Below are 196,518 nucleotides of genomic sequence, written 5' to 3'. Positions count from 1 at the left end.
TTCGAACGGTTTGACTGCAAATATGATAATACGGCGTATCAGATAAACTAATTTGTTGTGAACGAGGCTTGGGCATAACAATCACCACACTTATAAGAGGGTAAATTAAGTGTAGTTTATTGTTGGAAAATTGAACGGTTTATTATGGGTGGCTTAATTAGTGATCCTATTGCAGCTATAGTCTATTGTCATGTTTTTTAGCCTCAAAATATTTAAGTGATATCAATAGTGAACTGACTGCAATATCACCTAAATTGAATAAGGCTTTCCAAAAGTAGGAATAATTACTTTAAGAGGATCCATGTTTAATTTCTTAATTTCTTCATTAAGAGTTTCAATTGGATCATTATATCCCTCATCAGTTAACTTAAAAGTTCCAAAGTGAATACCGATCATCTTCTTACTCTCTAGGTCTCTAAATGCTTGTAAAGAATCCTTTGGGTTAAGGTGGGCATCTTTCATGAACCATCTAGGTTCATATGCTCCAATTGGAATCAAAGAAAGATCCGGTGCACCAAGTTTCTCTTTAATTTTTTTAAAAAACTTTCCATATCCGGTGTCTCCTGCAAAGTAGATCTTATAATTATTTTCAATATAGAATCCACCCCAAAGCATTTTCCTTTTATCGAATAGACCTCTGGCTGACCAATGCTGGGAAGGAACAAAAGTAATCTTAGTATTATTAGCTGTTATATTTTGCCACCAATCCAGATCGACAGCGGCTTCAATTCCATTATCTTCTAGAAATGACTTTGTTTTCAATCCTGCAACGAATTTGGGGGCATCTCTATCGTTTAATCGCTTAAGCGTATCAAGATCTAGATGGTCATAATGATTATGAGATATAAGAACGATATCTATTGATGGCAGATCATCAAAGGCAATACCAGGTTTAACGACTCTTTTGGGTCCAGCAAATTGAACAGGTGAAGCTCTGAGTGAATAATGAGGATCTGTTAATATGTTTAAATTATCAATCTGAATAAGAACTGATGCATGGCTGATCACAGTAATTATTGGCTTTACCGATCTTTGGCTAGAGGGTTTAAACTGCTTGGAGTCAATTTTATCTGGCCAAGGAGTAGACTCACTTATAGCCTTAATTCTCCAACTGAGTAGGTCAAATATACTTTTATCGCTAAAAGGCTCAATGTTATCAAATTTCACACCGTCAAAAGGAGCATTAGTCTTTTCATAAGGTTGAGATACACAAGAGGATAGTAAAAGGGTAAATATTAACGCTGATAGTTTTTTCATTTAGCTTGCTCATTTTTTCTTAGTCTTTATTTAAAACCAAAAACATATTAATTAACGTATAGGCTTAGCTATTAAATTAAAGGTTAATGAATATACTTTTAATATGTAAGGAAGCTCCAATTAAAAACTAGACAAACTTTATGAAAGTAAGCTTGAAGAAGCTATGCATGGCTAGCGTAAAGGGGATATAAAATCATACGCAATGATCACGCTTAAACTGAAAAATTTAAAATACAAATTTTAGAACGACAAGTATCTTCAAAAAAATAACAGTTTATTATGGATACTTCTCAGTAATATGGTTCGAATAATTTATTAGAAAATATATCGACAAAAAGTAATGAGAAATTCCGAAAAGTGCACAGTTGCAGTTCAACAGTGAACGAGCTCTGCTGGTTCAGTTGACCTAGACAAATATTAAAAATATTTATCCCTTTTTAGCATTAGAATTCATACGATCCACGAACTAAAAAAGTTCACACTCTTAACTATAAAATAACATTTTACCGTGTTTAAATTCGCTAGTTATTGATGTTAATGCCTGCTCTTGTATCAAAGCAGTCAGTGGTAAGTCATATTGAAACGCTAACGTTTACCACTTAGTTATAAGCTTTTGTGAACCAAAACCATCCCTCTTGATGGACAGTTTAGATACGAAAAAAGACATTATATCTGATACTTATAAAAAATGAGACCCAGTCGACTCTAAATAGCAATTAAAGGCTTTGGATAGTTTTTTTGGATACATTTCAGATTGAGAATCAAAAAGCAGTACGATATGATTCTGGTATACAACTATAATAGTGAATCATAATGGCCTTAACTTATAACAAAACTATACTTTGGTTTTCCTTGGCTTTGGGACTGTTAATAAGCACCTATGGCTTTGTAGCTGGCCCTATAAGTCTGTTGTCTCTAATAGATGTTGTAAAAGGAAACAAACCCTTTAGTGAACTTCATAAACCTAGACCTTTCAGCGCTGTTATCAAAAGAGGGCCTGATGTCGCCCTCGATGATGATAATGTATATATGTCCTCCACTAATTTTAAATACGATATCTACAATATTTTATCTATATTTCTTGCAAATAAGACACAAATAGAAATAGATTCAATTAAGCGCAACCTTGAACCCCTCAGTAAATTACGTCAAGTATATTGGGAATCTAACCGTTACGTAAAAATAACAGAAGAGCAAAGTAATTTAAAAAAAGAATATGATGGAAGGATTACAGGCGGGTATGAATGGGAAATCGACACTAGAACACTCAAGTATTTATTACAAAACATCCCAAAGAAAGAAATTTTATTGTCACTTAAATCTAACAATATCTTAACTAAATCATCGGATATTAGAATTCAGAGTAAAAGTGTTATGTTTGAATTTTCACCTACTGGTCGGTTATTACGAATATATTCTAGGTAGTAATAAAAGAGTCGACATAAAAAGTTGCTATGGTGTCAAAGAGCAACCAAACCTAACTTTCTAGGAAATAAATACGTTAAGTTTACCGCTCACCAAAGACGATTCGCTAATATCTCATGTCCGCTTGAAGTTATGTCCTGAATTTAGAAAGTGAGCCTACTACCTTCAACTAAGCGCACAAAGAACTAAGCCGCTGAACATGAACTAACGTTGTGGTGGTTTTTGTCTATCAAAATTATGGTAGTTTGATGCCTTCTGAATACTAAAACAGTTCAAAAAAACATTGATACTAATGACCGTTTGTCTGATCACTTGTCGCTAGATAAGCCGAGACTAATGTCCGATATCGTATCTAAAACGTCTTTAAAGTTAATCTGTGCTGACGAACGTTTGCTGAAATACTGAGGGTTAAAGCTATTTATCCAAAAGACGTAATGGTGGAGCACTTGTCATTATAAAAATAACTAGTAACATCTGTTTTTAACAATACGCGACTAATGACTGATTAATAGCTAAAAGTTATTGATGGGGCAATGTCGATGTTATTTAGTAGCTGCATTCAATATTATTGACTTACGGTTTTAATGCAACTCGGGGCAAAGCTATTGTCATAACTCAAGGTGTTAATGGGTAAATAAGATTTATGAATATAGTGATAGTTTCAGATGTTTTTGGTATGACCCCCGCTTTAATAAAACTAAAAGATAAACTCGGGGTAACGACTATTGTTGATCCATATAATGGAAAAAGTATGGATTTTAAAAATGAAGCTGAGGCATATTCATACTTTATGGCTGAGGTTGGACTTGATCGCTATATTTCAATAGTCTTAGAGGCCTTGGTGTCGCTTGATGGAAAAACAACACTCATTGGGTTTAGTATTGGGGCCTCGGCTATTTGGAGAATTTCTCAAACAAATGAAAATAATTTTATCAAACAAGCTTTTTGTTTTTATAGCTCACAAATAAGAAATTTCACCCAAATAGACCCGTATTTTAAAATAAATTTAATCTTTCCTAAAAATGAAGCTCATTTTGATGTTATTGAGCTTATAAAAAAGCTTGAAGCTAAAGCTAATGTTAAAATAACACAAGTAGAGTACCTACATGGTTTTATGAATTATCATTCGAATAACTTCAATAATACCGGTTATCAAAAATATGTTACTTTGTTGCGAACCATTACCTGTTAGTCTATTACCCCGAGCAGACGCTAAATACTTTGTTTAACTACTTTGTTTAACTACTTTGTTTAACCTTGTCATCTTCACTTTCTTTTTTGCTAGTATCATTCGCGAGTCCTTTTAAAGATTGGTATAGCGCTTCTTCTGCTGCGGATAAGCTTTTTGGAAAAACAATTTTAAGTTTTACAAAAAAGTCTCCAGCAATTTTACCTGGTAAGCCCCGACCTTTTAGACGCATTTTAGCACCACTACTTACTAATTTAGGCAGGCTTAAATCAATTGTTCCTGTTGGTGTTGGCACTTTTACTTTTTCACCTAGTGCTGCTTGCCATGGACTAATAGTAAGCTCGGTGGTGATGTCTTGCCCTTCAATGGTATATAAGGGATGAGGGTTAAAGCCCACTTCAATATATAAGTCACCATTGTTAGCGCCGCCAAAACCTGTTTCACCTTGCTTTTGTAAACGAATTTTCTGTCCAGGTTTAATACCTTTTGGAATACTTACTTTCAAGGTTCGCGCTTTTGATTGTGCTTGTCCATGTTCATCAACCACTTGATCTTGCAAGGTAAAGCTTCGAGTTGCCCCGGTATATGCATCAGGTAAGTCAATTAATACTTTTGCATGACTGTCTCGCCCTTGCCTAGACTGAGGACCACGCGATGAATGCTGGTTTGCGTTGAAGCCGCCACCAAATAATGATTCAAAAAAATCACTAAAGTCGCCTTGACCACCGGCATTAAAATTCCCATTACCTTGCTGATATTGCTCTTGCCATTTAGGTGGCGGGGTAAAGCCTGCTTGGCCCGCCTTCCAATTACTACCCAGTTGGTCATAAGCTGCGCGCTTTTCTTTATCGCGTAACACGTCATAGGCTTCATTAATGTCTTTAAAGCGAGCTTCTGCATCTTTTTCTTTACTGACATCGGGATGAAACTTTCGTGCTAATTTCCGATATGATGTTTTAATTTCATCCTGAGACGACGTTTTATCAACGCCCATAATTTTGTAATAATCTTTATAATTCACAGTGAACTCCTGCTTAGTAAACCGGCAGATAAATATTGTCCTAATGTTAACTAGTCCAATTTGATGGTGTTATTATAAGAATAAATAAATATGATGAATGTCAGTAATGTGACACTTTCAGTAAAATATGGCAGGTAGACTTAGATCTTTCATGCTATTTTTGAAAGAAGTCGTTTTAATCTCTTTTAAGGAAAAAATAATGTCTTACACGCTCATACATAACGCAAACGAATGTAAATACGAATACCATATCGATGGCGCGGTTGCTTATATCACTTACGATGATCAAAACGGTAATATGCACTTAACCCATACTATTGTTCCTGATGAGCTAGCGGGGAAAGGCCTAGCAAAAACACTGTTAGAAGATGTTCTTCAGCAGATAAAAATTGATAATAAAAAAGCGGTTGCGCAGTGTTCATACATTATCAAATATTTAGAAAAACACCCTGAAGCAAGTCACTTATTTGTATAATTATTGACAATAAAAAGCGTCATTAGCGATGAGTTTTAAAATGAATAAAGTCACTTTTATCTATAGGCGCTTATAACCAATCTGTTATTTCCATAATGTTGACCGTCATCTTAATAGTATATTAATCAGTACTTATTAAGATCAACCCTATAAAAATAGTTTAGTTCACGCTTAAAACGGGTATTTTTAACACTTCTCTTTTTAATAGGCTTCTTGCTATTTCAGGCGATACTTCATAAAACTCGTTAACGTATTTTTTCGCATCAAAATACTGTCTTATCTGCTTTTTAACTTTACACGGATTTTCGCATGCCAAAGAAAAAAAGAGTTGATAATGGCCTGGGCTCTTCTTTGACAGCGACTTTGCATATTCTTCAGTATTGCTTGAAGTACACCCTATTCTAATTACATTTGAAAAAATAGAATGTGTCATTATGTAGACATTGCCAAACGAAACATTATCAAGTGGGTTAACCAAGCGGGAATTTTTTAAGCTCATAAGTTTGTTCTCATTGAGTAATAAAATGTAGTGACTTATTGTCTTTATCTTTATCTATGACGTTATTTTATCGAGTTCTTTGTCTCGAATATTGATCTCGAACTGTTATTTATGTCGTTGCGTTATTATTTGAACGCAGACTTGATGCGGGTCAATGTTTTAGTTATTGATAAGTAGGTTAGAGAAAGGTCAGTTAATTTAGTGATACAAAAGGGTCGAGATTAAGATAGTTTGCGTTGCTAAATGCGTATTGGTGTTAATTAATATAAAAATTTACCGGCTAGACTTCTTATATTTGCCGCTTGTTATTTGGTCGAAGCGCTTGTTTTTTAAACGTGATTTATTAATCTATTCTATCTTTAATAATTGTTACACAAATTAAGGCGATAATTGTCGTAAAAAGTAGCATTCTGCCTCACTTTATATTAAATTTGCCGCCCTTAATTAGTACAGTTAACCAGAGCGCCTTATGAACGAAAATACTCTCCCACAACTCGAACAACTGATCGAAAAAATCATTGATAAAAATAACCAATTAAAAAGCCAAATAGCAGAATTAGCAGAGCAAAAAGCAGGCTTAGCTCAGCAAGTGGCAGAATTAGCAGAGCAAAAAGCTTTGCTTGTCGATGAAAATGAAACCTTTCAGCTTGAAGTCTTAGAAGGTGAAGAAAAACAGAAACAAACAAATAATGTATTAACTGCTTTATTAGCTAAATTGCAAAGTGCAGAAGAGCTTAGTTAATGTCTATTAAAGACTCTAATGGCATCAGCATTGAAATTATGGGTAAGCTACATCAGTTTTCTTGCCCAGCTGAACAGGCAGAGGATTTAAAGGAAGCGGCTAGTAAACTTGCTGTTATGTGCGATGACATTAAACAGCAAAGAGGAAATGCTAGCAGCGAGCGTGCTTTATTAGTTGCGTCAATTAATTTAAGCTATTCATTATTAATAGCAAATAATAAAATTGAGCAAAATCAACACAGACAAGAAGTGTTGATTTCGACACTTAAAAACGCTTTATAAACACTTTCACCTTTTCTAGTATTGCCACTATCGCTGAGTAAGTTAAGATAGTGGTAATCATCGTTACTTTATACTTAGGAAAAATTTAGCTATGGCTGATGCTAGCATTGAATTTAAAGGTTCAAGCTTTACCCTGTCTGTTTTACATTTAAAAACATCAAAATTAGCAGATATTCGGTCTGATTTAGCAAAAAAAGTCGCGCAAGCGCCAGATTTTTTTTATCTTGTTCCTATTGTGGTTAGTATTGAAAAATTAGAGGGTTCGGTTGACTATCAAGCAATCAAATCATTAATTGAAGAATTCAATTTTACCTTTGTTGGCTTTACGGGGTTGATAGCTAACGAACAACGAACGTTGATCCGCGAACTTGGCTTTTCATTCGTTAATACGGCAAAAAACCAGTCTTTAGATAAAGCGCCTCGTGCAGAAAAACCAGAAATTACAAAAACTGAAACGATAGCAGATATACCAGATCGTGGACTTTTCAGCGATAAAATACATCGTGGTCAAATTCGTTCTGGTCAGCAAGTTTATGCTAAAGACCAAAATTTAGTGGTTATTGGCTCAGTATCTGCTGGAGCTGAAGTGATTGCTGATGGTAATATTCATGTTTATGGTTCGTTACGTGGTCGAGCCATTGCCGGCGCAACAGGTCACCATCATGCGCAAATATATTGCCAAAATCTTGAAGCAGAATTAGTTTCGATTAATGGTAACTATTGGCTAAGCGAGTCAATGGAGCAACATTGGGGCTCACCCGTATATATACATTTGACTGACAGTGAATTAACGTCATCAAAACTTATTTAACTTTTAACTTATAAAGGATATTCGGTCTATGGCACGAATAATAGTAGTTACATCAGGAAAGGGCGGGGTTGGCAAAACGACATCAAGTGCGGCAATAGGTCTTGGTTTGGCGTTAAAAGGTCAAAAGGTTGTGTTAATTGATTTTGATATAGGCTTACGAAATCTTGATTTGATTATGGGCTGTGAACGCCGAGTTGTTTATGACTTTGTTAATGTGATTAATGGTGAGGCCACCCTGAATCAGGCATTAATTAAAGATAAGCGTGTCAGTAGTTTATCTATATTACCTGCTTCACAAACCCGTGACAAAGATGCGTTAAATAAAGAAAACGTTGGTAAGGTTCTTGAAGAGCTTGGAAAAACCTATGACTATATAGTTTGTGATTCTCCCGCGGGTATTGAAGCAGGCGCTATGATGGCGCTTTATTATGCTGATGAAGCTATAGTCACTACTAACCCTGAAGTTTCATCGGTTCGTGACTCTGATCGAATTTTAGGTATGTTAGCTAGCCGTTCTCGCAGAGCTGAGCTTGGCTTAGAACCTATTAAAGAACATTTATTATTAACGCGTTATTCACCTAAGCGTGTTGATGATGGTGAAATGCTAAGTGTTGAAGATGTGGTAGATATTCTATCAATACCTTTATTAGGTGTTATTCCGGAATCACAAGCGGTACTTAAGGCATCTAATGCCGGTGAGCCAGTGATCTTAGATACTGAAAGTGATGCAGGAAAAGCGTATCAGGATGTGGTTGATCGCCTTTTAGGTGAAACCGTTGATTTTAGATTTTTACATGCTAAGAAAAAAGGCATTCTTAGTCGTATGTTTGGAGGATAACATGGCATTACTTGATTATTTTTTACGTAAAAAAGAAAAACAGGTAACAACCGCTTCTAAGGCGAAAGAACGTTTACAAATTATTGTTGCCCATGAGCGCAATAGTCGAAATAAACAACCTGATTACTTGCCGCAACTCACTGCGGATATCCTTGAGGTATTGCGTAAGTACATTAAAGTCACCGATGAAAGTTTTTCGATAAACCTTGATAATAAAGGTGGCGATTTAAATGTCTTAGAACTTAATATTGAATTAAGTGATGAGAACAGTATTAACTAAGTCGATTTGATATTGTTTATCAGACCTTATTGGTAAACATAAAAAAGGCGCGTATTCTTTGAGAGAATACGCGCCTTTTTCATTTTATTTACGATAAAATGATTAAACATTTTACCGTCATCTTGTTTTTAACACTTAGTAGGCTTCTGCGATGGCTTCTTCAACTAACTGAGTTAACTGTTCGTAGCCAAAATTAACCAGAGGTTTTCCATTAACAAAAAACTGCGGCGTTGCTCGAACTTCGAGGGTTTTACCGTCTGCGATATCTTGCATTATAACCTTGCTAACGTTTTCGCTACTGACATCACGCATAAACTGTGCACTATCTAAAGGTAAGTCCTTTAATAACGCACGAGCACTTTGTGGTTGAGCAACATGATGGCGAGTCCAGGCTTGCTGTTTGGCAAATAAAATTTCTACTGCCGGCCAAAACTGTTCTTGTAAGTGTGCGGCTTCAAGTAGTTTAACCACTTGATCTGAACCCTTATGGAAAGGGGTGTAGCGCATCATAACCTTAACTTTACCAGGGTAGCGTTTAATTAAATTATTTACCAGTGGGTAAAAAGCTGAACATGTTTCGCAAGCAGGATCGAAAAATTCGACAATGGTCACTTTTGCCTCTAACGGTCCTTTTATTGGCGCGCCAACACGTTCAATGATGTCGAGGTTTTCAACCTTAGCGCTCTGGTGGCTATTGTTTGCTTTAAATATTGTTGCTGCGCCAATAAAAGCCAAAAGGATAATAAGGCTGGCGCTAATGAAAAGTGTTTTTTTATTCATGATGATTCCGATTTAGTCATAAAAAATAATAATAAAGCCATGAGACTAAAGGTTAGTAAAGACATCATTGGCATATTTAAGAACCCAAAAACATTGAGATGCGTTTCTGAACAAGGAATATCTTGTACGCAGGGCTGTGCGCTTTTAGGAATATAACCGGCCACTAATAACACATGAAATAATGCGGTTAGCCAACCAAATAAAACCAATACACTCGCATAGCGGGTCACTTTAGCGTCGAATGGAAATAAGGCCATTGGTAAAATAACGACCAAAGGGTACATAGCAATTCGCTGATACCAGCACAAAGAGCAAACGGGGAGTTTAACAACCTCACTAAAAAATAAACTAGCAAGCGTGCTTATGGTGGCGAGTACCCAAACTGAAAAGAGTAACAGCCAACCTTTGGATAACGTATTGTTAGCAGGTATATCGTTCATATAATCTCGTTTAGTTAACGTTAAAAATCCAGCCTAAGCCGGATTTTTAAGGGAAATAAAATTAAGTTAATTATTCAACTATATCCATTTCTTCAATAAGATTGGTCGCGCCGTCAACATGTTCCATCACCCATAACATGTATTTAATATCAACGTGAATCGATCTGTTTAATTTAGTGTCGTAATCCCAATCACCAATAATACTTTCATAAACACCGTCAAAGACTAAACCAACAAATTCTGCCTTATCGTTGAGAGTAGGTGAGCCAGAGTTACCACCGGTAATATCTAATGTGCCTAGGTAGTTTACTGGCACTGAGCCGAGTTCTTTCTTAGCGTATTCGCCATAATTTTTACTCTTAATTAACTCGAGTTGTTTTTTAGACGCATTAAAAGGTTTTATACCTGTGTCTTTTTCTACTATACCTTCAAGTGTGGTAAAAGGTGTTGCAGTGAGTCCGTCTACTGGCGAATAACCTTTTACGTTACCGTAAGTAATACGTAATGTACTGTTAGCATCTGCGTATACAGGGAGTTTTTTATCGTTAAAATAGGCGATTAACGCTTCCATATACTTAGGACGATAAGCTTGAATATTACCAGACAATTCTTCGTCTTTTTCTTCAAGTGCTTTTCTTACAGAAAAAGTCTTTACGGCAAGTTGAATAAAGGGATCTGAGCTTTTTTCAAAGTCGGCTACCGATTTATTCATCCAAGTAAGGCGAGTTTCTTGGTCAGCAATTGTTGATGTTTGATACATTTTTTCAAGCTTAGTGCTTAAGGCTTTTTTATTTAGCCCTTGTTCAAGTTCAAAAAATTCATCGATGGCGAGAATACGTTCTGATTTAGGCAATTCAACATAATGTGTCAACATAGCGAATAAGATCTTTTGATCGATATTCGCGTCGAATCGACGATTAAAGGTTTTCATGCTTTGTTCAAAACGTGCAAGATCACGTTCTTGGTAACCCCTTTCTCTTGCTACGTTTGGTTTGTTTTTTTCTACGGCTAAACGATGTAAACGATAAGCGGTGCTTAACATTTTGTTGTAAGCCATATAACCTAGAATAAGATCGCGTGCTTGAGTTTTTTGGTTTTGTTTTAGTAGCTTATTTAGGCCGGTAAGTGCGTTGCCATATTTAGCCTTTCGCATTTTATCAGCATTGATCCAAGCGCTTAAGTCTTGTTCTAGTTGCTGTTTACGGGCTAACGTTGTGCCTTTATTGTAGCTTTTTATCATGCTACCGTAATTTTTTGCGTAGTTAGCTAAGCCGGCTAAGGTGCTTTCGTACTTTATTCTCGCTTCACTTTCTGGTGCAGACTCGTTATGAATTAAGTCGATAAGCTCTTCACGATAATTTTTAGCATTAGGGTAAGTCCAAGTAAATTGGTTTTCAACCTCTAGTGCAGTGCGGTAACGGTTGGTGCGTCCTGGGTAACCTAGCACCATAATGTAATCGCCTTCATCAACACTACTTTTATTCACTTTTAGGTGATGCTTTGGCTCATAAGGTACGTTGTCTTTACTAAAATCGGCGGGTTGGCCATCTTTACCGACATATGCACGATAAAAACCATAGTCTCCGGTGTGGCGTGGCCACATCCAGTTATCAACATCGCCACCATACTTACCAACACTACTTGCTGGAGCATGGACTAAACGAACATCGCGAATAGTTAATTGTTTAAATAAATAATATTCTAAACCGCCATGAAAATTGACAACACTACAACGATATTTGTCATCACTTTCACATTCAGCTACTAATGTTTTAGAGTTTTTATCTATGGCTTTATAGCGCTCAGAGCCCGACATGTTCTCGGTAATACTGCCCTTAATTAACGTGGTAACATCATTGATTTCTTCGGTTACATAGATACGACTGCCGGGTGTAGCGGGTAGCTCTTCATCAAAGGTTTTTGCTAGAAAACCATTGGCGAGTAGGTTGTTTTCTGCTGTTGAGTTGTATTGAACAGAGCCATAAACACAATGGTGATTAGAGGCAACTAGGCCTTTATCAGAAACAAAAGAAGCCGTGCAGCCACCAAGGCTGACAATAGCACCCATAGGAAAACCAGTAAGATCGGTTAAATCGTTAGGATTTAATTTTAAACCTGCTTGGGTAAGTTCTGATGCAATGCTTGGCAATTGGTGAGGTTGCCACATACCTTCATCAGCTGTGGCAAATGTTGAAGCCATCGCTAATAATAAAATCGTTGTTTTTTTCATTAGAATTCTCTGGATTGTATTAATTTATAGTTTTAATTTTATAGTTATAAGCTGCGCGTAAATATTATAAAATACTTAGTTGTCATGTTTTTACTTAATATTGCTAATCGACATTATGCCAAAGATAACTTTAAGGATAAAGAGGGCGTTTTAAGCAAAATAAACAAGGCGTATGATTATTGTGATCACACGCCTTGGTTTCTGATAACGTTTACGTTATTTTAAGAGGTTTTGACTTTAGTTTAAAACGGGCAATAAACCATAATCTTTACCATATTCCAACATCTGCTCTTGGAAGTTATCAGGGTAAGTGATTTTAACATTAGTCATTTTATCACCTAGATAAACGGCCTCTAATTTAGGGTTAACAAAACCAGAATATGGTGCTAATTTAAGTTTCTCATAACGGCTCAACACTTCTAAGTGCAATTTTTTGTCAACCTTAACCGCATAGCCTTCAATTAAAGCTTGGCCTGCAGCAAAGTCACCTTCAGACTTTATTCGTTGTAATTCACGTAATAATTGGCCAAATAATGTCCGTAGCTTTTGATAGTCGTTGACAACAAAAAAAGTTTTTCCATCACGAACTCGCTTTTCAATAACATTGTCAGTGGCACCTTTTTCAAATGCCCAACTTGCAATTAACTGGCGGTTACGCATGTGTGCTTCTTCAATATGCTCACCCTCTTTTAGACGCCTTAATTGCAACATCATGCCGTTACGAATATAACTGTCGTAGCTTGCTTTACCCACTTCTAAGCTTGGCATTGCACCCATATCAATTAATTTTTGATCCATAAGATAGTACAAGGCAATTAAGTCGGCGCGACCTTCTTCAAGGGCTGACGAATATTGCTTTAACGTTTCTTTAGGTGTGCCAACGCCTTCGTTAATTTGCCCCGAAGCATGACCAACAACTTCATGTAAATCGGTATGTAAGTGAGACGCTAACGGACCAAATTCTTTGCTGCGGGCAAGTTCAGCATCGTCCCAAACAAACTCGGCTAACGAACCACCTTTTACGTTGTCATAAGCACTAACAATATTAGTTAAGCTTACCGACTTTGAACCATGCTCAGCGCGTATCCAGTTAGCGTTGGGTAAGTTAATGCCAATAGGCGTAGAAGGAGAAGCATCGCCAGATTCAATAACAACTGTAATGGCTTTACCGGTAATACCTTTGACTTCTTTTTTCTTATGGCTTTCAATGAGTGGTGAATTATCTTCAAACCACTGAGCTTCTGCGGCAATCTTAGCAATCACCTTGGTGGCTTCGTGATCTTTTACCGAAACAACGGATTCAAATGAACCTCTGTAAGCTAGAGGATCGTCGTAAACTTCGATGAAACCATTTACTACGTCAACATCTGAATTAACGTCTTTAACCCAAGCAATAGAGTAGTCGTCAAAGTCTTTTAAATCACCGCTTCTATAGTATTTAGATAACAAGGTTAGGGCTTTACGTTGTTGCTCGTTTTCAGCAACGGTTGCTGCTTTATCTAGCCAAAAGACAATTTCACTGATGGCTTTATCGTACATACCACCAACTTTCCACACTTGTTCAACTATCTTGCCGTCAATTTTTACTAATTTAGAATTCAAGCCCCAAGATACTGGACGCTTAGGGTCTACATCGACCTTATTTTTATAAAAGTTTTCAACTTCTTGTTCGGTAACGCCTTCATAATAGTTAACGGAAGAGGCAACAACATTATCAATGTTAGCAGACTGATTAACCATTTTAGGTGCGACCGTTGGGTCGAATAAAATAGGCGTTAGTAAGGCCACTAACTGCTCAGCACTTTGGTCTTTATTTAAGGGTAATTTACCTTTTTCGGCAACTGACATGACATAGCGTTCAAAAGTTTCAGGGCTAAATTCAGGGCTGAATTTACCTGACATATAATGGTGATGAATGCCGTTAGAAAACCAAACACGTTTGGTGTATTCATTGAACTTTTTGAATTCTTCGCTGCTTTTGTCTCCGGCATAATCAGCAATAACCGCTTCTAGTGTATGACGAATGGTGAGGTTGTATTTGTAGTTATGATCCCAAGTAATATCACGACCAGAAAGCGCTGCTTTATAAAGATAAAATAACAACTCTTTAGTTTCTAGAGGCAACTCTTCAAAACCAGGTACTTGATAACGTATAACACGGATATCAGCAAAACGGTCTACCTGCCATTTAAATTCATTGTTGCTAGTTGCTGTCGCTTGATGAGTTTGCTTTGGCTCTGCTTTATTGCTGCTTGTTTCTTGTTCAGAGCAGCCAGAAAAAGCGAGCACAGCTGCTAACGCTGCAGATATTTTTGATAATTTCATGTGGTTTTAATTCCAAGTATTGCCCTGCGATCGAGCCTTTTATTATAAGTATTACTTAACGCTAAAATAATACTCACAATGTCGCAATATGTATACCTGTTAACTTTATTGGCAACAATCAGTATTTAGCTTAAAAGGTTTCTTAAAGAACGGAAAAATTAATATTTAGCGTTTTTAATGATGAAATATAGCGGCAATAGCTTGATATTTAATCATAGCGGACCTACATCATAGTAAATCCTAACCAGTAAAGTTCATTATGTTGTCTTATCTTCTTCCCATATTTATTGGCGTTTTACTTATTGGCTATTCTGTCGGTAAGCCTTACTGGCGAGAATATCAGCGAGATAAAATAAGGCGTCAGCCATTTAAAAAAACATGGCGAAAAATCATTCAACAAAGAATGCCTTATTTTGGACAAATGCCAACAGATTTACAGTTGCAGTTAAAGCAACATATTCAGGTATTCTTGGCGGAGAAAACCTTCGTTGGTTGTAACGGTGTTAAAATAACCGATGAAATACGTATAACGATTTCTGCCCAAGCATGTCTATTGTTGCTTAATCGCAAGACTAATTTTTACCCTAAATTACAAACTATCCTGGTTTACCCCCGTGCTTTTATTAAGCAACAGCAAAATATGGGGACTGATGGCTTAAGATACCAACAAAAAGTAGCATTGGCGGGTGAATCATGGGATTTTGGTAAAGTTGTATTATCTTGGCAAGATACTTTAGACGGTGCAAAAATACCTGATGATGGTCGTAATGTGGTCATTCATGAGTTTGCCCATCAGCTAGACCAAGAAAATGGCAGCGCTAACGGTGCGCCTATCCTGGATAAAGGGCAGAGCTATCAAGGTTGGTCTGCTGCTTTTTCTCTACAATTTGAACAGTTAAAGATGCAAGCAAGAACCGGAGCACCCTCATTATTTGATTATTACGGAGCAACAAATCCGGCTGAATTTTTTGCTGTTACCAGTGAAGTATTTTTTGAGCAAGCTAAACAGTTTCATGCTAAGTATCCGATGCTCTATCAGCAACTTAAAAATTATTATCATGTTGATCCTGTTCACTGGGCTTAATATTCATATGACAGATAACATCATTTTAATAATGACAAATCTGGTGATTATTTTAAAGTACTTTATTGATATACCAAAATAATAGCGCAAGCTCCTGTTAGTACTGGGTACTATTTAGGCGGAGCTATAAAATCTTCGGCTAATCTATCTTCACTGTAGTAAGATGCTCATAACTTGTTGTTTAAAATTATTACGGTTAGGGCGTGGAGTTAACAACTTCTTGTTTTAATGGTGATGATTTTCTAGATATTTCTAAAGATCCTGCTATGCGTATACTAAAATCCACTATTCATCCTGACATTCGTGATATGTCAGCACGCCAATTTACTCGAAAAGCAACGCGGGCTATTGTCTTAAAGGGCGAAGATATACTTTTGCTTTATACCAAGCGGTATCATGATTACAGTTTACCCGGCGGTGGTATCGACGAAGGTGAAAGTAATATTGCCGGTTTGGTGCGCGAGTTAAAAGAAGAAACTGGCGCGCATAATGTGCAAAATATTCAAGCGTTTGGTTTATATGAAGAGTTTAGACCTTGGCATAAGCCCGGCTTCGAACTTATTCATATGGAGTCTTATTGTTATATTTGCTCGATAGATGAAGAGTTACTTGAAACCGAGCTTGAAGCGCATGAAATTAACAATGGTATGCATCCAGTTTGGATGAATATACATCAAGCGATTAGTCATAATGAGCAAACAATAGCGAATAGTCTAAAAAAGGGACTTTCTATTGAACGGGAAACTTTTTTGTTAAAGCTTATTGTTAGTGAGCTACTAGTCAAATAGGGTTAAGTGGTTTTATTGTGGCTATTGTCCGGGGCAGGGACGTTTTTTATAAAACTTAGTCAGTACTTACTTCATTAGTAATGGCAATTCTTAAGGTTTCTCTTTTTAGCAGTTTTGCTGCGACCACTGCTGATACTTGGTAAAACTCATTAACGTATTCTTGTGCGTTGAGATATTCGCGTATTTTCTTTTTTATCGCGCACGGGTTGTTACACGCTAAAGAAAATACCAGCGAGTAATCACCTGGCGAGTTTTTTGATAGTAACCGAGCGTATTCGACCGGATCATCTGGAGTACAGCCTATTCTTATCACATCTGAAAAAAAAGAGTGAGTCATCACATAAACGTTACCCGTTGAAACAGTGTCTTTTTCCATGTCTTTTATAAAACTTCTTTTTTATATCAAATAGTTTAAAGGTACTTTATCTTTGAAATAAAGTACCTGATCAAATAAATATGTACGGGCTTACACTACTTTTAAATAGTCTTTAATTATTTCTGCGCCATTACTGGCTTGAATTGGCTTAAAGATAAAACCAGAAACGCCACTTGCTTGGCATTCATCGACGAGTCCTTTATCGGTAACCGAAGACAACATTACCACAGGTACATTTGAGCCACTGGCACGAATAGCTTTCAATGCTTCGTTACCGTTCATCTTAGTCATCACGACGTCCATGAAAAGGAAGTCAGGTGCTTGATTTTTTACCGCTTCTACCGCAGTACTACCATCGTCTGCTTCAATAACATTTTCATAACCTAAACCAGCTAAAAAGCGTTTTATTGCTTTTCGTATCATCGCACTATCGTCAACAAGTAATATTTTGCTCTCTAGTGGTAAAGGTGTGCTGTGTGGGTTTGCAATGCCTGAGCTTTGTTCTCTTTCAACATTACTGGTTTGAAAATTAACATTACGCACCAATAAATTAAAATAGTATCGACCAACACCTTCAACGGTAATTGGCACCGTTATTATCTCTTTAACGCCTGCTAAGTATTTTTCCATATCTTTAAAATTATGGATAAAATACGGGCTAGAAAAATCAAATTTTAAGTTGTTGCGGCTCAGTAAATCAGTTGCTCGGCCAACAATGGTATTGCCCCATTCTGCTAAAGCATTACTTAACTCGTCATTTATTTCTGGGTAATCATATGCTTCATCAAACATATTTTGGCAAACAGAATTACCAATAGCTACTGCGGTTTCTGGGTAATGATGCATCATAATTACCCCATCTAAACAGCCGGTAATATCAGAGCAAACGGCATAACCTTTAAAGCGAAAGTCTTCAACTTTATCCATAAAAGCTTCGCCGGCGCTCCCCGATAAACTGGTCATCGATTTTAAGCTAGCAATAGATTCATTAATGAAAGGATGTAAAGTGACTTTATAAATTGTATCAATAGACATGAAATATCCGCATTTATTATTTTTATTGTGCGAACAAAATACTAGAGCAAATAAGGTTTTGCAAGCAAATACCCTAGGCGATTAACGAGCTTTGATTATTTTTATTTAATAATATATCAAGCACTAATCACTTCTGTGTTGATACTGGTGAAAAAACAACCAAAAATTTTAAGGATTAAGTAGAGAAAATAGAGTTTTTACTGTATAATGCGCCACTTTATTTTGATGGTCTTAAATATGTTTCTATTTTTGCTATCTTCACCGTTGCTGGTTAACAATTTTAGTTAGCACTATTTAGGAATTTATCTTTGATCACTACATCTAACATTACAATGCAATTTGGCGCAGAGCCTTTGTTTGAAAACATTTCGGCTAAATTTGGCAATGGTCACCGCTACGGTTTGATCGGCGCAAATGGTTGTGGCAAGTCTACATTCATGAAGATACTCAGTGGTGACTTAGTACCAAGTTCAGGCAATGTCTCGGTAAGTACTGGCAACAAAGTTAGTACGTTGGGTCAAGACCAGTTCGCTTTTGAACAACACAATGTTATTGACACTGTTATTATGGGTGATATGCCATTATGGAAAGTAAAGCAAGAAAGAGATGCTATATACGCACAAGCTGAAATGAGCGAAGCCGATGGTATGCGTGTTGGTGACCTAGAAAGTGAATTTGCTGAAATGGACGGTTACACCGCAGAAAGTCGCGCGGGTGAAATACTACTAGAAGCAGGTATCGAAGAATCTTTTCATTATGGTTCAATGCAACAAGTTGCTCCAGGTTGGAAACTTCGTGTTTTACTTGCACAAGCCTTATTTGCTAACCCTGATATTTTGTTACTCGATGAGCCAACCAACAACTTGGATATCCATACCATCAGTTGGTTAGAAGCTGAGTTAAACAAACGTAAATGTACCATGATCATTATTTCTCATGATAGACATTTTCTTAATTCAGTATGTACACATATGGCTGATATTGATTACGGTGAATTACGCGTTTATCCGGGTAATTACGAGTTCTTCCTCGCGCAGTCTGGTTTGTTACGCGAACAATTATTAGCCGGTAATGATAAAAAAGTTGCTGAGATCGCTGAGTTGCAAGACTTTGTTAACCGTTTTGGCGCTAACGCTTCTAAAGCGAAACAAGCAAGTTCTCGTGCTAAGAAAATGGATAAAATTAAACTTGATGATGTAAAGTCTTCAAGTCGTATCACCCCAAAAATAGCTTTTGCCCCTGGCAAAAAAATGCATAGACAAGCACTAGAGCTTGAAGGTTTAGCTCATGGTTTTGACGGTGTTACTTTGTTTTCTAAAGGTGATTTACTGTTAGAAGCGGGCGCTAAACTAGCTATCATCGGAGAAAACGGTGTTGGTAAAACGACGTTGCTACGCTGTTTAATGAGCGAGTTAGAGCAGACTGAAGGTGTTGTTAAATGGTCTGAAAATGCTTCTGTGGGTTATTGTCCACAAGATAGTGGTTCATTCTTTGACAACGACTTAACATTGATGGAATGGATGTCACAATGGCGTAGACCTTGTCACAATGATTTAAGTGTTCGTGGCATGCTAGGACGTATGTTATTCACTGATGATGATGCTAACAAGAAAGCACGTAACTGTTCAGGTGGTGAAAAGAATCGCTTGTTATTCGGTCGTTTAATGATGGCTGATATCAACGTATTAATTATGGATGAGCCAACTAACCACATGGATATCGAAGCGATAGATGCATTAAACAATGCGCTAAAAGACTTTGAAGGTACGCTAATTTTTGTTAGTCATGACCGTGAGTTTGTTTCTAGCTTAGCAACCCGTATTATCGATATTAAAGATAAAAAGCTTGTTGATTTTCAAGGTTCATTAGATGAATATCTTGATAGCCAAATACAGGCTCAAAAAAGAGCTTAGTCCTCTTTTAGCTGAGTTATTTGATTGTTGAAAACGCCTTTAATGGCGTTTTTAACGCTTTAACTAAGCACTATTTATAGATAAAAAAATGAGTTAGCCAACATTTAAAATGAGTGCGCTATACTCTCTACCATTCTGAAGACAACTCTACTGCTGCCTTCACCTTAACAACGTTCTCTAGGTCTAAACATGATAAACAATGATATTCTTCGTCGCTTAAGTACTTTACTTGATTTTGATGACGAAAAAACCCGTGCCGTCTTTAAATTAAACGCTTGTGAAATATCAGCAGAGCAATTGGTTTGTTTTTATAAAGAAAAAGACGATGAGACTTATGTTGAACTACTTGACGTAGAATTTGCTAGTTTCCTCAATGGCTTGATTGTTGAAAGAAGAGGCGCAAAAGAAGGACCACAAGCGGTTCCTGAAGCTGTCTTAACTAATAACGCTATTTTTAATAAGTTAAAAATTGCTTTTTCTCTACAAGCTGATGAAGTGATTGATACGCTTGAATTAGCCGAGTTGAGCTTAACCAAATATGAATTAAGTGCATTTTTTCGAAGCATCAATAATAAACATTATAGAGATTGTAGTGATGAAGTTTTATCGACCTTTATTAAAGGTTTAAAAATTAAACTTCAAGGATAGTATTATGCCATTTTCGACACTGGGATTAAGTGAACCGCTTTTAAAAGCACTTGCTGACTTAAAATATAGCGAGCCAACGGCTATTCAGAAAAAAGCCATTCCGGTTATTTTATCGGGAAAGAACCTTGTTGCTGCAGCGCAAACAGGTACCGGTAAAACGGCCAGTTTTGTTTTACCAATACTTGAAAAACTTAATACCGAACGAAAATTACGTGGCAAACGTATTCGAGCGCTTATTCTTACCCCAACACGTGAACTTGCCGTTCAAGTAGAACAAAGTATCCGTGATTATGGTAAGTATTTAGACCTAAGCTCGATGGCAATGTACGGTGGTACTGACATTGAACCGCAAAGGCAGAAGCTTATTTGGGGGGTTGATATTGTTGTTGCGACTCCCGGGCGATTACTTGATATGGCTCATCAACGTGCTCTGCATTTTGATGAACTTGAAGTCCTTGTTTTAGATGAAGCTGATAGAATGCTTGATATGGGTTTTATTGAAGATATTAATAAAATCATTGAACGTTTGCCACTCGAACGTCAAAACTTATTATTTTCAGCCACTATTTCTGATGATGTTCGAACGTTATCAAAGCGTACCTTTAGTAATGCGACAGAAATCTCTATCGGCAATAATAGCGCCTCTAAACCTAAAATTGATCAATGGTTAATAACGGTTGATAAAGGTAATAAGTCGGCATTACTGAGCCATTTAATTATTGAACATCAATGGCAGCAAGCGCTGATCTTTATCGAAACAAAACACGGTGCAGCTAAACTTGTTAGCCAGCTAGAAAAACGTGGCATTAGTGCCGAGTCTATTCATGGTGGCAGAACACAAGCGATGCGAGAACAAGTTCTTAATGACTTTAAAGCCGGTAAAATTAAGTTTCTTGTCGCTACAGGTATTGCTTCACGCGGTCTTGATATCGGCGAGCTCACTCGAGTGGTTAATTACGACTTACCTGATCAAGTCGATGACTATATTCACCGTATTGGCCGAACAGGTCGAGCGGGAGCCTCTGGAGAAGCGGTATCATTTGTAGCCAAGGACAACTTTAGAAACTTGTGTGCGATAGAAAGCCGTTTAGGGCATGTTATTAAACGCAAAGAATTTGAAGGATTTCCAGTCAAAAAAGTGGTGCCACTTTCTATTCTAAATTATGTGCCAAAAAATAAACGTTAACTACGGCTCATTAATTTATTAAGTTTGTATTGCGCTTGTTGGGGATGGGTTAAATCGATGATTTCTATCATTTCACACTCATCCCTGATCATCTCACTGATATTACTCGGATAATCCCGGCAGTCTTCAGGGCGGTCTTGATAAATTGCACAAGTATATTTAACTTGCTCGCTAGCATCTTGGTTAGGCATTTTTTCTAGGAAAGGGCACTGTGTCAGTTGTTTACCGGTTTGAGGATTAAACCAAATCTTATCTTTTATTACATATTGATGAATATGAGGGCGAAAAATTTCCCACATCTCAATATCTTCAATCGAAGCTGCTATGCCTCCGTCGCCATATTTTATACAGCATTTTCCACATTGATTACAATCTTTCAATGGTTGCTTAACTCGTTTTAGTGTTTAAACAAAAGTGTATCATGTTAGCCTAACAATTATTGCGCTGGGCATTCGTGTTTATCTATACAATTAATTATCTCGCCTTGTACTGATTTGATATCCCCAGTATGCTCACCGACAATAAAGCAAATTTTCGAATTACAGGTAATAATAACAGCGTGAAAAAATCTATTTTAATAACAGGTTGTTCAAGCGGTATTGGTTTAGATGCGGCTCTGACGTTATCAACAAGAGGCTATCAAGTTTTTGCTACCGCAAGAAAACAAGCCGATGTTGTTATGCTACAAGAAAAAGGTTTAACCGCTTGCCAGCTTGATTTAACCCAAGTTGACAGTATCCATGCGGCACTTGCTTTTGTGCTCAATGAAACTGGGGGGACATTAGATTTTCTTTTTAATAATGGTGCCTATGGTCAACCGGGCGCATTAGAAGACTTACCAACTCAAGCGCTTATAAGCCAATTTGAAAGCAATGTTTTTGGCTGGCACGAGCTGACTAAACAAGTTATTCCGGTTATGCGCAAGCAAGGTCATGGCCGAATTATTCAATGTAGCTCAGTGTTAGGCTTTGTTTCTATGGCTTATCGTGGCGCTTATAATGCCTCAAAATATGCTGTTGAAGGTTTATCTGACACCTTAAGGTTAGAATTGAGATCAGCGAATATCGCAGTGATACTTTTACAGCCGGGTCCCATTAATACTCAATTTCGCGCCAATGCCTTAAGTGCTTTTACAGCCAACATTGACGCTAAAGATAGTGCCCATCATCTTGAGTATCAACAACAAATAGCAAGGCTGGCCAGTAAAACCTCGAATGCAAAATTTACCTTAGAAGCGGCAGATGTTACCAAAGCGTTGATCCATGCCTTAGAGAGTAAACGCCCGAAAATAAGATACAGAATTACTGTGCCTACTAAACTATTTGCCGTATTCAAACGTATACTACCGACAAGTTGGCTCGATAACCTTTTAGCTAAAGGTTAATGAGCTAAAATAAGGTAAACTAACAAAAAATATTATTCATTTTTAAAAGGTAACTCTGATGAAAAGAACATCAAAAGTAGTTTGTACATTTTTAGCATTAATGACGAGCTTTAGCTTGTTAGCCTCTGATTTAAAAGTGGGAGAGCAAGCACCAGATTTTAAATTGCAAGCCACCAATGGTGATTATTACCAACTTAGTGACTACCAAGGTAAGCAAGCGGTTGTTTTAGCTTGGTATCCAATGGCTAACACGCGTGGTTGTACCATTGAATGTAAGTCATTGGTTGAGAAAGGGCATTTGATCAGAGCGTATAATGCAAGTTACGTTATGGCCAGTGTTGACCCATTAGATGACAACAGAGATTTTGCTAAGAAAACCGGCGCAGACTTTCCGATGTTAAGCGATCCGACAAAAGCGACTGCAAAAGCCTACGATGTGTTGAATATGATGCAGGTTGCTAGTCGTGTCACATTTTATATTTCTAAAGAAGGTAAAATCTTGAAAATAGATGATGATATTTCGCCAAGAACAGCGGCAGAAGATATTGCCAGTAACCTTGAAATGTTAAAAGTAGCAAAAGCTCAATAAGATAATAAGAGCAGCCAACACTTTTGGCTGCTTATTATAAGTTACTCAGCGAGTAACTTTTCTATATCCGCTTTAATGCTAGTCGGTTTAGTGGTTGGCGCATAGCGTTTAACTACTTGGCCTTTCTTGTTCACTAAAAACTTAGTGAAATTCCACTTGATGCTCTTAGAACCTAGTATTCCAGGTGCTTGTGCCTTTAAAAAGGTAAAAAGAGGGTGAGTGTTGTCGCCATTGACGTCAATTTTATCAAATAATGGGAATTTGATATTAAACGTTAGATCACAAAACTGCTGTATTTCCTCATTACTGCCTTTTTCTTGTTGCTTAAACTGATTACAAGGAAAAGCTAAAACCGCTAAACCTTGTGTTTGATACTCACTGTAAAGTGATTGTAAGCCTTCATATTGAGGCGTAAATCCGCAGGCACTTGCCGTATTTACAATAAGCATTACCTTACCTTGGTAGTCTTTCAACTCAACGGTTTCTTTTTTATTGTTCAGCGCATTAAACTGATAAATAGCGTCAGACATTGATTATTCCTTTATATTAAGCGGCTTAAAATTTAGTGAAATTCTTCACAAGCTATCAAAGTGTTCTCGATTAAACTTGCTACTGTCATTGGGCCTACGCCGCCAGGTACGGGCGTAATATAAGCGGCTTTCGTTTGAGCTATATCAAAACCTACATCACCAACAAGTTTGCCATTGGCCAAACGGTTAATCCCCACATCAATAACAATAGCGCCAGCCTTAATCCATTCTCCAGGAATGAACTCAGGTTTTCCTACGGCCACAACAAGTAAATCAGCGTTACGTATTTTATCTTCAAGATTTTTAGTGAATCTATGCGTGGTGGTTACTGTGCAACCGGCCAGTAATAGTTCTAATGTCATTGGACGACCAACAATATTTGAAGCACCGACTATAACCGCCTCTAAACCATGTGGGTCTATACCGGTAGTCTCTATCAGCTTGATAATGCCCTTAGGTGTACATGGGCGCAATCCTGGTTGACGAAGTGCTAGTTTGCCGACGTTGAATGGGTGGAAGCCATCAACATCTTTTAAAGGGTTAATATGCTCGATAATTAAATTAGCATCTAAACCTTTTGGTAAAGGGAGCTGAACAAGAATACCATCAATATTTTCGTCATTATTTAATTCATCAATTAAAGTAAATAATTCAGCTTGAGTGGTTGTTGGGGGCAGATCATATGAGCGAGAAAGAAAACCAACTTCTTCACATGCTTTACGCTTACTACCAACATAAACTTGTGAAGCAGGATCTGAGCCGACTAATATCACGGCTAGCCCAGGAGGTCGTAAGCCATTTTTAACGCGTACTGCTACTTTTTCTTTTACTGAGAGCCTAAGCTGCTGAGCAATATATTTACCGTCTATAAGAGTTGCTGTCATGATAGTTTCTATTAACTTAGTTAAATGATGAAAAACGACACTATTTTCGCATAAAAACCTGGACTGTTATAGCTACTGTTCTTATAAATGGTCTTTTATTCGGTAATATATCGTCAAATGAAGATTTAAAAATAAAATATACGCTTATCAAGTATGCCAAAAACTGAATTTATTGATAATTGAAGAGTTGCTATATTTATAGGCAATAAGTGCTGATTATCAAGCGGCTTGTTTTAAAAGTGAGCAAACGGTTATTTTTTTATAAAAAAGGTTTGACGGGACTCAGGCAACTAGGTAATATCCGCATCCGTTGAAAGGGGCATATTTTTAGTTCTTTTAAACGCAGTACATATCGGTGATTAGCGCAGCTTGGTAGCGCACTTGGTTTGGGTCCAAGGGGTCGCAAGTTCGAATCTTGCATCACCGACCACTTTTTTAATTATTTTTAATAACTAAAAATTTGGCCTGTAGGTAATGTGCGCCCTTAGCTCAGCTGGATAGAGCAACGCCCTTCTAAGGCGTGGGTCGCAGGTTCGAATCCTGCAGGGCGTACCAAACAGTATTTTACAATGGTGGCTATAGCTCAGTTGGTAGAGCCCCGGATTGTGATTCCGGTTGTCGAGGGTTCAAGTCCCTTTAGCCACCCCATTTTTTCTCAAGAAATGGTGATGAAATATTGTAGTAAGTAGGTTAAGTAGAAAATGTCGGTGATTAGCGCAGCTTGGTAGCGCACTTGGTTTGGGTCCAAGGGGTCGCAAGTTCGAATCTTGCATCACCGACCACTTCTTATTTTATATGCCTTTTATCGTTGTCATCTTCCGTTATACACTCCTATTTACAAATCATAAATTTAATTTAGAACAACTCCTTACAAATCATAAATTTAATCTAGAACAACTCTTTAACTACCAGTTACACCAATCTTTATGCACTTTAAATTTAATTTATTACATTTAAATGAAGTCAGCACACACTGTTTTTACTCGTTTTATCACCCATTTAAAAAATAAGTCAAAAATAACGTCATTAAAGGGTCGACTCTTATATCAAGCATCGCTATAATTTCGCGTCATTATTTTAAAATCTAGGTCTATATCATGCCTTTTAAACCTCGCTGAGCGAGGAACTATTTATTAGTGTTGGTATTTACTCTGATTTTTCGGGCTTCTGTAGCGTTGGTTATAGGGCTACAAACGTCACACTCTTTGGCTAATTAAGCTGTGAAGTAGTTGTGTTATTGAAAGCGTTACTAAAACGCTAAGTTTTGAGGTATTAAAATGCAAGTTTCAGTAGAGACTACACAAGGTTTGGAACGTAAGTTAACTATTTCTGTTCCTGCAGAATCAGTAGATGTAGAAGTTAAAAACCGTCTTCGTCACATATCAAAAACCCAGCGAATTAATGGTTTCCGTCCAGGTAAAGTCCCTGCGACTGTTATCCAAAAGCGTTACGGTCAATCAGTTCGTCAAGAAGTTGCTGGCGAATTAATGCAACGTAACTTTGTTGATGCAATTGTTGCAGAAAAAATGAATCCAGCTGGTCGTCCAAGTTTTATTGCTAAAAGCAATGAAGACGGCAAAGCGCTAGAATTCGAAGCTACTTTTGAAGTTTACCCTGATGTTGCTTTAACGGGCTTAGATTCAATTAACGTTGAACGTCCTGACGTTGAAGTTACAGATGCTGATTTAGATGAAATGTTTATTACATTACAGAATCAACATAAAACGTGGAAAGAAAACAAGCGTAAAACTAAAGCCGGTGACAAACTTGTTTTAGATTTTACTGGCCGTGTTGACGGTGAAGTTTTTGAAGGCGGCGAAGCTAAAGATTTCGAACTTGAATTAGGCGCTGGTCGCATGATCCCAGGTTTTGAAAAAGAAATTACTGGCATGAAAGCTGGCGATGAAAAAACAATTAAAGTGACTTTCCCTGATGATTACCATGCTGAAAACCTAAAAGGCAAAGAAGCAGAGTTTGATATCGTTCTTCATAAAACTGAAGGTCCAGTATTACCAACAATCGATGAAGATTTTGCTAAATTGTTTGGTGTTCAAGAAGGTGGCGTAGAAGCATTACGCACTGAAGTAAGCACTAACATGACTCGTGAGTTAACCCAAGCGGTTAAAGCTAAAGTTAAAGAGCAAGTAATCGAAGGCTTATTAGCTGCTAACGATGTTGAAATTCCTAAAGCGTTAATCGCTCAAGAAATTGACGTTTTACGTAAGCAAGCAATGCAACGTTTTGCGGGTCAAATGGATCCTAATAACATGCCAGAGCTTCCAGCTGATATGTTTGAAGAGCAAGCTAAACGCCGTGTTAAAGTTGGTTTGTTACTAGGTGAAGTGATCAAAGTTAATGAATTAAAAGTTGACGAAAACAAAGTTAACGAATTAATTGCATCAGCCGCATCAGCTTACGAAGATCCAAAAGAAGTTATCGAGTACTACGCAACAAACAAAGAGCTTAACCAACAAATGCAGAATGTTGCATTAGAAGAGCAAGCTGTTGAATTGTTACTTGAAAGCGCAAAAGTTAATAAAAAGAAAGCAAGCTTTAAAGATATAATGAATCCAGAAGGTAAATAAGACTGAGTCTCTTAGGATTCTTGCCACTGAGCAAAGAAACTTAATCGGCTGAGTTGCTGCCATTTGCTTAAATTTGTAGCACTTTAGTGAAACAAATTTGAATTGGTAGACCTTTTAGATTGACATTATGTCAAGCAATCGCTTAAATGGCTGGTATGGGGACATACGAGCCATTTTTTATATAGAAAGGAAATTTTAGTTGTTTACTTCTCAAAATAATTCTCAGAAAATCACCAGCACTATCGATAGTGCTTTAGTGCCAATGGTTATTGAGCAAACACCTAAGGGTGAGCGCTCGTTCGATATTTATTCAAGACTTTTAAAAGAGCGTGTTATTTTCTTGTGTGGTCAAGTTGAAGATCACATGGCTAATTTGATTGTTGCTCAGTTATTATTCCTTGAGTCTGAAAGTCCTGATAAAGATATATACTTATATATTAATTCACCTGGCGGTTCGGTAACTGCAGGTATGGCTATTTACGATACGATGAAGTTTATTAAGCCAAACATTAGTACAGTATGTATTGGTCAGGCGGCTAGCATGGGCGCATTCTTATTGTCAGGCGGTGAAAAAGGTAAACGTTACTGTCTACCCAATGCCCGTGTGATGATTCATCAGCCACTTGGTGGTTTCCAAGGTCAAGCATCTGACTTTGAAATTCATGCGAAAGAAATTCTTTATATTAAAACTAAATTGAACAGTTTAATGGCCGAGCATACAGGTCAGTCATTAGAGAAAGTTTCTCATGACACCGACCGTGACAACTTCTTAAGTGCAGAAAGTGCGGTTGAATATGGATTAGTTGACTCCATATTAACAGAACGATTAGATAAATAATTTCACAACTTTGTGATCTAGATAATTTATGAAATACTTAACAGTATCTGTATTAGAAATTAAACAAATTGAGGTTCCGTATGACCGATATTAAAAATGGTGACGGTGATAACGGCAAGCTTTTGTATTGTTCGTTTTGTGGCAAGAGCCAACATGAAGTTCGTAAACTTATTGCTGGTCCGTCAGTATTTGTTTGTGATGAGTGTGTTGAACTGTGCAACGATATTATTCGTGAAGAAATAAAAGAAATTTCCCCGAAAGAAGAAAAAGAAAGCTTACCTACACCGATAGAGATCCGTGAAAGTTTAGACGACTACGTTATTGGTCAAGATCACGCGAAAAAAGTATTAGCCGTAGCGGTTTATAATCACTACAAACGTTTACGCAATGGTGACTCTCACAATGGTATAGAGTTAAGTAAAAGTAATATTTTACTTATTGGCCCAACGGGTAGTGGTAAAACATTACTGGCTGAAACCTTAGCGCGTTTACTTGATGTGCCGTTTACTATGGCCGACGCAACGACATTAACTGAAGCAGGTTATGTTGGTGAAGATGTTGAAAACATCATTCAAAAGCTTTTACAAAAATGTGATTACGATGTTGAAAAAGCCCAGCGTGGTATTGTTTACATCGATGAAATTGATAAGATTTCACGTAAATCAGATAATCCATCAATCACGCGTGATGTATCAGGTGAAGGCGTTCAGCAAGCATTGTTAAAGCTTATTGAAGGCACTATTGCTTCAGTTCCACCACAAGGTGGGCGTAAACATCCTCAACAAGAGTTTTTGCAGGTTGATACCTCTAAAATCTTATTTATCTGTGGTGGTGCATTTGCCGGTTTAGATAAAGTTGTTGAGCAACGTTCACATACTGGTGCAGGTATAGGTTTTGGCGCAGAAGTTCGTGGCAAAGATAGCAAGAAAACGCTAACTCAACACTTACAAGATGTTGAGCCAGAAGATCTGATTAAGTATGGTTTAATTCCTGAGTTTATTGGTCGCTTGCCTGTTGTAGCAACATTGACAGAACTTGATGAAGACGCATTAATCCAAATATTGCAAGAGCCTAAAAATGCGCTAACTAAGCAGTTTGGTGCATTGTTCGACATGGAAAACGTTGAATTAGAGTTCAGAGAAGATGCATTAATTGCTATTGCACACAAAGCAATGGTGCGTAAAACGGGCGCGCGTGGTTTACGCTCAATCGTTGAAAGCGTCTTACTTGATACCATGTATGAATTGCCATCAATGAATGATGCGATAAAAGTTGTGGTCGATGAAACAGTAATAAAAGGTGAGTCAAAACCGATTATTATTTATGATACACCACAGGAAAAAGTAGCGAGCGAATAGCCGTTCATTGCTAAAATTTTAGGTGTTTCGATAAAAAGAGTTAGATGACATTGATCATTTAGCTCTTTTTTTTTGTCTATCCGTTGAAAGCTTTACTAAAATCCCCATATACTTTTTAACTACAATTTTTTCCCTACTGATTTTCGAGAGAGTAACCTATGACCGAAGAGTTATCTGGTATCAATGAAATTCCTGTTCTAGCCTTGCGCGACGTTGTTGTTTATCCCCAAATGGTGATCCCATTATTTGTAGGTCGCGAAAAATCTATTCGCTGTTTAGATATCGCGATGGAAAACGACAAGCAGGTTTTTCTTGTTGCACAAAAAGATGCCGCAGTTGACGACCCTACAGCCGATGATGTTTATCGTGCGGGTACGATTGCCACTATTTTACAAATGTTGAAATTACCTGACGGCACGGTGAAAGTGTTAGTTGAAGGAGCGCGTAGAGCGCGTATAACTCAATTTGTTGAAACACAAGAATACTTCACTGCCGATATTGAGTTTCTTGACGTAGAAACCGTTAACGAAGACGATTGTGAAGTCTTGGTTCGTTCGGCTATTTCTCAGTTTGAAGGTTATGTCAAACTCAATAAAAAAATACCACCTGAAGTGTTAACTTCAGTTTCAGGTATTGATGATGCAGAACAATTAGCGGATACGATGGCTGCACATATGCCATTAAAGTTAGCTGAAAAACAAAAAGTACTAGAAATAGAGAATGTTGCTCAACGTCTAGAATATTTAATGGCACTGATGGAAGGCGAAATTGACTTATTGCAAGTTGAAAAGAAAATTCGTACCCGTGTTAAAAAACAAATGGAAAAAAGTCAGCGCGAATATTATTTGAATGAGCAAATGAAAGCCATTCAAAAAGAATTAGGCGATGACGAAGAAGGTTCAAACGAAGTTGAGCAGCTTGAAAAGCAAATTGAAGATGCGCAAATGCCCGAAGAAGCTAAAGAAAAGACTTTAGCCGAAGTACGTAAATTAAAAATGATGTCTCCGATGTCGGCAGAAGCAACCGTGGTTCGCTCATACATCGACTGGATGATCAGTGTACCTTGGAAGAAGCGTAGTAAGTTAAAGCGTAACTTAAAGCTTGCTCAAGATATTTTAGATAAAGATCATTACGGTTTAGATAAAGTTAAAGAACGTATTTTAGAGTATTTAGCGGTGCAGCAACGTGTTAGCCAGCTAAAAGGACCTATTCTTTGTTTAGTTGGCCCTCCAGGGGTTGGTAAAACGTCTTTAGGACAATCTATTGCTAAGTCAACCGGACGTAAATACGTGCGTATGGCACTAGGTGGTGTGCGTGATGAAGCTGAAATTCGAGGCCATCGCCGCACATATATTGGTTCTTTGCCAGGTAAGTTGATTCAAAAAATTGCTAAAGTTGGGGTTAAGAATCCACTATTTTTATTAGATGAAATAGATAAAATGGCGTCTGATATGCGTGGCGATCCTGCATCTGCTTTACTGGAAGTGCTTGATCCTGAGCAAAACACGACGTTTAACGACCATTACTTGGAAGTTGATTACGATTTATCCGATGTGATGTTTGTTGCTACTTCTAATAGTATGGATATCCCTGGACCTTTATTGGATCGCATGGAAGTTATTCGTTTGTCGGGTTATACCGAAGATGAGAAGCTTAATATTGCCAAGAATCACTTACTCGATAAGCAAGTTGGTCGTAATGGTCTAAAAGAGAAAGAAATTTCAATTGAAGACAGCGCTATTATGGGCATCATTCGCTACTACACAAGAGAAGCTGGGGTACGTGGCTTAGAGCGAGAGATATCAAAACTTTGTCGTAAAGCGGTAAAAGCGATTTTATTAGATAAAACCATTAAAAAAGTCACTATTAATCAAGATAACTTATCTGAATTTTTGGGTGTACAACGTTTTGATTATGGTAAAGCGGATAGTGAAAATAGAATAGGTCAAGTGACTGGTTTAGCATGGACATCTGTAGGTGGTGAGTTATTAACTATAGAAACAGCTTCGGTTCCAGGTAAAGGTAAACTGACTTACACCGGTTCATTAGGTGACGTGATGCAGGAATCGATACAAGCAGCGATGACCGTTGTACGAAGTCGAGCCGATAAATTTCGTATTAATGCTGATTTTCATGAAAAACGTGATATCCATGTTCATGTCCCAGAAGGTGCTACACCAAAAGATGGGCCAAGCGCAGGTGTTGGTATGTGTACGGCATTAGTTTCTAGCCTAACCGGTAATCCGGTCAGAGCAGATGTTGCTATGACAGGTGAAATTACTTTACGAGGTGAAGTACTTCCTATTGGCGGCTTAAAAGAAAAACTCTTGGCTGCGCATCGTGGTGGTATTAAAACAGTCATTATTCCAAAAGATAATGAGCGTGATTTGGAAGAAATTCCTGACAATGTTAAAGGTGATTTGGTTATTCATCCGGTAAAATGGATAGAAGAGGTATTAGATATTGCCTTAGAGCATCCAGTAGAAAAATTCAAATTAGGCAACTAATTTGTAAAAATTGCTGTTTTTTTAGTAAATAAAAGAAAAAATTGCAAAAAATTAACAAAAAACAGTGATTTTTGCTTTTCAAACACTGAAACTGTGTTAAGTTAATGTCGCTGATAACGCTAGACCCCTATCCATACATAGGATTAGGGTTTGGTTAAGATAAAAATAAATAATAAATTTTATTTTCTTAAACACAGTGCTTGATGTTCAAAAGAAGCTCAATATAAAAGTTTCCGCAGGACGCTAAAACAAATGATGGCACTGAATAATAACAATTGAAGGGGAATACTTGTGAACAAATCTCAACTAATCGAAAAAATCGCTGCTGGTGCAGACATCTCTAAAGCTGCTGCTGGTCGTGCGTTAGATTCATTTATTGAAGCTGTTACAGACGAATTGAAAAATGGTGAGCAAGTTGCTCTAGTTGGTTTTGGTACTTTCTCAGTACGTGACCGTGCTGCGCGCACTGGCCGCAACCCACAGACGGGTGCAACTATTCAAATCGCTGCAGCTAAAATCCCAGCATTTAAAGCTGGTAAAGCATTAAAAGATTCAGTTAATCCATAATTATCTGCTTCAATTTTTGTAGATAAATCAGAAAAGCCTTTTTAAACGAAGGCTTTTTTTATTTTACATATCCCATAAATAGCTTCATTTATATCACTATAAAATAATTAAATCTTCGTCTGCTACTTCAAGGTCAGTGATGCTTCTGATAGAATCCTGAACAAAGATATATCTGTCGTAATAAATAGAGAAAAAGATGTTAGAAAATATTCGAGAAGGTTCACAGGGCTGGATTGCAAAATCAATCCTAGGTTTAGTTATTTTAACTTTTGCTTTAGCGGGAATTGGTACTTATACCAACTCAGTAGACACATCTGTCGCTGACGTTAACGGTGAAAAAATATCACAAGATGCTTTTAATAAAGCTTATCAAGCGCAACGTAATCGTATGGCACAACAATTTGGTGATATGTTCGAAACATTATCAGCAGATGAAAATTATATGGCTAACTTTCGTAACGGTATTTTAGATAACCTAATCAATGAAAAGCTGATTGATCAAAGTACAGTTGATATGTCTATTCGCGCTTCTGATGAACGTATTAAGCAAACTATTCGCACGATGACTGAATTTCAGGTCGATGGTGTTTTTGATAATAATCGTTATTTAGCGATGATTAACCAAGCCGGTTTTTATCAATCTTCAGATTTTCGTGATTACTTACGTGTTCAAATGACTCGTCGTCAATTAACACAAGCACTTGTTGCCAGCGAGTTCAACTTGCCATACCAAGAAAAACGGGTAAGCGCTTTACAAAACCAAAAGCGTAACGTCCGCTATGCGACCATTAATGCTGAACAGTTTAAAGCCGGTATTGAGTTAACTGACGATGAAATCAATCAGTACTACTTAGCTAATCAAGGCCGTTTTGAAAACGAAGAAAAAGTAAAACTTAACTACATCGCACTTGATGTTAACGACATTGCAAAAACAATTGAAGTTAGTGACGCTGATGTTAAAGCTTACTACCAAGAGAATATTGCCAGCTATCGTCAAGACGAACAGCGTCGTGTCGCTCATATTTTAATTGAGTTTGGTGATGATGAAGTTGTGGCAAAAGTAACGGCAGAAGCTTTATTAGCCCGTGTTAATGCCGGTGAAGATTTTGCTACTTTAGCCAAAGAAAGTTCAGACGATACTTTTAGCGGTGAAAATGGTGGTGATTTAGAATGGATTGAACGTGGTGCCATGGGCGATGCGTTTGACGAAGGCGCCTTCGCGTTAACCGAGATTAATAGCGTAAGTGATGTTGTCGAAAGTGACTTTGGTTTTCATATCATTAAATTAACCGACCTAAAAGCTGAACAAGTTCAGGCTTTTGCTGATGTAGAAGTAGAACTGCAAGCAAAAGTGAGTCAATCAAAAGCACAAGATAAGTTTTTTGATTTACAACAGGAAATGGCACGATTAAGTTTTGAAGCCCCTGATAGTTTAGACGAAGCTGCTGAAGCCGTTAACTCAAAAATAATGACGACAGACTGGTTAAGTAAATTTGGCAACGTAGCGCCATTTGATAGCCCTAAAGCAATCGAAGCTGCTTTCTCTGATTTAGTCCTTCAAGAGAACTTAAACTCAGACATTATTGAAGTTAGCGATACTTTAGCGATTGTTATTCGTTTAGAAGAGTACCAACCAGCAGAAGTTAAGCCACTTACTGAAGTTACTGTACAAATTCGTGATACTTTGATTAGCGAGAAAGCAACAGAGCTAGCACAAACAACAGCTGACTCTTTACTTGTTTCATTTAAAGCAGGTAATGATATTAGCGAGCAGTTAACAGCGATTAACGCCGTGTTTATTGAAAAAGCTGATGTTACACGCTCAGGTAGTGATATTGCGCCTAGCTTAAGCCGTGAGGCTTTTAAATTACCTCATCCAAGTGAAGGTCAGATTTCAGCAACGACGGTAACATTAAATAACGGTGATTTAGCCTTATTAGAAGTTCAAGCTGTTATAGCGAGTAATGTTGAAAAAGCACTTGACCCAAGAATGGCACAACAACAAACGCAACAACTTGCACAATCTGCTTACCAAAGCTTTGTTGAAGCATTAAAAGTTAATGCTGAGATCACCCGTAAAGCAATAGCGGCGCCAGTATCTCAGTTTTAAGTAGCTAAGTGACTCAGTCATCAAGCGATTAAATAACGATACTTATTAATGATGAGTATTGAATTAAATGAAGGCTGCAAATTGATTGCAGCCTTTTTTATTACTCATAGAAAAAAGTCAAAAAGCTAAAATTATGCATTCCTCCTTGCTAGAAAAGTATTTACCTGAACTTAACCCTCATGAAAATTCATTACCCATCTTAGATCTGGCTTGTGGCAATGGCAGGAATGGTTTGTTTTGCATAGAGAAAAATTTAGCGGTGACTTTTGCTGATATTAACACGCAGTCATTAGCGAATGTTCAGCAAGCAATAAGTCATGATGCAGATAAATATCAATCAACATTAGCCACCTTTTGGCTTATTGACTTTGAACAAAGGTTTTCTCAGCCATTAGTTGAAAATAGTTATAGTGCCGTAATGGTTTTTCGCTACTTACATCGACCACTTATCGAGCAGATTAAAGCGGCAGTAGTTCCTAATGGTCTCGTTATTTATGAAACGTTCACCTTAGGACAAGCGGTTCTTGGTCGCCCCAAAAATCCTGATTTTTTATTAAAAAAAGGAGAATTACTTGAGCATTTTGCTGGTTGGCAAATTATTCATTCTTTTGAAGGGACAATAATTTCAGATACGGGAAATCATAGCCAAGCCATAGCGCAAGTCGTGGCGAGAAAACCTTTATAATTACTTAACAAATAAGTTGTGGCATGATCTGTTTAACCTGCTTAACTTTATTCATTCAGCGGAGACTGTTTTGTTTTATCGCAAAGTATCTTTTATCGATATGTTTAAGCGATAACAATTTCAGACGTGGGTAATAATAGCCAAGCCATAGCGCAAGTCGTGGCGAGAAAACCTTTATAATTGCTCAACAAGCAAGTTGTGGCATGATCTGTTTAACCTGCTTAACTTTATTCATTCAGCGGAGACTGTTTTGTTTTACCGCAAAGTATCTTTTATCGATATGTTTAAGGGATAACAATTTCAGACGCGGGTAATAATAGCCAAGCAATAACGCAAGTTGTGGCGATAAAACCTTTATAATTGCTCAACAAGCAAGTTGTGGCATGATCTGTTTAACCTGCTTAACTTTATTCATTCAGCGGAGACGGCTTTTTTTATGGCAAAGTATCTTTTATCGATAGACCAGGGCACGACAAGTTCACGAGCGATATTGTTCACCACCCAAGGTGAACGTTACGCGAGTGCCCAAGAAGAGTTTCCGCAATATTTTCCTCAAGATGGTTGGGTCGAACACAACCCCAACGAACTATGGCAGAGTGTCTTAAGTACCTGTCAAAAAGTGCTAGATGAAAATCAGTTGAGTGCTAGCGATATCTTAGGTATTGGCATAACAAACCAGCGAGAAACGACCCTCGTATGGGATAAAAATACTGGCGATGTTATTTACAATGCGATTGTTTGGCAAGATAGACGTACTGCTTTTTTTTGTGATTCAATTGATTGTCAAGACATCAAAAATAGCATTATGGATAAAACGGGTTTAATTTTAGATGCGTACTTCTCTGCGACCAAAATTAATTGGTTATTGGATAATGTACCCGGCGCAAGAGAAAAAGCAGACGCAGGTCAGTTACTTTTTGGCACTGTTGATACTTTTTTATTGTGGCAATTAACGGCGGGGAAATCTCATAAAACCGATGCAACTAATGCTTCTCGCACTATGTTATTTAATATTCACCAACAATGTTGGGATGATGAATTACTGGCTTTATTTTCAATACCCAAAAGTATGTTGCCTGACGTGATGGACTGCGCCGCTGAATTTGGTGTCACGCAATCATCTTTATTTAATGGTGAAATCCCCATTTTAGCGATGGCTGGCGATCAACAGGCGGCTTTATTTGGTCAAGCTTGTTTTACTGAGGGCATGGCGAAATGTACTTATGGTACAGGCGCATTTTTAATGCTAAATACCGGCAATAAAGCTTTAAAGTCAACTAATCGCCTACTGACAACTATTGCCTATCGTTTAAACGGTGACGTTACTTATGCTATTGAAGGCAGTATTTTTATGGCAGGGGCAACTATTCAATGGCTAAGAGATCAATTAAAGATCATTGATAAAGCAAGTGACAGTGAAAAAATTGCTGAAAATACGGTTGTTGAGCATGGTGTTTTTTTAGTCCCAGCATTTACAGGCTTGGGTGCCCCGTATTGGGATCCTAATGCTCGCGCTGTCATTTCAGGCCTTAGTCGTGACTCAGGTCGAAATGAAATAATTTCTGCTGCTTTGCAGTCGGTTGCTTTTCAAAGTAAAGATTTACAAAATGCTATGGCAAAAGATGGCTTAGCGCTCTCATTTTTAAAAGTAGACGGCGGTATGGCGGAAAATAACTGGCTGCTTAATTTTATCAGCGATATGTTATCGATAACGGTTGAACGCCCTGATATCGTTGAAACCACAGCGTTAGGCGTTGCTTATTTAACCGGCTTACAAGCAGGCGTTTTTTCTTCTGTTGATCAATTATCAACCTTGTGGCGCTGTGAAAAAAGTTTTACGCCACAAATCAGCGAGCAGAAAAAAAATCGTCTTTATGCACAGTGGCAAAATGCCGTAAGTAAAGTACAAAGCTAGTACCTTAATTGCGAGTAGTTATCAATTTAGACAAAAGCTGGCGATTGTTATTGTCACTTTAATTAGCACTGAAATTCTGCACTTTACGCGTTAACGGGTATACAATGCTAATTTTATTATTCTATAAATCTCATTATGCATATTGATCCTAAATGGCGTGTTTTAACGGTTGGCGATGGCGACTTATCTTTTTCTGCATCTTTACTTAAACATCATCAACCCCAGCAGCTGACAGCAACCATCTTTGACAGCATGGCTTGTTTACAGGAAAAGTACGGTGATGTTTATTATCAGCAGTTACAGCAGGACAATTGCCAAGTCATCACTGATTTTGACGTCACTGATGAAAATACTTGGGGGACGTTAGCTGAAAAATCATTTGATTTGGTGATCTTTCAATTTCCATTATTACCCGCTTTTCCTTCTGAACAAGCTTTTCAAGCTCAGTGCCAGCAATTAAGTGTTAATACCTTAAACAGAGCTTTACTGAGAAAATATCTGTTGAACTGCTTTCAATACTTTCTTGATGAAAACGGTGCAAAACTTGCGTTGATCACTTCAAAGAATGTTAAACCTTATCTGCAATGGAATATTGAAAAAGCATTAATCACTGATACCGATATCAACTATATTGGTCGTTTTTTCTTTGATATTACTAAATTTCCAGATTATAAAGTCAGGAATGTAAACAGAGATAAACATGTTAAATCAACTCAAGGTACAACTTATATATACAGCCAAGCGCCTCTAGAAAACTGTAAGGCGATGTTTGATGCTAACAGCGACGACTATATTACCTATAACCGTAAAAGTAGGGTGCCTGAAGATAAAAAATGCTTAGCTTGTCATACAGGCGCTTTCGCCACAGAGCACGACAAGCAAATGCATTTAGCCACTAAGAAACATCAGCAAATGTCTGCCTACGAGCAGCAATGGACTTATTTCCTGCAACAAGAACAGGCTAACAAATAAATCTTAAATAGGGTCAATAAAGATGCACAACAAAAAAGTACTGATCCCGCTACCGCGCTATGGTTGCGATCCTTCAGAAGTCGCTATTCCTTGGTTATTGCTAAAAGAACAGCAGGTTGAAATGACCTTTATAACACCTGATGGCAAGGTCGCGACGGCTGACGATATTATGCTGACTGGAAAAGGTTTGGGCTTGCTCAAACCCTTATTACAGGCTAGACAAGATGCCATAAATGCCTATCGTCAACTGGAACAATCAGCTGAATTTAATAAGCCTTTATTTTACACCGATGTGAAAGCCAGTGACTTCGATGGATTATTATTACCGGGTGGGCATGACAAAGGGGTAAAAGAATATTTAGAGTCAGAGGTATTACAAAGATTGGTGGTTGATTTTTTTAATGAAAATAAACCCGTCGCGGCTGTTTGTCATGGCGTATTAATTCCAGCGAGAAGTATTGATCCCAAAAGTCAAAAATCGGTCATCTATAATTATCAATGTACCGGGCTATTAAAGCGTCAAGAGCTTATGGCTTTCCAATTAACTCGATTTTGGTTAGATGATTATTATTTAACGTATCCAGAAACAACCACAGAAGATGAATTAGTGGCAGCACTTGCCAGTAAAACTCAGTTTGTTAACGGCAGTTTGCCATTAGCTCGTGATGATTTACAGCACTTGTCACGTGGCTTTATCGTTAAAGATAGAAACTACTTATCGGCGCGATGGCCTGGAGATATTTATAATTTTAGTTTGAGATTTATTGATATGTTGACAGATTAACCCTGTAGTAAATCTGTCACTTGAATGCTTATATTGATGTTACTTAGGAGAATCAGAGTAAGGATTTGAAGATGCACTAGCTGGCTTTGAGCGTTCAGGTTTTTCTGTACGACGAGCAAAGCCCTGTTCACTTTTATCTTTATAGCTACCCTTACTGCTATTACTTCTGCTATCTCGACCTTGTGATGAAGGTTTGTTATCAGAAAAATTGGATGATCTGATTGTAGGGATAGGGGCTCGTCCTAAAATGAGTACGGCAGGGTCTTTAGGTTTCTGGCGTGCGGGTATCACTCGCAGACGCGGTGGAATTTCATATTGTTCATCATCAGCTTTAGGCAAGTTCTTAAATTGATATAAATAAAAACGTTCCATTTTTTCACGTGCCCACTCGGTCTTACGCAAAAACTTTAAGCTAGATTCAATACTAGGCTTGTTTTTAAAACAATTAATATTGGTATATTCCGCTAGAATTTCCCAACCATAATGATCATACACTTCATTTAAAAGTGTATCTAATTTAAGCCCGTGCAAGGGATTATTGAGTTGTTCGTCTTCTAGCGTCATGAGATTCTTTTTTACTAAACAGTTATAGCCATATTATATACGGATATGCGGACAATGTACTTGCCTTTATTCTTTTTTGTTTCGATAACGTTCTTTTGCTTTTCGACCTTTTTTATAAAGTGCCGGCCTTAGAAAGCGTCTTAGTGAAGGAAACAGATAAGAAACAGTAGTTAACCAACCGCTCGAACGAGGTAATGAAATCTCGATTTGCTCCCCTTTGGCTACGCGGATTATTGCCTCAGTGACTTGCTGTGGACTGCTCATCGGTTGAGAAAATACAATATCTTCTACTTCATCTATTTCAGACATAATAAAGCCAGTATTGATTGGCCCCGGAGAAACCAAACCAATACTAATCCCCGAACCGCTTAATTCATCAGCAAGGGCATAGGTAAATGCACGCAGCCCAGACTTAGTTGCGCAATAGGTTGCAGCGCCCTGTAATGGTGTTCGACCAGCTAAAGAGCCAACATTAACGATGCCGCCAAAGCCACCATTAGTTATACTGCTTCGTATATAAGGTAAAATTAATGCCGACAGTGCTATTGGCGCACGTAAATTTACATCGACCATTTTTGCTAATTGTTCAGCGGTATTATCTTCAACATTACCGCGTTGATGATAGCCAGCATTATTAATAAGATAATGAATACTGCCAAATTTCTCTTGAGCACTCTCTAGCATTTTTTGGCAATCAGCTGAATTAGCGACATCCATCTTGATGGTTAACACCGAAGTTTCAACACTAAGTTCTTTTTCAATCTCGTCGAGTGCTTGTTGTCCTCTGGCTAACAAAACCAAATTAGCTTTCAATTTGGCAAAGGCTCGGGCAGTTTCTGCACCAACACCTGCAGATGCACCGGTAATAACGACTGTTTTACCTTGAAAATAATGTTCCATCTTTATGCTTCCAGTTTCATTTGTTTTTATTTGTTTTTATTTGTTTTATTTATTTACATCTCATGTCGACAAGGTTATTTTATTCTGGTCTAACCAGAGGTCAGTATGCCAGAAAAAACCGTATTGTTAACTATCGAAAACAACATTGCTTATGTTGCGCTTAATCGTGCAGATAAGCATAACGCTATTAATATGATGATGTTTTATCAACTTGATAAAATTATAAAACAATTACAAAAAGATAAATCACTGCGAGCAGTAATTGTTCATGGTAAGGGTGTCGACTTTTGTAGTGGTTTAGATGTTAAGTCTGTGATGAAAGCACCGGTTAATATCTTTAAACTCCTGTTTAAATGGTTACCCGGTCAATCAAATTTAGCACAACGTGTATCAACGGGCTGGCGTAAAATTCCTGCTCCGGTGATCATGGCATTACATGGCAGAGTTTGGGGGGGCGGTTTACAAATAGCACTCGGTGGCGATTTTCGCTTTGTTGAGCCCAGTGCTACTTTATCTATTTTAGAGGCAAGGTGGGGACTCATTCCGGATATGGGCGGCACTTTGGCACTTAAAGAACACTTGCCAGCAGATCAAGCGAAGTTGTTGGCGATGACTGGTCAAGAAATTTCTGCGCAGCAAGCACTTGAATTCAAGTTAATTACCGATATTTGTGCTGATCCCTTAGTGTCAGCAAAAAGCTTAGCAGATAAACTTTGCCAGCAATCACCGGATGCGGTTGCAGGTGTTAAAAAACTTTATAATCATGTTTGGTGGCGAAGTGACCGTTTTACCTTAGCCCGTGAAACTTATTATCAATTAAAAGTTATGTTAGGTAAAAATCAAAAGATAAAAACTTACAACCAAACCCATAGCACCAGTGAAGCGAAAGTCTTTAAAGATAGAGGCGATTGGTCGTAAGATTTAACTGAATATTTTCAGGTTGAATTTGCTACTTTTTTTCGATGATGTGTAGCTATCTAAAGTGATCTAAAAAGTGAGTGACCAATGTATCCCCTTAAATATATAGAGCCAGTTTTTCGTCCGCCCAGTGAGTGGAAGAGCCTTATTTTGCAAGTTACCAATGGCTGCTCTTGGAATAATTGTTCTTTTTGTGAAATGTATACGGCCGAAAATAAAAAATTTAAACCGAAAAAAGTCGCATTAATTGAAGAAGAGATGATTAAAGTTGTCGACTCAGGCTTACCGGTTGGTCGGGTGTTTTTAGCCGACGGTGACGCAATGATGTTACCGTTTAAACGCTTGAAAGAAATACTTGAGCTAATAAAGCAATATTTTCCGCAAGTCACTCGTGTTGCAAGTTATTGTCTACCAAGAAACGTCAGTAATAAAACTGTTGAACAGCTAGCAGAGTTAAAGGCGTTAGGCTTGTCTCTCTTGTATGTTGGTTGTGAAAGCGGTGACGATGAGGTCTTACAATTAATTGACAAGGGCGAAACCTATCAAAGCTCTTTAATTGCGCTCAACAAAATTAAGCAAGCAGGTATTAAAAGTTCAGTGATGATCTTAAATGGACTTGGCGGACCTGAGCTATCCAAACAGCATGCCATTAACTCAGCTAAATTAATGAATGAAGCACAACCCGACTACTTATCGACACTCGTGGTTAGCTTTCCTTTAGGGCAAGAACGTTTTGCTAAAAACTTTACTGACCGACAATATCAACCCTATCGACTGCTAAGTCAGCAAGAGTTATTTATTGAAATGGCAACATTGTTATCCGCTCTGGAATTAGAAAAAACTATTTTTAGGTCTGATCATGCTTCAAATTACTTAGTCTTAAAGGGCATTTTAGGGAAAGATAAAGAGAAACTAGTTAATACGGTGCAAATGGCATTAGCGCATTCTACAGAAATTCCGCTTCGTCAAGAATGGCAACGAGGATTATAGCCAGTAATTCCTGTACACTAAAAAAGTTACTAATTAAAATAATAAACTCAAACAATATGTTAAGTTAGTTATAGTTTTATAGTCAGCTGATAAATGTAGTCCGTACTTTATTTACAGCACATAGCTCAGTCCACCATCAATAACGTTGATATGGCAAGATATATTGACTATAAATAAGGTTGACGTTAATTGATAATAAAGTCTGTTAATTTTGTTTTGTCGTGGTGGAGGATTCAGTTTTAATGAATAAATTTATTATTAAGTCTATTTTACTATTTTTTATTGTGATTGCTCCGCTACAAGCACTTCAACAATTATCGCCAACAAAAAATATTACTTTTTATACTGAAAACTATCCTCCTGCTAATTATTTAGTTAATGATAAGCTTAAGGGAATTTCAGTAGAGACCTTAAAAGCGTTATGGAAACATTTAGACATTGCAGAACAAGAAATTCTGGTTGTTCCCTGGGCACGTGGCTATAGATTTACCTTAGATAAAGCCAACAGCGCTTTGTTTACCGTTTCTAGAACTCAAGCTCGAGAAGGTTTATTTAAATGGGTTGGGCCTATTTTTCACTCTACTCATGTACTAATGGCCAAAAAATCAAAAAACTTTGAGTTCGCTAATTTAGGGCAAGTTTTTTATCGTAAAGTTGCCACCGTAGCAGGCGATATCTCAGAAATTTCGCTTAATCAAGTGGGTTTCCCTTCCTCTAACTTGGCAAAAGTCTCCTCCTTAAAACAAGCTTTTTTAATGATGCAATCAGATCGTGTCGACATGATTGTTATCTCTATACATGGTTTCGCTCATTTAGCAGAACAACTTGGCTTTGATGAAACTGACTATGAACAGGTCTGGCAGGTCAATAAGGTAGGTAACTACTTTGCTTTCAATATAAACACAGCCAATGACGTGATAGCACTATATCAAAAGGCCTTCGATGATATTGCACCGCAACGGTTAGCGATTAAAGCTACTTATGCTTTACCCCAAGCTGAGTATTAATGAATTAGCTATATTAAGTGTTTTGTTTATTGAGCACGCTATCAAACCTTAACTCGACATCATGATGCCTGGGCTAAATGGCAATATAGTTGCTGAAAGGTTAAAACTTAATCCTGAGACCATGTATATTCCAATTATTATGGTGACTTCGATAGGACGAGCATGCGGCTAAATTGACGGCACTTAAAGTAGGCGCTGATGATTTTCTTACTAAGCCAATCGACCGAGCTGAACTTATATTACGGGTTAGGAATATGTTGCGCTTAAAGGATTACAGTGATCTCCTTACAGAATACAACAATAAACTTGAAGACAAGGTTAAAGAACGTACGGTTAAGCTTGAAAATTCTTATAAGGAAACTATCATCACTATGGTCAGCGCTGCTGAATTTAAGGATGAGGAGACCGGGGCACACGTACGCCGTATTGCACACTATTCATATCTGTTAGGACGATTGCTTGGTCTGAGTAAAAAAATGAATAAAGCATTGTTTTATGCGAGCCCAATGCACGACATTGGTAAGATTGGTATATCAGATGCTATTCTTTTCAAAACAACGCCTTTTACACCTCAAGAGCGTGAGACCATGAACACGCATAGTGTTATTGGCGCAAAAATCCTGCAAAAGGGGGATTCTCCTTTTATCAAAATGGGCGCTGAAATCGCATTAAATCACCACGAAAGATGGGATGGCACTGGCTATCCTAATGGTCTTTCTGGTGAAGATATTCCATTGTCTGCTCGTATTATGGCGCTGTGTGACGTTTATGATGCGCTGCGTTCAAAACGTCCTTACAAGCCTGCTTTTAGTCATGAAAAGGCAGTAAAAATAATTATTGAAGGTGATGGTAGAACCATGCCTGAGCATTTCGACCCTAAGGTGCTTGCTGCTTTTGCCGCACATCCAGGGAATTTTGAAAAGGTCTATGAAAAATATAAAGACGACCACTAACTTTTGCATAAGTAACGCTGTTTTAACAACAGCATTAACCGCTATCATATATAAGTTTGATGGCAGCTAGTAGCTGTTGTTAAATGGCAGCATTAGCCGCTATCATATATAAGTTTGATGGCAGCTAGTAGCTGTTGTATTTCGCAACGTTAATTGAACGTTTTTGGAATGCTGTGCAGCAACTCATCATAATGGCTATAAACTTTAGGCATATCCATTTTATTGAGAAACTCAGAGCAGGTTAAGTAAGCTAATAAATAGCGTGCGTCTTCAACCCATGGTGGTAAGTATTTACCTGGTTGGCATAGCCCCATTTCCTCTAATTTGTATAATACTGGAATGTCTTCAATATCTAATTTTCCACAAAATAATAACTTAAGACAATCTGCTCGACCATTAGCGGCGATAGCTTTTAAGAAATTATGCACGCGGATAAGTCCTTCTAAGTAAACACCATCTTTAGTAAAGGGGGCGCCGCCAGTTAAAACACCCCCCCTGAAAACTCTCCGAGTATTTTCATAAGCTTGTGATTCATTGCCAATACGACCTAAGAAGTAGTCATACACTTCTAAAAAGTCTGCACCTTCAATCGACATTTGTATCGCGATAATACGGTCAGCTAGTCTGCGCAGTCTATCTAAATCGATAGAATTAGTGATATATTCAGAAAATACCGCCAAGCCTTCTTGTGTTTTAGTGGTCCCAGGATGACCAGCGGCTAATATTTTAAGGTGCGGCTGATTAAGTCCATTAATCGAAGTGGCAACATGAATATGGGCTTCATGATTAATGAGTTGTTGCGCGTCAAGATCAGTAAAACAGGCTGTCCTCCTAATCCGTATTAACTTTGGGTTTGCTAACGCGTTGGCAGATAGCTCATCAACCACTTCAACTTTTGGCGCATCTGTACCAAACATTTTAGTCACGGCTGCTTGCATTTGCTCAGCGATATCTGAAGCTAGATAACACATAGGTGGTGGACTACCAAAGTTGTAACTAGCATAACTACTAATTTGTTTGTCAAAAATATTCGCTAATTCAAGCGGTGTTGATTTACCGTCAGTAAATGGGTTGGTAGGTTTACCGTAAAGCGCCTCAGAAAATTCATAAAACTTTTTAGTGCCTACCGATCCCATCATCAAAGCACCATGTTCAAGCTTAGTTGAAATGCGCTTTAGCCATTCATCTATGTCTGAATTCCCCATCAAGCTTCTAGCTTCACTCACTAAACTTAAGGTTTTACTAGGATCAAAAGTAGGGTAGCTAACCTTAGGTAGCTCTTTACACTTATCCGCAAAGAATTTCTGTTTAATATCTCTATTCCATTCTAAATGGGTGAGTATTCTAATCGGTTGGCTAGCGCTGTATAGAATAGAACTTATCTGGCATATCCGTTCTTTTTCCACTTCTAATGTATTCATGGGTCATTAAATTCCATAGTCATTACGAGTTACTTACTGAGTTAACTCACAAAATTTTCGTTAGCACCAAAAATAAATCGTTATCTTATTGGTTTTGCTTTGTAAATTGGCGCATTAACACATGGTAAAGTTAAGGGTTTTTAAAATGATCTTTTGTTAATGTTTTAGCTGAGCCAACACCACAGCCGACGATTAAGTTCATCACGCTTTTAGCACTACCTTCAATGTGTTTAACATCTGCTTTAGGAGCAAAAATAACAAAACCATTAAATGGGCTAGGGCTAGTAGGCACAAATACCGCAAAATGATCCTCTAATTCGTCAGTAATATAACCCAAAACTAATTGTTCAGATTGAAATGCTTTAAGCATTACTGGGCGCGTAAAAGAACCACCATCTTTATTTTTAAACTGGCTCAGTATATCTCTTATCAGCGTATAACCAGGAATTGGAACAAGTAAGCGTTGTTCTAATTGGCCATGAACATAGCGTCCCCATACTGTTTGTACGAGTAGTCCTATGATAAAACACAATAAAAACACTGCAGTAAACGCAAGGATTTCAGCTAAAGGGATGTGAGAGACAAATTGTGTTGAGAAAAAAGTAGATATCGGTTCAAAGGCCATTGAAAGTGAATTTAATAGCCAAAAAGCGACTTTAAAGACAATAACAACGGGCAATAATATAACCATTCCACCAATAAATGCCGTTAATAAAAAGTTTTTAATATTTTTTAATATACTTAATAATTGCAAGTTAATATCCTAGATACGGTTGAAATAAGCGCAGATATGCTGAATGTTAGCGCAAGAAACATTTTTATACGTCATGTTTACATTGTAATGCTAAACAATCACTATCTTTATCAATAATCATTGACGAGTCGACTCTTACACCACTACCGGCATAATGGCCATTTGCGGTAAAAGTACAAACTTGCACATATTTATCCTCGACATAGGGCAAGGGGAACAATGTTTGGTAAATTTGCTCTCTTGTTTCAAAATTACCTGACTTTTCGGCAATCACTTGCTTGTTTTCATCTATTATCTTTATATTTGCACCACAGCGGCCAACGATTGGCTTACTTACGTAGCCAGTTTGCTTAAGTTCATCAGTTAATTCAAAGCTGGTATTTAACAAGTAGGGATGATTTGGAAATAGCATACATAGCACAGGTAAAATCGCTTTGTTGCTAGGAATAAGTGTCCAAAGTGGCTCAAAAACCATAATGTTATCGTTTAGTAGTACGTCAGATAAGCTAGGTTTATGCGGTTTTTTATGCTGAGCTTTATTAGTGACATCATCTTGATTTGCTCTTATTTCGTCAAGTGCAGTCTCCCACGCCCATGTTTTCCATATCCATTGAATCTTTATGCCGGCAGAATCTTCAATTTCATTATTTTCATTGCACGTTAATGAATCAATCCCTACCAATATTTTACATTGATGACCCGCCGCTTCTATGGCGTTTTTCATAAAGAGTGCATGATAGGTTTCTTCGGGGTCATCATCTTGTAATATATGAATAACGGAGTCGATAGCACGAGCTTGCCAAGCTTTAACTAAAAGGCTAAATAAGGCTGTGCCTGCATCAGTTCCACCTTTCACTTGGAAGTGTTTTAGCCATCTACCTTGTACTTTTCCAACCTCCATATAGCATGATGCCGAATCACAATTATATTCGTAGACCTTCAAGCCATGTTCAGACATTGAAAAATCAAAACGACTTGTTACTAATTGATTAGCGCGGTTAGACCATGAGCGCTTAATTTTTTCATTTAGATTTTTGGGTAAGCCGAATTTTTCCAATAGCTCTGGATGTTCCAGCACGTAATCGGTAGCATGCATAAACATTTGATGCAGTTCATCCGTGGCCGTTTCTAGTGCTAAATGAGCTTGGGGTGATATACGGTAATAGCGTAAAGCGCTTGCATCATCACATGAAAGTCTATGGCCAGCCATCATTTGAAAAAATGCATATTCGTCGTCATTGGCGAGGTTTAACCAAGGGGTATTGGCTTTATTTTGTGCTGGCGCAGTACAAGCTTCAATATTAAACACTGCGGGTTCTGGCAGAGAAAAAATCAGCGCATCTGTTTCATCATCAGTTTGTATTAACCACCCTAAAATGGTTGACCCATCAGAGGGGCAGTGTAGCCAGTAGTCGCCGTTACTGCCTAATTTTGCTTTTATTTCACGCGAATAGTTTTGCCCATTTGGCCAAGGTGCAAAGGCCATGTTTTGTTCGGCGATATGCACTTTATCGTTAAAAACTGCAGTGATAATAGCTACGTGACCCGTTTCTTCAAATTCTCCACCTTCATCCCAAATCAGTAAACTTCCTACTTCAGGTAATCTCTTTGCACCATTTTCAAAGGCATTTAAGGCGAGTTCGTTATTATTTACAATATCTCTCACGGAACGTAAATTAAATATTTCGTAAGCCATAGCTACATCGTTAAAAATATAACCTTTGTTGGTGTAAAGCCATCGACGAGCAAATTCAACACATTGCCATTTATGTCCCATATAAATATCATCTACATAGCTTCTAAAGTGACTACGCGATTTATAGATTAATGGGTCTACGGTATCATAATCGCTAGAATAAGCGGTTACATTGCCCATCGATATACCGATAGGGGTGCCAAAAGAGACATCTTGTATGTTTTTAATTTTAGTCATTTAGTCCAGACTTAAGTGGCTATTAGCGTAAAAAAAATGCTTTCGCTATAGCATTGCCCTTTAAAATAGTTGAGTGAAATAATGGTTAAGATGAACGACGAGCTCATTTAAACTAACTTTACATTAAGCTTAATATTCTGGTCAAGATCAGATTAAACTAACGGTATTTTTTACGTGAAATATAGAGCATAAGTAGCTATGAAGCTAACCTTGTAATATTTTTGTTTAAGCTAACGGATATAAAATAGCGAAGGCATTTTATCTTCGTGCAAAATTGATGAGTAATATTGAGGCGAGGATGATAAGAATAAACCACTAAACGTTGAGCACTTTTCGCTAATGGTTCGTCATCCTTAGAGTCGAGACTATAATCCGTAAATAACTCACTAGTTACCTAAGGTATACGATGCGAATATTTTTTCATAACGACCATTCGCTTTTAATTCTTTAAGGCCTTTATTGAAGGCATTTCTGGCTTTTTTATCATGAAAAAGAATATTATTAGGGCTTGCTCCAAAAAGTGGAAATTTATCCACTAATAAATGGGTATTGATTTGTCCTTCTTTTTGAATTTTAGCTCGGTAATGTTTAAATATTTGTAGGTCTAACTGAATGATATCGAAACGTTCTAGATATAACATTTTAACCTGTAATTCTTGATCATGATTCTCTAGATAAAGCGGGTTTTTGTTGGCCATTACGGCATACTCTCCACCCAAGTGTGTTTTGGCGCCTTGCCAAGACAATAAAGAGTATGAAGCTAGCTCATTCAAGTGAGTAAATTTATAATTATGCTTTTTTAATGCGAAGGCAAAATTTTCGTAAGCATAAGCTTCATCAGATAAGAAACCGGTAAGGTTTTCTTTGGTCATTGTTTTTAAGTTCATGTCACAGGCCGCATCAACATCCTTAGCTCTGAATGATGTTATTCGGCGAGCATATGGATAATAAATTGCTTCTATTTCATAGCCAGCTGGCTCTAAGGCCTCTCTTATTAAAGTTATTATTATACCGTCGTTAGTTTCAGGCATTACCCAAGGTGCAAGAGCATCACCAAAGGCAATGGTGATTTTTTGTTGAGCAAAGGAAGGCAGAGTAAATAACAAACTGATGATTAATAAAAATAGTTTTAGCTGCATATGTTAGTTAATAGGATAATAAATAAGTAAAATGAGTATAGACGAAAAATAGACGAAAAATAATTTTTCACAGCTGTTTATCAAACAAGTAAATTTTTTATGACACGAGACTGCAGAACTAGATAACTTTACTTTTAAAATTTTAGCGGACTTTATGCTATACTTCCTGAAAGTTAACCGCTTTTTTATACTTAACAATATATTTCTAACTACAAGGCTTGCCATGAAATTAACTGCTTTTCAGTCAAAAACATTATTGATACTTATCCCCTTAATATTATTATTATCGACAGCGATTTATTTCTATGGCGCAAATGAACCTACTTTGCCAAAAATGACAGTACAAGAGAAAAAGGCTCGCTTTAAAAATTTAATTATTCCTGCAATAGACGAAGTTTATGATGAACTTATGGTTCAATATCTTGACGTTTCAGAGTCACTTAAGTTAGGTAGTGATAACGATATGATAGAAAAACTGAAAATAGAATATAAAGCCAAAACTGATAATGAGCTGTTAATGGCACTTAAACCTCACCCTAAAAGTATTGCTATTGCACAAGCGGCAATGGAGAGTTCTTGGGCAACCTCTCGTTTTTTTAATGAAGCTAATAATATTTTTGGTGTTTGGTCATTCGATGAAGATGAACCTAGAATCGCGGCACTGAAAAAAAGGGGTGATAAAACCATTTGGCTAAAAAGATACCCTTCTATTAAAGCCTCGGTAAGGGGCTACTATCGAACCCTTGGACGCAGCGCCGCCTTTCAGAAATTTAGGCAATTACGACTAAAAACTGATGACCCCTACTCTTTAGTTAAAAAGTTAGACCGTTATTCTGAAAAGGGTGCAGAATATGGTGATGAATTAACCTCTATTATAAAGTTTAATAAATTTAATACTTATGACTAAAGTTCGGTTAAATTTATCAGTGTCGTCGAGAAAACTCGGTACTTAAGTGCCGAGTAGTTCAATCAAGTAAGGCTGATTTAAAGCATGCTGAAGTAGGTGTTCGTTATCTTCATCGTGCTCGATTTTATTTTTTGTTATCCTGCATAATACCTGCTCAACGTTATCCCCATTACCCGTAAAGACTTCAGCAAAGTTTATATCTTAGCTCCCCTATATAATTCTGATAATCGACAGGTATTTAATCGTGAATCTAAGCAGGTTCTCAAATGATAAATTTATCTGACGTAGACAAATTTCTGCTGTGGTTACTTTGAAAAATAGTATTCTGGCAACACATTGCATGAATCTTGTGTCACTCTATCTCGAACCCTTGCAAGGGTAACTTTATTATATTTGAGCTTATAGGGTTTTGAAGTCTATATTTGCGCTAATACATCTATGACAACACTTAAGGTAAAACACTCCTTAGCTAGAAAAATTTTACAGCGGCCTAAGGTCTCAGTGTTACCCCTTGATGTTTAATCATTAACCTAAAAGCACCGGGAGTTATCCCGTAGCGGCGTTTAAAGTGCCGGTAAAAATGACTAAGATTACTAAAGCCCGAAGCAAAAGCAATTTCGGTTATATCGGTGTTGGAACTAGCAAGGTTTTTAGCAACGGCATCACAACGCAGTTTTAAAAGGTATTCAATAAAGCTGAAACCGGTGTGCTGGCGAAATTGGCGAGCAAAATGACTTCTTGATAGATTAACTTGCTTTGCCACCTTATCTAGAGTGATATCCATAGTGTAATTATTGTTGATCCAATCTTGAGCATTGGTCATTCGCAAAGATGATTGTGCATTTGCTTGCTGCTCGTAACCGGCGTTGCTGATATGGATCAGTAATAGTCGTAAGTAGAGGTTCTCTTTTAAACAAACATTTAATGGTGAGCTCGAAATGGGTTGTATTTCGAGTTCATTGGCAATTTTTTGCATTCCTTGCGTACTGTGCTGGCTGCTTAAATTGAGATTGTTAGTTAAAAATCCTCCTTTAGATAACGTTTTTAAATACAAACTGTTGGCGGGTGTTGACAAGTTATCAAAGGACGGGGGAGCAATACATGCAAACAGTAATTTTGTTTCGGTGTTTTTATCTGTCGTGATTGAATGTTGATATTCAGCAGGGATAAAAACGGAATGTCCGCTTAAAAGTTGATGGCTTTCGTCATTAATCGTTATGCTTACAGCACCTTTTAAACAGACGACAAACTCATGGAGGTTATGCTGGTGTTGCTCGATATCTCGACGTAATACAACACAGGAGGTCCAAAGCATTAAAATAGTCCGATAGTATAATTATGTGGTTCAATCGTATGCGACGCCGGGAAATAAAGCTATTAAAATAATATATACTTAGCACTATTGTACTATTGGTTGCGGTCATCACGAATAAATCATGATAGCGATTTATAGTACAATAGTTGGCTTTAGGCTTTTATCTTAATGGGGAAAACTATGATTGTTGTACACCACCTTAATAACTCACGTTCGCAGCGGGTGCTTTGGGCTTTAGAAGAGCTTGGCGTACCTTATGACGTTAAGCGTTATGAGCGAGACCTAAAAACAAATTTAGCGCCTAACACCTTAAAGAAAGTACATCCATTGGGTAAATCTCCAGTGATCACTGATGGTAGCATTACTGTTGCTGAGTCTGGAGCCATTATTGAATACCTTGCACAAACTTATGGTGATGATTTTACTCCCGATATTGGCACAGAAGCACATCGCCAGTATATATACTGGTTACATTTTGCTGAGGGAACATTGATGCCACAATTATTACTAAAAATAATCTTTGAAAAAATATTGAAAAGTACGATGCCCTTTTTTGTTAAGCCAATTGCTAGAGGGATTGTGAAAAAAGTAATGAAAGGCTATGTTGGGCCAAATATTACCGGGAACTTAGACTTTATCGAAAGCCATTTAAAAAATAATCAGTGGTTTGCTGGAGAAGAATTATCTGGTGCTGATATTCAAATGAGTTTTCCTCTAGAGGCTTGGGTTGCCAAAAGTTCAAATGACAATAACTACCCAGAAATTACCGCTTACGTTAAGCGTTTTCAAGCCCGTTCAGCCTATCAAAAAGCCCTTAAGTCTGGAGGTCATTACGATTATGCTTAATAACAACTTATCATTATGGCGTTGTTAGCGTTTGGATATTTACCCGGGATGATTATTCATTGTAGCTGATACTGATAGAATAAATTCAGCTACAATCAATCTTCATCAACAATATATAGAGAAAAAGGCCAATAATCTCTTGAGAATTTTAAAAATCAGTCTGTTTATACTACTAAGCGTAGTCGTTTTATTTGCCAGTTATCTTTATGTTAATCAAGCACCTGATAAGTCTGTCGCTGAACTCAGCAAGCGCTGGGCTGCTGAGCCATCACAATTTATGCAGATTGCTGGTATGAATATACATTTTAGAGATGAAGGACCAAAGTCTGATGAAGATCCTATTGTCTTAATTCATGGTACGAGCGCGTCATTACATACATGGGATGGCTGGGTTGACCAACTAAAAACACAACGCAGAGTTATTCGCTTTGATTTACCTGCCTTTGGTCTAACCGGCCCCGATCCTAAAAATAATTATACTATTGAACATTATGCTGAAGTTGTTATTGCTGTGTTAGATAAGTTAAAGGTTAAAAAAAGTGTATTAGCAGGTAACTCTTTAGGCGGGTATATTGCTTGGGCTACCGCAGTGTTATATCCAGAGCGAGTCTCTCAAATAATTTTAGTCGACGCGAGTGGCTATCCTTTTAAGTCTGAATCTTTACCCTTAGCCTTTAAATTGTCTAAAAATCCGATAACGAGCCGGTTATTAAAAAACGTTTTACCTAAATCTTTGGTGAAAAAAAGTGTTGAGAATGTTTATGGAAACCCTGACTTAGTCACCAGTGAATTAGTTGACAGATACTATGATTTGACGCTTCGTGAAGGAAATCGTAACGCTCTAAAAGAACGCTTTAAGCAGACGGTCCCCGGGGATTTAGCCAAAAAGATCTCAACAATAAATGTACCAACGCTTATCATTTGGGGAAGAAAAGATAAGCTCATCCCCATCAAGCTTGCGATGAAATTTAAGAAAGATATTATCAACAGTCAATTAGTTGTCTTTGATGATTTAGGGCATGTACCTCACGAAGAAAACCCTCAGGCAACAGTATTAGTTGTTAAACAATTTTTACAAGATAACAAGTCTCAATAATCATTGCGATAACGCCAACTGGAATTTAGTGTAAGCCATTAACGATATCGTTAATGGCTTTTTTGTAGTAGATGGCGACCAAGATAAGACGTTGTAGCTCACTGTCAAAGTGCTTATCTTGACGAGAACATAATTCAGCAAGCACTTTAATTACCTTTGAGTAGTTGGTTGTGGCTAAGGGCTGTTGTTTACTTTCGATCTCTATTAAGGCCAATAATGCGGTAAGTTCGTGCGGCGCTAGCGAAATTAAATTTTGATTAGTCGATAAATAAACTTCAATGGGAGTTAAGTTTTCGTGGTCACGCTGGCAGAGTGCATCACGTAAGGTATTATTGCTGCCAAATAACATCATTGAACGTAAATAAATAAAGGGTGGGGTACTGGCGACTGCTTTATTGCCAGCGAATAAATAATGTAAAGCATTGCGCTGTCTGCGATCTGTTTTTGTAAAGTTGTCTTGTACCTGAAGGGCAGGGGTAAAAAAACTCAATGTGTCGTTGGTTTTAATTTGTGCGATAAGCGCAACAGGTAAAATTTTACTGGCTATTAATGTCGTGGTTAATTGTTGATAAAAATCAAACGATGCGACTTGCGCTATTCCTTGTTGAAATAGATAAGCTAATTGAATGATATTTTCCGACTCACTTGAAGCTAAATAATGTTGGCGTAAATCATTATCGTCATCTGCTGACAATAAAGCGATGAATGTCTGCATATTTTCCTTCATTGTAACCCTTGTTTAATACAAATAATTGGCTCAGTGTATACTCTAATTGTTTTGTTGTGTGGTATTTTAAAATAATAAAATTATTGCAGTCATTATCATTTGGTAAGCCAAGTAATTAAAAACCTCAGGCGATATTTAAACGTTATTATTACTAGGCCTATTGACGATTTGTAGGTGTTAGCTTACCGGTTAGCATTACTGGCACTCAGTGTTTACATTAAGGCTTTCTATAACAAGAAATAGAGAAAGCCTTACTTCTATCTATTATTTAAAGGCTAAAAAGTGGTGGTCCAGTAAAGTTAGCAAATGGTACAATTTTAATGTTTTTATAAGGCCAATGCACTGCTTTGTCTACATTATTATATGCATATTGTTAAAATTATTTTTATCCTCGTTATTTTAATATCTAGTGACTGGCTCGCGCTTTTAGCGATGACTTATTGTTAAGCGCCTAAAGTAAGTGTTTTATTTACATAAATTTAGCCGGGCTTTTCAAGCAATAGCTTGACCTATTAATAAGCCTTGATGTCAGTGGTGATTGCGACTAAATTACGCTCAAGCAACTTGCTAAGCACGCCTTTTCCAGTAAATATTGAATTAATCACTATAAGTGGATCCTATGAGCAATACTTTTACCAAACTTGTTAGCCAATTAACGCATTCATTAGAGCAAGAAGACGATCGTGAGCTGTTGATTTCAATAGAGAAATATCATCCGGCTAAATTGGGCCGATTACTCGAATCACTACCCAATAAATATCGCGATGATTTTTGGAGTTTGATCCCGGTTAATTACAAGGGTGAAGTCTTACTCTCAGTGCACCGCGAACTGCGCCAATTTTTGATTAAAAAAACCAGTGAAGCTGATTTACTTAAATGTTTATCGACGCTTCAAATGGATGAGTTAGCCGACATTGATGCTGATTTACCATTACCAGTAGTAAGCGCTATGGTTGAGGCCATGGATAGTCAGCGAAAAGAGCGTTACCAAACAGTGGCCTCTTTTCCTGATAATACAGCCGGCGGTATGATGGATGTTGACGCTACGGCGGTCAGAAAGGATGTTAGTCTTAAAGCCGTCTATCGGTATTTGTGTAAGTTAAGAAAAAAAGAAGGTATGTTGCCCGAACAACTTGACCAACTGGTTGTTGTTGACAGAAATAACAAGGTACAAGGAACCTTATATCTTAGTGACTTGGTTTCAATGGATAATAGCTTGTCGGTTGGCGATGTAATGAAAAACGATGTGCCCTTGATTGATTCGTTACAATCGGCCATTCAGGTTGCACAAATTTTCGAAGACCATGATTTAATCTCTGCGCCAGTTGTAGATGAAAATAATTTTTTGTTGGGTCGAATAACGGTTGATGATGTTATCGATGTGCTAAAACATAATTCAGAGCAGCGTTTATTGGCCTCCGCCGGCCTTAATGAAGAGCTCGATATGTTTGCCCCTGTTTCTCATATTTCTTTTAATCGAGCTATTTGGCTAGGCACCAATTTAATCACCGCCTTTGTGGCCGCTTGGGTCATTGGCTTTTTTGAAGCATCAATAGAACAACTTGTCGCGCTCGCGGTACTCATGCCCGTAGTGGCAAGCATGGGAGGCGTTACAGGTAGCCAAACGTTAACTGTCGTTACTCGTGGTATTGCGCGCGATTTAGTCAGTAGTGCCAATATTGTTTCGCTGACCATTCATGAATTAAAAGTCTCTTTTATTAATGGCATATTATGGGCTGCAGTGGTCTTTTTAATTACAATTTTATGGTATGACGATTGGCAGTTAGGGGGCGTTTTTGCGCTGGCTCTTTTTGTTGTGAGCCTTACCGGTACGCTTTCAGGTGCGCTTATTCCTATAATATTGAAAAAACTGGGTGTAGACCCAGCCATTGCGGGCGGTGTTATTTTAACAACCATAACCGATGCGGTTGGTTTTTTAATCTTTTTAGGGACTGCGACTTATATTTTGATTTAATTAGCCTTGTTTTAATCATCAGCAGAAGGCCAATAAGCCGCACCCTGGTGCTTATGTAAACTACTTTTACAAATAAGTTTGACTGACCCAATTGGATTTACCTGTTATTATCGCTATTATTAACTCTAGTTAACAATGTACTTAATCAACCCCTGTTTAAGTACTTAATAACAAAACAGTGAATGACGAAAAATAAACTGAGCGACTATCACAATGCCTTTAAACATTGATTGATAAGTCGATCCTATACTAAATTTTTATGAGAAATAACACTTGAACAACGTCCATATACCAACAGTTATAACTAAAACCTTATGCTTAATCCTGCTTTTTTTACCTCAGTTATTAATGGCTGAAGAAGTAAGTGTCGCCACAAAAAAAGAAAAATCTATTCTAGAGAAAAGAGAACAAGCGCTTTTGAAAACAACCGCTAACCCCTTTGCTATTTCGCAACATAGATTAAATTACCTACTGCCAGTCTCCTATATTAGTAAACCAGGTACCCGCACGGTTGAAGAGTTAACTAATGATAATGTTGATAATGTAGAGGCTAAATATCAAATTAGCATCAAGTTTCCTATATATTTACCAACGACTGATGCTTCAGGTCTGTACTTTGGTTTTACCGCAGTATCGTATTGGCAATTGTACAACAGTGAGGCATCTAAACCTTTTCGAGAAACAAATTACGAACCTGAATTATTTTACAGTTGGCAACAGAATCACAGCATATTAGGCTTTGAGTTTAATCAAGTTCAGTTTGGCATCAATCATCAATCCAATGGTCAAAGTGGTCTTTCATCGCGCAGTTGGAACCGAGTTTTTGCTTCGTTAGTGTTTAGTGACGAAAGTGCTTTTTATTATATAAAAGCTTGGCATCGACTAGCTGAAGATGAAAAAGAAACACCACTTTCTGTGATTGGTGATGACAATCCAGATATTACAGACTATCTTGGGCATATGGAATTTGGTGTTGGTACTCAGCTAGGCAAATTCAACCTTTTCACTGCGGTGCGAAATAATCTTAAATTGAGTGATAATAAAGGTAGTGTCGAACTAAATCTTTCTTATTCATTGACTGAAGGTTATGACTTCTTGATACAGTACTTTAATGGTTATGGTGATTCACTTATCGACTATGACCGTCATCAACAACGCATTAGTTTGGGTATGCAAATGAAATTTTTATAAGTAATGCAACGCCATCAAGTGTAATTGCCTACTCTTGCTAAACCGTTAATTGTTAGCCCACCCTTAAGTTTGTCGAAAGTTTGGGCTGCAATGTTTAATAGTATAATATCCCCTCTCTTAAAGTTATGACTTTAAGCTTGCATCACTGCACCAGCCCATTATCCGGAAAAAATATCATGCGAGTCGCCGTTTCTCAATTTGCCACCACTTTGGATGTTCAAGAAAATCAAGTAACCTGCCTGGGTATGATAAATGAGGCGGCCGTCTGTCAGCCAGCACTCATAGTGTTACCTCAATTTTGTAATACACTTTTTTGCCATACCGAACCAGGGTACAAGGACCGTAGTCAGGCTTGGCATCAAGCTTTAGACATTGACGGTCCTTTTTTACTGGCTATTGCAGAACAAGCCAAAAAGCATCACTGCTACATCGTCATAAACGTTACTTTAAGGCGATATGCTGCAAGTAGCTGGTCACCTGAACAAAAAAAGGATGCGATTAAAGCAGGTGTTAGTATAACCACTTGTTTATTTTCGCCGTTTGGGCAACGCCTTGACCAAGTCGATAAACAAAAATTAGAAGGTCATGAAAATGATTTTTTTATTAATGCAAGTCAGGCGTCTACGTTAACTTTAACGCCGCTAGCAAAAATTGGACTGTTAATGGGTAATGACACGATGACCTTTAACACCTCTCGTGAATTAGCTTTGCAAGGTGGGCAATTATTCTGTAATTCAATAAGCACATTTTCCTACGATCAAAGTCACTTACATGACCCAGCTCGAGCGTGTGAAAATAAAGTATTTTTGGCCACAGCAAATAAAATTGGTCGATTGTCAGCAACGGGATCTCTAAGTGGCGCAGGCCAAAGCCAAATAGTTTCTCCTGAGGGTAAAGTACTCGCTAAAATGAACCATAATGAAGCAGGTTTTGTGTTTGCTGATCTTGATTTAGAAAACTCTGCGATAGCACCCAATAACAAATGCCGACCTGATGGCAGCGATGTCTTTATGCAACGACGCCCTGAACTTTATCAAGCGCTAACATTACCGATAAAAAAGCTGGCTAAGCATATGAATAATGACAAGGTTCCCGAAACGGCGAATGTCGCAATATTTGCAACCTATAAGTCTAATGAACAAGCCATTGAAGATGTTTGTTTTTACATTGAAAACAACCTCAGTGATATTATTCAATTGCCTGAGTTATTTTTTATTGCAGATAAAACCATAACGAATAATGCTGAGCAACTCGCCGATATAGCCTCTTTGAGTAAACAACTCATTATACAAATCAGCTCAGTACTGAGACCTTTTCAATATGTGTGTACTAGTTTAGTGATTGATGGCGCACATCAGGCGGTGTTAATAAGCGAACAGGGTTTATTGGCAAAACAGCAGCAATTACACTTTTGCCAACGATACCAGTGGACACCACTTGGAGATGCGTTAACTCTTGTAGAATTACCGTTAGAGCAAGGTAATATCAAGCTTGTTATGCTAACAGCTGATGATGCAACCATACCTGAAATAGTTAACGTAGCGGCGTTGAATCAAGTTCACTTATTACTGGTGCCTTTTGAAATTCAAGAGCCAGGTGAGGTTGAATATTGCTTGTTATCGCGTGCCGCAGAAAATAGAATTTGTATTCTTGCCGCGAGTCGTGAACAGAGCTTCGCTGCGGGCTGCTTATCGGTCGATTCACATAGTGATAACGCCAATAAAAATGCCAATAAAAAGAAACAAAAACTACAAAAGTCCACGGGGTTTATTGCCAATTTAAGCTCAGGCGCTACCTTAATATCTGAACGCATGTCAGCTAAATTTACTGGCTATATTAATCAACCACTGGTTAAATACCAACAGGGAAAAATCACTAAAGCATTAGTCCATCCTATTGCCAGTTGCTCTAAATAGTGGTAAGTGCTTACTAATTTTGGATGCACCATCATGTAGTATTTATTGCCAGTGAATATCATTATTTTATTTTTTGTAACGTAAACCATAGCCGATGGGGAAGAGTGGTTTAGTGTTGTTTTTCTTCTTTTCTGTCGAGGTTTTTTGGGGCCAAGAAAAAGACAGTTTTCCCTGGAAGTTAAACTCACCAAAGAGCATATCACTAACACCTTGACCTTCTGAGCCAGGAAGCCAAGCAGCAATGAATGCTGCTGACTTATCTAACTCGTCATTAATGATTAATGTTCTCCCTGAGATCAAAATAACAACCAGGGGTATGCCCTTATCACTAATATCTTTTATCAATAGATAGTCTTCTGGGTGTAACTGTTTTAATGCTAGTGAGTTGCCATAGGGCGCTGAAATATTTACTTGACCGTTTATTTGTGATCCTGCCTCTATTATAAGGTTTTCACAATCTCTGATATCACCATGGCCTTCTGCATAAGGGTACTCACCGATCACCACCACAGCGATATCATGATCTTTTGCCGATATTGCTGAAACATCACTATCACGCCTTAATACCGCATTGGGCGCAACCGCTGAAATACCTTGCCAGACAGAAGTGGCTCCTTCAAATTGATCGTTTCCTGATACACCTTGCCAATCAATGGTAAACCCTCCGCACTGATGACCGATATTATCAGCATTCTTACCCGTAACTAAAATTCGAGCCTGCTTTTTTAAAGGCAGGATGTTTTTTTTGTTTTTTAACAGCACAAGTGACTTTCTGACAGCTTCTCGTGCAATATTCCTATGCGCACTAGCACCAAAACTAACATCATTTGCCCAAATCCTTTCACTGGGACGAGGCGAATTAAATAAGCCGCTGGCAAACTTTACTGACAATATCCGACGGACGGCGTCATTGATTCTTGAGATAGGCACAGTTCCTAATTCAACATGATTATGCAGATGGTGAATAAATTGCTGCCAGTTTTCGGGGAGCATAAACATATCGATGCCGGCATTAACGCCTTGAGCAACCGAGAGATAAAAATCATCACAGAGGTAATCAATACCATTCATGTCAGAAACAATGAAACCAGAAAAATTCAATTGTTGTTTTAGTACATCCGTGAGCAGATACTTATGACCATGGCACTTGTTGCCATTCCAACTATTAAATGACGCCATAACTGTCATTGCCCCCGCTTTTAAAGCGCTTATGTAGGGGCTAATATGAGTATTGTTGAGTTCTTGCCAAGAAATATTAGCATCACCTTGGTCAATGCCATGCGTTGTAGCTCCATCGCCAACCCAATGTTTGACACAAGCGATAACGCCTTCACCAGCGAGCTTTCCATGAAGGCCGTTGATAATTTCACTTGCGTATTGATTGATTAATTCTGGCGTTTGAGCGTAGCTTTCATAGCTGCGACCCCATTGATTATTTTGTGCAACAGCGAGGTTGGGTGCAAAGACCCAATCGACGCCACTCGCTAATACCTCTTTTCGTGTGACTTGTGCAATACGTGCTATTAAATCAGCGTCGGCGGCAGCACCTAAACCGATATTGTGTGGGAAAATTGTTGCTCCCTTAAGATTATTGTGACCATGTATGGCATCAACACCATAGAGTAAGGGGATTGCTAAATGATTTTCGTCACTAACCATTGATGCTTGCCAATAGCTATCGGTTGTTTTTAGCCAACTATTAAGATCATTATTTTCGGGCAATGAACCTGCGCCACTCAATACTGAACCTAAATGGTACTTTCTGACATCATCGGGCGTACAGCTCAGTCGTTCAGCTTGGGTCATTTGTCCAATTTTTTGTGCTAATGTCATTTTTGACATTAGCTCATCAACTTGTTCCTTTATTGACGGCTGACTAAGTAGTGGCTGCATAGTATTGAGTTATCCTGACATTATTTAATTTCTTCATTTTGCCAATTTTATTTTAATGTCATTTGAGTGAGCTAAGCAGGCACGTAAAACGCTCTATCTACATCCTTAGCGTTGCTTAGTTGCTGACAAATATTTATAGGTATTACATCTTCTCAAATGAAATTAAAAATATAAATTTAAACGGTTAATTAACCTTAGCCTTATTATTTATAAATTAGTTTACTTTGACAGACTATTACGAATGTAAATGGATACAACTAAAATACGGTAGGGTGGACTTATTTCGAGGTTATTGGGATTTTATCAATTTTTCAGTAAATACTTTTATTGGACTTTTGAGCTAGTAGAAAAAATTATATAAATTCAAAAAGCTCATTGTGACCATTTCATCGCCCCATAATGACCGACTCATCGTTTTTATATTGTTTAAGATTTACAATTATATAGTGTCAAATGACATTTATAATTGAAACCTTTCACTAAATTTTAATTAGGCTAAAGTTTCATTCAATAATCATTTTAACGGAATAGCGCTTTATGAGTACGCAAGAACATTATCAAACCGCGACTGAAGATAAAATTTCCACGCTAAGAAAAATTATCTATGGCTTTGGCGCTTTCGTAAATAACTTATTAGGTGCGGCAATTGGTACTATGACCATAGTGCTTAACTTGGGTTTAGGTATGAATCCAGCTTTAGTCGGTTTGTTAGGCGCATTGCCTCGTTTGGTCGATGCCTTTACCGATCCGCTAATGGGCTATATTTCCGATCACACAAGATCAAAATGGGGTCGACGCAGACCCTATATATTCTGGGGGGCTATTGTCGCAGGTATTACTTTTGCCTTGTTATGGCAATTACCGAGAGGCCAGAGTGAAGAATTTTACTTTTGGTTCTTTTTAATTGGTTCTATCATTTTTTATCTAGCCTACACTATTTTTGCAACACCATGGGTCGCATTAGGTTATGAATTAACGCCAGATTATCATGAACGTACCAGTATCATGGCTGTGCAGAATTTTATGGGCCAATTTGCGTGGTTATTTGCACCTTGGTTCTTACTGTTTATGCAAAATGAATCGCTGTTTAGCGATATGATTGAAGGTGCCAGTTGGTTAGCCGTCATTATTGGGCTATTTACTATTATTGTTGGTATTTTACCAGCAATATTTCTTACTGAACGCTTTACACCCATAGCAACTTCAAAAACGATTATTGACCCGAATGCACCACCAATAAAACCAAGAAGCTTGAGTTATGCCGTTACTGATTTCTTTAAAGGCTTTTTAATTACACTTAAATTTAAGCCTTTCCTTAGTTTATGTGGCGCAACCTTTTTAGTGTTCAACGGCTTTATGATGGTTTCAGCTTTCCAAAGTTACGTGATTATTTATTATGTTTTTGGCGGCGATCAAGCATTAGGTGCTGAATATGTTGGTTGGGCGGGTACGGTGTCATTTATTTCAACGTCTTGTGCTATTTTTATTGTCACTAAGTTATCAAGCTGGTTAGGGAAGCGAAATGCTTTTTTCATTACCATTGCCATTTCTATCTTTGGTTATGCACTTAAATGGATTTGTTTTACACCGGATAATCCAATGCTAGTGATTATTCCACCTATATTTTTCTCTTTTGGTTTAGGCGGCTTGTTCACCTTAATGGGATCTATGGTTGCTGATGTCTGTGATCTTGATGAATTAGAAACCGGTGAACGACGTGAAGGTATGTTTGGCTCAATTTATTGGTGGGTTGTTAAATTAGGCTTGGCTGCGGCGATGGCAGCTGGTGGATTTTTACTTCATGCAACAGGTTTTGATGTTGCGTTAGCTGGAGCTCAATCTGCTGATACGCTGTTTTATATGCGCTTAGCTGATGTACTTGTGCCTGTACTTTGTTCAGTGGTTGCTATTTGGATGGTCGCTACTTACCCTATTACTGAGAAAATGGCTCATGATACCCGGAGTAAACTTGAGGCACGTCGAGGAAAAATGGCGGCTGAAGTGAATGCCTTAGATGAAAATACTGACGGTGTTACGCCTGTCTAAGGCACTTATAAATTGTATATCTACATAGTTAACCATGTAGATATACAACCCGCTTTATTTTTGTGAGATCTTTATTTTTTTAGTTAAAATAAATACGAAATAAAATAAAGTAAATTTTTTTAAGTTATTGTTTTAAATAAATTAAAATGATTTTTTTGTATGGGTGATAACAAAAGCTTATCATGAGTACTTGTTTATATCCCTTATCCATTTCAACTTTTCCTACCCCCCCTTTGACCGTATTTTGATGCTGTTTGACCAATAATTGTGCTAAAAATATTCAAGTCTGAACATGGCTATTTATAGGATGCTCGACAGTAAGATAATTCAAAAATGCAGAGTTAGCGCTTATTGATATAAGTGCAGCAGTACTGTTTATCTTTTGGGAACGTTATAAACCAAATTATTCATTAAGCCGGTTAATCATTGACTTAATTGAATATTTTAATATAAGAATAATAAAATAATGAGCAAATTAACATTAAATCTTAGTGCACTAACAGGAGCTTTAAGTGTTTTTTCAAAAAAAATGCTTTCATTGTTATTAGTCAGTACGCTAATAAGTTGTGGAGGTGGGTCAACTCCAACAGAAAAAGAGACTATCAATGCAGATACTGATAACGACGGAGTATTCGACCAAGTCGATTCGTGTCCTAATACATTAGCCAATACCAATGTAGACGCGAGTGGTTGCGAAATCATTATTGTTAGTGTCGATACGGACAGTGATAATGATGGTGTTAAAGATGCAGCTGATAGATGTCCTGAAACTCCAGATAATACAAGGGTAGACAGCTCTGGCTGTGCGGTCATTGAAGAGGTTGTTGATGTGCTTGTTCAAGCAGAAGATTACATCAGCTATTTTGATACCACAGCGAGCAATGAAGGCGGAGCAAGTTACCGTAATGACGCTGTAGATATCGAAGTTACCACTGATGTGGGCGGCGGTTACAATATTGGTTATACCCAAGCAACAGAATGGCTAGAATACCCGGTAACCTTAAGTGCTGGGACTTATACCATTAGCAGCCGCGTGGCTTCAGATTCAGGCGGTGGTAATTATACGCTGTCGATAAATGGCAATACAATTGGTAGTGACAATGTTGCTAGCACGGGGGGATGGCAAACCTTTGAAACCCATGTGGTTAATTCGTTTTTAACGACAAGCGGTACTTTTACCTTACGATTAGCGATAAACGCAGGTTCATTCAATATTAATTGGCTGCAAATAACAGCGGTTATTGATGATGATTTAGATGGTATTGGTAACGACCTAGATTTGTGTCCTGATACGCTTGAAAATGCAGAAATTAATGAGGTCGGGTGCGCGGACTCAGATGGTGATGGCGTGTTTAATAATCTGGATAATTGTCCAGATACACCTATCGGGACCTTTGTGGATTTTCTCGGCTGTGAAGCCGTAGAACAGTTAATTGAAGTGGCGTTTAACAACGATATTCTTGTTGGTGGTGAAGACAGCCAAAAGCCAGGTTTTAGTTTATATACCTTTGATAATGACATTGGATCTGACGGCAGTAATTGCAACGACGGTTGTGCGGTTAATTGGCCTCCACTTTTAGTGGCTGATGGTGTCGCTTCTGGTGTGCCAAATTTATCAATCATTAATCGAAATGATGGCACAACACAAGCTGCCTATCAGGGTAAACCGTTATACTTTTATAAAGGTGACACCGAAAAAGGAACCACTGAAGGTGCGGCTATAGCGGGTTGGAACCTTCAAGCATACGGACTTTTTGGTGATATCGTGCCACTTTATACCTCTAGCACGGCACAAGAACATGCTTTAATTTATGAAACTAATGATGCTGTGGTCACCAAGTTTGCTGATAGAGGACGTGATCGTCATGCTAAAGAAGATCAATTTCAGCAATACGATCATTACCTTTCTCATTATTGGACCCATAGAACAGCACGCTATAAATTCACCGATTATGTGGCTAAAGGCGGCTCATCTATTTTAATTGAATGGGTAACACAATGGCAGCTTGAGGCGTTAGAATTTAGAGCATGGTATTCAGGAATGAATACTGTTGCTGAATACCATGGTAATTATGAGCCTAACGTTGTGACGGTCGGTCACGGTAGTTACGACGACGACCTTGTGCAAACAAGTACAAATGGCGATCAATATAAATATTCAGTAACCATTAATGAGTTTCGCGGACTTAATGGCAGCATAGAAACCCTCAGTATTGGCCAACACATGGAAATTGAAGTCAGTCAGTTTTTATTAGGCGTTCCAGAGGGGCGGTCAAATTATTACGGCACAACTTATCTTTACCAAGTCGGTAAAGGTGGCATGGCTCCTTGGAAAACAGTCGGAGATTTTGATGATAAATCATCAGAGCGTGAAAACTCACATCCTATCGCTAAACAAGGTTGGTTAGGTGGTGATACCACATTACCTTATCAATATACTAATGAACCTAATGACCACTTCATGCAAATGGCGACTAATTTATCAAGTTTAAATGGGCAAGCGTTCGTTTTAGGAAGACGTATTCATCATACCTCTTTTGTTGATGGTAAACATGATGAAGACCCAGCCAATGGTGTTTTTTCAGAAATGGTAGGTAAGTCAGGTACACATTTTGTTAATCATAGTTGCGCAAGTTGTCATGAACGTAATGGTAGGGCAGCTCCGGCACCAATTGGCGAGGCATTAGACAAATGGGTCTTTAAAATTGCTGATGCTGATGGTGAACCCGATGCCCAGCGTGGCGATGTTTTACAGCCATCGAATATGGGAAGTGTACAAAGTGAAGGAACGGTAGCTATTGAATCATGGACTGAGGTGAATGGTTTACGTTCACCTAATTATAAGTTTTCAACGGGTACGCCAGAAAAATTCTCAGCACGCATTGCACCTCAACTCGTTGGCCTAGGATTATTAGAAGCAATTCCTGAAGAAACTATTTTAGCGATGGCTGATGTCAATGATGAATTTGCTCCCTTTGGTATTTCAGGTAAAGCGCAAAGTGCTATCGATCCCGAAACCCAAGATATTCGCCTTGGGCGTTTTGGTTGGAAAGCCGCTACATCAAGCATAAAGCATCAAGTTGCGGCAGCGTTTAATACTGATCTGGGGGTGATGACCTCTGTACTACCATCACCAGATTGTGGTTCTGCTCAACAAGAAAGAAATGAATGTGGTCATGACCAATCTGAAATAAGCGACCAGCACTTGAACAATTTAGTGAAATACATCGCATTGTTGGGTGTACGAGCGCAACGTGGCCTTGATGATCCTCAGGTACAACAAGGACAAGCGTTATTCTCAAGTATTGGTTGTGTGGATTGTCATACGCAAACATTACAAACCAGTATCTATCACCCGTTTACAGAACTAAGAGATCAAACTATTCATCCTTATACCGACTTACTGTTACATGATATGGGTGAAGGTCTTGCTGACAACTTAGGTGAGGGCAACGCTACAGGGGCTGAATGGCGAACAACACCGCTATGGGGCATAGGTTTGTCGGCTTGCGTTACTGGAGGTGTAGAAAACCCAGTTGGCGGCCAAGGTAATGAAGTTTGTACGCCCGAGCATAGTTATTTGCATGATGGACGGGCGAGAACGATTGATGAAGCAATTCTCTGGCACGGTGGGGAATCAGAAGCTTCTAAAGTTAAGTATGAAGCACTTTCTGATGCTGACGAAGCTTCATTAATAGCCTTTTTAAAATCACTATAAAATCAGCAGCTTATTAAATTGATTATCGATTGATTTAATAAGTTCTTTTAAGAAAAAAGAGAATAATAATGAACCAATATTCAGTTTATCCGTGCAATGTTAATTCAATGCTAAAGAATATCAGCTTTAAAAGTCGACTGTTTTTAATTAGTTTGCTGAGTTTGTTAATAACGACACCTACTATGGCAGGTTGGGAAGTTAACTATATAGATACTTTTTCAGGGGACAGTGTTAATTGGCAAAATTGGACGGCCCAAGTCGATGCCAACTTTAATAATGAAGTTCAATGTTATACCGATGATGATAGTTCCATTGATAAGAACTTTGATGTCTCTGATGGCACCTTAAAAATAATCGCCAGAAAACAGCAAACTAATTGTGTAGGCTTGAATAATCAATCTAGAGATTGGACCTCCGGTCGAATTAACGGTAAAGATAAACGTGAGTTTCTCTATGGCAGAATAGAGTCAAGAATTCGTTTTCATAACCTTGAAAGGGGTTCTTGGCCGGCGTTTTGGATGTTAGAGAATCGTATTGCTGAAAGCCCCCGTAAAAATGATGATGACTTTGTTAACTGGCCCAACCCAGGTGCTGGCGAGATTGATGTCTGGGAATGGTTTGCCAATAGCCCGAGTACTTATATAACTAACTTTTTTAATACCGGCGGCGGCTCTTGCGGTAATGAAGTGAGATTCGCTTATCCGAATGGCGCTAATGATGTACTCGATTGGCATGATTACGCGATAGAATGGGATGAAAACAACATATCATTTTATATGGATGATACCTTAGTCACTGCGCATAATGTATCGAATTGTCCACAATATAAAGAACCGATGTTTGTTTTACTCAACGTTGCTATGGGGGGAAATCTAGGTGGGGCGATAGACCCAAGTCTGCGTAAAGTCACCATGGAAGTGGATTATTTGGCGCATTGTACTGCTACCAATCAAAATAATGCCCAGCGCTGTAATGAAAATACGCCCCCTGTTTATGCTGATGATGATAACGACGGCATAGAGAACAACCTTGATCAGTGTCCAAATACTCCATCAGGAGAAAGTGTTGATGAAAAGGGCTGTTTCGAAGAGATGGTTAATATATCTCCTGAAGTTTCTTTGTCGATAACACAGAATAATGTGGCGGTGTCATCAGTTGATATTAGCGGAGGTTTAGTCACAATATCTGCTAACGCCACCGATGAAAATGCTGACGATATCCTTTCTTATGTTTGGCTTATATCCGGTACTATTCCATCACCTATTATCGACGGTGGTCTTGTTAGTTTTGATCCCTCTTCTATGTCCGGCGGGAATTCATATCAAGTAGACTTGACCGTAACTGACAACGGTAACCCAAGACTTTCAGTAAGCAGCACTATTAAATTTAGCGTTAACAACATGCCGCTTGACGCTGGCGATGATGATGAGAGGGGGAAAAGTAGTGGTGGTTTATTCAGTTATTTACTACTGCTGATGTTGATAGTATTTAGGCAGAAGTATCTTAAACAAAATATGTTCAATTAGGAGAACTTTTAATAACAAGGTTGATTTATTAGGATATCAGTATTAACACCGGCATTGGTTAGTTATAATATTGATTGAATAAGTTGCTGATGCAGCATTATATTATTTTATTTATTTGATGTTCTGCTTTCAAAGTAACTCGTGCTGACAAGTTTTAAGCGATAGTGTGTTCTTTGTTAACTTATTATCTAACGAATATAGACAATCCACACTAGAAATATACCTAAGGGCAGGACATAGATTTGACTATAAAGTGGCAAGATCTCATCGAAAAAGCATGGAATGATAGAAAAGTCTTAAATGAATCAGATGAATTTGATTCTTGGCGTGTTTTCCATGGTTACACCGAAGGAGCGCCGGGTGTAGTTATTGAAAAATTTGGTACTATGGCCTTGGTCGAATTTAAAGACGATATTCGTGAGGACCTTGATGTAATCAAAGATGCACTATTACAGTGTTTTCCCTTCACGCTTATTATGGCAAAAGGTGATCAAACTCTCGGGTTACGCTTAAAGAATAGAATGTTCTCGCTTCATGGCGATATTGCTGATGCGCCAGAATTTACCAAAGAATACGGGGTCTATTATAGTTTGCTTGCCGATACGATGCATAATTGTGGTTTATATCTGGATGCACGTCCCGTTCGTAAGTGGTTAGCTAATAATAGTGAAGGCCGTCGCGTATTGAATTTATTTTCATTCACGGGCAGTTTGGGTATAGCGGCTTTAAAGGGGAACGCGAAGGCAGCAATTCACCTGGACAGATCGAAAGCGTTACTACCGCGTATTGAAAAAAGCTACGAAAAAAATGCTATGGAATTTGGCACTCGCAGTTTTATAAAGGGTGATATCTATAAGCATTTACCTAAGGCAATAAAAAGTGGTCAACAATTCGAAGGCATTATTTTAGATCCACCACCAACCGTTTATAAGTCACCTTATGCAGAGCATCAGCCTAAAGGACAAGATTTTTCTAAATTGGTGAGTATGTGTTCAAAGCTTTTAAGTCAGGGCGGTTGGTTGATTTGTTTATTTCATCGTTATGATGCAACGTGGGATGAGTCAGATGCTGAGATTATTGAATCATCGGGTCATACTTTGAAAATGACAGAACGGTTTACTAGTGAGTGTGATTTTCCCGATGATAATGTTGACCGCAAGTTAAGAGTGACCGTATTCGAAAAAATTTAAGATAGATAATACCAACAAGTCATTACCCCTGATAAGTGAGAGGTAATGACTTGTTTAATACTTTGCTGCTGCACAATAATAAATTGCAGACCTTTGCCGAGCAAGGTATACAGAAAGTTTTGTGGATTCTTGCTGTCTAGTAGATAAATAGTATCCATAATATCAACAAATCAGTCTAACGCGCCTATCATTAATTTTAGTTATTATTTTTTGACATTACATGTGAGCTATTACTTATTTTCTTGAAAAGAGATGAAAATAGTTTATGTCTTCAATTGCCGGTGTGTTACTAAACTTACCCGCGAGTGATCGCTTAGCCGTTAAGGTACTTGTCATCAGAAGATAAGCGTTTAACGTTAGCTTTTAATTTATCTACTGGCTTAAAAATATTAAATCAACAAGGAGTGAAGCTATGACCAATCCTTTGATTATTAACATACTGGGATATTTAAAAAAACAAAACAGTGCTTGTTCATTAATTGATTTAGTCAACCTTTGCCAACAGGATTTCTTGCTACTGATAAAAAAGGATGTTGACCCTCAAATTGCCATATTTCAAAAGAATTTTTTTGTTATGAATGCGCTTTATCAAATTCAACGAGATATTAAAAGTGAGGGTTTTTTACTGACTATTTTCCCATTAGAAATTTGTTTAGTGCCAAATCATGCTGCAGCAAAAAGTACCTTGGCTATGCGCGATACTGATCTAGCCCATTACTATTTAAACTGGTCTAACTTAAATAACATTACCCTTGCAGAAGTGGAGTTACTCTTTTCCCATTTTTGGCAAAGATACCGCGCAGTAGATAAGGTTGCTGCTGCTCTGACGACGTTAGGGATAGATAAAAATATTGATTGGTTTGGGATACGTCGGGCCTATCAGAAGAAAATTGCCATTACCCATCCCGATAAAGGTGGCTGCGCGGCGGATTTTATCGAAATTCGTCAAGCTTATGAAGTATTAAGTTTGCGCTATCATCGCAAAGAATAATTTTACGGTTGGTGATATTAAACGACGTGAATAAACTGATATTTGTTGAATTGCAAAAATAGTTTTTAATATCTGTAGTTGGATAGCCAAAGCGCACATTTTAGACGGAGAGGGATGTTAGTGCTGATTGATTTTAAAGCGACTTAGTGCTAAGTTTTGTTGATAGAATGCGCTTGTATAACGATAAGCCTTCTAATCATCAGTTAATGAAATGTGTTCTCAACACACGACTCTATTATGGATATATTACGGGTAATGCTATTGACTGAGATTTATTAATTTCCCAGTAAGATATTCAAGATAATACTTAACTTATACTCACGACATGAAGAATAAAAATTAATAATATGAAATTAAGAATTACCTTTTATCTGCTATTAACTTTTGCATTTATTCACAGTTTTCCGTCAGTTTCACAAGAGCTGGACAATGAGCCGTTAGGTGTTATTACCGTTGTTGCAACTGAAAAAGACTTACCCTTTAGCTTTAAGCTTCCCAATGGCAATCCTAGTGGGCTTTATGTTGAGTTTTGGCAGCTCTGGTCTAAAACTAATAATATTCCTATTCGCTTTGTTCTATTGCCCTTTGAAGACGGTATAGCGTTGATCAAACAAAAGAATACCTTACATGTTGGGCTCTTTAAGAATCAGCAACGACAACAGTGGGCTGATTTTTCCTTACCTATCCATAATGTACAAACAGGTATCATTTATAATCGCTCAATTGACAAAAAATCTAAGCTAAGAGAATTAAGTGATATTAAGATAACTAGTCAATATTTTAGCTTTCAAGAGTCCTACCTTAAGGAAAACTTTGCTAGCTTTGAGCAATCAACGCATAAAAGCTTTGATGATGCTCTCGAGGAGTTATTAGATAATGAGGTTCAGGCTGTTGTTGCTGAGTTACCTAGTGCCTTTGCACAAATAGCGAAAAAGGGCTTAACTGGAGTATTCACTATTTCTGAAGAGATTATTGCTTCTAATAATGTCTTTGGGTTGATAGCAAAAGGTCAACCTGAATTATTAGCTAAAATTAATGCTGGTATTGAAAACATTCCCGTTAATAAAATTATTGAATTAGAAAAACAGTGGCTCCCCACTTTAAAACCATTTTTTCAAAAATCATCAACTGTTGCTAGTTTAACGGAAAACGAAAACAAATGGCTGTCACAAAATAATTCTTTTAGTTTGGGGACTGACTCTGCATTTCCTCCTTTTGAATTTAATGATGAATTGGGTGAACATAGCGGAATATCAGCTGATTACATGTTGTATGCAAAACAACAACTAAAAATAAATTTAACACCAACAGTAGGTACAAGTTGGGGGGAAGCGCTAGAAGAATTTAAACTTGGCAATATTGATGTCATGTCTTCAATTTTTTATACAAAAGAAAGAGCTGAATATATAAATTTTACTGAACCCTACTTTGAAATTTCTCTCGTTATTGTTAGTAAGAAAAACGCTTTCTATGCTGAAAGTTTATCGTCATTACAAGGCAAGAAGTTAGGTCTAATTAAAGGCTATGTTTATAATGAATTGATTAGTCGAGATCACCCCAGTATTAAAATTGTAGATGTTTTATCGGTTGAAGACGGACTTAAAAAATTACAGTTGGGGGAAATTGATGCCTTTGTTGATTCTATTGCTGCGATTAATTATGAAATAAACAAAAATAAAATTAATGATCTAATTATTACCTCCTTTACCCCTTATACACTTAAAATATCGATGGCGGTAAGAAAAGGGCTTGAACCCCTTATTCCGATTTTAAATAAAACCTTTGCTGCGATGAATGAAAAAAAACGTTCTGCTATCGCAAATAATTGGTTATCGGTACACGTTCAATCGGGTACTGAATTATCAACCATTCTCGTCTGGGCATTACCGATAGCCTCATTGCTCATTTTGATTATTTTAGTGTTTTTTCGCATGAATAAAAAACTCAAAATAGAAATTGATGCACGAGTGATCAATGAAGAAAAACGCATTACCGCCCAACAAGATTTGGCCGCACAAAAAAAAGCGATGGACGAACATTCGTTGGTTCTTGTAATCGATATTAACGGTATTATTAGCTACGCCAATGATAAGTTTTGTGCCATTACTGGCTACAGCCGTAAAGAACTCATTGGTAAAAATCATAGTATTCTAAATGCTAATAACCAGTCCAAATATTATTGGCATAAGATTTTTACGGCGATTTCTAAAGGGAAATATTGGCATGATGAAGTGCGTATTAAAGCCAAGGGGGGGCAATACTATTGGGTAGACACTACGATTGTACCACTTTACGATAAAAATAAATTACTCAGTGGTTATACTTATATCAGTACTGATATTAGCCATCAAAAAGAGACGATTACTCGCTTAGCTGAAGCCAAAAAACAAGCGGATGTTGCTAATGAATCAAAAACCGCTTTTTTAGCTAACATGAGCCATGAAATCCGTACACCGATGAATGGCGTCATCGGCATGACTAACCTCTTACTTGATACGGCTCTAAATCCAGAACAACACAATTTTGCGAAAACAGTAAAAAACAGTGCCGAGTCATTACTGAGTATTATTAACGATATTCTTGATTATTCAAAAGTTGAAGCTGGCATGTTAGCGCTTGAACCACTTGAATTTGATTTAGAAGTATTGCTGCATGATCTTGCTACCAGTCTCGCTTTTCAAGCGCATAACAAGGGTTTAGAGCTAATTTGCCCGGCTAATATTTTACCGGCTCAGTCATTTATTGCAGACCCTGGGCGTATCCGTCAAATACTCAATAATCTTATCGGTAATGCGATAAAGTTTACTGAGCAAGGCGAAGTTTCAGTCTATTGCAAAGTACAAGAGCAGACTAAGCAGCACACTAAATTACTCTTTGAAATATCTGATACAGGCATTGGTCTAACGTTAGCGGATCAAAACAAACTATTTGAACGTTTTAGCCAGGCCGATGGTTCAACGACCCGTAAATATGGTGGCACCGGATTGGGGCTATCTATCAGTAAACAATTAGTTGAATTGATGGGCGGCGAGATAGGCTTGAAAAGTGTTGACGGAGAAGGCTCTACCTTTTGGTTTAGTATAAATATTGCTAATGCTGATAACATGCGACCCAAGAAAATTTATGATCATTTACAGAGTCAAAAGATACTGGTGGTTGATGATAATTTAACTAACCGGACTTTGTTAGGTTTGTTACTGACCAAGTGGCAAGTCGAGCATACTCTGGTAGATAGTGGCGATAAGGCATTAGAAAAACTGACCCAAGCTAGAATACAAGGAACTCCTTACCATATCGCTATTTTGGATATGCAAATGCCTGAAATGGATGGGTTTCAACTAGCAACTAAGATTAAAGCGGATAGCGATATTTTTTCAAAGACTCGTTTATTAATGTTGACCTCGCAAGGGCAACGTGGCGATGTTGAAAGATTAAAAGCGGCTGGCTTTAACGGATATCTAAACAAACCTGTTGATCAGTCGATTCTCTACAATACCTTAATGACCATTGCTGGCATTAATGCCCAAGAGCAACCTTTGATCACGGCGTTTAGCGCTCGTGCACTTCCGCAGTTCAAAGCAAGGATACTTGTTGTAGAAGACAATGCTATCAATCAAAGAGTCGCACAAGGTCTGTTGAGAAAATTTGGTGTGCAAGTCGACTTAGCGGCTAACGGTGAAGAAGCGCTAAATTCATTAAAAAACTTACCTTTTGATTTAGTCTTTATGGATTGTCAAATGCCAGTAATGGATGGCTATGAAGCGACTAAAAAAATTCGTCTTCCTCAATCTAAGGTACTTAATAACAATATTCCGATAATCGCCATGACTGCCAATTCAATGCAAGGTGACCGAGAGAGGTGCTTAGCCGCAGGAATGGACGACTTTATTGCTAAACCTGTGAACCCTATCAAGCTACAAGAGGCATTGAAACGCTGGCTACCCAAATATTAAGCGTCCGTTATGCAAGTAGTTAAAAATAACAAGAAAGGTTAGTTTATATTTATCAAAGTCAAAATTAATCTACTCTGTGAAATATTGATATTGATCGAGAATACAATACTTGTCAGCGATTACACTTTCTTGTGCCAGAGTCTCAAGTCACGTTTATCTTCATTATCTAAATTTAGTGGTAATCGTGGTAATAAATCAAAAATCACCACCAATTGCTAACCATCTAACATGATACGGGCTTTTACTTGAGGCAACTTCCAGATGAAATATACTGGAATTATTGACAACATTAATAAGACTAACTGCTCCGCTTCATTGAGTGGCAATAGTTGTAATAAATAAACAATAACTGCTGAACCACTCATTTGTACAAATCCTAATAGCGCTGAAGCTGAACCTGCTTTTTCACCAAAAGGTGCTAGAGCTTGTCCTGCACAAGCTCCCATCAGTAATGAAAAACCAAGTGAACTGATCATTATTGGTAACATAAAAGCGGCAGGCGTTTGCCAAGTTAATAACGTTAACATTAACAATCCGGCGACAATCAGCAAAACCATACCAAAACCTATGGTCACCCGGGCACCAAATTTAACTAAAACCTGAGGAGCCAAAAAACAAGCGACAATATTAATGACAGCATTGAGACTAAACCAATAAACAAAGCTTTGCTGATCTAACCCCAATCTCACCATTAACCAAGCAGGTGAACTCGTTACATAGGCAATAATAATTGCCATTGATAACATTACTACTAAAGCATTAAAAAGAAAGACAGGGTGTTTCGCCACCGTAATAAAATGCCCCAAGCTGATAAGATTTTTAGAGGGTATGGTATGTGTGGGCCTGGTTTCTTTGAGGGTAAAAAACAAAATCAAACCGGCAAAAACAGCATATCCTGTCATAAATTGAAAGTTACTTCGCCAGCCAAAATACTCGGTTAAAACATTACCCAGTAATGGTGCAAGCGCAGGAATACAACATATAGCACTGTTTAAATAAGAGTACATCACGCCACTTTCTATTGCGTTGTATTTATCACGGACACTGGCAAAGGCCGCTACAACAATGGCGCAAGCACCAAAGCCTTGTACTAAACGACTAAGGAGGAAAAACGCTAAGTTATCTGCATAAGCACAAAGAAGAGAAGCCAAGCCATAAATAATTATACCAGCCATCGCAACGGGGCGACGACCATATCTATCGGCGAGTGGGCCACTTATCAGTTGACCAAAGCCCATACTTAGAATGAATATCGTTATGCTCCATTGAATTTCTTTCATGGGAACAAGAAGTTCTTCAGCCATAATGGGTAAAGCGGGTAAAAATATATCTATGGCTAAGGGGCTAAAAATAACCATTAAAATCAGCAGTGGTAAAAGTTGTCTATTTGTCATTTCAGTCTCAATAATGATGGCTGCCTAGTATAAGATATTGGCGTTATTAGCAGAAGTGAATTATCGTTAATTTAATGAAACTAAACAGCATTTCGCTTTAACTATACTTGTTAGTTAATTGTTTGGTGAAAATATCTTTAAGTAGAGTTAATTCATTAGTTCGGACATAGTTAAGTCTAATGATTAAGACAATGGTGCGGTGTGGCCCGGGTTCATTTACATGAATCGCCCGAAGTTCTGACTCGTTCAAGGTCAATGGCTCTAAGGCTATCTGTGGCAAAAGCGTTGTACCAAGTTTTCCTGCCACCATTTGTATCAAAGTATGAGGACTCGCCGAGTCAACATCAGTGTCTTGCTTTTTGTGTGAAGGCTGCAAGCGATAAGCTGCTATGGCATGACCTTTTAAGAAATGGCCTTCTTTTAACAACATCAGCTTATCAATTTCTAACGCTTCACTGGTAATTCCCTGAACTTTTTTTGGACACTGATCCTTATGACAGACCCAATAAAAGCCTTCTTGCCAAAAATTGAAACTGATCAATCCCTCAATAGAGTAGGGTAATGCAAGAATATCGGCATCAATTTCACTGGCAGGTACCTTTTCAACAAGTCTATGTGATAGGTCTTCAATAATTTTTAATTGAAAATATTAAACCAGTCATTATGTAAAATAGAACATTATCTTCAATTTAATCAACTATTCAATTCTCCTTATTGTTCTTATGCTAACGATGACATTTTATAAACCCATTATTATAAAAAAGGACTGCACATGTTTAATAAAACCCTTCCGATTGCTGCGGCAATCTCTGTTGCTTTATCTGCAATGGTAATACCTACAACTGCATTCGCGGCCAATGAAGCAAAAACCAATCAGTTTTGGTGGCCAGATATGTTAAATCTTAGCCCCTTACGCCAGCATAGCGCTGAATCTAATCCATACGGCGAACAATTCAATTATGCTGAAGAATTTGCCAGTCTTGATTTAACCCAACTTAAAAAAGATATTCAAACCACACTAACTGACTCAAAATCTTGGTGGCCTGCAGATTGGGGGCATTACGGCCCATTAATGATCCGCATGGCTTGGCACAGTGCTGGTGTGTATAGAGTACATGACGGGCGCGGCGGTTCGTCGGGTGGGCAACAACGTTTTGAACCCCTTAATAGTTGGCCTGATAATGCTAACTTAGATAAAGCGCGTCGATTATTATGGCCGGTTAAACAAAAATATGGTCGTAAAATTTCTTGGGCTGATTTGATGGTGCTTTCGGGCAATGTAGCGCTAGAATCGATGGGTTTTAAAACCTTTGGTTTTGCTGGTGGCAGAACGGATGATTGGGAACCTGATTTAGTTTATTGGGGATCTGAAACGACCATGCTTACTGATAAACGTCGCGATAAAAAGGGTAAATTGAAAGGTCCTCTTGCTGCAGTAGAAATGGGCTTGATTTATGTTAATCCAGAAGGGCCCCATGGTAAACCTGATCCTCTCTTAGCTGCTCAAGACATCAGAATGTCATTTGGTCGTATGGCGATGAATGATGAAGAAATTGTTGCTTTAAGCGCTGGTGGTCATACTTTTGGTAAGGCACATGGAGCGAAAAAACCCAGTGATTGTGTTGGTTCAGAGCCCGCAGCCGCTGATATTGAAGCACAGGGTTTAGGCTGGAAAAACAAATGTGACAGCGGTGTTGGCGCAGATACGATAACCAGTGGCTTAGAAGGTGCTTGGACAACGACACCAACACAATGGTCAACGAATTACTTAGACAACCTAATGAACTTCAACTGGGTTCTAACGAAAAGCCCTGCTGGAGCTAAACAGTGGACACCTGAAAACAAAGCTGCGGTTAACTTAGTACCGGATGCCCATATCCCTAGTAAACGTAATGCACCCATTATGTTTACTACAGATCTTGCTCTAAAAGAAGACCCTGAGTTTCGTAAAATTGTTGAACGTTTTAGAGCAGAGCCTGAAGCATTTGAAAAAGCTTTTGCTCGAGCTTGGTTTAAATTAACACATCGTGATATGGGACCTCGTGCAAGATACGTGGGCAGTGAAGTGCCGAGTGAAGTGCTAACATGGCAAGACCCTATTCCTTCGGTCAACTATCAACTGATTACCAAGCAAGATATTGCTGAGCTGAAAAAGCAAATTACACAGTCAGATTTAACTACTGCTGAGTTAGTGAGAACGGCTTGGGCTTCAGCGTCGAGTCATCGTGTCACCGATATGCGCGGCGGTGCTAATGGTGCTCGCATTAAACTAGAGCCACAAAATAGTTGGACGGTTAATAATCCAGCCGAACTTAATAAAGTATTAACAACACTTGAAGTTATTCAAGCTAAATACAATAAGCAATCAGCTAAAAGGCAAGTATCACTAGCAGACTTAATCGTATTAGGTGGCGCAGCAGCTATTGAAAGTGCAGCCAAAAAAGCAGACACAACAGTAGCTGTCCCCTTTATGCCTGGCCGTGCTGATGCAACACAAGCACAAACTGATGTTAAATCATTTAATTATTTAGCACCAAAAGCGGATGGCTTTCGTAATTTTTATACGGATGAAAGTTACCTATCGCCAACAGAGATGTTAGTGGATAAAGCCAATTCTCTTGGTTTAAATGTCCCTGAAATGACGGTGTTGGTTGGCGGTATGCGAGCACTTGATGCAAACTATGATGGTTCATCTTTTGGGGTGTTCACAAATACTCCTGGTGTCTTAACGAATGATTTCTTTGTAAATTTATTAGATATGTCTACCGTGTGGACTAAAGATGAATCTACAGCTGGAATTTATATCGGTGCTGACCGCGCTTCAGGCAAGGTAAAGTGGCAAGCGACACCGGTTGATCTTATCTTTGGCTCGAGCTCTGAATTAAGAGCCATTGCCGAAGTGTATGCCTCAGATGATGCTGACAAAAAGTTTATTAATGACTTTATTAAGGCCTGGGTTAAAGTGATGCAATTAGACCGCTTTGATTTAAAGTAAGCTTGTTTATTTTTAAACTATATCGCTAATACGGCTAAGGCTGTATTAGCTTTTTTTAGCAATAACATCTTATAAAAAAGGTAAAGTCTACAACAGACTTTACCTTTACATACGAGTTTTAGGTTAACAGACTATAAGTAGGTTTTTAAAAAGCTTAAGTACTTATTAGATGCTTCAATGCGATTAGCTTTTTTACTAAAGCCGTGACCTTCATCGTCAAAGACCAAATAGTCAACGAAAGTCCCACCGCTTCGAATAGACTCAACCATTTCATCACTTTCAATTTTTAATACTCTAGGGTCATTTTTACCTTGTACAACAAGTACCGGACTTTTGACTTTATCACCGAAGAATACTGGAGAAATACTGCGTAAACGTTCTCTATCTGTACTGGGATCTCCTAACTCATCATAAAGAGACTGTCTAAATGCCTCCCAGTAGGGTGGAATACTTTCTAGCGTTCTGACCCAATTAGTGACACCAAAGATATTGACACCGACAGTAAATTCATCGGTAAATGCCATTGCGGCCATGGTTAAATAGCCACCGTAACTTCCGCCAATAACCCCTATTCTATCTTTGTCGACCCAATCTAAAGTCTGTAAATAATATTTATTATAGACAACATCTTTTAAATCATGGTCACCGTGCTTCTTATCATCTAAATGAAAGAAGGTTTTACCATAGCCACTTGAACCACGGTTATTTATTCTAAAAATAGCGTAGCCGTTATTGACCAAATGCTGAATGGTAGCGGAATAACCCTTACGACTTTGACCTCCTGGGCCTCCATGTATCCATACTAAAGCGGGGACTTTTTGTGTAGCGGCTTGTTTGGGTTTATATAAAATCCCAGGAATTTCTAAACCATCAAAACTTTTAAAGCGGACAATTTCGCCAACAACTAAGTTCTCTTCAATAATATTAGGATTACCTGTGTTAGTTAAGCGCTTAATACGCTTTGATCCTAATTGATGAACATAGAGGTTAGAAGGCGACGTATCTGAATTGATATAAAAAATAACTAAACTGGCATCAGCTGAAAAGTTTACGCCACGTAAATCGCCACTGGGCAATTTAGGAAGTGTTAACGGTTGTTTTATTTTCAGGTCGATAATTTCTATTTTAGTTTGCGCATCGGCATTAACACCAGTGACTTTATAACGGCCATCTTTAGAGAAGTAAGTGAAACTAACGTCCCAATCTGCAGCGTAGTTTAGTGCTTGTGTTTTTGCTTTTATATCATAAGCCCAAGCCTGTTTATATTCGCCAAATTCGTCTGTTGAATATATCAGCCGCTTACTATCACGAGTAAAAGTGTAGGCACTGTGTTCAACATCACCTTGATGCTCAGTTATAAGTGCAGTTAACTCGTCTGCTTTATTTAAGTCGGCTAAATATAAGTTGGAGTCTGCATTGCTATTCGTTTTACTCAAAGCAATATACTGACCATTTGGGCTGATAGTTTCGACTGAATAGCCGGCAGCATTTTGATAAATAAGCTCCCTTGAATAATCATCATTTTGATAACGGTATACATCAAAAAACTTAGGGTCCCTTTCATTAGAGGCAACAAAAAACTGTTTATTATCTTCATGCCAACCAACAAAATAAGCTTTTAAGTCTTTACCTGGGGTAAGGTCTTTTATGCTGCCTGATAATTCTCTTACATATAAATGATCTAATTCGTCACCGCCCTTGTCTGCGGTATAAAGAATTCTGTCGTCTTTAGGAAACCAACTTACTGCAAAAACAGAGTCAACTGTTGACTGAGTTAACTGTATTGGGGCTGAGCCATCAAGTGGCATTTTGTAGGCATTAAAAATACCTGTTTTATCATTACTGATCAAAACCGCACTGGCATCAGCATTAATTGATGAGCCAGAGACTGAGGTTGTTTTAAAGAACTCTTCTGCGCTATAGGTCTCAAAGACAGGTTTTTTTTCTTCGATAACGGCTTGTTTAGCTACTTCTTCGACGGGTTTAGAACAGGCAAAGAGTAATAGTCCTGTGCAAATTATTGTAATCAATAGCGGAAACTTTATCATGGGTGAAATCCTTTTGTTGCGATGATCAAGAAACTAAGTCAGTTGCTTGTTTTTTGTTCTATACCAGTATAGTGCATAAAATAAAGATTACAGATACGTTAATCAATGATGACAAAGTAGTAAAAATATAAACGTTAACAAGCGACATTTATTCATATAAATTTCACTTTATTTAACCCGTTTTAGCGTAACACCTAACCAAGCGTTCGATATTAGCTATGCCAAACAAGACCTGAATACAGCTAATACAAAAACGGGGCAACTAATTTATTGATTTTCCTAGCCATCAATAGGGTATGTCGTATACCTTAGTAGTATTCAAATACTGATGAGAAATAACCTTGCAACCCATTATTAAAATCACAGATGTTAACAAAGTATATGCGGGTGGTTTTCAAGCACTTAATAATATTAACTTATCAATAAAACCTGCTGAAATCTTTGCCTTGCTAGGACCAAACGGCGCAGGTAAAACTACACTGATCAGTGCTATTTGCGGCATAGTTGATGCCACGTCTGGGCAAATCACCGTTGATGGCAAAGATATCGTCACCGGTTACCGACATACCCGAAGTCTTATTGGCTTAGTACCACAAGAGTTAACCACTGACGCCTTTGAAACAGTATGGACAACAGTTTCATTTAGTCGAGGTTTATTCGGCAAAAAACCGAATCCAGCTTTTATAGAAAAAACGCTAAAATCATTATCACTTTGGGATAAAAAAGATAACAAGATGATTGAGTTATCCGGTGGTATGAAACGACGAGTGATGATAGCTAAAGCGCTCTCTCATGAACCTGCTATTTTGTTTTTAGATGAACCAACCGCAGGTGTCGATGTAGAGCTGCGCAAAGATATGTGGCAACTGGTTAGAGAATTACGCAACGACGGTGTCACCATTATTTTAACGACACACTATATTGAAGAGGCTGAGGAAATAGCAGACCGTATTGGTGTGATCAAAAACGGCCAGCTCATTTTAGTTGAAGATAAAATAGCGTTAATGAATCAATTGGGTAAAAAGCAATTGATCCTCGATTTAAAAGAACCGTTAATTGAAATGCCTGCGCAATTGACTGATTTTAATTTACAGCTACAAAATGAAGGGATGCAATTAATTTATAGTTACGACACCACCAATGAACACACAGGAATATCTGCTTTACTTCAGCAATTGTCATTAGCGGGTATTGCTTTTAAAGATATCAAAACAGATCAAAGTTCGTTAGAAGATATATTTGTTTCATTAGTAAGGGAAAAAACATGAATCGTTATGCTGTTGCGGCTATTTACAAGTTTGAAATGGCCAGGACTAAACGTACTATTTTTCAAAGTATTATTTCTCCAGTGATTTCGACGTCACTTTATTTTGTTGTTTTTGGTTCTGCCATTGGCTCTCGAATTACTGAAATAGATGGCGTGAGCTACGGTGCTTTTATTGTTCCTGGGTTAATTATGCTCTCGTTATTAACACAAAGTATTTCCAACGCCTCATTTGGTATTTATTTTCCTAAATTTACCGGCACTATTTATGAACTACTTTCTGCTCCGGTATCTTCCTTTGAGGTGCTGCTCGGTTATGTCGGTGCGGCAGCGACAAAATCTATTTTGCTAGCATTGATTATTCTCGCAACAGCACATTTCTTTGTGCCTCTGGAAATAGCCCATCCATTTTGGATGTTGTTCTTTTTAGTGATGACCGCTATAACCTTTAGTTTGTTTGGTTTTATTATTGGCATCTGGGCAGATAATTTTGAGAAACTACAAGTGATCCCACTTATTGTTATTACGCCTTTGGTTTTCTTAGGGGGCACTTTTTATTCTGTCAGTATGCTGCCGCCGTTTTGGCAAACAGTAACGCAATTTAACCCAGTTTTTTATTTGATTAGTGGCTTTCGATGGAGTTTTTATGAAGTGGCTGACGTAAGTTTACTAACAAGCTTTTTTGTGATGAGTGGCTTTTTAGCTTTTTGCTTATTAGCGGTTACTTGGATATTTAAAAGTGGTTATCAGATAAAACAATAATAGAGATAGGCTGTTTAAACTGTTTAATTAAAAGTTACTAAAGGTTTTGTCCATTATGTACGACCTTTAGTGCTTTGTTTAGGCGATAAAATATAGGGTTACTTTGCCAATTAACAATACGGTTAAGCCAAATCCTATATTCAACACGAGTTCACTCTTGAGTAACATTTTTAGTGTTTTCATAAAATCTCTCCACTTATTCGAATAACTTTATTCTCTCCTCAACATTAATTATTATTAATAGATAGTGTCGAGAAGTTATTATTAAGTAGTACGAGATGTGTTGGATGATGGTTTACTTTCAATTAAAACTAAATAAATTAATGATGAGATAATGCGAACTGATTAAGTCAGTCTTTCATTAAATGCCTAACGCTGACTACTTGCTGATAAATGCTATAGTTTCACTTAATATTCATTGGGCGATAAAAACGAGTCAATAATATTTAAGCTGTTATCTGTTAATAAAGTAATGAATTTTATATCTTAGCTGACGGTAAAAATATTGGATTTACTGTCTATTTTGGGAAGAGTCATCATCGCTGAAAGATTTTTACATCGCTAGATTCTGTTTTTGTTGCGGGGATTAAAAGGGGTTATTTAAAAGTTACTAAAGGCTTTGTCCATTATGTACGACCTTTAGTGCTTTTCTTAGGCGATAAAATATAGGGTTATTTTGCCAATTAACAATACGGTTAAGCCAAATCCTATATTCAACACGAGTTCACTCTTGAGTAACATTTTTGATATTTTCATAAAACCTCTCCGCTTATTCAAATAAGTCTATTAAAACGAGATAAAAGGGCTTAGCAATGTAAACCAGAACCCTTTTTATTTTACTAACAATTAATGTAAAACTTAGCTAATTAAAACACAAGCTAAGTTTTATTTTTTTATCAACACTATTCATTATGACCGAAAGTAATATTATCAAAATAGCTTACGGTATCTGCAGCTCTGCCGTCAGTAAATTCAGGGAAAACTATCACCGAGTCAATATTAATGGTTTCAGCCATACCAATACGGCTAGAAAAGTCAAAAGTAAGCTCTTCCCATTCATTGATTTTAGTATTAGGTACCTTGATTTCTGCTTGTGCCGCAGCGCCTACAGAGAACTTTAATGCCACATCACTGATAACAGACTTATAAACCATTATTTTAACAATGCTATTGGTTGCGTCCATCGTAAATGGTGTGGTATTGGCCGCCGTTGTTTCAGTACCAGCCCATGGCTGACCTGCCATTCTAGCGGTAAACATAGCAACTGTTGTTGAGTCATTCACTGTTGATGAAGCCGGGTTAGCAACAAATTCGAGTGCAGGGTTATCATCATTTTCAAATACCGCCCAAACAAAATCACTGCCTAAACCTGTGGCTTCAAAGTCATATGGAGTTCCAACGGCAACAAAGTTACCTGCAGAGACTTCTTCAGCAGCAGGGGTGGTAAAATCATCAAAGTAGAAAGTCCAGTTAGCGGCATCGCTCGCGGCATCGCCCATCACGCCATTATCAAAAATTAGGGTAAGTCTGGTTTCACTTGTACTAGTCGCGCCAGTAAAATCAAAGTTCAACTCTTCCCATCCTGAACCAGTATGGTTTGCTGTTCTTTCTGCATCCATATCGTCAAATTTAACTAAAACGGGTACAGCACGCGAAGCCCAAACTTTCATGGTAATCATGCTATTAGCTGGAATTGCCGCTGGTGTAGCCAATGTCATTGTTGAACCACCCCAAGTTTGGCCCGCAGATTTTGTCATTTGACCCACTTGAGCGCTGGTATTAATACCCGTTGCATCTGGGTTGGCTAGCACAACGGCTGCACCTCCATCAAAATCATTAAAGGTGTAGCTTTGTGGATCAGCTTCAAAATCAGTGGTACTTGTAGAGCCACCACCTACGACTTCTTCTTCAGCGGTTGCAGGTGTTGTTATTTCGTCATAATAAAAGGTCCAATCTGCCGCGTTTCCTTCTGCGTCGCCCATAGTGCCTAAATCAAATATTACCGTAACGCTGTCTAAGGCGCCGGTTACATCATCTGCAAAATCGTAACTAAGATTTTCCCAGCCAGTGCCTGCATGATCCATTGATATTTCTTTATTAATGCCTTCAAGTTTAAATAACACAGGTACTGCACGCGCCGACCAAACTTTCATTGTGAAGGTGTTATCTTCCGCAGCCAAGGTTAATGCTGTAGGCAAGGTTAATGTACTGCCTCCCCAAGGTTGTCCAGCCAATTTTTGCATTTCTACGACTTGGTTGCTGGTATTTATGCCCATTGCTTGTGGATTAGCCATCACAGTTGACATGCCGCCATCAAAATTATTGAAAGCATAGGTCTCTGCAGCACCTTCAAAAGCAATCATATTACGGGTGTTTTCAACTGCAGCGTCAGCAACGGTAATGGTAAATGTTTGCATTGTATCTACAGTGCCATCATTCACTGTTAAGGTGATTTCTGTAGCAGCAACATCACCCGATGCCGGTGTGCCTGACAATATGCCTGTACTGTCATCAAACGTTAACCAAGAAAGCGCGCCTGGGACAGTTGTTGACATTGTCAATGTATCGCTGTCAGCATCGGTTGCCATAAGTGTGTAGGAGTATGACTCACCAACAGTAGCACTTGTAACGCCAGTACTTGTAATAACAGCAGCATTGTTAGCTTGTGCTTGAACAGTGACTGAAACAGTAAAGGATTGAGTGATTTCATCAGTTCCATCACTTACGGTTAAAGTAATTGCCGTATCTCCGGCATCACTATCCGCTGGCGTACCCGTTAAGCTTCCGGTTGCACTATCAAACGTTAACCAAGCGGGTAAATTTGTGGCTGACATTGTTAAAGTGTCACCATCGGCATCGGCAGCGACTAGTGAGTAGCTATAAGTGGAACCTGATTCAATTGTTGTGACCGCTGTGCTGCTAATAGTTGGTGCGGAGTTAACTTCTATAACGTCAGCAACTTTATCATCGCTTGAACTTCCCCCACATGCAGATAAAGCTAAACCTAGGCTTAGGACGATTATGTTTTTGTTGAAGCTTTTTTTATTTTTTATATTAGTCATTTAGATCCCCTATAAACTGTTCAATTGTCATTTGATTATTTGCAGTATTGGCAATATAAAACCAAGCTTGTGTCGTTATACTTAGGTTTGTATATAGCAGCCGTGCTGCTTAGTTGAAGGTACTCACTTGGCTAATTAAATAGCCAAACTTGTTCTTCTTTTATTATTTTATGATGCATTTCTAGTTAAATTTAACTGAGATTAATCGTAGAAAAGCCAAAAATAAACTACAGTAAAAAGTGATACAAACAATCAGGAAACGGTGAGTCGTCCCTAATTTCATGGTCAAGTGGGTTTTTATTAAATTTTGCACTGTAATCGGGCTTTTATTGAGCGATTTGACTTTAAAGTGTACGGATTTGTTGGTGTAAGGAGATAAATAATAGCTTTTATCCGCTAATTGTTAGCGGTGTTTTACACGTGATGGGCGATTTTATCGGGCAATTAACCCTTAATATAATACGGAGTATTTATTAGTGTGATGGCAAGATACTAAGGTTGAACACTTATCAATTGGGTGTTTTTTGGTGTTAATTATTAAAAAGCTAATGGGTAAAGAGAGCACTGAGCTTAGTCTTTATCATATTATATAGATGATGACTCACCTTGCTTTAAAGTTGTATTAGCCTCTTAATACAAAACCCAAGTAAAGCGGTAATTATAAAAGCCAAAAAGGTCATCAAAAAAAGTCGTTTGACCCTGTTTTGTCCATTTCAACTTTGCACTATCCCATCTGACCGTATTTAAATGCTAATTAGTAAATCGTTGTGCTAAAAGATATTTAGTTAATAACAGTATTTTGTTTACGATTGTATTTGTATTCACGTGAGCTTTGTAGATAAAAGTAGCGTATAGACATTATAAAAATGATTATAAATATTTGATTTGGATATCTCTAGGGGAGAAGACATGAAAACTAAAAGCAGTGTTAAATTTAAAACACAAGGCTTGGCCGCGTTAATAGGGCTAACGGTTACGTTAGGACTTGCTGGCTGTGGTGGTGCAGCCACCGAAACTAAACCAGATATTATTGATCCACAACAACCTGTCTCTGATTGGAAAATGGTGTGGAATGATGAGTTTGATGCAAGCACAATAAACAGTCAAAACTGGACGCATGAAGTTAACTGTGACGGTGGTGGTAACCAAGAGAAACAATGTTACACCGACAGCGCTGAAAACTCATATATACAAGATGGCATATTAAACATTGTAGCCTTACCCGCAGCCGAGGGCGCCGCTTTACCTTACACATCAGCACGTATGATGACGCGTTACAAAGCCGATTTTAAATATGGACGTATGGAAATGCGTGCAAAAGCGCCTTCAGGACAAGGTAGCTGGCCCGCATTTTGGATGATGCCTACCGATGAAGAATATGGCGAATGGCCACGTTCGGGTGAAATTGATATCTTTGAATCAGTTAACTTAGGTGTAGCGAGAGAAGACGGTACCGCAGAAAACCATGTTTACGGAACACTTCATTATGGTAAAAGCTGGCCTAACAATTCTCAATCAGGACAAGCTTATAGCCTAGCAAGTGGCGCTAACCCAGCTGATGATTTTCACACTTACGCCATTGAGTGGCAAGAAGGTGAAATTCGCTGGTACATGGATGACCATTTATATGCAACACAGCGACAATCCAAAATTCGCTACAACTCTAAAGATGAAGCAGTAGGCTTAGCACATCGAGGTTGGTTTACTGAATACTACGACCAATTATCGGGTGAATTAAAAACCTATTGGAGCAAGGCTCCTTACGACAAAGAATTTTATTTAGTACTTAACTTTGCTGTTGGTGGCACTTGGCCTGAAAATGTTAATAACTTAGGTGTTGATGCCACAGCTTTTGGTGCAGATAACAAATTTGAAATTGACTATGTACGTGTTTACCAATGTCAGCAAAATATTGATACCGGTAAAGGCTGTGAAACAGTAAGACCTGGTTACGATAGTTTAGAAGATGGTCTAATTGAAGGTAAAGCGCCAGTTCCATTGCCTCCAAGTGATGGTGTTGCTAAAAACCTAGATATTTTTAACGGTACTTTAAATGCTAACTGGATTGCTTGGGATTGCTGTGGTGGTACTTCTCCTGCAATTATCGCTGATGCCGATAAAGGCGATGCTGTTCAATTTAATATTAATGATAACAATGGCACCGTATTAGGTTTTTCAACGCGAGGCGGACATTTTGGCGATGATTTTTCTGGTGAGTCTAGCCCATTTGATGCATCACCATTAGTTGATTTAAATGGTACTTTGTCATTTGAAATGAAAGTGGTTACCCCACCATCTTCTGCGACTACTTGGTTATTAAAAGTCGAAGCCGGTGACGGCGGACCTAATACTGGCGATGTTGCGCTTAACACCAGTAATGAAGGTGCAGATCCTGTTGTGGGTCAATGGCAAACTTATACATTCCCATTATCAGTCTTACAAGACGCAGGTCTAGATCTTAGTGCAATTGATGTGGTGATGATATTCCCAGCTTGGCAAACAGGCGAAGGTGCTGAATATTTAATTACTAATATCGCGATTGAAGGTGACGTTGGTGGAGCGCCTGAATTAGTGGTCTTTACCGATGACGAAAATCCAAGCTGGCCAATGTGGGATTGTTGTGGCGGTTCTATGCCTACTGTTGAGTTAGACGATGATGCTCACGGTAACGTAGCTGAATTTTCTATCGGTGGTCAGCCAACTGTAATGGGCTTTATTTCAAGAGCTGATAATACAGATTCACCTGCGCCATTTGATGCCTCTGCGATTCTTTCTAACGGTGTAATTCAATTTGAAATGAAAGTAACGGCTATGCCTGGTGATGCGGCTTGGATGTTTAAAGTTGAAGCGGACAATAATGCTACTTTTGCAGAACTTACCTTAACTGACTCTGTTGAAGGTGTTTCACCGGCTCTAGATCAATGGCAAACCTATACTTTTAACTTATCTGACTTAGCAAATGCTGGTTTAGATGTCAGTGCGATTGATGTCTTAATGGTTTTCCCTGCATGGGGTGCTGGCGAAGGTGCTATTTACCGTTTAGATAACGTTAAAATTTATGACCCAACAGCAACAACTGTCAACAATGATGTTTTATTTGCTGATGCACCTGCTACAGGTTGGTCAATGTGGGATTGTTGTGGTGGTACAACACCAACACTTGAAAACGATGATACCGCTCATGGCGTAACGGCTGAATATGTTATTGGTTCACAGCCAACGGTTGTTGGGCTTGATGCTGAAGATGGTGTTTTTGTTGATGCATCAGCTATCTTAGCCAACGGTGTGGTGAAATTTGATGTTAAAGTTGTTACACCACCAAACGATGCGGCAAGTGTTTGGATGTTTAAAATCGAGTCAAATAAAGCCGAAACTTTTGCAGAGCTTCCTTTAACAGGCAGCACAGAAGGAAAAGCACCGACTACGGGTGAATGGCAAACCTACACATTCCCACTGCAAACATTATTTGATGCGGGTTTGGATATTAGTCAGATAGATGTATTAATGATTTTCCCTGCTTGGGGAACTGGAGAAGGGGCTGTTTTTCGTCTTGACAATGTGATGATAACGGCACTGTAACCACGATATTAGCAAAGGTTGAGCGGCTTTAACCAGCCGCCGTCATTAAAACTAATTTTAAGAAAGTAGGGTAACCATGAAACATTCAATTTTTAATAAAAAGCGCCTAGCCGTTTGTATATCAGCGGTTTTAGCTACCGGTTTGAGCAGTCAGCTTTATGCCGAAGAAGCAGTAACAGATAAAGTCAATAATAGTGAAAAAGACGCTGCGATAGAAGTTATTCAAGTAACTGGTATCATGAGCAGTTTATCACGTTCAATGGCGGTAAAAAGAAACGCTTCTGGCGTTGTCGACGTCATATCTGCTGAAGATATGGGTAAATTTCCAGACACTAACTTAGCCGAGTCATTACAACGTATTACCGGTGTTTCGGTCAGTCGTTCTAATGGTGAAGGCAGCCAGATAACCGTGCGCGGTTTTGGTCCAGAGTTTAACCTAATTACACTTAACGGTCGTCAAATGCCGGGTACGGGTAATTCACGTTCATACAGTTTAGAAAATTTGTCTTCTGATGGTGTCAGTGCTATCGAAGTACATAAAACTGCGCGTGCAGAAAACCCAAGTGGTGGTCTTGGCGCGACAGTTAATATTATTACCATGAAGCCTTTTGCTAGCCCAGGTGAGAAATTTGTTCTTTCAGGAAAAGGCATTTATGACTCGTCTAATGTTGAAGGTGATGATGTAACACCAGAATTTTCAGGCTTATACAGTAATACTTTTGCTGATGACACCTTTGGTTTTGCTTTGTCGTTCTCTCATCAACAACGTGACTTTCAACAACAATCGGCAAATATTCAAGGTTGGCAGTTTCAGCCAGACGCGCAGCTTCCGACTTTAGATGATGACAAAGTCATTGATAATCGTGATGCAAATGCGGCAGCGGGTGCTTTTTTCCCTCGTGATATGAACTATGGTATTGCTAATGTTGAGCGTGAAAGAACCAATGCCAATGTTACTTTCCAATATGCGCCTATTGAAAGTGTGATAATGACACTTGATTATACGATGGGAGAGTCAACAACGGGCAATAATTCTATTGGTTGGGGTCAATGGCACGATTTTGGTGGCAACATTGATGCTTACGAATTAGATGAAAATGGTACGGTTATTTTTGCCGACTTGTCTGGTAACGATGGCTCTTATACGGCCAATCGAAATACAACTGAAACAAATGAAAGCTCATTAGGTTTTAATGTTGAATGGCGACCGTCAGATGACTTTGTTTTTTCAGTCGATTATCATAGCTCAGAAAATAAAGCTGATAATGGCAAAGATAAAGGCATGAATGGCACGGGATCATTAGTTTTTGGTTCAGATCAATTAGTTAATAAACATTATGACTTCAGACAAGGTGATATTCCACAAGGGACAATCTTCTGGAAAAATGGCTCTACAACGCTTGCACCTAGTGAAATAGATTCACATTTTAGCCAATTTGAGCATACTCCTGGAAAGTCTGAAATTGATCAACTGCAAATCGATGGTTCATGGGAAAACCCAGATGACTCGCCATTAAAGTCAGCTAAGTTTGGTGTTGCTCGTACTGAGCAAACCATGGGTGGCTCACGTTCATGGAGTGGCCTGATTGGTGGTTTCTTGTTTAACCCCAATTATTCAGCGGCATTTCCTGATGGCATGTTTGAGTACAATACAACCGATGGCTTTTTGGATGAATTTTCAAATGGCGACAACCCTATGGGTGCTGGATACTATTATAGTTTTGACTTTGATGAAGCGGTTGCTCGTTCAGCGTATTATTTAAACAGTGATGTATTAGGCGATGACTTTTTTAGTACCGACGCCTACCGTCCTGGTAGTGTTCAATCACAATCTTCAGTAGATGAAGATACAACGAGTGTTTATGCGTCGTCTTTATTTGAGTTTGAAGTTGCTGAATTACCCGTGCAGGTGAATGTTGGTTTTAGATATGAGCAAACCGATGTAACTAGTAATGTCTTGCAACCTATACCTACCGAAGTTTGGTGGAAAGGTGGCAGTGAGTGGCTTACTCAATATCAACCCGGTGAAAATACTATTTTATCGCTTGAAGGTGAGCATGATGTCTTTTTACCTATGATTGACGCCAAAATTGATCTTAGCGAGGAACTTGTTGCCCGTGCATCTTGGGGGAAAACGATAGCTCGTGCTCCTTTAGGCAGCTTAGCTGGTGGCCGTTCATTAGGGGCAAGTACGCGTCCTAACTCTCGTATAGGTGGTGAAGGTAACACTAATCTTGACCCTTATGAGTCTACTAACCTTGATATTTCTTTAGAATATTATTACGCAGAAGGCAGTTATGCTGCTATTGGTTACTTTAGAAAAGATGTAAAGAATTTTATTAGTAGCCAAACAATAACGACATCAGTTGATGATATGCGTGATATTTATCAGGGACCACGTTGGAATCAAGCGGTATCTGATCTCGGTGGCACGCCAACCAGTGATGAAATTTTCGCACAAATGCAAGCTAATGGAGCGACGTTAAACGCTCAAGGCTTTATTGAACCAGCAGGTGATGATCCTTTAATGCAATGGGATATTACCCGTCCATTCAATGCCCCTGATGACAAGATGGTTGACGGCATAGAAGTCGCTGTTCAACATTTTTTTGGCGAGAGTGGTTTTGGTTTCGGTGCTAATGCGACGTTTGTTGATGGTGATGTTAAATTTGATGTTGATGACATAACTAAAGTTGATAGTGTTGCTGATTTAGAACCGCAAACACCACTAACCGGTTTAAGTGATTCGGCTAACTTTCAATTGTTTTATGAAAAAGAAGGTTTGTCAGTAAAAGTCACTTACGCTTGGCGTGACGAATACCTTATTGGTGTAGGACAAGCTCAAGGTTCTTCTGATGCGCCACCACAATTTGCTAAAGAGTTTGGTCAAGTAGATATGAGTATTAACTACGACATTGATGAAAACTTTACGGTATTTGTTGAAGGGTTAAATCTGAATAACGAAACTGAGCAATCTTTTGGTCGTTACGAAGAGCAGTTTTTATCCGCTAGACAATACGGTACTAGATATACTGTAGGTGTTCGTTACAGCTTTAAGTAAACCTGTAATCTAGTGAGTTTCAACTAATAGGCCTATATTGTTTTGCGATATAGGCCTTTTTTTTATTTTATAACCTTATATCTATAAGCTCGTTAGTCGAGTCAATAATCAAAAGAGACGTTTTATGTTAACAATTCGCGAAAAAATTGCTTATGGCTTGGGGGATACCGCCAGTAATATTATTTTCCAAACGGTAATGATGTTTCTGTTAATTTTTTATACTGATGTGGTGGGTATTTCGCCAGCTGTTGTTGGCACTATGTTTTTAGTGGTGCGTCTATTTGACGCGATAACTGATCCGCTGATGGGGGCACTTGCTGACCGTACTAGAACACGTTTTGGACAATTTCGACCTTATCTACTTTGGCTCGCTGTGCCGTTTGGCATTATTTCTATTATGGCATTTACTACGCCAGACTTGACGGGTAACGCTAAGGTTATATATGCCTTTGTTACTTATACCTTGTTAATGATGGTCTATACCGCAATTAATATCCCATATTCTGCGTTAGGTGGTGTTTTAACGACGCAGCCTGCTGAACGCGTATCAGTGCAAACTTATCGATTCGTTTTAGGAATGCTCGGTGGATTAATTGTTGCCGCAGGCACTTTGCCTTTAGTTGAGTATTTTGGTGATGGTGATAAAGCCAAAGGGTATCAGCTAACTATGGTCGCGATGAGCCTTTTAGGCGTGGCGATGTTTCTATTATGTTTTAGTGGTACTAAAGAACGTGTTTGCGTACCTGAAAATCAGCAAACATCCTTTTTCGACGATTTAAAAGCACTGTGGCAAAATGATCAATGGCGAATATTGTCGCTGGCAGGTTTATTTTTATTAACAGGCCAAGTATTAAGAGCCACATTAGCGATATATTATGTTAAATATGTGCTCGGTCTCGAAGCGCAAATTACTTTATTTATGTCGCTGGGCATGATTGGTAGCATTTTAGGCTGCGCTTGTGCTCAAGCTCTTGCAAAAAGAGTCTGCAAGATTAAGGCTTATATTAGTTTACAGCTCATCGCCGCTTTTATCTGTGTGATCAGTTATTTTGTCCCCAAAGATCAAGTAACCACCGCCTTTGCTTTGTTTTTTTTATGGAGCTTCTTTTTACAAATGGCAACGCCTTTGTTGTGGGCAAAGATGGCTGACACCATTGATTATGGTCATTGGAAAACGGGTGTTCGCATAACCGGCATGGTCTATTCTTCGGTGGTGTTTTTTATCAAATTAGGTGTCGCTTTTGGTGGCGCTTTCGCCGGTTGGTTACTCGCTTATTATGGCTATCAAGCAGACGTTGAACAAACAGAAACAGCTAAAGAGGGTATTTTACTATCATTCACTGTTTACCCCGCATTAGGTTCAATACTTGTTGCTTGGGTCATGCGAAAGTATGTGCTTAACAAAGAAAAAGTTGAACAAATACATTTAGCCTTAAAGACTCACGGGGCTTAGCCGCTATGTCAGAAGTGTCGTTTTTACCGCAAGGCTAGTCCATCTTGCCTTGTTTTGATTGCGATACATTCTAGTTCCCTTATTGTTGCTCTCAATATTGCTAATAAATAATGCTACGTAGCTGAGATGGCGTTATGAATTTGGAGCTTCAATACCATGAAGAATAAACAAAGTAACAAAAAATCATTGCTGGTCTTGGTTTTAATCTTGATCCCTATATTACTTATTGGCCGAGCACTGATAAGCGACGATGAAAGTTATCAGTCCGATGATGCTCATTTAGCTTCTGCTCATCAGGGCGACAAGCAAAGTGATCATAGTGAAAAAAATAACACGGTAGTTTGGGCAATTAATGTTGGTGGCAGTGAATATGTTGGTGTTGACGGTATAAGCTATCAAGCAGATCAATCGATAACTTCCGGTGATACAGGTACGATTGAAAATATCAAAGGCTCACAAGATAGTTTTATTTATCAATCTTTTCGCTTTGGTAATATTGGCATCAAGCAACCCATGGAAAATGGCCAATACGATATCATTTTTAAATTTGCTGAACCTGAAGATACTGCTATGGATGCCCGAGTCTTCAATGTTTTTGCTGAGGACAAGCTGGTTATTAGCGATTTAAATGTCAGGCTTGCTCGAGATGGTAAGCATATCTCGGCCTTAGCACGAGCTGTTTATAATGTTGAAGTGACCGATGGACAGCTAGATATAAACTTTGAAGCGATCAACGGGCAGCCAATCCTTAGTGCCCTAATTGTCCGTAAAAAAGAAATTGAGTCAAAGCAATGGCAATTAGTTTGGAGTGATGAATTTAATTATCAAGGTAAGCCAGATCCAAATAAATGGAGTTATGATATTTGGCCTGCTCGTAAGGTGAACAGTGAAGATCAAACTTACACCGATAACCTCAAAAATGTCCATGTAAAAGACGGTAATTTAGTGATCACCGCCTACAAAGAAAATTTAGATGATGCAAAATATACCTCTGGCCGTATTCACTCACAAGGTAAAGGCGACTTTCTTTACGGACGTGTCGACGTTCGAGCTAAGTTACCGGCAGGGCAAGGCACTTGGTCAGCTATTTGGATGTTGCCTAGTAATCCTTTTAAATATTCAAGCACCTGTCAAGAAAATGAAGATTGGCAAGGCAGTGCAACCTGTGATGCTTGGCCCAACTCGGGTGAAATAGACATCATGGAACACGTTGGTTACGACATGCAAACCATTCATGGCACCGTACATAATAAAGCTTATTATTGGGCGAATTGGGAACAACGAAAGGGCAGTATCGAAGGTCAAGATGTTGAAAAAGCCTTTCATCTTTACTCCGTTGAGTGGACGCCAGAGAGTATTACCGTATTGTTTGATAATGTGCCTTATTTCTTTTATAGCAATGAATCTAGCGGCTGGCGCGCTTGGCCTTACGATCATCCTTACCACGTTATTTTAAATCTCGCGATTGGCGGTATGTGGGGCAAAGCAGGTGGCCCGATAGATGACAGTATTTTTCCGGTATCAATGGAAGTTGACTTTGTCAGAATATTTAAACCCTTAAACCAGTAAACCGTAAATTTTAGAAATAGATGAATTTAAACGTTTATCTATCAATTTATTCAATTATTTAGAACAGTAAAGTACCTTGAGTTTAGGTAGGAATTAAAAATGAAAATATGTAATACCCACAACAATCAAGTGACCGGTGAATTTGTCACTATCGCTGACGAACGTTTTTATGCCATTAACAATGTTAATAAGATGGCTCCTTTTTTTGTTAGCGTTATTTCTAATAGTGACCATTGGCTATTCGTTTCATCAACGGGTGGATTAACCGCGGGGCGTGTATCGCCAGAGACGCCTTTATTTCCTTATATTACCGTAGACAAAATTCATGAAAGTGAGTTAAATACGGGGTGTAAAACCCTATTACGTGTTAATACGGGTAGTGAAAAGGTTGATTGGGAACCCTTTAATCGTGAGCATGAACTTCGTTTTAATATCACCAGAAACTTATACAAGAACGTATTAGGCAATAAACTGTGTTTTGAAGAAATTCATAATGATTTGCAGTTAGCCTTTCGCTATACCTGGGCAACGAGCGACACCTATGGTTTTGTAAGAAAATGTGAATTAGAGAACTTATCAGATAAACCTTTAAGTGTTGAAATTATTGATGGTTTTCAGAATGTATTACCTGCAGGTACACCGCGCTTTACGCAAACAAATTCAAGTAATTTAGTTGATGCCTATAAGTGGACCGAGTTAGATGAAAGTTCAGGTCTTGCCTTTTTTACTTTGTTTTCTGGGATCACCGATAGAGCAGAGCCTTGTGAGTCATTAAAAGCGAATACGGTTTTTTTCCTTGGTTTAGATAACACTAATATTTTACTCTCATCTGAGCAATTAAGTGCTTTTCGACGTGGCGAACAGGTTGAACAGGAAACAACAAAGCGAGGTATTCGTGGCGCATATTTAGTGAATACTACCCTTGAACTTAAGCCGCACAGTGATAAAAAATGGCAATTTATTGCTAATATTGAGCAGACTCAAAGTCAATCTGTTGTCTTGCGTCGTCAGCTAGGCGAACGAAATAAACTCGACGAAAATATCAACGATTCTATAGCGAATGGCTCTGATGAACTAGCACGTATTATGGCTTCTGTTGATGGTTTTCAATTAACGGGTGAAGAGAGTGTTGCCGAGCATCACTATGCTAATGTTTTATTTAATGCCTTGCGTGGTGGTATTTTCGACGATCAATATCAGATCTCTGCTGATGATTTTACCAAGACGATTAATTTATTTAACCATAAGGTTTATCAACGCAATCAAGCGCTGTTAGACAGCTTGCCGGAAAAGTTAGATTTTGTGGAATTACTGACAGAAATTAAAACGTCTGGCGATAGCCAACTTGAGCGCTTAGCTTCTGAATATTTACCTATATCATTTGGTCGTCGTCATGGCGATCCGAGTCGTCCATGGAACCAGTTCGCTATTAAATTAGTGGATGAAAACAATAAGCGTTTGTTAACTTACCAAGGAAATTGGCGAGATATTTTTCAAAACTGGGAGGCATTAACGTATAGCTACCCGCAATTTATTGAAAGTGTTGTTGCCAAGTTTGTTAATGCTTCGACGATGGATGGTTATAATCCTTATAGAATTACCAAAGAAGGCATCGACTGGGAAGTAGAAGAACCTGATGACCCGTGGAGCTATATTGGCTATTGGGGTGATCATCAAATAATTTACTTACAAAAGATGCTTGAGCTGTCGAAGCAATTTCACCCAGAAAAATTGACTGCGATGCTGCGCCAAACACTTTTCAGTTATGCCAATGTGCCTTATCGCATTAAGTCATTTGATGACTTGGTTAAAGATGCTAAAAGCACCGTCACCTATGATGAGTCGCTCGCGCTTAACATTGAGCAACGTGTTAAAACAATGGGGGCTGATGGCAAACTGGTCCTTGACGACAAGGGTGATGTTTATCAAGTTAACTTGTTGGAAAAATTATTAGTGCCCTTATTGTCTAAATTGGGTAATTTAGTGGTTGATGGCGGCATTTGGTTAAATACCCAAAGACCCGAGTGGAATGATGCAAACAATGCTTTAGTTGGGCAAGGTTTATCTATGGTGACCTTATGTTACTTGCGTCGTTATGTTTGTTTTTTCCAAGAGTTAATTGCTAATGAAACACAAGATGTTGAGTTGTCTATTGAAGTTAACTTATGGTTGACTGATACGGCAAACGCATTAACACATTTAGTTTCAACGTTAACCCCTGAGCCAGTAACTGCTGAGGTACGCTATCAAAGTACTGCAGAACTAGGCATGGCAGCAAGCCATTACCGTCAAGCTATTTATAGCCAAGAAGGTTTTAGTGGTAAGACGCATCAGCAGATTAGTCAGATCAGTGCGATGTTAAGTGATGCCCTACAAGCGATTGAACATACGATTGAGACCAATGAACGCGCCGACGGATTATATAACGCTTATAATTTATTGAGCCTAGAAAATAAGACCTCCAAGGTTAAAAATCTGTACCCCATGCTCGAAGGACAGGTTGCTGCCTTAAGTTCTGGTGCACTTAAACCAAAACAAGTGGTTGATGTACTCGAAGCGCTTTTTGCGAGTGATGTTTATCGCCCCGATCAAAAAAGTTTTATGCTTTACCCCGATAGAAAGCTACCAAGCTTTTTAGAAAAAAATTGTGTTGATGCCCCGCAGGTACAAGAAAACACTTCGCTGCAACAGATGCTTAAACAGGCTGATGAACGTATCATCTTGCAAGATATTGATGGTCAATATCGCTTCAATGCTGATATTACTAATAGCAATGTTCTACAAGATAAATTAACAGAGCTTAGTCAAGAATATCCTCAAGCACTGACAACTGATAAAACAGCGATTTTTGATCTTTATGAGCAAACCTTTAATCATCAAGCTTTTACTGGCCGCTCTGGTGGTATGTTTGGTTTTGAAGGTTTGGGCTGTATCTATTGGCACATGGTTTCTAAGCTGATGTTAGCGGTAGAAGAAAACTTTTTTAACTGTGTTGAGCAAGGAGAAAGTGACGAGGTAAGGCGACAAATTGCCAGTTTATACTATCGAGTTCGTGACGGTATTGGTTTTAACAAAACGCCACTTGAATATGGGGCATTTCCAATGGACCCATACTCTCATACCCCTAAACATTCGGGTGCGCAACAACCGGGTATGACCGGACAAGTGAAAGAAGAAATACTTTCACGTTTTGGCGAGTTAGGTCTTCGCGTTAACGCAGGCGTTGTCTCGTTTGAACCAAGCTTATTGCAATCATGTGAATTTATTCAACAAGCCAAGCCATTTCGCTACCTAGATGTGAACAAAAATTGGCAAGAAATAACGGTGCCAGCAATGGGACTCGCCTTTACTTGGTGTCAGGTTCCAATTGTTTACCAGCTTAACGATGAAGTTGAACCTTCGTTAATGGTGACTTATAAAGACGGTAAACAGCACACATTTTCAGCGTTGAGTTTACCTGCTAAAGAGAGCACTGAGCTGTTTCTTAGAAGCGGTCAAATACAGCAATTAACCTTAACGATATCAACTGATAATTTATTCTATTAATCATTATTTAGCATGATTTTTTTGGTTGTTTGATTAAAGACGGGGTATCAATACCCCGTCAATTATATATAACGATGGTTATCGGAGACGAGCATGTCGAGTAAATACAATAAGCATATGTCATTGGCTGGAATGAATCTTGGTCATTCTTCTAGAGAAGACTTACAAAGTGCTGTTAATGGGGTACTTGATAATAAAATTCATGGTATTTCCTTTAGCCCTTATACCGAAGGGCAAGGGCCTGGCACTAAGATAAGCGAGGCACAGATATCGGCACGTATGGCGATTATTTCTCCTAGTATTAACTGGATCCGTTCTTTTTCTTGTACTGATGGTAATGAAAATATCCCCAAGATAGCAAAGCAGCAAGGTTTAAAAACCTTAGTCGGTGCGTGGCTAGATGATGATTTAGAAAATAATGAGAAAGAAATCAACAACCTGATAGCGGTTGCACAACAAGGTTATGCTGATATTGTTGCCGTTGGCAATGAAGTCCTACTGCGTGAAGACTTAAGTGAAGGACAATTAATCGCTTACATTAATCGTGTAAAAGCAGCATTACCGGGTATCGAAGTAGGCTATGTTGACGCTTACTATGAATTTGAAGAACATCCCAAGGTTACCGACGCCTGCGACTTGATCTTAGCGAATTGTTATCCTTTTTGGGAAGGCTGTGCCCTTGAGTACTCCATTCTTTACATGAAAGACATGTATCGCCGTGCTATTAAAGCTGGCAAAGGTAAAAAAGTTATTATCACTGAAACTGGCTGGCCGAATGAAGGTCCAGCAGAGTGGGGTGCTGTGCCATCTTATGAAAACGCCATTAAGTACTTTTTAGGTACTTATCAGTGGGCAGAAGAAGAGAATATAGCGGTCTTCTATTTTTCATCATTTGATGAGGTTTGGAAAGTTAAAGATGAAGGCGGTGTTGGCGCGCATTGGGGACTTTGGGATAAAAACGGGAAATTAAAGTATGTTTAAAAAACACAGTGATAAAGTAGCAACAATTAGTTCGATGAAATTAGTTCATGAAAATGCTATTTGTTATTCTGGCTATCGTGACGGGCAAAATCCAAGAGAAGGTCTTTACCCAAGTTATAATGAAGTTAAAGAAGACTTACTTATTTTGAAAAAAAATTGGAGTTACCTTCGACTTTACGATTGTGGACCACACGCCGAACTTGTTCTTGATGTTATTAAAACTGAAAAACTGCATTTCAAAGTAATGCTAGGCGTCGATATGGCAGCCGAAATGAGTAACCCTAACTGTCCTTGGGGGGCTGATTTTAGCCAAGAAGTTATTAATGCTAATCGTCAGAAAAATTGTGATGAAATTCATAGTATGATCGCACTTACCAAAAAATATGATGACATCGTATTTTCAGTTTCTGTCGGTAATGAAGCGAGTGTCGAATGGACAGACCATATGGTACCTGTCGATAGTTTAGTAAACTATGTAAAACAAATTAAAAAAGAAATTCATCAACCGGTAACTTTTTGTGAAAACTATGTCCCTTGGACATACAAACTTGAGCCCTTGGTTGCTGAACTAGATTTTATTTCCATTCATACTTACCCTGCCTGGGAATACAGAACGATGGAAGATGCACTCGAATATACCAAACAAAATTATTACAGTGTTGCCCATCATTATCCTGACAAACCGGTGATAATTACCGAAGCGGGTTGGACAACGGCATCAAATGGACGGGGCATAGAGCCTTGGAATGCTAACGAAGTACTACAGGCAGAATATTATCAGCAACTACTTGCTTGGACGACAGAAGAAAAAATACTGACCTTTGTCTTTGAAGCCTTTGATGAACCATGGAAAGGATCTCCTGATAAATTAGAACCTGAAAAACATTGGGGACTTTTTAAAGTCGACCGTACGCCTAAGTTAGTGATGAAAAATATTTATCCAAACGAGGTTATAAACATTAACAAAAACAATGCTGTTGCTTAGTTTTCGTTAAAGTTTAACTGTCAATAAAAGTAATAACCCAAGGATTTTGTCAGCAAATATTGCTCGGTCAAAGTCGTTGGGTTTTATTTTATTGGTCAAATTAAAGACTAAATGATTGAAAGTCCCTTCTTCACCCAAGCCATTAACCTTTCCCTTATATTTTAAAGCGTTTGACCAAGCTATCAAGGTTCATCGCCATTGCAGTAAGTGATTCACTTGAAGAGGCTATACGGGTTGATATTTGCGCACTGTTTTCTGTGCTATCGCTTATCGTATGAACGTGAATATTAATTTCACCGACAACGGCTGCTTGCTCTTCTGTTGCTGTGGCCACCTGAGTATTTAGATCTGAAATGAGCTGAATATTAGCAACAATTTCTTCGAGTGCCTCTGTTGTCTGTTGAGCATCCGTTGCGCCAACTTCGGCGGTCACTTTGCTTTCCCTCACGCTATCAACGGCTCGCTGAGACTCTGATTGCAAAAGGTTGATCATTTTATTAATTTCATCAGTGGACTCACTGGTGCGCTTCGCTAAGTTACGAACTTCATCAGCGACCACCGCAAAACCACGACCTTGTTCGCCTGCACGAGCAGCCTCAATCGCGGCATTTAATGCCAGTAAATTTGTTTGCTCTGAAATTCCTCGTATAACATCAAGCACACTGCTAATAGCGTTGCTTTTATTCGCTAAAGATTCAATGGTAACAGACACAGAATCCATATTTTGTGCCATCTGGTAAATATTCTCAGTTGATTCTTTAACAACAACTTGTGCATTTTTAGCTTGGGTTATCGCTTCGCTCGTCGAGTCAGCCGCATGTGCGGCGTTTGCTGCAATTTCTGTAATGGTTGAACCCATTTCACTAATAGCCGTTGCAACTTGTGTGGCGATGTCACGCTGACCTTCAGCATCGAGTTTTGACTGCTCTGCATCTTGGGAAACATCTAACGATGCTTGGCGGACATCTTTTGATGTTTTAGCGACATCATTAACTACCGAGTGTATTTTACTGATAAAAGTATTAAAACCATGGGCCAAACGTGAGACTTCTTCGCTGCCGCTTTCACTTAGTCGGTAACTAAGGTCGCCTTCACCATCACCCAAGGCTTTAAATAATCCAGCGAGGTCATTGATAGGTTGCGTTAAACTTTTTGCAAAAATGATACTGATCAAAATAAACACTACGACAATAATGGCAAACCAAATCAGCATATAATTTCGTGACTCGTTCAACGCTAAGTACAATTCAGCCTTTGGCACTTCTGCAACAACATACCAACCCAAACTTGAGATATAGCTTGTCGCCACGATTAAACTTTCTGTTTCTTGAAAAGAAAATTGTTCTTTTGATAACAGCGTTTGAAAATTTATATCTTTATATATATCAGTCAAGTTCGCCTTTTCACTTTTTGCTTTATCTTGATGAATTTTTACCAACCCCGAGTGATCAACAAGATACACTAAACCTGACTCTTCAATTTTAAAGCTGTTTAGGTAACTAACCATGTCATTAAATGATTTAGATAATCCAGAAACACCTCGTCCATTAAGTTGTTGATAGTTGATAAAAACATCTACATTACCATTCGGATAAGCGTAGGTACTTGCCGACTCTTCTTTATTACCATTGGTAAATGCAAAAAACCAACCATCAAGACTGTCATCTTTGAGAACACGTAGAAAGCCATCTTGGTTCCAATATTTAGCTGTTTTTCGATCGGCGAAGGAGGCATTACTTAAATTGTTATCTTTAGCGATGTTACTCAGCATGCTAATAACGTTAGCTTCATTATCTTTGCTGGCACCAGACTCTATCCAATCAAGTAGAAAAGGGTTAGTGGCAATAGATTTTGTTAACACTTTCATTTCAGAAATTTCACCGTCGACTGCATTACGAACGCGTAGCAGGAGATTAGGTAAATCTGATTGTTGTAGTCTGGATATAAGCAGTTCTTTGGCTTTTGAGTGGCCAACAAAGCCAACAATACTGGTCGATATGATAACGGCCATTAACATAGCAATGACTAACTTAGATCGGATAGAAAGGGTGGTTAAAAATCTCATTAAATAGATCCTATTTGCAAGTTTTCCACAAACTTTTCGGTTACGGCGATTTGTCCATAAAATCCTTTTTATAAGGGTTTTAAAATAGATTCGCTCTCAATTTGCTTGAGCTTAACATATCCATGTAGTCGCACCATTTAAAACCACAACAATTTAACTTTCTTTCAAGATAGCTAATTATTTCAGCTGATTAAATATAAAATCACTTTATTTAAATACCAAAAATATTTTTTGATGACAATGAACTATCGATTAACTTACTGACTTAATGACTCAGTAAGTTAAGTTAAGTTAAGCTATTTTTACCTTAATGAGATGAAACGGTCTTTAGCAACGATAGTAAGGAAATTTTTATTCGACCATCAGTGGTGGAAGGGGTAGTATAATATCAGATGATTTCGGAGCAAATATGTCTGACAACCCACTATTACGTTTCAATAAATTTATTTCAAAAAAGCCAGAGTATCTATTTTGGGTTTTACAAATCTGCTTTTGGTCTTTCGTTTCATTAATTAGTCTGATATCACTGACACTTTGGTATGTCCAAATCGATGTCGAGCACCTTAATCACACTTTTTGGCAGTCTGTTGTGGGGATATTTTGTTCATTGCCACTGTATTGGATTTTCATGAGGTGTTGGCACTCACCTATTTTTACCCGCGTACTGATAACCATCGTTTCAGTGATTTGTATTTCCTTTATTTGGACACTTATCCGAGTCAAACTTTATATAGAACTGACCAGCTCTGCCGGTAATTGGGACGAGTTTGGCGGCTGGTATTTTAGTAGTATTTTTATTTTCTTTTGTTGGACCGGTTTTTTTCATGGTATTCGCTATTATCAATTGTTGCAATTTGAGCATAAAATGTTGCTTTCAAAGGCAGCGGAAGCTAAAGAAGAGCAATTAAAAAGAGTGAACGCGCAATCGGTAGCCCGAGATGCAAAAATAAAAATGTTACGTTACCAACTCAACCCTCATTTTCTTTGTAACACCCTCAATGCCATTAATTCTCTGATCGAATGCGAAGCTCCAGAGAAAGCTCAGCGGATGACCGTTCAATTAAGTAAGTTTTTACGTTATTCATTAGACAATAACCCTGATACTAAAATTGCGTTAGAATTTGAAATTATCGCACTTAATTTATATTTAGAAATAGAGAAAACCCGTTTTGGCGAGCGACTTAAATTAGATTTTAAAATTTCTGATAAAGCAAAGTTAGCTTTAATACCGAGTTTATTAATACAACCTATTATTGAAAACTCAATGAAACATGTTATCGCGCAAAATGAAGAGGGTGGCACTATTAGTCTATGGGCTGACGTTGTTGATAAAATGTTGGTGTTAGAGTTAAGTGATACCGGTTCTGGAACCGCGGTTGACGGTAGTAAAATGAAAGGAAAAAGGAGTCGAGGTGTCGGCTTGCGTAATATCGATGAAAGACTTAAAGTGTTATATACAGATGACTACGTATTTAACCTTAATATTATCCCATCAGGTGGTTTAAAAACTATCATTAAGCTGCCTTTTGAAACGCTTGATGAAATAACACCTGCTAGCCAGTACCAAACTCAATGACGGTGAGTTAAATTTATGAATAAGTTAAGAACAATTATTGTTGATGATGAGCCTTTAGCGCTTAATCTCTTGCGTGCAAAGTTAAATAAAATTCCTGAAATAGAAATTATTGCAGAATGTAAAAATGGCCGTGAAGCGATTGAAGCGACGATGGCCTTAGCACCTGATTTACTCTTTTTAGATATACAGATGCCAGGTGTTGATGGTTTTGGCGTTATTAAAAAATTACAATCTGATATTGTTCCTATGGTGGTTTTCACGACCGCATTTGAGCAATATGCTTTAGATGCGTTTGATGTGCATGCCGTTGACTATATTCTTAAACCTATTGATGACGAACGAATTCAGCGCGCCATTCAGCGTGCATTGGTTCGTTGTGAAAGTGATGAAGATACTTTAAACAAATCTCGCATTATTAGTGCGATAGACTCAATCAATGAAATGGAAAATCCTGATAATGCTTCTTCGCAGAGTATCAGCCTTCCTAAGCTTAATACCGACAAAGTTGAGCGTAAAATCGTCATTAAAGACCGAGACGATATAACCTTGTTAAAACAAACCGATATTGAATGGGTTGACGCAGCAGGAGATTATGTTTGTGTTCATGCGCAAGGCGTTACTCATATTAAACGCTGCACCTTGAAAAATTTGCTAGAAGATTTAGACTCTGAAATGTTTAAACGTGTGCACCGTTCAACGATTGTTAATCTTAATTATATTCAAAAAGTGATCCCGCATACCAAAGGTGAGTTTTTTCTTAAATTAGGTGAATATGACCAAGTTAAAGTGAGCCGTAATTATCGAGAAGTGATCAAGAGTTTTTTAACTGACATGTAGTATATTGACGACGACTCGTGGTCAATATGCCATTTTTTATCTAAGTGATCTTGTTATTGCCTTATATTGACCAGCCTACCGCTTCTAAAATCCCCTTTATCGTAATACGGTTGTTAAAAATAGCCGCTCATTAGATGATTGATATAACTGTAGATGTTACTCACTTGGGTAAACAGTCATTGTTAATTAAGGGATATTAAATGTTAAGTATTAAACAGATAATTATTGCGTCCATTTTTTCTATGGCATTAATAGTGCCTTGCTATGCAGCCGATAGTCACGCGGCTAATCGACTTAATTATTATGCACCACATGCTGAAAAAGCACCAAGTGTTGATGGTATTGCCAATGAAAGTGTTTGGCAATTGGCACAGTGGCAAAATTTAGATCAACGTTGGTTAGGTCCAGAATTTTCAAAAGAAGACTTTCAAGGCCGATACAAAGTGGTTTGGACGCAAGCTAAATTATATATTATGGCTGAAATTATTGATGACATTCTCATTGATACCCATCGCGACCCCTTGAGCCAATATTGGGATGACGATTGCTTAGAGATTTTTATTGATGAAGATTTCTCTGGCGGTGATCACCAATATAACCATAATGCACTTGCCTACCATATGTCTCTTGATAACCAAGCCATAGATATAGGCACCAACAAAAAGCCGCAGAACTATTCACATCATGTTCAAAGCAACTGGAAACAACAAGGCAATACGGTTATTTGGGAACTAAGCATCGATATTTATAACGATGAATATCAAGATACCACAACAGACTCAAGCAGTATTAACAAACCAGTCGCCTTGTTTGCTGGCAAAGTGATGGGACTCATGGTGGCTTATTGTGATAACGACGGCAGTGAACTACGTGAAAATTTTATTGGCTCTGAGTCTGCAGAGGGTGGAGCGCCCGATCGTGGTTGGATAGATGCGGGTATGTTCGGTAAGCTTATCTTGGCTAAATAATCGCTTAGATAAGCGTTAAGTTTTTCTTTTCCCTCTCCTAGACATGAGCATTATAAAATGAACAATATTGAAAAAAAATTCATCCATAAGTTATTTGTTATAACAATCACTTCTCTCACCATAATGAGTTGTGCACCGGTAAATCAGGCAACTCAAATGAATAAAGACACCACCGATATTAATTACCAGCTTTTAATGACCCAAGAAATATTACTGACTAGCGAAGCCGGTGATAAAATAGCGCCACAGCAGAATTTAACCTTTCAACAAGGTACAGCTACGGGCAAGGTTATTGTTGTAAGACCAGATATTAAAAAACAAAAGATTGTTGGTATTGGTACATCGTTCACTGAATCTTCCGCTTTTGTGCTTGCACACTTACCTAAAGATAAGCGTGCAGAGGTGATGGAAAATATTTATGGCGAAAAGGGCGCTAATTTTTCAATAGCACGCACGCATATTGGCGCAACAGACTTTGCCGTGGACGGTCGCTATTCATATGCAGAACGTAAAGATGACGCTAACTTAACATCATTCAGTATCGCGGTAGATAGCGATGGTTTTAGCGCTCAAGATTACCCTGGTATTAAAGATGAGCAATTTGATTTGTTGCCAATGATAAAAGAAGCTTACGCGATAAAAAATCAGCAAGTCGATAAAGATTTAAAAATTGTCGCTTCCGCATGGACTGCGCCACCTTGGATGAAAACAATTGAAGACTATTATGTTAAACCAACACCTGAAAATAATCACCAAGGGACGGGCGGCGAATTAAAACCACAGTACGTCGCTACTTATGCAGACTATCTTATTAAGTACCTCGATGCATATCAGCAAGAAGGTATTGAACTCTGGGCACTAACGCCAGTAAATGAACCGCATGGCAACAGTGGTCAATGGGAAAGTATGCATTTTACGCCTAAAAGCCAAAATACTTTTATTAAGGACCATTTAGGACCAAAATTAAAAGCGAGTGCGCACAAAGCGGTTAAATTACTTATTTATGACCAAAATCGTGATGAAATGGAGCATTGGACTGATGAAATACTCGGGGATAAAGAAACGTCTGAGTATGTTTATGGTACAGCCGTTCATTGGTACGAAAGCAGTAATCAAGTTAATGAAGATGTGTTTGACCGGGTTCATGAAAAATTTCCAGAGTTTTCAATTATACATACCGAAGGCACGATTGATGATCTAGGTAAAGATGCACCAGCAGGTATCTTAGATCCTGTCCGCTTTAAAGAAAGTAACTGGTTCAATAATGATGATTTTTGGTGGAACGAAAATGCGACCGACTGGGCGTACACTGCAACTTGGGCACCTAAACCTGAGGATCATCCGATTTACACCCCCGTTCATCGTTATGCACGTAATATTATTGTTAGTTTAGATCATTGGTTAGAGGGCTGGATAGATTGGAATATCGTACTCGATAAGCATGGTGGGCCTAATCACGTAGGTAACTTTTGTGGTGCACCTATCATGATTGATACTGACACAGGTGAGGTTTATTACACCCCGATTTATTATGTATTAGCACAATTTAGTAAAACCATTCGACCAGGTGATACGGCATTACAGGTTAATCAGCAGTTAGAAGGCTTAGACAAAGATGCTTTACACGCCAGCGCTGCGATTAATGACAATGGTTTGGTCAGTGTACAGTTACTTAATACCACTAAAGCACCAATAAATTATTCATTACAAATTGGTAGTCAATATGCGCAAGTAACTATTGCCGCTAATGCCGTGCAAACAGTACGTGTTAAGCTTTAGTTTTTAATCGTTTTAACAAGCCATATAATTAATAAGAGTAAAGATTAAGTGAATAAACATCCCTTTGAAGTTATAGCGCTGGATAACGGTGCTAAGCTGATATTTACCCCTTGTCCTGGCACTAAATTAGTTAGCCTTGAACAATCACTTAAGCAGTTGAAGCAAGAGGGTGTTTCAATGCTGATCACATTAATGTTTGATGAAGAAATGGCAAGTAACAAGGTACTTTCTTTACCTGAACTCTGTCGCCAGTATCAGCTTAGTTGGCTACAATTGCCAATTATTGATGATGAAGCGCCGAGTACTGCTTTTGAAGCGCAATGGGCAATAAATAAAACGACCATAGTCGATGAATTGAAGAATAAAGGTACGGTCGCTATTCATTGTAAAGGAGGCACAGGCCGAACGGGAACTGTTATTGCTCTATTACTATTAGCACTAGGTTGGCCAGTCGATAAAATTGTTACAGAAGTACAAAAAGTGAAACCTAAAGCTTTGAAAATTAAAAAACAACGAGATTATTTGAATCGTCAGTTAACAAAAGCCGAGACACTATTTTGATAACAATATAAAGCCACTTTGCAGCCAGAAGAGTACTGATTTCATGTTAACTTAGCTCAGAGGTAATTAGTTAAACCCTTTAGCGATTTAATTTTGTCTGCTATCGTGTTAATTCAACTTACGGTGTTATTTAAATTCGCTTTTAACGCATTGATTACCCACTACACCTCATTTAAATTGCAACTATTTGTTGTATCACTCAAGATAAATTAATGACAGTAAGCCGTGGTCTCGCGGTTTTACTGACAAATTATAATAAAAATAGATAAATAATAAAGCCTGATATAGGTTTGTTATTAACAACACCAATTTTAAGCGATATAAAGAATAAACTTGCTACCTGACGTAGCTAAATTCTTTGTGTTTATTTTTAAGCAATAGGACCTCACCACAATGGCTGGAACATCTTTTACTTTAGATCAAAGCAAAACCTCACAAGCGAATTCATCTAATGGATTTGGTGGAGATAACTCTACTCGCTTTGCGTTAATTTCACTGACATCATTGTTTTTTATGTGGGGATTTATTACCTGCTTAAATGACATTTTGATCCCCCATTTAAAGGCCATTTTTTCGTTAAGTTATGCACAGTCTATGCTAGTGCAATTTTGCTTTTTTGGTGCTTACTTTTTGGTTTCTCTGCCTGCAGGATGGTTTGTCGAAAAAATGGGCTATCAAAAAGGCATTGTGGTCGGTTTAGTGATTGCGGCTTTGGGTTGTTTAATGTTTTATCCCGCCGCTTCTTTACATAGTTATCCTGTTTTTTTGGCGGCTTTATTCGTTTTAGCTAGTGGTATTACCGTTTTGCAAGTTTCTGCAAATCCTTATGTGACCTTACTGGGTAAAAAAGAAACCGCTTCGTCACGATTAACCATGACCCAAGCGTTTAATTCTTTAGGCACAACTATCGCACCTTATTTTGGCGCTTTATTAATTTTAAACGAAGTCACTGATTCAATGTCAGCGAACAGTGCTGAATCGGTACAACTGCCTTATTTAGGACTGATGGCGGCCTTGTTAGTGCTTGCTGCTATTTTTGCTTTCTTAAAACTTCCACATATTGAAAGTGCTGAGGTGGTTGACGGAGAAAAAATTGAAGGGTCGGCATGGCAGTATCGCCATCTAGTTTTAGGTGCTATCGGTATTTTTGTTTATGTTGGCGCAGAAGTGTCAATTGGCAGCTTTTTGGTGAGCTTTTTAGGCGAAACTGATATCGCCGGTTTAGAAGAAACTCAAGCGGCAAAGTACCTTACTTATTATTGGGGCGGAGCTATGGTTGGGCGCTTTATTGGCGCTGCAGTCATGCAAAAAATTGATGCGGGTAAAACCTTAGCCTTTAATGCGCTTTGTTCAGTGGTTTTAATTGCCATCACTATTTTAAGCTCTGGCAGCATAGCGATGTGGGCAATTTTATTAGTAGGGTTATTTAACTCTATTATGTTTCCAACTATTTTTAGTTTGGCGTTAAGTGGCCTTAAAAAGCACACCAGCCAGGGAGCGGGCATCCTTTGCTTAGCGATCGTTGGTGGCGCCATCGTCCCTGTATTACAGGGCCTGTTAGCGGATAGTGTTAGTGTGCAGTTTGCTTTTATCTTACCTTTGTTTTGTTACGTCTATATCGTCTTTTACGGTTTGAAGGGTAGCAAGGTAGTCACAGAAAAATAATGAATATGAACGCAATGAAATACTTAAAATTTAACAAAAAAAATTGGTTTCTTATCACGCTTTCGTTATTAATTCTTGGTTGCAGCCCTGCTGAAAATTCGACGTTAACGGGGCAAGAGACACAAGCTATTGATAGCAATAAAGCCGATAAGATTTGGCCTCAACTTGAAAGTGACGTTAAAAAAGATGTGCAAGTCGAGCAAAGAGTAGCTGACTTACTCGCTAAGATGACCTTGCAACAAAAAGTGGCGCAAATGATCCAACCAGAAATTCGTGATATTACCCTCGAGGATATGCGAACCTATGGTTTTGGCTCATATTTAAATGGTGGTGGGGGTTTCCCCAATAATAATAAGCATTCTACCCCTGCAGATTGGGTTTTATTGGCGGAGAAAATGTATCAAGCATCTGTTGATGATTCACTCGACGGTTCAACAATTCCAACGATGTGGGGCACTGATGCGGTGCACGGTCATAATAATGTTATCGGGGCGACACTTTTCCCTCATAATATTGGCTTGGGCGCAGCAAATAATCCGACACTTATTGAGAAAATAGCAGAAATAACCGCGACCGAAGTCATGGTTACCGGTATTGATTGGGTGTTTGCTCCAACTGTTGCCGTGGTTAGAGATGATCGTTGGGGAAGAACCTATGAAGGCTACTCAGAAGATCCTGAAATTGTTCGCTTATACGCAGCGTCAGTCGTCAAAGGTTTACAAGGTCATGCCAATAAAGATTTTTTAGGTGATAAACGCGTGATCAGTACCATTAAACATTTTATCGGTGACGGCGGTACGCAAGGTGGCGATGATCAAGGCGAAAACATAGCGAGCGAGCAAGAGCTCTTTACTGTGCATGCCCAAGGCTATGTTGGCGGTTTAACTGCGGGTGCTCAGTCGGTAATGGCTTCATTTAATAGTTGGCATGGAGATAAAGTCCATGGTCATAAATATTTGCTAACCGATGTCTTGAAAAATAGAATGGGTTTTGACGGATTTGTTGTCGGTGATTGGAATGGTCACGGGCAAGTTAAAGGCTGTATCAAAGAAAATTGCGCTCAAGCGGTTAATGCTGGCTTAGATATTTTTATGGTGCCAACAGAAGCGTGGCGACCACTTTATGACAATATAATTGCACAAGTAAAGCAAGGCGATATTCTGCAGTCACGTATTGATGATGCGGTAACGCGTATTTTACGGGTAAAGGTCCGCGCCGGGCTTTTTGAAAAGCCCAGTCCTGCCAAACGTGTTTTATCAGGGAACATTGCCTTAATTGGTGGTGAGTCGCACCGCGAAGTTGCTCGTCAGGCGGTTCGCGAATCCTTAGTGTTGTTAAAAAACAACGGACAGCTATTACCTTTATCACCTAAGCAACATATCTTAGTAGCGGGCGATGCCGCTGATAATATCGGTAAACAGTCAGGGGGCTGGAGTATTACTTGGCAAGGAACTGGTAATAAAAATTCAGACTTTATCGGTGGCTCTTCTATTTATTCTGGGATAGAACAACAAGTCAGTGCCGCAGGTGGTCAAGTAACCTTGAGTGTTGATGGCAGTTACACAAACAAACCCGATGTAGCGATTGTCGTTTTTGGTGAAGAACCTTATGCTGAAGGGCATGGTGATATTGATAACCTTGAATATCAGCGTGGTCATAAAAAAGATTTAGCGTTACTTACATCACTTAAAGCAAAAGGAGTACCTGTTGTTGCTGTTTTTATTAGTGGTCGACCTATGTGGGTCAATGCTGAACTCAATGCTAGCGATGCATTTGTCGCTGCGTGGCTACCGGGCTCAGAGGGTAAGGCAATCGCAGATGTTTTATTGAAAAGCCCAGCTGATAATATCCAACACGACTTTACCGGTAAATTGTCTTTCTCTTGGCCTAAATTACCAACACAAATTGTCAATCGTTTTGACGAAGACTACCAACCATTATTTTCATATGGCTATGGTTTAACCTACCAAGACGACACTTTATTAGCTGACTTGTCTGAGCAATCTAATGTGGCGCTTAATACGCATTTAATTACCGATATTTTCTTAGGTAAGGCGATAGCGCCTTGGAAAATGTTATTGTTTTCTCAACAACAAAACATTGAAATAGAGTCGAGTAGTGAATCACTTAAAGGAATTTCTTATCGAACGGTTGATAAAGAAATACAAGAAGATTCATTTCGACTTAAGACCACTGGCGCAGCGAGTGCGGGAGTTAAATTTATTAACAGCAACGGTTTTAGAGAAGATCTTACTAGTGAACTCGAAAAAAATGCTGACTTAACATTTTCAGTTAAAAGAGACAGTGATATTAATGCGCCTGTTTATATCACCATGAATTGTGAAACGCTTGGCGACAGCGCAAATTGTCAGGCAAGTTATAATATTCAAGCACAATTAGCGGCATTTAAGCAGGGTGAGTGGCAAGATATTGCTATTAGCTTACATTGCTTTGCTGAAAAAGGTCTTCAGCTGAGTAAAGTTGCTGTGCCTTTTGAATTGCGTACCTCGGGCGCGATTAATCTATCTGTTAACCATATTCGATTAGTGCCAAATAAAGCGACTAGCGCGCCATTGAAATGCCCGCAGTAGTCTATTTAACTTAAAGGATAAGGATAAGGATAAGTCTGATTGTTGAGCTTTATCCTTTTTTTTGGTCAAATCAGCGTATTTATTGATAATGACCATATTCGATTAGTGCCAATCAAGGCGACTAGCGCTATTGAACTGCCCGCAGTAGTCTATTTAACTTAAAGGATAAGGATAAGGCTGATTGTTGAGCTTTATCCTTTTTTTTGGTCGAATCAGCGTATTTATTGATAATGACCTTATTCGATTAGTGCCAAGTAGAGCGTCTAGCGCCATTGAACTGCCCGCAGTAGTCTATTTAACTTAAAGGATAAGGATAAGGATAAGGATAAGTCTGATTGTTGAGCTTTATCCTTTTTTTTGGTCGAATCAGCGTATTTATTGATAATGACCATATTCGATTAGTGTCAAGTAAAGCGTCTAGCGCCATTGAACTGTCTGTAGCAGTCTACTTAACTTAAAATATAAGGATAAGGCTGATTGTTGAGCTTTATCCTTTTTTCTGGTCGAATCAACGTATTTATTGATAATGACCTTACGGTTGTCGCTATGTGCGTGTAAACTTGCTGATAATATTTACAATATCAAAAGAAAATCATATGAATCAAGAAGAAAACTATCCGATTGGAACGCCAGGCAAAAAATGGACAGAAAAAGAAAATGTTCAGTGGTTTAAAGCACAAACGGTAACCCGTTCATATCAAGATGAAGTCGTTGAAAAGATAAACGCGTTAAAAGAAGATTTTGATGTTCTTCAATATGGCGCATTATCGCTTGATGAAAGTCGTTATCCTTTGTATGTGATTAAAACAAAAAACTGGCAAGACAATAAAAAAACAGTTTTAGTGACCGGTGGTGTTCACGGCTATGAAACCAGTGGAGTGCAGGGGGCATTACGCTTTGCCCAAACACAAGCCGGCAAATATGCGGAACACTTTAATATTGTCGTTGCGCCCTGTATCAGCCCTTGGGGTTATGAAACAGTTAACCGTTGGAATTGCAAAGCGATAGATCCCAATCGTTCTTTCTATCAAAACAGCCCAGCCCAAGAGTCAGCAGCGATAATGAAGTATGTTGCCGAGCTCAACAGTGATATTTTTGTGCATATAGATTTACACGAAACGACTGACACCGATAATTCAACATTTCGACCAGCACTTTGTGCTCGAGATGCGATAGAAGAAAAAGAATGGCAAATCCCTGATGGCTTTTATTTAGTCGCCGATAGCGTGAAGCCAGTCGCTGACTTTCAAAAAGCGATTATTGATGCCGTTGAAGAAGTTACCCATATAGCGCCTGCTGACGAAAGCGGTAAATTGATCGGTGTACCCCTTGAACAGCAGGGCGTTATTAATTATGCTGCGCGCGAGTTAGGATTATGTATGGGCTTAACCAATGCTAAATTCTTGACCACCACCGAAGTTTACCCCGACAGCCCAAAAGTTGATGATGAAAACTGCATTCTAGCGCAAGTGGCTGCTATAACGGGTGGTTTAGATTATATTTTAAAAAGTGAATAACCTGATAAAACCGAAAAATTTGCACACTAAAACATTTTCATAATGTTAAGTTCGTGCTATTTTTCTCTGACATTTAATTTTAGGAATTATTATCCATGCCAAAGGCCAGTGATATAAAGAAAAATGCTGCGGTAGAGCATAACGGAAAAGTATTTATTGTAAGAGATATAGAGCGTTCAGTTCCTCAAGGTCGTGCCGGTGGTAGTTTATACCGTATGCGTATGTACGATGTTGTCACTGGCGGTAAGATTGATGAGACATTTAAAGACTCAGATATGCTGAACTTCGCTGACCTAAGCCGACGTCCCGCGATGTTTTCATACATCGATGGTGATGAATATGTCTTTATGGACAATGAAGATTACACGCCATACAACCTTAACAAAGAAAGTATTGCTGACGAAGCTCTATTTATTTGTGAAGATACCTTAGGTTTATCAATTATTATTGTTGATGGTGCTGCGGTTGGTATTGATTTACCCCCGAGTGTTGAACTGGTTATTACTGAAACAGACCCATCAATTAAAGGTGGTTCGGCAACAGCTCGCACTAAGCCGGCAATTTTATCTACGGGCTTAACCGTACAGGTGCCTGAACATATTTCAATCGGTGATAAAATCAAAGTGAACACTGAAGAACGTAAATTTATGGGACGCGCTGAGAAATAAAGTCTCGTTTACTTTATCTCCACTTTTATAAAGCCAGCATTTGCTGGCTTTATTGATCTAACCATTAGGTTAGTTGTTAGCGGTGTAACAGTTGGAATCTTTGGTTGAGAATAAGTTTCTTGGTATATTGATGTTTTGGTCGACTGAGAATTTTTGCTGTGTCGCCCATCTCTACCACTTGTCCTTTGCTTAAAACCATTATCTTATCGCTAAAATGCCTAACAATACCTAAGTTATGAGAAATTAAAATATAAGCGAGTCCCATCTGTTCTTGTAAATCGAGCAACAGGTTAATCATTTGCGAGCGTAACGAAGGGTCGAGAGAAGCTAAGGCCTCATCTAATATAATCACCTGTGGTTGTAATATTATCGCGCGAGCTAATGATATGCGCTGTTTTTGACCACCAGAGAACATATGTGGATAAAAATTCATATGTTCAGCGAGCAAACCTACTTTTTGTAATGTTTCTCGTATTAGACAATGGCGGTCTTCTTCATTTAATTTGGTATTGATCAACAAAGGTTCATTCAGTAGTTGCCCAATGGTTAAGCTTGGGTTCAATGTTGTCCCAGAGTCTTGAAATATCATCCGTACATGCTGGCATCTTTGCTTAAAGTCTCCAGGTTGTAATGTTTGGCCATTAAGTTTTATGCTGCCCGTTGAAGGCAGTTCCGCACCAACCAATAATTTTGCTAAGGTTGATTTACCCGATCCTGTTTCTCCAACAATAGCTAAGGTATGGTGAGCTTGTACCTCAAATGAAATCGGTTCGAGTGCGGTAAAATATTTTTGATTAAACCATTTTCTGCCTATTCTAAACGACTTACTTAAGTTATTAACCTGTAATAATATTGGCATATTAATAACTTCCCTTTAGCGAGAAGTGGCAACTAAATTGATGACCATGATAGTTTGTTACCTTAGGTGCTACAACACAGGCCTGTTGCGCTCTAGGGCATCTTGGGCCTAATCGGCAACCTATAGGTAAATGTTGTAAAATAGGAATACTGCCAGGTAGCGCCATTAACCGTGATTTTGCTGGCAAGCCACTATTTGACTTTGGGCTACTATCAACGAGTGCTCGAGTGTAGGGATGAAACGGTTGTTCAAATATGTGCTTGGTGGTACCCGCTTCAACAAATTGTCCGCTGTACATCACCGTAATGGTATTTGTCCAATGTGTGACATTCTCAAGGTCATGACTTATCAATAATATCGACATGTTTTTTAATTGGTTTAAACTCGCCAATAGGCGAAAAATTTGCCCTTGATTGGTACTCTCCATTGCCGCGGTGGGTTCATCTGCAATGAGGAGAATAGGGCGTTTAGCGAGTGCCATTGCGATCATTACTCGCTGACATAACGCTTCATTAAGCTGATGAGGATATTTTTTTAAACAAATTTTATGCTGCTTAATACCGACTTTATGTAAGAGACTAATCGCGGTTTCTTTACGTTGTTGATTTTTTTGCCAAAAATAACCGGTTAATTGTTCGCCATCAACCGCCTCGGTAAGTTGCATCCCTATGGTCATCGTTGGGTCTAAGCACGCCATCGGCTCTTGAAATATCATCGCGACATCTTTTGAAATAATGGCTTTGCGTTCATCAACAGATAAGCGCATTAAATCTTTTCCTCGCCAGTGAAACCTATCAGCGTCAACATGCCACTTTTCATCAAGTACGCCGATAATAGCCTGAGCCAATAAAGATTTTCCTGAACCAGACTCTCCAACTAAACCACGAACTTCACCCTCTTTCATGGTTAAACTGACGCGATCAACCGCTAAAATAGGGTTAGTCGCTGATTTCAGCACAATAGACAAATTTCTGATATCGAGAAGGTTCATTAAGCTTCCTTACTGATTTTAAGGGCGTGTCTCATGCCTTCACCAACTAAATTGGTTGCCACCACGGCAAAAAGAATCGCCAAACCAGGTAGATAAACCGTCCACGGGGCAATATAGAATAAATCGATACCGTTTTTTAGCATCGCCCCCCATTCTGCCATGGGAATTTGTGCGCCTAATCCAAGAAAGCCTAATGCAGCAATATCGAGTATCGCAGCAGATTGGGCTAACGTTGCTTGGCTAATTAATTTCTCTAAAACATTAGGAAAAACAGAGTGATATAAAATTCTAAATGAACTTGCTCCGTCTAATCGTGAAGCCAGAACATAGTCTTTTCTGAACTCTTGAGTAACGACATTACGGGTTATATGAACAAATTGTGGGATAAGCACAATAATAATCGCCCATAAGGTATTGCTCAACCCTGGCCCCAAGATAGCGACAATAACAATTGCTAGCAATAAAGAAGGAATAGATAAAATTACATCAAGAAAATGGTTAAGAAAACTTGATTTTATTCCTGATGTTAAAGCAGATACCGAGCCAATAACACCACCAATACCTAAAGAAATAAGCACCACAACAAAACTTAAGCCAAAAGTCAGTGATGTGCCGTGCATTAAGCGAGACAACATGTCACGACCCAAATTATCGGTGCCTAATAAAAAACTGACATTACCATCTTCGTGCCATGCTGGTGGCAGTAATAAAAAATCTAAGTGATTTTCAACGGGAGTATAAGGTGTAATAAAAGGTGCAAATAAAGCGAGAATTGTTAAGAAAATAAAACAGCTAAAACCTATCATCACTACGGGTTTTACTTTGAAATTATGCCAAAGTTGCAGTAATGGTGAAGGAAACTCTTCCTCTAAGTATATTTTATCACGCGCCATTTCGACTCTCTCTTGCTAAAGGATTAAGTGCTGCATAGATAAAATCGATGACAATATGCACAATAAAAATAAAACTAGAAAGCGCTAAAAGCCCACCTTGAATTGAAGTGTGGTCACGCTGAAATATACTTTCTATTAACCATCGGCCGATGCCTGGCCAGCTAAAGATAACTTCAGTCACCATGGCAATAGTTACTAAGTTAGCAAACTGTAAACCAACATCTCGAATAACGTGCACCATAGCATTTCGTATCGCGTGATGATAAATAATTTGCTTAAAGCTTAGCCCTTTTGCTTTAGCCGCACGTATGTATTGGCTGTCGAGCACATCCATCATTGCCGTGCGAGCTAAGCGTACAAAGATGGTCGCTGGAGCTAGGGCGATAACACACGCAGGTAGAAATATATGTGCGCTGGCATCTTGAAAGGCTTGCCACTTATAAGGACTGTCACTTAATAAAATATCTATAAACTGTATGCCAGTAACATGTTCTATTTCAAACACTAAGCTGAGCTGTCCTGCTGATGGCAACCAACCTAATTGGATAGAAAAAATAAGAATGGCTAATAGGCCTAACCAAAAAACAGGAATTGAATAACCCAGCATAGAAATAGTTAAAATAATATTATCGGTAGCTTTACGGTGTTTAATGGCGGCAATAAAGCCAATAGGAATACCAAAGACCATAGCAATGAAAAGTGCCACTAAAGACAGTTCAATTGTCGCGGGTAAAAAGCGCATGATCTCGTTACTTATAGACAATTGGCTGGCCATTGAAATACCTAAGTCTCCCTGGAAAAGATGACTTATATACGAAAAGTATTGCTGAGCAATATTATTATTTGTTTGATACTGATCAGCTAAAACTATCAATTGCTTAGGTGTCGCATTGATTTGCCCAGAAATATTGATTAACTGTTCACCAGGAAATAAAAAGCTCAAACTAAAAGACAGCAATGTCAGTAGAAACATGGTGAAAATGAATAAGTTTAGACGGCGTAGGGTAAATATCAGCATATTAGTTTTTACTCACCCTGCTAAAGTCGATGCCACCAAAGGGAGATAATAGTTCACCCTTAACAATGTTTTTCCTTGCTTGAAATCGTTTAGAGTGAGCAATGGGAATTAACGGCACTTCAGTTGAAATAATCGCTAACGCTTGACTATAAAACTTTTTACGTTGGGCCACATTTGTTGTTTCTAATGCTCGCTGTATTAAGTTATCAAACTTTTTATGACACCAAAATGTTCTGTTGTTACCACTTCTAGCCGATGAACAGCTCAACAGTGGTGTAAAAAAGTTGTCTGGGTCTGGGTGATCCGCCGACCAGCCTAATAAAACACTCTGATGCTCACCTTTTGACAGCTGTTCAAGAAAAGAGCCCATATCGAGAGAGTTTTCAATTAACACATTAATACCTATTTTCTTTAAATCGGCTTGAATTAACTTTGCCATAGTAACCGCGTCTGGATTATATGCCCGTTGTACCGGTAACGCCCAGAGGTTCATAGTAAAACCATTAGGAAATCCAGCCTCAGTTAGTAATCTTTTAGCTTCAGCTAAGTCAAATGTTTGCGGTAAAGTATTCTTATCATAAGCCCAAGAGGTTGTTGGTAATAAACTATGTGCTATATCGGCTCTAGATTGATAGACAGTATCAATAATGGCTTGCTTGTTAACGGCTAATGCAACGGCTTGACGTACTTTTACATTATTAAAAGGTGGCTTTAAGGTATTAAAGCCAAGATAACCGACATTAAAAGAAGTCACCGCTTGTAGCTCTAATTCAGGTTTACTTTTTATTTTGTTATGAGCAATGGGGAAAGCAATTACATCACATTCACCCGCTAATAATTTTGTTAATCGCCCTGTATTACTGGGCGTTATATCAAAAATAAGTTGCTCTAAAGTACTTGGTTGATCCCAGTACGTTTTATGGGGAGCATAGCGAATATAGGCGCCGGGACGATAATCTTTTAATTTAAAGGGACCCGTGCCAATGGGTAGCGTGTCTATTTCTCGCTTAATATTTTTTAACACTAAGGTGTCAGCATATTCCTTTGATAATATAACGGCAAAGTCACTGGCAATGTTAGCCAAAATTGAACTGTCTGCGTATTTGAACTTAAAACGTATAGTATATTCATTGATTTTTTCAATACTTTCAACGACATTTGAAAAACTTACACTTTGAAAAAAAGGGTACTTTCCACCCGAAACTTGATGAAAAGGGTGCTTAGGTAATAAAATACGGTTAAAACTGAACAGTACATCATCGGCATTAAAAAAACGTGTTGGGGTAAAATAATCGGTTTGATGAAAGGCAACATTTTTGCGTAAATAAAAAGTAACCATTTTACCGTCACGCGTCACATGCCATGACTTTGCTAACGACGGAGCAATAGTGTTTTCTTCGCCTCTAAATGAAATTAATCGGTTATAGAGTTGATTAGACGTAGCATCAATGGTGGTACCAGAGGTAACCGTTTGCGGATTAAAACTTTCAGGAGAGCCTTCAGAGCAATAGACAATACTATGGTCAGTTAATGAGGGATCATTATCAATATCACATGCCGTTATCCAACATAAAAATGGCAAGGTCATTATCTTCAATAAATGTTTTTTAACAGCGAATATCGACATATAACTCAACTACCCTTCGTCTACTGCACTTTCTAATAAGTTATACTTTTTCAAGTAACCTCTTAGTTGATGATAGGTTAATTTGAGTGCGTCGGCAGTTTTCTTTTGGTTATACTGACAATTTTCTAAAGCTGATTGAATCAAATCAATCTCATAGTCTTGAGAAAGGTCTTTTAATGATAAAGGGAAGACCAATGATTGACTAACGGGTAACTGTTGATGGATCACCTCTTGGCGTTTTTCCTCTTTGTTCTCTTTATCAACACTCGGCGCTGCTACCGATATCCTGTCTTGGGTTTTAATACGCTGAGAAGGTCGGTAAGGTGACTCAAACGGGTCAATGACTAAGTCATGCACGGGTAAATGTGGGTTATTGCAACGATAAACACTACGCTCGACAACATTTTTTAATTCTCGTACGTTTCCAGGCCAATGATATTCAAGCATGGCACGTTTCGCTTTTTCAGTAAAACCGCTAAAGAGCTCAAATTCTAATTCGCGCGCCATGTTAATCGCAAAGCTTTCAGCTAACATCATGATGTCTTCAGTACGTTCTCGAAGTGGTGGTAGGGTGATAACATCAAAAGCAAGTCGGTCAAGTAAATCTGCTCTAAATTCACCCGCATCGGCTAAGGTGGGTAAGTCTTCATTGGTTGCGGCAATTAAGCGCACATTGGTATTAATAGTTCTTGAGCCACCCACACGCTCAAACTCACCGTATTCAACGACTCTTAATAGCTTTTCTTGAATTAATCCCGAAGTATTGGCTATTTCGTCAAGAAAGAGGGTGCCATTGTCCGCACGCTCAAAGCGACCTTCATGGCGTTTACTCGCACCGGTGAATGCACCACTGTCATAGCCAAATAATTCTGTTTCTAATAAATTTTCATTTAATGCCGCACAATTAAGCTTTAAATAATTTTGATCCCAACGTTTAGATAAGTAATGAAGCCGAGCCGCAATAAGCTCTTTACCTGTCCCTCTTTCTCCAATAATAAGCACAGGTTTACTCAAAGGCGCTACTTGTGAGACTTGCTCTAAAACTTCAAGAAAATTATTTGCTTGTCCAAGAAGATTATCCTTTTGGTTAAAACGCGACATTACTTGACCTAATAATTGGTTTATTTCACTAACAAATAGTGTATTTTATTAATCATCAGGTTTGAAGTGTTTTTTTTAATTATAATAACTTTATTTAAAACATGAAGTTAAGTTAATAGTAAAACTTGGCGCAAAACATGAATAAAGGATATCAGTAACATTAAATTAAATTATTGAATGAGGAAGTTGTTATGGGTATTTTTTCTAGGTTTACAGATATTATTAATTCGAATATTAACAACCTGTTAGATAAAGCAGAAGATCCTGCAAAAATGGTACGATTGATCATTCAAGAAATGGAAGATACTTTAGTTGAAGTACGTTCGTCATCTGCTAAAATTTTAGCAGATAAGAAAGATTTATCTCGTCAAGCGACTCGTTTTGAAAAAGATGAGCAACAATGGCAAGAAAAGGCTGAACTAGCCTTAAGCAAAGGCCGTGAAGATTTAGCAAGAGCGGCGCTCGTTGAAAAGAAAAAGTGTGCTGAGAATGCATTGTCACTTTTAGATGAGTTGAACCACGTTGATGATCATATTGCTAAATTACAAAGTGAAGTTTCTCAGTTACAAGAAAAATTAGCGGATGCAAAAGTAAGACAAAAAGCAATTATCATGCGAGAAAAAACAGCGACGTCTCGTTTAAAAGTGAAAAAGAATATCGATAGTGGTCGAGTTAATGACGCACTGAGTCGCTTTGATAGTTATGAACGTAAAATTGATGATATCGAATCACAAGTTGAGTCCCTTGATTTAGGGAGCAAATCATTAGCAGATGAAATCTCTGATTTAGAATCTGATGAAAATATTGATGATGAATTAGCGCAATTAAAAGCTAAAATGAAATCAGATAAGAAAAACTAAATAACTCAGTTTGTGTTGAATAACTTATAAGGAGAAGTACTGTGGAAGAACTTATAATGGTTCCTGTCATCATTTTTATGTTGTTAGTTGCCCCTATTTGGTTGATTTTACATTACCGAAGTAAGCGCCAGATAACCCAAGGTTTTAGTGAAGAAGAGTACAAGCAATTATCTGAACTTTCTGAATTAGCCGATAAAATGACCGAGAGAATTAAAACGCTTGAAGCTATTTTAGATGCTGAAACACCTGACTGGAGAAGCAAGGTATGACAGACAAGCGCCGTGGTGAATTATACAGAAACTCGAGCCAAGGAAAAATTGCTGGCGTCTGTGCTGGTCTAGCTGATTACTTTGGCTGGGAAACATGGTTAGTGCGTATTCTAGTGGTTTCGGGTGTTTTACTAGGTATGGGTTGGTTTGTGGTTATTTATATTGCTGGTTGGTTTATTTTAGATAAAAAACCAGGCGCTACCGCTAAAAAACAACAACCAGCACAATCACAATATGCATCAGCTACCATGCACACAGAAGAAGAACTTTCTTCTGAGTCTATCAAGGTGAAGTCGCGTATTTGGCAATCTGGAGAGCCGCCTAAACAAGCTTTTCACGATATTAGACATAAATTTAAATCCCTAGAAAGGGAAGTTCGAGCGATGGAGCATTATGTTACCTCACCTGAGTTTACTGTTTCTCGAGAAATCAATAAGTTGTGATCAACAAAAAATTAAAAAGCGGCTTTTGCCGCTTTTTTAGCTTGTTCGCTTAACAAATAGTTAAGCGTACGACTTGTCTTTGTGATTAAGTGTATCCATTAAATATTAATATAACTTTCAGTAAGATAATTCATGGCATTTATAAATAAAAAAAAGCTGAATAAATTAAAGCAAAAAGCGAGTGATTTATTAAATCGAACGCTCGACCAACACGTTACTTTGGCCGTTACAGGTCTCAGTCGTAGTGGCAAAACAGCCTTTATTACTTCTTTAGTCAACCAACTCGTTAATGAAAGCAATCATTCACAGCTTGGTTTTTTTAATGTTGTTCATCAAGGGCGCTTCATTGCCGCTAAACGAGTGCCTCAAAAGCATTTACACATTGGCCGTTTTGAATATGACCGAGCAATGTCAGCTTTTTCGCAAAATGAACCAACATGGCCTGAGCCGACCCATGGTATTAGTGAGATGCGACTTGCTATTCGTTATAAGCCCAAAGAGTCATTGTTGAAATATGCCAGTGATACAGCAACTTTATACCTAGATATTACTGATTATCCAGGAGAGTGGTTACTTGATTTACCGATGTTAAATCAAACGTTTGAACAGTGGTCACAACAAACAACAACATTATTGCTTACCGAACCTAGGTTTAAATCAGCAGAAAGCTTTATAGAAAAAGTGAATCAAATAGATCCCTTTGCCAAGGTCGATGAGCAAAGGTTGGCTGACTTATCAAAAGAATATACTGAGCTTTTATTACACTTTCGTCACGAACTTGGTTTGTCGGTTATTCAGCCCGGACGCTTTATTTTACCTGGAGAATTAGCAGATGCGCCTATTTTGCAATTTTTCCCTTTCACTGCTTTTGAAACAATGGATAAAAATGCTTATCAAAATGCCAGTGATGACTGTTTAATCGGTATGCTAAGAGCAAGGTTTATTGAATATAAAGAACGTGTTGTTAAAGCTTTTTATAAAGAACATTTTGTTAATTTCGATAGACAAATTGTATTAGCAGACTGTTTAACTCCGTTAAATAATGGTCCTGAGAGTTTTGCTGATTTGAAAACAGCGATGACCATGATCATGGAAAGCTTTAGCTATGGTCAAAGTAGTTTGTTTTCTCGTTTGTTTGCGCCAAAAATTGATAAGTTATTATTTGCTGCGACCAAAGCTGACCATGTTACGCCAGAGCAACACCATAACTTAGTAAAATTACTCGACCAGCTTGTTTATCAAACTAAACATCAGTTAAATTATGATGTTATTGAAATGAAAACACTGGCGCTAGCTTCTGTTAAAACGACACAAGCAGGAACGAGTCGTTACCAAGGGCAAGACATTCCTGTGCTTCGTGGCAAACGCTCTGAAAATGGAGAGCTAATTACGGTTTTTCCGGGGGCGGTGCCGAGTAAATTACCCGAACAAGATTATTGGCAGCAAGAGACTTTTAATTTTATTAGCTTTGCTCCGATGGATCCGATTGGACAACATGAATGTCTACCTCACCTGCGTATGGACCAAGTAATGCAGTTTTTACTTGGTGATAAAATGAAATGAAATGATTGTTGATGTGTTGGCCGCTAAGCATAGTGCTTACCAGCCATCGATACGCATGGATCAAGTGATGCAGTTTTTACCCGGTGATAAATAAAATGATCGACCTTGATAAATATAAGAATGAAGCAAGTAATACAATTTTGCTTGGAGATAAAATAGATGAATGAACTCGATGAAAAATACCAACAGCAAATTCTTTTTGAAAATGATGAGTTAACGACAAAGAAAAGTCATTTACCTTCAAATGGCCAACAAGTTATTGTCGGTAATGACGATTGGCAGGCATCAGAAGATTTATCATTAATTAAGCAAGGGTATTTAAATGATGATAACCCACAGGAAAAAACTAGGCCTCGCTGGTTATGGCGGGTTGTAGGCATTGTTTTTGCTGGCGTTGTTATGGTAGAAACCTTTACATTTTTTCAACAGGGCTTTGCTCAATCTCCTATTTTAGCTGGTATGTATGGTGTTCTGCTCTTTGGTTTGTCAGTTATTGTTGGTTCAACGGCGATACGAGAGTATTCAGCATTAAGACAATTTAAACGCCAGCAAAGTACACAAGCAAAAGCAAAAGATATATTAGCAACTGACTTAGCTTCCCCTCGACATATTGACGCAAAAGCTTTATGTGAAAGCATTTCAGCAAACTTACCTTGTGATTTGATGTCTGAGCATGAAAAAAGTTGGCAGTCGTTGGTCAAAGAGGAATACAGTGATGAAGAGTTACTCCAATTATACTCCCGTGAAATACTCTCAAAAGTTGACGAGAAAGCATTAGATGAAGTCGCTAAATTTTCAACAGAAGCCGTAGTATTAGTTGCTTTAAGCCCGATTGCTCTTGTTGATATGATGCTAATGTTTTGGCGAAATTTACGGATGATTGACAAAATTGCTGGCCTTTATGGTTTAAAAATTGGCTACTGGAGTCGAATAAAATTAATTAAACAAGTTTTCGTTAACATGGCTTATGCCGGCGCGAGTGAGTTAGTCATTGATTTAGGAGCTGACTTGGTTGGTGCTGAACTATTAGGTAAATTATCTGCGCGCATGGCACAAGGACTCGGCGCGGGTATGTTAACGTCACGCTTGGGTATTCAAACTATTAAGCTTTGTCGACCCATTCCTTTTGAAGAAAACACCCCTAAAATAGCTCAAGTGAGGAAAAAAATACTCAGTCAGGTAAAAAAATTATTAATAAGGTAGTTTTATTCCTTGTGAGGAATAAATAAGTTGCTTTTATCTTATTGATTTTATTTGTTATTGTTTTTGTATTTACATTTTTGTAATTTTTTCTATACGCTATTATTGTCTGGTTAAATAATAGTCAGTTAGCGTTTGGTATTTTTCCCGTCAAGCTTGTTTTATTATCAGTGAAGAACATGACTCACTCATTGGTGAGTGAATAATGATAAAAATTAAAATAAGGTAATATCATGGGGATGGCGACGAAGTATATTTCGCGAGTTGCTGATGAAAATGGTCACATTCATTGGTCAGATGAAGAAAATAGCGTTTGGCAGGAATTGATCACTCGTCAATTAAAATGTGTTGAAAACAAAGCGTGTGACGAATATAAATTAGGCTCAAAATTATTAAATTTACCACATGACCGAATTCCACAGTTGGCAGAAGTTAGTAAAGTACTTAAAGAAACAACAGGTTGGCAGTGCGAGCCAGTACCGGCATTGATTGGTTTTGGTGCGTTTTTTAAGTTGTTATCAGAAAAAAAATTCCCAGTAGCTACTTTTATTCGCAGCCGAGAAGAGTTTGATTATCTGCAAGAACCTGATATTTTTCATGAAATATTTGGCCATTGTCCTTTATTAACCAATAAGTCGTTTGCTGATTACACTGAGGCTTATGGAAAAATGGGTCTTAATGCGACTAAAGAGCAAAGAGTATTTTTAGCTCGTTTATATTGGTTTACGGTCGAGTTTGGTTTATTAGATACCCCTGAGGGTATTAAAGTTTATGGCGGTGGTATTTTGTCTTCACCGAGCGAAACCATTCACGCGACTGAAAGCGAGATTGTTGAACGTGAAAAACTTAACATACTTGACGTATTAAGAACGCCATATCGAATAGATGTTATGCAGCCTATTTATTATATGCTGAATAAAGTAAGTGATTTAGATGATTTAAGAAAGTTTGAAGTGGCTGATATTATGGAGTTGGTTGAGCAAGCACAAGCCTTAGGCTTACACCCAGCGAAGTTTCCAGCAAAAGAAATTAATAATGTGAGTTAAGGAAAAATAATGACTGAGCAATTATCTGTACAAAAATGTGAAGCATGCCAAGTTGGCGCGCCACAAGTGAGTGATGAAGAGTTACCGGCACTATTAGCACAAATACCAGACTGGATCCCTGAAGTACGTGACGGGGTTATGATGCTTGAACGTGAGTATAAATTTAAGAACTATAAATTATCATGGGCATTTGCAAATAAAGTCTCTACATTAGCCGAAGAAGAATTCCATCATCCAGCGATTTTATTAGAGTGGGGCAAAGTAAAAATTACTTGGTGGACACATGCTATTAAAGGGCTACACCGTAATGATTTTATTTGTGCAGCAAAAACTGACAAACTTTTGTAATATTTGCTTACATTAGATAATAGCAGCCTCCTACCTCAGGGGGCTTTTTTTTGTTGTACAAATTAGTTTACAATACCGAACAGGAATACTTGGCTATTAAGGTAAGGTAAATGCGTTTAGAAATTGTTTGTTGCGATCGAGTCGGCATTGCCCGAGAAGTATTAGAAATATTTGTTGAACATGAAATCAATTTACGTGGCATTGAACTAAAGCAGCCAGGCGAAATTTTTATCAACATACCTGACTTAGAATTTAGCCAATTACAAACTTTTATGCCACGTTTACGTTTAATTGAAGGCGTGAATGATGTAAAAACAACACCTTTTATGCCCTCTGAACGTGAGCGCAATGAACTCTCCACGCTCATTAAAACTTTTCCTGATCCCTTTATATCTATTGATGCAAAAGGTGATATCCGTATTGTAAATACCGTAGCTGCCGGTATTATGGGCTGTAAAGATCATGAAATTATTGGCGATAATGTTGGCAATTGGTTAAAAGGCTTTAACTTTAATCGCTGGTTAGATGCCGATGAAGTACTTGCTCAAACGCGTCGCTTAAAGTTTCAAGATGATGACTTTGTGGCTGATATCATGCCTATCCATGTGACCGATCAAAGCGGTATCCCCGTTTTAGCGGGTGCGGTATTAATTTTAAAATCAGAAGCACGTTTAGGCCAACAAATAAGTGCTTTTAAACAAGCGAATGAAAATAATTTTGCCGGTATACAAGCAAGTAGTGGCTCGATGCGTAAAGTTATTCGTGAAGCAAAACGCATGGCACTCCTTGACTCTTCAATGCTCATTGTTGGTGAAACGGGCACGGGCAAAGAGCTGTTAGCTCATGCTTGTCACGCCGCGAGTGATCGCAGTAACAAACCTTTTATGACTTTAAGCTGTGCAGCATTACCTGATGACGATGCAGAAACAGAACTTTTTGGTGCAGGTTCAAAAGGCGAGAATAAAGCTAAACGGGGTTTATTTGAATCAGCAGACGGTGGCACAATATTTCTAGATGAAGTGGGGGAGATGTCACCTAAATTACAAACTAAAGTACTGCGTGTCATTCAAGATGGTACTTTTCGTCGCGTCAATGACGAGGAAGAGATTAGGGTCAATGTCAGGATCATTAGCTCAACCAACTGTGACCTTCTTAGCATGGTTTCTACCGGCGATTTTAGAGAAGACCTTTACTACCGTTTAAATGTACTTGGACTAAATATACCTTCATTACGTGACCGACGTTCGGATATTATCCCTCTGGCTGAATTTTTTATTGTAAAATTTGGTCAACGTATTGGTAAAACGATTGTCACTATGTCAGATGACTGTCGTGATTTTATCGAACATTATCCTTGGCCAGGTAATGTTCGTCAGCTCGAAAATGTATTAATTCGTGCGGTATCATTAATGGAAGGCAGTATTGTGATGACCTCTCATCTGCAATTACCTGCATATACACGTGAACATGGTTATCTAGAAAAGGAATTTGAAGGAACTTTAGATGCTGCGGTTAAAAGTTTTGAAGCTGATTTACTTAGAAAACTATACCCGGCTTATCCTAGTACTCGACAATTAGCGAAAAAATTAGGATTAAGCCATACCGCCATTGCAAATAAATTACGTGAATATGACATCAATAAAAAAACCGTTAAAATTTAAATAATTCATACAGATAACAAATAGAGATATAAAATGAAACTTTTTGGTTATTGGCGTTCGTCCGCTGCATATCGAGTAAGAATTGCTTTGCACTTGAAAAACATTGATTGTGAATCTGTACCCGTTCATTTAGTTAACAATGGCGGTGAACAGCACAGTGCAGCTTATATTGCACTTAATCCAACCCATTTAGTTCCAACGTTAATTGATGAGACAGTTGATGGCGACTTGGTGCTAAATCAAAGTATGGCAATACTTGATTACCTTGATAATAAATACCCTCAACCACAGCTCTATCCTGAAAGTATTTATGCTAAAGCACAAGTGCAAGCACTTGCCTTAGATATCGCGTGTGAAGTACACCCAGTAACAAACTTACGTGTACAACAATATCTCGTCAATACACTAGGTGCTGAAGATAGAGATAAATTAGCTTGGAGTCACCATTGGATGAGCATAGGTTTTGCTGCCTTTGAAGAAAAACTACAAAAGGTATCAGGAAAATACTGCTATGGTGATGATGTCACTATTGCTGATCTTTGCCTTGTTCCACAAGTTTACAATGCAAATCGTTTTAAAGTAGATATGTCAGCATTTCCGCTTATTAATGCCATTGTTGAGCGTTGCAACCAGTTACCCGCTTTTATAAAAGCACTACCAGAAAATCAAGACGATGCTATTTTATAATTGTTAAGTAATAATATAAAAAGATAAAAACTCAATTTCAAATAAAAGTTATTTTAGATCACGTATTCCCTTGCAACTTAGATGAAAACGGGTTGCAATGGTTATTCATCATGCATTCTTTAGATAAATTGAATATTAGGTACCTATGGAAGATCAAGCGCAAAAAGGTAAACAAACCTCCTGGGGCATTATTGCCGTTATTATTGCTATAGTGATAGCCGCCTTAGTTTGGTTATATATGTCATCGACAACCGAACAAGAAGTTGTTGAAGTGGCGCCAGTGGCTATCGTTAAAGCTGAAATTCCGCCCGAGCCTATAGTAGAGCCGATATTAACTGAAGAAGAAGTTTTTCCTTTAGTTGTGACAGAACCCGTCGTTGCTATTGAGCCTGAACCGATATTACCAACCTTAAATGAAAGTGATGTTTGGTTACAAGAAAAGCTACCAAGTTTTACCTGGCGTAAAGAACTGTTAAAGTTGGTCATTGATAAAGATATGATCCGCCGTTTTGTGGTATTCACTGATAATTTTGCACAAGGTAATATCGCTTACGCTCATAGTCCGTTAATTAAACCTAATACTAAATTTTTAGCAAATGAGGTTAGCAACGGGGCAAGTAGTGATTGGAAGTGGGATGAGTCAGCAGCGCGACGTTTTACACTTTATGTTGATTTACTGCGTTCATTTGACAGTGAAACACTGGTGCAGTCGTACTTTGAAATGAAGCCTTTGATTGATCAAGCTTATGCAGAGCTAGGCTATCCAGACGACAACTTTACTGAGGTTTTACATGATGCTATTACCAAGGTCTTGGATATGGAAATTCCAAAAGAATCATTAGACTTAGTTCGCCCCAGTGTGATGTTTCGCTTTAAAGATGAAAAAATAGAAGCCCTTGATGCTGCCGACAAACTGTTATTACGTTTAGGTAAAGAAAACCTATTGGTGATTAAATCAGTCTTATTAGAAATTAATGAACGGTTGGCACGCGAGCGTCCATAATTTAAAGGTAATTCCAAGCTAATTTTAAGGTGATTTTAGCTATACACCTGCTAGTGTGGTTAAAAAAACAGCGAACGATTTTATTTATATAACTAGCGCTTGCATCAAGCTAAATCTTTAGCCATAATTCGCGCCGTTGAAGTGAGAACGACAACTTTCTATGGTGACCCTTTCGGTCCCCTCGCAATGATACTCTGTGAACTCGGCCAGATCCGGAAGGAAGCAACCGCAGCAGACGACTCATGTGCCGAGGTGTGGCTGCTAGGGTTGCCACCACTCTTTTTATCAATCACTTACAATCTTTAGCTACCTTGCAACTTTCAGTACCAACTCTTTACGACTAAAATTCCCCATTTATACATTCGAGCCGGTATTTATCGCTAGCGAAATAATTCCATCTAAAGTTCCAAGAATATCCCGTAACAAACAAGCCAAGAAAATATCAACTTACCGACAGATGATTTTACTGGCAGCAATGTCATTTAAAGGGGGTATGATACTTGTCAGCCGTTAATAAATTATTTGCTAATGTCATCACACATTTATAAATCCTACTTGTAAGCACTGAAACGCTCAAAAATGAGTGCAAAGGGATAATGCAGGTCTATTTATGTCTTTATACTTTTAAGGCCATTTGAGTGGGTTAGCTGGTTTCTGATGAAGTGAAAAGCATTTAGCTAGTTAATGGCTAAAAAATGAATATTAATCGGTATTAAAACTTTAACGGTTTAATATAAGGGCAGGTCATCATTTAAAGGGAATGCTTAAGGGTAAAAGAAAAGCAAGTGAGCATTGACTTGACCACTTGCCTTCTTAATAAATCAAAGAACAGTAGTTAAGTGTTATGAGTTTTCATAAACTCTATTGCCTTACTAATAGCAACTTTTACATTGTTTTCCATTTCAAAACGTTCTGAAGCAGGTAAGTAGAATGACATATCAACTTCATGTCTAATATAACGAGTGGGTAGTTGATTTAGCACTACACAGGTTAGGTCAGCAATAAAATCAGCTTCATATTTCTCTTCTAATTTTAGCGCGGCAAAATGTTGTACGACTAGTTTTTCATAATAGTTATGAATGTCATCAGATATTCTCATTCCAGCCCTCTTTTACGATTAAATAATAGATTAATTTATTGTTTGTTATTATTTAAGATTAATGCGAGATGAAGCAAAAAGCGAGTTATTTAACAGATATCATCGCGGTTTTTCTGAAACTTCTATTTCGCGCTCTATTTTTGAAATAGCTTGACGACATCGACCTAACCTTTGGTGAAGGGCAAGGACTTCATCCAATATTTTCTTTGCTTTGGCAGGCGTTGCGCTTTGACGAAGTTGCTCTCTTTCATTGAGCATAGCAAGTAAGCGGCGCTCAAACTCGTGGTGCTCTGCTAATTGCTGATAGAGCGCTTGACTGGATTTAAAGAGTTCTTTTGCCGCTTTCTTATAGCGCCTAGCGTTTATCGCTGTTAATCGGTATTGTGCTTCTTGATGAAGCCCTTTGTTTGATCTTATTGCATTGATTATTGATGATATTTGTTGCTCAATACCTTGTAATCTATTTTGCGATAGTTCTTTTTTTCCACTCTTTAATAACCGAGCTAATTCGATAGTTTTACCACGTACCTCATCAACATATGCGCCTATTTTATCACTATTGGTGGCAAATAAAGCTTCTGAAAAGATATCTTTATCTTTTAAAAGATAATGTGATTTAGTCTGCTGATTTTCAGTATCAATAATTTTAGCCTGCTCAGCTAGACTATCTAAAACAGCTGTAATTCTGTCGATTGCTAATTGCATATTTGACGACCTCTTGACCTTGTTATTGAGTGAACCACGCATGATAAGTTAAATTTGCTGACATAGAAATAACGACGATGATGAAAACAGGACGAATAAAGCGGTTACCAAACTTTATTGCCCAATGTGCACCCACAGCAGCACCTAGCATGATAAATATACCCATCGAAATACCGATAATAAAATTAACATAACCAAAATAAATAAAGGTTAATAAACTACAGAAATTACTGACAAAATTAGTTGAACGCGCCAATCCGCAGCTCAGTAATATGTTTATTTTGTAGAGTGCACTTGAGGATGCGGTCCAAAATGCCCCGGTTCCAGGGCCGGCGAAGCCATCGTAAAATCCTAAGAGTAAACCCTGAATACTTTGGGTGATTTTTAAACGAAAAGTTAACGCAGGTAGCCCCTTTAACTCAGTGACAATGGTTTTAGAAAACAGGGTGTAAATGGCAGTGATAACGATAACAATAGGAATAAATTTTTCTAGAAAATTACCTGACAAATAGCCAACAGCAAACGTGCCCGCAACAGCACCTATTGCCGTATATAAAATAGATAAACGCCAAAATTTGGGATCAAATAGCTTTTTACGATAAAAAGTCACTGAAGCGGTTAATGAACCAAAAGTAGCGGCAAGCTTATTGGTACCTAAAGCAAGATGTGGTGGTAAACCGGCCGAGAGTAATGTTGGAACAGTTAGCATACCACCACCGCCAGCTATTGCATCAATGAGTCCTGCGATAAATCCAATGGCACATAAAGTGAACCATATTTCAAAATTAAAAGTTGAATCTATAAACATAAATAAATATAGGTAAATTAGTGCTATAGGCGAATAGTAGCACGGTTTTAATCTTTAAATATGTCAAATTACCAACCTTTTTTTTATAAATATTATCAATATTTCAATAAATAAATTTGACTTAGTACGAATGAATTAGTAAAACTAATAGGAGCAAATATATTTACAGAAAATTGTGTTTGTTTAGTCGCCTAATTTATTCAGAAAGTTACTGCAAATCACTTACGATTTTTTTAACTTAATGTTTATTTTTTGTAACGAAACCAGCAAATTTATGTAATTTGCTGGTAATTAGCAGCCTTTTTTATGTACCTAGTTGACAGCAACGCTGTCGTCTGGGAGTATTGCATTGTTTTATTCTAGAGAAATAAAAACTTAAAATGGCAGATTATTAAATTTGCGTTAACATCTCCATGTTATCCACATTCAATAGCAATTGGTTGGGAACTATGTCCAAATTTAGCAACAAGAAAAGCCTTATCGCTTCGACGATAATTGGCGCACTAGCATTAACAGCAAGCAACTTCGCTTCTGCAGATGCATTATCAGAACTACAAAAAGCAGAAGCTAGCACTTTTCAAGCTTCTAAAAAATCACAACAAAAAATCAATAGTATTTATGAACAAACTATTGAGCTTTTAGGTGAATATCGTTTAACTGTTGATGAAGCTGAAACTTTATCTCAATACAATGATCACATTCAATTGATGGTTAATGACCAACTTGCGAATATCAAATCTTTAGAAGATCAGATCGCTGGTATTGACAAAACTAAACAAGGTATCGTTCCTCTTATGTATAAGATGATTGATACGTTAGACAAGTTTGTAGCGTTAGATATTCCTGTGAATATTGAAAATCGTAAGGAGCGCGTTGCTAATTTACGTGACGTGCTAGGCGCTTCTGATATTTCGGTATCTGAACAGTTTCGTTTAGTACTTGAAGCTTACGAAATTGAAGCAAACTACGGTACTGTTTTTGCAGCTTACCAAGGTGAGCTTGATTTAGGCGACCGTACAATTACTGCTGATTTCGTTCATATGGGCCGTGTAGCTCTAGTTGCTCAATCACTAGACATGAAAAATGTTTGGGTTTGGAACAATGAAACACGCGGTTGGGAAGCATTAGGCGATGAATACTTAAAGCCTACTAAAGATGCAATCGCTATGGCGCGTAACCAATTACCAAAAGATTTGACTAAATTACCAGTATTTGCAGCGGGAGCGAAATAATGAGAAAAATTATTAATTTTGTAATGCTTGCTGCGTCAATGACTGTAGCAACTTCAGCCGTAGCTAATGACTTGGATGATTTATTAAAACAAGTTAAAAACGATCGAATTTCTGAAGGCAAGCTTGATAAAGCGCGCGAAGCAGAGTTCACTTCAGCTCGTGCAGACAAGCAAGCACTTTTGAATAAAGCTAAGAAAGAATTAGCTAATCAAAATACACGTAACGACCGTTTAACTAAAGAATATGCTGCTAACGATATTACTATCGCGCAACGTTCAGTTGAATTAGACAACGCTAAAGGTACTCTTGGCGAAATGTTTGGTGTTACTCGTGCTGCTGCCGCTGATGCTTACGGTCAAATCGTAACATCAATTGTAAGTGCTGAATTTCCTGGACGTGGCGCAACATTAGATGTTATTGCCAACTCTAAGAAAATACCTGAACTTGAGCAACTTGAAGAGTTATGGATTGCTTTACAAACTGAAATGACTCAATCGGGTAAAATTTCACAGTTTAGCGCTGAAGTAACAAGCTTAGATGGTTCAACCTCTACGCAAACTGTTACACGTATTGGTACTTTTAACTTAGTATCTGCTGACGGTTTCTTAAACTACAATGATGAAGTTGGTCAAATTCAACCTTTGGCTAAACAGCCAGCGGGTTATATTTCTAGCACAGCTTCTGATTTCTTTGGTGAAACTTCTGGCTATCATCCTCTATACGTAGATCCTTCACGTGGCGGTATCTTAGCCCTTGAAACTCGTAAGAAAGTTCTTATGGAGTTCTACCATGAAGGTGGCACTGTTGGTTATGCAATCACAGTATTACTTGTTATTGGTTTCTTAATTGCTTTAGAGCGTATGATTTTCTTAACGACTATTAGCTCTCGCATCAAGACTCAAGAAAAGAATATTGAACAGCCTAATGATAACAATCCACTAGGACGTTTAATCAAGGTTTATCACGAAAACAAAAATGTTGACGCTGAAACACTTGAACTTAAACTTGATGAAGCTATTTTACGCGAAACACCGAAAATCGATCGCGGTATCAACTTAATCAAAATGTTTGCTGCTATTGCCCCATTAATGGGTCTATTAGGTACAGTAATCGGTATGATTATGACTTTCCAAACGATTACATTGTTTGGTACAGGCGACCCGAAAATAATGGCTGGTGATATCTCTCTTGCACTTGTAACAACTGCATTAGGTCTAATTTGTGCATTACCACTTATCTTAATCCACAGCGTTGTTGCGGGTAAAAGTAAGTCAGTATTGCAAAAGCTTGACGAGCAAAGCGCAGGATTAATTGCTGCCATTGCTGAGAAGGAGTCTAAATAATGTTATTCCTGATAGAGCTTTGGGAATCTGTCAGGAGTTTTATTGCGACAGGTGGTAACGTATTATATGTTGTTGCCTTCGCTCTCTTACTGATGTGGGTAATGATGATTGAACGCTACTGGTTCTTATCAAGAATTTATCCTGCAATGAAAGACGATATCGTCAATCGTTGGGATGCACGCCAAGATACTACATCTTGGTATGCCCATCGGATTAGAGATACTTGGATCTCCGAAGCGACAGAATTACTAGAGCAACGTATGCTCACAATTAGAACCTTAGTGGCAATGTGTCCACTGATTGGATTGCTAGGTACAGTCACCGGTATGATTGGTGTGTTTGAGACAATGGCTCAACAAGGTACAGGTAATCCGCGTCTGATGGCTGCTGGTATATCAATGGCTACTATCCCGACAATGGCGGGAATGGTTGCTGCGTTATCAGGAGTGTTTTTCAGTACAAGGTTAGACGCTAAAGTTAAACTAGCAAAGGCTAAACTGATTGACAGTTTACCTCATCACTAGAGAGATATTCGAATGGCACGTAAACGTATTCGTGAAGACGAAGAAGCAGTAATTGATATGACACCGATGCTAGACATCGTATTTATCATGCTGATCTTCTTCATAGTAACCACTTCATTTGTAAAAGAAGCTGGTATTGAAGTTAACAAACCTAAAGCCGCTAACCAAAGTAAGCAAAAATCAGCTAACATCTTTATTGCTGTTAGAGAAAATGGCGAAATTTGGTTAGATAAACGTCGCGTTGATGTCGAACGTGTTGCTGCTAACATTGAAAAATTATTAGCAGAGCAACCAACTGATGTTGTTATCATTCAAGCAGACAAAGATGCAAAACATGGCATAGTTGTTAAAGTGATGGATGCGATTAAAGATGCAGGTATAGATAGAATTTCTATTGCTGCAGCGAAGGGGTAGTCTATGGTTCGCTTTTTAGTTTCATTACTACTAGGCGCAGCGGTTACTTTTGCACTATTTTCTTTTATGGCTTTTCTTGTTTCAAGTGGTGACATGACGAAACAAGATCCATTAGATAATATTATTGTAGAAGTTAATACTACGCCGCCTAAGTCAGCAGCAGAACGTCGACAGCGTGTACCGCCGCCGCCGCCACCGCCGCCAAAAACGCCACCTAAGCCTCAAGCTCCAGAGCCTGAAGCTAATAACAACTCAGGTGGACTAACGTTTAATATGCCTAGTGTGCAATTATCTGGTGCTAATTCAGGTATGTCTGCTCCGGGAGCTGGTTTTGGACGTGACGGTGATGCATCGCCAATCGTACGTATTGACCCTAAGTATCCACAGCAAGCCGCTCGTGATGGTAAAGAAGGCTGGGTTAAGCTTTCATTTACCATTACCGAACTTGGTGGTGTTGAAGATGTTGAAGTCATCGATTCAGAACCGAAACGTATATTTGACAGAGAGGCTAAACGCGCTTTGAAAAAATGGCGTTACAAGCCAAAAGTTGTTGACGGTGTTGCTCAACGTCGTCCTGGTTTAACGGTACAACTAGACTTTAGTATGAATAAGGAGTAATCAGAATGAATAAGATTTTTATATCTATATTGATCATAGGTTCAGTAACGATTGCTCATTTGCCTTTATCTCCTGTAGCTTATGCTATAGGGGAAGAACAGAGTGAGAGACAAGAGCGTAAAACACAGCTTGTTGGTCCAACTGTTGGTAAAAAGGTAGCCAAAGCTTTTGAAGCTTACGGCGTTGAAGCTGAAGATGGTTCTAACATCGATAATGCTCTGACTTTGCTTTTAGAAATAAATGCAAAAAAAGATTATGATATTGCTTTTTTAGATCGTTTTATTGGCGTGATGTATGCGCAGAAAAGTGACGAAAAGAATGCAATTATCTACCTTAACAAAGCACTTGCACCTGATATCTTAAATGAGAAAGAGCATGCCGACTCACTGAAACTAGTGGGTGACTTGCAGATGCAAGTACAAGGCTATAAAGAAGCGCTTGTTGCTTATGATGCTTGGATGAAATTTACAGGGGAAACTGATGGTAATGTTTGGATCAAAATAGCTCAGGCTAATTTAGAACTTAAACAATACGCTAAGGTTATTCCTGCTGCCGATAATGCTATCGCGGTTTTTGGTGATAAGAAAAACCAAAACCCACATGTTCTTAAATTAAACTCTTATTATGAACGTAAGATGTTTAAAGAATGTGTTGAAGTTTTAGAAACAGCAGTGCAATTATTCCCTGAAGTTAAACTATTCTGGACTCAGTTAGCCTCGTTTTATGCGATGGTTGAAGATTATCCAAAAAGTTTACAGACATTGGATCTAGCTTATAAGCAAGGCTATCTTGATAAAGAAAACGAAATTAAGATGCTTGCTAACTTGTATGCTCAAAGTCAAATTCCACATAAAGCAGCTGTTTTAATGGAAAAGTATATTGATTCGGGCGTTGTACCTCGTGATGACAAAAACCTCTTTACTTTAGCTAACAGCTGGCATGCTGCTCAGCATATAGGTAAAGCTGCTGCTTACTACGGTGAATTAGCCAAAATGACTAATTTATCTAAGCATTACAGCAAGCAAGGTATGTTGTTAAATCAAGATGAGCAATTTGCTAAAGCGATAGTTGCTTTAAAGAAAGCCATCGAGATTGGTGTTAGTAACGAAGGTCGCTTGAACCAAAGTATCGCAGAATCTTACTTTTATCTTGAAGATTATAAGCAAGCCAGTGTTTATGTACAAAAAGCATTAAAAGACCCTAAGTCACGTAGAACGGCTAAAGGTTGGGTTACTTATATCAAAGATACCGCAGCACGTAAGAACGTTTCTATTTAACTTCTTTTGTCTTTGCGTTAAAAACCAGCCTTATGGCTGGTTTTTTTATCGCTAAAATTCCTTCAATCCAAAAGATACTTCGTTAAATTTAGTTGATTATTCTTGATAAATTTTTAGACTGACCGCCTCATTAAAATAATTGAGCCCTTGTATAGTGTTACAGCACATAATGTTTGAGACTACCAATCACTAAATGAGATTGCCTTCTAATGATCACTTTTGCCATAAAAGAGACCTTTCCTAACACCCTAAATCAGCACCAAATAGGTCTTCTCTGATACGTTCAATGTCATTAACTTAAGGATTTAACACATACGTTTATAATTCATTGGGTACTTATTTGTCTTTTTTCTACGGTCTTGTCTAAAAAATTTACGATTGGGTCGAATAATACTTAAATTCTTTGATGTTTTACTTATCAGTAGTTCGTATAACTTAAACTCAGCTAACTTCATTGTGAACCGAACAATATTATCTTTCAGTTGACTTATCGCAAAGGTGAAATTGATTTTATATTCATAGAGCCTATTTTTTTTTGGCTTCTTTATTTTTCGTTTTGCATCATGGATTGCAGAAGCAGCAAGGTTTTTAGTCAATAACTTAGCGTGTAAGTCTTGTAAAACACCTTCAACAGAAACACTAGAATAATTCTCAATATTGAGGCGACTTTTCAATACTTTGTAATCTTCTTCAACCCCCCAACGTTGGAAATATAAATCAGCGAAAAGAGCAGTAGGATAAGCTTGTATATCTGTTAATGATGAAACCAAAATTTCTGGCTCACCTGATGGCAGGTCAACTCGCACTAATTTTAACTGTAGTGACTCTGTCGATATTTTATCTTTTCGGCATCGACGAAGAGACTTCTCAAGACAAGGAAAATCAACGATATCACTATATTTCCCACTTTCTAAGAAGGCTTTAACAACATTAGAGCCTTTAACAATGCGCATGCAGAAATCAACATTTTTTAGCCTATGGTATTTATAAAACCAAACGGCAGGGTAACCTCTGTCATAAACGACTAAGTCGCCTGCTTGGGTTTTAGTTAAGTGCCTCAGTGCCATTTCACGCTCTCCTGTTGAATGACTTTCTACCTGTAAATCTAGGGTAATATTATTCTTAACATCATAAAGTTGAGAAAGACGCACGGCAGGCATATCAGCATGTGAACGAGCTTTACCAAAATGCTTAAGTAGTTTGTCATTTTTAGGTAATTGTGTGACTGAGCCATCAACAGCTAACAGTCTATGGCCTTGCCATTTATCAATGGTTGCAGCTTGATAGAATGTTTGAACTAAATCATCGTTTAATTCAATAAAAGCCTGGTGAGATAGTTTCATTCTTGCTTTACAAAAGGCAGCGGTACTCACTGATTTTGTCGATAAATAACTATCATCGATAACATTAAAAAACCGACAAAGTTCAGCTTGAATTGAACCGTTAAGAGCATTCAACATAAAACTTATTAAACGAGGAAAAGTAAGCGTTCGGTTTCGAGTGAAATCGGTAGGATTTTTACGATGTTTTTGTAAAAATTCAGTTGAATGAATCTTACTGGTTAGTTTTTGTACTATTTGAATTAAATGGTGAACAGTTCATAGGGACAGTCTCTAATTTTTTAATTCTTCGTTAGGTTAGCAACTAGATAACTTATTGTAAATCCGAAATTTATCCTTAAGTTAATGACATTGCTGATACGTTAGCTGACCTTACACAAATTCAATTTTAATACTTAACCTGTGATTGTTGGCATAAATAATTTGATGCAACGAGGCCAATTTTTTATCATAAAACAAGAAAAATATTACACATCCTGTGATGTTGAATATGCTATTGGTCAACACAATTACTTGACCACTTCAGTTGAAAACAGACTAAACTTAGATGTGCTTTCTCGAGATATAAACTGAATACTTTCCAACACGGAAAGAAATAACTTTCCAAGATGGAAAGTTTTGTGTATATTACTTTCCGATACGGAAACTAATGAGTAATGATTATGAACAATAATAGAAAGCAAATAAATTCAGAAGAAGCTAAAGCTGCAATTAAATCTATTAAAAAATTTGAAAATTCTTCGTTACAACTCGCCATACCTTCACCCTGGTTTGGGATAGCAATGTCAATAGTCGTAGGGCTTTTAGTGTTTTTAATTGGGGCGGGACTCCGTGATTACTATTTTTTTCCAATTATAGCTTTACCTTTAATCATCGCTATACATCGTAGTAAAATGAAAGTATCACCTCGGACGACAACAAGCAAAAAGACTCTCATTGCACTTGTCGGCTTAATAGGATTAATGTTTGGATTAATATTCGCTGGAATCTTTGTTCGCTCGTTATATGGCACAATGATAGGGCCAATTATTTGTAGTTTAATAGCGACCTTTACCATTTATTGGATAAGTGTTTCTGAACGTAATGAACATAAAAATAAAATTGACCAGGATATAGGTTCGTGAATATCGCACAGTTTGACAGTATTATTCATGCCCCTAATCGGCTTCAGATTTGCTCGCTGTTAGTACCTATTGAAGATGCAGAATTTCAGTTAATTCGAGACCAATTGGGAGTTAGCGATTCAGTTCTTTCAAAACACGTCAAACAACTAGAGGATGCTGGGTACGTGAAACAACGTAAAGAAAAAGTTAACGGTAGGCTACGTACATGGTTGTATTTAACTGAAGCAGGTAGAAGAGCATTTGAAGGACACGTGGCAGAATTGATGCGTATTGTTCAAGTTTCCGACTTATAAGAATTATAGTCACTTGGGAAATATTTACTTACGAAAAACTACCGATTATTCTTTTCGTGCGACAAAAAAAATGTGGATTAAGCGCTTTAGTAAAACACTAATAATGTCAGCTTTTAGCTGTTAAATACTATAAATCTCCCGTGGTTTTCATCTGTCTATGTTTTGTTGCCAGACGGTGACGAGGGGAGGAAGTAGATTTAAATGTATGAAAACCTGCCTTATTTTGAATATTCGCTGCATATAACAATTCGAGTTGGTGATAAGTATGATATATGGTCAAGGTTAGAACCTACTTTGCCGAGCGATATATTTGGTTTTATTAAGCTGCTCGTAGCCACGATTATTTTCTCGGCTGTAATAGGTCCCCTGATATCTATCTTCTTATTTTAGGGGGATGTGATTTACTAAGGGACTTGTAATAAATTGATTTAATATGTCATTAGTTGATATGACTATAAACTCAATCTTTTGATTTTAGGTAACAAATCAAATTCTCTTATATTAATGAATTTCGAGTGAAACAATATAATAAAATTGCCCCTAATATGTTCATGACTTCGCAATAGCCTAATGTCAGCTTCATGGCTAATCAGTGACCTAAAGAACAAACCATAGTTAATGTCAGGAATGCGCACAAAGTGATCCTAAATATTCCGGTTTATCTCAAGTATTATGACTGAACCGTCGTCTTTTCAAAAAGCCATCTTAACTGCATCCCCTTAAAAACGACCAAGCGTAAATGAGACTAATATCAATCATTATGCCTAGCCACAAAGGCCATGATTTATCATTGATCTAGATCAACTTTTACTAGAAATAAATCTTGTTGTCGGCTAGAATGCGCGCTGAATATTTTCAAGTTAACGAGATCAACATGTCACACGGCGAAGACTTCAAAGACAGCTCATCTATATTTCATTTATTAGCAGCGATTATTGTATTAGTTTCAGCGCCACTTTTGCCTATGGTAATGGGTTGGTTCACTCTGCTTTCAAATTAGTATTTTCTCGTTTAATTAAAATAAGAAGTATTAATACTATGGTTATATTACTCGCTGATGATAAGCAGAACGTTTTAGATTTTATTACCCCGTTACTCGAACAACAGGGTCATATCGTTGAAACTGCAGGCAATGGTTTAGCTGCCTTTGAAAAAGCGCAACAGCAGCATTTTGACCTATATATTATTGACCATCTTATGCCTTTTATGAACGGTATTCAGTTAAGTAAAAACCTTCAAAAAAAACCTTTTACCGTTAACACTCCTATAATTTTCATGACAACTCAAAACACTACTGATGTCATCGCTTTAACTCGTTCACTCTATTTTCATGCCATTATTGCCAAGCCTATTAATGAAAACAGTTTGTTAAATGCAGTAAATGAAATAAATCAATTAAATAATACCAATACAAGTCGTTATTCACTGTAAATCATCGTACTTTTGCTTTATTCTTTAGCCATGATAAATTTTTACTTTTGATATGCTAACGATGACCGATACAGAACTCTCTCTTTTACAAAACTCTATTCACGCCGTACCTGATTATCCTAAACCAGGCATTTTATTTCGTGATATTACCGGCTTACTTGATGATCCGGCTGCTTACCAGTTAACCATAGATTTATTTGCTGCTAAATATAAAGATTCTGGCTTTACTAAGATTCTTGGTACTGAAGCTCGTGGCTTTTTTTTTGGTGCACCTTTGGCATTAGCGCTTGGTATTAGCTTTATTCCTGTCCGCAAACCAGGTAAGTTGCCAAGAGCGACAATTAGCCAAAGTTACCAACTTGAATATGGAACAGACACCTTAGAAATTCATCAAGATGCACTAACCGCAGATGATAAAGTTTTGATAGTTGATGATCTACTTGCCACCGGTGGCACTGTCGAAGCAACATTCATGCTTGCTAAAAAGCTTGGTGCAGAAGTTACAGATGCTGCATTTGTTATTTCATTACCTGATTTAGGCGGTGAAAAACGTTTAACGGATCTTGGCTTATCGATTTATTCTTTACTGCAATATAACGGCGATTAGGCAGTCATATGAGTTATCAAGTATTAGCACGTAAATGGCGCCCTAAAAAATTCACAGAATTAGTGGGTCAAGAGCATGTTGTCACTGTGCTAGTTAACGCACTAGAGCAGCAACGTCTTCATCATGCCTATTTATTTACCGGTACTCGTGGTGTCGGTAAAACAACGATAGCTCGAATTTTTGCTAAAAGCTTGAACTGTGAACAAGGGATAACTTCAACGCCTTGCGGTGTTTGTGATACATGCCAAGATATTGACCAGGGCCGTTTTATCGATTTACTTGAAATTGATGCGGCTTCTAAAACAAAGGTTGATGATACGCGTGAAATACTTGATAACGTTCAATATGCACCGACACGTGGTCGTTATAAAGTTTATTTAATTGATGAAGTACATATGTTGTCTCGTAGTAGCTTTAATGCGTTATTAAAAACGCTTGAAGAGCCACCTGAACATGTGAAGTTCATTTTAGCGACCACAGATCCTCAAAAGCTACCGGTAACTGTGTTATCTCGTTGCTTACAATTTCACTTAAAAGCATTAACCGTCGGCCAAATTGAGCAAAAGACTCAGCAAATTCTTACCGCTGAAAACGTCTCAGTTGAACCCGGTGCTTTAACCTTATTAGCTAAAGCCGCTCGCGGCAGTATGCGTGATTGTTTAAGTTTAACCGACCAAAGTATTGCGCAAGGGCAGGGAAGTATTACTCTCGCCAATGTTCAACAGATGTTGGGTGGTGTCGATCAAAATTGGGTTTTTAAAATACTGATAAGCTTATTAAAGCAAGATCCTAAAGCGCTGATGCTGCTTTCACTCGATATAGCCTCATACGCACCTAATTACAGCCGCTTAACCGCAGAGCTTATTCAGTTACTCCATCAAGTTGCTATGACGCAAGTTGTTGGTCAACACTTTGATTTGTCACCTGAGCATAACCAATTGGTTGATAAGTTCAGTAAAGCAATGAGTGCTGAAGATATTCAACTTTATTATCAAATAGTGCTCAATGGCCGTAAAGACTTACCTTATGCGTCTGATGAACAAGCAGCCTTTGATATGCTTTTACTGAGATTATTAGCATTTACACCAATCAAAAATAGCGAAAGTTTACCCGATACTCAGGTCCGTCAAACCAGCGACTTTGACGATGTAAGCTTTGCTAAAAGCAATATTAATAAACCTGATAATTTTGTTGCGTCTTCTTTAGTTGAGCAGCCCCTAGTCGAGCAACCATCAGTTGATCAGCCTATAGCCGATTTAGCTGAAAGTAGACCAAACCTTATAACGGGTAATGCTTCGCCAGTAACAACAAGTCCTTTAGAAGAACAATCTATTATTACTTCGCCTGAGTACTCAGCTGTACCCGAAGCGCCCTTAGAGCAAGAGCATCCTGCGATGTCTCCCTCTATAGACTCAGCTGAAGAAAGTAGACCCAACCTTATAACGGGCAATGCTTCGCCAGCAACAGCAAGCCCTTTAGAAGAACAATCTATGATTACTGCGCCTGAGTACTTTGCTGTACCCGATGCGCCCTCAGAGCAAGTGCATCCTGCGATGCCTCCCTCTATAGATTTAGCTGAAATAGCCCCAAATATCGATACGCCTACTTCTCAATCGCCTATAGAAAAAGCTATAGCGACCCGGAACATGTTACGTAGTCGAAAAAAAGGGTTGGAAAATAGCGCAAAAAAGTCAAATGACGCTAAAGGGCGTCAAGACACAAAGAGTCCAGATGTTATTGAAGCAATAACTCAAGAAGAGCCTCGTTCAGATGTTCCTGCATTAACATCTATTTCTGAGCAGGCTTTTGATGTTAGTGCGATAGACCCAGCAAAAATACGCTCTGCTAATCAAGTCGACAAATGGGCAAATATGATTGACGCCATGTCGTTAACAGGGCGACTGCGTCAATTGGCAATACATGCAACCGTTGATGAAAGGTCTACCGACGATTTATTGCTACTTAACTTAAATCAAGCGACTAAACATTTAAACAGTGATGTTGCTCATAAAAAGCTAGAACAATGCATCTCTGATTTTTTACAACGAAAAATTACGGTAGAATTGACGATTGTCGATGAGACCTCGCATGATCCGTATCAAATTCAATCACATATTAATGATAAACGTTATGACTATGCGAAAGAATTATTACAAAATGATGAAATCATTATTGGTTTGAAAACTCATTTTCAAGCACAATTAGATGAAAATTCGATTGTAGCATTGTAACTGCTACTTGATATTTGTCGCGTTAAGATCTATCTTTGGCGGCAACAGAACTTTGGAGAAAAAATTATGATGAAAGGTGGCATGGGCAACTTAATGAAACAAGCCCAACAAATGCAAGATAAAATGGCTAAAGCTCAAGAAGAATTAGCTAAAATGGAAGTTATTGGTGAGTCAGGTGCCGGCATGGTTAAAGTGACTATGACAGGCGGACACAGTGTTCGACGTGTTGAAATTGACGACAGCTTAATGGCAGACGATAAAGATATGCTTGAAGATTTAGTTTCAGCCGCGTTTAACGATGCCGTTCGTCGCGTTGAAGCACAAAATAAAGAAAAAATGGGCGCTCTAACAGGTGGTATGCAATTACCTCCTGGGATGAAAATGCCTTTTTAAGCTTTACTCTTAATAAAAATGGCACCTTAAGGTGCCATTTTTGTTTGGGCAAGGATTTAAGATAACACTCAAATAGATTCTTTAACGTTTTGGCACGTCGTTTATAATAGAGTTTCAATAAACTGTCGGTTTAGCGCGTTTTGGAGCATTCTGTTTATTAGTCCCAGGCTCAGGTTAAAGCATAGCGCCGTCTATTTTTCCATATAAAGGGCTATAATTTACTTTAATGCCGTGGCAACTGCGCCGCTTTATAGTTAAATATTGTTTGCTTGTGTCCAATCTTTGAGCTTTTCTAAAATATCTAATGCGGTACGGCCAAAGTCGGTGATTTCATACGCGACGGCAATAGGACGATCGCTAATAACTTCACGCGTTACTAAGCCTTGAACTTCTAATTCTTTAAGGCGTTGATCAACCATCTTTTTACTTGCGCCCCCTAACATGCGAGATAATTCGTTAAAGCGTACGGGTCCATCTTTTAAATGCCAAAGGATAGAGGCTTTCCACTTCCCCCCTAAAACGCGCATACCTCGCTCAATCAGACAGGGTTCTTCACAGCTTTGTGAATTTATTTTTTTTACGTTACTTGTTGTTTTTATTGTTTTTGTAATCATTATTCTATTTTTATCTTAGTGGTTACTAAAAGTATACTGGTTGCTTTAATTAACCACTCTAGCATAATGTGAGTATATAGCCAATTTACTCTCTCGATGCATTAATGTTAATGCAACCTTAGGAAACTATTTTATGCCAAAACTTATCTCATACGATCCCATTAATAGAGCGCCTTTAGGCGAAGTCCCTGTTACTCAAGCCCCACAAATGGCAGCGGTTGTGTTACGTGCAAAGCAAGCACAAAAAGCTTGGTCAGCACTGTCTCTTGAACAACGCCAACAAAGTGTAAACAAGGCCTATAAAGGACTGGCTATGGTTGAAGACGAACTGGCATTACTAATTAGCCAAGAAATGGGCAAAGATCACCGAAGAGCAAGTTATGAAGTGGCTGGCACCGTTCAGAACGCCTCTTATTTTACTGAAGAAATAGTGCAAGCGCTCAAAAGTGAGGCGATAACAAACAATGCACAAATGCAATATCGCCCCTTAGGTGTAGTTGCGGTTATATCGCCTTGGAATTATCCACTGGCCATGGCGAATAACTTGCTATTACCTGCATTAATTGCCGGTAATAGTGTGGTGTTAAAGCCATCAGAAGAAACACCTTTGGTTGCTGAACTTTTTGTTAATACACTCAATAAATTATTACCTGAAAACGTATTACAAATAGTGCACGGTAATGCAGATACGGGCAAAGCTTTAGTTGAAGCCGATATTAATATGGTCGCCTTTACCGGTTCACTCGCGGCTGGCAAGCATATTATGGCAAGTGCAGCAGCAGGGCTTAAACGCTTAGTTATGGAGTTGGGGGGTAACGATCCGCTTATTGTGATGGCAAACGCAGATATTAACAAAGCGGTACAATTTGCTGTTGCAAGTTCTTTTGAAAATGCCGGGCAAATGTGTACGTCTACCGAGCGCATTTATGTTGATGAGCAGATCGCCGATGAATTCGAGCAGAAAGTTACGGCTTTAGCTAATCGTTATCAAGTGGGCGCTTGGGATCAAAAACATGTCAACTTTGGCCCGATTGTTAATCCTAAGCAGCATGCTCTTGTTTTATCGCAACTTAAAGATGCACACGCTAAAGGTGCAAAATTTTTATTAGGGACACATCACTACGAGTTGCCTTATATACAGCCTACTGTTGTCACTGGTATTACCGCTAATATGCTTTTAGAGCAAGATGAAACCTTTGGCCCTGTGGTGGCTATTAGTCGCTTTAATGAGTTGTCTGAAGCGGTTGAACGAGCCAATGCCAGTTCATATGGTTTAGGTGCTGTGGTTTTTGGTTATGATGGTGCTAATAAGGTTGCAGAGCAAATGGAAGCGGGGATGGTCGCTATTAATCAAGGCGCCGGAGGCCTTGGACCTTGGGTTGGGGCGAAACAAAGTGGTTTTGGTTTTCATGGCACGGCAGCTGGTCATCGCCAGTTTACACAGTTACGCATTATCAACCAATAGCAATACACTATGGTCAGCACAACCCTTTAACTAAGCAAATGCGTTAAGGCCAGTATACCCATTATTGAAAGAGTAAAATATGAAACAAACAATAGACACAAACACTGACTTTTTTGTCGCCGCATTAGAAGCCGGCGCAGAGCACCCGGCTTTACCTGCATGGGGGAACCGTCAGGTTAATCCTGCTAATTTGAGCAAAGATTTTGATATCAGTCATATTGAACGTCGAGAACTGATAGAGGTGCCTGGAGCATTTCAATTATTGAATGTCTTGAGCAAAGATGAGTGCGCGAAGCTTATCGATATTAGTGAACAATTAGGTTTCTTGCCAGATGCTGCCGTTTCTTTGCCACGCAGTGTTCGACACAATGACAGTTTAACCTGGATAGTTGATGAACAAACTGATGGCACTATTTGGCAACGCATTGCGCATTTAATGGATGACCGACAGGCTATTTTTGGTGGTCGTAAAGCGTTAGGGATCAATGCACGTTTTAGATTCTATCGTTATAACCCTGCTGACTACTTTAAGCCTCATTCTGATGGCTCTTGGCCGGGTAGTCGCATTATTGGTGACGAGCTAGTCACTAATGCTTATTCTGACCGATATAGTGAAATGACTTTTTTAATCTTATTAAGTGAAGACTTTCAAGGTGGAGAGACACGTTTTTTAGTCAATGCTGATGATCCCAACCAGCCAGCATCAAGAAATGACAGGGTTAAAAATGTCGATGTTCGAACCCCAGTAGGCGGTATATTATGTTTTCCTCATGGTATGCATCCTTTACAATGTATTCATAGCTCTCTACCTATTACAGAGGGGATTAAATATATCATTCGCAGTGATGTTTTATTTGAATTATAAGTGTTTCTCAATGGCTAAGTCGCTTTACATTGACGTGTGTAAAAGTGCTTTGTCGTCGGTAGAGCAAATCTAATAACTTTTAAGGTGACTGCTTATTGAACACGTAAAGAATATCAGTCAATATAGCTGAGATATTTTGTCAGATGAGCATTAGCCTTATTGACGCGCTTATTTTTAGTCTTGCCATGGATAGAAAAAGTAAAATTGGATATACCTTATGATTGAAATGCCCTTTGATAATTATATGTCTTACACTATAGGTATAGTGGTATTTTTTATGGGTGTGTATTTAACAAAAAATATTAAGTTTCTCCGAGATTTTAATATTCCAGAGCCAGTAACGGGGGGCTTGCTTGCTGCTCTATTTATCTATGCAGTCTATATTTTCACGGGTAGCGAAATAGCGTTTGACTTATCAACCCGAGATCGACTGTTAGTCTATTTTTTTACCGCTATTGGGCTCAACGCTAGGTTTTCTGATTTAGTTAAAGGGGGAAAACCTCTGCTGATATTATTAGTATTAACTCTGTCTTTTATTGTGATCCAGAATGTTGTTGGCATAACCAGCGCAATACTTCTTGATTTACCATCAACCATTGGCGTGTTGGCTGGCTCGGTTTCTTTAATTGGCGGTCATGGCACAGCAATAGCTTGGGCTCCCGATGCTGTTGAACTTGGTATACCTAATGCTCTTGAAATAGGTGTTGCAGCTGCTACGCTTGGACTTGTTGTAGCGAGTTTAGTTGGTGGACCTATTGCTAAATATTTATTGGCTAAGTACCAGCTTTCAAGTGAATCAACAGCAAAGCCTTCTATCGGTATTGCTTATCATAAAACGGATACAGAGTCCTTTAGCCACCTGAGTTTTATGGCGGTATTACTGGTTATTCATATTTGTATCATTATTGGTTTTTTTGCCAATAAGATGTTTATGGAGATGGGTTTAAAATTACCGCTTTTTGTGACTTGCCTGTTAGCAGGAATTTTACTGTCCAACACGGTTCCTCATCTCTTACCTAAATTACATTGGCCCGCTAGAACTCGCTCATTGGCCATCGTTTCTGACTTTTCATTGAGCCTATTTTTAACTATGTCACTGATGAGTATGCAACTTTGGACCCTAGCTGATTTAGCCGGGCCATTATTTATAATTTTAGGCGTACAGACCTGTGTTGCGGTGTTATTTATTATTTATATTTTATTTCCATTAATGGGGCGAAACTATCAAGCCGCTGTTTTAAGTGCCGGCTTTGGTGGTTTTGCGCTGGGGGCAACACCAACCGCTATTGCGAATATGACGGCGGTGACTAAAGCGCATGGCGCTGCACCAATGGCTTTCATTATATTACCTTTGGTCGGTGCATTTTTTGTTGATATTACCAATGCCTTTATCATCAGGATAGCCCTAAATTTTTAAAGCGCATTGACTTTGCCTACATCGAGAAAGTTTAGCGTTAGCGACTTATTGGCTTTTAAAACGGCTATAAATGTTCGCTTTGTTCGTCTACTTAAAGGAATACTCTAATGAAAAATCCGCTGCCAATGGCATTTATATTAATTTTTGTTTCGACATACGTAAGTGCTAAGCAAGATAAAGCGTCATGTGTCATGAAGTTATTTACCCTTGGCGCTGAATCGATGACACTTGGTGAAATTAGATCTGTTTGTGCTAGCCAAGAAAATGATATCACTAGACAACAAAAAAAGACCGAGCAAACAGAATTACAGAGTAGAACAGGCGGTATTACCGATAGAATAAAACGTGAGAAAATGACTGAGTTTGAACCTTATGTGCTTACTCCTCATAGAATGAATTTTGTATTGCCAGCAATGACAACAAATAAAGTGAACAAGCAAGCATATAGATCCTTTGAAGGGTATGAAGACAACTTAGAAAATGTTGAAGCAAAATTTCAACTAAGCCTTAAAGTTCCCTTAAATTATGACAAAATATTTATAGAAGGCGATGGGCTTTACGCAGCTTTTACCTTAAGTGCCTGGTGGCAAATTTATGCGAGTGGCATTTCTAAACCCTTTCGAGAAACAAATTATCAGCCAGAAATATTCTATCTTGCACCGCTTAACTGGCATCCATTTGGAGGTAATACGGGCTTTATTGTCGGGGTAGAGCACGAATCTAACGGGCGAGCACAAGACTTATCACGTAGTTGGAATCGTATTTACACACATATCCTTTTTGAGAAAGAAAAATTTGCGCTATCGATTAAACCTTGGATAAGGTTATCTGAGAAGGAAAAAACTTTTGCTTTAGATCCCGACGGAGACGATAACCCTGATATCGAAGATTACATGGGTAACTTTGAGTTAAGCATGGCCTATAAATGGCGTGACTATGAATTCAATTTCAAAGGTCGACAAAATTTCAGTAGTCATTACGGCGCTGCTGAGCTTGGTTTTACTTTTCCGCTGTGGGGTAAACTAAGGGGCTACGCAATGGTGTTTACTGGTTATGGTGAAAGCCTTATCGATTATAACTATAGTCAAACTAGGTTGGGTATTGGCATCTCACTCAGTGATATTTTATAGCAAAAAAAAACACGCGCTTTATTTTATAAAGGCGTGCTTTATTGTCAAACTATGTCGGATATTAAATTACTGAAAGTACGACTTCAATGTTACCACGTGTCGCATTTGAGTAAGGGCACACAAGATGCGCTTTATCTACCATTGTTTGCGCTTGTGCTTTATCCATATTACCTAATGATATCGCTAATTTTACCGCAATACCAAAACCACCTTCAATAGCACCAATAGAGACTTCTGAATTAATATAAGTTTCGCTCGGCAAACTGATTTTTTCTTCACCAGCAACAAATTTAAGTGCACCAATAAAACAAGCAGCATAACCAGCAGCGAATAATTGCTCAGGGTTTGTACCTTGTCCATCATCTCCACCTAAACCTTTTGGCGTAGATAAGGTTATGTCTAAGCGACCATCATCAGATTTTGCTGTACCTGCGCGGCCACCCGTTGCTGTTGCTTTTGCTGTGTAAGCACTGTTTTCTAATACGTTCATAATAAACTCCAAGTCATTAATGTTTACTTTGTATGCAAAATATATAGGAAACAAATACTGATTGCAAATACTTTGTGTGCAAATTAAAATGTAACCTTCAGGAGAGTATTATGTCATTTGATCAATTAAAACTTAAAAACCAGCTTTGCCATCGATTATATATGGCATCAAACAGTATTGTTCGCGCTTACCGTGAGCCACTAAGCGAACTCAATATTACTTACCCACAATATGTGGTCATGATGGCATTGTGGGAGCATGACAAAATAACTATTGCTGAGCTTTTAGATAAAACCATGATTGATGGTGGGGCGATGACACAAATTTTAAAGAAAATGGTTGATAAGGGCCTTCTAGAAATAATTAAAGACGACAACGACAAGCGCAAGCGCCTAGTGCAGTTAACACAACAAGGGCAAGAATTAAAAATAAAGGCTGCAAGCATTCCTAATACAATCAGTTGCAAATTTACCCATATTAACAGCACACAAGCCAGCCAACTCATGGAATTACTCGACCTAGTAGTCAATGATTTAGCGATAAAAACATAACAAAATGTAAATAAACCACCAGTTAAAATAATAATACTCGCATTAACTAGACGATCGGTCTATTATTAATAAATGAATATTCCAGCAATTAAAGCACGCCGCGGTAGACCGCCCAAAGTAGCGCGTGAAAATCAAGATACCAAAGCGGAGTTAATTCGCAGTGGTCTAGAACAACTCACTGAAAATGGCTTTGCCTCTTCAGGAATTGATCAGATCTTAAAGAAAGTGGCTGTACCCAAAGGATCTTTTTATCATTATTTTGCCAGCAAAGAAGCTTTTGGTCAGGCGGTCATTGAAAACTACGCTAATTATTTTGCTAACAAGTTAGATGCATGTTTGTTGGATGAAGCATTTCCTCCTTTAACACGTATTAGTCATTTCGTTGAAAGCGCCAAAGTAGGCATGGTCCGCTATCAATTTAAGCGTGGTTGTTTAATCGGCAATCTAGGCCAAGAAATTGATTTACTTCCTGAAAGTTTTAGACAGCAATTGATTGATATATTCCTTTGTTGGCAGCATCGCTTGGCTACATGTCTCAGAGCAGCACAAAAGCAAGGTCAAATCTCACCAAACGCAGATTGCGATCGACTGGCTGAATACTTTTGGATGGGTTGGGAAGGCGCGGTTAGTAGAGCAAAGCTAGTTCAAAATACTTCACCCTTAGATAATTACCTGAATTTTTACATAGTCGGTTTACCCCGATAATTTTTTCATCATTTATAGACGATCGGTCTAAATAAGGAATAGCAGATGTTTAAAGGCATTTTAATTGAAAAAGACGACCAAGGTTACCACGCGACAGTTAAAGATATTGACGACAACTTACTGCCAGAAGGTGATGTTACCGTTAAAGTTTCTCATAGCACGCTTAATTACAAAGATGCTTTGGCCATCACAGGTAAAGGTCCGGTAGTTAGACAATTCCCTATGGTTCCCGGTATCGATTTAGTCGGAACAGTTGAACACACTGAGAGTGATAAGTTTGAGGTTGGCGATATTGTACTACTCAATGGTTTTGGTGTCGGTGAAGTGCACTGTGGCGGTTTAGCTGAAAAAGCTCGATTAAAAAGTGAATGGTTGATCCCATTGCCAAAAGCATTTACACCACGCCAAGCCATGGCTATTGGTACGGCAGGTTATACCGCGATGCTTTGTGTAATTGCACTTGAAAAAAATGGCGTCACTCCAGATAAAGGTGAAATTTTAGTGACCGGAGCAAACGGTGGTGTCGGCAGTTTTTCAATCGCTATTTTAGCGAAATTAGGCTATACAGTTGTTGCTTCAACAGGTCGCGTTGATCAAGTAAAATATCTAGAAAAACTAGGTGCTTCAGCCGTTATCGACCGTGAAACGTTATCGCAACCTGGTCGCCCAATGACAAAAGAACGTTGGGCTGGCGCAATTGACTCAGTAGGTAGTCATACGTTAGCGAATGTTTGTGCGAGTATGAAATATGGTGGCACTGTTGCGGCCTGTGGTTTAGCGCAAGGCATGGATTTTCCGGCCTCTGTTGCACCTTTTATTTTACGTGGCATAACTTTAGCGGGTATTGATAGTGTGATGCGCCCACTCGCAGACAGGATTGAAGCATGGCAACGACTTGCTGATATTTTAGACCCCGATATTTTTGAAGATATTTCTACCGACATCACCTTGGTAGAAGCTGTCGATGTGGCCAGTGATTTAATGGCAGGAAAAGTGCGTGGTCGAGTGGTTGTTAATATCAGTTAGTGAAAGCTATAAGTTAAATGAGTAAAAACTGATATTTTGTAAGTTTCTACTCATAACTATGATGTTCTATTAAAAATTTTTTATAATAGAACATCTTAGTTAGCTGTAACTGACAAAGAGTAAAGGCTCAAGTATTTCTTGAGCCTTTACGACATAAAGACAGCTGGATTGTTAACCTTATTGAGTCTTTAACACTTTTTTAACGGTAGCTTCTAAGCTAGTTAACCCCGCTTTTTTTCCTGTAACAATCGCCTCATCAATGCTTTTATTGTGATTGAAGTGCGCATCTAATGCGAACATAGCACCAACACGGTTACCGCTGGCGCAATGAACAAAAGCTTGTTCTTTATTTGTGATGGCAGCAGTAAATAATGCGAGATTTTCTTTATTGATATCACTGGCACCACTAATAGGTATCGCAATATAATTCATGCCCAAGGCTTCTACTTTAACTTGTTCGTCAAAATCGTCAAATTCACCAGTACCCCGTAAATTTATTACCGTTTTAATACCACTTTTTGACAGCATAATGAGATCATTTTCGCTGGGTTGCCCACCAATAATAAATTGCTGGCTATATTGTGTAGCATTTTTGGCTGAGAGCTTATCACTAACGTCATTAGCTTGGCTAAAACCAGATAAAGTGAACATTAAAATTAAAAAGATAAAAACTACGCTTGCTTGTTTATTCATTAGTGTACTTCCAATTGGCGAATTAACTTTATATGATTTTTGTTTTGAACATACTTTATGAAAAGATGTAGAAAACGCTAGTCATAGCAGTTTTTTAATATATATTAATTGTATAAAATTTGATATTAAAGGTAGCAAAATAAAATGATTTTTGGTGCAAAAAACAAAGAAGAAATCTCTCGTTTGAAAATTGAGAATAACCAATTAAAAAATCGTATTGAATCACTAGAAGAAAAATTATTATTAGCCGAAAATGATAATTCTCAGTTAGCTGAAGATATGTCTACTAACGATAGTCGTGCTCGTACACATGAAGATCTGAATAAGCTTTGGATGCAGTCTTCAAGTTTAATTGACCAAATTCGTCAAGAGTTAGCATCTTCATCTACCGGTATGATTGAGCATCGTGATACCTTTCAGTCGTCGCAGCAACTCTTTGATCAAATCATGGATATGTTAGCAACAAATATTATTTCCACGTCAGAGATTTCTAATGAGACGCAATCGGCATCAACATCAGTTGACCAATTGAAAACAGTGACTTCTGGCATTAATGACTTTGTTAATATCATTAAAGGTATTTCTGATCAAACTAACTTATTAGCGTTAAATGCCGCCATAGAAGCAGCAAGGGCTGGAGAACAAGGCCGAGGCTTTGCTGTCGTTGCTGACGAAGTTAGAACATTAGCCCAACGCTCAGCGGAGGCTTCCAATGAAATATCTAACTTAATAGAGCAAGTTAATACACAAATGGGCGATGTTATTAATGGTATTGGTCAAGTAGGCGAGAAGAGCCAAGCAATAAGCGCCAGTACTTCTTCTATTGAAGATACCGCGAATCGTATTGTGTCATTATCAAAAAATATGTATTCGGTTATTACTCATTCAACAGCCGATGCATTCTTACAGACGGTTAAAATGGATCACGTTGTTTGGAAACTTGACGTCTATAAGGTGATGTTAGGTATGTCTGATAAATGCCTTGAAGATTTTGCTGATCATACTATGTGTCGATTAGGGAAATGGTTTTATCAAGGGGAGGGCGCTGAAAAATATGCAACACAAAGCGCTTTTAAACAAATAGAAGGCCCACATATCGATGTTCATAGTCATGGGCTTGAAGCGTTAAAGGCTCATAAGGCTGGAGACTCGGCTCGTGCATTAAAAGCCCTTACTGTTATGGAAAATGCGAGTTTTAAAGTGGTTGATGCATTAACGGGGCTTTCTCAACAAGTTGCTCAAAATATTAATTCAGCAACTAAAAAGTAGCACTTTAGCTTTTATTGTTCAGGATGGCCTCTCTCAGACATCCTGTCTTTTGATACATTAGTGCATCCTTGCACGTCAACGGTCATGACAGCTCTTAGGTATCGATACCTTCGCTGCCAAAGAACGTATATGTTCAGGATGAACGGTATAACGTGGTGGCATGGATGCCAAGGAACGTATATGTTCAGAACTGCATAGATGCAGGGAGTAGAGAGTAGGGTAATGCAGCAGCAGTTACCGAGCGGCCAATGGCGGTCTGTGTTTATTATTTAGCTTTTAGTCGCTAGGTCACTCGTTGGTAAGTACTTATATTTTGTACATGGGCACATGGGTGTTTTCTAATTTGTAACCCTTTAATGTTGCTTGACCTTGATAACTTGACTCACCGTCACCGCTGAACTCAAAATCAAAAATACTGATCCAATGGGGTCCCAAAGCTTTGCTAAAGGTTAAGCGACTTGATCGCCGCGAAAGCGAAATGAACTGCAAACCATCTTTTTCACAATATGCTGTTATGTGGCGTAATGCGAATTCTGAAACTTTTCTAAGGTAAATGAAATACCACAAAAATAAACAGACAATCAGTAATAAATAAATATTTTCCATTCTAGCTCTCTATCATTAGCGTTGAAATAACATACCAATAGCTTTACTTAACTCATCGCTACGGTTTGGCGCTCTCATACATTGAAATATTAATGGCCTTAAAGTAGGAATAGCCACTAAATCTTTAAAAATAGCTTGGAAAACGGCAATATCATGCTGAGTTACTAATAACTCCAAAAAAGACATGATTTGCGGTTCACTGGTGAAAACTTGCCAACATCTTCCAGCAATCACTATCGCTATTTCTTCAGACATTCCTTGTGCAGGCGACGCTTGCTTAATCAGGGTATTAATAAATATTACCACATGAGGGTGTTCACAACTTGATGATAAACTTCGTAATATAAAACTCAGCTCAGCGCTACTGTCTTCATCTTTTGCACTCTCACGCAGCTTAAATTCTGCAATGAGTCTATCAATAATATCTACTGATAACTTAACATTTTCTAATGCTGAACATAATGGCTTAAGAACCTGCGAAGGTAATTGAGGAAGAGCGTTGACTATTATTTTTTGTATTTCTTTAGCTGATAAACGTACGGCAAAATCATTTAAGCCTTGCACGCCTACGTTGTGGTAATCCTGCCAAGAATTTTCGCCCGATAAATAACTTAATGCGCCTGAAAAATATTGGCTACTATTATTTTTTGTTTCTAGCGAAATTAAACTGTTCATATAGGCTAGTTTGTATTGTGGCGGAGTAAAATGATAAGGATTACTTTTAAGTAAGGCTTCTTGTTGCTCGCTTGGCGCCGTACTAAGTTCAGCACCTAATGCTTCAATAATAATAGCTATAAAATGATCCCTTGCGGCTAAGTTAAGTAAACCACGCTCATCAAGAGGTATCTTTACAAACCATAAATATGGCGAAGCGTTTTGTTTTTGCCAAAAAGCTATTGCTATAAAGGCATGGCCTTGAGAAGGGAATGGATAAGGGATCTGGTTTGCTTCAATTTTAGTAAAACTATCTTTTGATAATTTATCTATTTTTCGGCCAATATCAAATACCCGATATTGAGAGCCAGAAAGCTTTAATAATTCAGAAATAGAAGAAATAGTATTCATAGCTTAAATAATAAATAAAATAATAATCGAATAATGTTGGCATTATAGAGATAATAATAGATCAATACTATTTGCTTTTTGCATAGCAGATAAGAAACCTAGAGATAATCATGCCTTTTGATGAAAAACCCATCTTAACGATATTATATCAAGATGATTACATTGTTGCCGTTGACAAACCAGCAGGACTTTTTGTTCATAGAAGTTATATGGATAAAGATGAAATATATTTTGCCTTACAATTGGTGCGTGACCAAGTGGGTAAATATGTTTATCCCCTTCACCGATTAGATCGCCCGACATCAGGTGTTCTATTATTTGGTTTAACCGAAGAAGTAGCCCGATTAATGGGGCAAGTGTTTATTGATAAAAAAATTCAAAAAACATACTTTGCTTTGACGCGTGGTCATTTACTGGGGGCAGGCGAAATAGATTATCCCCTTAAAGAGAAGCTCGATAAATTAGGTGATAAAAATGTTAGCCTTGATAAAGCACCGCAAGATGCTGTTACTCACTACGAGTCTTTATTAACTGCAAGTTTATCTATTAAGGTCGGTAAATTTGATAGTGTGCGTTATTCATTAATTAAATTACTGCCTACCACGGGAAGAAGACATCAAATTCGCCGTCATTTAGCACATTTACGCCATCCTATTTTAGGTGATATTAATTATGGGGATAATAAACAAAATCCATTTTTTATTGAACATTTTGGCTTTAAGCGGCTGATGTTAATCGCTAAAAAAGTGGTATTTATTCACCCTATTACCAACGTACAGCTGACAATTGAAGCTGAATTTGATCAGCAATGGCTAGAGGTTTTTGATGAACTATCTTGGGAGACTAAAATAATAAAGACCTTAACGTAATCATTAAATTAGCTTATTCAGCGGTAATAATACGAATAGAATTTACATCTCTAGCAATTAAAGCAGCATAAACATGTGTGGTTCGTTGGCTATTATCGTCGCTAATTTTTGGCCCTTTAATATTGACAGTATTAACAAAAATATCATTACTATAACGTTCGCGTTGCTGAGCAAATGCTAACATCATTTGCTGATCTTCCGTTACTGGACGATGAAGCAATGACATCATCAAATGATGGTCAGAGAGCAATGGTTTTTTTTCTATTGCTACTTGTGGGGTCGAGCGACAAGCCGTCAGAAATAAAGCGCTAAGAACAACAAGCAAAGTTAAAATATTTTTCATGATCAGTCAATAATAAAACAAGTGATACCTCTAGATGGCAAATGGTATGCCAAGTGTTTTATTGATTGTTAAATCAGTTGAGCTAAATGAAGTGAGGATAATTAATTAACTGTTATTTATAAAGAATTTTTAATTTTTTTATTTAATGAAAGCAGGTGTTTTTGTAAAGATCATTAACTTTGACAGCCAAGCTATAGCAAAGACTGTTCAGCTGTCAAAAAAATAGCGGTGATAAATTCACCGCTATTTTTACAAAGAATTTATCGCTTTATTCTTCTGATACCGAACGAAGTAAAGCATTAATACCAACTTTTGCACGTGTTTTAGCATCGACTTTTTTAACGATTATCGCTGCGTATAAACTGTAGGTACCACACTTAGAAGGTAAGTTGCCCGGTACGACTACTGAGCCTGCTGGCACACGTCCATAATGTATTTCACCCGTTTCACGGTCAAAAATGCGAGTACTTTGACCAATGTAAACGCCCATAGAGATTACAGCGCCTTCTTCAACAACTACACCTTCAACAATTTCCGATCGTGCACCAATAAAGCAATTATCTTCAATAATGGTTGGTCCTGCTTGTAAAGGCTCTAAAACTCCACCGATACCAACACCACCAGATAAGTGTACATTCTTACCAATTTGAGCACATGAACCGACAGTTGCCCATGCATCAACCATACAGCCCTCATCAACATAAGCGCCGATATTAACAAAGCTTGGCATAACCACTACATTCTTACCAATAAAACTACCCGTGCGCACAGATGCGCCAGGAACGACACGAACACCGTCAGCTTCAAAGTCTGCTTGTGTGTAATCAGTATATTTCATCGGAACTTTATCGAAAAAGGTACTTTCGGCGCCGTCGATGACTGCGTTGTCCCAAATTCTAAAAGAGAGTAAAACTGCTTTTTTTAGCCACTGATGAACAACCCATTCACCGGCTACTTTTTCTGCAACACGTGCTGAACCATCATTTAAGGCGGCTAATGCGTTTAACACCGCCTGCTTTACTTCAGTTGAAACCGTTTTTGGCGTGATGTTCATTCGATCTTCAAAAGCTTGTTCTATGGTGCTTTGTAAGTTTGACATGGTAATTCCTATTCTTTTAAATTTATGGTCTAAAGTGTTAAATGCTAAATTGTTTTTCACATAGCATCGCTGAAAGTTTTTGCTGTTGTTCTTGTGTTAACGCTAAATTATCAGTGTTTGAAACCGTAAAAACATCATCTATCTTTTCACCAAAAGTTGTGATTTTTGCTGAGTGAATATTTAGTTTGTTTTCTTGAAAAATTTTGGCAAATTTAGCTAATAGGCCGGGATGATCAAGCGCAATTATTTCTAATACCGTAGTTTTATCGGTTGCCGTTTCGATAAAGCTCACTTTAGTAGGAACTTTAAAGTTATCAATATAAGCGGGAGCAGGTTTGTTTTTTACTTTTGGCAGTGGCTTCATTAATGATTTAGTGAGTTTGTTTGCTATATCTAATGCCCGACTGCTGTCCGTAATCGCTCTGTTTTTTTGATCTAATACCACAAACGTATTTAAGGTATAGCCTTTCTTACTGCTAATTATTTTAGCATCATGAATCGATAAACGCTGCGCGTCGAGTAAGGTCACCATTTTTGCAAAAATATTTGCTGAGGCTTTGGTATAAATAAATATTTCAGTACCGCCTCGATAAGGTTTAGGACTGATCAACACTAAAGGTTTTACGATACTATGTTTTATTATATGACGGCTATGCCAAGCAATTTGTACCGGTGAATAACGTAAAAAATATTCGGCTTTAAGCTTTTTCCAAAAGGTTCTAATTTGATTAGCATCGCACTCGTAATCTTTGAGCAGTTCAAGTGCTTTTTCTTGGTTTTCTCGTGTTTTTGCACGTAAATCAACTTGTTTTTCGAGTCCGCGGCGAAAGGCTCTTTTGGTATTAAAATAAAGCTCTTGCAGTAAATTTGCTTTCCAGCTATTCCATAAACTTTCATTGGTTGCACGCATATCAGCAACGGTTAAACAATAGAGATAATCTAAGTGAGCTTCATCCCTGACAATAGCAGCAAAATTTCTGATCACTTCTTCATCAGCAATATCTCGACGTTGTGCGGTTACCGACATCACTAAATGGTTTTTGACTAACCAGGCTATCATGCGCCCATCGTGATCACTTATCGGGTGAACCTTGCTAAATTCTAAGGCATCAACTGCACCTAACTTTGCATGGTCACCACCACGACCTTTCGCAATATCGTGAAAAATGCCTGCAATATATAATACTTCTGGCTTACGAATACGCTGCATTATCTTGCTACAAAGCGGATAATCATTGTCGTGTTGAGGTTGGCTAAAACGGTAAATATTTTTAATTAAGCGGTAGCTATGTTCATCAACTGAATATGCATGAAATAAATCAAACTGCATCTGCCCAACAATACTTCGCCATTGTGGTAAATAAGCGGCAATAATCGAATGGCGATGCATTAAGCTAAAGGTTAATCCTAAGCCATTAGGATGCTTCATAATTTCGATGAAGATTCGTCGACATTCGGCGTAATCCATCAGCCCTGAAATTAAACGTCTACGGGCATTTCTTAATAATCTTAGTGTCTGAGGGTGTAAATCGGTAATATTTTCATTTTGAGCAACCAGTAAAAACAGTTCCATAATTTTTACTGAACTCATAAAAACTCTGTCATTTACTGCATTTATTTGGCCATCAATAATAATAAAATCTTTAGTCAGGGGGATCTTTTCAACCGGATGATTCTTTTTGATAATGGCATATTCAAAATGCTGTAATAGCATTTTATTAAGTTCAGCAACACGGCCAATAATACGAAAAAATCGCTTCATCATGCGTTCAATAGCAAATTTACCTTCATCACCAAAGCCCATTAAACTGGCAACTTCACCTTGGTAATCAAAGAGTAAACGGTTTTCATTACGACCCGCAATAATGTGCAAAGCGGCACGCATCCGCCATAGGTAGTCTTGACACTCTAATAATTCAAAAAATTCGTTTTGTGTTAAATAGTGATGGGCAACAAGTTCTTCAAGTGAGTCGGCAACAAAATGTCGTTTGGCAACCCAAGCTATGGTTTGAATGTCTCGCAGGCCACCCGGATTAGCTTTTAAATTGGGCTCTAGCGTATAAGAAGCACCATGGTATTGTTGGTGGCGTTCGTATTGTTCTTCGCGTTTGGCCAAGAAGAATTTTTTTGAGGTCCAAAAGCCATCTTTTGCCAATAACGGGTATAAATTCTGAGTGAGGGCTTCATTGCCACAAATTTGGCGCATTTCCATCAGGTTTGTCGCTATGGTAACGTCGCTTTTTGCTTGTTTTACACATTCTTTAACACTGCGGACACTGTGACCAATATCGAGCTTTACATCCCATAGCTGAGTAATAAAAGCAGATATTTTTTCGGATAAGGCATCACTGATCTTTTCTTTAGTCAGTAATAATATATCGACATCAGAATAAGGATGTAATTCACCTCGACCATAACCACCAACAGCAAGTAAGCTAATTTGATCTTCATCTAAATTGTGCTGGCACCAAAGTTTATGGAGAATTTTGTCGACAAAATCTGAACGCGTTGATACTAATATGGATACCTCTACATAAGGAAATTTATCTTTTTGCCATTGCTGAAAATCGCGGCTAAGTTGACAAATATCTTGAGTAGAAATAAAAGGGGAGCTAACGGCTAATGGGGTACTATATTCTATCGGAAAAAGAGTTTGCATAGCTGAATATTTTACTCAATAAGTTAAGGCGATAGACATCATGCTTTATTTAGCCATTAAAAAGCAAATAACGACTATCGCTAACTTATACTTTGTTAACAAAACCAGTAATAAAACTAGTTATGTAGATGTCTTGGAATCGTATCATCGCTATGTAATGTTAAAATTTCACAGCCTGTGCGAGTAACCACAAGTGTATGTTCCCATTGTGCCGACTTTTTGCCGTCTAAGGTGTAAACGGTCCAATTATCTTCTTTATCTAGTAGTGTATTAGCACGACCAAGGTTAACCATAGGTTCGATAGTAAAACACATACCTTCAAGCATTTTTTCTTTGTCGGTATTTTTATAATGAACGATCTGTGGTTCTTCATGAAAAACGCTGCCAATACCATGGCCACAATATTCTTTTACAATAGAGTAACGACCTGATTTTTTTAAAAACTTTTGAATAGCAGTGCCAATCTCACCAAAGGTGTTGCCAGGTTTTACTTTTTTCAATCCGACATACAAAGCTTCTCTGGTGATACGACATAAACGATTGTCTTCAAGACTTACTTCGCCAATAAGAAACATTTTACTGGTATCACCGTGATAGCCATCTTTAATAACAGTGATGTCCAAATTAACGATGTCGCCATCAACTAATGGCACGTCGTTAGGAATACCATGACACACCACGTGATTAACTGAGGTACAAATTGATTTAGGAAAGCCATGATAATTTAATGGCGCTGAAATGGCATCTTGCACTTTGTCAGTATAGTCAGCGCATAGGGTATTTAACTCATTGGTTGTCACACCCGCTTTTACATAAGGTGTGATCATCTCTAATACGTCGGCGGCAAGTTTTCCTGCTATACGCATTTTTTCTATTTCTTGCTGAGTTTTAATTGTAATACCCATTTATTCCTCTATTGTCTGTTTAGTGTAAAGGCTACGGTTGTTATTTTGCCTAAAAGTGTCGTTATTGTCTATTGGTCTAGTTTTTTGCAAGTTCAAGCTCAACAGCTTCTATTATTGCACTAGGGTTTTGTAAATATAAGTTATGATTGAGTAAGGTTAGGTTTTCATTATGAGCAATTAGTAATGCGGGGATCGCTTTTGTACCAATATACTCTTGAAAGTCATAAATTTCTTGTAAAACAAATTCGGCTTCCTTAGCTATTTTACCTTCTTTAAATACTTTTGCAGGCGGTGATAGCTTAAGTTCATCAATGATAGGCTGAAAATCACTTTCGTGCGTAAACGCTGTGCCTTGTTCAAAATGCTGTTTTTGGATAGCGGTAATAAGCTCTAAAGTTAAGTGAGGCACTTTTTGACTGACCCATCCTATTAAATTAGCACTTAATGTTGAGTCTTTCTCTACGTTAAGTGTCTTCACATATTCGTGACTAAATTCAATGTTAGCGTCATCTTCAACGGCATCAATAGTTTTTCGGCTGACTTTCTCATCTCCTTCATAGTGAGCACTGTGCCATAAATTTAAAGTGATATTTGGATAAGCATCAGCAATTTCTTTAACTAAAGAAGTTGTCGCAAAGCTCCAAGGGCAGTGTGTGTCATAAATAAAAAAGAGTTCAGTAGACATGGTCATATATCGCCGTAGTGTTAAGTCAAAAATTTAATAAAATATAGAACCGCTAATTTTAGCGCGTACAGTAAAATTATCCCAGTAATATTATTACTATATTAATTAAGAAATATTGACCTTTAATTGTTAATTTCTAGCCTTTGGTAAATTAATATGGTATAAAGTGCGCCGTTAAATTTGTCGATTGAATAGCATAGTTATTTAGATTTTATCTAAGTATTACTCAGTGTTTTCGGTTATCCGATTACTAACTTGTTGTTATCGATAGTGTTTAGCTTTTAAACTTGTATTATTAAAAATAATAATACTTATTATAAATTCACATACATTTATTAAGAATATGTCGGGGTGCTCAGTTTGAATTTGTCTTAATTATAAGCAAATAATCGAACAATAAAGAGTCAGGTATATTTGAATGTATGAACGCTTAACCCCCTAAACCAAATAAAGGAAAAATCATGCCAAACGTTTCTATGCGCGATATGCTTAAAGCAGGTGTTCATTTCGGTCACAAAACCCGTTACTGGAACCCAAAAATGAAAACTTACATTTTTGGTTCACGCGATAAAGTTCATATCATCAACCTTGAACAAACTGTTCCTATGTTCAATGAAGCCCTTGCTTTCTTATCAGGTGTTTCTGCGAAAAAAGGTAAAGTTTTATTTGTTGGTACTAAGCGCGCTGCAAGCGATGCAATTAAAGATGCTGCTATCAAATGTGATCAGTTTTACGTTAATCACCGTTGGTTAGGTGGTATGTTGACTAACTGGAAAACAGTTCGTCAATCAATCAAGCGTTTAAAAGATCTTGAAGCACAAAGCTCTGACGGTACTTTTGAAGCTCTTACTAAAAAAGAAGCTTTGATGCGTACACGTGAAATGGAAAAGCTTGACAAAAGTCTTGGTGGAATCAAAAACATGGGTGGTTTACCTGACGTTTTATTCATCATTGATGCTGATCACGAACACATTTCTATTAAAGAAGCTAAAAACTTAGGTATTCCAGTAATATCTGTAGTTGATACAAACTCAAACCCAGATAACATTGATTTCATTATCCCGGGTAACGACGATGCAATTCGCGCTGTGACTTTATACACTGATTCTGCTGCTAACGCAGTTTTAGCTGGTCGTGAAAAGAACATTGTTGTTCAAGCTGAAAAAGACGGTTTTGTAGAAGCTGAATAATTTCAGTTTTTCATAATCTTTTTTGCTATTGCCACAAGCGTGTTAGCGCTTGTGGCAACATATTAATATTTATGCCCGGCTTTAAATAGTTTAGGGGATAACAAAATTTGAGGAATTCTCTCATGGTAATTACTGCTGCAATGGTAAAAGAACTTCGTGAACGCACAGCTGCGGGCATGATGGATTGTAAAAAAGCTTTACAAGAAGCTGAAGGCGACATGGAACTTGCGATTGAAAATATGCGTAAGAACGGTCAAGCAAAAGCGGCTAAAAAAGCCGGTAACATCGCTGCTGAAGGTGCTATTTTAATTAAAAGCGCTGATGGCGTTGCTGCACTTCTTGAAGTTAACTGTCAGACTGATTTTGTTGCAAAAGATTCTAACTTCTTAGGTTTTGCTAACGAAGTTGCAGACGCTGCTTTAGCATCAAAAGCGACAATCGAAGAGTTACAAGCTCAATTCGAAGAAAAGCGTATTACGCTTGTGACTAAAATTGGTGAAAACATCAATATCCGTCGCGTTTCATACGTTGAAGGTGCTGCATTAGCTTCATATAGCCATGGCGCTAGTATTGGTGTTGTTGTTGCTGGTGAAGGCGATGCTGAATCATTAAAGCACATTGCTATGCACGTTGCTGCAAGTAAGCCTGAATTTTTAACACCTGAAGATGTTGCTGATAGTGTTGTAGAAAATGAACAGCGTATTCAACTAGATATCTTAAAAGCTGAAAACGATGCTCTTGATGATAAAAAGAAAAAACCTGTTGAATTACTTGAAAAGATCATCATAGGTCGTATGAAGAAATTTACCGGTGAAATTTCTTTGACAGGTCAAGCATTCATCATGGAACCTAAGAAAACTGTTGGTGTTGTTCTTAAAGAGAAAGGCATTACGGTTTCTAACTTTGTTCGTTTAGAAGTTGGTGAAGGCATTGCTAAGAAAGAAGAAGATTTTGCTGCTGAAGTTGAAGCACAAATTGCTGCATCAAAAGCTTAATTTTTAAGCATTTAATTCAGTAAAACAGTTCTTTTTTCAGTTTAGACTTTCGATAGTCAGCTAAACGTATTAAAATAGCCGCGGTCAAATTGATCACGGCTATTTTTTTCGCCTATTTATAGACAAAATACAGGAATGTTTTTTATGAGCATCAGTCCAAAACCAATATATCGTCGAATTTTATTAAAACTTAGTGGTGAAGCCTTAATGGGTGAAGAGGGTTTCGGTATCGACCCTAAAGTTTTGGATCGTATGGCTCAAGAAATTAAAGAACTGATTGAAATGGGCATCCAAGTGGGTTTAGTTATTGGCGGCGGTAATTTGTTCCGTGGCGCTGGTCTTGCAGAAGCAGGAATGAACCGCGTTGTTGGTGACCAAATGGGTATGTTAGCAACCGTAATGAACGGTCTTGCGATGCGTGATGCCTTACATCGCGCTTTTGTTAATGCTAAATTAATGTCTGCTATTGACTTGGCAGGTGTTTGTGACCGTTATAACTGGGCTGAAGGCATCAGTTTATTAAAATCTGGCCGTGTTGTTATTTTCAGTGCCGGTACCGGTAATCCTTTCTTTACCACAGATTCAGCAGCCTGTTTACGCGGCATTGAGATTGAAGCTGATGTGGTTTTAAAAGCGACTAAGGTAGATGGCATCTACTCAGATGACCCTGTTAAAAACCCTGATGCTACCTTATATAGCCAATTAAGTTATAACGAAGTATTAGAAAAAGAACTCAAAGTAATGGATTTAGCCGCATTTACGCTCGCGCGTGATCACAATATGACTATTCGTGTTTTTAATATGAATAAGCCAGGTGCACTAAAAGCAGTGGTAATGGGCGGTAATGAAGGTACAACTATCGACCATTCAGAAAATTTAGTTTAATTTTTGATTTAAAGGAAATTCAACGTGATAAATGAAATAAAACAAGATGCTCAAGACCGTATGAGTAAAAGTATCGAATCATTAAAAAGCAATTTAAACAAAGTAAGAACGGGGCGAGCACATCGTTCTTTACTTGATAATATTGTTGTTGATTATTACGGTATGGAAACACCATTAAGTCAAGTGGGCAACATTGCTACACCTGATGCGCGTACTTTAGCGATTACTGTCTTTGATAAAGGCATGATCGGCGCGGTAGAAAAAGCAATTTTGAAATCTGATTTGGGCTTGAACCCATCATCTCAAGGAACACTTATTCGTATTCCTTTACCACCTTTAACAGAAGAGCGTCGTAAAGATCTTGTTAAAGTGGTTAAAAATGAAGCTGAAAATGGCAAGGTCGCTATTCGAAATATTCGCCGCGATGCTAATTCAGATGTAAAATCATTGAATAAAGAAAAAGAAATTAATGATGATGAAATGCATCAGTCTGAAGATGATATTCAAAAATTAACCGATACTTATGTAAAACAGGTTGATGATATCTTATCTATTAAAGAAAAAGAGTTAATGGAAATATAACTTCTTTAACCGATAATATAAACCGTAGTTATTAAATGATCACTACGGTTTTTTTTACAGAAAATTTGAATCTAGCTTGATTAGTATGACGGAACGATTATGACTGAAGCAATAACAGATACTTTAATCAAAGTGCCGCAACACGTTGCCATTATAATGGATGGTAATGGACGCTGGGCACAACAACGTGGAAAAACACGGGTTGCAGGTCATAAATCAGGTGTTGAATCAGTTCGAACATCAGTGAGTACTGCGATAAAATACGGGGTGAAAGCATTAACACTTTTTGCCTTTAGTAGTGAAAATTGGCAACGTCCAGAACAAGAAGTTAGCGTATTGATGGATTTATTCATGTTTGTGCTAACACGAGAAGTGAAAAAGCTTCATAAAAATGATGTGCGCTTCCAAGTGATTGGCGATGTTTCACGTTTTTCAGAAAATTTACAAAAAAAAATAAAAGTTTCAGAAGATTTAACCGCAAACAATAAAGGTATGGTATTGTCTGTTGCAGCTAACTATGGCGGACGTTGGGACATAGCTAATGCCGCTAAAATTTTAGCTGAAAAAGTATCCAATAACACCATGTCTGTTGATGATATAACCGAAGAAGCACTCCATCAATATACTTGTTTAGCTAACTTACCTGAACTTGATTTACTTATTCGTACCGGTGGTGATTTTCGCATAAGTAATTTTTTGCTATGGCAAGCAGCTTACGCAGAATTTTATTTTACAGAAACACTATGGCCTGATTTTGATGAACAAGCGCTCATTAACGCAATGGGATGCTTTGACCAAAGAGAACGACGTTTTGGTCAAACAGGTGAACAAATAAAAATTTAAGACTATAAATTAAAAACAATAATAACGATAAAATTAAATAGCATTTATAAGGGTTTCCATTTGTTAAAACAACGTATTATTACCGCTGTTATCTTAGCGCCTTTAACTATTTTCGCCATTTTCTATTTACCTCTAGATCAATTTGCGGCTTTGTTTATGGCTGTTATGGCTATTGGTGCATGGGAGTGGGGGCCTTTAATGGGCTTTGCCAATAAGCGCCGTCGTCTTGCTTTTGTTTGTGCGACGATTATTCTTATATCTGTGCTTTGGTACGCACTACCATTGTTACAACTCTGGTCTAATGATGGGCAGCTCCATTCAGGTGTGTCGCTGGTATTATGGATTGCTGTTGCTTGGTGGGTTCTATCTGCAACGCTGACCTTTCTTTATCCTCGCTACAGTAAGTTTTGGTCAAGCCATCGCTCGATTCGTGGTGTATTTGGCTGGTTAACGCTTATTCCTACTTGGCTCGCTTTTATGGTGCTGCGCAGTAATGATTACAACCAAGATCCGTATAATGGCGCTCAGCTGATTATGTTTTTATTCTTAATGGTGTGGAGTGCTGATGTAGGTGCTTATTTTGTCGGTAAATCTATCGGTAAACGTAAACTCTTACCCAATGTCAGTCCAGGTAAAACCCTCGAAGGCTTTATTGGTGGTGTTGTTTGTGCCTGTATCTTTATCAGTATTGCCGGTTACTCGCTCGGATGGCAGCAACATCAATTTACGTTAGCGTTAATTGTCACCGCTATCATCACAACAGTGTCAGTGCTAGGTGATTTAAATGAAAGTATGTTTAAACGACAAGCAGGCATAAAAGACAGTGGCGCAATCTTACCTGGTCATGGCGGTATCTTGGACAGAATTGATAGTTTAACGGCTACTGCGCCGATTTATGCATTATGTTATGCCTTATTAGGCTGGCAGTAGGTTGATATAAACGATGCGTAAACTTTGTATTTTAGGTTCAACAGGATCGATAGGTGTTAGCACCTTAGAGGTTGTTAGACTTCATCCCACGTTATTTTCTGTTGAGTCTTTATCGGCGAATACCCGGGTTGATGAAATGTTGGCGCAGTGTCTGGAATTTAAACCGAGCACTGTCGTTATGGTGGCCGAGCATGCGGCACAAGCTTTAAAAGGAAAACTCGACCAAAACGGTTTACAAAATATTGAAGTACTCAGTGGCGGACAAGGCTTAATTGATATTGCTCAAGCTGATACCTCAGATACTGTTATGGCTGCTATTGTTGGAGCGTCAGGTCTTTTGTCTACTATGGCTGCAGTTAAGTCGGGTAAAAGAGTACTGTTAGCAAATAAAGAAGCTTTAGTGACTTCAGGCGCTTTGTTTATAGATGCGGTTGAAAAGTATGGTGCAGAATTATTGCCGATAGACAGTGAACACAATGCTATTTTCCAGTGTTTACCCGCTAATGTACAAGCTAAGCCAGGTCGATGCGACTTAGCAAGTAATGGCGTCAGTAAAATATTACTGACCGGCTCAGGTGGTCCGTTTAGAACTTTTTCAGTCGAACAGTTAGCAGAAGTAACCCCAGCACAAGCGTGTGCCCACCCTAATTGGGAGATGGGCCGTAAAATTTCTGTAGACTCTGCGACCATGATGAATAAAGGCCTAGAATTTATTGAAGCAAAATGGTTATTTAATATCGACCCTGACGATATCCACGTTGTTTTACATCCGCAAAGTACCATTCATTCAATGGTGCAATATAAAGACGGTAGCGTGATAGCTCAAATGGGTAATCCTGATATGCGTACCCCCATTGCTCATGCCTTGGCTTATCCGCAGAGAATTGATTCAGGTGTCGCACCCTTAGATTTTTTCAATACGCCATCATTTGAATTTGAAGATGTCGATTATCAAAAGTATCCTAATTTAAAATTAGCTATAGCGGCTTGTAAAAGTGGCCAAGGTGCATGTACAGCTTTAAATGCTGCTAATGAAATTGCCGTTGATGCTTTTTTGAACGAAAAAATAAAATTTACTGATATTGCAAAAATAAATGAAACTTCTGTGAATAAATTTGTCTCAGAAAGGGTGGCATCAATTGATGATGTCGTTGCGCTTGATGCAAGTGCTAGAGAATTTTCACGTAATTTAATTGCTAGTGGCTGCTTTGTAGTCAATGATGTGGCGATTAATGAAGTTAACGAAAAAGGTAATCTATAGTTGTTTGATTTTTTTTGGAATTTAGCCTCTTTTGTTGTCGCTTTAGGTATTTTAATTACGGTGCATGAATACGGCCATTATTGGGTTGCCCGCAGAAACGGCGTGCAAGTAGAGCGTTTTTCAATTGGCTTTGGCAAAGTATTATGGCGAAAAGTTAATAAAGAAGGTACAGAGTTTGTTATCGCCTTAATTCCATTGGGTGGTTACGTTAAAATGCTTGATGGCCGCGTTGATGAGGTCAAACCCGAAGATATCGATAAAACTTTTAATAATAAAACAGTTTATCAGCGTATAGCGATTATTGCTGCTGGGCCTCTAGCAAACTTTGCTTTTGCTATTTTTGCTTTTTATCTGATGTTTCTAATTGGTGTGCCGAGTGTAAAACCGATTGTTGGTGAAATAATGCCAGAATCTATAGCGCAGCGGGCGAATCTTACCAGTAACAGTGAAATCATTGAAGTTGCCGGTCAAAAGACCTTAGATTGGCAAGATGTCAATCTAGCGTTAGTCTCGCAAATAGGTGAGAGCGCTTTTACTATAAAAACAAAAGAACAAGGTAGTGCTTCACCGAAAACTTATAATTTGGATGCGGCTAACTGGTCTTTTTCACCCGATAAAGAATCAGCCATTAGTAGTTTAGGTATTGCTCCTTATAGAGCCGCTGTTTATGCTGAGCTAGCTTTTATTGAAGAAGGTAGTGTTGCAGATAAGGCCGGCCTAAAAGTTGATGACAAGTTAATTAGCATCAATAACGAAAGTATTAATGGCAGTTGGGTGATGTTTTCAAAAAATATTAGTCAACTTCCGGAACAAAACGTTATTTTAGTCGTCGAAAGACTTGGTGAAAACAAAGAGATAATGGTAACACCGGCTTTAATTGAACGTGCGGGTAAGAAAATAGGTTATTTGGGTGTGGTTCCAAAATCTGACTCTTACCCAAAAGAATATTTATTTGAGTTACGTTACGGCGTTGTTGATGCTTTAGGACAAAGCTTACAGCGTAGTTGGAACTTAGTAGTATTGAGTTTTGACATGATAGGCAAGCTCTTGACGGGTGATATTTCTGTTAAGAACTTAAGTGGGCCTATTTCTATCGCACAAGGAGCAGGAAGTAGTGCACAATATGGTTTGGTATATTTCCTAGGTTTTCTGGCTTTAATTAGCATTAACTTAGGTATTATAAATTTATTACCTTTACCAGTGCTTGATGGCGGGCATTTATTTTATTATCTTGTGGAAATTGTCACAGGTAAACCCGTATCAGAAAAAATACAAGAAATAGGTTTTAAGTTTGGTACACTAGCCCTCTTAGGCTTAATGAGTATCGCATTATTTAACGATTTTTCGCGGTTATAACAAAAGAAGTAATAAAAGTTAGCATTTATGATAATTAAAAAAATTGCCCTTGCGGTATTATTAGGTGCCTTAGGTACAACAGCACAAGCCTCTGAAGAATTTCAAGTAGAAGATATTGAAGTAAAAGGGTTACAGCGTGTCGCACTCGGCGCTGCTTTGACTCATATCCCTTTTAATACGGGAGATACGCTCAATGAATTCCGTATTTCTCAATCGATAAAGTCTCTCTACAAGTCAGGACATTTTAATGATGTTGTCGTTTATCGTGAAGGTAACAGAGTTATCTATCGTGTTCATGAGCGTTCAACGATCAGTGAAATCACCTTCGATGGCAATAAAGACTTAAAAGCAGAGCAACTAACTGAGAGTCTTGACGGCAGTAATATTCGAGTCGGTGAAACACTCGACATGACTATAATTTCCGGTATTGAGGTAGGCTTAGAAGATTTCTACCACAGTATTGGTAAATATAATGCCGATGTAAAAGCTGAAATTATTCACTTGCCTCGTAACCGTGTTGACATAAATTTTGTTTTCACCGAAGGCGATGCTGCAGCAATAGAGCAGATTAACGTCGTTGGTAATGAGATATTTTCTGATGTTGAGCTTCTTGAACGCATAGAACTTACCTTTGATTCTCCTTGGTGGGATTTTATGGCGCAAGACCGCTATCAAAAACAAACCTTACAAGGTGATATAGAAACGATTAAAAGTTACTATTTAGACCGTGGTTATCTGCAATACAAAGTAGACTCGACTCAGGTGTCAATGACCCCTGATAAAAAAGCGGTTTATATTGCCTTGAATATCACTGAAGGTGAACAATTTAAAGTCAGTGAAATAGATTTTATTGGTGATATGGTTGGGTTTGAACGTACGATCCGAGCTATTAACCCATTACGACCAGGTAAACTTTATAATGGTGCAGAGGTAACGTATACCGAAGAAACTATCAGCCGTTATCTAGGCCGTTATGGTTATGCTTACCCGAAAGTAACCGTTATTCCTGAAATTAATGAAGAAGAAAAAACGGTTAAACTGACTATTTCTATTGACCCTGGCAAACGTGTTTACGTTAACCGTATTAACTTCGAAGGTAATAATGTTACTGCCGATAAAGTACTACGCCGTGAAATGCGTCAAATGGAAGGTGCTTGGTTATCGAACAATGCTGCCGAAAGTTCAAAAGCATGGCTACAGCGTTTACCTTATTTGGAAGATGTTGAATACGAAACTAAACAGTTACCAGGTGATGATGACTTAGTTGATATTGACTTTACGGTTAAAGAGCAACCTTCAGGGTCTTTTACTGCCGGTATTGGTTATGGTTCTACGACTAATTTAAGTTTAAGTGCAGGTATACAGCAAAACAACTTTTTAGGAACGGGTAACCGCTTGGCATTTAATGTTAATACCATGAGTTATCAGCAAAGTGCGAGTATTTCTTACACCGACCCATACTTTACTGTAGATGCTGTTTCTTTAGGCGGGCAAATATATTACAGCGAGTTTAATGCGGGTAATGCGAACTTAGTTGAATACAACAATAGAACTTATGGTGTTGGGCTTAACTTAGGCTTTCCTATTAATGAATATGTTCGTTTAAACTTTGGCGTAGGTTACAAAAGTAACGGTATTACACGTTTACAAACTTATGAACAAATTCAACAATTTTACGAGATATATTCTGATCCTAATAACCCTGATGGTGGTTTAGAATTTAAAAGTTTCGATTTATCGATGGCTATATCTCGCACGACATTGAACCGTGGTACCTTTCCAACAGACGGCTCAAGTCAAAGTTTGACTTATAAAATGACAACGCCAAATTCAGATGTTGATTATTTTAAAATTAACTTAGACACTAAATGGTACTTCCCATTAACACAAGATCAACGTTGGACAGTGCTAGCACGTTTAAACGCCGGTTACGGTAATGGTTATGGCACCATAGATGGTAATGACCAGATATTGCCTTTCTGGGAAAACTTTAGAGCGGGTGGTTCTGATACATTACGTGGCTTCGAAAATAACATTGTTGGCCCACGTGCGGTATTTCGCTATCCAACACAAATCACAGGTACTCCTGATCCGGTCGAGGGTGGAAGTAGTTGTTGTTTAGGGCAAGATCACGATTTTATTAACGTCTCACAGCGTTCTGTTGGTGGTAATGCCATTATTGTCGCGGGTATCGAACTTATTGTACCAACACCATTACTTGATGAAGGTTTCTCGAACAGTGTTCGTACCAGCTTTTTTGTCGATGTTGGTAATGTTTGGGATACAGAGTTCAACTTAGAAGACTACAACGATTTAGTAACCTCTGAATTTGAAAAGATTGATGATTATTCAGATGTTGGTCGTTATAGAAGCTCTGCCGGTTTATCAGTGCAGTGGTTATCTCCTATGGGCCCAATGATCTTTAGTTTCGCGAAAGCACTAAAATCAGAAAAAGACGATGATAAAGAGTTCTTTAGTTTTAATATAGGTAAAACATTTTAATAAAGAGAACTTTCAGGCATAGTGCGTATAAATTTACTAAGGGGGTTTAATTCTTATAGTTAGCCCCCATAGCTATTACATGACAATTATAAAAATTAATGCAACTTATATCAAAGTTGTGAAGTAATAATATTTTGGAGATAAAATTGAAAAAATTCATTAAAACAGTTACTTGCTCTGCAGTAGCGTCAACGTTGTTATTAGCAAGCTCTGTAATGGCTGCTGATCAAAAAATCGCCGTGGTTAATTTCCAAGAAGTGATGAGTAAAATCCCACAAACAACGGCAGTAATGCAGGTACTAGAAGCTGAGTTTAAAGATGATAAAGCTATTTTAGCTCAGTTAGAAAAAGACATTAAGTACTACCAAGAAAAGAAACAGCGTGACGGTTCATTAATGAGCGCTAAAGATATCGAAGAACTTGATACTCAAATCGCAACATTATATCAAGATTACCAAGCTAAAGGTAAAGCGTTCCAACAAGCAACTGGCTTGCGTAAGAACGAAGAAACAAACAAAATTATAGCCTTGGTTCGTCAAGCTATCGACAGCATTGCTGCAAAAGACAAATATGACCTTGTTTTAGAACAGCAAGCCGTTATTTTTGCTAAGCCAGATGCAATGATCACTAATAAGGTTGTTGAACAGGTTAGTAAACTTAACTAAGTCTACCGCTAAGTAGTAGATATAAGGTTAATTGAAGCCTTACCGTTATAAAACTTGCAACTATTATTAATAATATTAGTTGCAAGTTTTTTTTCTAGCCTAATAAAATCATATTGGTTTTAGCGTCTTTTCCAGTTATGCTCATTGAGCATCCATAAAAATATTAAGTGTTTATGTCTTATACTCTCAAACAGCTAGCTGAAAAAATTGGTGCTGAGGTTCATGGTGATGAAACATATATCATTCATTCACTTGCCACATTATCAACCGCTAATGCACAACAAATTGCATTTTTAGCCAATAAAAAATACAGCCAACAGCTTGCTGATACTAAAGCTGGTGCGGTTATTATTTCTTCTCAACACCTTAATGACTGTAATACCCATGCGCTAGTGATGAATAATCCCTATTTGGGTTATGCACTTACCGCACAATTACTTGATACCACTCCAAAACCGGCTAACAGTATTCATCCCTCGGCTCAAATTTCAGCGGATGTTACTTTAGGTGATAATGTCGCCATCGGCGCTAATACTGTGATAGAGCAGGGCGTAGTTATTAGTGATAATGTTACCATTGGTGCGGGCTGTTTTATTGGTGTTCAAGCAAAAATCGGCGCAAGTACTAAATTATGGTCCAATGTTAGCATTTATCATCGTGTTGAAATTGGCCAAGATTGTTTAATCCAAGCGAATACGGTTATTGGCTCTGATGGCTTTGGTTATGCAAATGACCAAGGTAAATGGTTGAAAATACCTCAGCTGGGAAGCGTTATTATTGGTAACAAAGTCGAAATTGGTGCCAGCACGACTATCGATCGTGGCGCGCTAGAAAATACAGTGATTAAAGATGGTGTTATTTTAGATAATCAAATTCAAATTGCTCATAATGTTGTTATTGGTGAAAATACCGCGATGGCAGCTTGTAGTGTTATTGCAGGCAGTACCGTTATTGGCAAAAATTGTGTGATAGCGGGCCTTGTTGGTATTAATGGTCATATTGAAGTTGCTGATGGTTGTGTTTTTACCGGCATGACCATGGTGACCAAAGATATTAATGAATCCGGTGTTTATTCTTCGGGCATGCCGTGCCAACCAAATAAAGAATGGAATAAAAATAATGCCAGAATTCGCAAATTAGAAAGTATACTTAAGCGCATTAAGAGTGCAGAGCATGACATCGAGCACTTAAACAATATTATTGAAAAGGAATAGTCCGTTGGAATTACCAAAAAACACCATTGAAATTGCAGAAATCAAAGCATTACTGCCACATCGTTACCCCATGCTTTTGGTCGATCGCGTTTTAGATTATCAGCCAATGAAAACATTGCATGCTATTAAGAATGTTAGTATTAACGAACCTGTGTTTAATGGTCATTTCCCTGATCTCCCTATTTTTCCTGGTGTGATGATCCTCGAAGCTTTAGCGCAAGCAACTGGGCTTTTAGGCTTTAAAAGTACAGATGGCAGAGATAAAAATGAAATGTACTTATTTGCTTCAATTGATAAGGCAAAATTTAAAAAGTCTGTTGTGCCAGGCGATACTATGCATTTGCATGTCGAGTTCTTAAAAGAGCGTCGTGGTATGTGGAAATTTTATGGCGAAGCTAGGGTTGAAGGTAAAGTTGTTTGCTGCGCTGAACTTATGTGTGCAAGAAGAGTGGTATAAATGGTGACTTCCAATAAGCAGAGCTTAATTCACCCTCAGGCGATTATCGAAGAAGGCGCTAGCATTGGCAAAAATGTTAGTATTGGCCCTTGGAGTTATATTTCTAAAGATGTCGTTATTGGTGACAACTGTGTGATTAATTCTCATGTTGTCATTAAAGGCCCAACAAAAATTGGCGAAGGCAACAAATTCTTTCAATTTGCCAGTATTGGTGAAGATTGTCAGGATCTAAAGTATGCCGGCGAGTTAACCGAATTGATTATTGGTGACAATAATGTTTTTCGTGAATCTTGTACGGTCCATCGCGGCACGATTCAAGATAATAGCCTAACGCAAATAGGTAGTAATAATTTGTTTATGGCGTATACCCATGTTGCCCATGATTGTATTGTTGGCAGTCACTGTATTCTTGCAAATAATGCCTCTATTGCTGGCCATGTTCATGTAGGTGATTACGCTATTTTAGGTGGTATGACAGGCGTTCATCAGTTTTGTCATATTGGCGCGCACAGCTTTGTTGCGGCAAATTCGCTGATTTTAAAAGATATACCGCCTTATTTGATGGTGTCTGGTCAACCGGCATCTCCTTTTGGTTTAAACTCAGAAGGGTTAAAACGCCGAGGTTTTGACAAAGAGGTTATTTTAACGATCAAACGAGCCTATAAAGAAGTTTATCGTAAAGGTTTAAACGTTAACGAAGCTTTAGAAAAAGTTGCCGCATTAGCCGATGATATGCCAGAGTTAACCTTGTTTGCTGAGTTTATTAAAAACTCTAGCCGTGGCATTGCCCGCTAAACACGATTGTTAAAAGTATAGAGTAAAGGTTAATGACAAAAACAGTAGAAAAACAGGCTATTCTCCAAACATCACCCATTATAAATAGTTCAACTGCTCAACAATCGCCCGTGTTTGGGCTTGTTGTTGGCGAGCATTCTGGCGATACGCTCGGCGCTGGTCTTATGAGCTCTCTAATATCTGTCTATCCTAATGCCAAGTTTATCGGTATTGGTGGTCCAAAAATGCAAGCTTTGGGTTTCGAAAGTTTGTTTGAAATGGAAGAGCTTTCCGTGATGGGCATTTTTGAAGTATTGGGCCGCCTCAAACGCTTATTTCATGTCAAAGACTGTTTAGCCGCGCAGTTTATTAATAATAGACCCGATGTGTTTATTGGCATCGATGCACCCGATTTTAATTTAAGGCTAGAAAGACAACTAAAGAAAGCGGGTATTAAAACAGTTCATTACGTTAGCCCATCTGTTTGGGCTTGGCGTGAAAAGCGTATTTTTACCATTGAAGCGGCTACCGATATGGTGCTGTCGTTATTGCCTTTTGAAAAAGATTTCTATGATAAATATGAAGTGCCCTGTACTTTTGTCGGCCATCCGCTAGCAGACGACATTCCATTTCATTCGGATAAGCGTGAAGCGAGACAAGCACTCAACTTACCGCTTGATAAAAAAATACTTGCGCTTATGCCTGGTAGTCGTGGTGGTGAGTTATCTCGATTAACCGAGCCTTTCTTACTTTCTGCGGTACAACTTTTAGCACAAGACCCACAATTACATTTTGTTGTGCCGATGATCAGCGATAAGAGAACCGAACAATTTAGCCAATTGAAAGAAAAGATAGCGCCAAATTTAGCGGTAACAATTATTACTAATAAAACCCAACAAGTGATGGCTGCCAGTGATTGTTTACTCATGGCCTCAGGTACGGTAACACTGGAAGCTGCGTTAGTTAAACGCCCCATGGTGATTTGCTATAAGTTCAATGCTTTTACTTATCACATGTTTAAAGGCCTAGTAAAATTAGAATGGTTTTCATTACCTAATTTATTGACGAAAAAAACACTGGTACCTGAATTACTGCAAGGTAAAGTCAGCGTTGATAACATTGTGCCGTTAGTTAAAGAACGTTTATACCAAGACCAATCGTCACTTGAAGATGAATATATGAAAATTCATCTCGCTTTAAAACAAAATGCCAGTCAAGAAGCGGCGAAAGCTGTAATGGATCTAATGTCAAAATGAGTAATGAAGCGGTAAGCGATACCAGTTTAACCCCCCGTAAGAAAGTGGCAAAAGCTAAAAAGATTTTCCCACCTTTTGAATACCCTATTGCTTACTGTATCGCAGGAGTCGATGAGGTTGGGCGAGGACCTTTGGTGGGTGACGTTGTTACCGCGGCGGTTATTCTTGATCCCGAAAACCCTATTGAAGGTTTAATGGATTCAAAAAAACTATCAGATAAAAAGCGTCAGTTACTTGCGGTGGAAATCAAAGAAAAAGCTATTGCTTGGGCTGTTGGAAGAGCAAGCCCGGAAGAAATAGACACCTTAAATATTCTTCATGCCACTATGTTAGCGATGCAGCGAGCAGTACAAGATTTATCAGTAACACCTGATTATGTTTTAGTTGATGGTAATCGTTGCCCTATTTTTATGCAGGTGAACGGCAACATTGCTAGCCAATCTGTGGTTAAAGGCGATGATCGGGTTAGTGAAATAAGTGCGGCATCAATTCTTGCAAAAGTTGTTCGAGATGATGAAATGCTCGCTTTAGATGAATTACATCCCGAGTATGGTTTTGCAAAACATAAAGGTTACCCAACCAAAGCCCATTTAGAAAAAATAGTAGAGCACGGTGTACTTGATTGCTACCGAGCAAGCTTTAAGCCAGTAGCACAAGTTATTGCTATGCAGGGTGTTTTACCGACAAAAACTAAACAAGAAGACTCTCAGGTGAAGTGTTAATGTCAGAGCAAGTATTAGTTGATGCAGCCGAATTAGTGTCAGTCAAAGCTCAACCAAAATTTATTCATTTGCGAGTGCACAGTGACTATTCATTATGTGATGGTTTAAATAAAGTAAAACCTATTGTCGCCAAAGCCTCAGCTTTAGGGATGCCAGCTATCGCGCTAACCGACCAAACAAACCTTTGTGGTCTGGTTAAATATTATCATGCCGCTCACGGCGCGGGTATAAAACCAATTATTGGTTGCGATCTCTGGGTTAAAAGTGATGAATTAGAGAATGAACTTTCCCGCATTGTTGTTTTAGCCACTAATAATGTCGGCTACAAAAATCTCACTGAACTCATTTCTAAAGCCTACCTTCGGGGTCATGTTCAAGGCAAGGCGGTTATCGATAAGCATTGGTTAATTGACTATGCTCCGGGTTTGATTTTATTGTCGGCTGGTCGCGAAGGTGATATTGGTAAAGCGCTGATTAAGGGAAATTTCGAGCTGGTCAATAAAATGGTCGATTTCTACCAAAGCTACTTTCCTGATTGCTTTTATCTTGAACTGATCAGAACCAACAGAGAAAACGAAGAAAACTATATCCATTTGGCAGTCGAGCTGGCAGAAAAAGCGTCACTCCCTGTGGTAGCGACGAACGAAGTGATGTTTATTTCTCCTAAGCGCTTTGATGCCCATGAAATACGTGTTGCCATACATGATGGTTTTACCCTCAACGATAAACGTCGCCCGAAAAAATATTCTAAAGAGCAGTACCTTCGAACTGAAGAGGAAATGTGTGAGTTATTTTCAGACATCCCTGAAGCGATTGAGAATACGGTTGAAATCGCCAAACGCTGTAATGTTACGGTTAGGCTTGGAGAGTATGTTCTCCCTGATTTTCCAACAGAAGGTTTATCGATAGAAGATTACTTGGTTAAAGTCTCTGAAGAAGGTTTACAAGACCGCTTAGAAACCTTATTTGATAAAGACGCAGCAGATTTTGCTGAAAAGCGTAAACCCTACGACGAACGTTTAGCCATTGAACTTAAAGTGGTTAACAATATGGGCTTTCCCGGTTATTTTTTAATCGTGATGGAATTTATTCAGTGGAGTAAAGATAATAATATTCCTGTTGGTCCTGGCCGTGGTTCTGGTGCCGGCTCGTTGGTCGCTTATGCCCAAAAAATTACCGACTTAGATCCCCTTGAATACGATTTGCTCTTTGAACGTTTTTTGAATCCTGAACGTGTCTCTATGCCAGATTTTGATATCGATTTCTGTATGGACAGGCGTGATGAAGTTATTGATCACGTTGCTGAACTATATGGCCGTGATGCCGTGTCGCAAATTATTACCTTTGGCACCATGGCAGCCAAAGCGGTTATCCGAGATGTTGGTCGAGTACTCGGTCACCCTTATGGTTTTGTTGACCGCATCTCTAAGCTTATACCGCCAACACCAGGCATGACACTAGCCAAGGCCTTTGAAGAAGAGCCTAAGTTGCCAGAAGCTTACGCACAAGACAGTGAAGTCAAAGATTTAATTGATATGTGCCGTATTTTAGAAGGCACAACACGTAATGCCGGTAAACATGCCGGTGGTGTGGTTATATCACCAACCACCATTACCGACTTTGCGCCACTTTACTGTGACGAAGAGGGTAAAAACCCGGTAACTCAGTTCGATAAAAATGATGTTGAAGATGCCGGTTTAGTTAAGTTTGATTTCTTGGGACTTCGCACGTTAACAATTTTGCAGTGGGCCATCGAAATGGCTGATGCAAAATTGTTAAAACAAGGCAAAGCGCCTATTGATATTACCCGGATTAATTTAGAAGACCCAGCCAGTTTTAAAGTGTTATTAAGATCTGAGACGACGGCAGTGTTTCAGCTCGAATCTAGTGGTATGAAATCACTTATTGCCAAATTAAAACCTGATTGCTTTGAAGATATTATCGCCTTGGTTGCGCTCTTTAGACCGGGGCCATTGCAGTCTGGCATGGTTGATAACTTTATTGAACGTAAGCATGGTCGTGAAGAAGTAAGCTATCCGGATGCTACTTGGCAACATATTGACTTAAAGCCTATTCTTGAACCGACTTACGGTATTATTTTATATCAAGAACAGGTTATGCAAATTGCGCAAGTATTGGCGGGTTACTCGTTAGGTGGCGCGGATATGCTTCGCCGCGCTATGGGTAAGAAAAAACCTGAAGAAATGGCCAAACAGCGTGATGGCTTTGAGCAAGGCGCGATCAACCGAGGTGTTGACGGCGAACTTGCGATGAAGATCTTCGATCTGGTAGAGAAATTTGCGGGTTATGGTTTCAATAAATCGCACTCAGCGGCTTACGCCTTGGTTTCTTATCAAACCTTATGGATGAAAACACATTACCCTGCACCATTTATGGCAGCGGTAATGTCAGCCGACATAGATAACACCGATAAAATTGTTACCCTAGTTGATGAATGTGGCAATATGGGGATAGATTTACTGCCTCCTGATGTTAATGCCGGTCAATATAAATTTACCGTTAACGAGCAAGATCAAATTGTCTACGGTATTGGCGCAGTAAAAGGTGTAGGTGAAGGTCCTATTGATGCCATTATTGCCGCACGCGAAGCCGGCGGTGAATTTACCGATCTTTTTGATTTTTGCGCGCGACTCGATCTTAAAAAAATTAATAAACGTGTTTTAGAAAAATTAGTTAAAGCTGGGGCCATGGACAGTTTAGGGCCTAAAAAAACTATCAACGGTAAAGAAGTACCACATCGTGCTGTTTTATTTGAAACATTACCTGAAGCAATAAAGGCTGCAGACCAATATGCAAAAGCACAGGCAGTTGGACAGAATGATTTATTTGGCTTAATTAATGAAGCGTCAGCAGAGCCGCGACAAGCCTTTAAAGATGTGCCGATGTGGGCTGAAGAAGTTTGGCTCAATGCAGAGAAAGAAACGTTAGGTTTATATTTAACCGGTCATCCCATTAATCGTTTCTTAAGTGAAATAAAGCATTATGCGACTGGACGGTTAGTAAGCTTGCAACCGACCAGTAAAGACAAAACCACGGTTGCGGTTGGTTTAGTGTTAGGTGTTAGAGTCATGGTCAATAAGCGCGGCAGACGATGGGCCTTAGTTACGCTTGACGATAAAAGCGCTCGCATGGACATTAGACTCTTTCCCGATGACTATGATAATTTTGCTGAATTGCTGGTAAGTGATGCTATTTTGGTCTGTAGCGGACAGGTCAGCTTTGATGAATACTCCGGAGGCATTACAATGACCGCTCGAGATATCATGACGGTTGGTGATGCTCGTGAAAACTATGTCTCTTCAGTAGATATTAATGTCAATAAAAACAAGGCAGGCGCAGGTTTTATTGATAAATTTACCGAGGTATTAACACCTTATAAGGATGGTACGTGTCCTGTTCGGTTGTTTTATCAAAGAGATGAAGCAAAAGCTATGCTAGAATTAGGCGTACAATGGCGCGTTACGCCTGCAGACCCTTTATTACATGAATTAAGAACCTTATTAGGTGATGGCGACGTTACTTTAAGGTTTAAATAATTTAGGGCGCATTAAAGGGTTATTTATTGTTAACCATTATAAAAAATTTATAACAAGGTCGATGACGGCTTTGTTAGCAACTTAATAATCAAATTAAAATTATTAAGTACTCTATTTGAATAATCATGCTGTTGTTATAAAACGGCATAGAACATAGGTAAGAATAATCATATGTCATTAAATTTTTTAGATTTCGAGCAGCCTATTGCTGAGCTTGATGCCAAAATTGAAGAGCTACAATTAGTCAATAACGGTCAAGAATTAGATCTTGACCTTGAAGATCAAATTACTCAATTACGCGGTAAAAATGCTGAGTTAACCAAAAAGATTTTTGCAAATCTTGACCCTTGGCAAACAGCTCGTGTGGCACGTCATCCTCAGCGTCCTTATACGCTTGATTACATACCACGCATTTTTACTGAATTCGACGAGCTTGCCGGTGATAGACACTATGCGGATGATAGAGCCATTGTTGGTGGTACTGCGCGTTTAGACGGTAAACCTGTGATGATTATTGGTCATCAAAAAGGGCGTTCAACAGCAGAAAAAGTTAAACGTAACTTTGGTATGCCTCGTCCAGAAGGTTACCGTAAAGCCTTACGCTTAATGCAAATGGCTGAACGTTTTAATATGCCCATTATTACCTTTATTGACACTCCTGGTGCCTACCCGGGAATAGGCGCAGAAGAGCGCGGCCAAAGTGAAGCGATAGCGATGAACTTAAAGGTTATGTCACGTTTAACCGTGCCGATTGTTTGTACGGTTATTGGTGAAGGTGGTTCTGGTGGTGCATTAGCGATTGGTGTTGGTGACCGTGTCAACATGCTGAAATATTCTACTTACTCGGTAATATCTCCTGAAGGTTGTGCATCAATCTTGTGGAAAACTGCTGAAAAAGCACCTACTGCCGCTGCCGCTATGGGTATTACCGCTACGCGTATTAAAGAATTAGAACTTATCGATAATATCGTTGAAGAGCCATTAGGTGGTGCACATCGTGATATGGATATTATGGCGGCTAACTTAAAGCAAGAATTAAAATCAAATCTTGCCGAACTAGAAGGCTTGTCAAAAGAAGAGTTAATTGAAAAACGTTATGACAGATTAATGTCTTTCGGTTATTGTTAAGTTGTTATAAATCGACACGAGCAAAGTAGTATTGAATGCTTTGCTGATGAAGTTGTAGCCTTATCTTACTGATTCTATCTCTAAGTTAAGGCTACAGTTTTTTTGTTTTCAGTGTCAATTAACCAAGTATTCTATGATTAAACAGACCTTAATAGATTTTTTTTCCAACCACCCTCAAAAATCACTGCTTATTGCCTACAGTGGCGGTATCGACTCTCAAGTGCTGTTACATTGCCTTGGTGCTTTAAAAACACAACATGCTATTAATAGCGATATTCGTGTTTGTCATGTTAATCATGGCTTGAGTGTTAATGCCGTTAAATGGCAAGCCTTTGCTAAAGCACAATGCCAACTATTTGGCCTGCCGTTAGACATTATTGAAGTAAACGTGCAAGCTGTTGCCCAAAAAAGCTTAGAAGCGCTTGCCCGCGATGCCCGCTATCAAGCACTAAAATCAGTAGCTAAAGCCGGTGATTTAATTGTTACTGGTCATCACAGTGACGATCAGGCTGAAACTTTTCTACTCGCCCTAAAAAGAGGCGCAGGTTTGAAAGGGCTCTCAGCGATGCAAAGTGAAATGATGTTGGGGCAGCAATTACTGGTCAGACCGTTATTAACTATTTCACGAGCCGATATTGAAGCCTATGCGAAAGAGTATGGCTTAGTTTGGATAGAAGATGAATCGAATACGGATGAGCGTTTCGACAGAAACTTTCTCCGCCATCAAATTTTACCTAAGTTAAATCAACGTTGGCCAAGCATCAATAAGACGATTGCACGCAGTGCTGAACATTGCTTTGAAGCACAACAATTACTCGATGAATTAGCGCAGCAAGATTTAATTGCTTGCCAGTCTTCAGCTAATAAGCTGAGTGTTGTTGATTTAAATAAGCTCAGCGAAGCACGTCTTAAAAATCTATTGCGCTATTTTTTATCTTGCCATGGATTTTTAATGCCAAGCCAAAAGCAACTAATGCAAATATGCCAGCAGCTTAATGCACAAGCGGATAAGTCGCCAGTTGTGCAATTAGCTGAGTGTTGCATCAGACGTTATCAAGGTGAGTTACATCTAACGGGTATCTATCAGGACCTGTCGCTGTGGCAACAAAACCTAGCATTAGCGCTGTTAGCCGATGATAAACCGTTAGATGTTTGTCTTCCCGATCAATTAGGTTGGTTAAGTTTTTCGAATTTATCAGCACAAGTACAAGAAAACAGTGACTGGCAGTCGGTGATAAAAAAACCGGCAGAGCAACAAAAAGTGACGATTAGTTTTTCTCACGAAAACCCAAGGTGTTTGCCACAATATCGACAGCATTCAAGACCATTAAAGAAAGTCTTACAAGAGCTTGCTATACCAACATGGCAGAGAAAAAGGTTACCTTTTATCTTTTATGATAATGAGTTGGTTGCGGTAGTCGGACAGTTTGTTTGTCAGCGCTATCTAGCCGAGAACAGTGACTCAGCATTTACGCTATCATGGCATGGTCAACTGCCTCTTTAAAGGTACCGTGTAACGAATAAACTAGACAGTGTCGGTGCATAAGTGGTAAAAATCTTTCATCGATGCGTTATCTTAATAACAAAAACAATAACTAAAATAAGACAAACTATGACAACACAAAATACCTCTGTAGAAAAAACATCACTTTTTGGTAAGCTAAAAGCTATTAACATCGTCAATCAAATCATTATTGCACTTGTTGTTGGTATTGTTTTAGCGCTTGTTTTACCTGAAGTTGCACAGTCATTTTCAATACTCGGCAGTTTATTTGTTAGTGCACTAAAAGCGGTTGCTCCTATTTTGGTGTTAGTTTTAGTCGCTTCATCTATTGCTAACCAAAAACAAAATAGCGATGCTAACTTAAAACCGATTGTTGGGCTTTATTTACTCGGCACAATAAGTGCTGCGCTGGTTGCTGTAGCACTAAGCTTTGCGTTCCCGGTGCAATTAACATTAGATATTGTTGGCGCAAGTGCTAATCCGCCACAAGGACTAGGTGAAGTCTTATCAACCTTAGCGTTTAAAATTGTTGATAATCCGTTCAATGCAGTTGTTACTGGAAACTTTATTGGCATTTTAGCGTGGGGCTTAGGCTTAGGTTTTGCGTTGAAAAAAGGCAGTGAATCAACGAAGGTTATGGTTCATGATTTAGCCGAAGCAATTTCAAGTGTTGTTAAATTGGTTATTCGTTTTGCACCTTTAGGTATTATGGGCTTAGTCGCTAATACGGTTGCGACCACAGGCTTTGATACCTTAGGTGAGTTTAGACACTTAGTACTGTTACTTTTGGGTTCTATGGTTATTATTGCTTTAGTGGTTAACCCGCTGATTGTTTATTTTATTACGCGTAAAAACCCTTATCCGCTAGTCTTTACTTGCTTAAAAGAATCCGGCATTACCGCTTTCTTTACGCGTAGCTCTGCAGCAAATATTCCGGTTAACATGGAACTGTGTGAAAAACTTGATTTACATGAAGATACCTATTCGGTTTCTATTCCTTTAGGTGCCACCATTAATATGGCTGGTGCGGCGATCACCATTACGGTATTAACGCTGGCTGCGGCCAATACTTTAAATATTGAAGTTGACTTTGCAACTGCTATTTTATTGAGTGTCATCGCCTCAGTATCAGCTTGTGGTGCCTCTGGTGTTGCAGGTGGTTCATTGTTACTTATTCCATTAGCCTGTGGTTTATTCGGTATAGACAGTGATATTGCTATGCAAGTAGTCGCGATAGGTTTTATTATTGGTGTTATTCAAGACTCTGCCGAAACAGCCTTAAATAGCTCTACCGATGTTATTTTCACCGCAGCCGCTTCGCATCACATCACTAAAAATCTAGAATAAATGAAGTCTTCGTTAACCACCTCATATAGAGGTGGTTGATTTTAGACCCTGAAGCTAATTAAGGGTGATAGCTTTTTTGCCACTTTATAGCCCTGCAACAAAGCTATACTTTCACTTTAATATTCAGCAACAGAGCTATACCGCCACTTTAGTATTCAGCAACTAAGCTATATGGTCACGTTTTAGCCAGAGTAAAGTGCAGCCTTTAAATAATGGCTCAGGTCAATTATTCCCCGTTTTTAATCAGCACTTTTTAAATCACTGAATTAGGAGCATAATAGCGAAAAATCTTCTTCAAAAATTAGTGAATTAATATTATGCCTACCGAAAATGCCTTAAAAGCACGCAGTAATGCTAGCTGTGAATTATGTACGTCAACTGAACAATTAGCGGTGTTTCCTGTGCCACCAACCAGCGACTTAAGTGCTCAGCAATGTGTATATCTATGTGCTACATGCACAGCACAAATTAATGGTGACACTGCAATGGATGTAAGTCACTGGCGCTGTTTGAACGACAGTATGTGGAATCAAGAACCTGCTGTGCAAGTTATGTCGTATCGCTTGCTTCATAAACTGTCAGCAGAGAGTTGGGCACAAGACGCTTTAGAAATGATTTACATGGAAGATGATGTTAAAACTTGGGCTGAGCAAGGCATTGCCGCTGCTGAGCGAGAGGGGCCAACAAGAGACAGTAATGGCACTGATTTACAAGATGGCGACGATGTTACCTTGATTAAAGATTTAAAAGTTAAAGGCGCTAACTTTACGGCTAAGCAGGGCACTATGGTGCGTGGCATTACCTTAACGGATAATCCTGAGCATATTGAAGGAAAAGTTAACGGTACACGTATTGTTTTAGTCTCGGCGTATCTGAAAAAAGCTTAAGCAAAACTTGCTGTTTATAATCGCCTTAAAAAGCTATGTAAAGTCAAAAAAAGCATCAAAGTAAGTCAGTAAAGCCCCAACATTGCGGTTTTACTGTCTTACTCATATCGTTTATAACCAACGTCTTACTTTTAGCTGATAATCACGGTATTGTTGACCAAATATTTTTGTTAACATTTTTTCTTCGGGGATTATTTGAAAACGTGTCATGTAGCCAATAAATATTAAAATAATAGGTAAAGATGCTAAATGTTGTAAGTAATAAGCGAGCGAGATCAGTGAAATCAGCATGGCTAAATACATTGGATTTCTTGAAAATGAATATATACCAGAACTTACCACGGTTGAGCTTGTTTCTGGTTTAGTGGGGTTAACAGTTGTTTTGTGTTTTTTAAAACTGACTATTGCACAAAGGCCCACAACTATCGCGATAAATAACAGCGCGAGGGCAACTGGCACATGAGCCGGCCAGCTCAAGGTGAGATCGGGTGATATTTTATAAAAAATCATCATTAATAACACGGCTATTAATATCTGCACAACGGGTATTACTTTTAACTCCATGATTTACCTTAAGCTTAAAAAGTTTATTGGCTGTTATTTTAGCAGGTATTAGTGGTTATTAAGCACACTATTCGATAAGTTTATTTTTAGGTGTTATTGACGTAGTCAGATAATATCGCCATTGTTCATTTGTATACTCGTTATGTTTATTTAGCTTTCTTCCTGTTAAATTTTCAATATAGTACCGATAAAGGATTTATGAAATGTCAGTCCCCATCGCTTATTTTGCCGTTATTCTTATCTGGTCAACAACACCACTAGCGATAGTGTGGAGCAGTGAAACTATTCATCCAACCTTAGCGGTTTTGTTGCGGATGCTGATTGCGGTTGTACCTGGCTGGTTAATACTGAAGGCTTTTCGTATTGAGCTTCCTTGGCATAAAAGTGCGCTTAAACTTTATAGTTTTTCAGCGATAGGTATTTTTGGCGGGATGTTATTTGCGTATTTAGCCGCTGGCTACATTTCTTCTGGGCTGATGTCGTTAATGTTCGGCTTGGCACCTATTTTATCTGGGGTACTAAGTCAGCGCATTTTGGCTGAGTCTGCATTATCACCAGCAAAAAAAATAGCATTGGCGATCGCTATTTGCGGCTTAGCTACGGTATGTTTTGATAAAATATCACTTAAAGATGATGGATATATTGGCATTATCGCGGTATTGATTGCTGTTTCATTTTTTAGTTTAAGTGGTGTATTGGTAAAAAGTGTTGAAGTTGCTATAAACCCTATGGCAACAACCCTAGGTTCACTATTATTAAGTCTGCCTTTATTTATCTTAGTTTGGCTTATTTTCGATGGCAATATTGCGCATCAAACATGGAGTAACAAATCAATATTAAGTGTCGTTTATCTTGGTGTTATTGGCTCTTTAGTGGGCTTTATTGCTTATTTCTATATATTACAACGCCTAAAAGCGAGTACGGTGGCATTGATCACTATGATCACCCCAGTGATTGCCATTTCACTGGGGTTACTATTAAATAATGAAACAATTAATATTAATTTAATCGTTGGCGCATTAGCTATCATTGCTGGTTTAGCTATTTATCAATGGGGCGATTTAGTGATTAAACACCATCGTAATAAATATGCTCACTGATGAAAAAGTAACCATAGGATTTCGACAAGCCCAGCAGAGTGATATAGGCTATTTATTACAATTAAGAAAAGCCTCAATGGGTGAACATCTTATTGCCGCAGGTTTGGATTTATCTGATCAGCAACACCTTGCACGAGTGAATGAATTTTTTGCAGATTCAACTATTATCTTGATGAACAATGCCCCGATAGGCTTAATAAAAATAGCAGTTTTAGCGGATAAGTTACACATCAGGCAGCTACAAATCATACCAATACATCAAGGAAAAGGAATTGGTGGTAAGGTTTTAGCCTTAATTAAAAGAAAAGCAAAAGAGTTAAAACTACCAATAACATTAAATGTTTTGTTAGCAAATCCGGTTATTTCTTTATATTTACGCCATGGTTTTGTTGTCACTGGCCAGAATGAAGTTGAATATCAAATGTGCTGGTTACAATAAAATAAGGCCAGTAATTAACAAATCACTGACCTTATGTTCAGGATGAACGGTATGTCACGATGCCACGGATGGCAAGGAGTGACGATGTTCAGGATGAACGATCAAACTTAATAGATTTTACCACTCGCTCGAACGGTGTTTACATCAATACGTGTTGGGGTAATACTGCCATCAACTAGTCCTTGCGTAGCGACTGATAACGACTCAATAACCTGATACATCGACGCTAAGTCTAGGCTGCTAATATCATCAGACGTTTTATGATAATGCTGGTCTTTATCAAGTTGGGTACTACTAAAACTGTGAGCTGGAACACCTAAACGCGCAAGTGTTGCATTGTCTGAACGATAAAATAAACCCTGTTCAGGGTAAGGGTCTTGGTAAATCTCACTGTTTTTAGCCGCTAAGCTGACGTTAAGTAATTCACCTAAATTTGAACGCTCCATTCCTGTCATCCAAACTGAACCAGCGCCAAACTTTGAAGGTTTACCTATCATCTCAATGTTTATCATTGCCACAACGTTGTTAGGATCTAATTGTTGTGAAAAATATTTAGAGCCAAAGCCACCAATTTCTTCGGCGGTAAAAGCACTAAACATTAAGGTTCTTTTGTTCTCACCTTGATGGGCATAGTGTTGTGCCAGATTAATAACAGCAGAGGTGCCCGACGCATCGTCATCAGCACCATTAAAAACCTCTTTACCATCAGCCGTTACACCTAAATGATCATAGTGTGATGAATATAAAACCACTTCTTTTGCTGTCGCTGGATTTTTATCTTTACCCGGTAGTATCGCAACAATATTGGTTAAGGTTTTTTCAGTTATCGAAGTACTCGCGTTAACGTCTACCGTGGTAATTTCATTATCATCGGCTAAAACCATAACAATAGCCCCTTGGTGCTCAAGGTTAAGCTTAGTTAAGCCTCGTTGAAAGTAACCTCGGTAACCGGCAAAGGTTTTAGCGTGAGCGCTATGGATAATAACCAGATGCTGGCCACCGTCATTATTCATTTTACCAAGGGCCGCGCGCATATCATCCGCTTCAGCAATAATATGGGTGTTAACATTTTCAAGGCTCTGCCATGAAAGCGTGGCCATAGTACTTGCCATGCCTAAGTTAGCGTCAGCAATAGTCTTACCATTTAAGGTCACCGTTAATGCTGTTGGCATAATACTGGTTACATTAAATGTTTGTTTGAAATCTTTATTGCCTACCATTGGGCTTAGTCCAATTTCGGTAAACCTTTGGCTAATATAATCACCCGCTTGGTCAATACCAACAGAGAAGCTGGCTCGGCCTTTTAAATCGTCACTTGCGAGATAAGTAATATCTTTAATAACTTGTTCCGATGACATTTCAGCAATTTTGGCTTTAGGTGCTTCAGGCTCACTGCATGCAGAAAGGAGTGTAATGCCAGTAAAAAGAGCTAAAGTTAAGCGGCTTTTAGTAAGGTGACTTTTCATGCTTATTATTTCCCTATCCATGTTGGTATTAATTATTGTAATTTTGTTGTCTCAATTAACAGTGTTTCATCACCGGCAGTTAACCATAATTGGCCATCTTGGATACTGCACTGAAAGTCCATAGAGCGACTAGCAAGTTTTGCTAATGCATCACAGGTTTCTTGGCTAATGAGCTCAATGGAAAGTTTATTGAGTAGACGTAATTTGTTTTGCGACTGTTTCCACCAGGTTTCAGCACTGCTGCCATAAGCATAAAGAATCACTTTTTGGGCACGATTACAGGCTTTTTTGAGACGTTTTTCATCCAGTTGCCCAAGCTCTATCCATAGCTCAATAACTTCAGAGTAATTAATTTGCCACAGAGCCGCTTCTTCTTCGTCACTCACACCTTTACCAAACTGCAAATGTTCATTTGCATTTAAAATAAAAGCTAACAAGCGCACCATCATACGAATATCTGTTTCTGAAGGATGTTGGGCGATGGTTAAATTGAGGGTATCGTAGTAATTTCTGTCCATATCTGACAGTTGTATACTGGCTTTATTTATTGTTGCTTTTAGTGCCATGATTATCCGTAAAGTAAGAAATGCTAATTAAGCTTATAATACTCGTATAACATCAAGGAATACAGCAGGTAAGTGCTTTTATTCGACCAACCACTCTAATTCATCAATGACTTTTCTGGCTTCAGCAATCGTACAATCAGTGCGAGCCATCAATTGGTTAACAGTAATGTCTGACTTTAATTTAGCAATACGCATAAGTTCATCGTGACTAAGTGCCTGCCTTTGACTCATTAAGTAATTAACTAGCCACTGCCAACTCGGCTCTTCTGAGTCTTGTATAAAAGCGACAACGTGTTCTAGTTGTTCAAAGCTAGCTTTGAGCTGCCAATTGCGTGAACGGCCAATTCTATAAAGTTCACAGCCACTAGCTCTTATTCCTGCTTTTAACGCATAAGCTTTTATTACTTTTCTAAGCAATGAGGGCAGATTAATGACAGGTATATGATTTGGCGATGTTTTCATAAGGAGCGAGTAACGTTAACAGAGAATAAAAAAACCAGCAAAATGCTGGTTTCAGTTTACTAATAATAGTTGATTACCATTTTTTCTTCGGTTGAAATAATAAGTCTAAATCATCTTCTTGATCTTTGGCTTTTTTCGCCGCATCTTTAGCATTAGTGCTTTTAAGTGCATCGGTTATTTCTTCAAGTTGGATCTCAACCTCAGCTTTTTTACTGACGGTATATTCTGTTTGCGAAGGATGAGCGGACAATGTTTGCAAAGCTTTCTCAAAATATTGGCGCGCTGAACCTAACATTTCTTTTTGGTAAGCCATATTGCCACGTTTTAGCAGGCTTTCAACACCAATCTGTAGTTGCATAGCATCAAGCTTTTTATCTTCATGGGTAAATGTTTGTGCGTCTAAAGCTCCTTTTACTTGCTCTGACTTAAGTGTAGCTCGTAATTTTTTAATACATTGCAAAATACTGACGAGTTGTTGTTCATTATCAGGGAGAAGGAATGGCTCCTCTTGTCCTGAAGTTGAAGCCGCAAGTTCTTGAGACGCCTTTAATCTTGCCTCAATTTCATTCACTTTACCTTTAATTTGTTTTGAATCAGGTAAAATTGATCTCATCGCTTTTGCTGCGGTTAAACTGCGTCGATTAAGAATGTTGACGATGCCAGGATTACTGGGCAGGTTAGCAAGATGTAGAATAAGGTCTTCACTTTCATCTATAATTGCTTTTTGCTTAGCCGCTTTTGTGCGTTTGTCTTTTTCTTGTTTTTCTTTGTGCTGTTGAATTGCGCCAACACTCACAACTATAATGATTAATGCGATAATTAAAGCAATGATAATGCCCATAATGTTAACTACTCGTCTGTTAAAATAGAAATATCTTTTATGCAGTCTACAAAAAATGGACACATTAGCATAGCCTTATATCAACCTTTTATCTCTGATACTAATGAAGGCTATTTATATAACTTTTTATTTTGAATAAAAAACTTCATTTTTTCCTATAAAAGCCATTTTTAACTTAGTTATGTGGTTTTTGTTGTAATAATCCTACATTTTTAAATTAAATCTCGTATATAAGCAGAATAATGAAAATTAATATGGAATAAGTCTTCATTTAAGTATATATTTTTTGCATAAGCAATCAGCATAAAAAATTTTGAAGTATAATTATGAAACTGCAACAACTGCGCTATATTGTTGAAGTACTCAACAATAATTTAAATGTCTCTGCAACAGCAGAAAGTTTATTCACCTCTCAACCGGGCATAAGCAAGCAAGTTCGCATGCTAGAAGATGAACTCGGTATTCAAATATTCGGCCGCAGTGGCAAACATTTAACGCATGTTACTGCCCCTGGCAATGAAGTTATTAATATTGCCACAGAAATTCTCTCCAAAGTTGAAGCGATTAAAGCGGTTGCGCGTGAGCATACTCAACCCGATGAAGGTAAATTACGTATATCAACCACGCATACCCAAGCGCGATATGCATTGCCTGAAGTGATCAAAGGCTTTATGAAAAAGTATTCAAAAGTTTCTTTGCAAATGTCTCAGGGAACGCCAGCGCAAATTAGTGATGCCGCAGGCAAAGGTGACGCAGATTTTGCCATTGCGACGGAATCATTACACTTATATAACGATTTAGTGATGTTACCTTGTTATCACTGGAATCGCAGTATAATAGTGCGACCCGATCATCCCTTAGCTAAAAAACAAGGCATTACTATTGAAGACTTAGCCAAGTATTCATTAGTGACTTATGTGTTCGGTTTTACTGGACGTTCAGAGCTTGATATTGCTTTTAATAGTCTTGGAGTAGAGCCTAAAATTGCTTTTACTGCCACCGATGCTGATGTAATTAAAACATATGTGCGTTTAGGTGTTGGCGTTGGTGTAATTGCTACTATGGCTATCGACCCTAGAATTGATAGTGATTTAGTGGCTATTGATGCCAGTCATTTATTTAATTCAAGTACCACTAAAATAGGCTTTAGACGCGGTACTTTCTTACGTGGTTACATGTTTGATTTTATTGAGCGTTTTGCTCCTCATTTAAATCGTGATTTAGTCACTAAAGCTGTTCTATTGAAAAATAATGCTGAAATAGATGAGATGTTTGCAAATATTAAATTGCCTGTTCGTTAAAGCAACTGCGATATAAATCAATAACCACATAAAAGCGACTGATATCAGTCGCTTTTTTATGTTCAGGATGAACGGTATGTCGTGATGCCATGGATGGCAAGGAACGACGAATGTTCAGGATGAACGGTATGTCG

167 protein-coding genes, 4 tRNA genes, 1 other RNA gene and 1 pseudogene are annotated in these 196,518 nt (G+C 38.2%); 121 read left to right on the top strand and 52 right to left on the bottom strand.

All coding sequences use genetic code 11. The features are described 5' to 3' along the window. Positions 1-249: 249 nt before the first annotated feature. Positions 250-1,257, bottom strand: coding sequence for an MBL fold metallo-hydrolase (locus H4J75_RS06265; RefSeq protein WP_182221637.1), 1,008 nt, complete (start codon positions 1,255-1,257; stop codon positions 250-252). Positions 1,258-2,070: 813 nt separating this feature from the next. Between H4J75_RS06265 and H4J75_RS06260 the strand changes: the two genes are divergently transcribed. Next, positions 2,071-2,682 (top strand): hypothetical protein, encoded by a 612-nt coding sequence (locus H4J75_RS06260; protein ID WP_182221636.1) that lies wholly within the window; start codon positions 2,071-2,073, stop codon positions 2,680-2,682. 643 nt (positions 2,683-3,325) lie between these two features. Then, positions 3,326-3,874: a hypothetical protein gene (locus H4J75_RS06255; RefSeq protein ID WP_182221635.1), complete on the top strand. Its 549-nt coding sequence runs from the start codon at positions 3,326-3,328 to the stop codon at positions 3,872-3,874. A gap of 46 nt (positions 3,875-3,920) precedes the next feature. Here H4J75_RS06255 and H4J75_RS06250 read toward each other — a convergent pair whose 3' ends face one another. Continuing rightward, positions 3,921-4,892, bottom strand: coding sequence for a DnaJ C-terminal domain-containing protein (locus tag H4J75_RS06250; RefSeq protein WP_182221634.1), 972 nt, complete (start codon positions 4,890-4,892; stop codon positions 3,921-3,923). 199 nt (positions 4,893-5,091) lie between these two features. Here H4J75_RS06250 and H4J75_RS06245 point away from each other — a divergent pair, with 199 nt between their 5' ends. Then, on the top strand, positions 5,092-5,367 hold the full coding sequence (locus H4J75_RS06245) for a GNAT family N-acetyltransferase (RefSeq protein WP_182214830.1): 276 nt from the start codon (positions 5,092-5,094) through the stop codon (positions 5,365-5,367). Positions 5,368-5,527: 160 nt separating this feature from the next. Here the strand turns inward: H4J75_RS06245 and H4J75_RS06240 are convergent, their stop codons facing one another. Further along, the gene (locus H4J75_RS06240; protein ID WP_182214831.1) at positions 5,528-5,866 is read right to left on the bottom strand and encodes a GIY-YIG nuclease family protein; all 339 of its coding nucleotides are present in this window, start codon (positions 5,864-5,866) and stop codon (positions 5,528-5,530) included. 469 nt (positions 5,867-6,335) lie between these two features. On the opposite strand from H4J75_RS06240, the gene H4J75_RS06235 reads away from it, so the two are divergent. The 5 genes from H4J75_RS06235 to minE all read left to right on the top strand — a co-directional run bounded on the left by H4J75_RS06235 (position 6,336) and on the right by minE (position 8,818). Next, positions 6,336-6,608 (top strand): DUF904 domain-containing protein, encoded by a 273-nt coding sequence (locus H4J75_RS06235; RefSeq protein ID WP_182214833.1) that lies wholly within the window; start codon positions 6,336-6,338, stop codon positions 6,606-6,608. Further along, a complete protein-coding gene (locus tag H4J75_RS06230; RefSeq protein ID WP_182214834.1) occupies positions 6,608-6,889 on the top strand; it encodes a cell division protein ZapA in 282 nt (93 codons plus the stop codon). Before H4J75_RS06235 ends, H4J75_RS06230 begins: the two co-directional genes overlap by 1 nt. 91 nt (positions 6,890-6,980) lie before the next feature. Further along, positions 6,981-7,700, top strand: a complete 720-nt coding sequence (gene minC / locus H4J75_RS06225; RefSeq protein ID WP_182214836.1) for a septum site-determining protein MinC — start codon at positions 6,981-6,983, stop codon at positions 7,698-7,700. A 28-nt stretch (positions 7,701-7,728) separates the two neighbouring features. Continuing rightward, positions 7,729-8,538, top strand: coding sequence for a septum site-determining protein MinD (gene minD, locus H4J75_RS06220; protein WP_070374181.1), 810 nt, complete (start codon positions 7,729-7,731; stop codon positions 8,536-8,538). 1 nt (position 8,539) lies between these two features. Beyond that, positions 8,540-8,818 carry a cell division topological specificity factor MinE gene (gene minE, locus H4J75_RS06215; protein ID WP_070374180.1) on the top strand — a complete coding sequence of 93 codons (279 nt, stop codon included), beginning with the start codon at positions 8,540-8,542 and terminating at the stop codon, positions 8,816-8,818. Between the two features lie 135 nt (positions 8,819-8,953). On the opposite strand, the gene H4J75_RS06210 is transcribed toward minE, so the two are convergent. From H4J75_RS06210 to H4J75_RS06195, 4 genes are all read right to left on the bottom strand, one after another. Next, positions 8,954-9,598 (bottom strand): thioredoxin domain-containing protein, encoded by a 645-nt coding sequence (locus H4J75_RS06210; protein ID WP_182214838.1) that lies wholly within the window; start codon positions 9,596-9,598, stop codon positions 8,954-8,956. After that, positions 9,595-10,038, bottom strand: a complete 444-nt coding sequence (locus H4J75_RS06205) for a disulfide bond formation protein B (RefSeq protein WP_182214840.1) — start codon at positions 10,036-10,038, stop codon at positions 9,595-9,597. Before H4J75_RS06205 ends, H4J75_RS06210 begins: the two co-directional genes overlap by 4 nt. 70 nt (positions 10,039-10,108) lie before the next feature. Then, positions 10,109-12,268 carry a S46 family peptidase gene (locus H4J75_RS06200; protein ID WP_182214841.1) on the bottom strand — a complete coding sequence of 720 codons (2,160 nt, stop codon included), beginning with the start codon at positions 12,266-12,268 and terminating at the stop codon, positions 10,109-10,111. A gap of 237 nt (positions 12,269-12,505) precedes the next feature. Beyond that, on the bottom strand, positions 12,506-14,593 hold the full coding sequence (locus H4J75_RS06195; protein WP_182214843.1) for a dipeptidyl-peptidase 3 family protein: 2,088 nt from the start codon (positions 14,591-14,593) through the stop codon (positions 12,506-12,508). Between the two features lie 259 nt (positions 14,594-14,852). Here H4J75_RS06195 and H4J75_RS06190 point away from each other — a divergent pair, with 259 nt between their 5' ends. Together H4J75_RS06190 and H4J75_RS06185 are read left to right on the top strand one after the other, a co-directional pair. After that, the gene (locus tag H4J75_RS06190) at positions 14,853-15,677 is read left to right on the top strand and encodes a zinc-dependent peptidase (protein WP_182221633.1); all 825 of its coding nucleotides are present in this window, start codon (positions 14,853-14,855) and stop codon (positions 15,675-15,677) included. Positions 15,678-15,943: 266 nt separating this feature from the next. Beyond that, positions 15,944-16,465: an NUDIX hydrolase gene (locus tag H4J75_RS06185; RefSeq protein ID WP_182221647.1), complete on the top strand. Its 522-nt coding sequence runs from the start codon at positions 15,944-15,946 to the stop codon at positions 16,463-16,465. A 55-nt stretch (positions 16,466-16,520) separates the two neighbouring features. Here H4J75_RS06185 and H4J75_RS06180 read toward each other — a convergent pair whose 3' ends face one another. Further along, on the bottom strand, positions 16,521-16,841 hold the full coding sequence (locus H4J75_RS06180) for a GIY-YIG nuclease family protein (protein ID WP_182221632.1): 321 nt from the start codon (positions 16,839-16,841) through the stop codon (positions 16,521-16,523). 90 nt (positions 16,842-16,931) lie between these two features. Then, positions 16,932-17,876 (bottom strand): response regulator, encoded by a 945-nt coding sequence (locus H4J75_RS06175; protein WP_182221631.1) that lies wholly within the window; start codon positions 17,874-17,876, stop codon positions 16,932-16,934. Between the two features lie 308 nt (positions 17,877-18,184). On the opposite strand from H4J75_RS06175, the gene H4J75_RS06170 reads away from it, so the two are divergent. The 3 genes from H4J75_RS06170 to H4J75_RS06160 all read left to right on the top strand — a co-directional run bounded on the left by H4J75_RS06170 (position 18,185) and on the right by H4J75_RS06160 (position 21,623). After that, the gene (locus H4J75_RS06170; RefSeq protein WP_070374171.1) at positions 18,185-19,789 is read left to right on the top strand and encodes an ABC-F family ATPase; all 1,605 of its coding nucleotides are present in this window, start codon (positions 18,185-18,187) and stop codon (positions 19,787-19,789) included. A 189-nt stretch (positions 19,790-19,978) separates the two neighbouring features. After that, positions 19,979-20,437 carry a DUF1456 family protein gene (locus tag H4J75_RS06165; protein ID WP_070374170.1) on the top strand — a complete coding sequence of 153 codons (459 nt, stop codon included), beginning with the start codon at positions 19,979-19,981 and terminating at the stop codon, positions 20,435-20,437. Between the two features lie 4 nt (positions 20,438-20,441). Beyond that, a complete protein-coding gene (locus tag H4J75_RS06160) occupies positions 20,442-21,623 on the top strand; it encodes a DEAD/DEAH box helicase (RefSeq protein WP_182221630.1) in 1,182 nt (393 codons plus the stop codon). Here H4J75_RS06160 and H4J75_RS06155 read toward each other — a convergent pair. Further along, on the bottom strand, positions 21,620-22,003 hold the full coding sequence (locus H4J75_RS06155) for a YkgJ family cysteine cluster protein (RefSeq protein ID WP_182221629.1): 384 nt from the start codon (positions 22,001-22,003) through the stop codon (positions 21,620-21,622). The two genes, H4J75_RS06160 and H4J75_RS06155, sit on opposite strands and share 4 nt — an antisense overlap. A gap of 179 nt (positions 22,004-22,182) precedes the next feature. Between H4J75_RS06155 and H4J75_RS06150 the strand changes: the two genes are divergently transcribed. Together H4J75_RS06150 and H4J75_RS06145 are read left to right on the top strand one after the other, a co-directional pair. Continuing rightward, positions 22,183-23,007 (top strand): SDR family oxidoreductase, encoded by an 825-nt coding sequence (locus tag H4J75_RS06150; RefSeq protein WP_070377001.1) that lies wholly within the window; start codon positions 22,183-22,185, stop codon positions 23,005-23,007. Between the two features lie 58 nt (positions 23,008-23,065). After that, complete coding sequence (locus H4J75_RS06145; RefSeq protein ID WP_182174330.1) at positions 23,066-23,596, top strand: redoxin domain-containing protein; 531 nt, start codon at positions 23,066-23,068, stop codon at positions 23,594-23,596. Between the two features lie 41 nt (positions 23,597-23,637). On the opposite strand, the gene H4J75_RS06140 is transcribed toward H4J75_RS06145, so the two are convergent. Both H4J75_RS06140 and folD read right to left on the bottom strand, forming a co-directional pair. Continuing rightward, positions 23,638-24,126 (bottom strand): glutathione peroxidase, encoded by a 489-nt coding sequence (locus tag H4J75_RS06140; protein WP_182214852.1) that lies wholly within the window; start codon positions 24,124-24,126, stop codon positions 23,638-23,640. Positions 24,127-24,158: 32 nt separating this feature from the next. After that, positions 24,159-25,010, bottom strand: coding sequence for a bifunctional methylenetetrahydrofolate dehydrogenase/methenyltetrahydrofolate cyclohydrolase FolD (folD, locus tag H4J75_RS06135; RefSeq protein WP_182214853.1), 852 nt, complete (start codon positions 25,008-25,010; stop codon positions 24,159-24,161). Between the two features lie 353 nt (positions 25,011-25,363). Here folD and H4J75_RS06130 point away from each other — a divergent pair. From H4J75_RS06130 to H4J75_RS06065, 14 genes are all read left to right on the top strand, one after another. Then, positions 25,364-25,440 (top strand) — tRNA-Pro (locus tag H4J75_RS06130). 48 nt (positions 25,441-25,488) lie between these two features. After that, positions 25,489-25,565, top strand: a tRNA-Arg gene (locus tag H4J75_RS06125). Between the two features lie 17 nt (positions 25,566-25,582). Then, positions 25,583-25,658: transfer RNA gene (locus H4J75_RS06120), tRNA-His, on the top strand. 57 nt (positions 25,659-25,715) lie between these two features. Then, positions 25,716-25,792: transfer RNA gene (locus tag H4J75_RS06115), tRNA-Pro, on the top strand. A 495-nt stretch (positions 25,793-26,287) separates the two neighbouring features. Beyond that, positions 26,288-27,595: a trigger factor gene (tig, locus tag H4J75_RS06110; protein ID WP_070374164.1), complete on the top strand. Its 1,308-nt coding sequence runs from the start codon at positions 26,288-26,290 to the stop codon at positions 27,593-27,595. Between the two features lie 229 nt (positions 27,596-27,824). After that, a complete protein-coding gene (gene clpP, locus H4J75_RS06105; RefSeq protein WP_182214969.1) occupies positions 27,825-28,433 on the top strand; it encodes an ATP-dependent Clp endopeptidase proteolytic subunit ClpP in 609 nt (202 codons plus the stop codon). A gap of 80 nt (positions 28,434-28,513) precedes the next feature. Continuing rightward, a complete protein-coding gene (clpX, locus tag H4J75_RS06100; RefSeq protein WP_070374163.1) occupies positions 28,514-29,791 on the top strand; it encodes an ATP-dependent protease ATP-binding subunit ClpX in 1,278 nt (425 codons plus the stop codon). A gap of 158 nt (positions 29,792-29,949) precedes the next feature. Continuing rightward, a complete protein-coding gene (gene lon, locus H4J75_RS06095) occupies positions 29,950-32,298 on the top strand; it encodes an endopeptidase La (RefSeq protein ID WP_070374162.1) in 2,349 nt (782 codons plus the stop codon). Positions 32,299-32,589: 291 nt separating this feature from the next. Continuing rightward, positions 32,590-32,865: a nucleoid-associated protein HU-beta gene (gene hupB / locus H4J75_RS06090; protein WP_070374161.1), complete on the top strand. Its 276-nt coding sequence runs from the start codon at positions 32,590-32,592 to the stop codon at positions 32,863-32,865. 196 nt (positions 32,866-33,061) lie between these two features. Beyond that, a complete protein-coding gene (locus tag H4J75_RS06085) occupies positions 33,062-34,975 on the top strand; it encodes a SurA N-terminal domain-containing protein (RefSeq protein ID WP_182221628.1) in 1,914 nt (637 codons plus the stop codon). 85 nt (positions 34,976-35,060) lie between these two features. After that, positions 35,061-35,660, top strand: a complete 600-nt coding sequence (locus H4J75_RS06080) for an SAM-dependent methyltransferase (RefSeq protein ID WP_259366335.1) — start codon at positions 35,061-35,063, stop codon at positions 35,658-35,660. Positions 35,661-36,096: 436 nt separating this feature from the next. Continuing rightward, positions 36,097-37,575, top strand: a complete 1,479-nt coding sequence (gene glpK, locus H4J75_RS06075; RefSeq protein ID WP_182221627.1) for a glycerol kinase GlpK — start codon at positions 36,097-36,099, stop codon at positions 37,573-37,575. A 135-nt stretch (positions 37,576-37,710) separates the two neighbouring features. Next, the gene (locus tag H4J75_RS06070; RefSeq protein ID WP_182221626.1) at positions 37,711-38,547 is read left to right on the top strand and encodes a class I SAM-dependent methyltransferase; all 837 of its coding nucleotides are present in this window, start codon (positions 37,711-37,713) and stop codon (positions 38,545-38,547) included. Positions 38,548-38,569: 22 nt separating this feature from the next. Further along, on the top strand, positions 38,570-39,331 hold the full coding sequence (locus tag H4J75_RS06065) for a type 1 glutamine amidotransferase domain-containing protein (RefSeq protein ID WP_182221625.1): 762 nt from the start codon (positions 38,570-38,572) through the stop codon (positions 39,329-39,331). Positions 39,332-39,370: 39 nt separating this feature from the next. On the opposite strand, the gene H4J75_RS06060 is transcribed toward H4J75_RS06065, so the two are convergent. After that, positions 39,371-39,895, bottom strand: coding sequence for a VF530 family DNA-binding protein (locus H4J75_RS06060; protein WP_182221624.1), 525 nt, complete (start codon positions 39,893-39,895; stop codon positions 39,371-39,373). Between the two features lie 66 nt (positions 39,896-39,961). Further along, on the bottom strand, positions 39,962-40,795 hold the full coding sequence (locus H4J75_RS06055) for an SDR family oxidoreductase (protein ID WP_182221623.1): 834 nt from the start codon (positions 40,793-40,795) through the stop codon (positions 39,962-39,964). A gap of 105 nt (positions 40,796-40,900) precedes the next feature. Between H4J75_RS06055 and H4J75_RS06050 the strand changes: the two genes are divergently transcribed. From H4J75_RS06050 to H4J75_RS06035, 4 genes are all read left to right on the top strand, one after another. Continuing rightward, positions 40,901-41,713, top strand: a complete 813-nt coding sequence (locus H4J75_RS06050) for a crotonase/enoyl-CoA hydratase family protein (RefSeq protein ID WP_182221622.1) — start codon at positions 40,901-40,903, stop codon at positions 41,711-41,713. Between the two features lie 87 nt (positions 41,714-41,800). Continuing rightward, positions 41,801-42,703, top strand: coding sequence for a radical SAM protein (locus H4J75_RS06045; RefSeq protein WP_182221621.1), 903 nt, complete (start codon positions 41,801-41,803; stop codon positions 42,701-42,703). A 242-nt stretch (positions 42,704-42,945) separates the two neighbouring features. After that, positions 42,946-43,710: an ABC transporter substrate-binding protein gene (locus H4J75_RS06040; protein WP_182214870.1), complete on the top strand. Its 765-nt coding sequence runs from the start codon at positions 42,946-42,948 to the stop codon at positions 43,708-43,710. A gap of 173 nt (positions 43,711-43,883) precedes the next feature. After that, on the top strand, positions 43,884-44,663 hold the full coding sequence (locus H4J75_RS06035) for an HD-GYP domain-containing protein (RefSeq protein ID WP_182221620.1): 780 nt from the start codon (positions 43,884-43,886) through the stop codon (positions 44,661-44,663). A 149-nt stretch (positions 44,664-44,812) separates the two neighbouring features. Here H4J75_RS06035 and H4J75_RS06030 read toward each other — a convergent pair whose 3' ends face one another. The 4 genes from H4J75_RS06030 to H4J75_RS06015 all read right to left on the bottom strand — a co-directional run bounded on the left by H4J75_RS06030 (position 44,813) and on the right by H4J75_RS06015 (position 49,910). Further along, a complete protein-coding gene (locus H4J75_RS06030; protein WP_182221619.1) occupies positions 44,813-46,084 on the bottom strand; it encodes a flavohemoglobin expression-modulating QEGLA motif protein in 1,272 nt (423 codons plus the stop codon). Positions 46,085-46,214: 130 nt separating this feature from the next. Further along, entirely contained in the window at positions 46,215-46,838 is a 624-nt protein-coding gene (locus tag H4J75_RS06025) for a DUF502 domain-containing protein (protein ID WP_182221618.1), read from the bottom strand. A 64-nt stretch (positions 46,839-46,902) separates the two neighbouring features. Then, on the bottom strand, positions 46,903-48,771 hold the full coding sequence (locus H4J75_RS06020; RefSeq protein ID WP_182221617.1) for a glutathionylspermidine synthase family protein: 1,869 nt from the start codon (positions 48,769-48,771) through the stop codon (positions 46,903-46,905). A gap of 386 nt (positions 48,772-49,157) precedes the next feature. Next, positions 49,158-49,910, bottom strand: coding sequence for an ABC transporter substrate-binding protein (locus H4J75_RS06015; protein ID WP_182214880.1), 753 nt, complete (start codon positions 49,908-49,910; stop codon positions 49,158-49,160). Between the two features lie 223 nt (positions 49,911-50,133). On the opposite strand from H4J75_RS06015, the gene H4J75_RS06010 reads away from it, so the two are divergent. Further along, positions 50,134-50,817 carry a glucosaminidase domain-containing protein gene (locus H4J75_RS06010; RefSeq protein ID WP_182214882.1) on the top strand — a complete coding sequence of 228 codons (684 nt, stop codon included), beginning with the start codon at positions 50,134-50,136 and terminating at the stop codon, positions 50,815-50,817. Between the two features lie 490 nt (positions 50,818-51,307). On the opposite strand, the gene H4J75_RS06005 is transcribed toward H4J75_RS06010, so the two are convergent. Then, on the bottom strand, positions 51,308-52,132 hold the full coding sequence (locus H4J75_RS06005) for an AraC family transcriptional regulator (RefSeq protein ID WP_182221616.1): 825 nt from the start codon (positions 52,130-52,132) through the stop codon (positions 51,308-51,310). A gap of 180 nt (positions 52,133-52,312) precedes the next feature. Here H4J75_RS06005 and H4J75_RS06000 point away from each other — a divergent pair, with 180 nt between their 5' ends. Next, positions 52,313-52,978 carry a glutathione S-transferase gene (locus H4J75_RS06000; protein ID WP_182221615.1) on the top strand — a complete coding sequence of 222 codons (666 nt, stop codon included), beginning with the start codon at positions 52,313-52,315 and terminating at the stop codon, positions 52,976-52,978. Between the two features lie 139 nt (positions 52,979-53,117). Further along, positions 53,118-54,074, top strand: a complete 957-nt coding sequence (locus H4J75_RS05995) for an alpha/beta fold hydrolase (RefSeq protein WP_220465247.1) — start codon at positions 53,118-53,120, stop codon at positions 54,072-54,074. 25 nt (positions 54,075-54,099) lie between these two features. On the opposite strand, the gene H4J75_RS05990 is transcribed toward H4J75_RS05995, so the two are convergent. Then, complete coding sequence (locus H4J75_RS05990; protein ID WP_182231424.1) at positions 54,100-54,801, bottom strand: hypothetical protein; 702 nt, start codon at positions 54,799-54,801, stop codon at positions 54,100-54,102. A 619-nt stretch (positions 54,802-55,420) separates the two neighbouring features. Between H4J75_RS05990 and mgtE the strand changes: the two genes are divergently transcribed. From mgtE to H4J75_RS05975, 3 genes are all read left to right on the top strand, one after another. Beyond that, a complete protein-coding gene (mgtE, locus tag H4J75_RS05985; protein WP_182214888.1) occupies positions 55,421-56,776 on the top strand; it encodes a magnesium transporter in 1,356 nt (451 codons plus the stop codon). Positions 56,777-57,124: 348 nt separating this feature from the next. Further along, on the top strand, positions 57,125-57,967 hold the full coding sequence (locus H4J75_RS05980; RefSeq protein ID WP_157470793.1) for a phospholipase A: 843 nt from the start codon (positions 57,125-57,127) through the stop codon (positions 57,965-57,967). 176 nt (positions 57,968-58,143) lie between these two features. After that, a complete protein-coding gene (locus H4J75_RS05975; RefSeq protein ID WP_182221614.1) occupies positions 58,144-59,883 on the top strand; it encodes a nitrilase-related carbon-nitrogen hydrolase in 1,740 nt (579 codons plus the stop codon). Between the two features lie 66 nt (positions 59,884-59,949). Here H4J75_RS05975 and H4J75_RS05970 read toward each other — a convergent pair whose 3' ends face one another. After that, positions 59,950-61,776 (bottom strand): glycoside hydrolase family 3 protein, encoded by a 1,827-nt coding sequence (locus tag H4J75_RS05970; RefSeq protein ID WP_182221613.1) that lies wholly within the window; start codon positions 61,774-61,776, stop codon positions 59,950-59,952. Between the two features lie 537 nt (positions 61,777-62,313). Between H4J75_RS05970 and H4J75_RS05965 the strand changes: the two genes are divergently transcribed. The 4 genes from H4J75_RS05965 (at position 62,314) to H4J75_RS05950 (ending at position 70,256) form a co-directional block, all read left to right on the top strand. Continuing rightward, on the top strand, positions 62,314-63,822 hold the full coding sequence (locus tag H4J75_RS05965; RefSeq protein WP_182221612.1) for an MFS transporter: 1,509 nt from the start codon (positions 62,314-62,316) through the stop codon (positions 63,820-63,822). 466 nt (positions 63,823-64,288) lie between these two features. Then, positions 64,289-67,540 (top strand): di-heme oxidoredictase family protein, encoded by a 3,252-nt coding sequence (locus H4J75_RS05960; RefSeq protein WP_182221611.1) that lies wholly within the window; start codon positions 64,289-64,291, stop codon positions 67,538-67,540. Positions 67,541-67,608: 68 nt separating this feature from the next. Next, positions 67,609-69,066, top strand: coding sequence for a glycoside hydrolase family 16 protein (locus H4J75_RS05955; RefSeq protein WP_259366334.1), 1,458 nt, complete (start codon positions 67,609-67,611; stop codon positions 69,064-69,066). 242 nt (positions 69,067-69,308) lie between these two features. After that, complete coding sequence (locus H4J75_RS05950; protein WP_182221610.1) at positions 69,309-70,256, top strand: class I SAM-dependent methyltransferase; 948 nt, start codon at positions 69,309-69,311, stop codon at positions 70,254-70,256. On the opposite strand, the gene H4J75_RS05945 is transcribed toward H4J75_RS05950, so the two are convergent. Beyond that, on the bottom strand, positions 70,253-70,414 hold the full coding sequence (locus tag H4J75_RS05945) for a hypothetical protein (RefSeq protein ID WP_182221609.1): 162 nt from the start codon (positions 70,412-70,414) through the stop codon (positions 70,253-70,255). The genes H4J75_RS05950 and H4J75_RS05945 overlap by 4 nt on opposite strands. A 254-nt stretch (positions 70,415-70,668) precedes the next feature. Between H4J75_RS05945 and H4J75_RS05940 the strand changes: the two genes are divergently transcribed. Both H4J75_RS05940 and H4J75_RS05935 read left to right on the top strand, forming a co-directional pair. Beyond that, positions 70,669-71,247: a DNA-J related domain-containing protein gene (locus tag H4J75_RS05940; protein WP_182221608.1), complete on the top strand. Its 579-nt coding sequence runs from the start codon at positions 70,669-70,671 to the stop codon at positions 71,245-71,247. Between the two features lie 347 nt (positions 71,248-71,594). Beyond that, a complete protein-coding gene (locus H4J75_RS05935; protein ID WP_182221607.1) occupies positions 71,595-75,200 on the top strand; it encodes a response regulator in 3,606 nt (1,201 codons plus the stop codon). Between the two features lie 215 nt (positions 75,201-75,415). Here the strand turns inward: H4J75_RS05935 and H4J75_RS05930 are convergent, their stop codons facing one another. After that, positions 75,416-76,594 (bottom strand): multidrug effflux MFS transporter, encoded by a 1,179-nt coding sequence (locus tag H4J75_RS05930; RefSeq protein WP_182221606.1) that lies wholly within the window; start codon positions 76,592-76,594, stop codon positions 75,416-75,418. A gap of 97 nt (positions 76,595-76,691) precedes the next feature. After that, complete coding sequence (locus H4J75_RS05925) at positions 76,692-77,225, bottom strand: LysR substrate-binding domain-containing protein (RefSeq protein ID WP_310733787.1); 534 nt, start codon at positions 77,223-77,225, stop codon at positions 76,692-76,694. A 141-nt stretch (positions 77,226-77,366) separates the two neighbouring features. Between H4J75_RS05925 and katG the strand changes: the two genes are divergently transcribed. Next, positions 77,367-79,589, top strand: a complete 2,223-nt coding sequence (gene katG, locus H4J75_RS05920) for a catalase/peroxidase HPI (RefSeq protein ID WP_182221605.1) — start codon at positions 77,367-77,369, stop codon at positions 79,587-79,589. Between the two features lie 131 nt (positions 79,590-79,720). Here the strand turns inward: katG and H4J75_RS05915 are convergent, their stop codons facing one another. Next, positions 79,721-81,637, bottom strand: coding sequence for a S9 family peptidase (locus tag H4J75_RS05915; protein WP_182214907.1), 1,917 nt, complete (start codon positions 81,635-81,637; stop codon positions 79,721-79,723). A 341-nt stretch (positions 81,638-81,978) separates the two neighbouring features. On the opposite strand from H4J75_RS05915, the gene H4J75_RS05910 reads away from it, so the two are divergent. Next, positions 81,979-82,905, top strand: a complete 927-nt coding sequence (locus H4J75_RS05910) for an ABC transporter ATP-binding protein (protein WP_182214908.1) — start codon at positions 81,979-81,981, stop codon at positions 82,903-82,905. After that, complete coding sequence (locus H4J75_RS05905; RefSeq protein ID WP_070374125.1) at positions 82,902-83,663, top strand: ABC transporter permease; 762 nt, start codon at positions 82,902-82,904, stop codon at positions 83,661-83,663. Before H4J75_RS05910 ends, H4J75_RS05905 begins: the two co-directional genes overlap by 4 nt. A 902-nt stretch (positions 83,664-84,565) precedes the next feature. Here H4J75_RS05905 and H4J75_RS05900 read toward each other — a convergent pair. Further along, positions 84,566-86,725, bottom strand: coding sequence for a putative Ig domain-containing protein (locus H4J75_RS05900; RefSeq protein WP_182221604.1), 2,160 nt, complete (start codon positions 86,723-86,725; stop codon positions 84,566-84,568). 909 nt (positions 86,726-87,634) lie between these two features. Here H4J75_RS05900 and H4J75_RS05895 point away from each other — a divergent pair. The 7 genes from H4J75_RS05895 to H4J75_RS05865 all read left to right on the top strand — a co-directional run bounded on the left by H4J75_RS05895 (position 87,635) and on the right by H4J75_RS05865 (position 101,899). Beyond that, complete coding sequence (locus H4J75_RS05895; RefSeq protein ID WP_182221603.1) at positions 87,635-90,304, top strand: glycoside hydrolase family 16 protein; 2,670 nt, start codon at positions 87,635-87,637, stop codon at positions 90,302-90,304. Between the two features lie 76 nt (positions 90,305-90,380). Continuing rightward, positions 90,381-93,365 carry a TonB-dependent receptor gene (locus H4J75_RS05890; protein WP_182221602.1) on the top strand — a complete coding sequence of 995 codons (2,985 nt, stop codon included), beginning with the start codon at positions 90,381-90,383 and terminating at the stop codon, positions 93,363-93,365. Positions 93,366-93,489: 124 nt separating this feature from the next. Further along, positions 93,490-94,818, top strand: a complete 1,329-nt coding sequence (locus H4J75_RS05885; protein ID WP_182221601.1) for a glycoside-pentoside-hexuronide (GPH):cation symporter — start codon at positions 93,490-93,492, stop codon at positions 94,816-94,818. A gap of 156 nt (positions 94,819-94,974) precedes the next feature. Then, positions 94,975-96,387: a malectin domain-containing carbohydrate-binding protein gene (locus tag H4J75_RS05880; protein WP_182221600.1), complete on the top strand. Its 1,413-nt coding sequence runs from the start codon at positions 94,975-94,977 to the stop codon at positions 96,385-96,387. Between the two features lie 99 nt (positions 96,388-96,486). Then, entirely contained in the window at positions 96,487-99,933 is a 3,447-nt protein-coding gene (locus tag H4J75_RS05875; RefSeq protein WP_182221599.1) for a hypothetical protein, read from the top strand. Positions 99,934-100,026: 93 nt separating this feature from the next. Next, the gene (locus H4J75_RS05870; RefSeq protein WP_182214921.1) at positions 100,027-100,914 is read left to right on the top strand and encodes a glycosyl hydrolase family 17 protein; all 888 of its coding nucleotides are present in this window, start codon (positions 100,027-100,029) and stop codon (positions 100,912-100,914) included. Then, positions 100,907-101,899, top strand: coding sequence for a glycosyl hydrolase family 17 protein (locus H4J75_RS05865; protein WP_220465246.1), 993 nt, complete (start codon positions 100,907-100,909; stop codon positions 101,897-101,899). The genes H4J75_RS05870 and H4J75_RS05865 overlap by 8 nt, the downstream gene beginning before the upstream one ends. A gap of 154 nt (positions 101,900-102,053) precedes the next feature. On the opposite strand, the gene H4J75_RS05860 is transcribed toward H4J75_RS05865, so the two are convergent. After that, positions 102,054-103,964 carry a methyl-accepting chemotaxis protein gene (locus H4J75_RS05860; protein ID WP_182221598.1) on the bottom strand — a complete coding sequence of 637 codons (1,911 nt, stop codon included), beginning with the start codon at positions 103,962-103,964 and terminating at the stop codon, positions 102,054-102,056. Positions 103,965-104,373: 409 nt separating this feature from the next. On the opposite strand from H4J75_RS05860, the gene H4J75_RS05855 reads away from it, so the two are divergent. The 9 genes from H4J75_RS05855 (at position 104,374) to yeiP (ending at position 116,126) form a co-directional block, all read left to right on the top strand. Then, positions 104,374-105,540, top strand: coding sequence for a sensor histidine kinase (locus H4J75_RS05855; RefSeq protein ID WP_182214924.1), 1,167 nt, complete (start codon positions 104,374-104,376; stop codon positions 105,538-105,540). A 15-nt stretch (positions 105,541-105,555) separates the two neighbouring features. Further along, the gene (locus tag H4J75_RS05850) at positions 105,556-106,377 is read left to right on the top strand and encodes a LytTR family DNA-binding domain-containing protein (protein WP_182214926.1); all 822 of its coding nucleotides are present in this window, start codon (positions 105,556-105,558) and stop codon (positions 106,375-106,377) included. Between the two features lie 200 nt (positions 106,378-106,577). Next, positions 106,578-107,345 (top strand): sugar-binding protein, encoded by a 768-nt coding sequence (locus H4J75_RS05845; protein ID WP_182214928.1) that lies wholly within the window; start codon positions 106,578-106,580, stop codon positions 107,343-107,345. A gap of 156 nt (positions 107,346-107,501) precedes the next feature. Further along, positions 107,502-109,124 carry a glycoside hydrolase family 30 beta sandwich domain-containing protein gene (locus H4J75_RS05840; RefSeq protein WP_259366332.1) on the top strand — a complete coding sequence of 541 codons (1,623 nt, stop codon included), beginning with the start codon at positions 107,502-107,504 and terminating at the stop codon, positions 109,122-109,124. Positions 109,125-109,172: 48 nt separating this feature from the next. Continuing rightward, positions 109,173-109,685, top strand: a complete 513-nt coding sequence (locus H4J75_RS05835; protein ID WP_182214931.1) for a tyrosine-protein phosphatase — start codon at positions 109,173-109,175, stop codon at positions 109,683-109,685. Positions 109,686-110,078: 393 nt separating this feature from the next. Beyond that, on the top strand, positions 110,079-111,350 hold the full coding sequence (locus H4J75_RS05830) for a sugar MFS transporter (protein ID WP_182221596.1): 1,272 nt from the start codon (positions 110,079-110,081) through the stop codon (positions 111,348-111,350). Positions 111,351-111,364: 14 nt separating this feature from the next. Further along, complete coding sequence (locus tag H4J75_RS05825) at positions 111,365-113,941, top strand: exo 1,3/1,4-beta-D-glucan glucohydrolase (protein WP_182221595.1); 2,577 nt, start codon at positions 111,365-111,367, stop codon at positions 113,939-113,941. A gap of 596 nt (positions 113,942-114,537) precedes the next feature. Then, positions 114,538-115,458: a M14 family metallocarboxypeptidase gene (locus H4J75_RS05820; protein ID WP_182221594.1), complete on the top strand. Its 921-nt coding sequence runs from the start codon at positions 114,538-114,540 to the stop codon at positions 115,456-115,458. Between the two features lie 95 nt (positions 115,459-115,553). Continuing rightward, entirely contained in the window at positions 115,554-116,126 is a 573-nt protein-coding gene (gene yeiP / locus H4J75_RS05815) for an elongation factor P-like protein YeiP (RefSeq protein ID WP_182174511.1), read from the top strand. Between the two features lie 76 nt (positions 116,127-116,202). Here yeiP and H4J75_RS05810 read toward each other — a convergent pair whose 3' ends face one another. The 6 genes from H4J75_RS05810 to pspF are packed head-to-tail and all read right to left on the bottom strand — an operon-like array spanning position 116,203 to position 122,615. Continuing rightward, positions 116,203-116,985, bottom strand: a complete 783-nt coding sequence (locus tag H4J75_RS05810) for an ATP-binding cassette domain-containing protein (RefSeq protein ID WP_182214938.1) — start codon at positions 116,983-116,985, stop codon at positions 116,203-116,205. Between the two features lies 1 nt (position 116,986). After that, entirely contained in the window at positions 116,987-117,976 is a 990-nt protein-coding gene (locus H4J75_RS05805) for an oligopeptide/dipeptide ABC transporter ATP-binding protein (protein ID WP_182214940.1), read from the bottom strand. Next, the gene (locus tag H4J75_RS05800; RefSeq protein WP_182214941.1) at positions 117,976-118,869 is read right to left on the bottom strand and encodes an ABC transporter permease subunit; all 894 of its coding nucleotides are present in this window, start codon (positions 118,867-118,869) and stop codon (positions 117,976-117,978) included. Before H4J75_RS05800 ends, H4J75_RS05805 begins: the two co-directional genes overlap by 1 nt. Continuing rightward, complete coding sequence (locus H4J75_RS05795) at positions 118,859-119,887, bottom strand: ABC transporter permease (RefSeq protein WP_182221593.1); 1,029 nt, start codon at positions 119,885-119,887, stop codon at positions 118,859-118,861. The genes H4J75_RS05800 and H4J75_RS05795 overlap by 11 nt, the downstream gene beginning before the upstream one ends. A 1-nt stretch (position 119,888) precedes the next feature. Then, the gene (locus H4J75_RS05790; protein ID WP_259364600.1) at positions 119,889-121,514 is read right to left on the bottom strand and encodes an ABC transporter substrate-binding protein; all 1,626 of its coding nucleotides are present in this window, start codon (positions 121,512-121,514) and stop codon (positions 119,889-119,891) included. Positions 121,515-121,523: 9 nt separating this feature from the next. After that, on the bottom strand, positions 121,524-122,615 hold the full coding sequence (pspF, locus tag H4J75_RS05785) for a phage shock protein operon transcriptional activator (protein WP_182214945.1): 1,092 nt from the start codon (positions 122,613-122,615) through the stop codon (positions 121,524-121,526). Between the two features lie 191 nt (positions 122,616-122,806). On the opposite strand from pspF, the gene pspA reads away from it, so the two are divergent. From pspA to ffs, 11 genes are all read left to right on the top strand, one after another. Next, the gene (pspA, locus tag H4J75_RS05780; protein ID WP_182214946.1) at positions 122,807-123,475 is read left to right on the top strand and encodes a phage shock protein PspA; all 669 of its coding nucleotides are present in this window, start codon (positions 122,807-122,809) and stop codon (positions 123,473-123,475) included. Positions 123,476-123,531: 56 nt separating this feature from the next. Beyond that, on the top strand, positions 123,532-123,744 hold the full coding sequence (gene pspB / locus H4J75_RS05775; RefSeq protein WP_182214984.1) for an envelope stress response membrane protein PspB: 213 nt from the start codon (positions 123,532-123,534) through the stop codon (positions 123,742-123,744). Continuing rightward, entirely contained in the window at positions 123,741-124,187 is a 447-nt protein-coding gene (gene pspC, locus H4J75_RS05770; protein WP_182221592.1) for an envelope stress response membrane protein PspC, read from the top strand. Before pspB ends, pspC begins: the two co-directional genes overlap by 4 nt. Positions 124,188-124,319: 132 nt before the next feature. After that, positions 124,320-125,750, top strand: coding sequence for a YcjX family protein (locus H4J75_RS05765; protein ID WP_182221591.1), 1,431 nt, complete (start codon positions 124,320-124,322; stop codon positions 125,748-125,750). Between the two features lie 159 nt (positions 125,751-125,909). Then, positions 125,910-126,953 carry a YcjF family protein gene (locus H4J75_RS05760; protein WP_182221590.1) on the top strand — a complete coding sequence of 348 codons (1,044 nt, stop codon included), beginning with the start codon at positions 125,910-125,912 and terminating at the stop codon, positions 126,951-126,953. 230 nt (positions 126,954-127,183) lie between these two features. Beyond that, positions 127,184-127,996: a phenylalanine 4-monooxygenase gene (phhA, locus tag H4J75_RS05755; protein ID WP_182214954.1), complete on the top strand. Its 813-nt coding sequence runs from the start codon at positions 127,184-127,186 to the stop codon at positions 127,994-127,996. A 9-nt stretch (positions 127,997-128,005) separates the two neighbouring features. Next, positions 128,006-128,344, top strand: coding sequence for a 4a-hydroxytetrahydrobiopterin dehydratase (locus H4J75_RS05750; protein WP_182221589.1), 339 nt, complete (start codon positions 128,006-128,008; stop codon positions 128,342-128,344). Between the two features lie 110 nt (positions 128,345-128,454). Beyond that, the gene (gene tyrR, locus H4J75_RS05745; RefSeq protein ID WP_182218000.1) at positions 128,455-130,005 is read left to right on the top strand and encodes a transcriptional regulator TyrR; all 1,551 of its coding nucleotides are present in this window, start codon (positions 128,455-128,457) and stop codon (positions 130,003-130,005) included. 33 nt (positions 130,006-130,038) lie between these two features. After that, positions 130,039-130,692, top strand: coding sequence for a maleylacetoacetate isomerase (gene maiA, locus H4J75_RS05740; RefSeq protein ID WP_182217998.1), 654 nt, complete (start codon positions 130,039-130,041; stop codon positions 130,690-130,692). Between the two features lie 145 nt (positions 130,693-130,837). After that, on the top strand, positions 130,838-131,695 hold the full coding sequence (locus tag H4J75_RS05735) for a DUF3014 domain-containing protein (protein WP_182217997.1): 858 nt from the start codon (positions 130,838-130,840) through the stop codon (positions 131,693-131,695). A 170-nt stretch (positions 131,696-131,865) separates the two neighbouring features. Beyond that, an RNA gene (gene ffs, locus H4J75_RS05730) (signal recognition particle sRNA small type) lies at positions 131,866-131,962 on the top strand. A gap of 568 nt (positions 131,963-132,530) precedes the next feature. Here ffs and H4J75_RS05725 read toward each other — a convergent pair. From H4J75_RS05725 to H4J75_RS05715, 3 genes are all read right to left on the bottom strand, one after another. Continuing rightward, positions 132,531-132,794, bottom strand: coding sequence for a late competence development ComFB family protein (locus tag H4J75_RS05725; RefSeq protein WP_070374088.1), 264 nt, complete (start codon positions 132,792-132,794; stop codon positions 132,531-132,533). Positions 132,795-132,893: 99 nt separating this feature from the next. Continuing rightward, positions 132,894-133,499: a primosomal replication protein PriC gene (priC, locus tag H4J75_RS05720; protein WP_182217995.1), complete on the bottom strand. Its 606-nt coding sequence runs from the start codon at positions 133,497-133,499 to the stop codon at positions 132,894-132,896. 22 nt (positions 133,500-133,521) lie between these two features. Continuing rightward, positions 133,522-134,307: a TSUP family transporter gene (locus H4J75_RS05715; RefSeq protein WP_182221588.1), complete on the bottom strand. Its 786-nt coding sequence runs from the start codon at positions 134,305-134,307 to the stop codon at positions 133,522-133,524. A gap of 449 nt (positions 134,308-134,756) precedes the next feature. On the opposite strand from H4J75_RS05715, the gene H4J75_RS05710 reads away from it, so the two are divergent. The 6 genes from H4J75_RS05710 to H4J75_RS05685 are packed head-to-tail and all read left to right on the top strand — an operon-like array spanning position 134,757 to position 139,715. Next, entirely contained in the window at positions 134,757-135,539 is a 783-nt protein-coding gene (locus H4J75_RS05710) for a DUF3450 domain-containing protein (RefSeq protein ID WP_070374085.1), read from the top strand. Further along, complete coding sequence (locus H4J75_RS05705) at positions 135,539-136,882, top strand: MotA/TolQ/ExbB proton channel family protein (protein ID WP_070374084.1); 1,344 nt, start codon at positions 135,539-135,541, stop codon at positions 136,880-136,882. Before H4J75_RS05710 ends, H4J75_RS05705 begins: the two co-directional genes overlap by 1 nt. Then, a complete protein-coding gene (locus tag H4J75_RS05700; protein ID WP_146798594.1) occupies positions 136,882-137,406 on the top strand; it encodes a MotA/TolQ/ExbB proton channel family protein in 525 nt (174 codons plus the stop codon). The genes H4J75_RS05705 and H4J75_RS05700 overlap by 1 nt, the downstream gene beginning before the upstream one ends. Positions 137,407-137,418: 12 nt before the next feature. After that, positions 137,419-137,820, top strand: coding sequence for a biopolymer transporter ExbD (locus H4J75_RS05695; RefSeq protein ID WP_070374082.1), 402 nt, complete (start codon positions 137,419-137,421; stop codon positions 137,818-137,820). A gap of 3 nt (positions 137,821-137,823) precedes the next feature. Further along, positions 137,824-138,438 (top strand): energy transducer TonB, encoded by a 615-nt coding sequence (locus H4J75_RS05690; protein ID WP_070374081.1) that lies wholly within the window; start codon positions 137,824-137,826, stop codon positions 138,436-138,438. Between the two features lie 5 nt (positions 138,439-138,443). Next, positions 138,444-139,715 (top strand): lipopolysaccharide assembly protein LapB, encoded by a 1,272-nt coding sequence (locus H4J75_RS05685; protein ID WP_182221587.1) that lies wholly within the window; start codon positions 138,444-138,446, stop codon positions 139,713-139,715. Between the two features lie 305 nt (positions 139,716-140,020). Here H4J75_RS05685 and H4J75_RS05680 read toward each other — a convergent pair whose 3' ends face one another. Next, positions 140,021-141,268 carry an IS4 family transposase gene (locus H4J75_RS05680; protein ID WP_310733786.1) on the bottom strand — a complete coding sequence of 416 codons (1,248 nt, stop codon included), beginning with the start codon at positions 141,266-141,268 and terminating at the stop codon, positions 140,021-140,023. A gap of 449 nt (positions 141,269-141,717) precedes the next feature. On the opposite strand from H4J75_RS05680, the gene H4J75_RS05675 reads away from it, so the two are divergent. The 7 genes from H4J75_RS05675 to H4J75_RS05645 all read left to right on the top strand — a co-directional run bounded on the left by H4J75_RS05675 (position 141,718) and on the right by H4J75_RS05645 (position 147,134). Continuing rightward, positions 141,718-142,179: a hypothetical protein gene (locus H4J75_RS05675; protein ID WP_182221586.1), complete on the top strand. Its 462-nt coding sequence runs from the start codon at positions 141,718-141,720 to the stop codon at positions 142,177-142,179. Beyond that, entirely contained in the window at positions 142,176-142,472 is a 297-nt protein-coding gene (locus H4J75_RS05670; RefSeq protein ID WP_182217987.1) for a transcriptional regulator, read from the top strand. The genes H4J75_RS05675 and H4J75_RS05670 overlap by 4 nt, the downstream gene beginning before the upstream one ends. An 838-nt stretch (positions 142,473-143,310) precedes the next feature. Beyond that, positions 143,311-143,472: a hypothetical protein gene (locus H4J75_RS05665; RefSeq protein ID WP_182221648.1), complete on the top strand. Its 162-nt coding sequence runs from the start codon at positions 143,311-143,313 to the stop codon at positions 143,470-143,472. Positions 143,473-143,510: 38 nt separating this feature from the next. Further along, entirely contained in the window at positions 143,511-143,903 is a 393-nt protein-coding gene (locus tag H4J75_RS05660; protein WP_182221585.1) for a response regulator, read from the top strand. A gap of 52 nt (positions 143,904-143,955) precedes the next feature. Then, complete coding sequence (gene apt / locus H4J75_RS05655) at positions 143,956-144,510, top strand: adenine phosphoribosyltransferase (RefSeq protein ID WP_220465244.1); 555 nt, start codon at positions 143,956-143,958, stop codon at positions 144,508-144,510. Between the two features lie 8 nt (positions 144,511-144,518). Further along, the gene (dnaX, locus tag H4J75_RS05650) at positions 144,519-146,741 is read left to right on the top strand and encodes a DNA polymerase III subunit gamma/tau (RefSeq protein WP_182221584.1); all 2,223 of its coding nucleotides are present in this window, start codon (positions 144,519-144,521) and stop codon (positions 146,739-146,741) included. 63 nt (positions 146,742-146,804) lie between these two features. Continuing rightward, positions 146,805-147,134 (top strand): YbaB/EbfC family nucleoid-associated protein, encoded by a 330-nt coding sequence (locus H4J75_RS05645; RefSeq protein WP_146798582.1) that lies wholly within the window; start codon positions 146,805-146,807, stop codon positions 147,132-147,134. A gap of 254 nt (positions 147,135-147,388) precedes the next feature. Here H4J75_RS05645 and H4J75_RS05640 read toward each other — a convergent pair whose 3' ends face one another. After that, complete coding sequence (locus H4J75_RS05640; RefSeq protein ID WP_404842393.1) at positions 147,389-147,745, bottom strand: winged helix-turn-helix transcriptional regulator; 357 nt, start codon at positions 147,743-147,745, stop codon at positions 147,389-147,391. Between the two features lie 136 nt (positions 147,746-147,881). On the opposite strand from H4J75_RS05640, the gene H4J75_RS05635 reads away from it, so the two are divergent. The 4 genes from H4J75_RS05635 (at position 147,882) to H4J75_RS05620 (ending at position 152,625) form a co-directional block, all read left to right on the top strand. After that, positions 147,882-149,213: an aldehyde dehydrogenase gene (locus H4J75_RS05635; protein ID WP_182221583.1), complete on the top strand. Its 1,332-nt coding sequence runs from the start codon at positions 147,882-147,884 to the stop codon at positions 149,211-149,213. 79 nt (positions 149,214-149,292) lie between these two features. Continuing rightward, positions 149,293-150,078 carry a 2OG-Fe(II) oxygenase gene (locus tag H4J75_RS05630; protein ID WP_182221582.1) on the top strand — a complete coding sequence of 262 codons (786 nt, stop codon included), beginning with the start codon at positions 149,293-149,295 and terminating at the stop codon, positions 150,076-150,078. Positions 150,079-150,295: 217 nt separating this feature from the next. Next, entirely contained in the window at positions 150,296-151,495 is a 1,200-nt protein-coding gene (gltS, locus tag H4J75_RS05625; RefSeq protein ID WP_182221581.1) for a sodium/glutamate symporter, read from the top strand. Between the two features lie 107 nt (positions 151,496-151,602). Then, positions 151,603-152,625, top strand: coding sequence for a phospholipase A (locus H4J75_RS05620; RefSeq protein WP_259366329.1), 1,023 nt, complete (start codon positions 151,603-151,605; stop codon positions 152,623-152,625). A gap of 61 nt (positions 152,626-152,686) precedes the next feature. Here the strand turns inward: H4J75_RS05620 and H4J75_RS05615 are convergent, their stop codons facing one another. Further along, positions 152,687-153,115: an organic hydroperoxide resistance protein gene (locus H4J75_RS05615; protein WP_182221580.1), complete on the bottom strand. Its 429-nt coding sequence runs from the start codon at positions 153,113-153,115 to the stop codon at positions 152,687-152,689. Between the two features lie 110 nt (positions 153,116-153,225). Here H4J75_RS05615 and H4J75_RS05610 point away from each other — a divergent pair, with 110 nt between their 5' ends. From H4J75_RS05610 to H4J75_RS05600, 3 genes are all read left to right on the top strand, one after another. Beyond that, positions 153,226-153,666: a MarR family winged helix-turn-helix transcriptional regulator gene (locus tag H4J75_RS05610; protein WP_182221579.1), complete on the top strand. Its 441-nt coding sequence runs from the start codon at positions 153,226-153,228 to the stop codon at positions 153,664-153,666. A 72-nt stretch (positions 153,667-153,738) separates the two neighbouring features. Continuing rightward, the gene (locus H4J75_RS05605) at positions 153,739-154,371 is read left to right on the top strand and encodes a TetR/AcrR family transcriptional regulator (protein ID WP_182217969.1); all 633 of its coding nucleotides are present in this window, start codon (positions 153,739-153,741) and stop codon (positions 154,369-154,371) included. 45 nt (positions 154,372-154,416) lie between these two features. Further along, entirely contained in the window at positions 154,417-155,397 is a 981-nt protein-coding gene (locus tag H4J75_RS05600; RefSeq protein ID WP_182221578.1) for an MDR family oxidoreductase, read from the top strand. Between the two features lie 177 nt (positions 155,398-155,574). Here the strand turns inward: H4J75_RS05600 and H4J75_RS05595 are convergent, their stop codons facing one another. Continuing rightward, positions 155,575-156,090, bottom strand: coding sequence for a fused DSP-PTPase phosphatase/NAD kinase-like protein (locus tag H4J75_RS05595; RefSeq protein ID WP_182221577.1), 516 nt, complete (start codon positions 156,088-156,090; stop codon positions 155,575-155,577). Between the two features lie 144 nt (positions 156,091-156,234). Between H4J75_RS05595 and H4J75_RS20480 the strand changes: the two are divergent. Both H4J75_RS20480 and H4J75_RS20475 read left to right on the top strand, forming a co-directional pair. Then, positions 156,235-156,906 (top strand): annotated as a pseudogene (locus H4J75_RS20480) (methyl-accepting chemotaxis protein); the annotation flags it as partial. Positions 156,907-156,954: 48 nt separating this feature from the next. Next, positions 156,955-157,359 (top strand): CZB domain-containing protein, encoded by a 405-nt coding sequence (locus tag H4J75_RS20475; RefSeq protein ID WP_404842481.1) that lies wholly within the window; start codon positions 156,955-156,957, stop codon positions 157,357-157,359. 306 nt (positions 157,360-157,665) lie between these two features. On the opposite strand, the gene H4J75_RS05585 is transcribed toward H4J75_RS20475, so the two are convergent. Both H4J75_RS05585 and H4J75_RS05580 read right to left on the bottom strand, forming a co-directional pair. Further along, positions 157,666-157,965 (bottom strand): DUF3301 domain-containing protein, encoded by a 300-nt coding sequence (locus tag H4J75_RS05585; RefSeq protein ID WP_070374063.1) that lies wholly within the window; start codon positions 157,963-157,965, stop codon positions 157,666-157,668. A 15-nt stretch (positions 157,966-157,980) separates the two neighbouring features. Next, on the bottom strand, positions 157,981-159,030 hold the full coding sequence (locus H4J75_RS05580) for a DUF3549 family protein (RefSeq protein WP_182221576.1): 1,050 nt from the start codon (positions 159,028-159,030) through the stop codon (positions 157,981-157,983). 110 nt (positions 159,031-159,140) lie between these two features. Between H4J75_RS05580 and truC the strand changes: the two genes are divergently transcribed. Beyond that, positions 159,141-159,899 carry a tRNA pseudouridine(65) synthase TruC gene (gene truC / locus H4J75_RS05575; RefSeq protein WP_220465243.1) on the top strand — a complete coding sequence of 253 codons (759 nt, stop codon included), beginning with the start codon at positions 159,141-159,143 and terminating at the stop codon, positions 159,897-159,899. A gap of 13 nt (positions 159,900-159,912) precedes the next feature. Here truC and H4J75_RS05570 read toward each other — a convergent pair whose 3' ends face one another. From H4J75_RS05570 to H4J75_RS05550, 5 genes are all read right to left on the bottom strand, one after another. Continuing rightward, positions 159,913-160,242 carry a hypothetical protein gene (locus tag H4J75_RS05570; protein ID WP_182215633.1) on the bottom strand — a complete coding sequence of 110 codons (330 nt, stop codon included), beginning with the start codon at positions 160,240-160,242 and terminating at the stop codon, positions 159,913-159,915. Between the two features lie 268 nt (positions 160,243-160,510). Continuing rightward, positions 160,511-161,341, bottom strand: coding sequence for a 2,3,4,5-tetrahydropyridine-2,6-dicarboxylate N-succinyltransferase (gene dapD, locus H4J75_RS05565; protein WP_182215635.1), 831 nt, complete (start codon positions 161,339-161,341; stop codon positions 160,511-160,513). 37 nt (positions 161,342-161,378) lie between these two features. After that, positions 161,379-164,000 (bottom strand): [protein-PII] uridylyltransferase, encoded by a 2,622-nt coding sequence (gene glnD, locus H4J75_RS05560; RefSeq protein WP_182221575.1) that lies wholly within the window; start codon positions 163,998-164,000, stop codon positions 161,379-161,381. A 116-nt stretch (positions 164,001-164,116) separates the two neighbouring features. Further along, positions 164,117-164,905: a type I methionyl aminopeptidase gene (gene map, locus H4J75_RS05555; RefSeq protein WP_182215639.1), complete on the bottom strand. Its 789-nt coding sequence runs from the start codon at positions 164,903-164,905 to the stop codon at positions 164,117-164,119. Between the two features lie 76 nt (positions 164,906-164,981). Then, positions 164,982-165,590: a hypothetical protein gene (locus tag H4J75_RS05550; RefSeq protein WP_182215641.1), complete on the bottom strand. Its 609-nt coding sequence runs from the start codon at positions 165,588-165,590 to the stop codon at positions 164,982-164,984. A 461-nt stretch (positions 165,591-166,051) separates the two neighbouring features. Here H4J75_RS05550 and rpsB point away from each other — a divergent pair, with 461 nt between their 5' ends. The 20 genes from rpsB (at position 166,052) to H4J75_RS05450 (ending at position 189,645) form a co-directional block, all read left to right on the top strand. Next, complete coding sequence (gene rpsB, locus H4J75_RS05545; RefSeq protein ID WP_070374057.1) at positions 166,052-166,780, top strand: 30S ribosomal protein S2; 729 nt, start codon at positions 166,052-166,054, stop codon at positions 166,778-166,780. A 122-nt stretch (positions 166,781-166,902) separates the two neighbouring features. Beyond that, on the top strand, positions 166,903-167,775 hold the full coding sequence (gene tsf, locus H4J75_RS05540; protein WP_070374056.1) for a translation elongation factor Ts: 873 nt from the start codon (positions 166,903-166,905) through the stop codon (positions 167,773-167,775). Positions 167,776-167,919: 144 nt separating this feature from the next. Beyond that, positions 167,920-168,660, top strand: coding sequence for a UMP kinase (gene pyrH / locus H4J75_RS05535; protein WP_070374055.1), 741 nt, complete (start codon positions 167,920-167,922; stop codon positions 168,658-168,660). Between the two features lie 24 nt (positions 168,661-168,684). Continuing rightward, complete coding sequence (gene frr / locus H4J75_RS05530) at positions 168,685-169,242, top strand: ribosome recycling factor (protein ID WP_070374054.1); 558 nt, start codon at positions 168,685-168,687, stop codon at positions 169,240-169,242. A gap of 99 nt (positions 169,243-169,341) precedes the next feature. Further along, positions 169,342-170,085: a polyprenyl diphosphate synthase gene (uppS, locus tag H4J75_RS05525; RefSeq protein ID WP_182221574.1), complete on the top strand. Its 744-nt coding sequence runs from the start codon at positions 169,342-169,344 to the stop codon at positions 170,083-170,085. Positions 170,086-170,145: 60 nt separating this feature from the next. After that, positions 170,146-171,015 carry a phosphatidate cytidylyltransferase gene (locus tag H4J75_RS05520; protein ID WP_182221573.1) on the top strand — a complete coding sequence of 290 codons (870 nt, stop codon included), beginning with the start codon at positions 170,146-170,148 and terminating at the stop codon, positions 171,013-171,015. 13 nt (positions 171,016-171,028) lie between these two features. After that, positions 171,029-172,276, top strand: coding sequence for a 1-deoxy-D-xylulose-5-phosphate reductoisomerase (gene ispC / locus H4J75_RS05515; RefSeq protein WP_182221572.1), 1,248 nt, complete (start codon positions 171,029-171,031; stop codon positions 172,274-172,276). After that, a complete protein-coding gene (gene rseP, locus H4J75_RS05510; protein ID WP_182215648.1) occupies positions 172,277-173,632 on the top strand; it encodes a sigma E protease regulator RseP in 1,356 nt (451 codons plus the stop codon). 27 nt (positions 173,633-173,659) lie between these two features. Next, on the top strand, positions 173,660-176,134 hold the full coding sequence (gene bamA / locus H4J75_RS05505) for an outer membrane protein assembly factor BamA (RefSeq protein ID WP_182215650.1): 2,475 nt from the start codon (positions 173,660-173,662) through the stop codon (positions 176,132-176,134). 146 nt (positions 176,135-176,280) lie between these two features. Then, positions 176,281-176,799: an OmpH family outer membrane protein gene (locus H4J75_RS05500; RefSeq protein WP_259364978.1), complete on the top strand. Its 519-nt coding sequence runs from the start codon at positions 176,281-176,283 to the stop codon at positions 176,797-176,799. Between the two features lie 173 nt (positions 176,800-176,972). Then, the gene (lpxD, locus tag H4J75_RS05495; protein WP_220465242.1) at positions 176,973-178,013 is read left to right on the top strand and encodes a UDP-3-O-(3-hydroxymyristoyl)glucosamine N-acyltransferase; all 1,041 of its coding nucleotides are present in this window, start codon (positions 176,973-176,975) and stop codon (positions 178,011-178,013) included. A gap of 4 nt (positions 178,014-178,017) precedes the next feature. After that, complete coding sequence (fabZ, locus tag H4J75_RS05490; protein WP_070374046.1) at positions 178,018-178,470, top strand: 3-hydroxyacyl-ACP dehydratase FabZ; 453 nt, start codon at positions 178,018-178,020, stop codon at positions 178,468-178,470. After that, positions 178,471-179,265: an acyl-ACP--UDP-N-acetylglucosamine O-acyltransferase gene (lpxA, locus tag H4J75_RS05485; protein WP_182215653.1), complete on the top strand. Its 795-nt coding sequence runs from the start codon at positions 178,471-178,473 to the stop codon at positions 179,263-179,265. A gap of 32 nt (positions 179,266-179,297) precedes the next feature. After that, a complete protein-coding gene (lpxB, locus tag H4J75_RS05480; protein WP_182215654.1) occupies positions 179,298-180,500 on the top strand; it encodes a lipid-A-disaccharide synthase in 1,203 nt (400 codons plus the stop codon). Beyond that, positions 180,497-181,222: a ribonuclease HII gene (gene rnhB, locus H4J75_RS05475; protein WP_182215656.1), complete on the top strand. Its 726-nt coding sequence runs from the start codon at positions 180,497-180,499 to the stop codon at positions 181,220-181,222. The genes lpxB and rnhB overlap by 4 nt, the downstream gene beginning before the upstream one ends. Next, the gene (gene dnaE / locus H4J75_RS05470) at positions 181,222-184,779 is read left to right on the top strand and encodes a DNA polymerase III subunit alpha (RefSeq protein ID WP_182221571.1); all 3,558 of its coding nucleotides are present in this window, start codon (positions 181,222-181,224) and stop codon (positions 184,777-184,779) included. Before rnhB ends, dnaE begins: the two co-directional genes overlap by 1 nt. A 171-nt stretch (positions 184,780-184,950) precedes the next feature. Beyond that, complete coding sequence (accA, locus tag H4J75_RS05465) at positions 184,951-185,907, top strand: acetyl-CoA carboxylase carboxyl transferase subunit alpha (RefSeq protein WP_070374042.1); 957 nt, start codon at positions 184,951-184,953, stop codon at positions 185,905-185,907. 133 nt (positions 185,908-186,040) lie between these two features. After that, positions 186,041-187,411, top strand: a complete 1,371-nt coding sequence (gene tilS, locus H4J75_RS05460) for a tRNA lysidine(34) synthetase TilS (protein ID WP_182221570.1) — start codon at positions 186,041-186,043, stop codon at positions 187,409-187,411. 108 nt (positions 187,412-187,519) lie between these two features. Further along, a complete protein-coding gene (gene sstT, locus H4J75_RS05455) occupies positions 187,520-188,758 on the top strand; it encodes a serine/threonine transporter SstT (protein ID WP_182221569.1) in 1,239 nt (412 codons plus the stop codon). Between the two features lie 317 nt (positions 188,759-189,075). After that, a complete protein-coding gene (locus tag H4J75_RS05450; RefSeq protein ID WP_070374039.1) occupies positions 189,076-189,645 on the top strand; it encodes an alkylphosphonate utilization protein in 570 nt (189 codons plus the stop codon). A 111-nt stretch (positions 189,646-189,756) separates the two neighbouring features. Here the strand turns inward: H4J75_RS05450 and H4J75_RS05445 are convergent, their stop codons facing one another. Continuing rightward, positions 189,757-190,209, bottom strand: a complete 453-nt coding sequence (locus tag H4J75_RS05445) for an isoprenylcysteine carboxylmethyltransferase family protein (RefSeq protein WP_182215663.1) — start codon at positions 190,207-190,209, stop codon at positions 189,757-189,759. 203 nt (positions 190,210-190,412) lie between these two features. On the opposite strand from H4J75_RS05445, the gene H4J75_RS05440 reads away from it, so the two are divergent. Further along, the gene (locus H4J75_RS05440; RefSeq protein WP_182221568.1) at positions 190,413-191,309 is read left to right on the top strand and encodes a DMT family transporter; all 897 of its coding nucleotides are present in this window, start codon (positions 190,413-190,415) and stop codon (positions 191,307-191,309) included. Then, positions 191,299-191,748: a GNAT family N-acetyltransferase gene (locus H4J75_RS05435; protein ID WP_259366328.1), complete on the top strand. Its 450-nt coding sequence runs from the start codon at positions 191,299-191,301 to the stop codon at positions 191,746-191,748. Before H4J75_RS05440 ends, H4J75_RS05435 begins: the two co-directional genes overlap by 11 nt. A gap of 107 nt (positions 191,749-191,855) precedes the next feature. On the opposite strand, the gene H4J75_RS05430 is transcribed toward H4J75_RS05435, so the two are convergent. From H4J75_RS05430 to H4J75_RS05415, 4 genes are all read right to left on the bottom strand, one after another. After that, positions 191,856-193,214, bottom strand: a complete 1,359-nt coding sequence (locus H4J75_RS05430; protein WP_182221567.1) for a M20/M25/M40 family metallo-hydrolase — start codon at positions 193,212-193,214, stop codon at positions 191,856-191,858. Positions 193,215-193,246: 32 nt separating this feature from the next. Continuing rightward, positions 193,247-193,780 (bottom strand): YaeQ family protein, encoded by a 534-nt coding sequence (locus tag H4J75_RS05425; protein WP_182221566.1) that lies wholly within the window; start codon positions 193,778-193,780, stop codon positions 193,247-193,249. Between the two features lie 78 nt (positions 193,781-193,858). Beyond that, positions 193,859-194,242, bottom strand: coding sequence for a ribosome recycling factor family protein (locus H4J75_RS05420; protein ID WP_182215669.1), 384 nt, complete (start codon positions 194,240-194,242; stop codon positions 193,859-193,861). A 73-nt stretch (positions 194,243-194,315) separates the two neighbouring features. After that, positions 194,316-195,083, bottom strand: a complete 768-nt coding sequence (locus tag H4J75_RS05415; protein ID WP_220465241.1) for a hypothetical protein — start codon at positions 195,081-195,083, stop codon at positions 194,316-194,318. Positions 195,084-195,409: 326 nt separating this feature from the next. Here H4J75_RS05415 and cysB point away from each other — a divergent pair, with 326 nt between their 5' ends. Further along, the gene (cysB, locus tag H4J75_RS05410; RefSeq protein WP_182215670.1) at positions 195,410-196,384 is read left to right on the top strand and encodes an HTH-type transcriptional regulator CysB; all 975 of its coding nucleotides are present in this window, start codon (positions 195,410-195,412) and stop codon (positions 196,382-196,384) included. The last annotated feature ends 134 nt before the right edge of the window (positions 196,385-196,518 follow it).

The organism is Colwellia sp. BRX10-1, from assembly GCF_014077545.1.
Lineage (GTDB): Bacteria > Pseudomonadota > Gammaproteobacteria > Enterobacterales > Alteromonadaceae > Colwellia_A.
The sequence above is the reverse complement of the archived record's forward strand: the minus strand, read 5'-3'. Positions and strand labels throughout refer to the sequence as shown.

Bases quoted from the DNA above. Each gene is read 5' to 3' on its own strand.
- H4J75_RS06265 (WP_182221637.1), bottom strand. From the start codon at position 1,257: ATGAAAAAACTATCAGCGTTAATATTTACCCTTTTACTATCCTCTTGT.
- H4J75_RS06260 (WP_182221636.1), top strand. From the start codon at position 2,071: ATGGCCTTAACTTATAACAAAACTATACTTTGGTTTTCCTTGGCTTTG.
- H4J75_RS06255 (WP_182221635.1), top strand. From the start codon at position 3,326: ATGAATATAGTGATAGTTTCAGATGTTTTTGGTATGACCCCCGCTTTA.
- H4J75_RS06245 (WP_182214830.1), top strand. From the start codon at position 5,092: ATGTCTTACACGCTCATACATAACGCAAACGAATGTAAATACGAATAC.
- H4J75_RS06240 (WP_182214831.1), bottom strand. From the start codon at position 5,866: ATGAGCTTAAAAAATTCCCGCTTGGTTAACCCACTTGATAATGTTTCG.
- H4J75_RS06235 (WP_182214833.1), top strand. From the start codon at position 6,336: ATGAACGAAAATACTCTCCCACAACTCGAACAACTGATCGAAAAAATC.
- H4J75_RS06230 (WP_182214834.1), top strand. From the start codon at position 6,608: ATGTCTATTAAAGACTCTAATGGCATCAGCATTGAAATTATGGGTAAG.
- minC (WP_182214836.1), top strand. From the start codon at position 6,981: ATGGCTGATGCTAGCATTGAATTTAAAGGTTCAAGCTTTACCCTGTCT.
- minD (WP_070374181.1), top strand. From the start codon at position 7,729: ATGGCACGAATAATAGTAGTTACATCAGGAAAGGGCGGGGTTGGCAAA.
- minE (WP_070374180.1), top strand. From the start codon at position 8,540: ATGGCATTACTTGATTATTTTTTACGTAAAAAAGAAAAACAGGTAACA.
- H4J75_RS06210 (WP_182214838.1), bottom strand. From the start codon at position 9,598: ATGAATAAAAAAACACTTTTCATTAGCGCCAGCCTTATTATCCTTTTG.
- H4J75_RS06205 (WP_182214840.1), bottom strand. From the start codon at position 10,038: ATGAACGATATACCTGCTAACAATACGTTATCCAAAGGTTGGCTGTTA.
- H4J75_RS06200 (WP_182214841.1), bottom strand. From the start codon at position 12,268: ATGAAAAAAACAACGATTTTATTATTAGCGATGGCTTCAACATTTGCC.
- H4J75_RS06195 (WP_182214843.1), bottom strand. From the start codon at position 14,593: ATGAAATTATCAAAAATATCTGCAGCGTTAGCAGCTGTGCTCGCTTTT.
- H4J75_RS06190 (WP_182221633.1), top strand. From the start codon at position 14,853: ATGTTGTCTTATCTTCTTCCCATATTTATTGGCGTTTTACTTATTGGC.
- H4J75_RS06185 (WP_182221647.1), top strand. From the start codon at position 15,944: ATGCGTATACTAAAATCCACTATTCATCCTGACATTCGTGATATGTCA.
- H4J75_RS06180 (WP_182221632.1), bottom strand. From the start codon at position 16,841: ATGGAAAAAGACACTGTTTCAACGGGTAACGTTTATGTGATGACTCAC.
- H4J75_RS06175 (WP_182221631.1), bottom strand. From the start codon at position 17,876: ATGTCTATTGATACAATTTATAAAGTCACTTTACATCCTTTCATTAAT.
- H4J75_RS06165 (WP_070374170.1), top strand. From the start codon at position 19,979: ATGATAAACAATGATATTCTTCGTCGCTTAAGTACTTTACTTGATTTT.
- H4J75_RS06160 (WP_182221630.1), top strand. From the start codon at position 20,442: ATGCCATTTTCGACACTGGGATTAAGTGAACCGCTTTTAAAAGCACTT.
- H4J75_RS06145 (WP_182174330.1), top strand. From the start codon at position 23,066: ATGAAAAGAACATCAAAAGTAGTTTGTACATTTTTAGCATTAATGACG.
- H4J75_RS06140 (WP_182214852.1), bottom strand. From the start codon at position 24,126: ATGTCTGACGCTATTTATCAGTTTAATGCGCTGAACAATAAAAAAGAA.
- folD (WP_182214853.1), bottom strand. From the start codon at position 25,010: ATGACAGCAACTCTTATAGACGGTAAATATATTGCTCAGCAGCTTAGG.
- tig (WP_070374164.1), top strand. From the start codon at position 26,288: ATGCAAGTTTCAGTAGAGACTACACAAGGTTTGGAACGTAAGTTAACT.
- clpX (WP_070374163.1), top strand. From the start codon at position 28,514: ATGACCGATATTAAAAATGGTGACGGTGATAACGGCAAGCTTTTGTAT.
- lon (WP_070374162.1), top strand. From the start codon at position 29,950: ATGACCGAAGAGTTATCTGGTATCAATGAAATTCCTGTTCTAGCCTTG.
- H4J75_RS06085 (WP_182221628.1), top strand. From the start codon at position 33,062: ATGTTAGAAAATATTCGAGAAGGTTCACAGGGCTGGATTGCAAAATCA.
- glpK (WP_182221627.1), top strand. From the start codon at position 36,097: ATGGCAAAGTATCTTTTATCGATAGACCAGGGCACGACAAGTTCACGA.
- H4J75_RS06070 (WP_182221626.1), top strand. From the start codon at position 37,711: ATGCATATTGATCCTAAATGGCGTGTTTTAACGGTTGGCGATGGCGAC.
- H4J75_RS06065 (WP_182221625.1), top strand. From the start codon at position 38,570: ATGCACAACAAAAAAGTACTGATCCCGCTACCGCGCTATGGTTGCGAT.
- H4J75_RS06060 (WP_182221624.1), bottom strand. From the start codon at position 39,895: ATGACGCTAGAAGACGAACAACTCAATAATCCCTTGCACGGGCTTAAA.
- H4J75_RS06055 (WP_182221623.1), bottom strand. From the start codon at position 40,795: ATGGAACATTATTTTCAAGGTAAAACAGTCGTTATTACCGGTGCATCT.
- H4J75_RS06050 (WP_182221622.1), top strand. From the start codon at position 40,901: ATGCCAGAAAAAACCGTATTGTTAACTATCGAAAACAACATTGCTTAT.
- H4J75_RS06045 (WP_182221621.1), top strand. From the start codon at position 41,801: ATGTATCCCCTTAAATATATAGAGCCAGTTTTTCGTCCGCCCAGTGAG.
- H4J75_RS06040 (WP_182214870.1), top strand. From the start codon at position 42,946: ATGAATAAATTTATTATTAAGTCTATTTTACTATTTTTTATTGTGATT.
- H4J75_RS06030 (WP_182221619.1), bottom strand. From the start codon at position 46,084: ATGAATACATTAGAAGTGGAAAAAGAACGGATATGCCAGATAAGTTCT.
- H4J75_RS06020 (WP_182221617.1), bottom strand. From the start codon at position 48,771: ATGACTAAAATTAAAAACATACAAGATGTCTCTTTTGGCACCCCTATC.
- H4J75_RS06015 (WP_182214880.1), bottom strand. From the start codon at position 49,910: ATGCAGCTAAAACTATTTTTATTAATCATCAGTTTGTTATTTACTCTG.
- H4J75_RS06010 (WP_182214882.1), top strand. From the start codon at position 50,134: ATGAAATTAACTGCTTTTCAGTCAAAAACATTATTGATACTTATCCCC.
- H4J75_RS06005 (WP_182221616.1), bottom strand. From the start codon at position 52,132: ATGCTTTGGACCTCCTGTGTTGTATTACGTCGAGATATCGAGCAACAC.
- H4J75_RS06000 (WP_182221615.1), top strand. From the start codon at position 52,313: ATGATTGTTGTACACCACCTTAATAACTCACGTTCGCAGCGGGTGCTT.
- H4J75_RS05990 (WP_182231424.1), bottom strand. From the start codon at position 54,801: ATGAAGGAAAATATGCAGACATTCATCGCTTTATTGTCAGCAGATGAC.
- mgtE (WP_182214888.1), top strand. From the start codon at position 55,421: ATGAGCAATACTTTTACCAAACTTGTTAGCCAATTAACGCATTCATTA.
- H4J75_RS05980 (WP_157470793.1), top strand. From the start codon at position 57,125: ATGGCTGAAGAAGTAAGTGTCGCCACAAAAAAAGAAAAATCTATTCTA.
- H4J75_RS05975 (WP_182221614.1), top strand. From the start codon at position 58,144: ATGCGAGTCGCCGTTTCTCAATTTGCCACCACTTTGGATGTTCAAGAA.
- H4J75_RS05970 (WP_182221613.1), bottom strand. From the start codon at position 61,776: ATGCAGCCACTACTTAGTCAGCCGTCAATAAAGGAACAAGTTGATGAG.
- H4J75_RS05965 (WP_182221612.1), top strand. From the start codon at position 62,314: ATGAGTACGCAAGAACATTATCAAACCGCGACTGAAGATAAAATTTCC.
- H4J75_RS05960 (WP_182221611.1), top strand. From the start codon at position 64,289: ATGAGCAAATTAACATTAAATCTTAGTGCACTAACAGGAGCTTTAAGT.
- H4J75_RS05955 (WP_259366334.1), top strand. From the start codon at position 67,609: ATGAACCAATATTCAGTTTATCCGTGCAATGTTAATTCAATGCTAAAG.
- H4J75_RS05945 (WP_182221609.1), bottom strand. From the start codon at position 70,414: ATGGATACTATTTATCTACTAGACAGCAAGAATCCACAAAACTTTCTG.
- H4J75_RS05940 (WP_182221608.1), top strand. From the start codon at position 70,669: ATGACCAATCCTTTGATTATTAACATACTGGGATATTTAAAAAAACAA.
- H4J75_RS05935 (WP_182221607.1), top strand. From the start codon at position 71,595: ATGAAATTAAGAATTACCTTTTATCTGCTATTAACTTTTGCATTTATT.
- H4J75_RS05930 (WP_182221606.1), bottom strand. From the start codon at position 76,594: ATGACAAATAGACAACTTTTACCACTGCTGATTTTAATGGTTATTTTT.
- katG (WP_182221605.1), top strand. From the start codon at position 77,367: ATGTTTAATAAAACCCTTCCGATTGCTGCGGCAATCTCTGTTGCTTTA.
- H4J75_RS05915 (WP_182214907.1), bottom strand. From the start codon at position 81,637: ATGATAAAGTTTCCGCTATTGATTACAATAATTTGCACAGGACTATTA.
- H4J75_RS05905 (WP_070374125.1), top strand. From the start codon at position 82,902: ATGAATCGTTATGCTGTTGCGGCTATTTACAAGTTTGAAATGGCCAGG.
- H4J75_RS05900 (WP_182221604.1), bottom strand. From the start codon at position 86,725: ATGACTAATATAAAAAATAAAAAAAGCTTCAACAAAAACATAATCGTC.
- H4J75_RS05895 (WP_182221603.1), top strand. From the start codon at position 87,635: ATGAAAACTAAAAGCAGTGTTAAATTTAAAACACAAGGCTTGGCCGCG.
- H4J75_RS05890 (WP_182221602.1), top strand. From the start codon at position 90,381: ATGAAACATTCAATTTTTAATAAAAAGCGCCTAGCCGTTTGTATATCA.
- H4J75_RS05885 (WP_182221601.1), top strand. From the start codon at position 93,490: ATGTTAACAATTCGCGAAAAAATTGCTTATGGCTTGGGGGATACCGCC.
- H4J75_RS05880 (WP_182221600.1), top strand. From the start codon at position 94,975: ATGAAGAATAAACAAAGTAACAAAAAATCATTGCTGGTCTTGGTTTTA.
- H4J75_RS05875 (WP_182221599.1), top strand. From the start codon at position 96,487: ATGAAAATATGTAATACCCACAACAATCAAGTGACCGGTGAATTTGTC.
- H4J75_RS05870 (WP_182214921.1), top strand. From the start codon at position 100,027: ATGTCGAGTAAATACAATAAGCATATGTCATTGGCTGGAATGAATCTT.
- H4J75_RS05865 (WP_220465246.1), top strand. From the start codon at position 100,907: ATGTTTAAAAAACACAGTGATAAAGTAGCAACAATTAGTTCGATGAAA.
- H4J75_RS05860 (WP_182221598.1), bottom strand. From the start codon at position 103,964: ATGAGATTTTTAACCACCCTTTCTATCCGATCTAAGTTAGTCATTGCT.
- H4J75_RS05855 (WP_182214924.1), top strand. From the start codon at position 104,374: ATGTCTGACAACCCACTATTACGTTTCAATAAATTTATTTCAAAAAAG.
- H4J75_RS05850 (WP_182214926.1), top strand. From the start codon at position 105,556: ATGAATAAGTTAAGAACAATTATTGTTGATGATGAGCCTTTAGCGCTT.
- H4J75_RS05845 (WP_182214928.1), top strand. From the start codon at position 106,578: ATGTTAAGTATTAAACAGATAATTATTGCGTCCATTTTTTCTATGGCA.
- H4J75_RS05840 (WP_259366332.1), top strand. From the start codon at position 107,502: ATGAATAAAGACACCACCGATATTAATTACCAGCTTTTAATGACCCAA.
- H4J75_RS05830 (WP_182221596.1), top strand. From the start codon at position 110,079: ATGGCTGGAACATCTTTTACTTTAGATCAAAGCAAAACCTCACAAGCG.
- H4J75_RS05825 (WP_182221595.1), top strand. From the start codon at position 111,365: ATGAAATACTTAAAATTTAACAAAAAAAATTGGTTTCTTATCACGCTT.
- H4J75_RS05820 (WP_182221594.1), top strand. From the start codon at position 114,538: ATGAATCAAGAAGAAAACTATCCGATTGGAACGCCAGGCAAAAAATGG.
- yeiP (WP_182174511.1), top strand. From the start codon at position 115,554: ATGCCAAAGGCCAGTGATATAAAGAAAAATGCTGCGGTAGAGCATAAC.
- H4J75_RS05810 (WP_182214938.1), bottom strand. From the start codon at position 116,985: ATGCCAATATTATTACAGGTTAATAACTTAAGTAAGTCGTTTAGAATA.
- H4J75_RS05805 (WP_182214940.1), bottom strand. From the start codon at position 117,976: ATGAACCTTCTCGATATCAGAAATTTGTCTATTGTGCTGAAATCAGCG.
- H4J75_RS05800 (WP_182214941.1), bottom strand. From the start codon at position 118,869: ATGGCGCGTGATAAAATATACTTAGAGGAAGAGTTTCCTTCACCATTA.
- H4J75_RS05795 (WP_182221593.1), bottom strand. From the start codon at position 119,887: ATGCTGATATTTACCCTACGCCGTCTAAACTTATTCATTTTCACCATG.
- H4J75_RS05790 (WP_259364600.1), bottom strand. From the start codon at position 121,514: ATGTCGATATTCGCTGTTAAAAAACATTTATTGAAGATAATGACCTTG.
- pspF (WP_182214945.1), bottom strand. From the start codon at position 122,615: ATGTCGCGTTTTAACCAAAAGGATAATCTTCTTGGACAAGCAAATAAT.
- pspA (WP_182214946.1), top strand. From the start codon at position 122,807: ATGGGTATTTTTTCTAGGTTTACAGATATTATTAATTCGAATATTAAC.
- pspB (WP_182214984.1), top strand. From the start codon at position 123,532: ATGGTTCCTGTCATCATTTTTATGTTGTTAGTTGCCCCTATTTGGTTG.
- pspC (WP_182221592.1), top strand. From the start codon at position 123,741: ATGACAGACAAGCGCCGTGGTGAATTATACAGAAACTCGAGCCAAGGA.
- H4J75_RS05765 (WP_182221591.1), top strand. From the start codon at position 124,320: ATGGCATTTATAAATAAAAAAAAGCTGAATAAATTAAAGCAAAAAGCG.
- H4J75_RS05760 (WP_182221590.1), top strand. From the start codon at position 125,910: ATGAATGAACTCGATGAAAAATACCAACAGCAAATTCTTTTTGAAAAT.
- phhA (WP_182214954.1), top strand. From the start codon at position 127,184: ATGGGGATGGCGACGAAGTATATTTCGCGAGTTGCTGATGAAAATGGT.
- H4J75_RS05750 (WP_182221589.1), top strand. From the start codon at position 128,006: ATGACTGAGCAATTATCTGTACAAAAATGTGAAGCATGCCAAGTTGGC.
- tyrR (WP_182218000.1), top strand. From the start codon at position 128,455: ATGCGTTTAGAAATTGTTTGTTGCGATCGAGTCGGCATTGCCCGAGAA.
- maiA (WP_182217998.1), top strand. From the start codon at position 130,039: ATGAAACTTTTTGGTTATTGGCGTTCGTCCGCTGCATATCGAGTAAGA.
- H4J75_RS05735 (WP_182217997.1), top strand. From the start codon at position 130,838: ATGGAAGATCAAGCGCAAAAAGGTAAACAAACCTCCTGGGGCATTATT.
- H4J75_RS05725 (WP_070374088.1), bottom strand. From the start codon at position 132,794: ATGAGAATATCTGATGACATTCATAACTATTATGAAAAACTAGTCGTA.
- priC (WP_182217995.1), bottom strand. From the start codon at position 133,499: ATGCAATTAGCAATCGACAGAATTACAGCTGTTTTAGATAGTCTAGCT.
- H4J75_RS05715 (WP_182221588.1), bottom strand. From the start codon at position 134,307: ATGTTTATAGATTCAACTTTTAATTTTGAAATATGGTTCACTTTATGT.
- H4J75_RS05710 (WP_070374085.1), top strand. From the start codon at position 134,757: ATGTCCAAATTTAGCAACAAGAAAAGCCTTATCGCTTCGACGATAATT.
- H4J75_RS05705 (WP_070374084.1), top strand. From the start codon at position 135,539: ATGAGAAAAATTATTAATTTTGTAATGCTTGCTGCGTCAATGACTGTA.
- H4J75_RS05700 (WP_146798594.1), top strand. From the start codon at position 136,882: ATGTTATTCCTGATAGAGCTTTGGGAATCTGTCAGGAGTTTTATTGCG.
- H4J75_RS05695 (WP_070374082.1), top strand. From the start codon at position 137,419: ATGGCACGTAAACGTATTCGTGAAGACGAAGAAGCAGTAATTGATATG.
- H4J75_RS05690 (WP_070374081.1), top strand. From the start codon at position 137,824: ATGGTTCGCTTTTTAGTTTCATTACTACTAGGCGCAGCGGTTACTTTT.
- H4J75_RS05685 (WP_182221587.1), top strand. From the start codon at position 138,444: ATGAATAAGATTTTTATATCTATATTGATCATAGGTTCAGTAACGATT.
- H4J75_RS05675 (WP_182221586.1), top strand. From the start codon at position 141,718: ATGAACAATAATAGAAAGCAAATAAATTCAGAAGAAGCTAAAGCTGCA.
- H4J75_RS05665 (WP_182221648.1), top strand. From the start codon at position 143,311: ATGCGCGCTGAATATTTTCAAGTTAACGAGATCAACATGTCACACGGC.
- H4J75_RS05660 (WP_182221585.1), top strand. From the start codon at position 143,511: ATGGTTATATTACTCGCTGATGATAAGCAGAACGTTTTAGATTTTATT.
- apt (WP_220465244.1), top strand. From the start codon at position 143,956: ATGCTAACGATGACCGATACAGAACTCTCTCTTTTACAAAACTCTATT.
- dnaX (WP_182221584.1), top strand. From the start codon at position 144,519: ATGAGTTATCAAGTATTAGCACGTAAATGGCGCCCTAAAAAATTCACA.
- H4J75_RS05635 (WP_182221583.1), top strand. From the start codon at position 147,882: ATGCCAAAACTTATCTCATACGATCCCATTAATAGAGCGCCTTTAGGC.
- H4J75_RS05630 (WP_182221582.1), top strand. From the start codon at position 149,293: ATGAAACAAACAATAGACACAAACACTGACTTTTTTGTCGCCGCATTA.
- gltS (WP_182221581.1), top strand. From the start codon at position 150,296: ATGATTGAAATGCCCTTTGATAATTATATGTCTTACACTATAGGTATA.
- H4J75_RS05620 (WP_259366329.1), top strand. From the start codon at position 151,603: ATGAAAAATCCGCTGCCAATGGCATTTATATTAATTTTTGTTTCGACA.
- H4J75_RS05615 (WP_182221580.1), bottom strand. From the start codon at position 153,115: ATGAACGTATTAGAAAACAGTGCTTACACAGCAAAAGCAACAGCAACG.
- H4J75_RS05610 (WP_182221579.1), top strand. From the start codon at position 153,226: ATGTCATTTGATCAATTAAAACTTAAAAACCAGCTTTGCCATCGATTA.
- H4J75_RS05605 (WP_182217969.1), top strand. From the start codon at position 153,739: ATGAATATTCCAGCAATTAAAGCACGCCGCGGTAGACCGCCCAAAGTA.
- H4J75_RS05600 (WP_182221578.1), top strand. From the start codon at position 154,417: ATGTTTAAAGGCATTTTAATTGAAAAAGACGACCAAGGTTACCACGCG.
- H4J75_RS05595 (WP_182221577.1), bottom strand. From the start codon at position 156,090: ATGAATAAACAAGCAAGCGTAGTTTTTATCTTTTTAATTTTAATGTTC.
- H4J75_RS20475 (WP_404842481.1), top strand. From the start codon at position 156,955: ATGTATTCGGTTATTACTCATTCAACAGCCGATGCATTCTTACAGACG.
- H4J75_RS05585 (WP_070374063.1), bottom strand. From the start codon at position 157,965: ATGGAAAATATTTATTTATTACTGATTGTCTGTTTATTTTTGTGGTAT.
- H4J75_RS05580 (WP_182221576.1), bottom strand. From the start codon at position 159,030: ATGAATACTATTTCTTCTATTTCTGAATTATTAAAGCTTTCTGGCTCT.
- truC (WP_220465243.1), top strand. From the start codon at position 159,141: ATGCCTTTTGATGAAAAACCCATCTTAACGATATTATATCAAGATGAT.
- H4J75_RS05570 (WP_182215633.1), bottom strand. From the start codon at position 160,242: ATGAAAAATATTTTAACTTTGCTTGTTGTTCTTAGCGCTTTATTTCTG.
- dapD (WP_182215635.1), bottom strand. From the start codon at position 161,341: ATGTCAAACTTACAAAGCACCATAGAACAAGCTTTTGAAGATCGAATG.
- glnD (WP_182221575.1), bottom strand. From the start codon at position 164,000: ATGCAAACTCTTTTTCCGATAGAATATAGTACCCCATTAGCCGTTAGC.
- map (WP_182215639.1), bottom strand. From the start codon at position 164,905: ATGGGTATTACAATTAAAACTCAGCAAGAAATAGAAAAAATGCGTATA.
- H4J75_RS05550 (WP_182215641.1), bottom strand. From the start codon at position 165,590: ATGTCTACTGAACTCTTTTTTATTTATGACACACACTGCCCTTGGAGC.
- rpsB (WP_070374057.1), top strand. From the start codon at position 166,052: ATGCCAAACGTTTCTATGCGCGATATGCTTAAAGCAGGTGTTCATTTC.
- tsf (WP_070374056.1), top strand. From the start codon at position 166,903: ATGGTAATTACTGCTGCAATGGTAAAAGAACTTCGTGAACGCACAGCT.
- pyrH (WP_070374055.1), top strand. From the start codon at position 167,920: ATGAGCATCAGTCCAAAACCAATATATCGTCGAATTTTATTAAAACTT.
- uppS (WP_182221574.1), top strand. From the start codon at position 169,342: ATGACTGAAGCAATAACAGATACTTTAATCAAAGTGCCGCAACACGTT.
- ispC (WP_182221572.1), top strand. From the start codon at position 171,029: ATGCGTAAACTTTGTATTTTAGGTTCAACAGGATCGATAGGTGTTAGC.
- bamA (WP_182215650.1), top strand. From the start codon at position 173,660: ATGATAATTAAAAAAATTGCCCTTGCGGTATTATTAGGTGCCTTAGGT.
- lpxD (WP_220465242.1), top strand. From the start codon at position 176,973: ATGTCTTATACTCTCAAACAGCTAGCTGAAAAAATTGGTGCTGAGGTT.
- lpxA (WP_182215653.1), top strand. From the start codon at position 178,471: ATGGTGACTTCCAATAAGCAGAGCTTAATTCACCCTCAGGCGATTATC.
- lpxB (WP_182215654.1), top strand. From the start codon at position 179,298: ATGACAAAAACAGTAGAAAAACAGGCTATTCTCCAAACATCACCCATT.
- rnhB (WP_182215656.1), top strand. From the start codon at position 180,497: ATGAGTAATGAAGCGGTAAGCGATACCAGTTTAACCCCCCGTAAGAAA.
- dnaE (WP_182221571.1), top strand. From the start codon at position 181,222: ATGTCAGAGCAAGTATTAGTTGATGCAGCCGAATTAGTGTCAGTCAAA.
- accA (WP_070374042.1), top strand. From the start codon at position 184,951: ATGTCATTAAATTTTTTAGATTTCGAGCAGCCTATTGCTGAGCTTGAT.
- tilS (WP_182221570.1), top strand. From the start codon at position 186,041: ATGATTAAACAGACCTTAATAGATTTTTTTTCCAACCACCCTCAAAAA.
- sstT (WP_182221569.1), top strand. From the start codon at position 187,520: ATGACAACACAAAATACCTCTGTAGAAAAAACATCACTTTTTGGTAAG.
- H4J75_RS05450 (WP_070374039.1), top strand. From the start codon at position 189,076: ATGCCTACCGAAAATGCCTTAAAAGCACGCAGTAATGCTAGCTGTGAA.
- H4J75_RS05445 (WP_182215663.1), bottom strand. From the start codon at position 190,209: ATGGAGTTAAAAGTAATACCCGTTGTGCAGATATTAATAGCCGTGTTA.
- H4J75_RS05440 (WP_182221568.1), top strand. From the start codon at position 190,413: ATGTCAGTCCCCATCGCTTATTTTGCCGTTATTCTTATCTGGTCAACA.
- H4J75_RS05435 (WP_259366328.1), top strand. From the start codon at position 191,299: ATGCTCACTGATGAAAAAGTAACCATAGGATTTCGACAAGCCCAGCAG.
- H4J75_RS05430 (WP_182221567.1), bottom strand. From the start codon at position 193,214: ATGAAAAGTCACCTTACTAAAAGCCGCTTAACTTTAGCTCTTTTTACT.
- H4J75_RS05425 (WP_182221566.1), bottom strand. From the start codon at position 193,780: ATGGCACTAAAAGCAACAATAAATAAAGCCAGTATACAACTGTCAGAT.
- H4J75_RS05420 (WP_182215669.1), bottom strand. From the start codon at position 194,242: ATGAAAACATCGCCAAATCATATACCTGTCATTAATCTGCCCTCATTG.
- H4J75_RS05415 (WP_220465241.1), bottom strand. From the start codon at position 195,083: ATGGGCATTATCATTGCTTTAATTATCGCATTAATCATTATAGTTGTG.
- cysB (WP_182215670.1), top strand. From the start codon at position 195,410: ATGAAACTGCAACAACTGCGCTATATTGTTGAAGTACTCAACAATAAT.